This window comes from Wolbachia endosymbiont of Dirofilaria (Dirofilaria) immitis, from assembly GCF_013365455.1.
Taxonomy (GTDB): domain Bacteria; phylum Pseudomonadota; class Alphaproteobacteria; order Rickettsiales; family Anaplasmataceae; genus Wolbachia.
Window position 1 is genome coordinate 173,015 of sequence record NZ_CP046578.1, and the last position, 230,686, is coordinate 403,700.

A 230,686-nucleotide genomic window follows, 5' to 3' on the forward strand; every position below is an offset into this window, starting at 1 on the left:
TTCATGCAAAGAGTGGTAAAGAACGTGATTTGTTAGAGTTTGTTTTTAATAATTCTCGATATAGCTTGGAACAAAAGCTTATTGATTGTAAAGGTAGTCTAGAAAAACTTGAAAAGCTGAGTGAAGTTTTCTCATTACCAAATATTCCAAAACGTATTGAAATTTATGATAATAGCCATATATCTGGGAGTCACCAAATTGGTGTAATGGTTGTTGCAGGACAAGAAGGTTTTTTAAAGAGTGAATACAGAAAATTTGCTATAAAAGGAGAAGTTTCAAGTGATGACTATAAAATGATGAGGGAAGTGTTAATCAGGCGTTTCTCTGGCGAGATAAAGGATATAATTCCTGATTTTCTCTTAATTGATGGTGGGCCTGGGCATGTTTCTGCAGTGCAGAATGTGTTGCAAATATTGAGAATAGATGTTCCTTTTGCTTGCATGGCAAAGGGTTCTTGTCGCAGTGCGGGTAACGAAAAATTTTATATGTTAGGTAGGGAGGAGTTTAGTCTGGCAAATGACAGTAAAACCATGCTTTACTTGCAACTGCTTCGTAATGAAGCTCATCGTTTTGCAATAGCTTCACATAGAAAAAAACGTGATAAACAATTTATAGTTTCATGATTAAAAAAGTATCCAACTTGCAACAAGAAAAGCATTATCTTCTTATTTTATTTCGGTAGAAAATATAAGCAAGGTTTCTCTCTAACTAAAATTAGCAAGGGGTTAGCAGAAGTTATTTTAAGCACTTAAATTCATAGCTAGTGAAGGTGAACGCTTATATATTACAGAATCGATGCTACTTGAGTAATGATGACCTAAACACTGGTATCTATATAACTGAAGTAGAATAAGGGAAGATAATTTGAAGCGATAAATTTTGCTACATATTAAGGCTAAGATACTATTCGATATAACAACTTAGGGAGGCCTTTTAATTATAGAAAGCTATTTAATTACATTTATCTTATCCAATGTTCGTTGTAAAATAATGCATGCGGAAATTTTATCATCTATTTTTTTCGATTTTATAATTGATACTCCAGCGGTCTTTAGTATGTGAGTTGCAATAAATGTTGATAAGCTTTCATCTTGTAAATATACATTTATTTTATATTTTTTTATCATTCTGTTTGCAAATTGGATTATAGTTTCATACCATTCACTTCTTTGTTTACCTGTTTCCAGTGGTAGTCCTATTACTACTGAACCAGCTTCATTTTCTTTGAATATTCTATTTAGGTAACCTAAATCTTTGCTTATATTTTTTCTATTATATATGCTATGAGCTGTAGCTATGAGTTGCGTTCTATCACTAAATGCTATTCCTATTTGCTTTTTTCCCATGTCAAGACACATTATTCGCTTGTCTTTTGGAATGGACTTTAAAAATTCAGCAGGATTTTTATGTAGCATTTATTGACATGATAAACACTCATCATAATCAATGTCTGCTTTCTGCCATAATATTTCATTTTTTTCAGATATATCATGTGAGACCTTGTCAGCTCTCTGCATTGACTGCGATCTACAGTAATATAAACTCTTTAGGTTTTTTTTCCAAGCAAGCATGTGTATTTTGTGTAAATAGCGCTTGTGTACATTGGCAGGGAGAAATAAATTTACCGATTGGGATTGACAAATATATGGAGTTCTATCACTTGCGTGTTCTATAATCCATCTTTGATCGAGTTCGTACGCTGTTTTAAATGTTAATTTTTCGTGCTCATTAAGGAAGTCTAGATGTTGCACAGAACCTTCGTTTGTTGAGATTGAAGACCATACCTTATCATTGTCTTGATTTTTTTTTACTAGTAATTTTTGTAAGAATTTGTTTCGTACTACAAATGAACCTGTTAATGTTTTTTGTGTAAATACATTGGCTGCATATGGTTCTATTCCAGGAGAGGTGTTACCTGCAATAATAGAAATTGAAGCAGTTGGGGCAATAGCGAGCTTGTGTGTAAATCTTTCCATTAGATTGATTTCTTTAGCATCAAGGCATGCTCCTTTTTCTTCTGCTAATTTTTTAGAGACTATATCTGCTTGCTCACGCAAATGCTTGAATATTCTTTTATTCCACTGTTGTGCTGTTACTGACTCAAAAGGAACCATTTTGCTCTGCAAAAATGAGTGAAAGCCCATCACACCAAGACCAATACTACGCTCTCTTATTGCAGAATATTTTGCTCGCTGTATTTCATCTGGTGCTTTATTTATAAAGTCTTCAAATACGTTATCAAGGAAACGCATTATGTCCTCTATGAAAAATTCACTGTCTTTCCATTCTTCATAGTATTCAAGGTTTACTGATGATAGGCAGCATACAGCAGTGCGCGGTTTATTTAGATGGTCATAACCTGTAGTCAAAGTAATTTCACTACATAGATTTGACATCTTAATATCTAAATTAAGTTTTTTGTAAGATTCTGGCTTATTGTTATTTATTGCATCGAGAAAAATTATATATGGCTCTCCAGTTTCGACTCTTGCTATTAATATTTTAACCCATATGTCACGTGCTTTAACAGTTGAAATGACTTTATTACTGTGAGGGCTAATTAAATCCCATTTTAAGTCTCTTTCAATTGCTTGCATGAATTCATTGTTTACTATTACAGCATGATGTATATTTAATGCTTTGCGATTTGGATCACCACCTGTTGGCTTACGTATATCAAGAAACTCTTCTATTTCTGGATGAGATACAGGAAGATAGACCGCTGAACTTCCTCTTCTTAAAGATCCTTGACTAATTGCAAGTGTTAGAGCATTCTGTACTACAATGAATGGTACAATCCCTGATGTTTTACCACTTCCCTTTACACTTTCGCCAATTGAACGTAGATTCCCCCAATAACTACCTATTCCTCCTCCACGTGCAGCTAGCCAAACATTTTCATTCCATAAATCAACTATCCCCTGTAGACTGTCTTCAGTTTCATTAAGGAAACAAGAGATAGGCAACCCTCTGTTGGTACCGCCATTGCTGAGTATTGGTGTTGAAGGCATAAACCATAAATTGCTCATGTAATCGTATAAACGCTGTGCATGTTTCTCATTATCGGAGTAGTAGCTGGCAATGCGTATAAAGAGATCTTGATAACTTTCGTTTTCTGCTAGATACCTATCCAATAGAACTGCTTTTCCAAAGCTGGTCAATTTGATATTTTTTTCGTGGTTAATAGTAATATTACTCATGAATTCCTCTTTTGTTTTATTGTACATGGAAACTGCTTTGAGCAGTAGTGATTTTTAAATTAGGTCTTCCGATTTTTTTTATAGATGCTGTAGTGCAAATAAGATACCATCAACCTGACTCCCATATATTTTACAGTAACTCATATAGCTTATTTGCATGTTTATTTCTTTTGCAACGCTTCGTATATAACTTTCTGAGTGACGAAAGTAATCTCCTTTATTTACAAAGTCAATACCTTCACCTTCCTTCCTTCTTACTAAGCATATAATTACTCCCTTTTTACTTATAGACCTTTTCGCTAGTTCTAGTTCTGTTTGAAAGTCATGTAGATAATGTAACACTTCAGCAAAGATGATGATATCATGCAAGCGATTTCTTTCTTGTTTGAGAAAATCTGTCATTTCCATATGTATTAGCTCATTGTAAACAGGTTTACCCTTTGTAAAGCATCCTCTGGCAATATTTAGCATTCTATTTGAAATATCAACTCCTATTATGTAATTTCCGATATTGTGTATTTTTAAGAAGTGGCCACATATTCCGGTTCCACAACCAAGATCAAGCATGTTAAGTGTAGAAGTCAAGTTGTTGAAGATTTTTATAACTACTGTGTGTATAAGCTCATGACCTCTGTATTGTTTAGCGATTAACCAGTGCTCAACAAAGTACTTGCCAGTATAGTCAAAGTATTGTTTTATGAGCCTTTTGGGTAATTTTGTAATAGGTGCTAGATTTGTTATTTTTTTTATGTAGTAGGACGCTTCTTCATAATCGGTATCTAATTTTAATGTCTTTGTTAAGTAAATATAAGCCTTGTTAGTGTTTCCCATTGCGAAATGGCATCTTCCAATGTTATACCAAACTATAGGCAAATTAGAATAAAATAAGCTAATTAACCAAAATCTCAGCTTTGCATCTGATATGTTGCCCTTATAGAAGTGATATAAACCAATTTCAATATTGGTGTTTAAGAGATTTTTCGACTTCTCAAGGAATACAGCTGTTTCTTTATGAAAAGCGTTATATTTATTTATAGCGAGTTGCTTAACTTTTTTAATGTTAAGCATACTGATTAACTTACATATAAAACTTGAAACAGCCCTTGTAAAAGATAGATTATTTTTCATACTTTAAATACCTTGTATGTTCACTATCATTTTTAAGTAGACTTGATTTTCAAAGTATTTTATACCATGAAATATTTTTTTCATTGACTTTTGTTATATATAACCCTATTTGAACTCTTATCTAGATGATAAATTTTGCTTATTTAGAGTTGCAAGTATATGTTGTTGCCAGTGTAAGTAAATATTTTGTATAAAAAAACGTTGACATATTACTTGTTAGCTTTTAGTATATAAAAAGTTAACATAACTTAATTTTCAGATGTTTGACAAGTTTTATGGTAGAGATTAATTTAATCTCAGTTCAGTTTCAATAATATTTAACTCTGCATATTCTACATGTAGTTGTAGTAAATAAATTATTAAGAGCACTTGATGGATGCCTTGGCGTCAAGAGGCGATGAAGGACGTGGCAGGCTGCGATAAGCTGCGGGGAATTGTCAGCAAGTTTTAATCCGCAGATTTCCGAATGGGAAAACCCAACTAGCTGAGCTAGTTATTACATAGTATGTAAAGCGAACTTGGTGAACTGAAATATCTAAGTAACCAAAGGAAAAGAAATCAACCGAGATTCTGTTAGTAGTGACGAGCGAAAGCGGAAAAGGCTAGAGGTTTAAGAATAAGAATTAGAATACTCTGGAAGTAGTAACCATAGAAGGTGATAGTCCTGTATAAGTAGAAAGTTTTTAAATCCTTGAGTAAAACGGGACACGTGAAATCCTGTTTGAACGTGGGGGGACCATCCTCCAAGCCTAAATACTCCTTGACGACCGATAGTGGACAAGTACCGTGAGGGAAAGGTGAAAAGAACCCCGGGAGGGGAGTGAAATAGAACCTGAAATCATGTGCTTACAAACAGTTGGAGCTTTATGTCATTTTCTATGAGAGTGATCTTATAGTAAGTTTACATTAGAGTGACAGCGTACCTTTTGCATAATGGGTCAGCGAGTTAATCTATGAAGCAAGCTTAAGCCGTTAGGTGTAGGCGTAGCGAAAGCGAGTCTAAATAGGGCGTTTTAGTTTTATGGATTAGACCCGAAACCAAGTGATCTAGTCATGACCAGATTGAAGGTGTGGTAAAGCACACTGGAGGATCGAACTAGTTAATGTTGCAACATTATTGGATGAGTTGTGATTAGGGGTGAAAGGCCAATCAAACTTGGAAATAGCTGGTTCTCTGCGAAATCTATTTAGGTAGAGCGTTATATGTATGTTGTTGGGGGTAGAGCACTAGATAGACTAGGGGGGCTCAACGTCTTACCAAATCTAACTAAACTCCGAATACCAATAATTGATTGTATAGCAGACACACTGTGGGTGCTAAATCCATAGTGAAAAGGGAAACAACCCAGATCACTATCTAAGGTCCCAAAATTGCAGCTAAGTGGGGAAGGAGGTAGAAAAACCATTACAGCTAGGAGGTTGGCTTGGAAGCAGCCATCCTTTAAAGAAAGCGTAACAGCTCACTTGTCTAAATAAGTTTTTCTGCGCTGAAAATGTACCGGGGCTAAAGCTGTATACCGAAGATGTGAGTGCTTATTGATTTTGGTCAGTAAGTGCGGTAGCAGAGCGTTCTGTAAGTCTGTGAAGGTAGTTTGTAAGAACTGCTGGAGATATCAGAAGTGAGAATGCTGACATGAGTAGCGTAAAAGAGTGTGAAAAACACTCTCACCAAAAACCTAAGGATTCCTACGTTAAGTTAATCTGCGTAGGGTTAGTCGGTTCCTAAGGCGAGTCCGTAAAGGGGTAGTCGATGGCAATCAGGTTAATATTCCTGAACCTCTTAAGTGTGACGAGTTTTGTATTTGTATGGGGCTTATTGGATTGTCCTATGCTTAGAAAGAACTCCAGGAAATAGCGCTTATATTCATGAGGCCGTACCGTAAACCGACACTGGTAGGTGAGTAGAGTATACTAAGGTGTTGAAAGAATGATGTTGAAGGAACTCGGCAAATTATACCTGTAACTTCGGAAGAAGGGTAACCTGTTTTTAGGTAACTATTAGCAGGTGGCACAAAATAGGGAGTAGCGACTGTTTATTAAAAACACAGGACTCTGCAAACACGTAAGTGGAAGTATAGGGTCTGACGCCTGCCCGGTGCTGGAAGGTTAATAAGAGGGGTGCAAGCTCTAAATTGAAGCCCCAGTAAACGGCGGCCGTAACACTGACGGTCCTAAGGTAGCGAAATTCCTTGTCGGGTAAGTTCCGACCCGCACGAATGGCGTAACGATTTCTCCACTGTCTCCAACATCAATTCAGCGAAATTGAATTCCCCGTGCAGATGCGGGGTACCCGCGGTTAGACGAAGAGACCCCGTGCACCTTTACTATAGCTTTATATTGCTATTAAAAATGTAATGTGCAGGATAGGTGGGAGACTTTGAAGTTATAGCGCTAGTTGTAATGGAGTCAATCTTGAGATACCACCCTTTACACTTTTGATATCTAACTAAGTTTCGTGATCTGAAACTAGGACATTGTATGGTGGGTAGTTTGACTGGGGCGGTCGCCTCCTAAAAGGTAACGGAGGCGTGCGAAGGTAAGCTAGAGCTGGTCGGAAATCAGCTTAATAGTATAATGGCATAAGCTTGCCTGACTGCAAGGCTGACAAGCCAAGCAGAGACGAAAGTCGGTCATAGTGATCCGGTGATTCTGTATGGAAGGGTCATCGCTCAACGGATAAAAGGTACGCCGGGGATAACAGGCTGATGGTGTTCAAGAGTTCATATCGACGACACCGTTTGGCACCTCGATGTCGACTCATCACATCCTGGGGCTGAAGAAGGTCCCAAGGGTTCGGCTGTTCGCCGATTAAAGTGATACGTGAGTTGGGTTTAGAACGTCGTGAGACAGTTCGGTTTCTATCTGCCGTGGGTGAAGGAAATTTGAGAAGATCTAACTCTAGTACGAGAGGACCGAGATGGATATACCTCTGGTGTACCAGCTGTTATGCCAATAGCATTGCTGGGTAGCTATGTATAGATGGGATAATTGCTGAAAGCATATAAGCAAGAAACCCTCTTCAAAAAGATTTCCCAATTAGGGCCGTGGAAGACTACCACGTTGATAGGCTAGGTGTGGAAGTATGGTAACATGTGAAGCTAACTAGTACTAATAGCCTGATTGGTTTATTTGCTTTCTATATGTGTATATGCAGTGTTAAATGTTAATTAAATGTTAAATTGAATTAGAAATTTTTATTGACTTGGTGGCTATGGCAAAAATGAAACACCCGATCTCATCTCGAACTCGGAAGTGAAACTTTTTAGCGCTGATGGTACTTGAAAAGGGAGAGTAGGTCGCTGCCAAGTTTATGAAAATTTCTTTGTTAGCTATAAGTAGTAGATGTACTTTTATCTTAACTTTCTTGTTTTTATGTGCCCTTGACCCTTTTTTATATCATCTAATATTGTTCCTACCTCTTCTAATTTGCTTTCTTTTAAGGGAAAATTGTTCGTTTCTATTAGTGTTATATTATTTACTGCTTTTTTTAATAATTCTTCTTGCTGACGGAATGCTGACCTCCAGTCTGTTCCTGTTCCTTTAGGAAGAAATGAAGATTGGTACATTTCACCAAAATCTATGTTACTTATCTCTTTTATGTACTCTACCATTTACTGTACCTATTAACTGTTTTTTAAAAATTTTACTTATATTATCGTAAATAATATAGTTGTAAATACCTGAATTGAGTTTTTATTTTATTTTTTTGAAGCAAAAAGTTAGATCTTTCTGTAAGTTTTTATAGCTTGCTTGCACAATATTTCTATGAGTTATTATTATATAATAGTATCCGGTATTGCTTGCATTTAAGATGTTCATTCTAATAAGCATTCGTAATCGCCTTTTGATTTTATTTCTTTTTGTTGCTTTCCCAACTTTTTTACTGATAACTAGACCTGCCCTAATAGTATAAATGTACTTTTCTGGTTCTCTTTCTTTTATGGTGTATAGTGATATGTAGAACCCATGGTAAAAAAAGCTGCTAGGTGCCAGCTTATTTTTAAAAGCAAATGAAAAGTCTTTTTTTTTATACTTGATAGCTTCACTATGCACATAATTTTTTGCATCCTAATGAGCGACGCCTATTGAGTATTTTTCTTCCAGCTTTTGTTGCTACACGTGAGCGGAAGCCATGTCTACGTTTTCTTATCAGATTTTTTGGCTGAAATGTTCTTTTCATTATTTTTATAAGTATACTTAATTATTTTAGTTTATTTTACTTTATTGTCAAATAGTGTTTGCATTGGTATATACTAGATATTCTTTAAAATTGTATTACTCTTAAAGTAAGGTTCAAGTGTGAGTAGATGAATTCGGTGACAATAATCCTTTTCATACCTGCACTGCTAGTCCTTTTGTTTTACTTTAGTAAGTTTCAACAAGTAGATAAAGTTAAAGCTTATTTATGTCTTAGTTGTACATGGATATTAACTTGGTTGTTAATATTTTGTAACAGTTATTTTGTAACTTCTATCGCTATAGCGTTACTTTTTTTCATGTTTGCTTTTATCTTTAGATGCAATAAGATGATCAAGCTTTTATTGTTTATGGCTCTTATCATATCATTTTTTATCGCTTTATTTATAATGCTGTCTATTCTTACCCAATCTGTTAATTTTTTTAGAGAAATAGCTATTTCAGAATTTTTATTTTGTTTGAAGTGGAGTCATAGTGCAGTGATTATTAATGGAGAAAAAATAGGGTGTTTCGGTATAGCCACACTTTTGGTCGGCACATTGGTTATAACTATTATAGCAATGGTAGTTGCTGTTCCTCTTGGTTTGTTTTCTGCGGTATATATTAGTGAGTATGCAAGTGAGAAAGTGCGTTATATTGTTAATACAACTTTGCAAGTTTTATCTGCTATTCCTACAGTTGTATATGGATATTTCTCGGTTGTATTTTTATCTTCTTCTGCGAAACAAATAGCGAGTTTTTTTGGTCTGAACATACACTCGGAGAGTGCACTAGTTGCTGGGTTATCGATAGGAGTAATGGTTCTTCCTTTTATTATTTCTTTGCTAGAAGATGCAATTAGGTCTGTTCCAAAGAGCTTGCGCTATGGCTTTATGGCATTAGGAGCTACTCCAGCAGAAACTATATGGCACGTAATAATACCTTATGCAATGCCTACAATTTTGAGTGCAATTTTGTTGTCAATTTCGAGAGTAATAGGTGAAACAATGATAGTATTGATGGCTGTTGGAATTAACTCAAACTTAACTTTTAATCCTCTTAATTCAGTTACTACTATTACTGTGCAGGTAGCTACACTACTTACTGGAGACCAGGATTTCAGTAGTGTGCAAACACTTGCTGCTTATGCGCTTAGCTTAGTACTATTTATTATTACTTGGCTATTAAATGCGTTTGCATTATTTATAATAAAACGTGATTAATAAATGTTTTAATGTTGCTGATTTTTTGTTAATAATATAAGATTTGTTTTTTTAGTTTAGGGATTTGTTATAATATTATAGTGTTGGTATGATAAAAATAAAAAGATGAATGTAGGTAGAACGGTTAAGGTAACTCAAGCAGTTGTCGATTTGAAATTTGAAGGCAAGTTGCCTAGAATATTTGATGCTTTAAAAAGCAAACTAAAGTATGGAGGTAAGGAGCTGGTTTTGGAAGTTTCACAACATATAGGTGATAATATAGTCCGTTGTATTGCTATGGATAGTACAGATGGTATATCAAGAAATGATGAGTTTATTGATACAGGTGCACCGATATCGGTTCCAGTTGGGCGCTCAGTTTTAGGGAGGGTTTTTAATGTTGTTGGGGATCTTATAGATGGGTATGGTCTACTGAAGGGAGAGTATAATTTAGAGCCTATACACAGGGTACCTCCAAGCTTTACTGAACAAAAAATACAAGAGGAAGTTTTAGTTACAGGGATAAAAGTCATAGACCTTCTTGCACCTTATTTAAAAGGAGGAAAAATTGGTTTATTTGGTGGAGCTGGTGTTGGTAAGACAGTTCTCATAATGGAATTGGTTAATAATATAGCAAAAATTCACAAGGGATTTTCTGTGTTTGCCGGAGTTGGGGAAAGAATACGTGAAGGTAATGATCTTTATCACGAGATGATCAATTCGAATGTGATAAATATAAATGAACATGAAAAGTCCAAGGCTGTTTTAGTTTATGGACAGATGAATGAGCCTCCTGGGGCAAGGGCTAGAGTTGTTTTGACAGCACTAACTATGGCAGAGTATTTTCGTGATCGTGAAAATCAAGATGTTCTGTTTTTTGTGGATAATATTTTCCGTTTTACACAAGCTGGTTCTGAAGTTTCTACTTTGCTCGGAAGGATACCTTCAGCTGTTGGCTATCAGCCAACACTTGCAACTGATATGGGTGTAATGCAGGAAAGGATAACCTCAACTACTTCAGGTTCTATTACCTCTGTACAGGCAATATATGTTCCTGCAGATGATTTAACTGACCCAGCTCCAGCAACTACATTTTCTCATCTTGATGCAACTACGGTATTGTCAAGACAAATAGCTGAAATGGGAATATACCCTGCTGTTGATCCACTTGATTCAACTTCTCAGTCTTTGTCTAGTGAAGTTATTGGTGAAGAACATTATAGAGTAGCTTCTGAAGTAAAACGCATACTGCAAACTTATAAGTCACTGAAAGATATTATTGCCATACTTGGTATGGATGAGCTGTCTGAGGAAGATAAAATTATTATTGATAGGGCTCGTAAAATTCAGAAGTTTCTCTCTCAACCTTTTCATGTTGCAGAAGTATTTACTGGTATGCCTGGTAGATTTATCTCGCTTTCTGACACTGTTTCTAGTTTTAAAGGAATTATTGAAGGTAAATATGATCACTTGCCAGAGGCTGCTTTTTATATGGTGGGAAATATAGATGAAGCAATGGAAAAGGCTGAATTAATAAAGGCTTAAGTTAAAGTTGGAACTAGGAAATTAGAGATTATGAATACCTTTAAAGTGCAATTTTTTTCTCCTGATAATCAAGTTTCATTTGATAAGGTGGTTTCTCTTTTGATGAATGTGCTTGATGGTGAATTGATGATTTTAGCTCACCATTCTCCTTACTTGATTTATTTGTTACCAGGTGTAGTCACTGTTAGAATAAGTAAACAGAAGGAAGAAAAAATTGTAATTGATAATGGTGTGCTGGAGGTTGTAAATAATGATTGTAGCATTATTACAAATCAAGTACAGTTTTTTAACTGTGTAGTTCATAATGAGGAGTTGTTTAGAAGTAGAAGAATAAATATGCAGTTGAATTATTTTGATCAGTGAGTTTTTGTTATATATAATAGAATATTATGGAAGTTTTTCTTGATAGTGTTGATCTAGATGAAATTAAAGAGTTAAAAGAATTTATAGATGGTATAACAACTAATCCCTCTTTAATAGCGAAGTCTGGGCGTAAAGATAAATACGAGGGTTTAATAAGTGAAATATGCTCTATTATAAAAGGGCCTGTTAGTGTTGAAGTTGTTGCAGATACTTATAAAGAGATGGTTGAAGAAGGACTTAAATTAGCCAAAATTGCTAGTAATATTGTAGTAAAGTTGCCTCTTACGTACGAAGGATTAATTTCTTGTAAAAAGTTATGGACAGAGTATAAAATACCTGTTAATATTACTTTATGTTTTTCTCCTGGACAAGCACTGCTTGCCGCTAAGGCCGGTGCTTGTTTTGTTTCTCCTTTTGTTGGTCGTCTTGATGATATAAACTACGGTGGTTTGTTGTTGATAAAAGATATATGTGCTATATACTCTAATTATGGTTTTGATACTAAAGTTCTTGCTGCATCAGTAAGAAACCCGGCGCATGTGATAGAAGCTGCAAAACTTGGTGCTGATTCAATTACTATACCAGCGAAAGTGTTTAAGCAGTTGCTTAGCCACCCGCTTACTGATCAGGGACTTGCAATATTTAGAGAAGATTGGAGTGTAAAATAATGAGTAATTATAGAAATTTGCTAAAAGGCGTGAAAAGTCTATAGTAGCCTTAGCTATTTTATGATTTAATGTTAAAAATAAAGTTGTTGTCTAATTTGCGCTAAGCATATCGTTATGCTTAATTCAAGATTGTGTAAACATGGTGAACCTTCTATAGAAAAGAGTCAGTGAAAGTGTAATACACGGAACAAAAATATACATGTACTTAAGTATACTAAAGGGGATGCATCACACTATGCTTTGTACTGAATAAGGCTTGCAAACGAGGGTAAATTTGAGGTTCTTGAATGTCTTTGCTGCTGGTAGAGTGGAGGTATAAGAATATATCAAGATTTTTTTTTGATCTATGACCCTTATCTTCATATCTTTTTAAAAAGCTAGAATCTAGAAAAAAGAAATATGAAGTAGTTAAGCTACTTCAATAAGAGTTTTTAAGAAGAAAGTGACTTCTGTTTGAAGCTTTTTTATAGAATATGAAAATACTTAAGAACTTGGGCTGTCTGATTTGATGGTAGAATTATACTTTTTATTAAAGTTAGAAAATGTTTTGTCCTTAAGTAAATATCTGCTTTTTTATACTATTTGCTTATGCTTGATTAGAAGAAAAATTAGACCTATATGCTTTGATAGGTTACTCTTAATATTTATAATGTTTTCTTACTATCAAAGCTGATATACTGCAATTATATAAAAGTTTATTTTTTTAATCTGTTTTTTATAATATCGAGGAAGGGAAATTTGCTAAGGTTACAAAAGAATGTTAACCCTATACAATTTGAAAAATTGTATCTTCTATGTGAGTTGATTTTGTTAACAAAGCTAACTAATATCTAAATAAGTTATTACTTAAATGGGAAGCATAGAAACTGACATAGTAGTAATAGGTGCTGGACCTATTGGAATATTTACTGCTTTTCAAGCAGGGATGCTAGATATGAAATGTCATATAGTGGATATTTTAAATCAAGTAGGAGGGCAGTGTGCTGCCCTTTACCCAGAAAAATCAATATATGATATACCAGGATATCCTGTCATTACTGCACAAAGGTTAATTGAACAATTAACAGAACAAGCCATGCCATTTAGGCCTGTTTACCACTTGAGTCAAATGGTAGAGAAAATTTCGAGTAATGACAATCGAAGTTTTACTGTAGTAACAAGTATAGGTACAGAGGTAAGATGTAAAGCTATTATTATTGCTGCAGGTAATGGAATGTTTGAGCCCAACCGCCCACCCCTTAGTGGTATATTAGAATATGAAAATAAGTCTGTGTTTTATAGTGTAAATAAAATTTCTGATTTTCAAGATAAAACTATAGTTATTGCAGGAGGAGGAAATTCTGCAGCTGATTGGACCATAGAACTCTCTAAAGTTGCAAAGAAAATTTATGTGATACATCGAAGAAGAGAATTTCGTTGCACTCCTGAAACTAGAAATGAGTTAGACCTACTTAGAAGCAATGGGAAGATAGAACTTGTAACGCCATATCAATTATATGAACTGGCTGGGAATAATGGACAATTGAGTGCAGTGATAGTAAAAGATATTACCTCTAATGAGAAAAGAGAAATATATGCTGATTTTTTACTACCATTTTTTGGCTTGTCAATAAATTTGGGTCCAATAAATAATTGGGGTTTAGAGTTGGAACATAGCCGTATAGTTGTTGATCAGACTACACTTAAAACTAATAGGGATAGGATATATGCGGTCGGAGATATAGCTACTTATTCAGGTAAGCTGAAGCTGATACTGAATGGTTTTGCCGAGAGTACTATGGCTTGCTACGACATATACAAAGTGATCCATAATTCTCCAATTAATTTTCAATATTCAACTTTAAAGGGGATTCGTGGAAGAAAAAGTAATTTACTTTAAGTCAAACTGCTATATAGTAACTTTATAACTTTAGTTTTATATGGATATACCTAGCATAGAAAGTTGTAATTTTCAAGATAAGACTGTCTTGCTCAGAGTTGATTTCAATGTCTCTACGAAAAATGGAAAAGTTTATGATATTACTCGTATTTTGAGAACACTTCCTACTATTCAGTACTTAATAAATGCAGGTGCAAAAATTATTATTATATCCCACTTTGGGCATCCAAAAGCCAAAAACAGTAATCTATCGCTAAGAAACATGGTTGAAGTTTTATCACAGTTATTGAAAAAAGAGGTAAAATTTATTGGTAATTGTATTGGTCAGAGAGTACAGAGAGCAATAAGTTTGATGGATAGAGGAGATGTAATATTGCTGGAAAATCTAAGGTTTTATAGAGGAGAAGAGCGGAATGACTTAAATTTTGCTAAACAGTTAGCATCTCTAGCGGATATATATGTAAATGATGCATTTTCTTGTTCTCACAGGGCTCATGCTTCTATTTTATGTATTACAGAATTTTTGCCTTCCTATGCAGGATTTTGTTTTCAAGATGAGCTAAAACATCTTGAAAGAGATGTATTATTTAATGCTAAACCTATTACTGTGATAATTGGGGGAGCTAAAGTATCAACTAAGATAAAAACGCTTATAAAATTAGCAGAAAAGGTTGATTACCTAATTCTTGGTGGTGCAATTGCTAATAATTTTTTGTTATTTAATGGAGTGAATGTCGGTAAGTCTTTTTTTCAAAATAATGTTAGTGATCTTCTGTGTGATATTGTTGATACGGCAAATAAAAACAATTGCAAAATAATTGTGCCTGGGGATGTTCTAGTTGCAATAAACTCTGATTACAGCAATTGCATTTTAAGGAAGACTGAATCCATTTTGGATGATGATATAATTTTAGATATCGGGCCTCAAACTTTAAGCACAGTAAGCAATATAATAGCAAGCAGTAAGACTCTCCTGTGGAGTGGGCCTATTGGTGTTTTTGAGTATTCAGCTTTTGCGAATGGTACAATAGAAGTAATGAGAGTAGTGAGTAATTTGACACGCGAGGGGAAATTAATTAGTATAATAGGGGGAGGTGATAGCCTGTCTGCAATAAATGCTGCGGGTCTTACTGATAAAAATTTTACATATGTCTCGACCGGTGGAGGGGCGTTTTTAAGTTGGCTAAGTGGTGATGAGATGCCGGGAGTTGCTGCACTGCAGTTAGCATCAGGTTAAAGCTTTTTAAAATTGTTGCTTATATTTTAGTTTTTTGTGGAGTTGTATTATAATAAAGAAGGACAGCTAAGTTGATCTTGTACTTTAATGCTAGTATAGTAATATTTGTTTTTTCATTTTTAAGAATTATTATCCAGTGATGCAAGTGAACAAATTAGCTTTGAGAAATTCTTTAAAGAGTTAACTACTCGTTTTGATAGAGGCTAGTAAGTGAAGAGTAAGCTATGATTAAGAAGATTTTCAGAGCTTTTCTTGAGTCCGAGTATCACAGAGAGGTAGTAAAAAAAGAGGATATATGGATATATGGATGTAGGACTTGACCATATTTTTTATAGTAAGCCAGATGGTAAACTGGTAAGTATGTTGACTTTTAAAAAGGTTAAATAAGTTTTGTTTGTTTCTATAAGGATAATTTTAAGGATTTGAAAAAAAAGAATTCACCTTCCTTAAGGAATTTACTGTTTTAAAGTTTGCATCAAATTTAGATTATGGTGTAGAGAAAACGAGAAAGTATCGATGGTGTAGTGCTAGTATCTACACTCTGATGTTGAAAGCAAAGGAGGTGTGTTCTTTTTTATAAGAATAAGAGATGCGAGTGAAACTTGTTAGTAAAAATAGCAGTATTACTCTAGTGGTTCTATTAGAAAAATGATCATTACATGCATAATGTATGTTATACCAAGATTTTGATAGATATAATATGTTGAAGAGTCATAAAAACTAGATAATTGTTCTATGAGCGTGTGAGTTGTAAGCATGACTAACCCTCCCTTAAGAACAGGTGTGAAGTCCTACTAAAAACCAGTTTTATACCTTATAAGGCACTTTGAAGCAGAAAAGGTTACAGTAATATTTTAGATCATGCCTTGGGTTAAAACTATAATGTGAACTTGGTTGTTAGAGTTGTGCAATGTTTAGTCTTTTTCATATATAAGTTGTTTTACTGGAAATTATTAAAGAAAAATAGCATTGTAGACTGTATGTAGGGAATAGGCTAATCTTTATAGCTGCAGAGCAAAAAATAATTTTGATTTTATATGAGATGAGCTGTAGAAGTAAAGATATTTAAGAGTTTTTTATAAAAAAATTGAGAAGGCGTTACTTCTTAGAGTTAAAGTAGGAAGGAAGGTGCTCTTACCTGAACTTTGAAGCAAGTGTAGCAGTAATTATATTTTTGGTCGATTCTTATCGAAAAATAAGATGATTGAATCAAGTTTACAACTGCTGTTTTTGTAAAACAGCAGATTGCAAGTATTTATTATCTCTTGCGAAATGAGAAAATAGCGTTTCCCTTAATTATATTGTTTGCTATGTTGATGTTTAAGGTTAAGCTTATTACGGTTCTTATCTAAATAGAGTATAAGGTCTTATGCATCTACAAAATTAGATGTCTTAAAAATGAAATATCATCTTTAAAGTTTACAAAGCTTTAAAAAGATTATAGAGGTTTTAGGTTTAAGTAGGAAATTTTATTTGATTCCTAAAAATTTTGAAAAGCGATGGTGTCAAGAACTTAAGAGTGCTTGGAGATGAGAAATTTATACTTAATGTAGGACAGTAAATGTCCCAGACTACTTTATATGAAGTTATACTAAATATTTAGAGAAGGCAAAGGAGGAGGTTATTATGGTGATCAACTCAACTAATTGATGACAGCTTATTGAACAGTAATAGTGAGGTATAACAAGTAGAGAAAATTGGATATGATAGTTAGCAAAGTAAAGGAACTAAAGTTTAATTTAAAATAACCTGATAAAACTTGAATTGCACTCCCAAGTGCCGATACCCATGAGAGCAATGTAACTGCACAGATCAGTAAATTTCTTAAGATTTTTGGGATTATGTACTCATTTTCTAATTTATAGTATGCTTTTCTAGCAAAGATTGTTATCTTACCCAAGTGCCAGTTGACTATTCCACCAATGCTTGAGCCTAATACTCCAAAAAGTAACATAAGTAGTGGGTTATAATGTGACCTAAAGTATAGCATAGTATAAAATACAAAACCTTGGTATACAGGTAAAATTAATGACGATACTAGATTATCCGTGAATAATAGAAGATAATTTTCCATATGAATTCACCAGGTTGTAGTACCATCTTCGTTGTCGGAAATTGTAACCTTCATTTTTTTTAACTTGTCTCTTATTCTGTCTGCAGTGTCATAATCTTTATTTTTTTTTGCTGCTTTTCTTAAATTTATTAATCTTTCTATTTCTTGGTGGTCTATGCATGCGGTAAACCACTCTTGATAGCTTGACTCAAGAAGACCAATAAATCGTGCGCTCTTAACAAAACTTTCGATTAATTTAAGTTTTTTATGTTCATTGTTCATTTTGTTGATTTTTGTAGCCATTTCATGTAATATGACTAAAGCTTCAGGGATATTTAGGTCATTTTTCAAAGCCTCTATAAAGTCTTTATACACTTCTGCATCGCTTTTCTCGATGCTTGCTACATTTATGTTACGTAATAATCGATAAAACTTGTTTAAGGTTTCTTGTGACTCCCAAATAACACCTCCTGTCCAATCAAGTGGTTTTCTGTAATGAGTTTTGAACAGTGCATAACGTATTACTTCGCCCTTTATTCCACTGTCAAGCAAATCTCTTACTTTGATTATGTTAAGTAAAGACTTGCTCATTTTTTCTTCTTCTACCGTCAGAAAACCGTTGTGTACCCAATGTCTTGCGAACATTGACCCAGTAAATGCAGATTTGCTTTGCGCAATTTCATTCTCATGATGGGGAAATTGCAAATCTATACCACCGCCATGGATGTCAAAATCTCTTCCAAGGTATGCATATGCCATTGCTGAACATTCTATATGCCATCCAGGTCTTCCTTCTCCCCATGGGCTACTCCAGTGACTTGAAAGCTTATAGTCAATATCGTTTGCTGGTTTCCACAGCACGAAATCTCCTGGGTGTTTTTTGTTCTTGCCAACTTTTACTCTATTGCCATGATCTAGTTTATCAATTTTTTTCCCTGATAAAGCACCGTACTCGGGGTAAGATTCAATGCTGAAATATACATGTTTATTGGATTCATAGGCATGGTTAGATAATAGTAAATGTTCAATTAATTTAATGATGCAACCTATATTTTCCGTTGCTTTTGGCTCATGTGTTGGTTCTACACAGTTTAGACTTTTCATATCTTCATGAAAAGATTTGGTGTAGTATGTGGTTATGCTTTTTATGCTGCTGTTTTTCTCACTTGCTGTATTGATTATCTTGTCATCAATATCGGTGATGTTACGCACATAAGTAACTTTGCTGTAATAAGATTTAAGCAACTGAAATAATACATCGTAAACAACAACAGAGCGTGCATTACCTATATGTGCCATATCATATACGGTTGGTCCACAAACATACATTTTTACATGGCTTTTGTCGATCGGTGTAAAGAACTCCTTTTTTTTTGTTAAAGTGTTATAAAGTTTAACCATGTATAAAGCTTTTTAGAAAAGAAAATGCTCCAATTATGAGCTGTGGTCCTTCAACTATTACAACAAGAGTAAGTAATAAGCCGCATAAAGATATTAGGACCCCTAGTGTAGAAAGAAGTCCGTCCTTGCTCATAATGCCAAGTGAAATAAGAGTTGTGCCAATTGCAGGAATAAAATTGGTTAAGGGTAGTGGAATGGCTATCGATAGTGCACAGAGCAACATTATAAAAGCTAAAATTTTCTCGCCAGGTCCATAGAAAATGAAAGGTATTCTTGGTTTCATGAATTTTTCTATTTTTTTTAATGCAGGTGAGGTTCTCTTTACCACAAAAGCTAATGTTGAGAATTGGAAGGATTTCCTTTCTAGCCAATGCGGCATCCAGGGAGAATGAAACCCAAATAGAAGCTGCAGTGAAAATAAGATTAAAGGTATGGAAAGTATAGTTGTGTAACCAGGTGGAACAGGTATAGGTACTGACAGTGGTAAGGAGAAAATAATTATTAAAATACCAAAACCGCGCTCTTGTAGAGCTATTTTAATATCAAATAATGTCACTTTGTCACTGTTAACAGTATTGATGTCTACAACCTCTTTTAGGATATCGGAAACCAATTTTTTATTTTTAGTTAGTCTCTCACTTTTTTTGCACATTTATCCTTGGATAAAATTATTCCTTTTAGCTAGCATAATTATTGTTATATTTCAACATTCATTCTTCATTTGCATTAGGGATTTATCTTAGCATAAGATGTTATAAAGCTTAACTACGTATAAAGCTTTTTAGGAAAGAGAGTGTTCCTGTTATAAGTTGTGACCCTTTAGCTATGACAATAAAGGTGAGTAACAGCGCACACAATGATATGAGAACTCCTAATATAGAGAGAAGCCCATCTTTACCCATAATACCAAGAGAAATAAAAGTTGTGCCAATTGCAGGAAGGAAGTGGGTAAAGGGTAGTGGAAGAGCTATTATTACTGCACAAAGTAACGTTGTAAGAGCTAAAATTTTTTCGCCAGGTCCATAGAAAATGAAAGATACTCTTGGCTTCATGGACTTTTCTATTTTTTTTAAAATAGGAGAAATTTTTTCTACTATGAGAATTACTATTGAGCGTTTAAGAGCTTTTTTTTCTAACCAATAAGGTACCCAAGGAGAATCAAGTCCGAATAAAAACTGCAGTGAAAGTAAGATTAGAGGTATAGAAAGTATAGTTGTATAACCAGGTAGCACAGGTATAGGTAGCGATAGTGGCAAGGAGAAGATAATCATTAAGATACTAAAACCGCGCTCATGTAAAGCTGTTTTGATGTCAAATAATGTTATTTCATTGCTGTTGGTGGTGTTGGTATGCACAATCTCTTTTAGAATATCGGAGGCTAATTTTTTATTTCTGATCAGCTTCTTACTTTTTTGCATAGTTGCCCTGGTGAAAATTACTAACTTTAAGCTAACATGATTGCTCTTGTGTTTCAATCTATATTTTAGTCTATACTTATTTTTGAATGAATGACACGCACCTTAGTACGTGTCACAAAGCATAAGGACGCTAACGATCTGGTTCGTTAGATGATAACTTCTCTGAATCCTTGAGTTCCTGTTTAAGGTTTTTAATGCCTTTTCCTAAATCACTCATAACTTGCGGTAACCTACCTGCACCAAACAGAACTAAGATTATTATTAAGACTAAAAACAATTGCCATGGTCCTAAACTCATTTGTACCTCCATTTAAAACGTTAAATTTAAGATATAAGAGCTTGACTTCAGTCAAGTGATGCATGGATTATATCACCTTTATTTAACTATAGGTTAAAATTTTTTGATCTATTTTGTAACAGTTTTAGGCTGGATTATTTTTAGTAGCAAATATAGTATGAAAAGAAAACTTCTTGACTAACTATAAAGTAAAAAATTAGCTGAAGAACTTTGCTGATGTGTGGTCTTTCAGTTTGTGATATATGTCACTGGAGACTCCTGATTGAATAATTTTGCCATTTTTCATTACATAGATAGAGTCTGCGACTTTTAATGCTTCTTGTGGGTCATGGGTTACCATTAGCACAGGGATATTTTTGCTTCTAAAAAGAGATAAGACGTGGTGTCTTGTTTGGCATTTAAGCATTATATCTAAATTAGAAAATGGTTCATCGAGCAACACAACATCAGGATTTTGTGCCATTACTCTTGCTATTGCAACTAATTGTTGCTGACCTCCTGACAAAGCGTTAGAGTACATGTTTTCATATTTTGCTATGTTTAATAGCTTCAAAATTTCTAATGCAGTAAGGTACTTTTCTTTTTTAGAAGCACTACGAATAGCAAAAGTTATATTCTCTATGACTGTTTTGTGAGGAAATAATGCAGAATGTTGAAAAATCAATCCTACATTCCTGTGCTCTATTGCAATTGATGTATTATTGCTTGCTACTAATCTGTCATTTATAAAAATGGCACCAGATTTTGGATTTTCTATTCCTGCAATTAACTTCAAAATTGTTGACTTACCACAACCTGAATGTCCTAATAGGCAGGTGACATTTCCTCGTTTTACTTCAATGTTTATATTGCTTAACGTAAAATCACCCTGGTTGCTATAAGAATAACTAATGTTGTTAATTAGCATTAACCTGAAACTATTTTATAAAAAATAATAACGTGATATTCAAGGAATGTACAGAAATGTTTTTGTTATAAGTTAGTTATAAAAAGAATCTAGAAAAATAAGGAGTTTTTTTGTTATGATCATGTGAAATAATAGGAAATACGGGGCTATAGCTCAGTAGGATAGAGCATTGGATTCCTAATCCGAAGGCCGTGCGTTCGAATCGCACTAGCCCTACTGTGATGCTCTGTTGACTTATTATGCTATTTTTATGTTTTTGAAGAGAATTATAGTTTAGCTTATAGTTGTATAAACACTACGGTGTTTGTGCAGGTACGGTAGGTAATATCATCTAAGATCTAAAAAAATAGATTCTAATATCTCACATATTGGAATTATGCCATTTGTTGTAAAAGAAAATTTCTATTTATGAATTGCTTTAATGTTTAAGAAGCTTACTAGGTAAAAAAGGCAAAAGACCTTATACAGCTAATTATCTGCTATCTATCTTACTTGTGTGTTGGCATTTTTAGTGCTTTTAAGTATTTAGTAAAGCGCAATTCATAATGCTAGCTATACGTGTTAGATAACATGTAAAAAATATATAGTGCAGGAAGTTAAATATGGCATATATGAAATTTTTTTGTAATGGGCCCATTACAAAAGTAGTACTGAAATTTTGGTATCATATAGGAGGGGTGGCAAAATTTGTCAAGTAGTTTTTGTTATTATGAGTCAGGTTGTTTTTAAATATATTGAGAGTTTTATTTATTATTTCACTTGTATTTACCTTAATTTGAGTATACTCTAATTTTGCCACTGTTTTAAATTGGCTTAATGCCTAGTTCAGGTAATATGTTGACAAATTTGCTAGCAATATTTTACTACTGATTATTAAGGCTAAGCTATCGGCTGACAATTTTATATTTTGCTTGTATATATCAATCTATAGTGTATGGGTCATTTATTAAATGGTACGCTTAGTTGTGCATACAATATTTATGCTAAAAACCTTATATTATTATCTGCTTCTATGTCGCTAACACCAGTAAAAAGCTATATATTTTATGGCAATTTTTGCAGCTTTTTTTATCTCAGATAATTTATTAACGGCAAAGCAGGTGAGAAAAATGGAGAGACTAGTACAAATAAATTTATCAATGCTTAAAGTATGCTTGATCTTTGTATCCTTAATTATTATTAGAATTATTATTAGGCTTCCAGCTCTTATAGTAGTTTTGTACTTTTTGGTTGGGGTGATATGCATCTTTTTTGATCGTCAAATTAAGAATATGTTTTACTTTCCTTGTTTTATCATTAACTGGCACTGCATTATCAGTATAATGAAGCCATACATGCCACTCCGGAGGTACTACTGTAGGTTCAGGAACACTGCTATATATAACCCACCTTTTTCCTGTACTTGACTCGTAGTAAGAATTTTTGTTTTTGTCTCTTCCTACAAATTTATCTTCTTTTCGTAATAAACATTTTATTACATTAGAAATTTTGGGTAACATAAAGCTATTAAAACAAAAAGTATTATATATACTAATGCTTTAACGCTCCGTTAACAATAATTTAATGCAATTGCCAATCTTACAAGTTATTATACCAATAATTGCATCAATGTTTTGCTCTTTTGTTAGAGAAGATAAAGTGTCGTGGTTTATCTCTTTTACTACAACAGCAGCTACTCTTTTTGTTTCATCGATACTACTTATGAAAACTTGTGATGGTGAAGTTATAACTTATTACCTTGGGGATTTTGCTCCTGCATACGGGATAGAGTTAAGGATTGATATGTTAAATTCCTTAATTCTAACTCTAGTAAATTTTATAGCGCTGATAAGTGTTCTTTATAGTTTTCGTGTTAACAAAAAGGAGATTAGCAAAAACAAAATCACTGGTTTTTACTCTTTATTTCTGTTGTGCTTAAGTGGACTGCTTGGGATTTTGGTAACAAATGATATATTCAATCTTTATGTTTTTTTAGAAATCTCATCTCTTTCTTCTTATGTGCTAGTTTCAATGGGAAAGGATAAAAAAGCTTTAGTTGCAGCGTTAGAATATCTGATTAGTGGAACGATAGGTGCAACGTTTTACTTATTTGGTATCGGGCTGTTGTATTCTATGACTGGTACGCTCAATATGTCTGATATGGCTGAGAGGATAGTGCCGCTATATGATAATAATATTATAAAGCTTGGCACATTGTTTATTTTTGTTGGTCTCTCAATCAAGATGGCACTGTTTCCATTGAGTAAGTGGCTAGTTAATTCATACAGTGAAGCTCCTAGTTTTATTAGTATATTTTTTTCGGGTACAGTAACTAAAGTTATGATATATGTTTTTATTAGAATCTTTTATACTGTTTTTCATCAAAACTTTTTTTTACTCAAACCACCATTAAACAACATAATAGTTACACTTGCACTTTGTGCTATTGTATTTGGGTCGATATTTGCAATGACTGCAAAAGACATGAAGAGGTTACTTGCTAACTCCAGTATTAGCCAGATTGGCTATATAGTTTTAATGCTGAGTTTAAACTCAAAAACAGGTTTGTTTGCAGCAGTTCTCCATATAATAAATCACAGTATAATAAAAACGTCTTTATTCATGACTGCAGGATGTATTTCTTATAAGTTTGACTCAACGAAAGTAGAAAATTTATCAGGACTCGAAAAATCAATGCCTTATATAACATTTGCGTTTACTCTGCTTGGATTAGCATTGATTGGTATGCCTTTAACTAGTGGTTTTGTAAGTAAGTGGTATATGATGAAAGCAATTATTGAATCTCGTGCATGGATTTCTCTTGTAGTTTTCGCTACAGGTTCTTTTCTTGCATTAATATATATATGGCAAACGGTGGAAAGAATGTATTTTGGGAATGATGCAACATTACACACTAGAATGACGCTTGGACAAGCTAATGAGGTGCCATTGCCTATGCTTTTTTGCTTACTATTTATGGCTGTTTTAACAATAGTAATTGGAATATATACTAATCCAGTTCGTTCAGTAGTTGAAAAATTGGTTTTTTGATTTTTACCTTTACTTCATGTTTTACTGTGCTATAAGGCATAAGAGCTTTTGCTATAGATAGGAGATAGATTGTGAAAAAGGTTCATTGGTTATTAGTTATTAATGTGATAGCTTTGTTTTGTATTGGTATTGTTATTCAATATTCTTCTGCTGGAGGGAAATGGGTGCCATTTGCAGTTCATCAGCTGGCTGTATTCTCTTTTTTTTTTCTACTAGCTATAGCTATGTCATTCATAGAGCTAAGTTTTTACTTAAAATATGCTTATTTTTTTTATATAGCAGCAATAATTGCACTGTTAGTAGTGAATTTTTTTGGTTTGTCTGTAATGGGTTCAACAAGGTGGATAAAAATCGGGTCAGTTAGTTTACAACCATCAGAATTTGCAAAAGTAGGATTGATGCTTGCACTTGCTCGTTATTTTAGTGAGCAAAGCTTGTATAAAATGATGGAATTTCAAAAATTGTTTAAGGCGCTTATAATTGTTTTCTTGCCTGTGTTCTTAGTATTAAAGCAACCGAATTTGGGCACAGCTATGATAATGTTATTTATAGGAGCATCAATTATATTTACATCAATAATAAAAGGGTACCATTTAATAGTTTTTGGGGTGTTTGGTATTCTTATGATACCAGCTATTTGGTCTTTTTTACGTCCCTATCATAAACAAAGGATACTATCGTTTCTGGATTCATCAACAGATCCGCTTGGAATAGGTTATACTGCACAGCAATCTCAGATAGCTATTGGTTCTGGAGGTTTGCTTGGTAAAGGATTTGTTAGTGGAAGTCAAACTCAACTTGGATTTTTGCCGGAGAGGTGTACAGATTTCGCTTTTGCAGTACTTGGTGAAGAGTGGGGATTCTTAGGTAGCATGGCTTTGGTTTTTCTTTATACTATGTTACTTGCAATAATATTCTTTATTGCTTATGGATCAAAAAATTACTTTTCTAAGTTACTATCTATTGGAATTTTTTCTTTTTTTGGTGCTCATTTTTTTATAAATATTGGGATGACAATAAGCCTTTTACCTATAATAGGGGATCCATTGCCGTTCCTATCTTATGGAGGGAGCACAACTGCTTCAAGCTTAATATGTATAGGATTACTGTTTAATTGTGTAACTTCTGAAGAGAATTTAAGGCTGAACTCCCGATTTTGCTCAGCAAGAAGATTTATAGTTAGGATATGATATCAGTACATATTCTTGCTCTATGGGGTACTTTGCCAGCTCTAGCCTTTAATTATTTCTCCTGGGGTAATTTCTTGTATAGTCTTCGACAGTGTGCCTAGGAACATGTAACTGTTAGAAACCTCTCAATAGACTTTGCTAACTTCTATTATCATAATATGTGAAAGGTGTTCGATTATCTTTGGTCTGTGTAGATTAAGCGGTAGAGTTATTACCATAATTAATATTTTGTATTTGATTTTTTATATTATGTGTATCTTGCGTTTTTATTACCTTGCCTGGGGGTGGGAAACTTGGACTTTTAAGTTTTCAACTGAGATGCGCTTGTAAGTAGTTTGAGGTAGTATGAAATGTTAATTTGCAAGGTTAGAAAGCAAAAAACTGTCTAACCACATGAATTCTTTTTCCTTTTTTCTGTCTGGTAAATTTCTTAGCTATTTATAGCTAAGGTAACTTAAAAGTTTCAAAGTGTTTTTCAATTAATGGAGTTAAAAAATTAAGTCCGGCTTAGCCAGATCTTAGGTTGGATAAAAAAGATGGTCTTGGTAAAATTCCTCTGTAGTGAGTCTTTTTAGTTTGAGCTATCAGTTTGCTTTTTTTATATTCTGATTTATTTGAATTTTTATATGAACTAATTGTCTTATATACTTTGTTTAACTTCTTTAAAGTTAGCTGCTGCAGTACATAACCCTATTACTACAGCAAAAGCTAAAGTGGTGAAAATTAAAAATCCCTCTGCCGACTTTTCTTTTTGTGTAATAGCGTGCAACTTGTCTAGCCTTTATGGATTTCATATAATAACTGCTGCAGTTTGTGCACTTTACTTTCTCTTTCAAACTCACTTATTTACTTTAGAGATACTCTAAGTAAGTTCTAGTGTAATTATTATATTTTATTTTTACAGCATTATATGTAAAATAATAACAAGTTTATATTATACGACGCTATGTAAACTTATTATTGTTAATATATAATAAATGGAAAGCTTGCAGCTAGATAAAATACAGAACGATGTAGAAAATATTTGGAGAAATAGAAATCAGCTTATTAACTGTAGTGTGAAAGTAACAGCAAAAGCTCCAATTAAAGAGGTAGTTAGGCTTCTCGAGTGTGGTAAAGTTAGAGTAGCAGAAAAGCTATCAAATGGGGAGTGGGTAGTCCATATATGGATAAAGCAAGCAATATTATTACACTTTCTTACTGAAAAAAGTAGAATGATAGGTAACAGTGATTGGTGGTTTGATAAGATCAGTAGTAGGTTTGATGGATGGAGTAAAGAAAGATTTCTCCAGTCGAAAATTAGAGTGGTTCCTGGATGTTTTGTCCGCCAGTCTGCTTACATAGGTACAAATGTTGTTCTTATGCCAAGCTTTATTAATGTTGGTGCTTATATTGGTTCAGGTACAATGATAGATACCTGGTCGACAGTTGGTAGTTGTGCGCAAATAGGAGAGAGTTGCCATATTTCTGGGGGAGTAGGAATTGGTGGAGTCTTAGAGCCTATTCAAGCTTCTCCAGTTATTATAGAGGATAATTGTTTTATAGGGGCGCGTAGTGAAGTGACTGAAGGTGTTATAATAAGAGAAGGATCAGTTTTAGGTATGGGGGTTTTTATTGGAGCATCAACAAAAATTATTGATAGAGAAACCGGTGAGGTACTTTATGGCGAAGTTCCGCCTTACTCTGTAGTAGTGCCAGGATCTACTTCACCTAAAAATAACATTTCAACCTATTGCGTAGTTATAGTAAAAAAGGTGGATGCAAAGACAAGGTCGAAAACCTCTGTAAATGAGATATTAAGGAGTTAGGTTATAATAATTATCCTATTAATTAGCTCTGATTTATTGGATTGAGTTTTGTTTCTATTAGAAAAATCTGCAATCTCGAAAATTCTGTTTTTGTCCACTTGTGCAAAGCTGTATGCTAGTACAGGGCTTAAAATTAAATAGTTTGGTTAATCTGACTAACTGTAATAGTAAAAAATTTTTTAAATAGCTCCAGACTTTACGTTGTTTGGGATCGATTGGATAGATTGGATAATGGATATTCTTCTTTACCTATAGGCTATTGAATATTCTCAAGCGCGATTGCTATGCCTTTTCTATAAAATAATTAATTTACTCTGAAAAACATCTGTTTCACTCTGTTCTATGTAATATGGTTATATGATAGACATATGCTTATCGCTTTATAATGGGCTGCTAGATTTTTTTTAGCGTAATATTCTGAATAAGATTTCTTTTGTGTTGTCTCTTTATCGGGATTTAGAATTAACATGGTTAGCAATCTTGTAGCATAGTTATCACTGTCATAGCATGTGCGAATTATTACATGTTAGTAGGTGCATCCATGATGCCTACAATAATTGTAGTAGAGCATTTTTTTCAGTTAAGAATCCAATTCACTGTGCTATTTTACAAGCCTTGTACTTTGGCACGTTTTTTGCCTCCGTGGTATATAAGTAATTATTCGTGTGCGGCTTATAAGTAACATTTTATCCATCATTATATGCTATTAGCTTCGCTTTAAATTTTCTACTTGCCATATTCAGAGTATAAAGTGTTTGAATAGCATTTTTAGTAATAAATATTCCTTTTGCTGTCCATTATTCAATAACTTAAGTTAAAACTATGTTATATAGTACCCTTTAACCTACTTAGTGCTTGGGAATAAAATTCTTTTCAATCATAGTGTGGAATGGTATTATAGTATTGAGTATACAGTTTCATAAAGAACTAGGCAGTGGCACTAAGATTAATGACAATGTTTTTTTGTTACTCAATCTTCATAAGGCAGCTAGCAATTTTAGAAGTAACTGGATAGTTTAGCATAAATTTAATCAAGTATAATATTTATGTTACGTTACTTTTATACTATGTTGATACAATTTAGATACACAACAGTTATGGATTGGGCATCTATATGATCTTAACGTAAGGTTTAGGTGGTAGAAAATGCTAGAGATGTAACCATACTATTTTTTTCTGGTATTTGTTTTATCACTATTGTTAATCACAGTTATAGCATATGTACATAACTCCGGAAGAGAGATTCCATTTTCTTTAGATAATTTGTGCAATTTTTGAAGGCTTTCTTTTACTTTACTAGGTATATTACCACCACGTTCCTTTGTAAGCCAGGAATCCTGATGGTGAATCGGATGAGTATCATTTTTTGGGTTTCCTATATATATCGCAAAAGGTGAAGTTTGTCCTCTGAAGTCACATTGCACAGTAAATTTTTTTATAGAGTTAGCCATCTAAAAAACCTCTAATTTTCTTCTTGATTGGTTTTACAGCTGGTGTAGGAGATAGTTTCCTTATAGAGTCTTGTTTACTGACAACATTTTCTTTGTCTATAAGAAATTGAAGAACGTCAGCTCTACTTAGTTGTGACTCTTTTGCTACTTTCATTCCATATTTTGCCATAATGTTAGCATGTGCTAGCACTTTTTTTGCTAATTCTAGGTCACCGTTCAGCATTTGAACTAGTGCTTGAAATACCTCCACTAAAGTTAGCCCATCAGTGCTTATAACTTTGTTTTTTGCAAAATTGGTAATTTCCTCGAGTTTATACTCAACACTGTCATCTGGGTTTATGGAAGTAGTGTGATTAATATCCTGATCATTCATAATTAAAGTACTATTGTTAGTAAGCTTTTAAGTTTATACTATACATGTAAATTACTCTACTAATTTGTATTGTGGCACATGATAATTAAACATTTATTAATGATATGCTCTCTTATATATGTAAATTAATTGATAAAAACCGAGGGTCAATACCTATTAGTGATTTCATGGGTGCTGTTCTATACCATAAAAAATATGGCTATTACATGAGTAGATCACCACTTGGTAAGAATGGTGATTTTATCACGGCGCCTGAAATCAGTCAATTATTCGGTGAAATAATTGCAGTTTGGGTAATGTATACATGGGAGAAATTAGGAAAGCCACTAAAATTTTCTCTAGTTGAACTTGGACCAGGTAAAGGAACACTTATTTATGATATAGTAAGGGTCACTAAAAAACATAGTAGTTTTTTTAGATCAATGGCCATTCACCTGGTTGAAATTAGTCCTACTTTACAAAGGATGCAGAAGGAAAAATTAAAAGAGTTAAATATTGATTGGCACATAGATGTTAATAACTTGCCGAGGCAGCCAACTATTTTTTTAGCAAATGAATTCTTTGATGCCTTTCCTATAGATCAATTTATATATCATAATGGTGGGTGGTATGAGAATAGAGTAACAAGGCAGGATGATAAGGTATCATTTCAGTGTTTGATGTTAGAATCTAGAAGGAAAAAATCGTGTATTCCAGTATTAGCTACTCAGGTGACAAATGGGAAACTTTTTGATGGTGCAGTGGTGGAAATATGTTCAGCTGGAATTAAAATACTAAAGAGACTTGAAGAAAAAATAGTTAATGATGGAGGAGCTGCCATAATTATAGATTATGGCTATGTATATCCTACATATAAAAGCACTTTACAGTCTATAGGACAACATAAGTATTCCAATTTTCTTGAAAATGTTGGTAATAATGATATTACTGCACTTGTGAATTTTCAAGCATTAAAGAGCTCATTAAAATATGTAGACTGTGAAATTTTAACTCAAAGAGAATTTTTATATCTTTTTGGTATAAAAGAAAGGGTGCAAGTTTTAATGGGAAATTCAGATAATGAACAGAAGAATAGAATCTTTAGTGAGTTTTTAAGGTTAACTGAAAATATGGGCACTCTCTTTAAGGTAATGTTAATTAATAATTAGTTAATATTTTATATACTTAAAAAGTGGTGTCAGCTACAGTTTCTGTAACCTTTTTATACACTCATCTCTACCAAGAGTTATCATTATATCAATGATTTTAGGTGCATTCATTGTTCCGGTTATGGGGGCACGTAATGAGTGGTACACATTACTTATTTTAATATCATATAACTTTGAAAACTCTTTGATCTGAGAGGATAGAAAGTTCTTGTTCCAGTTTTTATCACTAATGTTCGAAAGGAATGATACAAGTAACTTGATTATATCAAGGTTAGATTTAATGATTTGCTTGGCTTCTTCGTTTAAATTAAGTGGTGGATCTTGAATATAAAACTGTGCTAAATCCAATAATTCGTTTAGGTAGCTTGCTCTTTTTTTTAGTTCTGTTAATCCATGTAGTAAGTAATTCTTTTTTTTGTTGGTTAGAGTTTTTTTTCTAAGAATTAGAGCAATAATATCTGTATTACTCATATTATTAATATAATACTTGTTTAAGTACTCTAGCTTTTTAAAATCGAGGCGCGCAGGTGAACGACCAATGTTTTCCAAATTGAACCACTTTATTGCCTGCTCACTATTGATGATTTCATCGTTCCTATGACTCCAGCCAAGTCTAAGTAAGTAATTACGCATTGCCTCCGGCAATATTCCCATTTTTTCGTAGTCACAAATACTTATTGCTCCATGCCTTTTGGATAGCTTATTTCCATCCTCCTGATAAATTAATGGTACATGCGCAAAATGTGGAACATCAAAATCAAGAGCTTGGTATATCAGTAATTGTTTAAAAGTATTAGTGAGATGATCAGAACCACGTATTATATCAGTTATTCCAGCATCATGATCATCAACCACTACAGCAAAAATATAAGTTGGAGTGTTGTCAGAGCGTAAAATTACTATGTCATCAAGTTGGTTGCTATTTACTTTAATTTGACCATATATTCTATCGTTAACAACGATATCTTGTGAATCTGGTACTTTAAATCGGATAACAGGCTTTACATTTGATGTTACATTGAAACATCTATGCTTGTATATCTTTCTTTCCTCTCTTGCTTTTGCCTTCTTTTCTGCAACTTTATCCTCGGGGCAATAACAATGATACGCTTTATCTCTTTTGACTAAAAGATTTGCGACTTCAATGTGCCGCTCTATTCTTTTTGATTGGTATATTATTTCCCCATCGTAACTCATATCGAGCCATTTCAATCCGTCTATTATTGTATTAATTGCCTCTTGTGTTGAGCGTTTTCTGTCGGTGTCCTCGATCCTTAATAAAAATTTACCGCCATGATGCTTTGCATAGAGCCAATTGAATAAAGCAGTGCGAGCTCCACCAATGTGTAAATAACCCGTTGGCGATGGGGCAAATCTAGTGACTATGTTTGGCATGTTTGTCTATTACAGCAATGTGAGTGATTGTAGCTAAAGTTCATGATTATAACAATTTAGAATTTATTTATTTTGAAAGGCAAAAGTGTTTTATCTAAAGCTATAGGAAAAGAAGATAAAGATTAGGAAGAAGTAGAAAGATTAAAGGGTAAAGGGAGGATATATAAAAAATACTCGTGGGTAAAGGTTATATTAAGAATAATTAGAGAGTAATGGTAACACCTCTTTGTTTATTAGGTCTTGTAAAGAACGGAAGAAAGTTAGGTGAGCTATGTGAGCTATAGGCGTAGAAAGTAACTTAATATGTGATAAGAAATTTTGTTTGTGTTTATCCTTGTGCTTTTTATTTTTTTTGGTTCTCAATCTCTCTTACATTAGCCTTAGTAGCTGTAGTAGCTTCTAGATAATCTACTTATCTATTGTTTATGGCATGTAACAAGATATATGGTTTATATTATGAAAATAATATAATATCAGGTTCTAGTATTGTACAATTTTTAAAGAGTGGTTTAGCTATGACATAGGTTAGAAATCACTTAAGATGATAATATGGAAATTTGCTTTCTTAATTCAAGGAAGTAAACTTGTATGATGACAGAAAGAAAGTATTGTAAAATTTTAATAGCAAATAGGGGAGAAGTTGCCTGTAGGATCATTAAAACTGCCCATAGGGTGGGTATATCTTGTGTGTGCGTGTATTCAGATGCAGATATAAATTCTGTACATGTAAGACAAGCAGATGAGTCGAGATACATTGGCCCTTCGCCTTCTTGCTTGAGTTATTTGAACATTAAAAAGATATGTGAAGCAGCAGTTGAAGTAGGTGCACAGGCAGTTCACCCTGGTTATGGATTTTTGGCAGAAAATCCAGATTTTCCACGTGCTCTGCAAAGACATAATATAGATTTTATTGGCCCGAGTGCAGAAACAATAGAAGTGATAGCTAATAAAATAACAGCAAAAGAAGCAGCAAAAAGGGCTGGGGTCAATGCTGTACCAGGGTATATAGGCAAGGTCAATGATGCTGCCCATGCAGCTCGTGTTGCTGAAGAAATTGGATTCCCTGTTATACTAAAAGCTGCTTTAGGTGGTGGTGGTAAAGGCATGCGAGTTGTGAGCTCCAAGAGGGAAATTGAATTAGCATTTATATCAGCAACAAACGAAGCAGAGAAAAGTTTTAAGGATGGGAGTATTTTCATAGAGAAGTATATAGAGTTATCGCGGCATATTGAAATACAGATCATAGCAGATAAATATGGGAATGTAATATGTCTTGGAGAAAGAGAGTGTTCGGTACAAAGAAATAATCAGAAAATAATAGAAGAGACTCCAAGTCCGTTTATTAGTGAAAGGGTAAGACAGGGAATGTATGCCCAATGTGTTTCTTTGGCAAAGCAAGTAGGTTATTTTTCAGCAGGTACTGTTGAGTTTATTGTAGATAAAGATCAAAATTTCTATTTTCTTGAAGTAAATACTAGGTTGCAAGTTGAGCACCCAGTAACAGAGTTTGTAACCGGAGTAGATATAGTAGAAGAAATGATAAGAACTTCCTGTGGGGAAAAATTAAGGTTCAATCAAGATGATATTAAACTTACTGGATCTGCTATAGAAAGCAGAATTTGTGCTGAAGACCCATCGAAAAAATTTTTCCCTTCTAGCGGAAGAATAAAGTATTATGATAAGCCGGATGAAAATTTTTCTATATGTCCCCCTATTGTTTCAGTATCAAACACTGCAATCCAGGAAAAAAGTGAGTTAGTTTCAACATTGCATGCTGGAATGGGTAGCACTATTGGCTTTTCATCAAAGCAATTGCTGTGTAAGGAGTCCAATAACTTTCTAAGGATAGATGATGGAGTTGCTGCAGGCTCAGAGATTAGCATGTTCTATGATTCAATGATTACAAAAGTGATAACATATGGAAAAGATAGAATAGAGGCAATCGGCAGGATGCAAAAAGCGTTGTCTGAATGTTATATAGAAGGAGTAGCAAATAATGTAGAATTTCTGGAATCCATCTTTCATCATCCAAATTTTGTTGCAGCAAAACTTCACACAAGATTCATTTCAGACCATTATCCGAATGGGTTTCACGGTGACTTTATTACAGAAGAATATATTAAGATATTTATTTTTGCTGTACTATATGTTCATTTAGAAAATGAGGAAAGGTGCTATTATAGAGCAGTGAATGAAACATCTCTAGTGTCATTTAGGCATATGATGCTAGAATCTACAAAGAGAGAAGAATTGGTTTCAGCATCGGCTGCTCGGGTGACACCTTGTGGTGTTGGAATGACGCTCAGTAATATTGGGGCAATATCTAATAGTAGTGGAGTTATAGACAGACGTGCAAGAGATTTATTTATAGTGAAAGTAAATGGCAGCGAGTACTCCATAAATGCGAAGTATCAAAATAACATATTAACAACGGTATATAATCACAATATATACTCTGTAATAGGTAAGTGGAAATTAAGTTATAGATTACTATGTATCACAATTAATGATGACACTAGTATAACACTTAGAGTAGAAAGACAAGGCAGTAAACACTTTATAAGACATGCTGGAATGCAAGCTGAGTGTTCTGTATTTAAGCCTCATATAGCTAACTTAAGTAAATTTATGCTGAGTCATGAAACAGAAATAGTGACAGTAGATGCTGTAAAATCTCCAATATCTGGTTTATTAGTTAAGTTATGCATGAATGTAGGAGATCGGGTAAGGGTAGGACAACCTTTATTTGTTGTGGAAGCGATGAAAATGGAGAATATTATATGTGCTGAATCAGAAATGGTTATAAAAAATATTCCCGTTCAGGAAGGAAAGAATGTACAGGTTGGTGATGTGGTCTGCTTTCTTAAATAGCATAAAAAATATAAACCTGATCCAAATAAGATAAATGAAAACATTTGATGGGCAACGGCAACGGCTATTGGTATATACAATAATAAAGTAATTATCCCTAGAATTACCTGAATGATAACGGAGAGTAGCATAATATATACTGATTTTACACTAGTGTTTTTTATTGCAAGTATTATTGTTAAAACTAATATCAGCAGTGCTAGTGCTCGATGTATAAATTGCATTGTCGCTCTGTTCTCAAAGATATTAAGCCATATTGGTTGCAATGAAAATAAATCTTCTGGGATGATTTGTCCGTTCATTAGTGGAAAGGTATTATAAATTAAACCAGCATTTGATCCTGCAACAAAAGCGCCGAAGATTATTTGTATAGTAACTAGAGTTAGAATGAGCATTGTGTAATATATGCTACAATTAGTAAACTGAGATTCTGTCATTCTAGTACATAATACACAACTGTATGGATACTTGCTTTTAAAAGTAAATTGCATAGTAAATGGTGTTATTTCAGTACTTAGTACTGGAGTCCAGCTTTCACTATACGGCTGCTTGATATGTGCGTTTAAGGTTAAGTTTTCTGGATTCCAGTATCTGGTTATTGAGATGGCATCTTTCTTAGTGAAAATTGCTCTTATATTATAGTGTTTGTACAAGTGTGTACATAACACTGGGATCCATATTTGGTAATCAAAAAATTGGTATAATAGTAATGCAAAGATAACTAATGCTAACAGCAAGTGAAGTGCAAGCCTGTAGTGACTAACACATGGTTTAGATACCAAGCCACTTTTAACCATATACCAACCGGCAAGGGCTTGTAACACTCCAAACGATAGTGCTATAGATAGCCTTATTACTGCCTTTTTAGATATTCTCTTTTTCAGCAGAAAATATATAAATGGCAGAGCGAAGACTAAACCTATTAGTCTTGCAACCAATCTATGTATATATTCTATTAGATATATAGTACGAAACTCTTTCATGCTGATGCCATAGTTAAGTATTTTATATTCAGGTGTGACCTCATATTTTAATTTTTCTTGTAGCCAATCTTGTTCACTTAGTGGCAGTAATACTCCAGCAAGTGGTTTCCATTCCGTGATTGATAATCCTGCTTTTGAAAGTCTTGTGAACCCACCAATTCCCACCGTGAAAATCACCATAATAGAGCAGAGCAAGAGCCAAATGATTACGGATTTTGATTGCTTTTGTTCCATCATTATTGAAGATGAGTAATAAGTTTCTGCAAAACGAGGAAATTTGTAATATTATGTGTTTGATTATAGACAGGAGAAAATATCTATACTATATAAAAATATAAGGTATCTTTTATTGATTGACGGTTATTATCAAAAGAGTTAAGTTGGTAACTTATGCTATTATAAAATAATACAAAAATAATTTGTTTAAAATATGAGTTAACATTAATAAGAGTAATAAAGATGGAGTAGTTGGAAGTATAAAAGTGTAGAACTGGTGAAGAGTTTCAATAGCAAAATTCCTTCAAGTTAAGTATGTTTGTAAAGTGGCATTATCATTTTTAAATGGATAATGTAAATTTATATATAACCTTTGATTCGGTATATTCTTTGCTTAATTCAAACAAGTACAACAGTTGGTAATTTTCCAATATTTCCAAATTAGTGATTTTGGTTCTATATCTCATTTGTGTAAGTCTCAAATCTAGATTAGCATATTCAGTAATATTATGAACGTTATAGAAAAGTACTTTCCTTAAAGTTTTCACTGCAAAAATGTTTGTTTCTACTGCCTAGAGATAATGATATATTCATTTTCGAATAAGTGAAATGTTGAAACTAGTTTTATATTTTAGGGAAGAGATTTCATAAGAAAATTGAGGCTATAATTGTAGTAATTTAACCTTACCTGCCGCGCAGGCTGACTTATCCTTTATTAGATTCAATTAGTGTTTTCTCGATTATAATGGATCTGGCTTGTTACTTAAGTCGTATATTACCACACACTTTTTTCTGGTAAAGTTCATGTTATAATTGTATAACTTAGTTTCCATTTTAGGTAGTAATGAAACACTTTTATTACTTTAGAATATTACGGTAAAGTATATTTTTTCTGTCAAAAACTTTACATCTAATTTTGTTGGATAATTTGAACTTTTAATGTTTCAATTAATTGTTATATTACTGTACTATTCTTTGAATAATAGTCAACAAAGTGTTGTATGTGTAGAAAAAACCCTTTTCGTTTAATTTATTACAATCTATTTTGTGGTTGAAAATCACGTATAAGCTAAAAATTATAGTTATGAATTTAGATAATAGTTAGAACATCCAACTGCAAATGAAATATTAAAGCAAAGTATATGTACTTCTCTATCATGATTAAAATTGGAGCTGTAACAAAAAAGAAGCGGGAAATATTGCATTTAGTTAATGCTCTTAGGTGAGAGATTATGATTTTTGAATGTAAATAGTTACCTGTAGATTCTGAAGTGTTAAAGGTATAGGTTAAGGAAATCTCAGACTTGTCTATCACTTATAATGCGCAGGTATATCATAATGAACCTTAACTCAAGGATTGCTATCTCGACTTTGTGCTTTCAACCATAAAAAATAGCATTGTTTAATTTTTGCTAAGTAACTGTACTTATAATAGAGAAGATTTTTTTACTCTTGATGTAAGCTGAAATCAAACTCGATTTTTTTCTATATTGCGCTCTATATCGCTGGTAGAAAATCATTGTATTAAATCTAATGCAATTTTTTATTTAAGTCACGTGAAAGTGAAGATATAATATCGCTACTGCGCTTATCGTCATGGTGCACTTGTATTATTTTTTTTACAGCATCAGCGGCTATACTTGCTGTGCTAGCTTGTAAATCTTCAATAGCTTTTTCAACTTGGTCGGTGACTTTCTTTAGATGAAAACGTGCATTCTCATTCAACGTCTGATCCAATTGTTGTCTATTATACTTAATGATTCTATTAGCCTTATTAAGGGCTTCACTCATTGTTTTATTAACCTCCGCATCTAATTTTTTGTATTTTTCAGAAGACTTTTTATAATATTCTAACATATCTCTTTTAAATTTTTCAACCTCTTCATTTGTAAGTTTGCTCTTGTTACCTTTTTTATTAAGGGCGCTCTTTATTAGTTCTTTCAGCAGTCTATATGAAAGGATAAAACCTACTAAGAAAGCAAGGCCGATGATCATTGATGTAGACATAAAAACCTCTAAAATTCTTTAAATATTAAGTTAGTAACAAATTCCTCTTCAATTTCAGAATTAGTTAATTTATTGTAATAAATTAAAGCAATACCGGTAGCCATTTGCTTGAGTTCATTAATGTACTTAGATTTAAATTTTGCTACTTTTTCTTCAACAAGCTTGTTCATTTTTTTGTTTTCCTCTTCTATCGTGTTTTTCATGCTTATTCTCATTTCTTCTACTTGGACAAGTGCATTGTCTATAGCCTTTTTTGCTTGCATTTTAGCTTCATTTAGAACTAAGTTGTATCTAATAGCCTGATTTTCTATAAGCTTTAGGAGACAAATGGAACTATTAAAGGAATCTAATACTTTCTTGCTTCTAGTGTTTATTATTTCATCCAATTTTGGTAGAAATAAAAAGTTTACTATGAAAAAAAGCGAAGAAAAAAAAATCAAGAACCAAAAAACTTGAGAAAAGAAGGTTGAGACATCAAGTTGTGGCATATTAAACAACAAATATTAATAGCAATGCAAGTAAAAATGCAAATAATCCCATTGCTTCGACTAAAGCTGCTCCTGTATAGATATATTTTTTCATCTTGTCTTCTGACTCAGGGTTTCTTGCAAGTCCACTTAACATGGTAGAAAATATATTTGCTACACCAACACCGGCCCCGAGCATACCAAGCACACTTAACCCAATTGCTATAAACTTTAAAGCTGCTAAATCCATGTATTACCTTTAATCATTTCCTTATAAGCTTAATTATAAAATGCCTTAAAGGTAAAGTCAATTACTTTACTGTATCTGATAGATATACACATGTTAAGGAGGTGAATATATAGGCTTGTAAGATTGCAACAAATACTTCAAATCCTATTAAGGTAATTATAAACAAAAACGGTATAGGAGTTAGAGTTAAATGCATATTTATAATAAACCCTGCTATTACCTTAATAATTGTATGACCTGCAATCATATTCGCAGCAAGCCTGATTGATAAACTTATAGGTCTTGCGAGGTAAGCAAATAGCTTGATAAAAACCATTATTGGAGCAAGCCATAATGGAGTGCCTTCTGGTAACAATATACGTAAAAATTTTATTCCACTTTCTTTAAATCCAACAGCGGTTATGTAAACAAAAACTACTATCGATAAGGCAAAAGTAACTATTACATGACTTGTAACTGTAAAACTATATGGGAGGGTACCGACTAAATTACATGATAAAGTGAAAATAAATGCTGTAAATATCAATGGAATATGCTTTAAACCTTTACTTCCGGTGTTACTTTCTATTATTGAAACAACAAAATCGTATATATACTCAACTGCAGCTTGCAAATATCCTGGTATTATTGACTTCTGTCTTACTCCCAAGAGTAAGAAAAGTGTGACTGACACTACTGAAATCATCATAAAAAGAGATGAGTTAGTGAAATTTATGTTATACCCAAATAATCTAGGTAGCTCTATTATTGTGTATATTTTAAATTGTTCTAATGGATTTAATATCATTTTTATTATAAAAAAACTTAAGCTACATAATAAGTAGAGTATAAATTCTATAGAGTGAAGTCAAGAGTTAATATGGTATATGCTCTATAATACAGAGCATTTTTTACTTATTTTATTTTGAACTTATAATTCTCAGATACTATTTTCTGATAATTTGAAGTCATATTTATAGCATGGTTATAATCTTCACGATTAAGTTCAGTTTTATTGATAGATAAATCTTTTTAAAAACCATTTTTAAAATAATGTTACCGAAAATTATAAGGTAAACTGCCAACGTCCTTGGCCAGTTATTCTATTGGCTTTTTTCTATAGCTATCAGAGACGTTAAGTTATGTGCTAACATCTTTCTTGTTAGTTTTTTTGTATCCAAGATTAGTTTTGATAATTTTAAAAATTGGTTGACGAAAATTGGTTGATAATTGTATATATGTTCGATGCCGGCTTAGCTCAATTGGGTAGAGCAACTGACTTGTAATCAGTAGGTTGTCAGTTCAAGTCCGACAGCCGGCATGTACCCTAGTCAAGGATAGAGATATTTAAAATAAATAAGAAGAAGCCTATTAGCAAATAAATTTTCGAAGATATAAAGAGAGTAGTATGTAGGTAATTAAAGGTATAGCTAGAATTACCAGCAGGATCCTTGTTGGCAGGTGTTTATTATCCTCAGGTTATATCTATAACTATAAACTCTAAGATTTGGTTCTAAACTCTTTAAAAAGAGTATTAGAGCTATTACGTTTAAGTATATAGGAACGTTTTATAATAACTGCTATTTATGTTCTACTATTGACTTAATACCTTTCTAAATATTTTAATTTCTTTTTATAGAAAAACATTATAAGTTTTCTCTTCACTTTTTTCCAGTAAGATCGTTTTGACTAGTGCATAACTTTATCTATAGTTAAACATTTTTTAAATTACATATAAATATGAAGTATAATGTTCCATTAATATTCTTTAATGTTACTGAACACAAAGAGGGAAATATTCTTACTTAAGCTTGCACTAACATGAAATTTCAGATTAGTATTATGATGAGAATGGTAATGATAACTTGCTAGTAGGCTAATCCTTGTGTTCTTTAATAATTAAACCTTAATGAAAACTTTAAGTCTGATCTAGGATTTTTTGGTATAATACTGATCAAAAACAACACTAGATTTTTAGAGATTATTGCTCTGTCTAACGCTAAAGATAAGGTGAGCAACATAACTAGAACTTGTAATCTCTTTATACGAGGAAATATATACATGCTGAATATGTATTCTCTTATGTTTTTGAGAAAAATAATTATGAAATCATAAGATACACTACTCAGATTTTTTACATAACTATGTTTACTATCTTGTTTGGCACAGTATATATGGTTCGAATTTTGTTTTGATCGATTTTATTAGATACAGAGCTCATTGCTATTTTCTTCAATTCCTCTTTGGGCAAATTAATTGCTACCTTAATTATTGCACTCAATTTCCCGTTGATTTGCACTGCTACAGTTACTATCTTATCAGTCAGTAGTGACTTAGCAATTTCTGGCCAAGGCTGTAGGTACAGCATACCTTTACCACCTATTTCTTGCCATAGGCTTTCAGCTAAGTGTGGTATAAATGGCTCAATTACTCTGATTAATATGTGTATGCCTTCACCAATGAGTGATTTTCCATTTTCTGCATCTATTTCAGCTATTAAGTTCGTCATCTTGCGAAATTTTGCCACTGCGCAATTTAATCTGCAGCTTTCCAGGTCATCCGTAAGCCCGTATAGGAGTTTGTGTATTTTCTTTCTATATTCTAGAAGTTTGTCTGTAATATTTTTATCTGATGTTGTTTTAATGTGTGATAGTATATCTTCTTTCTTGGTCTTGGTGTCATCTGCTTGGAAGGTAGGAGATTGATTTTTGGTAACGATAGGTTTAAATCGCATTACCATACGCCATAATTTGTTTATATAGCGAAAACAGCCTTCTATGCCACTATCTGACCATTCTATATCTTTTTCTGGAGGAGTATCGGACAATACAAACAAGCGGGCGGTATCCGCACCGTATTTTTCTATGATAAAATTTGGGTCAACTGTATTCTTCTTGGATTTGCTCATCTTCTCGGCCTTACCAACTTGGATTTTTAAACCTAGTGCTACTAATTTTTTTGCTTCTTCAGGGAATAGCCACTTACCATGCTCGTCTTTATAAGTCGTATGACAAACCATTCCTTGAGTGATTAAAGTAGAGAAAGGCTCCTTAATGTTAAGATAACCGCATCTAGTTAAAGCGCGGCAAAAAAATCGTGAGTAAAGCAAGTGCAAGATTGCATGCTCTATTCCACCTATATAATAATCGACAGGCATAAAACGGTTACACGCATCCTTATTAATAGATTTATCTTCACTGCAGAATGCAGCAAAGTACCAAGAGGATTCAAAAAAAGTGTCAAATGTATCAGTTTCACGCTCCATTTGCTTCCCACATTTTGGGCAATCAACAAATTTCCATGTTGGGTGTTTATCAAGTGGATTACCACCGCTTATAAATTCTATATCTGTTGGCAGAGTTACAGGAAGGTTTTTTTCTGGTACTGGAATAGTACCACAATCTTTACAATGTATAATAGGTATAGGGCATCCCCAATAACGTTGCCTAGAAATTCCCCAGTCGTGTAGACGATAGTTTACCGTTTTTTTACCTATCCCTTTTTCTTCAAGCTTCTTGATGACTATTTCCTTTGCTTTATTAGCTGTTAATCCATTTAAGAATTCAGAATTAAACATCACTTCATCATTGATGTATGCTTCTTTTATGGTCTCTATGGTTTGTGTGCTCTCTTTATAAATTACAGGAATAATCGGTAGATTATATTTCTGTGCAAATTCAAGATCACGCTGATCATGTGCAGGGCATCCGAAAATTGCACCTTCTCCATATTCCATTAATACAAAATTTGCTACGTAGAGTGGTAACTTTTTATCAAGAAATGGATGTTTGACGTTTAACCCAGTGTAAATTCCAATTTTTTCGTTATTTTTTTCTTTGGTTTTCATATCATCAATAAAGCCCTGTATTTTTTCGTTTTTAAGATTCTGTATAATAGGATGCTCTGTTGCTACTGCGCAAAAGGAAGCTCCAAATAAAGTATGAGGGTGAATTGTAAAGATCTTTAATTTTTTATTTAAACCGATTATTTCGAATTCTATAGTGACCCCTTCGGATTTTCCTATCCAATGTTCTTGCATTGTTTTAACTTTTTCTGGCCAGTTTTTTAAATTTTGCAAGCACTTGAGTAAATCTTCAGCGAAATCGGTAGTCTTTAAGAACCACTGGGATAGCTTACGTTTTTCAATAACTGCACCGGAACGCCAGCCTTTTCCATTGATTACCTGTTCATTTGCAAGTACTGTCTGGTCTACTGGATCCCAGTTAACCCATGACTCTTTTCGGTAAGCAAGCCCATGCTTTAGAAAATCTAAGAAAAGTTTTTGTTCGTATTTATAATAGTTAGGCTCACACGTAAAGAGTTCACGTTCCCAATTATAAGAAAGGCCTATAGATTTTAACTGCACACGCATATTATCTATATTCTCTTTTGTCCAAATTGCGGGATTGATATTGTTATCCCTTGCTGCGTTTTCGGCTGGCAATCCAAACGCATCCCAGCCGATTGGGTGCAAAACCTCAAATCCACGAGCTCTCTTATAGCGTGCTATTACATCTCCTATTGTATAGTTACGTAAGTGTCCCATATGGATTTTACCAGATGGGTATGGAAACATTTCTAATACATAACATTTATTTTGTTTACTATTTTTATTTACAGAGAAATTCCATTTATTTTGGTAAAATTTTTCAATATTTTTAAAATCATATTTCATATAAATTTAAGTTTCATTACAGTTAGTATGTGACAAAGGATCAATTGTTTGACCGTTACACCGTATTATAAAGCATATCTGTGGGTACTTATCTTGTGTACTTAGCTTGCCTGCAGATCCAATGACTTGGCCCTGTTTTACTTTATCACCAATTTTGACATTTATATTTTTTAAATAGGAATATGCAGTCATGTAATTATCTTTGTGTTCTACTATAATTAAGTTTCCATACCATCTGAGCCCTTTGCCTACATATATTATTTTACCAGGTGCAGAAGCTACTACACTTGTCCCGCTTTGAGCAGTGATTTTTATTCCATCTTTACATGCTTCATCAAAGGAGACAGAAGTACCTTTTACTGGCATCATAAATTTACAATTTAACCTATTGATTTTCACATTTTGCGTATCGTTCTTGTTCCTATGTGTTCTGTTTACGATGTCTTTTCTATTTTCTTTTTTTATTAAAGAGTTAGTATCTTTCTTAATTAAATGGTACTCTCTTGTATATTCTAGATCTCTTTTTCCGTAAAATTCCTCACCTTTAAGCAACACAGGCGCAGGTTTTTGTAGGCTACAACTTACTAATATTACTTGTAATATAAATAACGAGGCTATACGCCACATAAATTTCTTTAAGATAATTTAAACTATATTAAATAACATACTTTTTAAGTAACAAAACTTTTTTGTTGGTGCCAATTTTATGTTCCACCCTTAGAGTTGTTATGCTCTTTGTATGAGAAAACATTCTATTCTTCTTTCTTTGCTCTTTCTAAGTGGTTAGTCTTGTAAATTCACTACTGTTTTACTTTAAAATTTCCTTTTTTATAATATGTTTTACTTGATAGAAATAGAGCTACTATAAGGTAAATAAAATTCCATGTTGCTAAGGAAATGCCTAGGACATAATTAGGCCTATCACAGAATGGGGAGTAGTTGGGATTTAATAACTTATTTCTAAGCTCTTCTATGCTAACATCACTGCCTGCTGCTTGTTCTGTACAGCCTAAGATATCATAAAATAAATGTAATTCAAGGCCTATGTGATAAAAGGATATTACTATGCCTATAAAATAGCTAAAGAACATTGCGTGGATTAAAATTTTATTACTTTTGAACATGTGTACTACTACAAGTAACCCTGTAATATAGTAAATTACCCGTTCATATATACATAGTTTACATGGCAACATGTAAAAGAAATACTCTAGCATATATGCGAAGATTAGAGCAAAAGCGCTTGATAACAAAAAGATTATAGAAACTCTAGAGTTATTATGCATAATTTAAAGTGAATTATTATAAAGAACTCTGGAAGTATAAAGTAGAATATTCATTTTACATAAGGATTTTTATTCTTTTTCAAAAGTAATCTGACTGGTACTCCTTTAGCAAAGAAATTCTTTCTAAGGTTATTAGTTAAATAGCGTTTATAACTCTCATTAACACTTTCAGGTATGTTACATATTAAAGAAAAAGCAGGAGGTTTAGTACCAGTCTGAACGATATATTTCATTTTAACTGCTCTACCTTTTATAAATGGGTGAGGATGGTTATCCAAAGCATTGATTAACCATTTATTTAGTTTTGCGGTGCTGATTTTCTTGTTTAAGAATTGGTTCACTTCAAGGCATTTATCCAGTACATTACTACAATGCATACCTTTTAACGCAGAAATTGTTATAATTGATACTTCTAAAGATAAACGAGTTACTTCTTGTTGCTCTACAAATTTTATTAATTTACTCCTATCATCTTTATTTATTAAATCCCATTTATTCAAAACAATGATCACTCCTTTTCCTTCTTTGATTGCAGCTTCACCGATTGATAAATTTTGTTGCTCAATACTTATAATGGAGTCGAACATTAAAATTACTATATGAGAACGTTTTATTGATTCCATGCTTTTCTTAACGAATCTTGATTCTAGGCTATCTATGATATTTGCTTTTCTGTAAATCCCTGCAGTGTCGATGAGAGTGATTAATTCACCATTATAATTATATGTGATGTCTACAGAGTCACGTGTAGTTCCTGGTTCTGGACTTGTTATTAATCTATTTTCTGTGAGTAAACTGTTTAGAAAGGTTGACTTTCCTACGTTTGAGCGTCCAATTATTGCAATTCGGAGCTTATTGAACTTATCAGTCGGTAGTTTGGTGCTTTGATTTAAGTTTCTAATAGTACTGGATAGCGCATCATAAAGGTCAGCCATGCCAAGGTTATGTTCAGCTGAAATATATACTGGACCTATAAAATCAAAAAACTGTAAGTAATCAAGATTTTCAGATTTATGACTTTCACATTTGTTTGCTATGAGTATTATAGGTTTGTTTGTTTTTCCCTTCAGCCATTTTGCAAATTTCTTATTTTTTTCATCTTGTACTTTTGCATCAACAAGAAAGAAAATTATATCTGAGTCAGATAAAGAGAGTTCGATTTGTTCAATAATTTGTAGTGAGAGATTGGTTTGGTCGTTCCATCCTCCTGTATCTATAACTTTAAATTCCAAATCACTAATTCTTCCAGCTCCTTCACGTCTGTCTCTTGTTACCCCTGGAATATTACTGACTACTGCTATTCTTCTTCCTACTAGCCTATTAAATAGAGTTGACTTGCCGACATTTAGTAGACCTACTATAGTAATTTTTAGCATAAATTTGAGAGCATTAAAGTAAATTATAGTCAGGATTTTTAATTTAGCTATATTGACTTTATAAATTATACTCTATTCTAAGGTGAAGATACTTTATCTTAATTTCATTGTATAAAAACTGGAAGTAGTTATATGTTTAAGCAAGTGACAAATGTAAGTTAGTTGGGAAAGATTAGAATAACAAGAAGTGCAACGGTGCTCGTACAGGAACATAGGACGTCTAAAAAACAACTGATTTTCAATTAAGCATGACAATATATAAATAAATTGAGAAAGAAGATAGGAAGAGATGATAGGGTGAGTGAGAAAATGGAGTACTTTTTAATAGCTAAACTGTAGGGAAAATTCTGGATGAGCTATTAGAAATTATAAATTTTGCATATAGGGATATAAATAATGTTTTATGTACTGTATGCTAATAAATAAGACTCTTAAAGAAAAGCTTAGTGATTATTTATCACACCTAAAATAAGTTGTGTGTAACAGTGTTAAAAGTGATAAAAAAGAAGGAATTATAATGGAAAGGTAACGCATTAAATTTTGGTACGATATGATGTAATGGATGACAAGAATTGTGGAGTTTTTTAAACATTATAAAATATTAAAAGAGCGACCACGTATAGAAAGGATCATTCATAGAACCAAAAATTTTGTTGAAGGGGAAAGTAGAAAACAAAGAGGGCAGTTTAGTTTTCTAGAAGATGGTAGTAGAATTAAGTGCATTGCGTTTGCCACTCTTAGATTAAAGTTCTAATTATTATATATAATGTTACTGAGTGCAATTATATGTACCTCTCTGCCTCTCTGTAAAATGAGTTAGCTTTTTCTTTACTTTTTCTTGATAAGCTTACCGAGCTATAATTTTTGATTTTACCCAATTATATAATTTACCTATTTTACTATCATGATCAAGCATTCCAGGGTTATTTTTATAAAAAGTGTCAATTATAAGTTTTATAGAGCCTATAGCAGCAGAGAATACAGGATTTTTATTGTATTCACTTTCAAGACCACTACAAGACTCAGGGTCAGGGTGCCCAATACGGACTTGTTTATTGAATATATAGCTTGCAATCTCTTTCATGCTTGTGAGCTGACTGGTTCCTCCTGTGATAACTACTTTATTAATTGGGTCTTTTTGTTTCTGAAGTTGCTCTTTTACTAATTCAAGTATTTCTTCAACTCTTGGTCTTATTATGTTAATAAGCTTGTATTTAGGTACTGGAATTGATTCATCATTTTCGCTATTTTGTACTGTAATGTATTCGTTTTCATCTATTGAAGTTACAATAGTGTTACCATGCAATATTTTTATGCGTTCTGCATATTCTATATTTGTACATAGTCCATAAGCTATATCTTTGGTGATATGAATACCACCAATTGGGATGCTGCTTGCATATATAAGTTTGCCTCTTTTGAAGATTCCAACTGCAGTATATCCACCTCCTATATCAACAATAGCAGTTCCGAGCTCTTTTTCATCTTCACTGAGACAGGCAAAACTAGCAGAATACGCGGAAGCAACACAACCAGCAATACTTATCCCATCATTGTTAATTATGCAATTTTCAATGTTGATAAGTGCTGGACGCGAAGCAGTAACGACATTTACATCAGCAGATAATCTTTTCCCGTACAGACCACTAACCTCTTTTATGTCAGTCATATCGTCTAAGTGATATTTTAGTGGTATATTGTGAATGATGACGTTTCCCTCAATGTACTTTTCAAATGTTTGAAAGACTACACGTTTTATATCCAGGTCAGAGATTTCATAATTAGCTACAATGATCTCATTGTGCATATTAAAAGATGAGATTCCGCATCCAGCAACATTCATATATATCTGGTCTATAGTTTTTTCTGATATTTGTTCAGCCAAACCTATGGTTGATGAGATAGAGTGACTTGCGTGTTTTATATCAATTACTGATCCACCATTTATACCTTCTGCGATCTTGTAACCTGTCCCTGTTATTTTATAGCTAAGATTGCCACTGATCTCGACAATTAGACAAATGATCTTTGTTGTACCTATATCTAAAACAGCAAAAATGTTTCTTTTTGGTTTTACTATTACTGCAGAGTACATTAATTGACTTTATTATGAATTATGAAATTTCATTTAAGTTGTAGCTTGCTTTAACAGTTTATATTTCTATTGCGTAAAATACAGCAATATTTTAGTATACCATAGATATTAGATAAAAAGAAAATAAAACATAAAAATAACTTTATGCCTAAGCTGCCGATTGTGATTGCACCCGATGAAAAGTTAACTACACGTGCCAGTGAAGTGACAGATATAAACGATGAAATTAGAGAATTAGTAAATGACATGTTTGAAACTATGCATGATGCAAAAGGTTTTGGCCTTGCTGCAGTTCAAGTCGGAGTGTTGAAGAGAGTTTTTGTTATGGATATTCAGTTAGAAGGCGTTAAGAGTGGATTAGCAGGATACAAATCTACTGGCGGGTTTTGCATGATTAATCCTGAAATCATAGGATTATCTGATGAGCAAATAGTTCTTAAAGAAGGATGTCTTTCAATTCCAGGGCAAAATCATGAAGTTAGGCGTCCAAAATGTTTAACTGTGAAGTATAGAGATTTAAATAACGAGAGAAAAACGCTGAAAGCTGATGGTTGGCTTGCGAGATGTATTCAACATGAGATAGATCACTTAAATGGTATATTATATGTTAGACATTTGTCTAAATTGAAGTATGATATGGCTATGAAAAGAGCACAAAAGGTTAAGAGGCGCTATGAATGATGAAAACCTGGAGTTGTTGAGATTTTACCATGAAGAGGGTATTGATTGTACTTTAATAGAGGGAGAAGAAGAGAAAGTAAAGGAAAGGAGGGAGAGTAGGCTTATACAGTCTACTACTATTCAAGCCGAAGAAAAAAAAGAACAGCAATTTATGTTTCCAAGTGACTGGGTAATTGAAGCGAGGAAGCTTGCAAGTAAGTGTAATAGTGTGAGTGAGCTAAGAAGTGTAGTTACATCATTTGAAGGGTGTGAGATAAAAAAAACTGCAACCAATACTGTTTTTTCTGATGGTAACCCAAGTGCGAAAATTATGCTTATTGGTGAAGCTCCAGGTGTAAATGAAGATCTACAAGGCATACCATTTTGTGGTGCAAGTGGAATGCTGCTTGATAAAATGTTGAGTGCAATAAACCTTGATCGCACTAGAGTATATATAAGCAATGTTATATTTTGGCGTCCACCGGGTAATAGGAAGCCAACTAACTTAGAGCTTGATATATGCAGGCCGTTTGTCGAAAAACATATTGTGTTGGTTTCACCACAGATTTTGATTTTGGTGGGGGGAATAGCTTGTTATAGCCTTCTTGACAACACAAAAACCATATCAACCTTGCGTGGTAGATTTTATAATTATACTAACCAATATTTATTTCATTCAATTACTGCAGTTGCTATATTTCATCCAGCTTACTTGCTTCGTCAACCAGCGCAAAAACGCTTAGCTTGGGAAGATTTGAAAAAAATCAGAAAGTACCTTGATGATAATTGTACTGATATTTAGTAAAGTGTTAGAAGGTAAATAACTGCCCAGGAATTGCTTGACAAATTTTAATAACCTTCTTCTCTTGAAGCTAAGACAATTTTTTAATCTAGAGTTTCTTTTTGATTTGTAGCTTTAATGGTAAAGCTTAGCAAGAAAACTTAAGATATTTTTTAGTAAATTACATAAAATTATAGCGGCTGTATACCTTTAAATTTTTTCTACATTTAGCTAAGTTGTACTTAAATTAAGCGTTGGTAAAGAATTATCTCAGCGCTAATTAAAGTTAGAGAGTTAAAACCAACACCATATAGATTCTTTATTTCTTTTCTATTTAATAAGTTTCTGTAATATTTGTACTAGCATGAATTAGATAAAAAGGTACTATCCTGGTGTAATTGGCTACATAACTGTATGGATTTTACTCTGAATCAGCTGATGAGTTAGATGCCTGGTAAGCATAATTTGGAGCCTCTTGTGTAATAATTATGTCATGAGCATGACTTTCTCTTAATCCTGATGCAGTAATAGTAATAAATTTACAGTTTTTCCTCATTTCTTCTATATTCCTATTACCAGTGTATCCCATTGCAGCCTGTAGTCCACCAATTAACTGATGAATTATTCCTGAAGCTGGACCTTTAAATGGAACTCTTCCCTCCACTCCTTGTGGAACTAATTTTGATTTTGAGTCTTTATCTTGGAAATAACGGCTAGCTGAACCTCTTTTCATTGCACTGATAGATCCCATTCCTCGATAGCCTTTATATGTTCTACCTTTATACGTGATAATCTCACCTGGACTTTCATTAGTGCCTGCAAAAAGTGAACCAATCATCACAGAATCAGCACCAGCTGCAATAGCTTTTGCAATGTCTCCTGAGTATTTTATGCCACCATCAGCAATTAATCTTACTTTTCTTGCCTTACATACTTCTGCGACATTTTGGATTGCGGAAAATTGTGGTACCCCAACACCTGTAACTATTCTGGTTGTGCAGATTGACCCTGGTCCTATACCTACCTTTACTGCGTCGACGCCAACATCAATTAACGCTTCAGCAGCTTCTTTTGTGGCAATGTTCCCACCTATTAACTGTGTGTTTGGATACATAGTTTTTATTTCCTTAATAGTATTAATAACATTTTCGGAATGACCATGGGCAGTATCTACAATAATTACATCAATTTCTTTTCCGATCAAAGCTTCGCACCTTTCTATACCATCCTTTTTACCAGTACCAATTGCAGCAGCAACTCTTAGTCGTCCTTTACTATCTTTGCATGAGTTAGGGTATCTATTGTATTTTTCGATGTCCTTGACTGTAATTAGCCCTATACAACAAGAATTCTCATCTATAACTAAAAGCTTCTCTATTCTGTTTTCATGCAATAATCTCATTGCTGAAACACTGTTCACTTCTTGCTCCCGCACTGTAATTAACTTGTCTTTTGTCATTACTTCAGAGACTTTTATATTTATGTTTCGGTCTTCAATAAACCTTACATCTCGATTAGTAAGAATGCCAACTAACCTATACTGGTCGACTACAGGAATGCCTGAATAGTTGTGCTCTTTCATTAAAGAGATTGCTTCTGCAACTGTTTTATCTGGGGAAATTGTGATGGGATTGTATACGATCCAACTTTCATATTTTTTTACCCTTCTCACTTCTGAAACTTGTTCGTCTATTGATAAGTTTTTATGTATGCAGCCTATTCCACCGTGTTGGGCAATAGTTATTGCAAAATCTGATTCGGTAACAGTATCCATTGCAGAGGATATAAGAGGGATGTTGAGTTCTATATTGTTTGTTAAATAGGTCTTTGTATCTGCATCACAAGGTAATATGTTAGAATGAGCTGGCAAAAGAAGTATATCGTCGAATGAATAACAAACTTCCATTTTTTTTCATAGACTTTACTTAAAGCTTATACACCAATTAATTGAATTGCAATAAGGTTTTGCAAAGTTAGCTATAGTTGATTCAAACAAAGCTGCTCCACTTTATATTGACTGGTATTGTATTTTACTTATTATAATGTTGTTTGCTTTAATGGTAGTAAACTTCTTGCTTGTATATCCAATAAAAGGAGTCATGGATGCAGTAGATTGTGGCGTGGTGCTGTCTATTAGGAATATTATCTGATTATTTAATGCTAGGATTTAAAAATAAGCTTACTAAATATGAAGAATATATAAGCAGTTGGTATTATATAAAGATAAATATGTCATAGTTATTTAATAACATACTTTTATTTTAGTTAAGATGCTGTAAAATATGGAAAGTTTATAGATATTGAGATAAGTTATACAGGAACTCTGCTATTATTTTTAGCATATGTATAATTAGTGTTGTTTTATAGGCAACGATAGTGTTTGTATAAGCTTTTTCTTATATTTTCTATATCACTCATTTACGTTATACAATAATACGGTGATGCTTGTAAAACAGTTATCCATATATTAATTTTATGATGATATTATCGGTATATATGATGTTTAGTGTACTAATAATAGCAAAGCTTAGTAGTGCTTTGGGGAAGTTTGTAATATATGTATAAGATGTAGGTATATTTACAAATGTACCCTGATATAAACAGCATAAGGTCCTTTTTAGAAGATGGCGTTTGGACTATTTATAATTTCTGTTTTTATTCAATTTCTGACTGCATTTCTAGATATTTTTGTAGTTATACTAATCTCAATCTTAGTATTTATGAAATACTTGATCGACGAAAGCAGGCTTTTTATGATTAAATTTTAAAAATGGTAATTATAGATTATAAGCCCAGCTGATGTTTTTCTTTAGTTGCTTATTGATTAAAACTTTAAGATTATTTAACATTGACGCTATATACTTAGGTGTTAAAATAGAACGGAAAAATTTTAGGAGTTTATATGGTAACAAGTGGAAAAGAGAAAATAGCTAGTAAGAATAATCCTACTCAGCGTAAAAGAGCTGAGCAAAAAATGTATAAAAATAAACCAATAAAGCCAGTTAGATATATAGATCGTGACTCGCGTGTAAATTATATGTCTGCTCAGTATGATAATGGTAATCTGGTTGAAGATGAGATAGGTGGTCATCCTATAAGGTGGGAAGCTATATAGTGGGTTTAAATTATGGTTAAGATTACTATCAACTCCAAGGAATATAGGGTGGAGCCTGGATTCACCATAATTCAAGCTTGTGAAGCTGTGGGTGTTGAAATTCCGCGCTTTTGTTATCATGAACGTTTAGCAATTGCTGGTAACTGTAGAATGTGTTTGGTTGAAATTGAGGGGGTAACTTCAAAACCAGTAGCTTCTTGTGCAATGCCAGTTGCGGAAGGAATGGTTGTCCGTACTGATACTCCGAAAGTTAGAAGGGCACGTAAAGGTGTACTTGAGTTTTTGCTCATTAATCATCCACTTGACTGTCCAATTTGTGATCAAGGCGGTGAATGTGACCTACAAGATATAACAATGTCCTATGGGAGAGGAATAAGTAGATTTGATGAGGATAAGAGGGCTGTGCCAAAGAAATATTTTGGGCCACTAATTGAAACTGCGATGAATAGGTGTATTCATTGTACTCGGTGTATTAGGTTTCTGTCTGATGTAGCTGGTACAAATGAACTTGGAGGGATTGGCAGAGGGGAAAATATGGAGGTTAGTACTTATATAAAAAGGTATGTTAGCTCTGAATTATCTGGAAATATTATAGACCTTTGTCCTGTAGGGGCCTTAACTTCAAAACCTTATTTGTTTAAGGCCCGTTCATGGGAGTTATCACATTGTGAAACTATAGATGTGCTTGATGCTGTAGGAAGTGCAATCAGAGTTGACTATCGCGGTCTTGAAATTGTACGAATATTACCAAGGATTAACGAAGAGATTAACGAAGAGTGGATATCGGATAAAACTCGTTTTGCCTACGACGGACTAAAAGTGCAACGTCTAGATCAACCTTATATAAAGAAAGATGGTAAATTAGTTTCAGTTGATTGGAATGAAGCATTAACCGTTGCTGCGAGGAGACTAAAGAGTACAAAACCAAGCAAAATAGCTGCAGTTGCGGGTGATTTAGCAGATTGTGAATCTATGCTTTTACTAAAGGAAATGATGCATAAGCTTGGCTCAGTAAATTTGGATTGTAGGCAAGATGGAGCAAGACTTATATCAAGTAATCGTGGATCATATGTGTTTAATACCACCATTGAGAACATAGAAAATGCAGACTTATGTCTACTTATAAATACAAATCCTAAAGTAGAGGCCCCAATCATTAATGCACGTATAAGAAAAAGATACTTGCGAGGTAATTTTCCTATTGCAAGTGTTGGTCCTGACGTTGAGTACTTATATCATGTTGAAAAATTAGGTAATCATCCTAATATTTTAAGTAAAATAGCAAAAGGAAATCATGAATTTTGCAAGCTGCTAAGTGCTGCTCAAAATCCTATACTTATCATAGGTCAAGATGCATTAACAAGAAGTGATTCCGAATCAATTTTAGCTATAGCTAGCTCAATTGCAGAAAAATTTAATGTGGTTAAAGATGACTGGAATGGTTTTAATATCTTGCATAAAGCCGCAGCAAGAGTCGGTGGATTAGATGTTGGGTTTGTTCCTAAAAAAGGTGGAAAAGATATTAACCAAATATTAAAGCAGGCAGAGAGTGGTAAGATAGAAGTTGTCTATCTTCTTGGTGCAGATGAAATTGATACATCAAAGTTAGGAAATACATTTGTGATTTATCAAGGTCATCATGGCGATAGAGGAGCACATATAGCAGATGTCATCTTGCCTGGGGCCGCGTATACAGAGAAATGTGCAACTTATGTAAATACTGAAGGTCGAGCTCAGAGAACTAATTTGGCTGTGCTTCCACCTGGCGAAGCAAAGGAAGATTGGTTGATAATTAAGAATTTGTCCCAATATTTGGGTTTTTCCTTACCATATAATAATTTATTTGATGTAAGAAAAAAATTGGATACTATCGGTCCACAGTTTAGAAATGCTGATCAAGTAGTAAAAAATGAGTGGATTTTAATTGATTGTAGTAAAATAAGCTTAAGTGATAAACCTTTTACTTTGAAAGAGTGTAATTTTTATATGACAGATCCAATAAGTCGTGCTTCAAAAATAATGGCGGATTGTACTAAAGCCTTTTATGAGCACGCTAGTTAACATCTTATTTATTTTGGTGCAGCTGCTGCTTTCGGTTGCATATTTAGTGTATTTTGAGCGCAAAGTTCTTGGTGCAATTCAACTGCGACACGGTCCAAGTGTTGTTGGGCCTTTTGGACTATTACAACCATTTGCAGATGCTATTAAGTTGCTAATTAAGGAGACAATAATACCGTTTAGAGCAAACACTATATTGTTTATTATGGCTCCGATTCTTACCTTTGTTTTAGCATTAATTGCATGGGCAGTGATACCATTTGGTGCTAAGGTAATTATAGAAAATGGGCAGAAAGTAGTAATTCCTAAGGTAATAGCAAATATCAATGTCGGAGTGCTCTATATCCTAGCTATATCATCTCTAGGAATATATGGCATCATTATTGCAGGTTGGTCTAGTAATTCTAATTATGCATTTTTGGGTAGTATAAGGTCAGCTGCTCAAATGATCTCATACGAAGTTTCAATAGGTCTCATAACTGCCGTGATTGTTATTATAACTGGCACACTAAATCTTGGAGAAATGGTAGTAATAAAACATAATATGCCATTTTGGGTTGATATACTACTAATACCTATAGCAATAGTGTTCTTTGTTTCACTTCTTGCGGAAACTAATCGTCATCCGTTTGATTTGCCAGAAGCTGAAGCAGAGCTTGTCTCCGGGTATAACGTTGAGTATTCATCAATGCCTTTTGCTCTTTTCTTTCTTGGAGAATATGCTAATATGATTTTAGCAAGTGCTATAATGACGATATTCTTTCTAGGAGGATGGTATCCTCCTATAGAGTTTAGTTTATTGTATGAAATTCCAGGTTTGGTTTGGTTCATTTTAAAAATAGTTTTACTATTATTTATATTTATTTGGATTAGGGCAACTGTACCTCGTTATCGTTATGATCAACTGATGCGTCTTGGTTGGAAAGTATTCTTACCAATGTCGGTACTTTGGGTAATACTCATTTCAGGAGTGCTTCTTTTTACTGAAAATTTGCCAAGTTTAAAGTTGTGAATATATTGCTGGTTTTGATATTAAGTTATTTTTAATAAATCTTATATATAGTATATAATGTTAAGGTTATTCTTATGCTGTGGCTTTTTCTAAATTTCTCAGCTGAAAATTAGGTTCAGCCTTTTTAAAGGAACTTTTGGTACGTGAAAAAGTGGAGAGTATTCTCACTGAATTATGCTTGTGTAAGCAACTCAAGAAGTGTTACTATAAAAAGCTGAGTTGGGTTGTGAGTTATGTAGTTTATCTACAATTAGCTAGTAGGAGTGATAAAAGCTTATTTTCTTTAACATGCTAGGTATTAAATAAAAATTTTAGTTAAATTAACTATATTTATGCAGAAGTCAGTTCTCTTTATCATTGGAAAAAGTCTTTGCCTTTTTGAAAAAAAATAGTGAGGATTGATAAATTATAGAAAAAAAAGTGAGAATTTGGGCAAGTAATTAAAAGTAATATATGTACAAATGTTTTTAAAGTAGACTGATTTTGGCAAGTTTATACTCTACTAAAGATAGAACGACTCCCCGGGCCGGATTCGAACCAGCGGCCAATTGGTTAACAGCCAACTGCTCTACCACTGAGCTACCGAGGAATAAACTGTTTTTAATTTATCATATTAAACTTTGATTGTAAACGATTTTTGTGCGCTTTGACCAAGACTTTTATTGGAGTATAAGTGACAGAAAGTTTGACTGGTAGTTACTATAATTGCAAAGATTCAATTTAGACGATAAAATCGCATTATTAAGTGAAAAATATATGCTAATTACTACAATGTCGGATCTAGATGACATGTGTGAGGAGCTGATAGCGAAAAAACCGAAATTTATAGCTGTTGACACAGAGTTCATTAGAAACAACTTAACCTATTATCCTAAACTGTCATTAATTCAAATTTCTTATGAAGAAGGGAGTTTTATTGTAGATGTATTAGCACCAGAGATTGATTTATCTCTTGTTAAGAAAGTTATGCTCAATCAAGAAATAACTAAGGTGTTTCACAGCTGCCGGCAAGACATAGAATCTTTATTTACTGTGTTTAAGTGTATACCTACTCCCATTTTTGATACTCAAGTTGCTGCTATGTTTTGTCATTATTACTATAACTTTATTAGTTATTCAAAATTAGTGGAGCAATACCAGGGAATAGTGCTGAATAAAGTTAAAGCTAAAAATTCAGACTGGTTGAAGCGTCCATTATCTGAGGATCAATTAGACTATGCAGTAAGCGATGTAGTTCATCTGTATGATCTACACCAAATATTGCATGATAAACTTAAAGAAAAGAATAGGATTGGCTGGTTTCAAGAAGAGATGGAATCAGTAGTTGATATGGATAAATATTTGCATAGTCCAAAAGATGCGTGGAAAAGGATTAAGTTTAATTATAGAGCAAATCCGAGATTGATATTAACTGTTAAAGCGGTTAGTGAATGGCAAGAAACTTTAGCACAGCGTTATAATAGAAATCGTAATAGGGTAATTAATAATTCTATAATATCTGGATTTATTGAAAGGAATGTAGAGCGTATTGATGAGATTTTAGATGATCTCAAGGAAAACGCAAAAAATATAAAGGAGGAAGATTTATTAGAATTTGTAGATATTTTTAATGAGAATGAAAAAAATTTTATGCAGCAAAATTATACTTTGTCAAACTATCATGATAGATCTGTGTTTGATATGCTTTCAGTTATTCTAGAAAGCAAGTGTAAGGAAAATAACATATCAAGGAAATTAGTTTCTTCGAAAGCTGAGTTAGCTAGCTCAATATCTGGGCAGATAGATAAACTGTTTAAGGGATGGAGATATGATTTTTTTGGTAAGTCAGTTGAATCATTTTTAAATGCAAGCTCAAAGTTTGAAATCTCGGTAGTGAGATTCACGAATAATATAACTGAAATTCGGAGTAATTTGATGAATGCAAGTTGTGAATTAAAATCAACCGCTGGAGCTTAACAAATCCACTACATCTTTTACTTGAGAAAGGACATACTCTTCACTTGTACTGGTGTTGATAGTAAAGTCGCTTACCCTCCTTTTTTCCTCGAAAGGTAACTGGATATTGAAAATTAAATCTAGCTTTTCTCTGTCTATATTGCGTTTACTAAGCCTCTGAGTTTGCATAATACTATCTGCGTGGATGAGAACAATAAAGTCGCAATATAAACAAAATCTCGTTTCTAGTAAAAGGGGAATATCTAAGATTAAAAGCTTTTTTTCGGTCTTTTTTTCTTGAGCAATAAAAAATAGCAGTTTATTTCGCACGACAGAATGGACTAAAGATTGAAATTGCTTCCAATTTTTATCATAAGCTATAAAATATTTAGACAGTACTGTTCTGTTTATTTTACCGTTTGCTACCGCTATAGGGAAGTTTTTTTTCTGCATAACCTATTATGTTTTTATCTGCTTTATAAAGTTGGTGTATGATAAAATCAGCATCAAACACAGCAGCACCAAACTTTTTAAAGCAGTTAGCTACAAAATTTTTTCCTACTCCAATTCCACCTGTTAGACCTATAACCATATAGCAAAAAATTAGCAAAGCTATATCTACAGTAGTTACTTTTTCTTGTATGTCTACTTAAAACTTAAATTTAGCTGTGTAAACTCTAACTATGTCAAGAGAAAATAAACAGCTATTATTTTTTTAGTAATTAAGTAGAATAGAACGAAAAATTGTGAAGGAAGATTTGAAAGATAAGATAAAAAAAATAGTAATTTCAGGAAAGGAAGTATGGCCAATCATTGAGGGTGGTAAAGGTATTGCAATTAGTGACGGGAGATCAAGTGGGGCATTTGCTGCAGCAGGTGCTGTTGGTACATTTTCTGGTGCAAATGCTAAGCTTATTGATGATAATGGTGAGTTGATACCGCTGATTTATAAGGGTAAAACAAGAAATGAAAAACATGAAGAGTTGATTGAATATAGCATTGAAGCTGGAATCAGTCAGGCAAAAATAGCTAATGAAATATCGCAAGGCTGTGGAAGAATACACATGAATGTGTTGTGGGAGATGGGGGCAGCAGAACGTGTGCTTCATGGGATATTAGAAAAGGCGAGAGGTTTAGTGCATGGTATTACCTGCGGTGCTGGTATGCCTTACAGGCTTGGAGAAATTGCAGCTAAATATCAGGTTTATTATTATCCTATTATTTCATCAGTACGTGCTTTTAAAGCATTATGGAAGCGCGCTTACCAAAAAGTATCTTCTTTTTTGCTTGGTGGAGTAGTGTATGAGGATCCATGGCTTGCTGGTGGGCATAATGGGCTCAGTAATAGTGAAGATCCAACGTTGCCACAAGCTCCATTTAAAAGGGTTGCAGAACTTAGATCTTTCATGAGTGAGGTTGGCCTTTCTGAAGCGCCAATTGTTATGGCAGGAGGGGTGTGGCATTTAAAAGATTGGGAACACTGGTTTGATAATTTGCAAATTGGACCAATAGCTTTTCAGTTTGGTACTCGTCCGCTTTTGACTAAGGAAAGTCCAATTTCTGTGAAGTGGAAAAATAAATTATTAACTTTAGAAGAGGGTGATGTGGTTTTAAATAAGTTTAGCCCAACAGGATTTTACTCATCTGCAGTGAAAAATAACTTTATACGTGAATTGCAGGAACGAAACTTACGTCAAGTGAAATTTTCAGAGAATGCCAGCAAAGAATTTAATAGTGAATTTGCAGTTGGTGCAAGAGGTAGAAAGGTCTATCTAACTGCAGAGGATAAAAGACTGGTAAATACGTGGACTAAAGCAGGGTATACAGAAGTAATGAAAACTCCAGATACAACTATTATTTTTGTAACACCAGATAAATTTGCAGAGATAAGGCAGGATCAAATTAATTGTATGGGATGTTTGAGTCATTGTCTGTTTAGTAATTGGAAAGATCGTGGTAACCATTCGACAGGTCGGAAGCCAGATCCACGAAGTTTCTGTATACAAAAGACGCTGCAAAGCGTTATGCGTGATGGTGATATTGAAAATGAACTTGTGTTTTCTGGGCATAATGTATACAAATTTAAGCAAGATCCATTTTACAAGAATGGTTATATACCAACAGTAAGAGAATTAGTGGAAAGAATGCTAACTGGATATTGAATTATATTCAAGCTGATAAAATAATGTTGATTTATTGAAGTGAGTGCTTATTAATTTAGGGAGGTGCTTGTAGTGGTGAACAACAGTACTTTAAAGAGGTGTATATTAACCTATATGAAAAAGTTCAGTAGTAGTGATAGTGTTCAAGAATTTTTGTAATTGTGGCGATGTATAAGACATTATAGATTAGAATAAATAAGAGGTTTTTAAAGGTTTATGTGAATAATTTACTGTGCAGGTCTAAATTCAATTAATGGGTTCAATATGAAAAACGGAAATGATCAACATGACGCTAGGAATAGCAGGTACCTTAAAAGTTTTTGGATTATATATGTGCTCAAATGATAATGGTTTAGGTTTTTGAAGTTTTTTTATTATTATGTATGTTAATACTTTGCTTGTGTGGTCACATTACTAATGTGATAGATTTGACTATGGTAATAACAACTGTTAAAGCAAAAAGGATAAAAAAATCTGAAAAGACAATAGAGAGTTATTAGCTTTAGGTACTAGTGGCTGTAGTTGATGTATTGCTTTCTGTGCCTTTGTATGTTGTTTCTGTTCTAATAATCAAGAAGTTAAAAAATCAGAAAAGATAAATTCACTAATAGTGAACTTTAGGTATTAAAGAATGTAAAAATTGTAATTGCATTATTTTTTAGCAGCTATGATGCCAGGTTAGGCTATTTAGTTTAACTTCACTAGTGGTTTTACTTTTAAAGTGAACCGAGATAAAGGAATAAAGATATTATAAGAGCGCTAAAGAAGTGATAGAAAGCTATAAAATAGGGTCTAATTGTGAATTACTCATCCTTATTCTCTTACTATCCCTAAGCTTTTTTCCTGCTGGCAGTAGCTAAATTTCTTCTGGTCAGTTTCTATAATTGTAATGTAATAGAACAAGGATCTAAAAATTATGGTAAGTAAGCTTATTTTAGGCCTAGAGCTGTATAAACATTTTGATTTTAGTCTACGGAGAGCTGCTATTTAAGTAGCAGATACTGAGAGATCTAAAAAAAAGAAATGTAGGTTCTAATATTACGTACTGGAGTGCGTGCCGTTTAGTGTGGAAATAAATATTCTTTTATAATTGTGTAATAATAAATGTTAAGAAATTTCTTAAAATAGAAAAAGGTAGAAGGAGTCCTATGATAAATGGTTGTTTGCTCTGGTCCTACAGATTAGTATTTTATACTATTTTTAATAACTATAGGTATGTTCTCGTCTTGAGAGCTTTAGATCATTTAGTAGGGTTAATAAAAGTACGGGATACATGTGGTGTAAAGATTGGATATGAGATACTAGCTGTGCAGTACTTTTATCATTGACCTGTATAGGTTGGAGGTAACTAAATAACTTCAGTATCATGATGAAAGTAGTTAGTAAAGATTATTGAGTTGTTTTATAGTCAAGCTTGAATTGCTAAAGGTTATGAAATGTTTGTGAAGTTATTGTGCATGAAAGTTTTATTTACTCTACAACATGCTTACTTATAATAATGTTGATGTAGAAATGAATGGAGGAGATATTGAAAAAAAAAGGCTATAATGTTAGAAAATTGAAAGGAAATTTTTTAGAACAAGCAATTAGAGTAAATCATGCTGGGGAATATGGAGCTGTTTGTATTTATTCTGGTCAAAAATTTATTCTTAAAGGATCTTCTATAATCAGCAAAATAATTGAGATGGAAGAACAAGAAAAGAAGCATTTTCGCTATTTTAGTGAAAAAATTAAAGAACAAAAAATTCGTCCTACTATTTTATTACCAATTTGGCATGTATTAGGAGTGTCGCTTGGTGTTGTAACAGCCATTATGGGCAAAAAAGCTGCTATGGCTTGTACTGCTGCAGTTGAGGAAGTGATCGAAGAGCACTACAAAGAGCAAGTTTTGCATTTAGAAAATGGAGAATTAAAGGAAACTATAAGTAAATTTCGTGATGAAGAGCTAGAACATAGGGATATTGCAATTGAATACAACGCTAAAAACGCATTTTGTTATAATGTCTTATCTTTATTTATAAAAACAAGTTGTAAAGCTGCTATTTATTTATCTAAGTTAATTTGACTAATTTTCAAGTAAATTTTTGTTTGCTGGTATAATATAGCAACTGGTGGTATATATTGTATAATGTTTACTCTTAGTAAAAATTAGTCTATGGATTTGAGTAAAATAACTGTAACATCGGATATAGTAAATGTAATAATTGAAATAGGTGCAAACGCTAAACCTGTAAAGTATGAGTTTAATAAGGAAATTGGATTATTACAAGTTGACAGATTTTTATCTACTGCAATGTCCTACCCTTGTAATTATGGATTTGTGCCAAATACCTGTGCAGGTGATGGTGATCCTGTAGATGCTTTGGTGTTAACTCAATATCCCTTAGCATCTGGTGTTTTAATATCAGTGCGTCTAATAGGTGCTCTGCTTACTAAGGATGAAAAAGGAGAAGATGAGAAAGTGCTAGCTATACCTGTTTCTAGTGTTGATAGTTATTATGATAATGTGAAAAATTATTCTGATCTACCTAAAAGCCTGCTAGATAAAATTGCTCATTTCTTTTTACATTATAAAGACCTAGAGGAGAGAAAAACAGTAATAGTTGGAGAATGGGTCGGTATGGAAGAAGCTAAAAAGATCATTGGAAATGCTGTTAGGTAAGGCTTTGCTTTTTATATAATTGATTTTCTGCTGTTAGTGTAAAGTGTTGCTATTTAAAAGCGTTAGACAGGTTGTGAAGTCTTAGTATTATAGTATAGTGTAAACTTGGAGCTTAAGGTTTGGAGAGGTGGCCGAGCGGCTAAAGGCGGCGGTTTGCTAAACCGTTATATGATTAAAAAGTCATATCGAGGGTTCGAATCCCTCTCTCTCCGTGTACTATTGACATAATAAATAATTGGCTATGTTAATCTATTTTTATCATTATTTGTATGTGGCAGTTAGATTGTATTGTTTGTTAATGGAGAAAAGCTATGGGATTGAGTAAGTTGGAACTGGAAGGGATAATTAGTTCAGTGAATAGTAAAATTGGATTAAATAGTAGTAATATAATTGGAAAAATATAAAGGCTTGCTTATATATTAAAAAGCGGGAGAAAGAGTAGTTTGATATGAATCACCTGTTTTGCTGTACAAAATAACTAACTTAATGAATACTATGAGAAAGTTATATTTATACACACGACTACTATAGTTGGTGCTACAAATTTAGTAAGAGCTTTATTAGAGGTAGAAGGAGTAGTGTTGATCTAAGGTATGAAAACAGAAGAATTATAATTGTTATACAAGATTTTAGAAGAAGAAAACCTAAAGAGAATATGATAATGAGCAGGTTAGAATAATATGGCGTTTAATTTTGCATTATTTGTGTAGGCATTTTATGCAAAGTAGATATTCTGTACGTCTTAATAACCATTCATCTCTACATGCTTGTTTTTTGTTATAGATTAATTATTTGATTGTAGTATCATTTTAGTTAAACTTATGCTTAGGATATTTATGAAGTCTGTTTTATGCTTTGCGTTAATATTTGGTGTATTTGGGTTGACAAGCCTATTTGCTGTAGAGCAGCTTGAGGAAAAAAAAGTTGATGCAGATAGATTAATTAGTCCTATACATGAAGATGTAGGTATAGAAAAGGATCTAAAGCAAGATTTACCAGAGAGCGTGACCCAACAAGGTAACGATCTAGAATCTTTCGAAAGCGAAGTTGGTGGATTGAGTGTTGAAAAGATACAAAATAACGAAGCTAGAAAAGCGGAGAGTAAAGAAGAGCTACAACGTGATAGGAATGAGGCTTCTGTAGTTGAAAAGGCTGTGAATGAAGTAGGGGAGAATAATAAAGATTTACAGGATTTTAGCAATAATCTGTTAAGGGAAGATAAAAATGAGGTAGCTCTAAATTTACCAAGTGTAGTCGATAGGGAAGTTAACAGAAATTTTATTTTTCCTCCAGGTACTGGTTTAAGTGGAAACGTAACTGATCTACAAGTTAATAGAAAAGTTGATGTTGAGAAGAATAAGCGTTTGAAAAATAATATAAATAAGTTATTAGAAGAAAGAAAGTTAGAAGGCCAAGTTAGAAAAGAGAGAGTGAAAAAATTAGCTGAAGGCTGTAATATAGGAGAACCTATCATTAAAAAGGATGAGAAAGGTGAACGAGAGGAAGAGAGTAGTTTACAAAGGTGGGCAAGGTTAAACAAAGAACCAGTAAAAGAATGGCATTATAAAAATGCACAAGATAAGTTGATATATAAGCGGCAATATGATACTCTTAATGAGCATCTTCCAACAACTGTATTTATTGGTGACTATAGTAAGCAGCTTTTTTATTGTATCAAAAAGGGTAACTTGATTTGCTTGAGAGGAATAATAAGTAAATTAGAAAAGCTTGGATTAACAGTTCAAGAGGTACTGAAGTTTAGAAATAAACTTGGAGATACCCCTTTAATTTATGCAGTTAAGCAAGGTGAGATAGATGTAGTGCGTTTTCTCTTGTTACAAGGTGCTGATACTAGAGCGGTCAATCATAGTCTCAAATCTTCTATTGATATAGCAATTGAAAAAGAACGGATTGATATGGTAAATGCAATTGCTGAAATGATGCCGTGTTTTTTGGAACATAAAGAAGTAGACAGTTAAGAAAGTCTAGAGATATATAATTAGACTATGAAGATAAAGGAAGGTAATGAATTGGAATGTGATGGTTAGATTGTTGGTATTGATTTTGGCTGGTCATTTGTGTTATGGAAATGAGGGAAACAATAAAAAATATCTGGTCAGTGATTTTTTGAACGCTTTGCATAAGGTGAAATATCTATCTTATAATAAGGAGAGCTTTGCTAAATTTCTGGTGAAGTGCCACAGAGAAGGTTTACCGGAAGATTTTGGAAAAGGTTTTGGTTCTGCTTTAAATGGAGCTAATTTTAGTCGATTGTACCTGAATAGATCCGTTTTTGATGGAGTCAGTTTAATTGGTGCTGATTTTTCTCATGCTGACTTATCAGGTGTATCATTTGTTAATGCTGATTTGCGTGGGGCTAATTTTTCTCATGCTGATTTACGAGGTGTAAGAATAGAAGGTGCAAACTTGAGTTTTGCAAAATTTGTTTCTGCAAATTTGACGGATGTTACATTTAGTCAGTCTGATATTAGTTATGCTGAGTTTATTAACTCTGATCTCAAAGGAGTGAGAATGCACAACATAACTGGATTACATACTAATTTCTCAAATATAAAAATGAATCTTTCTAGCTTATTGGACTCAAATGTTAATTATGTAAACTTTAGTGATAGTGAAATAGATAATACTGTTGTGCAAAGGAGCAGTCTTGATAACGCGGATTTTTTTGGAATGGATTCATATAAATTAAAAGTGCAATTTTCCTCATTGGAGAACGCTAATGTATATGGTGCGGAAATAAAGGAATCAGATTTTACGGGTAGTAATCTTTCTAATGTTTACCTTAATTCTTCTATTATAATCGATAGTAACTTTAATATGACTAATTTGAGCAATGCACAAATTTCCTATGTAAGTAGTGATGGTTCGAGTTTTGTCCGATCCATACTGAATGGTTCTAAGATAAAACATTTGTATGCTTCTGATATTACTCTCTGGGATGCTGATTTATCTAATATTGATTTTAGTTCTAGTGAACTACATCAAGTTAATGTTTCTGATTCTGATATTCGTCACGGGAAATTTGATAGTACTAAAGTTGCAAATTCTAACATGAGCGGCTCGTTTTTTGACTATTCATTATTTACCTCTGCAGAGGTAAATAATACAGACCTTTCTGCAGTTTCAATGTACAAGGTTAAAGTACAAGGTTCTCAAATTTATAACAGTAAACTCTCTTTCCATAGCATTGATTCTAGTGAAATAGAGTACTCAATATTTTTTAATTCAATAGCAGATAGCTCAAGCTGGTTTAATCTGAAAGTAACTAATTCAAATTTTGTTAAGAATAATTTTGAATCTTCTTTGCTTCGCGATAATGCTTTTAAGAAAACAGGCTTTTTTCTTAGTAATTTTGGTAATTCGACAATTGATAATACATCTTTCCATTCTTCAAGCATATACAAAGGTTCAGTTACTGATGTTCACTTAGTAGATTGTAATTTTGACCATTCAATTTTAATTGATAACGAAGGGCAGGAAAAGCTTGCAGGTTTAGAAAGTGCTATAACCTCGATTAAGGATTTACAAGAAGAGATATTACGGAATAAAAGATTTGATGTAAATTATGCCTACTTTGAGTTCAAAGACATGAATCTAAAGAATGCTGATTTTTCTGGTTCGATGTTGAGTAGAGCAAAGTTTATAAATGTTAATTTGGATAAGGCAACCCTTGAAAAAACTGATTTACGCTATGCTGTTTTTCATAATTCTTCTCTAATTGGTACTAATTTATTGGATTCTAACTTAGATCATTCCAGCTTTTTAAAATCTGATTTGAAGGGTGCTATATTGAGAGGTTCAGAGTTTAGTAAATGAGGAACTTTATGATATTCTTGTTGAATTTCTTTTTTTTAAAGAAAGAATGACTATAAGAGATGATGGTATATTATTAGTTTTATCTTCTCCTTCTGGAACTGGAAAAACTACTATACTAGAGAAGTTGCTTGATCAATCAACTAACTTAGTTAGGTCTGTTTCTGTAACTACGCGTAAACCTCGTTCTGGTGAAATAAATGGAAAAGACTATTTTTTTGTTACGGAGGAGAGGTTTCACGAGTTATGCGAAGCTGGTCAAATGCTTGAATACGCTAAGGTTTTTGAAAATTTCTATGGTATACCAAAAGATTTTATAAAGCAAAATCTAAGCAGTGGGGTAAGTGTTTTACTTAGTATAGATTGGCAAGGAGCGTTTCATTTATTTAAACTTATGAGAGAAAAAGTTGTGAGCGTTTTTATACTTCCTCCTTCGATGGAAGAGCTTAGGCTGCGTTTGCGAAAACGTAATGCTGATACTATAGATGAAATAGAGTATAGACTAGCTGAAGCTCAAAAAGAGATGAGTAAACGAAGTGAATATGATTATATAATAATCAATAATGATATTGATAGAAGTGTGGAAGAGGTAAATTCTATATTGAAGAAAGAAAAGCTTAGAAGATCGAAAAAGAGGCTAAGCTAGCAGGTTTATTAAATATATTTTTTAGTTAATCTTCAATGTTATATATATTCTTTTCTTTTTCTAATTTCTCTTGCTCTTCAATACAATATATAGCTAGCGGATTGGCTTTAAGTCTTTCAGCTCCTATTTCTTCTCCTGTTCCTTCACAATAGCCGTAGGTACCCAACTTTATTTTTTTTAATGCCTCCTTGATTCTTTCTTTTCTCTCTTTTCTGCGCTTAATTAATTTTTCGTTTCCACTATCTTCATCAGTATGGTATACACTTTCTTCTAATTCTTGCTTCTCCATTTCAGCAAGCATTGATTGTAACTTTAAACTGAAATATTCCAACTGCTTCACGTTCATGTATTCTTCGTCCTCTGAAGGAATATAATCTTCTGGTAATTTTATTTTTGGTAACTCTTTCATAATTATATTATTTATTAAATAATAAAATTTGTATAATTTATGAATAAGAAATTATACTATCTCAAAGTAAACATCATAATTTATAATAAATATTTAAAAGCCTAATATGATCAGTTCAATAAAAAAGTTGGTGATAAGTAATAGTGATTTTATCTATATAATATGTACATTTATTGTTATGTTAAGCTTATCTTCATTTACACTTGGAAATAACAGTGAACAAGAAATCATGTTGGCATTAATATGGATATGTGCTACATTTGCTCTGCAAATTTCTACAGGTAATTTATTTGCTTCTGATTACCATGATGGAATATTGGAACAAATTTTCATACAGCCACTTTCCTCTAAGTTTATCATTGCTTATAAGATTTTTGCTCACTGGATATTGTTTGGGGTACCGATTTCAGTAATTTCCTCCATATTTAATTTTGTAATTCTAGATAATGGTATTGAATATTCAATAATAACTGGTTTATCTTTATTACTCAATATGTTAATAGTAATTAACATTTCAGCTACTGGAAGTGCATTAATGATTGGTCGAAATAACTTAACATCAGGAATGCCACAAATTCTTGTTTTGCCAGTTATAATGCCAGCTTTTGTGTACTTTAAATTACTGATTCAGTTTGAAGGTTTATCTTTGAATGCTCATATATTACTTATTACTGCTTTAGTTTTTACCATTCTGTTGGTTAATAGTGCTATAGCTACCCATATGGCATTAAAATTTGCTGTAGAGCAGGATTAGGAAGCTTGTTGTTACTCTATAGAAGGTCCACTACTGGTAAAGTCTAAACTTATTAAATATATTTCTGTAGATTCAGATCTGCTTGATCTTGGTTTGAAGTATTTTGCTGTTTTAAACATTTTTTTTAACTCATTACAAAAATCCCTATCAGATTCTCCTTGGAAGATTTTTACTACAAACTTACCACCATAATTTAGGAAATGCTTTGCAAGGTTCAGTGCTGCTTTGCATAAAAGCATAATTCTGATATGGTCCAATGATTTTATGCCACAAGATTTTGGAGCCATATCAGATAAAATTACGTCAAACTTCTGACCTTTAAATTTTTCCTTTAAAATTTCAAGATCGTTTATAATATCGTATTGCATATGTTCCACTCCATTGATTAAATTTACTGGCCTTATGTCAATTGCAACTACATTAGCTCCTTTCTGAGATGCAACTTGTGACCACCCACCAGGAGAAGCACCAAGATCAATAATTTTTTGCCCTTTTTGGAATAATTTAAACTTATTATCTATTTCTATCAACTTATATGCTGAGCGCGACCTGTAACCATCCTTACTAGTTTTTTGTACATACTTATCATTTAAATGACGATATAACCACCTAGTTGAAGATAATTTTCGACCTCTAGCTGTCTTTATTCTAGTTTTTATTGTTGATACCTGTAAGAATCACTTTATTGATTATAACTTTTAGCTCTTTTTTGACTACTTCTTTCGCTAGTGTATACAAGTACTTATTTAGTTATTCTAGTAACTTGGGTTTTAGAAGAGATATAACTTATAACTCTTTAATGTTAGGTTTGTTTTGCTACTTTTTAAGTAGCTCTTTAATCTCTTCTATATTAAAACTAACCAGTTATTATTTTGTGCTTGTGAATTTTTGTTATCTATTTCATTATTACTAATTTTAGTATTATACTGCAGGCAAACGTCTTTTCCTTTTTTAAATCGTGATTATACTCATTGAGTTTAGTATTATTATAAATATTTCTTTGCTCTAGTTGTCATTATCGATATCTTTTCTCCTGTCATTTTCCTATTTTCCTCTTTGCTACCTTCTTCTAAATTTTCTGAATGTTTTTCTTAAAGGTGCAGAAAACATCATTATCTTCTTTCTCTAATTCTACTTTATTATCACATGCATTTTTATTAGGTGTAACTTTTTTTATGTTTCCCAGAATATCTTTTCAGACTGTTTTTCATTCACCGTCATAATGCTAATGCCATTAAATTTAGAGATTTATGCTGTTTATTGCAAAAAGCAACTTGTAAATGCTGATTATATAATTACCTTTTGCTTCAACTAAATCCGAACGTGCTTTTAATAATGTATCCTTAGTGTTCAAAAATTCAGTTGTGCTTTTTAAATTTAGGTTAACTTCTTGCTCGACCCCTTCCAGTGCTAGAGCTGCTGCTTTTTCAGCTTTTTGACTTGCTTTGATCATAGCTTTTGCTGTTAGAACGTTATTCCAAGCGTTTGTAACTTCTCTTTCTATATTTTTTACTGTCTCATAATAATCATAAACAGATTTTTTTGCATTCATTCTAGCTTTGCTTATATTAAAAGTATTAATTCCTCTTTTAAAGATTGGGACATCGAGAGTAAAGGTAATACTGGTAGTACCTAAAAGTGTATCAAGACTAACGCTTTCATTTAAATTTTTACTTGCATTGAGATTTAAGGAGGGTAGCCACTTAGAAGTTTCAGCAATTGCTGCCATTCTGGCTGCCCTTTTTTTATAAACTGCTGCTTTTAAAGATAAGTTATTGGTTTTTGCTAGCTGTAAACATTCGTTTAGTTCCGGAACATAGGGTAATTTATCATTAGCTTCAGAGAGTTCATTAGGATTCTCGCCAATTAAGTGAAAGTAAGCAATATTTGCTAATTTTAGCTTACCTTCAGCATCAACTCTTTCCAGCACTGAAGATGAAAATTTTGCTTTTGCTAGCAGAACTTCAGCGTTGGTAACCTCTCCAAGAGAAAGGCGCTTTTTTATTGAAGACAAGTTTTCTAAAGAAACACGTTCTTTATGCTCTTTCAATTTTAATATTGCTGTCCTTCTTAGGACATCAACGTATACTTTTACGGCGTTAAGTGCGACCTCTTGCTTTGATTGTTGAAACTGTATCTTTTCTGCTTTGAGAAGATGACTTGATTGGCTGAATGTGGCAAAAGCACTGCCACCGCCTATTATTCTTTGACTCAATGTTAGGCGTTTTCCAGGTAAATTATGTTTATTGTTATAAAGATTAAAATTACTATCAAAGTTATACTGCAAATTAATATCTGGCAAGAAACCAGCTAATCCGGAAGACTTTAGTTGTTTTTCTGCGCTTTTATATTGGTAGAATTGAGATTTTAGCTTTGAACTATTTTTAATGGCTTTACTTATAGCTTCTTCAATATCGATTGCATAGCAACTTGTAGTATTAAAAACGGCCATAAGTGTAATAATAATAAACTGAAACATTCTACTCCTATATCTGATATTAGGCTATGCAGCTAAGTTGTTAGCACAGATTGCTTTGATAATCAATAACTAATGTTGTTGACTTTGTTTCAGGGTTAGATATATCATGACATACTATTGTGAGTTAGAGTTATGAAGACTTTTTTTTTAAAAGAAAAACAAATCAATAAAAAGTGGTTTATTATAGATGCAGATAGGTTAACAGTAGGAAGACTTGCGGCATTTGTAGCAACACTATTGCGTGGAAAACATAAACCTGAATATACACCTCATATGGATTGTGGTGATAATATAATTATTATTAATGCAGAAAAGGTGTGTTTTACTGGAAAGAAGCTTAAAGAGAAAATTTACTATAAATATACAGGTTATCCTGGTGGTTTGAAAAAAACTACTCCAGATAATATTCTGAATGGTAAATTTCCTGAGCGTGTAATAGAAGTAGCAGTAAGAAGGATGCTTGATGATGGTCCCATGGCACGCAAACGTTTTAGAAATTTATATGTCTACTCTGGTCCAAAACATAAGCATCAAGGACAGCAACCTGAGAAGATAGATTTTGCTTCTTTAAATCGAAAGAATAGAAAATAATGGAGTAAAGATGCAAAATCGTGTGATAAATAAATCAAAAGGAGTAATTAAGCCAGTAATTGATTCACTAGGACGTTTATATGCTACGGGGCGAAGGAAGGAATCTGTAGCAAGAGTATGGGTAAAGCCAGGTAATGGAAAGTTTAGTGTTAATCGGAAAAATGAGTTATTCTCTTACTTTAAGAGGGAATCAGTATGCAAAACGGTAAGGATGCCACTTATTATAACGTCTGTGTTGGATAAATATGATATATTTGCAACTGTGAAAGGTGGAGGATTATCTAGTCAAGCTGGTGCTTTATCCCATGGGATAAGTAGAGCTTTAAGCAAAATAAGCCAAGGCTTACATTCCATGTTACGTAGTAAGGGGTTCTTGACGCGAGATTCACGTGTTGTTGAACGTAAGAAGTATGGTCAGCACAAAGCTCGTAAAAAATGCCAATTTTCTAAGAGGTAGTTATTCTTTAGCGATGCTTTTTGTAAGCGTTATACAAGTATTTGAGAAAGTGTATGATATACCCTAATTTCCGCGATAAATTTGGTTGACTATCAGTGTGAACTGAATATGCTGTTTGTGTAATTTTTTCAATATTAAGGTAATTTATGAGCAAGGAAAGTATAGTAAAACAAATGCATGAGGATTTGTCTAATCAGGGTATAGACATAACAATGTTAAATTTAGGCAAAATTTATGACGCGTGGATAAAAAGAATAAAAGGTGACTTAAAGAGGATAGGTAAGGTACGTCTACATAAGTTAGGTACATTATCTACTGCTGTAAGTCGGAAGAAACAATGTCGTAATCCTCAAAATGGTAGGATTATGACTGTTCCTGAGAAGATAAGAGTAAGATTTAAAGCAAGTCAGACCCTTTTAGGTCTTTTAAATGAAAAGGAAGAAGGAGTAGTTAGTTAGATATTATCATTTTCATTGTTTTTACTGTGCTGTGTAAGCTGTAAAATATAGCTTCACTGATTAAAAAGTGACCTATGTTGAGAGCTAAGATGTGAGGTATTTCTTTTATTCTTTTAGCATGTGTGCAGGTTATGCCATGTCCTGCATGGCACTCTATTTTTAGCTTATTTATATACTCTGCAGCGTGAGTGATTAATTGTAATTTTTCCTCTGATGAATTGTCGCAATAGTCTCCTGTGTGAATTTCTATTATATCAGGCTTTTTTTCTAGTTTCTCAAGGTATTTTAATTGATTGATGCTTGGATTGATAAACAGTGAAACCTTTATACCAGTGCTATGCATCTCTTTTATTATGCTAGAAAGTTTGTTATACATGTTAATTATATTTAGACCACCTTCTGTTGTTAATTCTTCTCTTTTTTCTGGTACAATATTAATTGAGTAGGGTTTTACCTTTTTTGCTATTTCAAGCATTTCTTCTGTGGCTGCAATTTCAAGATTGAGTTCAGTTTTAATGTTTTTTTTTAGGTTAAATACATCTTCATCCTTAATGTGTCTTCTGTCTTCTCGTAAGTGAACAGTGATAAAGTCTGCTCCAGCGTCAATAGCTATTTCTGCTGCTTTTAATAAATCTGGATAAGAAGTTCCTCGTACATTGCGAAGAGTTGCAACATGGTCGATGTTAACACCTAGTTTCATATCACCTCAAAAATTATTTATAGATTATACATAGTATTAGGTCTTTTACATAGTCATTATCTAACTGAGCAATGTCTAAGCTATTTAGTAATCTGTATAAGATTTGAGTAATATAAGTATTATGTAATTAACGTCTTATATTTAGTTTTTATATATTTACTTTATATTTTTATTAATTTTATCTAGGTTTCTAGCTTTTTTTAAGCTGAAGCACGCTTATGAAGGGCAGTGTAAATACAAATTACAGGGTCAGGGTAAATAATTATCTACTTCGTGTTTTTTTATTTTTTTCTGCTAATAAGTTTTCTAGCACTTAAGCTAAGGACCTCTGTTTATATTTTAAGAGTTGCGCTTGAATTGCAGCGTTTAGCCTAAAAAGGCACCAATACTAAAAATAGATACTGACAAGGTTTCTTTTGCCTTTTTTCACTTAGTAAACTTCTTGATATTTATGATCAAAGATCAGGTTTTAGGAGATCTAATAGATGGTATTATTTAATAATAAAGGATTATTTTCATTTTTTGAAAATAACATAAGTTAGAGTGACTGAGTTTATCAATAACTTTAAATTAGTTGTTATTCTGTTGTGTTAGGAGTGTTTTTATGTGAAAGATAATGTTTCTTTCATAAGTTAATTCTTATAAAATACAGTGAAAAACATTTTCGTTGTGATTAGAGTTTCTAGTATGTATATTAATAAACTTTTATTCAATAAGTAATGAAAATAGTGATTATCGTAGTGGTATTGTTGTGTAGCAGTTACACAATAGCGAGTGAACGAATAGATATAGTAGATAAAAGATTATCCCAAGGATGTGTGGCTCCAGTACTTGTAGAAAGTAGCATTGTTTTAGTAGATAAGCACGGTACTTTATATTCTTTTGATGTTAATAATTCAAGGGTTGTAAATTGGAAATTGCACCTTTCACGCAAGGAAAAAATTGGTAACATGAGCCTATCGCATCATGGAGGAAATATTTTTTTTATAGTAAATAACATTCTGTACGTAATAGATGCGAAAACTGGTGAGATTCAATGGAAAAAGGAACTGAGGGCTCCAGTAAGAGGGAAAGCAGTAGTAGTACATAACAAATTGATAGTGTTAACCATTGATAATTATCTATATGCTATTAATATGAAAGACGGTAGCCTAATTTGGGCCCACCAAAATGGAGTTAATGAGATTCGGGGTTTATACTCTATATCACCTGCAGTTTCTGATGATAAAATAATAGCACCGTTTTCAAATGGTGAACTAATAGCTTTCGATGAAGGTGGTAAAAAGTTATGGAGTCAGAAATTGGCTGCAAGCTTTTTAGATACACAGCTTACAGATGTAACTACCACACCAGGAATACTTGGTGATATTTTAATTGCTACAAATAGTTCTTATATTTATGGTATTGATGTAAAATCAGGAAATATTTTATGGTCAAAGCCGCTGCAAATAAAAAGTATATCAAATATTATATCATATTGTAATTCTCCTGTCTCTGCAAAGGAACGAGGAGCCAGTGGTAGGATTTTTATGATTACTCGAGATAATAGAATAATTGGTATTAATATCCAAAATGGAGAAACAGTCTGGACATTTGATTCAATAAAAAATACACAATTGTTTGCTTTAGTTATGCACGCCCATATGTTATGGGTAATAGGCAATAAAGGCTTAATGTTTGCTTTTTCTGAGTCTGAAAGTACAGGGAAGACAATTAAAATACCTGGTAATGTGTTTCATGCTCCAGTATTCGTTCGTGATAAGATATATATAACAACTGAAGGAAGTGGTGTTTTTTCTTTAGAAAATAGGTTTATTTTTTATGATGAATCATGATTTAATTGTTATAGGTGGTGGTCCAGGCGGTTATAAATGTGCCATTGTGGCTGCAAAGCTTGGGTTAAAGGTTGCCTGTATAGATAAAAATAGCATTTTTGGTGGCACATGTTTGCGAGTTGGGTGTATACCTTCTAAGGCATTGCTTTATTCTTCTTACCAATATGCCCACGCGAAAAACGATTTGTCAAAACTTGGCATAAAAGTCAAGGATGTGAGCTTTAATCTAGAAAAAATGTTAAAGTATAAGGATTTTAGAGTTGAGGAATTGGGGCAAGGGATAGGGTATCTTTTTAACCTTCATAAAATTACTAAAATCAATGGACTTGCGAAAATTACTTCTTTTGATCAAGGCAGCCTTGAAGTTTCGGTTGAAGGCAAGACGCTGAAAACAAAAAATATAGTAATTGCAACCGGTTCTGATGTTAATTCCTTGCCAAGAATTAGTATTGATGAGAAAAACATTATTTCATCTGCTGGTGCATTGTCTCTAACTGAAGTGCCAAGAAGGCTTGTTATAGTTGGAGCCGGAGCAATAGGACTTGAAATGTCTTCTATATGGAAAAGACTAGGGTCTGAAGTTACTATAGTGGAGTCTCTTGATAGGATTGCTACAGTGATGGATGTGGAATTGAGCAAGTCTCTATTTTTCAGTTTACAAAAACAGGGAATAGAGTTTTTACTTAGCACTAAAGTTGAGGAGATAAACCAAAGTAGTAATTCTTTAAGTTTGAAAATTTGTTCTATTCAAAATAGCCAAATAAGTACTATAGAGGCAGATAAGGTGCTTATTGCAGTAGGTCGTAAACCATATACTGATGGTCTTAATATTGACGGTAGAATAGAGAAGGATAGCCGTGGCTTTATTCGAGTTAACAATAGATATGAAACCAATATAAAAGGAATATTTGCTATTGGTGATGTAATTGGTGGGACAATGCTTGCTCATAAGGCGGAAGAGGAAGGAATGGCGGTTGCAGAAATAATAGCAGGTCAGTCACCTCATGTTGATTATGAAATTATGCCATCTGTCATTTATACCCATCCTGCAGTTTCTTCAATCGGCAAAACTGAAGAGGAACTCAAAAGAGCTGGTCAAAAGTATAAAATTGGTAAATGTCAATTTGCTGCAAACGGCAGGGCGAAAATTATTGATGATGCTGAAGGATTTGTAAAAGTACTAACTTGCAGTAGGACAGATACAATATTAGGTGTGCATATCATAGGGGCATATGCTGATACACTAATTAATGAAGCAGCAGTTGCAATGGCATATGGTGCAGCAGCAGAGGATATATATAGAATTTGTCACTCTCATCCTGATGTGAATGAAGCTTTCCGGGACGCATGCACTGATGCCTTCTTTAAGAAGTGACTGTGAACTTAGGTTCAATCATTAAGAATTGGCATGAGTGGCTGAAATGCAATAGGTCTTATTCACTTAACACCTTGGAATCGTATGTGAGAGACCTAAAAGATATGATGAATTTTCTTAGCACTCACATTGGAGGAGAAGCTAACATTGGCTCTTTGGAAAGATTGAGTGTGTTTGAGCTTAGAAGTTGGCTTAGCTTTCGTTATGCAAGAGGTGTGAATGCTAGGTCGAACGCTCGTGCATTGTCAGTAATCAGAAATTTTTTCAGGTACATAAAAAACAATTATGGAGTAAATAATGAGGACGTATTCTCCTTATCTAGACCAATTCAGAAAAGGACTTTACCAAAAGCATTATCAATATCTGACATAAAAACTTTAATAAAAGGAACGAGATTGTCTAATCTAGGTGAACCTTGGGTGGTAAAAAGAGAAATTGCGATTATTGTTCTACTGTATGGTGCAGGGTTAAGAATTAGTGAAGCATTGGATCTTAAGGTTGGTGATATCAATAGTAAAAGTTTAACAATTATAGGTAAAGGGAATAAACAAAGGCAGTTATTTATTCTTCCAGTAATAAAAAAGTGTATACAAGAGTATATGGAAGCTTGTCCTTATCTTAGTGTTAATAATGAAACGCAATATCTCTTTATGGGAATAAGAGGAAAAAAATTGAAAAGAACTTATTTCGCTAATCGTCTGCAAAAAATAAGAAGAATGTTAAGTTTGCCAGAAATCTTGTCCCCACATGCATTTCGCCATAGTTGTGCTACTCATTTGCTTCAAGAGAGCATTGACATAAGGTTAATACAGCAACTCCTTGGCCATTCAAATCTTGGAACTACTCAAATCTATACTTACCTAAATTATCAGGATATTTTTAATATGTATAAAGATACTCGGTGGAGTTTGGAAAAGAAATAAAAGAAACCTTGTAGCTCAAAAACTGTCAGTGGCACTGCTAGGTCTTACGTTTACTCATTTTATATAAAAAAGCATTCTATTTTAGAAAAAGAACCAATGCCAATGCTGTTAAGAGAGGTACTTATTTCTAGATAATTATTTTATGTTAAACATACACCAATAGTGCGTTCTTCACCTATAGCCCTTGCCTGCCAAATGTTTGTTCTATAGCATCTTCTTATGCACTAAGAGTTTAATACGCCTTTACTTATCAAAGCTCAGGTCGAGCAAGATTTTTCCAATGAACTCCTGCTCAATAAACTTTTTCCTAAATAACACTTTTGCTAGGCTAATCTTTCTATTGGGAAGAGTAGACAATAATTTTTCCCTTCTTGTTTAAATTCTAATTTTATTTGTGCTTAAATCCTCTTACAGTATAACTTTTAGAGCTTTCATTTTTGCAGTTTCTAATACCAGTTTTAATATCTGAGATGTATAAGTAATGTTTTTGCTATCTCTAGCTTTAGTTTGGTAGGCAATACATAAAAGCTGTATCTTCACATATGCTAGCTATTGGCCTGAACACTAAAAATATAATGTTGTGAAAGCCGTTAGTGTAACGTAGTGCTCTACAATATGTAACTTATTTACCTTTAGTACTAATATTGGATATCCTTTTCTCCAATGTAATAATTCGTCACTTACTACTGATGGTAATAGACGTTAAAAATGATTTCACATCTTCTAGTCAAACATGTTGTATTAGTAGTGCTTGGCCCTGCTCCTTTCATATGATTCTGTTTCTCTGATTGAAAAAAAGGATATTTTTTATATTAAGCATGTTGAGTCCCTCAATAATTTATTACTACTATACAGTAAAAAAAGAAAATAGTGATAAACTCCTCTTTCTTTTTAATGAAGAACTGCTTCTCACATTTCCTGTTTTTTAACTCTTTACGCTTATGCATTCTAGGAATTTTTCTGCATCAAGCGCAGCCATACACCCTGTGCCTGCTGCGACTACTGCCTGCCGGTACACCTTGTCTTGGACATCACCTGCAGCAAACACCCCTGCTCTGCTAGTTATAGTTGTACCAGGCCTTGTGATTACGTAGCCCTGCTGATCCATTTCAACAAAGCCTTTTAAAATACCTGTATTTGGTGTATGCCCAATTGCAATAAACACTCCATCTACTTTCAATTTTTGTATTTTGTTAGTCTCTGTTGATTTTATTATAATACCAGTAACTTTTTTTGGGTTTTCTTCTCCAAGAATTTGTTCTACAGTATGATTCCACATTACTTTTACCTTATCTTTTTTGAAGAGCCTGTCTTGCATTATCTTTTCTGCTCTTAATTTATTGCGCCTGTGTATTATTATAACTTCTTTGGCAAATTGGGTTAAAAATATTGCTTCTTCAGCAGAGGTATTCCCGCCACCAATCACAGCTACGACTTTATTTCTAAAGAATGCACCATCACAAGTTGCACAGGCTGAAACTCCATACCCTTGAAAATCTTTTTCACTCTTGAGACCAAGCCATTTAGCTTGTGCGCCAGATGCAATTATAACTGTACCTGAATAGTAACTATTAGTGTTACCAAAGGACTTAAATCTATATTCATTAGAGCCTTCAAGTTGTTCAATACTCTTTATTTCATCGTCTACTATTTTCGCACCAACTTTCTCTGCATGTAATCTTTTTTGCTCCATGAGCTTTGGTCCTTGTATTGAAATAAAGCCAGGATAATTTTCAACACCTGTAGTAATCATAAGCTGACCACCAGGTTGCATCCCTGTTACTACAATTGGCTCTAGATTTGCACGCGCTGCATATATAGCAGCAGCGTAACCAGCTACTCCAGATCCGATAATAAGAACTTTTGTATTAAATGGCTTCATCATAATTCTTCACTGTATGAATTTAAGTAGTCAGCTATACCTTCGTTACTTGCTTGTATTGCTGGCTTGCCTTTCTTCCACCCAGCTGGACATACTTCACCGTACTCTTTGTTATGCTTGACTGCGTCAATGATTCTAATGAATTCATTGATATTGCGTCCTAAAGGTAGATCATTTACAGATTGATGACGTATAATAAACTCATCATCAATAATAAAGGTAGCTCTCAGTGCAATTGAGTTATCGTATAATACTCCATAGTCTCTTGATATAGACTTTTTGATATCAGAAACCAAAGTATAGCTAACCTCTCCGATACCACCATCATTGACTAAAGTCTCTCGCCATTTACAATGTGAGAATTTTGAATCTACACTTACTCCTATGACTTCGGCACCACGTTTTGAAAAGTCCTCTATTTTATTACTAAATGATATCAATTCAGTTGGACAAACAAAAGTAAAATCGAGTGGATAGAAAAAAAGGACAGCGTATTTATCTTTTACATGCTTGCTTAGACAGAAATCATCAACTATTTCCCCATCAGAGAGAACAGCAGGGGCGATAAAATCAACAGCAGATTTTGTTACAAGATTCATAACTAACCTCTTTATTTTAAACAACTATAACTTTATAGCATGATGAATTTACATGCAAGTCTTCTTTTCTTAAGGATTTTTCTAATTAGTTATTCCTACTGGCCTGAAGTACACTTTAAGCTAATAATGGACCATCAGGCATATTACTAATTACATTGATTTGATTTAATATCTTGTTAGTAGGGTAAAAATAGTTTTTTATGAACTCTTTATATATAGCTGTCAGTTTATATATATCGTCTACTGACGCACATTCATTTACCTGGTGTGTAGTTTTATTAATCATACCAAATTCAATCACTGGACACACATTTTTGATAAACGCAGCATCAGACGTACCGCCGCTTGTGCTCATTACAGCATTAATATTGGTGACTTTATTTATTGCGTCAAGCATAATATCAGTGTTCCTATCAGGCATGGAAAGGAAAGCTCCCCTACTAATGTGAATAGAGAGTTTATAATCGTTAGTCACGCTAGAGCATATTTCATCGATTAATTTAAATAAAGTGTTAGGTGTTTGTATATCGTTATATCGAATATTGAAATTTGCAACTATTACATCGGGTATTATATTATTATTGTTGTTTCCGACATCAATAGTAGTAACCTCGCAGTTTGAAGGCTGAAAGTGTTTATTACCATTGTCAAAAGTAGTATTTCTTATTCTATTTAATATTGATATCATCTTATATATTGGATTATCAGCTAAATCTGGGTAAGCAACATGTCCTTGTTTTCCATAACAAATTAATTTGAATATTGCAGATCCTCTTCTGCCTATTTTTATGGTATCGCCTAGTTTTTCACTACTAGTTGGTTCGGCAATTACACAATAGTCTATCTTCTTTTGCTTACTTTCCATCCATTCTAAAACTGCTTTTGTTCCATATTCTTCCATACTTTCTTCAGCACTGGTAATCAATGTACTTATCGAACCATTAAACTGAAATTTTTCTACAACAAAATTTACCATAGCAGCAATAAATGCAGCTACTCCGCTTTTCATATCAGCTGCTCCTCTTCCATACAATATTCCGCCTCTGACTTTTGGATTAAATGGATCAGATATCCAATCTTTTAATTGACCTGGTGGTACAACATCAATATGTCCAGCAAAACATAAATTTGGTACTCCATTTATATATTTTGCATAGAGACTTTTAACTTTAGCTTTGTTATTACCGAACTCTAAAATCTTACACTTAAAGCCACTTTTCTTGAGAATTGCTGCTATATACTCTATTGCTCCATCGTCTTTTGGTGTTATACTCTTGAAAGAAATCAACTTCTTAGTTAGCTCTACAGGGTCAATCTTCATGTCAATCTTGAAATACTGATGTTGCTATATTGTAAACATTCTATGCATTATTTAAAACAAATATTACACCAAGCTAAACAAACTCTTATAAGGGAGGTAATAGTAGATCGTCATCTTGTTGATAGTATACATGAAATATGTACACAATATGGAAATGACATTTTTCTGGTTGCAGATGAAAATACAGCAGAATTTTTGAGCAAAAACACATTTAATAAAATTTCTCACTTAATTATTCCTAGTAGTATTATTAGGCCTCTTGCAAAACCATATGTCATTTTAAATGCTTCTGAAATTTTGTCATCTCAGTATTCTGACATTGGGATCCAGAAAAAAGGAGTATGGATCCCAATGTCAAGCACTAGAATGATACCAAGCGGAGAAATGATACTAAACAGAGCTGCTTCTCTTGAAACTGTCAACTTAGTTAGAGATAGGGCAAAAGATAGTGATTTAATAGTTGCACTTGGTAGTGGCACTATTAACGATATCTGTAAGTATGCAAGTTACCTAGAGGGCAAAAACTACATATCCTTTCCAACAGCTGCTTCTATGAATGGATATACCTCTGCAAACGCTTCTATCTTAGTAGACGGATATAAAAGGTCTTTCGTAGCACACCTTCCCAAGGCAATATATATTGATACCAATATAATTGCTAATGCACCACTTCGCCTGACATTAAGCGGATTTGCAGATTTCATTTGTCGTTCAACAGTGCAAGCTGATTGGCTATTATCTCATCTATTGCTTGGCACAGAATATAATGAATTACCTTTCACACTTGTTCGTGATCTAGAGGAAATTTTACTCAGAGAGTATCTTGCGCTCTCAGAAAGAAGCAAAAAAGTGGTCTTATTACTTATGGAAGCCTTGCTGATTTCAGGACTTGGGATGGTAATATCGAAAGGCAGCTACTCTGCAAGTCAAGGAGAACATATAATAGCTCATACAATGGAGATGGTAACAAAAGATTATTTTTCTGCATTACATGGTGAAAAAATTGCTGTTGCGATGATCACTATGGCTAATTTGCAGGAAAAGATATTGTCAATACAAAATCCCATCGTTAAACCAATAAGCTGCTTCAGTGTTATTCCAATGTCAAACGCTAAAATTCAAAAAGTGAATCAGTGTTATACTGCTTGGATGACAGAGGGCTTAACAGGGTGCTTTGATGGTACTGAATTTATAAAAATCCTAAAGCAAAAGCAAATTTTGCAGCAGAAGATTAAAGAGATCCTTTATAAGGAATGGAATAATATTTCTAACTTAATTAAGCAAAATTTGTTACCTGCGAAGCGCCTGCAAAAAATGTTTGAAGATTTATCAATTCCACATTTACCAGAACACCTTGGTTGGAACAAAGAGCAGTATTGCAAAGTGGTTAGCTTTGCATTTACAGCAAGGGATAGATTCACCTTTCTTGATCTAGCTCACTGTATAGGAGAAAGTAAAGTGTTGTAGCTAAAGATAATTTAAGAAATTGTTGATGTTTTTATTTCCTAGTAATTGCTCTATATTTGCTTAGGTAAAAGTTGATATAACTCACTATAACGGACTTTGCTTGTTGTAATTTTTATGCTTTCGGGTAACAGTGCAATACTTGACATCAATAGACTTTTTTGTCGAGTGGGTGAACTTGATATCCTCTATTATGTTATTAGTAGGTTTAATAAATTTACTACTATTCTTAAATAGATAATTATTCCTACTACAGCGTATAGTTTTAGAAGAAAATTGGAAGCTTAAAGTGCTTTTCTTTTTGTTATTAAGCGAAATTGCTAGTGTTAAAATCAGGACATTTTCAATGCTTCAATTACCACAATATCCAGCAATTGACTAGATATAATTTGATTTCTTTGAGGGAGAAAGAATATTAAAGTTTTAGCTATAGCAAACGGAAAGCTCAGTAATCCTTCTATATGGGTCAAAGTTTTCTTTTGGGTATATATTATATTAATTCTTTTGCTGCAGCAACAATGATTAGGTAATTTCTATATATTATACAATATTTGCTGCAATGTTTATTCTCTTGTAAATCCGGAGACAACGATGAAACCGGCTTTGATCAAATCAAATACCAGCTTACTGGCAGGATCTTCCTTATTTACTGAAGAGTTAAGCTTATTGATTATTATAATCATCTCATGACTTAATGATGACATACAGCTAAGTGTAGCTGTACAGAGGAGGTAATCTTATATGCTTCTTTTAAAGTGCTGGATAACCTGAAATGACATACAGGTATGATTTTAGCTTCGGTTTTCTTTGCACTATTGGTTCTTTTCATGTATCTTGAACACTATATAACTTTTTGTTGAGTTCTTTGTCTACAACTCACACGCTCTCTTAGTCATGGAAGGCTTAGTTAGCCTAAAGCTTTTAGCTAAACTCAACTATGTCTCTAGTTCCTTATTATTTAATTTACTTGTCTTCATGAAGAAGTTTTCTTCTAACTACTTGGAAGTGACTTAATGTTTGTTAGCATTTAAACTATAATAATAATGAAAAAGTTTGAATTTCTTGTCAATTTAGTGTACCAAAGATGGGTAAATATACATTGTTTTATGACACATTTTATTACGGATAAATGTATAAAATGTAAATATACAGATTGTGTAGAGGTGTGTCCTGTTGACTGCTTCTATGAAGGTAAAAACATGCTTGTAATTAATCCAGATGAATGTATTGATTGCGGGGTATGCATACCTGAATGTCCAGTGGATGCAATCGTAACTGATGATTCTATAAAAGATATTTTAGAATTAAATGAAGAGTTACTGAGTAAAGAACAAAAAAATTTTAAGTTATTTTACGATATAAATGTAGAATATTCGCGGAAATGGCCAAATATTACGGCTAAAAAACAACCTTTGAATACTGCAGAAGAGTATAAGGAAAGAAAAGACAAAACAGCTTATTTTGATGAGAACCTAGAATAATATCATTCATTGAGGAAAAGAAAAGCTTCTCTTAGTGTCTTATGCTGGTTATTTTGTTTGCATTTAACAGCATGTAATTTAGCTAATTTACTTAGAAATAAGTTAATCTAAATAGTAACATAATAGTTTTATTACTGTTTAATTATTAATAGATAATGTATTTAAAATAGCCATATTAGCGCGGGACATGAGTTACAGCAAACCGTGTAAAAACTACTAAAGGTGCTATAGTGTATTTAATTGACTAAGTTATATTTTTAGTCTATTACTCATTGTTTTATTTATATTATTAGTATTAGGGGAGAGGTGAACCTCCTTTACTGGTATTTTTAATCATGTCTTTCCTAATGTTGATATAGCTATTGAAAGTTACTTATAAGCAAGTGGTAAGTATATAATAGTAGGGTAGTAAGTAAGAAATGAGGAAGAAACATCTAATAGATTTGTAAAAGGGAATGGGTTAGAATAAAAGAATATTTCAGAGTTCAGTGGTATAGGAAAAGAAAGTAAGTCATCAAAATATGGAAAAGAAGAATATTAAATTCAATTCTATACATATTACATACAGAATACTTAATAAAGGTACTTATTACACAATTTTCTGTTATGAAAAGCAGTGAATGAACAATTCAAAAAGTTGAAGAAGCATGGAATCTGTCTATTTAAATTGCAGAAAAATGGGAGTTAAAGGCTATGATGGGAGTGGAAAAGTAAAGGGTGAGAAAAAAGACATAATAGACTTTGGATGTACAGAAATCATTACCTAAGTTGCTATCAACTAAAAAGTAAGGATCTAAATGTAGCTCAGTAAATGGGTTACTAAAAGGGTTTCTATTTATTGAATCAACAGGATAGAAAGCACCAAAGAAACAAAATTTATTTGTAACATTCACTGATGGTTTTATATGCCTTGCTGTAAATGTGATTGTGGTAGAAAGGAATTTCCCACAATTTTACTGATTGGTGAATGATATCTAGGAGAATACTTTTAAACATCAATAAAAGAACAGGATATCCTGTTCTTTAAGAGAACACCGGTTGCTAATAGTGCCTTTACTGCAAAAGCTTCAATGTTCTGATACTAAATTGTACAACTTTTCATTGTAATATCAGCAAGTGATCTAAAGTCTTTTTCTGCTCTAGATAACTTTCTATGTTCTCCCTTTAATGTTTTTATTTCTTTAAAAATTTTTGCACGAAGGTAGCGAATTTCTTATTATTTACGGTATGACTATAAAGCTCTTATAATGGATCTTCAAAGATATCATTTCGGTTATTACTAGCATAAATATTTACTGCATGTTTATAAAGAAGTTTATTAAATCAGGAAGTTGTTCTTTAAAATTGACCATCTACCTAGTTCATTGATGATTGACGAACAATCGCTGATGTAAAATAGTATTTCTTCTCTATTATCTCTTATCTCTACTTTATTAACGCTTGTTTCACTTTCTAGTAGAAGTCTTGTTATTTTTATATCTAATAATAACTTTACTGCTTCTTTATTCTTATTTTTTCTCATATAAATAGTGCTATGAGTTTTAGTATAGCTATCTCTTATATAAAGTTAGTTAACTTCTTTAGTAAAGATTTAATTAGTAGTACACGTGTAGCTTCTTTTCTCTGCGATCAATTGCGCTATGCAAGAACGTTTATTTCTGATCTGATACTATAACTATTGTGTAACTTGAACCTAAAACTTAGATTGACTTATATTCTTTTTACTTTATTATATATGAAAATCTTTCCTTGGCTAATTTTTTATTTCTTCGTAAATTTGGTATGATTAATCTTACTATGGTCAATATATCACTTATCCTTGCAAATATGTTGATCAACTTTTTGAAATGGGGCTCATTTTTTTGTACTGTATTATTAAGATAAAGCTGTTTAATGATATATGGTAAACCTGAAGAAGGTTAGGATTTTTGTTTTCGATGCTTATACCTATTACCGTAAAACATAGTTGCCTATAGTTTTGAAAGAGAGTTAGTATCAAGTTATCAATAAACTACTTATGAGATAAGTTTTATGGAAAGTAGAGCTAAAACTTGGTCTATTTAGCCGATTGGTGACCAAGTTATTATATTTAGTAAAATACTGATAATCTATACTTTTACAAGTGTGAGTTTTAAAAAAAGAGCTTAGACCTACAATTATGTAAGTTGTATTGGCAAGTTTAGCATGTGCTTGAACTTTTGCCATCTCACGATTTTTCAGTGGTGATTGCAATTGGAGCTCATTTGGTTTTATTTGAACTACTCATTTGAACGTGCCTGTTTTCCTCTTACCTGATTTGAACTGATATTTTCAATTAATACAGACAATTTCAAGCCTTCCTATGTTGGTGATTTGAGCGTTTTTTTATAGTTTGTTTGCTAAGGTTATATGTTGGAAAACCTGATTGTATACATAATGCTATTTTATGTGTTGATGCTTGCATTCATGTTTTTATCTAAACATGTTTTCAGAGAGCTATTTTAAAAGTACTTAATAAAGAGCTTAATTAATAAGAACGGTAATGTATTCTATACTTGTGGTGCTGGGATTAAGGGGTATCTAGGTAACCTTAACAGTAGGTGCTATTACTTCTGGAGTATTTCTGATCTTTAACATCTCAAGAGTTTTGGGATTATTGAGCAACTCAGAGTTTTATGTAAGGGAATCAGATGAAGCAATTGCGATTGTTGGTTTGGTCTTGTAATCAGTGCTCCCTAATTGCAGGTTGAACCTAAAATTTATCTAGAATGGAAGGTACACAATCTCTTCTCTATTATATAGAGTGTTTCAATTATCATTTTGCTATGTGGCTATTTAAAAGTTTATATTATATGCTTTTATATGTTGACGTTTGGTCTTCTTGCAGGGCACATGTGCTTGATTTTACTTGTTGGAAGCGAAATTGTGGAATGGTGATATAAGCATATTATTGTCTATTATTAACAGATTTGTGTTTAAAATGAGGTAGAGAATTAGAGCGTTAATTCTAGCACTTCTTACAAGTTATCAAATAGTGTTTTTTGATATTTGGAGTGTTAGCAACTGCTAGTATTTTAAATTATGCTGTAAAAAAGGAATATCGTAAAATAAAGTAGCTGGGTCTAGAGTTAATTATTATTTTATATTTGCATATTGTAATAAATTATGGATTACGTTGTGACAAAAGACATAACAGTAATTAAAGCAACAATAGCTGAAGGTATCAAGAAATTGGATTGTCAAAAGAAGACTCCACTGCAATAATAGACGATATATTGGATAAAATAAAGATAAGCTTAGCAAAGGAAGGAATAATGAAAATATCATTATTTATTTGGGGCGTTCTTAGTTAAAAAAAGAAAGACCAGGGAATATACCAAAAACATCAGGAAGAATGGTGATTCAAGCGAGAAATTCGGTTTTTTTAGACCTTCAAAAGTAATAAAGAAATTAATTAATAAATAAGAAAGTTACTCTACATGAAGAGAAGTTGCTAAAGAGCATACTTGAATAATGTATTTAAGGTACTGGGGAAATCAATTCTGTCAAGTAAAATCTATAGAGAATGAGGAAAAAGGTTATATAGTTATAAGTGTGTAGGTTATAAAAAATAAAGCATATGTTATATGGTAAAATATGTATGATAGAAAGAGTGTAAAGAGAATTTGATGATGGTGTAAAAAGTTAATCGCAGTTCGAAGGATTTGTTGCAAGAACTTACCCACAGGGATTATTTGATCAGCAAAATAAATAGTAAAGGAAATGGTCAGTAACCATAAGTGTATGGCATGTAAATTGTGTGTGTATAATTAAAAAGGTAATCAAGAAAAGTGGTGAACTTATATTTAAAAACGTCTGTGTCGTTAAGTGGTAAAGTAAGAATTTAGTTAATATTTACCCTTGCGATTAAGAAAAAATCAATACATTCACAATAGATTTAGTTTATGTTTTGTGTGTGGATGTTAGAAATGAAATTTTACATAGGTAAAGAAAGAAGAATAGCAAATATAGTAACTCAATACTGGAGTGAGGTAAAAGGGCCAAATAGAAATTGGCCAGGAAGGCATGAGATAGATGTTGCCGAAATAGTGGAATCTTGGCAGCACTGTTTTATTATTGAAGTTAATGATTGTGGTTATATTTGTGAAAACGCAGGAAGAAAGGCTATTGAGTTCTATGGGTTTGAAAAAAGTATGCGTATTGATAGCAAATATGCAATTGATGCACTATTTTTGCACCTATATAAAATAGATGTAATTATTGATAAATTTGATGCTGTGGTAGATGGTAAGTGCTTGATCAACGAAGAGGAAGAGAGTGAAAGTGTTAAGATGAGGCAGGTTTTGTTGCCACTTGGAAACAAAAAAGATATAACACACATACTGGGCTTAGTTACATTTAAGCTTCTTTAATATACAATTTTAGCTTGTACTATAGCTTTAGGTTGTATATTATAGCATTATAAGTTACAATGCTGCTCTATTCTTTAATAGAGTTAATTAAGTAGTTTCTTTTGAAAGAATTGGGGTGATAATCTTTATATGTAAATTTATATGAAAAAAATGAAATTGAAAACGAAATCTTCTGTTAAAAAACGTTTCAATCTTACAGCTAAGGGTAAAGTTATTTCTACTCAATCAGGTAAAAGGCATGGTATGATAAAAAGGAGTAAATCTAGCATTCGTAATCAACGTGGTACAGTGATTCTTGGCAAGTCTGACTCGCGTATAATTAAGCTTTATATGCCTTATGGTATTTAATAAAATGGAGGTAAGATAGAATGGCTAGAGTAAAACGTGGAATTACCACTCACGCTCGTCATAAAAAAATATTGAAGTTAGCGAAAAGCTATAGGGGACGTGCAAAAAATTGTTACAGAATTGCTCTACAAAGGGTTGAAAAAGCATTACAGTACGCTTACAGGGACAGAAGAAATCGTAAGCGTGATTTTCGTAGTCTGTGGATAATACGTATTAACGCAGCAGTAAGGGAACATGGGCTTACTTATGGTAAATTTATACATGGACTCACCCTTGCTAAAATTTGCTTAAATAGAAAAGTTCTTGCTGAAATGGCTGTTAATTATAAAGATGATTTTAAAAGATTAATAAAAACTGTCAACAGCAAATTAGTAGAAAATTCTTGATCTCCTTAAACGAAGCAGCATGAGAGTTATTTTTATGGGGTCACCTGAATTTGCTGTTAGTACACTAAACCTATTATTAAAGTCAAAAAATGAGGTAGTAGCAATATATACCAAGGCTCCCAAGCCCTCAGGGCGTGGGCAAAGGCTAACGAAATCTCCTATACATGCTGTCGCTGAAAAAAATGATATAGAGGTGTGTGCTCCTACATCGCTTAAATCTTTAGTAGAGCAAGAAAAGTTTAAGAGTTTCAAACCAGATGTTGCGGTGATTGTTTCATATGGATTGATTCTTCCAAAAGAAATTTTGAATATTCCTAAGTATGGTTGTATTAATATTCATCCTTCACTGCTGCCTAGATGGCGCGGTGCAGCTCCCATACAACATGCAATTTTAGCAGGAGACCGAGAAACTGGAATTAGCATTATGCAGTTGAGTGAGGGATTAGATTCTGGTCCTATTTTAAAGCAGAAAAAATTTGTGATTGAAAAAGATGATAATTACAAGACATTGCACGATAAATTGTCTATATTAGGCAGTAATTTGCTGATGGAGGTATTAAATGAAATTGAAAAACAGGTTCCTTTGGAGCAGGGAGATGATAATATATGCTATGCTGATAAAGTGGAAGACTATAGGATATATGCAAATAATGCTTGTGAAATTGCCTATAGGAAAGTTAAGGCATTTTACCCTAAAGCGTTTGTCAAGATAGGGAACAAACGTCTCAAAGTACTAGATGCTGATTTCGAAATAAATCTCTCTTTAACTTCAGCGCAAGGTGAGATTATTAATGATAATATGCATATAAGCTTAGAAAACGGCGTTTTGATTCCTAAAGTGGTCCAAATGGAAGGAAGAAACCCTTGCAAAGTTGCGGATTTTGTCCGTGGCCTAAAATTAAACATAGTGAAAAAGTTTATAGAGTGAGCAACTCTCCTTGTATAGTCAATTTACTTGATTGATATGTCAAAGCAAGTGTCAGAGCAGGGCTACACCTGGCGGTTTTGTGATGAAATAAATTTCTCAACACTACTAATAACAAAATTAGTTGTACTATCAGCTGCCTCATCTAGTTTGTCGTTTATGCTTTTCCCTATTTCTTCACCCTTAAAACACTCACGTAGAGCTAAAGCAGCTATAGCTGCATATGCTGCTGCAGTTGACCAAGTTTGTGCTGCAATAAGCAGTGATAGCCAGCCTACAAATGTGGATATTAGCCCAATAGCTAGATTTGTGATTTCGTCTTGTGTTGTTTTTTGTGTTATTTGGTTTTGATATGCCTGTTTACCCTTTAAGATGTTTAACGCTGCTTTGGAAGTGATTTTTATTGCTATTGCTATAATCGAGGCTATAATTAGCCTTGCAGCTATTCTTGCTAAAAGGAAAATCGATGATAGCATTGTTATGAATAATAATGAGCTGGATAATGAGCTGGCTGCTATAATGTGCCACTTTTTATTTATTTGCTTAGTTTGATTTTCATTATTGCACATAATAAGCCTTATACTTTGCTTAAATGACTTATTTAAGTTAACATGAGATATGAGAGTAGTCAAGGTATGTCTATATATAGGGAATATATTAAAAGTATTTTCTGTATTATTCTTTGCTTATTTATGGTTAGGTTTAGAATTTTAGAAAGAACTTTTTACCTATTATGTTATTTAAAACTCTTATATACTACTTTAAGATCAGTTAGAAAGAATGAAGTGCAAGATGCAGTTTTAGTTTTACAAAGTGGTAAATCCTTTTTAGGGAAGTCAATAGGTAAAAAGGGTAAGTGTGTAGGTGAGATTTGTTTTACCACTTGTGCTACTGGTTACCAGCATACTATAACTGATCCTTCCTTTGCTGATCAAATTATAATGTTTACTTTCCCTCATATCGGTAACATTGGAATAAACAGCAAAGATAGTGAAGGAGAAAAAGTTTTTGCAAGTGGTGTAATTATACGCGAACTTTCTCCTGCATCTCATCCTTCTTCATATATTAGTTTAAATGATTGGTTAGAGAAAAATGATGTAGTTGGAATATCAGGAGTTGATACTAGAGCCTTAACTAGATATTTAAGAAAGCATGGATATCAAAATGGAATGATATGTTCATTGACCTATCCTTTAGGGTGTAATGCTGGTGCCTATAGCAATCAAGCTATTCAAGTGATAGAAGATTTATCAAATGAGTTAGGTGAATACAAATTTATAAATGGAATGGAAATAATTAATGTAGTTAGTTTGAGTAATGATATTGATACGCCTGTCGTTCAAATAGCTGACACTAGAGCTCAGAGTATTGAAAAGTATAAAGTCATAATAGTTGATTTCGGCGTAAAGTCTAGTATAGTTTCACGCTTAGTAGAGCTTGGATGCATAATTAAACTAATTAGGCCAGATAAAGGTTTTTCTCAGAGAATATTAAATATGTGTCCGGATGGCATAGTACTTTCAAATGGTCCAGGTGATCCACAAAAAATAGGAGAGAACATAATCTCAGAAATAAATGTTATTATAAAGTCCAAAATACCAATTCTTGGAATATGTATGGGTCATCAATTGCTTGCGATTGCCTTAGGAGCAAAAACTACTAAGATGAGTGTTGGTCATCGAGGGAGTAATCATCCAGTTTATAATGTAAATAGTAAGAAAGTTGAGATTACTAGCCAGAATCATGGCTTTGTTGTCGATCCATATTTTTTACCAAGAAATGTGGAGGTTACTCACGTTTCTCTATTTGATAACAGTATAGAAGGAATAATGATGAAAAATTATCCAGTTTTCTCTGTGCAATACCACCCGGAAGAAGCGCCAGGTACTCATGATTCACATTACTTATTTAAGTACTTTATTAATAATATTAAATTATATAAGACGAAATCTATATAATTAAAATTATTAAAGATTTTACTGCTTGATTTTTTACTTTTAGGTATTTATTATAAATATAATAAGAGATTAAGTTGAAATGCTGAGGTAATACTTTCTTAATAAATTTTTGTGGAGGGGTGACCGAGTGGTTAAAGGTAACAGACTGTAAATCTGTCCGCGAAAGCGTACATAGGTTCAAATCCTATCTCCTCCATTGTGCGGGTATAGCTTAATTGGTAGAGCTCTAGCCTTCCAAGCTAGTGGAGTGGGTTCAAATCCCACTATCCGCTCTTTTTTTTTGTTGTATTTTTGTAAAATCAATATATTACTATTGATGTATTTTGCATTTTAGGTAGAAAAGTTTAGGTTATGGGACAAATAGTAGAGGCATTTGGTAAGCCACATGTGAATGTGGGAACAATAGGACATGTAGATCATGGGAAGACAACGTTGACAGCAGCAATAACGAAGTACTATGGACATTTCGTAGCATATGACCAAATAGATAAAGCACCCGAAGAGAGAAAAAGGGGAATAACAATAGCAACAGCACATGTCGAGTATGAAACAGATAAGAGACACTATGCACATGTTGACTGTCCCGGGCATGCTGATTACGTAAAAAATATGATAGTAGGTGCAGCACAAATGGATGCAGCAATATTGGTAGTGTCCGGAGTCGATGGGCCAATGCCGCAAACAAGAGAGCATATATTACTAGCAAAGCAAGTTGGTGTTAAGTATATTGTTGTGTATATAAATAAAGCTGATGTAGCTGATCATGATATGATTGGTTTAGTGGAGATGGAGGTCAGGGAATTGTTGAGCAAGTATGAATTTCCTGGTGATGATGTTCCTGTAGTGATTGGGTCTGCATTAAAAGCGCTAGAAGATGAAGACAGTGAATATGGAAAGAAGTCAATAGAAAGATTGATGGAAAAATTAGATGAATATGTAGCAGTTCCACCAAGGCCTGTGGATTTACCATTTTTGATGCCAATTGAAGATGTATTTTCAATACCGGGACGTGGGACAGTAGTAACAGGAAGAATAGAAAGAGGAGAAATAAAAACAGGTGAAGAGATAGAGATAGTAGGTTTGAAAGCAACGCGGAAGACAATATGTACAGGAGTAGAAATGTTTAAAAAGTGCTTAGATAAGGGGTGTGCTGGGTTGAATGTAGGAGTATTGCTAAGGGGAACAAAAAGAGAAGAAGTAGAAAGGGGTCAAGTATTAGCAAAGCCAAATTCAATAACACCGCATAAGAAGTTTAAAGCAGAGGTATATGTATTGAAGAAAGAAGAGGGAGGAAGACATACACCATTTTTTGAAAATTATCAGCCGCAGTTTTATATAAGAACTACGGATGTGACAGGAAGTATAAAATTGTTAGAGGGAAAAGAGATGGTAATGCCAGGGGATAATGTGAGTATAGAAATAGAATTACAGGTACCAATAGCAATGGATAAGGGGTTGCGTTTTGCAATAAGAGAAGGTGGTAGAACTGTTGGTTCTGGTGTTGTTTCTGAAATTTTGGAGTAAAGTGTGTGGTAACTGAGATAGAGCAAGAGATACATATTAAGATAGAAGCTTTTGATTGTTCAAGGCTAGAGGAGTATATTAGAAAATTTGTGCGTGAATTTAAGGATAAATTAAAACATTCTGGTACAAGGTTGTCTGGTCCAGTTGCTTTGCCAAGGAGGAATCTTAAGTTTAACGTCAATAGATCACCTCACGTTGATAAAAAATCTCGTGAGCAGCTTGAACGGAGGACTTCTAAGCGTTTGATTGTTTTATATAATCCTACCTCTGCTATAGTGCAGATGCTTGGGAGCTCATCTTTCCCTTCTCCTCTTCCTGGAGTAGAAGTTGATTCAAAAATTAAGAAGGTCATAAAATTTAAGAAGAAGGGATGAAAAGAATAAATTCATTAAAAAGAATTGGTTTATTAATGAAAAATGTTGGTCATACTACTATATATTCTAGCAGTGGTTGTGTAGCTGTAACTTTATTGCATCTCAGCGAGACTTATATTGTTGATGTAAAGGAGCAAAGTAAGTGTGGGTATAATTCAGTTATTTTAGGTACTGGAGATTTTAAAAATATTGCGAAGCCTCAGTTGGAATATTTGAAAAAAAGGGGAATAAAAAATAGATGTAAGTTATATGAAAGTAAATTAAATAACCTCTCGGGGATAAGATGTGGTAAGAAAGTAGGTGTTAGCCATTTTGTAGTTGGTCAATATCTTGATATTACAGGGTATTCGATTGGTAAAGGATTTGCTGGTGTAATGAAGCGACATAATTTCAGTGGGCTTAGAGCGTCTCATGGTGTTTCTATTGCTCATAGGTCGCAAGGTTCTACAGGTCAATGTCAGGATCCTGGTAAAGTATTTAAAGGCAAGAAAATGGCTGGTCATTTAGGCAGTAGTAGAGTAACTGTACAAAATATGAAGGTGTTATTTATTGATTATGAAGATAGTATAATTGCTATAAAGGGTAATAATGTTCCTGGGTTTAGAAATTCTTATGTTTTTGTAAGGGATGCGATTAAAAAGCCTTTGCATAAAGATGCTCTTTTTTCGGCAGGTTTGCTATTAGATACAAGTAATGTTAATACTAGTAATTTGGTAAGTTAGTTATGGAATGTAAATTAGTTGATTTATCCAGTGGTGATGTAGGTGTTGTTCAGCTTAACCCTTTGATGTTTTTTGTTAAACAGAAATTGAATATTTTACATGATATAGTTATGTGGCAATTGGCAAAAAGAAGGGCTGGTACTCATAAAACAAGAGGTATCAGTGATATTTCTGGTACAACAGCTAAGCCTTATAGTCAGAAACGTACTGGTAGAGCAAGGCAAGGTAGTCTACGATCTCCTCAATTTAGGGGTGGGGAAATTATTTTTGGTCCTGTTGTAAGAAGTCATGCTTATTCTCTTAATAAGAAGGTGCGTGAGCTTGGTTTAAGAATTGCTTTATCTCTAAAGTATTTTAATAATCAAATAATTATTCTTGATAGTTTAGATATTAATGTAAGGAAGACATCTGAAATGTGTAGATATGTTAAAAAATTTAAATTTTCTTCCTTCTTGATAGTTGGTGATTATGGAGATAATTTGCTGCGGGCTACTAGAAATTTGCGCTATGTAAATTTGATCAAGCCTATTGGATTAAATGTCTTTGATATGTTAAATCATGAGTGTATAATGCTGACAAATGATGCTTTAAAGAGTCTTGAAGATAGGTTATTATGATAAAATATGATAGTATAATAAAGTGTCCTATAATTACAGAGAAAGCTTCTTTTTTAAAAGAGAAATTTAATAAATATTCTTTTTATGTTTTTGTAAATGTAAATAAGCATAAAATAAAGCTGGCAATAGAGTCTCTATTTAGAGTTAAAGTTTCATCTATAAATGTTGTTATGGTTAACCCTAAACGTAGATGCTTTAGGGGTGTAGTTGGTTATGAAAAACGAAAAAAGAAGGTTTATTTTTCTTTGGTAAATGGTCAAAAATTAAATATAATGAGTATTTAATATGGGAATAAAGTTTCTTAGTCCTGTTACCCCTTCTTCTCGTGGAACTGTATTAGTAAGTAGGATTGGGTTGTCAAAAGATAGACCAGAGAAATCCCTTACATTTGGTAAAAAATCTAGTGGTGGAAGAAATAATTGTGGTAGAATTACAACTCGTCATAAGGGTGGTGGTCATAAAAGGAAGTATAGGGTTGTAGATTTTAAGCGTAATAGAGGTGATCAAGGTATAGTTGAAAAAATAGAGTATGATCCGAATAGAGGTGGATTTCTAGCATTAATATCATATAGAAGCGATAATGTTAAGTCTTATATATTGGCTCCACAAAATATAAAACCTGGTGATCTTGTAATGTCAGGTGATGGTGTTGATATAGTAACAGGTAATTGTTTACCGTTAAAATATATACCTGTTGGTTCTTTTGTTCATGGTGTTGAATTGAAGCCAGGTAATGGTGCTGTAATTGCTCGGGCTGCTGGTTGTTATGCGCAAATTGTCGGTTATGATGGTAACTATGTTTTATTACGATTAAGGTCTGGTCAAGTTAGGCTGATTTTATCTTCTTGCAAGGCTACTGTTGGTGTAGTATCTAATCCTGATCGTAAAAACAGGAAATTTGGTAAAGCTGGAAGAAGTAGGTGGTTGGGGATTAGACCTACTGTTCGTGGAGTTGCTATGAACCCAGTTGATCATCCTCATGGAGGTGGAGAAGGGAAAACTTCTGGTGGGCGCCATCCTGTTACTCCTTGGGGTATTGCAACAAAAGGGAAAAAGACTCGTAAGAAAAATAAATTTAGTGACAAGTATATAAAACAGTTAAAGGGTTAGTTTATGAGTAGATCTGCATGGAAATCACCTTTTTGTCATCCTTCTGTACTGAAATTAGTGAATAGGGCTTTAAAAGAGGGTACTATTAATAAAATAATAAGAATTCATTCTAGAGCTTCTGTAATTCTTCCTAATTGTTTAGGCTTAAGATTTGCTGTTTATAACGGTAAGGATTATGTTCCTGTTAATGTTAATGATCAAAATATGATAGGTCATAAATTTGGTGAATTTTCACCTACTCGTAAATTTAATGGACATAGTGGTGATAAAAAGGCAGTGAGAAGGTAATTAGTATGAAGGATAGATGTGTAGTGATTAAAGCTAGTTCTAGGGTTTTAAAGTCAACTCCTCGTAAATTGAATTTGGTTGCCAGTTTAGTGCGTAATAAAAAGGTTTCTTTTGCTACTATGCAATTGAGATTTTGTGAGAAGAAAGTTGCTAGCCTTATAGCAAAAGTATTGAATTCTGCAGTTGCTAATGCTCAACATAATTATGGGTTAGATATTGATGGTTTATATATAAAGGAGATTTTAGTAGGTAAGTCTTTTACTTTGCGTAGAGTATACCCAAAGGCTATGGGTAGGGCTAATAGGGTTAATAAGTATTATAGTAGTATAACTATAAAATTAGAGGAAGTTATATAATTTTAAGAGTGTAAAATTGGTGAGGAAAGTATAAAATATGGGGCAAAAGGTTAATCCTATAGGATTAAGGTTAAAGATCAATGCTAATACTTGGGATTCTGTTTGGTATGCTAGTAAAGATTATAAAGAGAAATTGCATCAGGATTTATCTATTCGCAGTTACATAAATAAATCTTTTAAGCATGCAGGTCTTTCCAGAATAATTATAGAGCGTAAAGGTGATTTGATGTCTGTGACAATACACTCTTCTAGACCTGGGGTGATAATAGGTAAGAAAGGCTTAGATATTGAAAAGATAAAACAGAAAATAGCTAGAAAAGTAAAAGATAATGTAGAAGTGAATGTGGTAGGAGTAAAGAGACCTGAGATAGATGCGGCCTTGATATCAAACAGCATAGCACAGCAATTAGAAAAACGGGTTTCATTTAGGAGAGCAATGAAAAAAGCTATTCAAAGTTGTTTGAGAATGGGGGGAAGAGGTATTAAAGTAAGTTGTTCTGGACGTCTTGGTGGAGCTGAAATAGCTCGCACTGAATGGTATAAGGAAGGTCGTTTACCTTTACACACTTTGCGTGCTAATATAGATTATGCTTTATGTGAAGCAAAGACTATATATGGTATTATAGGAGTTAGAGTTTGGGTTTATATTAGTAATTGAGGTATATTGAAATGTTTGTCCCTAAAAAGAGTAAATATAGAAAGGTATTTAAAGGGAGAATTAAGGGTAGTACAAAAGCTGGTGGTACATTATCTTTTGGAGATTATGGTTTAAAAGCTATAGAGGCAGGTAGGATTCAGTCTAAGCATATTGAAGCTGTAAGGCGTGTAATATCTAGAACGTTGAAACGTTCTGGTAAAGTGTGGGTAAGGATTTTTCCTAATATTCCTGTTAGTAAAAAACCTGCTGATGTACGGATGGGTAAAGGAAAAGGTAGCGTTGAGTTTTGGGTATTTAAAATTAGGCCTGGTAGAGTGTTATTTGAAATTAGCGGTGGTGTTTCTATATATTTGGCAAAATTGGCATTTGAAAAAGCAGTTGCTAAGCTTCCTGTAAAATGTAAATTTGTATCTAATCATAGTTGAATGGAGTTACTATGGGTATAGTTGAGATTAGATCAAAATCATCGCAAGAGTTGTGTCAATTTCTTATAAGCTTGAGGAAAGAGTTTGTTAATTTAGCTTTTCAAAAGAAATTGGGGCAGTGTAACAATATTGCGCGTTTTAGTTTGATAAGGAAAAGCATAGCTCGTGTTTTGACTGTATTAAATGAAAGAAGAATAGAGGAAAAGAATGCCTAAGAAGATTTTGCGTGGTGTTGTAATTAAAGCTGAGTGTGATAAAACTGTAAAGGTTTTGGTGTTGCAGGTATATAAAGATAAGCTGTATAAAAAAGTTGTAAAAAAATACAGAAAATATACGGCACATAATGAAAGTAATAATTGTAAAACAGGGGATAGAGTTTTTATACAGGAACATAAACCTATTTCTACTACTAAAAAGTGGATTGTTATTCAAGTCTGGTAAAGTGTTTGTATGATTCAGAAAAATACATTGTTAGAAGTGGCTGATAATTCTGGTGCACGTAAAGTGCTTTGCATTGGTTTATTAGGTGGCAAGAAATCTGCATCTGTAGGTGATACAGTTATTGTATCTGCTAAGTCCATTAACCCAAAGGGAAAAGTTGAGAAGGGGAAAGTATACAGAGCGGTTGTTGTTAGGGTGAAAAGTTGTGTTAGAAAGTCTGATAATTCTGTAATTCGTTTTTCTAGTAATGCTGTAGTTTTAATTAGTAATCAAGGTGAGCCATTTGGTACTCGAGTATTTGGTCCAATAAAGAAGTTACCGTCTGGTTCTTTTATGAAAATAATGTCATTAGCTATTGAGGTTTTATGATGAGTGCGAAAATAAGGAGTGGTGATGACGTTATAGTTTTAGCTGGCAGAGATAGAGGAAAAATTGGTAAGGTGATTAAAGTTTTAACATATGATACTAAGAAAAGGGCAATTGTCTCTGGGGTAAATATATATAAAAAACATGTTAAGCCGAAATCTGGTAATAGTGGTGGTATATTGGATAAGGAGTTGGCTATTGATATATCTAACATTGCAGTGTTAGATCCTAAGTGTAAAGCTCCAACTAGAGTGGGATTTAAGGTTGTAGATGGTAAAAAAGTACGTTTTGCAAAAGTTTCTGGGGAAGTAATAGATTAAGATGATATGTTCAAAGAATTATATAGAGATAGCATAATAAAATCCTTAAAGGATAAGTTTAACTATAGCAATGTAATGCAAGTACCCAGGCTTATTAAGGTATGTATTAACATGGGTGTTGGGGATGCTGCTACGGATAGTAAAGCAATAAATGAGCCGTTTGGGTGTCTGCATTTAATTACAGGACAAAAACCTGTTTTAACTTTTGCGAAAAAATCTATTTCTGGGTTTAAGGTAAGAAAAAATGCTATAGTAGGCTGTAAAGTAACTTTACGTAGGGGTAAAATGTATGAGTTTTTAGAAAGATTAATATATGTTACTTTACCGCGGGAAAAGGATTTTAGAGGATTTAGCATAAAACAATTTGATGGTAATGGTAATTTTTCTTTTGGTATAAAGGAGCATATATCATTTTTAGAAGTAGATTATGATAAAGTTAGTAAAATTAGAGGTATGGATATAAATATTGTAACAAGTGCAGATAGTGATGAAGAAGCAAAGCAGTTATTACTAGCTTTTAGATTTCCCTTCTTTGATTGATTAAAGAGGATATATATATGGCAAAAAAATCTATGATACAAAGAAATCTTCGTAGGGTGAAGTTGTGCGATCAGTATAGGGAGAAAAGAAGGGAATTAAAATCTATTATAAATAATAAGAGTATACCTATGAGTGAAAGATTTGCTGCTCAAAGTAGGCTGATTAAGGTGTTACCTAGGGATTCTTCTAAAATCAGAATCAGAAATAGATGTGTTTTAACTGGTAGGCCAAGAGGAGTATATAGGGAGTTTGGTTTGTGTAGAATTGTCTTGCGTGATTTATGTGCTTTTGGCAAAATTCCAGGAGTTACAAAATCTAGTTGGTGAATGTAATATAGGAGTATATTATGGCGTTATCTGATAGCATTGGTGATTTTTTGACAAGGATACGTAATGCTCAATTAGCAATGCATAGGACAACAAGGGTTTTGTTTTCTAGAGTAAATTCTTCTATGCTGAAAATTTTAAAAGATGAAGGATATATTCTTAATTATCAGAAAGAAATTATAGGTAGTGTGCCGTTTTTTATTGTAAAGTTGAAGTATTATGAAAGGTTGCCTGTGATTAGTAGTATAGTTAGAATATCAAAACCTGGTTGTCGTTGTTATTCTAAGTATAAAGACATTGCTAAAGCGTATAATGGGCTTGGTGTTTTTATTATATCTACATCTAAAGGGGTAATGACCGACTTCAATGCACGTAGGTTAAAAGTTGGTGGGGAGATTTTGTGTCGTGTATTTTAAGTAGTGGGGTAAATTTATGTCTCGTATAGGTGCTTTACCTATCAATATTCCTGCTGGTGTTTCAGTTGAGTATGATGATGGTGGGGTATTAATAAAAAGTGCTAGAGCAGAAAAAAAAATTAGGTTAAATAGTAATATTATGTGTTGTGTTGTTAATAATCAGTTACTGCTTTCTATTAGCCAAGGTAAGAGTAACTATGATGAAATGAAGCCTATCTGGGGTACTTATAGAAGTAATATTAACAATATTATTAATGGTATGATTAATGATTTTTCTGTTGATCTTGAGGTTAATGGTATAGGATATAAAGCGGAGTGTGATGGTAAATATTTGACTTTGTATCTTGGTTATAGCCATAGTATTAAATATAAAGTACCTAAAGATATCAAAATCAAGTGTATAAAACCAGTTCACTTAGTAGTTAGTGGTATAGATAAGCAAAAAGTTTGCATGATAGCGTCTGATATATGTAAAATTAGAAAATATGACCCTTATAAAGGTAAGGGTATTGTAGTGAAAGATAAATTTATGTTGCGTAAAGTTGTTAATAAAAAGAATTAATGAAAATGAGAAGGTTGTATAATTTTCTAAGTAATTTAAAAAAAAGGAAATTGCGTAATAGAAAGAAGCTCAATTATGGTGATAAAAAACGCTTACGTATATCTGTATTTAAGTCTAATAAGCATTTTTACGCTCAATTGATCAATGATGAAAAGGGAGTAACTCTCGTTTCTGTCTCTACTTTGGATGCTAAGATTAAGGATGTATGTAGAGGTAGGGTTAATGCTGAAACTATAAGACAAGTTTCTTCTTTAATGATTGAGCGGTTATCTGATATGAAATTAGAGCGAGAATTAGTATTTGATCGTGGAGCATGTAAGTACACAGGGTTAATTTCTCAATTTGCTGAGGCTTTAAGGAGTTCTGGGTTTAAGTTTTGAAAAGTTTTGAGGTATGGCTGTAAAGAATTTACAAGATAATAATGATTTATCAGAGCTTTTAGTTTCAGTACGGAGAGTAACTACAGTTACAAAGGGTGGTAGGAGGTTTTCATTTTCAATTTTAGTTGTTGTTGGAGATGAGAGGGGTAGAGTAGGGTGTGGAATGGGTAAGCATGCAGAAGTTGCCGAAGCAAGAGTAAAGGCTGTAAATGCTGCAAAAAAATCTATGGTTAGAGTATATTTGCGTGAAGGTAGAACTTTGCATCATGATATTAAAGCTAAGTTTTGTTCTGGTGAGGTAGTTTTAAGGGCAGCTAGAGCTGGAACAGGTATTATTGCTGGTGGAGCAATTAGGGCAGTTTTTGAGGTATTAGGTATAAAAGATGTAGTGGCTAAATCTACGAGATCAAATAATCCTCATAACGTTATATGTGCAGTATTTGAGGCTTTTGATAATATGTTATCTCCTCGTCAAGTTGCAAGTAAGAGAGGTAAAAAGATTAGTGAGATAGTTGAAAATAGGTAAAGTATGAATAGTGCTACGAAATTAAACTCTATATTTTATAAGTTATCAAAGAAAAAGAGGTCTAAATTACTGGGTAGAGGTATTGGTTGTGGTAGAGGTAAAACATCCGGTAGAGGGCATAAAGGACAGAAGGCTAGAAGTGGTGTTTCTATAAATGGGTTTGAAGGTGGGCAGCAGTCTATATATACTCGTCTACCTAAAAGAGGTTTTAATCCTGTGTGTAGAAATATATGCTCAGTAGTTAATGTTGGTGGTGTGCAGCGCTTAATAGAGGCTAAAAGGATAGTAGAAGGTTCTATTATAGATAAGGAAATGCTATATAAGTTAGGTTTTATAAAGTCTATTAAAGGTAAAGTTAAGCTTCTTAATAAGGGTAAGTTGAGTGAGAAATGCGTATTTCATGTTGATTTTGTGTCAGAAGCTGCAAAAAAATCTGTAATTTCAGTTGGCGGTAGTGTAGAAGTACTATCATAAATAATGAGCAGTAAGTCCGCATTTAATAATTTGGATCCTGCGTTATTATATAAAGGTGATTTATTGAAGCGTATACTTTTTACGCTAGTCGCTTTAGTTTGTTACCGTTTAGGTACTTATGTACCTATTCCTGGAATTAATCTTGATATAATTAATGATATCTTTCCTAAAGAAGGTTCTGGTGTCTTTGGGGTATTTAATCTGTTTTCTGGTGGTGCGTTAGCTAGAATGACAATCTTAGCGCTAAGTGTTATGCCATATATAGTTGCATCTATAGTTATGCAGTTATTATCTTCTGCCATTAAAGGAATTAATGAAGTTAAGAATGATGGAGAGTTAGGACGTCGAAAGATGAGTTCTTACATATACTGTATGACCGTAGTATTTTGTCTGTTTCAATCAGTCACTATTTTAATTGGATTAGAAAGAATGAATAGAGAAGGAGTGCTAGTTGTAATCGAACCTGGTTTTATGTTTCGTACGGTAGGGGCATTTAGCCTTTTAGGTGGAACAGTGTTTCTAATATGGCTTGGTGAGCAAATTAGTGCTAGTGGTATAGGTAATGGTATCTCATTAATCATTTTTACAGGTATAATATCAGAATTACATAGTGCTTTTTCATCACTGTTGACATTAAACAAAAGTGGTAATGTATCGTTGCTTATTATCCTTTTTGTTTTAGTAGTATTTTTCTTGCTGTTGCTTCTGGTTATTTTTACAGAGTCCTCTTATAGAAAAGTTGTTGTTCAGTATCCTAGAAAGCAGTTTAAAAGATTGCATAATGACGATTTTACTTATATACCGTTAAAGATTAATCTATCTGGTGTAATACCAACTATTTTTGCTAATGCAATTTTATTAACTCCTATTTCGGTTGCAAATTTTTTCAATGGGTATGCTTTTTCTGATTTTATCTTAGATTACTTAGTAGCAAATAAAATAATTTATATTATAGCTTATTTAGCACTTATAGTATTTTTTAATTTCTTTTATACCAATTTTATATTTAATCCAGAAGAAAACGCTAATTTTCTTAAAAGAAATGGTGGCTTTATACCTGGTAGAAGACCTGGAAAACATACTTCTGATTACCTTCAAGAAATAGTTTTAAAGTTAACATTTATTGGCTCTGCGTATCTAGTGGTTATATGTGCTGTACCTGAAATTATAAGATATTATTATAATATACCGTTTATTTTTGGTGGAACGAGCTTATTGATTATAGTTAATGTTGTTACTGATACTATTATGCAAATACAATCCTATATTTTTTCGAATAGATATGATAGCTGGATAAAGAAGTATGAGTCTAGAACAAGAAAATTGAGATGATTATTATAATCTTTGGTCCTCCTGGCTCTGGTAAAGGTACTCAGTCAAGTCTTCTAATAGCAAAGTATAGCTTGAAGTTAATTTCAGTAGGGGATTTATTGAGAAGTATTATATCTAGTGATAGTAAATTAGGGAAAGAAATAAAGAGTAATGTAGAGTCTGGTAATTTAATTCAAGATGAAGTTATATGTGAATTATTATATGACCAGATTGCATTTGTAGGTGATAGTTTTTTATTGGATGGTTTTCCGAGAAATCTGAATCAAGCTCATTTCCTAGCTCAGATTTTGCGAGAAAAGTATAATAGAAATGTGAATATTGTTATTGAATTGAAGATTGACGATAGGATTGCAATTGATCGATTAAGAAATCGACTTGTATGTTTAGACTGTAAAAGTATATACAGTGTATCTTTTTTTAAGAAGAATAATAATCTTGTTTGTATAAGATGTAAAAATATGAAGCTGGAAAGAAGAATTGATGATTCTGATTTATCTGTGATTAGTAAGAGAATAAGAGAGTATTATATACAAATAAAGAGTTTACGTGAATATTATAGAGATAAATTATTAACAATTAATGCTAATCTTAATGTAGTTCAGGTGAAGCAGGAGATCGAAAGCAAGATTTCTTGTAATTTGATTTGATTCTTGGTTATTTATATAGTATAAATCAAGAATTATTACTAATGAGAATATTGGAGTTTTAGTGGTACGTATTGCAGGTGTAAATATTCCAGTAAAGAAGTGTGTTCCTTTTGCGTTAACTTATATATATGGTATAGGTATTGCTACTGCGAATGCAATTTGTCGTGCTTGTGAAATTAATAAGAATAAACGTATTTCAGAGTTGCAAGATAAAGATATAGAGAGGATCAGTAGTTTTATTAGACAAAATTATATTATAGAAGGTGAGCTTAGGAAAGAAGTAGCTATGAATATAAAGTCTCTAGTAGAAATGGGATGCTATAAAGGAGTCAGGCACAGAAAAGGTTTGCCTGTAAGAGGACAAAGGACTCATACTAATGCTAAGACTCGTAAGGGTAGGTCTCATTTGCCTATTGCTGGAAAGAAATAAAATTTATTATGAGTTATGAAAAAGATAAGAACGGTTGGTAAAGGTATAAAGAAGTTTGTTACTGGAGTTGTTCATATTCGCGCAACTTTTAATAATACTTTTATAAATGTAACTGATATTCAAGGTAATACTTTATATCAAACTTCTGTTGGTGCACATGGTTTCTCAGGTTCAAGAAAATCTACACCCTATGCTGCAGGTAGAGCTTCGGAATTCGCTGCAAAGATTGCAGTAGAAAAGTTTGGCATGAAAGTTGTTTCTGTGATAGTACGTGGCCCTGGTTTTGGAGCTGAAGCTGCGGTTAAAGCGCTTCAAAGCTATGGATTAACGGTAACCTCAATTGCAGATAAAACTGCAATTCCTCATAATGGATGTAGGTTAAGAAAAAAAAGAAGAGTATAAAATATTTAAGAAGGTTGTTTTATGTATCATAATGATAATGTTACTATTTTTAATAATTTAAGTAAATTGACTAAGCCTAGTTCAATTAAGGTGTTGCCAGGTGATTCAAATGAAAAAGGCGATATAGTACTAGAACCATTGGAGAGTGGTTTTGCTTTAACGCTTGGTAATGCACTAAGGCGTGTGATGTTATCTTCTCTTATAGGTAGTGCTGTTTATGGAATAAAAATTGAAGGTGTAACTCATGAATTTACTTCAATTCAAGGAGTAAGGGAAGATGTGACTGATATAGTATTGAATGTAGGTATGTTAAGGTGTAAATTGAATGGTACTTCTAATAAATGCTTAAGTTTGAATGCTAAAGGGCCTTGTCAAGTAGTTGCTGGAATGATAGAAACTGATGATCAATGTTCTATTGTTAATAAGAGTTTGTTAATATGTACACTTGGACAGAATGTGGAGCTTAATATGACTATATATGTAGCTAGTGGAAAAGGCTACCTTCCTGTTACTAAATATAAGGAAAATGAGCTTTTGAAGCTTGTTAGTGAGCGGGATCTAAAGGGATTCATCCCGGTTAATGCTTTATATAGCCCTGTCAACAAGGTTTCATATAAAGCAGAGAATAGTCGTGTTGGTCAAGTTACTGATAAGGATAAGTTGATATTGTCGGTTGAGACTGATGGTACAATTTCCCCGAGTCAGGCTGTTGATTCTGCTGCAAGGATATTACAAGAGCAACTACAACCTTTTATTAACTCTGATATAGGTCATAAAAAGTCACAAGTTTCTTCATCTAGCAGTTATAGGGATTTAGGTTATGACCCTATTTTATTACGTAAGGTAGATGAAATGGAGTTGTCTGTTAGATCACATAATTGCTTGAAAAATGAAAATGTTACTTATATAGGTGATCTTGTTCAGAGAACAGAGAGTGAAATGTTAAGGACTGCTAATTTTGGGAGAAAGTCTTTGAATGAGATTAAGGCGGTTTTAAGTAATTTTGGTTTGTCTTTAGGAATGGATGTCCCAAATTGGCCGCCTAAGGATATAGATGAATTAGCTAGACAACATACTGATGAAGACTAGGTGATATATGAAACATAGGATAAAAAAGCGTAAACTATCTCGTCGAACTGAGCATAGGTTATCGATGCTGAAGAACTTGTCTATCTCTCTAATTATCCACGAGCAAATTATAACTACTTTGCCAAAAGCTAAGGAGCTTCGTCCATATGTAGAAAAGTTTATTACTTTTGCTAAGAATAAAAACACTTTACATGGGAGAAGGCTTTTACTTTCACGTCTTCATAATAATAAATTAGCAGTTGATAAATTACTAGCTATTTTAGCTAGCCGTTATCAAGGTCGTAAAGGTGGGTATTCTAGAGTAGTAAGGTTTAATATTCGAAGGGGTGATTGTGCTTCAATGGCAGTGGTAGAGCTGGTTGATAGGAGTACTGTAATAAAAGGTAAGGTTAATAATAGAAGCAAGGAAGAAAGTAAAATAGTAACAAAAAGTTAATTATTACTTATAGTAAATAGGTTATGCCTTTATTGGAACTTTTTAATTTGATCTTTTGTTGTAGTAATTGTAGGTTCATGTTCTTAATAGGAAACAATGCTTAAGGGTTTTCTCTTAATTTTTATGTTTATAGTGTTTATGCCGCTATCAAACGCTGATGCAAGGAAATATATTAGGATTGTTGGGTCTTCGACTGTTTTTCCTTTTATCTCATTTATAGCTGAAGACTTTAGTCGTGTGTTCTCTTTTAGAACTCCAGTTGTGGAATCAATAGGAAGTGGGCAAGGGTTCAAGATGTTTTGTTTAGGAATAGGGAAGAACACGCCAGATATTGCTGCCTCATCTCGTCCTATAAAAGATGCAGAGAGAGAGCTGTGTAAAAGAAATAAAGTTAATGAAGTGATAGAGATCATTATTGGGTACGATGGGGTTATAATTGCAAATTCGAATCAAAGTTATAAATTTGATTTTACGAAAAAAGATTTATTTGAAACTTTATCTGCGTATTCCCAAGAAAATGGTAAGTTGGTGAGGAATGATAAGAAGTTTTGGTTTGATGTAAATGAGTCTTTGCCAAAAACAGAAATTGAAATTTATGGTCCACATCAAAATACAGGTACGTATAACACTTTGATTAATTTTGTTATGCTTGATCAACACTTATGCATGAGTTCAAGAATTTTTAGAGAGAATTATAAGGATCCAGAAGAAAGGAGGAAAGCATGTAGTAGTGTAAGAGATGATGGGAGGTATATAGAAGTTGGTAGTAATGAAAATATAATAATACAAAAGTTAAAAAGTAACAGAAATGCATTAGGGATATTTAGTTTTAGCTTTTTGGTGAGAAACCAAGATAAAGTGCAAGGGAGCACAATTGCAGGAGTTGAGCCAACTTATGAAAATATATCGTCGGGAAAATATATATTAGCAAGGCCTCTGTATATTTATATAAAAAAAGAGCACTTAAATATCGCTGATGGATTAAGAGAGTTTATTAGAGAAGTAATAGATTCAATCAGTGCTAAGGATGGATACCTATCTAGGCTTGGTCTAATTCCGCTTTCGAATGAGGATATAGAGAAAGTTTTAGCGAAAGTCTATGATATAGTGTAATATCGTTTTAGAAAGTGAATCTGAGAAAGTCATCAACGTTCGCGGCTTTAGCGTTTAATTGTATTTATTGCTGAAGTGTTCCTATTATTAATTTTCTGGCTAAGTTTATGACTACCTGCCTGGTGTAGCTTTTTCTATTGAGAAATTAAATGAATTGCATAAAATATCATTAATTTTTGCAGTTATCAGTTGGTGTACCTGGATTCATTTTACTCTGGTTTGCAGTTATTATATCTGGTAGTTGTTTTATATTAGTACGTTGGTTGAAATGGCATCTTGCTTTTGTAAACAATACAATTGTTTTGTTGGTATTGAAAAAGCTATCTCTATAGAGATTTCTTTGCTTTCTTACACTAGAATTGAAATCTCTTGAAAAATAAGGTCTTGTGGTTGCGTTAGTTACTATTATATTCACCAATATCACGATTTTGTTTTCAATGATTTCTTCAGTACTTTTAAAAAAAACTTTTTCAAATTTTCCTTATGCTATTAAGTAAAAAAACAACTTGAATGATAATGGTAAGCTAGAGAATTTATTATTGTAGTAGGTAGAACATAAAATAAATTGGGAACTATTTAAGGTTCTTTCAAAGTAATTCTGTTTGATCGTGCTTATGTTTGCATAAGAAAATTTTATGTTAATATGAAAAATTATAGTCTCTATATATCTGAATGTACCTTGATTAATTTAATATACCTATAAGCTACACTGGAGTTGGGTTCTTTGTTGATTTATGTTCACAACTTGTATATACGTTTAAAAATATGAGATTGATAGTCTTCTCATAGTAGAGTAAAAACTCATGTTTCCTATAATATACTAATTAATTTTAAAAAAGGTATATGATAATGTTATTTCACTTAAATCTTTTGTGCTGTTATCATGTATTATCTCAGGGTCTATATAAAAAGATACTGGCATAGCTGCTTTTTGTTTTGGCAGTAGTGTTTGTTCTTCAAAACAAAAGCATGCAACTTTATTGAAATACTTGCCTGCTTTGAAAGGTGTGACGTTATATACTGCCATTCCAAGCGAAGGCTGATCAGATAAATTTTTTGCATAGTAGAAAGCTAAAATTTGTTCCCCTATATTTATATCAGTGTAGTTAGTTTCTGGATAGAGCTCCCATAATAAATCTGGCATTACGTCAGCATTAAAATGGACTCTAATTTTTTGATTAATTGTATTCGTTAGTGTGTTAATTGCTTTTTTCGTTGTGCCTCCGTATCCGGTAACTTTACAGAAAGTACTATATATTGGTACCGATGCATATGTAAGACATAGCATTAATACTACTAGGGAGATTAGGAAAAAAACTATGGAACGTTTACTACTTCCTTTTAAAAAGAAAAACATCTAATCTCTGTTATTGAATAAGTTAAATAACCTAAGTAAGTTGAGAAAGATGTTGATGAAGTCGAAATAAAGATTAGTTGCACCAAGTATAGCCAGCTTAGTAGCTGCAAGTTCTGAACCGTCGTTATATCTATAATAAACATCTTTTATTCTCTGAGCATCATATGCAGTCATTAAGGTAAAAATTATTACTGATGTGAATGAAATTGCAAAATAGAGGGGATTGCTTCCAAGGAGTAGGTTAACTATGGATGCAATAATTACTCCCCAGATTCCCATGATCAGAAAAGAACCTATACTAGTTAAATCTTTTTTTGTAGTATTACCATATAAAGCCATGGAACCAAACATAACCGATGTAATGAAAAATGCCCTTGCTATATTTTTTGCGATGTAAACTATAAAGATATGGGATAAAGAAAGCCCCATTAAAACTGAGAATAAGAAAAATACGGCAACTGTAGACTGAGCGCTCAGATGTTGAAGCCTAAAAGACATATAAAATACCAGTACAACTGGAGAGAGCATTACTACAAGTGATAGGACGGGATTAGAATAAATTACTTGGAAAAGACCAAAAAATACCGTCAAGAATGCAACAAGCCCAGTAATACCTAAAGCTAGAGCCATATAATTATATACTTTAGTTAGGTAACTTCTAAGCCCAGCACTATAATAAATACTTTGAGAGCAAATACCCCTTTCGTTTCTCATATAAGACATAAATATGACTCCTTTTTATTTCTTAATATTACTATAGTACAAAACTGTATCTTTATCAAGTAAAAAAATCACTTTATTATTTTTATATGCTGTGTTTTAGTGTAAATAGAATATAATCCTATTGCTGCTGCATTTGAAACATTTAAGCTGTCAATTACATTTGATATTGGAATTTTTAAAAGGTAGTCACAATTTTTTTTAATTAACCTTCGTATTCCTTTCTCTTCAGAGCCAAAAATAATTACTCTTTTTTCCCAAAAGCTTTTCATTTCATTTATATGCTTTTTAGCATTACTATCAAACCCATAACACCAGTAGCCAGCCTTTTTTAAATGCTCTATAGTTTTAACCATATTTGTAACGTATATTAGTGGGATAATATCTAATGCTCCACTTGCTGCTTTTGCGATAGATGCATTTTCACTTGGTGAATAGTTATATGATAAAACTGCTGCATCAACATTAAAACAGGCTGATGTTCTTAGAATTGATCCTATATTACGTGTGTCAGTAATTTGATCTAAGATGATTATAGTAGAGCTTTCGCTTGAGTTTTCAGCTATTTCTTCGATGCTTGAGCTATGGAGAATAGGAGTAACTTTTAAAGCAATTCCTTGGTGATTGGCTCTTTTTGATAAGATATTATTGAATGTTTTATTTTCTACTAATTGGATTCTAATACCTTTATTATCTGCATATTGCCTAATTTCTTTTTTATGTTCCTTATAGAAATTTTTTGTTATTAATAGTTCTATGCACTTTCTGTTTTTATTCTTCAGTGCTGATATACAGGTGTGCTTTCCATATAGCCAGAAACTTTCGTTAACCTTCGGTGATTTCATTGTACTGTTAGGGGGTCGTGTTTCTGTAAAATAAGTGATATTTTACTATGTTTAGATATTCTTGTAAAATTATAAAATATAATTATGGTGTATTTATGTCAGATGATGAGTTAAACTGGCAAAAAAATGTCAAACCAATAAAATCTGAGAAAATAACTTTAAAAGTTGATCATAAAGTAGATATAAAATCTGTAATTGATAAAGGTACATTTTATTTACAAGAAAATTTTCTCAATACTAATATTGGCAACTTGCCATTTTGCCTTGACTACAACACAAAGTCAAAAGTTGATAGAGGAAAATGTTTCATAAGTGATAAACTTGATCTACATGGCTATAGTATAGAAGATGCTTACTGTAAATTAGTGGATTTTATTATTAAAAATTATCAGGCAGGAAATAGGTGTTTGTTGGTAATTACAGGGCAAAGTAGTACAGTGGGTAAAACAGGTGTTATAAAGAGCAATTTGAGTAAATGGTTAAATGATACTAAAATTCAGCATATAGTTCTATATTATCAACAAGCTATAAAAAAACATGGTGGTAGAGGGGCTTTTTATGTCTTATTAAGAAGGAACAAAAATCTTAGTCTCGTAGATTGGTTTAGCTGCTACTGAAGTTTTAAGTATTAATTTATGGGGGTAAGAAAAAGGCAAAAGAGTTCTGGATGGGGTATCTATTAAAAACATTAGCGTTTTTATATTTTAGCGTTTAAACTATAATTCAGCTATGTTCTTAATGTAACTAACCTTTAAATTAATGATCTGTTTAAGAAGTTTGCCAGATAAGAGAAAGACATGAAAGCGTGTAGCATAAAAGTTAAACATGGGAATCATAATTATGTGATATTTTGATTGTTTTAATCTGCATGAGTTAAGGTAACTCTGAGTGTTTTGAGTATCATAATCGCAAGAGCTGGTAAGGTTTATTAAATAGCTTCTTTCATTTTTGTCATGTATAAAGTAGCCTTTTATTTTTCATATATCTGGAGTAATTCTTCTGCGTTAGCCTTTATTAGAGTAGGGCATTTTCTATCATTTAGTAATGAGTGTAATATTTTAACTGCGCCTTTAATATCATTATTATGTATCTTTATTATAGCAATAGCTTCTTGGCTTGAATAGGGGTACACTACACTTAATCCTAAATTATTAATTTTATCTTCATTTATTTTTTTACTATAGTAAAACAAGCACATTACTTCTAAATATTGTGCTAATTCACGCAAAACATCAGGGATATCTTTGTTGTCTACCATATCGCTATAAACAGATGCAGCATTTGTTAATCTTGAACTTAAGATATGGTTGAATGCACTTTCAAAATTTGCTAAATGCTTCCAATTTGAGTCTACTTTTTCTAATAATTTAACATCTTTTTTAAAGAATAATACTTTGTAAAACTTATTGCCTGCAATCATGGATTGCTTTGTGTTATTAATACTATACTGTGAATGCAGTATGATACTAACTAGAACTGATATGAATGCAAATAAAAAGATATACTTCTTCATGGTAATATCCTTAATAAAGATGTATTTATATGTTAATGCTTTTGGTTTGCAAAAACATATTGACACTATTATTATATTACATGATAATATCTTTAGAGTTGTTTGAATAGTTGGAGATTAAAATATTTCTAAAGTAGAAATAAAGACAGCAGTATAAAGCTAAATTATCCTTTATCGGATTTATCCGATGTACTTTCAACCTTTTAGGTTGAAAGTCTAAATTTGAGAGTTTGATCCTGGCTCAGAATGAACGCTGGCGGCAAGCCTAACACATGCAAGTCGAACGGGGTTATATATAGCTTGCTATAGTGTAGCCTAGTGGCAGACGGGTGAGTAATGTATAGGAATCTACCTAGTAGTACGGAATAATTACTGGAAACGGCAACTAATACCGTATACGCCCTATGGGGGAAAGATTTATTGCTATTAGATGAGCCTATATTAGATTAGCTAGTTGGTAGGGTAATGGCCTACCAAGGCTATGATCTATAGCTGATCTGAGAGGATGATCAGCCACACTGGAACTGAGATACGGTCCAGACTCCTACGGGAGGCAGCAGTGGGGAATATTGGACAATGAGCGGAAGCTTGATCCAGCTATGCCGCATGAGTGAAGAAGGCCTTTGGGTTGTAAAGCTCTTTCAGTGAGGAAGATAATGACGGTACTCACAGAAGAAGTCCTGGCTAACTCCGTGCCAGCAGCCGCGGTAATACGGAGAGGGCTAGCGTTATTCGGAATTATTGGGCGTAAAGAGCACGTAGGCTGGTTAGTAAGTTAAAAGTGAAATTCCAAAGCTTAACTTTGGAATTGCTTTTAAAACTGCTGATCTAGAGATTGAAAGAGGATAGAGGAATTCCTAGTGTAGAGGTGAAATTCGTAAATATTAGGAGGAACACCAGTGGCGAAGGCGTCTATCTGGTTCAAATCTGACGCTGAGGTGCGAAAGCGTGGGGAGCAAACAGGATTAGATACCCTGGTAGTCCACGCTGTAAACGATGAATGTTAAATATGGGAAGATTACTTTCTGTGTTACAGCTAACGCGTTAAACATTCCGCCTGGGGACTACGGTCGCAAGATTAAAACTCAAAGGAATTGACGGGGACCCGCACAAGCGGTGGAGCATGTGGTTTAATTCGATGCAACGCGAAAAACCTTACCACTCCTTGACATGGAAATTATGCCTGTTCGAAGGGATAGGGTCGGTTCGGCCGGGTTTCACACAGGTGTTGCATGGCTGTCGTCAGCTCGTGTCGTGAGATGTTAGGTTAAGTCCCGCAACGAGCGTAACCCTCATCCTTAGTTACCATCAGGTGGTGCTGGGGACTTTAAGGAAACTGCCAGTGATAAACTGGAGGAAGGTGGGGATGACGTCAAGTCATCATGGCCCTTATGGAGTGGGCTACACACGTGCTACAATGGTGGCTACAATGGGCTGCAAAGTTGTGAGGCTAAGCTAATCCCTTAAAAGCCATCTCAGTTCGGATTGCACTCTGCAACTCGAGTGTATGAAGTTGGAATCGCTAGTAATCGTGGATCAGCATGCCACGGTGAATACGTTCTCGGGTCTTGTACACACTGCCCGTCACGCCATGGGAATTGGTTTCACTCGAAGCTAATCACCTAACCGTAAGGAGGGAGTTATTTAAAGTGGGATCAGTGACTGGGGTGAAGTCGTAACAAGGTAGCAGTAGGGGAATCTGCAGCTGGATTACCTCCTTAGGCTTTGTGCATAGCTCACTGCTTTTAATGATAGTGCTATTATGCACTATACTGCTGTCTTTACTTCTTCTTTATTTTAATCTTCCTATTTTAATTTCTTGGTATGAGATTTTATGGGTGATAGACCTCTTTCTCCACATTTACAAATATATAAAATACAAGTCACTAATCTTTTTTCTATCATACATAGATTAACTGGTATCTTACTATTCCTTTTATTAGTGATGTTTTCTTGGTATTTTATATTATATGTTTATTTTCCTAAGCTGTTTATAGTAAGGTACTTGAACATATTATTGTCTACTTCTATTGCTAAGTTAGTTTATCTTTTATGTTTTATGGGTTTTCTATATCATTTTTTTAATGGTATTCGTCATTTATTATGGGATGCTGGGTTTAATTTAAGAATTACTGATGTTTCGAAAAGTGCTATACTACTGACAGTAATGTTACTTCTTTCTACTGTAGCTTTTTTATTGATGTTTATATGAGCCAATCTAGAAATTCAATATATTATTGGTGGGTACAACGTGTTTCTTCAGTGATTTTGCTGTTTTTATTCCCTTGGTTTATCTATTTGTTTTTTTGTACACTTTATACTAGTGCTTCTTTGTCTTTTAATGAGAAGTTACTTCATGCTATTGATCATCCTCTAGAGCTTTTGTTTTTTGTTATGTTGCTATTTTGTATTTTTTGGCATGCAGTTCTTGGAGTGCAGATAGTGTGTGAAGATTATATACATAGCATACCTATGAGATTTTTTGCAATTACATGTATAAAGTACTTATCAAGCTTAACTTATATAGTCCTTGCTTTTACAATCTTTTTCTTTTATAGGCATATTCTTTTATAAGGTTGTCGAGTTTTATATTAATATGTTGTTATTATCGTATTGGTTTTATCATTGAACTATAGTGCTTACAGTAATTTTTATTTAATGATATGTTAGAAGTATTGAAGAAGATAGGAACAAATCTGATACTGAAGATGAAGGTTCTATTTGCTCCATTTGAATCTCAAATTTATGTTAAAGACCTTAGAAAGGTGGTGGTGTATAGTGATGGAAGGAAGTGCCGTTATCCAGAAAATTATGATCACGTTGCTAGGTTTGGTAAAATAGAAAAAGGTAAGGATAGTAATGACAGTGGTATATATAAGCTTTGTTATGGTGGATATAGGTACAATTTAGTTTCTGTTTTATCGGATGAAAAAGGAGAACCTTTTAAAACACAGGATGATAAAAGTTATTTCACAATTAAGTTTTTAGTTGATAAAGGCAAGGTCAATAGAAATGAGCATGATAATAATGACGATTATCATGACTTTTATGAACCATTTAAGTTTAAAAAGTTTGATCTTGTAAAACATTTGCCGGTTTTTGAGATTGATACTAGTTTACTTAGGTTAGTTAATTCTTCTGTGCTTACTAGAAAGGAAAAAAATAAGGAAGGTAAGGTTCAGGAAGTCATTGATGAGAAAGGAAGGAATGGAAAATTATTGTACACTAGTGATTATAAGAAATTATGTACTAGTTTTTTTGAAATTAGAGCTCAAGGTAATAATCTTGAACTAGATAAAAGTCTTATATCCGTTCCTATTGTCTTTGCTGCAAGCTTAGCTAAGGTTTGCGCTAAGTTACTAGCTTTTATTCCTGTAAAGTTAGGGAGGCATTTAATAAGTAGACAAAATCTAATTGCAAAATCTTGTGGTTACCTTTTGTTCACTCCCGCAATAGTAGTGAAGAATTTAGTAAATATAGGAGCTACTGTATTGAAAGCTCCAATTTTATTATTTGTGGCAAATAAAAAAAAGTATGGTGATGCTTACTTAACCATGTGGAATTATCAATTAGGTGAGTACTGGGAAGAATTCATGAAAGACCTTAGTGTTATTGGGATTGGAGAAAGGGAAAAACTAAGTGATAGAAATGATGAAAGGATTGTAGGTACATGGAAAGAACTTAATGCTAGGAGGCTATTTATTGAAGGAAGCTTAGAGAAGGGAGTAAACAGAAGTAGTGGAGGTATAAACAAATCTAGAGAACAAAACTTAAATAGAAAAAAGTTACGGAATGAAGTTGATGAAAGGATGGCTGAGTTTGAAAATCAGAGAGACAGCAATATTTACATTAGGAAAGAGCAGAATAGGAGAGATTCACAACAAGGGCAAGGTGATACGCCTCATATACACTAATTTGTAATTACTTAAGTTGATGTCGCTTTCTACTTTGGTCTGTGTTTAAACTAAAGCAGCTTCAGGGAATATTTAGTTATGGTACTCTGTTTCAGAATACTTTGTTGAAGCTAAGAAGTAACTATAGGTGTCTATGGGTTACTACAAACATATGAATATAAGTTGTTAGTGATTGAAGAAGTGTTATATGTGTTGTAGAATATTAAAGTAATTTTTAAATCAGTGAAGCTGGAACAGTATAATTGCTATATTTCTCTGCTTAAAAAAATATCCTAAGGTAGCTTCTCTGGAACTGATTCTATAATTCCCTTTTAGGGTGGAGGGTCATTTAGTTTGCAATCAGAAAGAAAAGTACTATGTAGTAGAGAAAGTTCTGCAAAGAAACTTGAGCGCAAGTTGAGTAACTATCGTTACTGGAATTTTAGCATGCTTGTGTTTAAAATGAAGCGCTACATGAATAAATTTAAAAATTTAACTGTATTTTTATGATTTATGTTGCGTGAGTGTAAACTTTGTATGCTAAAGAGAGGTCCTTTATTTTAGGTAATGAGGTCTTACAGAGCTTGGAAAGCATATAGTTAAAAGAAAAGAAAAAGTTTTGCAACAGAAAGATAATACAAGAAATTTACTAGATAAAGTTTATAACAGCAAAATGCTCTAGATTAGAATCTTAAGTATCATTTATTATAGAATTAGAAAAGTAAAAATTTCTAGTTTTAAAGCAAAGAAGAGTTTATCATTACATGAAGTTTTAGGAATATAATGCTTAACTTCAAAATATTTCATAATGTCTATTACCTTTGAAGTTACTATGGCTATTCGTTATTTGCAGGCGAGGAATGCTAAGTTTTGTTCTATAACGACTTTATTTTCTATTGTCGGTGTTGCTCTTGGAGTTGCAACACTAATAGTGGTAATGTCTGTAATGAACGGATTCAGAGTAAAATTGCTTGACTCAATACTTGGTATTGATGGTCATATTAATGTTTATTTTGATAGGAACATAGATTCAGATTACCATGCAGTATCAAAATCTATCGAGAAAATTCCAGGTGTATTAAAAGCAACTCCTATGACCAATGATCAAATTATTGTTGCGGCAAATGGTAAAGTTGCAGGCAGTGTAGTGCGAAGTGTGTCAACTAAAGACTTGTTCTATAATACTACTATTACAGATAATATAATTGTGGGTAATATAAGAGAGTTTGATAAAGGAGTAATAATAGGGGCTCGATTAGTAGAAGCTTTGAATATTAATTATGGCGATAAAATTATGCTTATATCACCTGAAGGATTTGATGCATTATTTGATGTAATGCCAAAAATGAAAGAGTATGAAGTTGTGGCAATATTTGATACTGGCATGTTTGAGTATGATAGTACTTTGATATATATGCCTATGAAATCAGCACAGGCTTTTTTTAATTATGAGGGTAGTGTGAAAAATATAGAAGTGTTTGTAGATGATATTGCTAGAGCTGATGAACTAGCAAGTGCTATAGAAAAGGAAACGGGAATGAAAGCTGAAAGCTGGCAATTGCAACACAGCCACTATCTTAGTGCTTTAAAAACTGAAAAGAATGTAATGTTTTTAATTCTTACTTTGATTATAATTGTAGCTGCATTCAATATTGTTTCAAATTTAATGATTATAGTGCAAGAAAAGAAGTTTGCAATTGCAGTTATGCGAACATTTGGTGCAACGAGTGGAAGTATTATGCGCATATTTTGTACTTGTGGTCTGCTTATTGGTTTTATAGGAACTTGCCTTGGGTGTAGCATGGGTATTATTTTTTCTCTCAATATTGAAAATATTAGAATGTTTTTGGAAAATGTCACTAATACTAAACTGCTTGATCCTATGATATACTTTTTTTCAAGCTTGCCAGTAATATTAGTTCCTCAAGATGTAGTAAATATTTCTGTACTTGCATTATTCTTATCGTTTTTAGCAACAATTGCTCCTGCATTGCAGGCAGCTGCACAGGATCCTGCGGAAATACTATGTTATGAGTGATATTTAGTGATAGCACATAGGTATGGCTATTAATGATGTTATTAGTTGTTATTTGCATTTTAGTAATAGCATGGTGTTTTTAAGAGTAAATCAATGAGAAAGCAGAAGCGATGAAAAGGGTTTGTTTAATAGGAGGCGTGGATAAGTTGAAGATGTTACTTTAGGTTAATCAATCTAGGCAATACTTGAATTGAAAGGAAATTTACTTACTTAATGTAAGTAAGATGTGGTAGTAGTCTAAAAGATAAGAACCTTAGCTTGGATTTTCTTATGATCAATAAGCTGATCCAGCTTAAGCAAAAAAAACAGTTTTTCAAAAATTCATAGAATATTGCATATTACATAGAGGTTGGGTAACGTAATTTTGGAGTTGAAGGAAGCTATAAAGTTCAATGTTTTTCTTTCCTTTAATTATAAAAAATGTTGACAGTTTTTTTATTGTGCTTCAGCAAACGATATGAAAACGAAGGAAATTACAAGAAGGCTTTGAGAGCCTTATTTGAAGTACAAAGTTATCGTATAGCTTTTTAGCCCATTAATTATTTAAGAGCAAAGTTATGTATTAGAGTTAGAGAAATTAGAAGATCTCCTGCAAGCTAGAGAAAGAGTATATAGTGAATCTTACTTTCCAGTCAGCGCTAAGATTTACATTAGTTTAAATAGTAAAGGTGCTGAAAACTATACAACCTGCGTTCTGATTACTATTTTAGTTATTGGTACTTGCTTTATCTTCAATTAGCTTAAGTTGAGCAGATATGATCTTAAGACCAGCATTTAGATATTGCTATGAAAAAAAACTAATATACGTTGATCTACCTTATTATAGTATAGCTCAAAGTTGCATTGCAAGAACATGACAAGTAATTTATTGGTTAAAACAAGATAGACTAAGAAACTAAAACGGTGGTGTTGTAAGTGCTCAAGTTACAATAGATTTCTGTGTATATTGTGTTTGGTAGTGTGAATCATTTTAACTGTTTCTAAGTTAGAACTTTTATTGCTGCCTTGTTTATCTATTTTGCTTCTTCTCTCTAAAAGGTAATACTCTTATATGAAAGTCTCAGTACTATTATGATATAATAGGTCTTACTTGCATAGCTTTCTTCCATTATAGTTATATTTTTACTATGTTCTATAGAAGGTTAGCAATCTGACTTTTTATAATTTTCTTTACTTTTTAGGTAATATTATTTTTATTTTATTAGTATAGTAACTTTTATATCTTGTATAGCTTCCAATGTAGTCTATTTTTTACATTTTTGTAACTTTTCCTCTGCTACTTAATTTATCGTACTATCTTTATGTCATAATAGTATTTTTTAGTTGCTTTCTTTATAATATAATATTTTTTAAAAGTGCTGTATTTTCACATTCATGCTTCTCTCTTTTACTTGGCACTCTTTTTCTATATTAACTTTGATAATCTTTATATTGCTTTTTATTAAAAAAATTTAATTTTTTATTATTACTGAATACCTTGTGATGTGAGTTTACCTTTCTGAGTATTTGTTCATACAATATACATTTTTACACATTTACTTCATCAAATTGATTCTTTTTGAACACAAAACTTCTCTTGCACATTAACTAAATTTAGTTAATGTTTTTAGTTTAAATATTGTTAAGTGTTGCTCTAGCAACACTTATTAGCCCTTTCTTGATGTGTACCTTGAGACTGCTCACTAGATTAAGAAAACAGGATAAAAGTTAAAACTTTTATAAACTATTCTTATTTTAACAGTTACAATTAAGGAACTTTACTTTATCAATGTAATAAAACAAAACTTTTTTAGTGAGTTCAAAGTCTTCTAAGGTATTTCCTTCGCATCTTGCTGTAATGCAATTTTGTGTATTTGACACTCTAAGGAGCCACCAACCTTTATTATCGTCATTCATTACTTTGATACCATCAAGCTCTGAGAATGTGATATTTTGTTGCTCTAGCATTTTCTTTATTAATTCAATTATTTGAAATTTTTTTTCGTCTTCAACTGCAATCTTCACTTCATGGGTGATATATAACTTTGGTAAATCCTCAATTATCTGAGATAGGCTTTGTTTTTTCTTAAACAGAACGTTAATAGCTTTAATAGCAGAATACATTCCGTCATCAAAACCTAGTTCAGAAAAGAAAAAGTGCCCGCTTAATTCACCAGCAAATTTTGCTTTTTCCTCTAGCATCTTCTTCTTAATTAGTGAGTGCCCAGTAGCACAAATAATTACTTGTCCCCCTAACTTGTTGACGAAATCGTGTGCTTTCATGCTCATTTTTATATTAGCAATGACTTTACTTTGTGGGTATTTCTCTAGTACTTCACGCGCAAAAATCATAAATAAATGATCGTTAGAAACGATGTTACCTCTGTTATCAATTAGGCATATTCTATCACCATCGCCATCAAGTGCGATGCCAAGATCACATTTATTTTTTTGTACAATATCGATTAATTGAGCGAGGTTTTTTCTCTCTATGGGATCTGGATCATGTAGTGGAAATGTTCCGTCTATAGAGTTATTGACTATAATATGCGTGTGACCAGATAAGATTGTTTCGATGTGCCTTAAAATTCCACTTACTGGACTGTTTCCACAATCCCAGGCCATTTTTAGCTTTTGTGTAGTATTGTTCTTTAATACACTTTTTAATATGCGAATATACTCACTATATATATTTATGTTAATTAAGCTTCCAATTTTTGTACTATTTTTAATCGGATTGTTTGTAACTTCTCTTATTTCTTGGTCCGAGTATGTTTTTTTACTGCTGAAAAATTTAAAGCCATTATACTTGCTAGGGTTATGTGAAGCAGTAATCATAATGCCAAGGTCTGCCTGTATAATTTGTGTTGCAGTGTAAAGCATAGGTGAAGAGCATAATCCAATGCGTGTAACATTTGCTCCTGATAAAGTTAGACCTCTGATTAGTTCTTTTTCTATGCTTGGTGAGGCTATTCTGCTGTCGTAACCTATACAAACACTAGATACAGTTTGGCCAAACTTCCTGCCTATCTCATACCCATCATTGATCTGTAGATCTTTACCTACTATACCTCTAATATCATATTTTCTTATAATGGTGTTATCCATACTGGCTGTTTAGATTAACTATTATATAACATTACAGATAAATGCTCAAGTTTCTTCTTTATTCATTTGCATAGTTAATTAGGTTTAAATATATTTTAGGAATTAAAGCAATGTCAGGGAAAGAAGTTTATTGGGTAGAGGAGAAACAAAGGCATGTTTGTTGAAGGTCGAAATTTAGATATAGAGGTGAACAGGGAAAATAATATTTTGAGTTTCATTGAGTCTTGTAGCGATTTTTTATGGTTTCATCAAAAGTAGGTTCAGAAATGTTAGCACAAGATTTGGTCTATTTGCGTACAGTTGTTTGCGTTGAGCAGTAATTTATGTTTTCTTCTCTTTAAATAGGAGAGGTCTTTGTTTAGTGTTAGTGAGTTTAGTAGTGATGAAGAGACATAAATAGGAAAAAGAGGAAAGAAATGAGCGTCTTAGGAAAATGTAGAGTTAAAAAACTATAGTGGGAGAATAGTAGAGGAAAATAATAAAGGAATAAGCTAATTGGATAAGGGAAAGCAAGGCATAATCAATAAATAGAATAGAGGAACAGTTAAAGAATCAAGAGTTAGCTAAAGAGTTGAATCATCTGCGAAAAGAAAAAGAAATTTAAATAGCAAATCAGGAATCTAATATAGGTGGTAGTTTACTAGCAAATAGGTTAAACGAGAGAAATATGAGGAGAATAAAAAAAGCTTCAACGTTAATTTAAGGAAAGAGAAAGTATGTTAGCAAGTGCATGGAAAAAAGTGGAGTTGTGTAGAAGAGTTTAAAGTAATTATATAATATATTACGGTAATAAGAGGTTTAAGAGAGATAATGATTATATCAACCCAAACTGAGGTTAGCATAATGGTGTAGGATTAATTAACTACCTTGTAATAAATGAAAAGAGAAGTTAAAGGAGTAAGAACTCAACTTCAAACTACTATATAGGTTGACCTATTTCAAAGGGACTATAATTTTTATAGCTACAAAAAAGCTGTAGACAGTTGTTGTACTCAAAAGGAAAGAAAAGTTTTATAGCCCAGATAATTTTTGCTTCTGGGGTAGTACGTAAGGCTTTTTTGATGAAAAGTGAAATTGAGAGCGTTGCTTACAAGAGGCAGGTGGAGTTATCAGATATAAAATCACCCTAGCAAATCAAAAAAACACGTTGTGAAATTTGACCGAGGTGTTATAACTTTTGTCAATCCGGCGTGTTTCAATATAGTACTATTGCTAATAGATAGCGTGATATTGGTAATCCTAAGCTACTTTAGCTATAAATACTTAAAAATTTGCTAAAGGAGTAAAAATTATAATCTGTGGCTTTAATTCTCTAATTTCCTAAATTAGCACTGATGATCCTTCAGCTAGTTTAAATGTGATGATTTAACTATGTGTAGAAGAAGTCTAAGGGATATGCAACTACTATAGTCTTATGTAATCTGTGAAAAAAGATACTTTAAGCTTTAAAGATTTTTTACTGAATTTTTTTTATTGAACCTGCAGATTAAATGAATTTTGGAGTGAAAACTCCCCTTAATGTTACATTAATAAAGTTGTTAAAATTTGTCAAGTAATTTTTATAGTTTTTTATGGCTTTGAAATTAGCGTCAAGAAGCCTGGAATGGTAAAAAAAGGACTTGTAACAATTTTCAGTGTCATTGAGGGGATTTTTGCTTAAAAATATATTTTATTTCATTTAAAATATTCTATCTAGTAGTTTATATTATAGTGAATAAGTTACTGCGGAAGTTTTATAACATTATTTATTGTCTTTATCGCGCTTTGATTGATACAATTTATAATGACGGAATGGAACATGCAGGGTACTTATCATTTTTAATCCTATTGTCAATATTTCCTTTTCTCATTGTCTTGATGGCTTTGGCGTCAACATTTACAAACTTCTTAGATCAATATAATATCGGCTGGACATCTATAATTGACAATATGCCACAAGACATTTTAGCATCTTTGATGCCACGCATTGAGGAAATAATATCAGGTCCGCCACATAGTTTATTGACTTTAGCAATTGTAGGGGCTATTTGGACTGCTTCATCAACGGTTGAAGGACTTAGAACGATATTAAATAAAGCCTACAAAGTTCCAGTTTCTCCTCCTTACATATTAAGGAGAATATTAAGTATATTACAATTTTTAGCAATTACGTTTATTATAACTCTAACCATAATATTCTCTGCATCAGCGCCAATTCTAATGGGTTTCTCTTATCGTGGACTTGGTTATACAAAATATATCCTTATTGAATTTGTGCTCTTTATAGTAGCCTCTTGGCTATATTTTATATTACCAAATATAAAACAAAGCCTGTCAGATGTGTTTCCTGGATCTTGTGTAGCTGTTGTGCTTTGGACAATCTCTGCTTTAATTTTTAAGCAATACTTGAAAGCTTCTTTTGGCCAACTAGATTTAATATATGGAAGTTTAGGTGGTGTGGTAGTGTCATTACTATTTTTTTATATGATGAGTTTAATTTTTATATATGGAGCAAAGTTTAATTTTCAGATAAGATGTTTTAATGGATTTCGCTGAGGAGAAATGAATGGGTAAATTAGAAGGCAAAATAGCTTTAATTACTGGGGCTTCAGGTGAAATAGGGTCTGCTGTTGCGAAGAGGTTTATTAGGGAGGGTGCGTATGTAATTTTAGTTTCAAGGTCTGTTGATAATCTTAGGCCACTGTATGGTGAAATTGAAAAGCTTGAAGAATTTAAAGAAGGCTCTGTAAAGCTAATTCAGCTTGATCTTTTAGATTTTGAAAATGTAAAAATACTAGCAAATATGATGGAGAATTTGAAATTATCAGAATCTGGAGCACTTGATATATTAGTTGCATGTATTGGAATTTTAGGTAAGTTGAATCCTATTCACGACTGTGAACTTGAAGAGCTGCAGAATGTAATGAATACAAATTTTACTGCTAATTGGTACTTGCTGAAGAATTTAGACCCTGTGCTAAAGAAATCTAGTTCTGGGAGGGTGATATTTATGACTTCAGAAGTGACACTTTCTCCATCTTCTTACCCGTATTGGGTGCCTTATGCTGCAAGTAAAGCTGCACTAGAAATCATGGTAAAGATATATGCATCTGAGACAAAATATACAAAATTGTGCGTAAATGCTGTATATCCGGAGGGACCTATTGACAGCGAAATGTATAAGCAAGCCTTTCCTGGAAAGGATGTACCTGAACTAGTATTACCTGAAAAACTAACAGATAAGTTTGTAGAATTGGCTTCTAGTGATTGTAATATATCAGGAGAAATATTGCCATTGAGTAAATCTGTTTAACAGGTTACGCAAATGTTGTTCTTTAAGGAACTATACTAATTTAAAGTTACCTATGGTTTTTATCTGGTTATATAGCTCATAAGTTTAATAAAGATTCGCATTTATAGGAAAGATTGGTAACATTACTCAAGTAAGGATTGTTGTTTTAATTATGCCAAAATGTACGGATATAGAATCTGTATTAGTAATAGGAGCGGGTCCAATAGTCATAGGTCAGGCATGTGAATTTGACTATTCAGGAACTCAAAGTTGTAAGGTGTTAAGGAGTGAAGGTTATAAAGTTATTTTGGTGAACTCTAACCCTGCAACTATAATGACTGATCCTGAATTTTCTGATGTAACTTATATTGAACCTATATTGCCTGAGATCATAGAGAAAATCTTAATTAAGGAAAAACCAGATGCAATATTACCAACGATGGGTGGACAAACTGCTTTGAATTGTGCAATGAAGCTTGCAGATGATGGGATATTGGATACATATAATATAAAGCTTATTGGTGTGAGTAAAGAAGCAATTAAAAAAGCGGAAGATAGAGAGCTATTTCGCCAGTCTATGGATAAAATAGGACTAAAGTATCCTAAAAGTGTGATTATAAAAAATAGAAGACAAATGAAGGAAGCTCTAGATTATGTTGGATTGCCTGCGATCATTCGTTCATCATTTACTCTTGGTGGTGCAGGTAGTGGTATAGCATATAATAGGGAAGAGTTTTTCAACATTGCAGAGAACGCTCTAAAAATTTCACCAATACGTGAGGTTCAGATAGATGAATCTATTATCGGTTGGAAAGAGTATGAAATGGAAGTTATTCGTGATTGTAAAGATAACTGTATAGTGGTTTGTTCAATGGAAAATATTGATCCTATGGGAGTCCATACAGGTGACAGCATTACTGTTGCTCCTGCTTTAACTCTACGTGATGCGGAGTACCAACAAATGAGAAATGCGTCTATAGCAATACTTAGAGAAATTGATGTTAGTGCTGGTGGTGCAAATGTTCAATTTGCAGTCAATCCTAAAGAAGATGAAAGTCTTGTTGTGATTGAAATGAATCCAAGGGTTTCTCGCTCTTCTGCACTTGCCTCAAAAGCGACAGGCTATCCCATAGCAAAAGTTGCAACTAAGCTTGCTATTGGTTATTCTCTTGATGAAATACGCAATGACTGTGCACCGACTATACCTGCTGCGTTTGAGCCAGTGGTTGATTATGTTGTCACTAAAGTTCCTCGTTTTGAGTTTGAGAAATTTAAGGGAACGGATTGTGAATTATCAACTTCCATGAAATCAGTGGGAGAAGTAATGTCTATAGGACGTACTTTTAATGAATCAATACAAAAAGCTTTCCGTTCACTTGAAACTGGTCTTACAGGACTTGATGAAGTATTCTCTAAGGGTACAGATGTTAATCATATAAAATCTCAATTAGCAAAATTACTACCAAACAGATTACTGGCCGCTGCTGACGCAATGCGTCACGGGATGAGTATAGAAGAAATAAATTCGATTACAAGGTATGATCCATGGTTTTTACAGAACATACAGCAAATTATCTTAGCTGAACAGAAAATTAAAGAAACTGGTTTGCCTGAAGCTGCACATGAGATATTAGAACTGAAAAAGATGGGGTTTTCAGATGCAAGGCTGGCAAATTTAAGTAATGACCATATTTCTATTATCCAAGTAGCTGATGCTGGGGTTCAAATGCAGATTCCAGTTTCAAATGCTAGAACTACGTCGGATCGTATAGAGATAGAGCAAGTTGAAGCAATAAGAAAAAAGTTTAGCATTAATCCTGTTTATAAACGAGTAGATACTTGTGCAGCTGAATTTGAATCCAATACTGCTTATATGTATGGTTGCTATGAAGGAGAGATTATAAATAAAGCAGAATGTGAAGCAAACGTTTCTGACAGAGAAAAGGTTGTTATTTTAGGTAGTGGACCAAACCGTATTGGTCAGGGTATTGAGTTTGACTATGCATGTGTGCATGCGGTTTCTGCTGCTAAAGAAATGGGATATGAAACAATAATGATTAATTGTAACCCTGAAACTGTTTCCACTGATTATGATACTGCTGATCGTTTGTATTTTGCTTCATTAACTGAAGAGGATGTACTTGAGGTGCTAAGTAAAGAGCAAGAGAATGGCACACTATTGGGTGTTATAGTTCAGATAGGTGGTCAGACGCCTTTGAAATTAGCTAAAACACTAAATGAAAGGGGTTTTAATATATTAGGTACATCTTTTAATTCTATAGATCTTGCTGAAGATCGCATGAAATTTAGAAATCTTGTTTTACAACTTAATTTAAAACAACCTGAAAATTCTGTTTGTTATTCAGTAGAAGAAGCGTTAGCTAACGCAGAGAAGATTGGATTTCCGTTAATAGTTAGGCCATCCTACGTTTTAGGTGGTCAATCCATGTCAATTAAGTATGATATTGATAGCTTCAAGGAATATGTTCTTAGTCAAACTAAAATTTTTGGACATGGCTCTTTGTTGCTTGATAAATTCTTGGTGAATGCAATTGAGATTGATGTTGATGCTATATGTGATGGGGAAAAAGTTTTCATTGCAGCGATTATGGAGCATATTGAGGAGGCTGGCATTCATTCCGGTGATTCAACTTGTTCGATACCAGCAAATACGTTAAGTGACAAAATTGTAAAGGAAATTAAATTGCAAACTGAAAAAATATCTCTTGAATTAAAAGTGAAAGGCCTAATAAATATTCAATTTGCCGTTCAAGAAGATAATATATATATACTTGAAGTGAACTTAAGGGCTAGTCGCACAGTTCCCTTTATTTCTAAAGTAATCAATATTCCTATCGCAAAGCTTGCCACTCAGGTTATCTTAGGTAAGAAATTAGACCAGGAAAAAAAATCTATTGATCACTTTGCAGTTAAAGCTGCTGTTTTCCCATTTTCTCGTTTTTTAGGAGTTGATATTCTACTTGGTCCTGAAATGAAGTCAACGGGAGAAGTGATGGGAATTGACTCATCCTTCGAGGCTGCGCTCGCGAAAGCGTACATGGGTGCAGGGTATAGGTTGCCAACAGAAGGAAAAGCTCTGATTTCAGTAAAAGATGATGATAAAGAGTACATGTTGTCAGTTGCACGAATGCTAAAGGAACTGAGTTTTGAGATATATGCCACCAGGGGTACAGCTTCGTATCTAAATAATAATGGTATAGCTGCAAAAGCTGTGAATAAGGTAAGAGAAGGCAAGCCTAATATAGTTGATATGCTTAAAGATGGAAAAATAAGTCTGGTAATCAATACTTCAAAAGGTGTAGAATCGGCCTCAGACAGCAAAGATATTCGTAGAGCTGTTATTTCGCAAAATATTGCTTACAGTACTACAGCTTCTGGAGGCAGGGCACTAGTGCTTGCAATCCAATATTTAAAGAGTAGCAAGCTGGAAGTGAAGTCATTACAACAGATACAGAATATTTGAGTACTAAGAATAAAATAGTTTTATGTAAGTAGTTTTAGCATTTTTTAGAATTGGGTCTGTTTTGCTTATAGCTAATGAAGTTAGAATTTATTGACGTTATCTGCAATTCGTTTGCTATACAGTTATATATCTAAGCTAGGTAAGAAAAGGATAATATACTAGATTTAGATTATATGGAAATTTACATGCGGGAGTGATGAGACTTGAACCCATGACCTCATGCGTGACAGGCATGCGCTCTAACCAACTGAGCTACACCCCCATTTTTGGGCTTTGCTTTTAAGGCTAATGGGTACACTACCTTTTGTCAATATTTTTATTTGCGTTTTGGTCTCTTTTATATTATCATAAAAATAATTTAATTTCATGTATGGCTTATACAGATAGAGATTGTGCCATGTGAAGATGAACCGTTTGGAGGAATTAGGATGGTAAATTTGCCTGAAATCACTATACGTGATTTAGCTGGGTCTGGTGTGCATTTTGGTCATAAGGTTAGTCGATGGAATGCAAAAATGGCTCCATATATATATGGGATACATCAAGAAAATCGTATACATATAATTGATTTGCGGAAAACATTACCACTGCTACAGGTAGCAATGAGAGCTTTATATGACGTTGCATCTCAGGGTGGTCGTGTTTTATTTGTTGGCACGAAATTTCAGGCTTTGGATATTATTGCAAGTGAAGCAATTCGTTGTGGTCAATATTATGTAAATTATCGTTGGCTAGGTGGTATGCTTACTAACTGGGAGACTGTTTCTTCCTCAATAAAGACTTTAATCCAATGTGAGAAAATTTTAAATAATGGAAATAGAATTTTAACGAAGAAAGAATTAGGGAATATTGAAAAGAAGAGACAAAAACTTGATAAGGCATTAGGTGGCATTAGGGAAATGGGAGCAATTCCAGATATTTTGTTCGTTATTGATACTAATAAAGAGCACATTGCAGTTAAAGAAGCTAAAAAATTAAGAATTCCAATAGCTGCAGTACTTGATACTAACTCCAGTCCAGATGATATTACTTATCCTATACCAGGAAATGATGACTCAAGAAAATCAGTAGAGCTTTATTGCAGGTTAGCTGCTGACTGTATATTATCAGGGATAGAATCCAGTTTAGCAAAATCTGGAGTTAAGGTTGGTAATGTAAAAGGTAGTGAGTTTATTCAAGAGAAAGGAAATAGTGTTGTAGAGGTTAAAAAGGGATATAGTAAAGTTCATAGAAAGGAGGTGATAGTAAATGAAAATGAGTCTAGGTAGTATAAGAGAACTGCGTGGTAGAACAGGACTTGGTTTGAGTGATTGTAAAAAGGCGTTAGAAGAGTGTGATGGTGATATCAAAAAGGCCATTAACAGGTTACGTGCAATTGGTCTTGCTAAAGCTGATAAAAAGATTAACAAGGTAACTTTAGATGGGCTAATTACTATGCATTTAAGTGAAAACCGTGGTGTATTGATAGAGCTCAATTGTGAAACTGATTTTGTTGCGAGGAATGAGAAGTTTATAAAGTTAATCTTAAATTTAGTATCAATTGCTTATCGAAAGCGCTGTACTAGTGTTGATGATTTAAAAGATGCTAAGTATGAAGGTGTTGGTACAGTGCAAGAAGCTATTATGAATACAGCATCTGTTTTTGGTGAGAAAGTAGAGCTGAGCAAACTTTGTTACCTGGAAATTAAAGATGGAATTATCGCTGGCTATGTACATGGTGATATGCGTAACCTAGGTAAAGTTGGAGCTTTAGTTGCATTGCAATCATTAGGTGATCAGTTAAAGCTACAGGAAATTGGAAAGCAAATAGCAATGCATGTAGTTGCTATGAAGCCTGAAGCTCTTTCTATAGATGGTTTAAGTTATGCAAGATTAAATAGTGAGCGTTTTATGATTGAGGAACAAGTAAATAGTTTAAGTAAGCCTGAAGAAATAACAGAGAAAATAGTAGATGGTCTAATGGCCAAGTATTATGAAAAAGTTATTTTGTTGGAGCAGAAGTTCATTAAAGATGATAAGATGAAAGTTTCTGATTTTATAAAGTTGAGTGAGTTGAATGTGAATTCTTCTATTAAATTGTCTGATTATAAGTTACTTGTTTTGGGTAATAAAAATTAAGTAGTTAGAAATGACTGCTGCAACAGATGAAGAAAGTAAGCTAATAAAATACTCTAGGGTATTATTCAAAATTTCTGGTGAAGCTTTAATGGGGTCACGGCATTTTGGTCATGATATGGAAGTTATAGATCAATTGTGCAAAGGTATAGCTGATATTTATAAGCTTGGGGTTCAGGTGTGTATTGTAGTTGGTGGTGGTAATATCTTTCGTGGTGCATCTACATTTTTAAGTGGTTGTGAAAAAGCAAGCAGTGACTATATTGGGATGCTTGCAACCATAATTAATGCTTTAATTTTGCGAAGCTTTTTGGAAAAAAATTCAGTAAGTTCTAGAGTGTTGTCTGCAATACCTATGACTACTATATGTGAGCCTTACATAAGGAAAAAAGCTATTCGTCATTTGGAAAAAGGCAGAGTAGTAATCTTTGCAGCTGGTACAGGTAATCCATTTTTTACTACAGATACAGCTGCGGCTCTACGTGCTGTTGAAACGAATTGTGATGTTATCCTGAAAGGTACCCAAGTAAACGGTGTGTACTCTGCTGATCCGGAAAAAAATGAAAATGCTGTAATGTATGATAGGCTTTCTTATATGGATTTGTTAACACGTGATTTAAAAGTTATGGATGCATCAGCCATCTCTCTTGCGCGTGAGAATTCTATTCCAATTATAGTTTTTTCTTTAAAAGAGGAAAAAATAATCAATATTATTAAGGGCCTTGGTACTTGTACTGTAATTTCGTCAGGCTGTAAATGATAGGTAATTTATGTTGAATAAAGTAAGAACTAAAATGAAAGAAAAGATGCTAAAAACTGTTCAGTCTTTTCATAATGATATTAAGGGTATACGTACCGGTAGAGCTAGTTCATCATTACTAGATGGCATAGTTGTAAATATCAATAGTGGACATCAAAAGCTAAATCAGGTTGCTGACATTTCGGTTGTAAATAATAAAACTTTATCAATTAAGGTTTGGGACATTAGTGTTATAGGTGAGGTAAGAAATGCTATATTAAGTGCTAATCTAAATTTAAACTCTGTGATTGAAGGTAATGTTATACGTATAACTCTTCCAGATCTCACGCAAGAAGCTCGTGAAAGATTAGTAAAATTATTGTACCAGTTTGCTGAAAATGCACGTGTTGCCGTTAGAAATATACGCAGAGATGTTATGGAAGAAATAGGGGAAATGCAGGAAAATAAAGAAATCTCAAAAGATGATTTTCATGGTGCTAAAAAGCAAATACAAGATATTACTGATGATAGTATCAAAAGGATTGATAATGAGTTGTCCATTAAAGAAAAGGAAATACTATATCGCTAAGTTGACATGAAAGAAGCCTTCAGTAGTAAAGATAAGCAAATTACTTTAAAGGATGTTGTCCCAGTGCTCCGATACTGGAGTCTAGCTTTTAGTAATTTTATTAAAAATATTGTATTTATAATGTAAGATTGGTTCTTTTATGCTCATCGACCTAGTGTGCTTGTTGTTTGCAATCAAAGTTTCCGGATTTCAGTATTGGAGCATTGGGATAATACTCTCCAGATGCATGCTGAAATCCAAAAGAACTTTGCTCAAGTTAAAACCTGATTAAATTTGAATGTTAAATCTAGAATCTTTACCAAAACATTTAGCAATTATAATGGATGGTAATAGTAGATGGGCAAATAAGCAGGGGAGGGTAAAGGTTGATGGTTATAAAAGGGGTAGTGAGGTTGCGTATGACATTGCTAAGTATTGCATAACTTTAACTATACCATGTTTAACTTTATATGCATTTTCTATGGAAAATTGGCTCAGGCCTAAAGAAGAAATTGATTGTATATTTGATTTATTTTACTTTGCTTTGGCAAATGAGGATAAAGTTAATTTTATTTGTAACTATAATATTAAATTGAACTTTGTTGGAAATTTAAATCTGTTACCTCAAAAAGTATTTGATCAAATAAAAAAAGTAGAAGAAATGACATGTAAAAATGATGGCTTATTACTTACTGTAGCGGTCAGCTATGGAGCAAAACAAGAAATTATACATGCTATAAGTAATATAATAAAAGAAAATATTGATTATGTGTCAGAAGATAGATTTGAACAATTTTTATATACTAAAGATTTACCAAAGCTAGACTTGTTGATTCGTACTGGTGGTGAAAAAAGGTTAAGTAACTTTTTGTTATGGCAAGCAGCTTATGCTGAGTTGTATTTTTGTGATACTTTATGGCCTGATTTTTCTTGTCAAGATTTAAGCAGAGCATTAGAAGACTACGCAAAAAGAGAGAAAAGATATGGTAGATAATAATTTTATAATTAGAGTACTGTCTTCAATAATAATATTGCTTATATTCTCTTTTGCTATGTATTTTAGTGATTTATCATTTTACCTACTGGTTTTTTCGATAGCGGTTCTATCTTCTTTTGAATGGTATAATCTGACTCGGGGAAGCAGGATCTTATGTGTTTTCGCGTTAGCATTGATTGCACTGCCGAATGCTTCGTTGATATACTTATATAATCTACCGCAAGGGAAATATACATTAGTATGGCTCATCTTGACCGTTTGGAGTATTGATGTCACTGCGTATCTGTTTGGTAAGAATTTTGGTGGGGCTAAAATTTGCCCGATTATTAGTCCTGGAAAGACTTGGTTAGGTCTTTTTGGTGCAGCTTTAGCTGGAATAATATGTACGACTTTTGGGTCAGTATTTTTAAGTTTATTTTCAATTTTTTATTCTCCGGTAATTGGACTTACGGTTGCTATTCTAGCACAACTTGGTGATTTTACTGAATCACTTATCAAAAGAGCTTATAATGTTAAAGATAGTGGAAGTATGATACCTGGTCACGGAGGAGTACTTGATCGTATGGACAGTTTCATCTTCACTGCTCCTCTTATTGCTATCTATGTAAACTAGCTAGCTTTAGAAAATGAAATGCTATTAAAGTTCATCCATGGATTCTTTTCCTTTTATTAGCTCCTGTCATAATGCACTTATTAGTAAGTTTAGATTCTTTAGATTTAAATTCTTCATCCATTGGTTTATTACAGTAAGGGCAGAACGTTCTTCCTTTTTCTTTATATAAATATATTAGCGGATGGCCGAAACCTTCGTCGTCCTCATCACCACGGCAACAAACTATTACACTATTATTTCTTACTTCTGTCATGCTGCTCCTTTGGTTTATACTATTTTATGTGTTAAATATATATGTTTGAGAGTGGAAAATAAACATTATTCTTTACTTCTTGCTCTATTCATATTTAGGTTAATCAGTTCTTTTTGAACGCTTTCTGAAGTAAATTTGCTAACACTTTCTCCTAATCTCGCTATTTCTTTTACAAAACTTGATGAGATGAACTGAGTGTCTTCAGAGGCAGGAAGAAATATAGTCTCAATTTCAGGAAGAAGTTTATAATTTATCCAACTCATTTGAAACTCATAATCAAAATCTGATACTGCTCTAAGTCCTCTAATGATAATAGAAGCATTTTGCTCTTTTGCGAACTTCATTAATAACCCATTAAAAGATACAACGTCTGCACTAATTCTTAACCTTTTGATTTCATTTTTGACCATGCTTGTACGTAGCTTTGCGTTAAAAGTAGTGTACTTATTAGTGTTTTCTGTAACACCAATTATTAATTTATTGATTAATTTATACGCCCTTTTTTATTATATCAATATGCCCAAAGGTTATAGGATCAAATGTACCTGGGTAAATTCCTGTTCTATTACTAGTGTCCACCCTTTATTTTTATGAAAATTGCTATTAAAAACTTTTAATAGACACGATAACATTTTTTATCTAAGAATGGAAGCACGTGGTTGGCCTGATAGCTCAGTTGGTAGAGCAAAGGACTGAAAATCCTTGTGTCGCTGGTTCGATTCCTGCTCAGGCCACTTTTTCTTTCTTGTTAAGTTTTCCTTCTTTTTGATGCTAAATAATTTATTATATGTTATCTCACTTACATGAATGTAAGTGAGATAACATATAATAAATTATTTAGCATCTTATTAAGCATAGTTCTATTATTCAATGGTATCGCTTATACAAACACTGATAGAAGTTTATACTCAATAAATAGAAATATAGTTGTTGGTTTATTAAAAACAGAGAAAGAAATATATTCATATGAGGTTGGTTTATTTCAAAATATTTATGAAATGTTTAATAATTGGAAGGCAAGAACTGTACTGATTGACTACGATAAGATAATTAACCTTGAAAAAATCCAGGCAGAGTCATTTAATCTCGCAAAACAAGATGAAATATTGGCAAGGAAGCTAATATTGAATAGAGTAAAAGTTAAAGTTGCAAAGTTCATTGAGGAGTTCAAAATAAATAGAATATTTATTCTAGGGAGTTACTACAATTCATACTCTGGACCACTTTCTCCTACTTCTTGCCGTCAGCTTGTTATTGAAGCAATTATGGAAATAGTAAATAGCAATCCTGCAATTCACTTACTTGCTATGTGCGGCGGCTTACAAAGCATTATGAATGCAAAAGGGATTGAAGTAGTAAACGCGACAGATCTTGTAAGTGATAAAGAAAAGCGAAGGTTTCATTCAAGATCAACACCTAATCCACAGCAAGAAGACATTCCCCTCCAGCAGGTAAGGATAATTCCAAATAGCCGCTTAGCAAAAGTAGTGGCTAAGTTTTTGCTGCCTGATGAGAACGGCTGGTTTTTAACATATTTTCTGGGTGCTTATTCAGGAGCAATAAATAATACGCTAGAAAATAGAAAGAAATTGGAGTTACTTGGGTATAAAGTTGTAGCATTTTCCAATGATGGAATAATAGAGGCTATTGAAGATAAGCATGGTAATATCTGCTTTCGAGGTCATTTAGAAATACTTACTGTAAAGCCAAATAGAAACCTATATTTATTGAATCATAAGGCACGTCATGTTCCTACACTAGTTGTTATAGCAATTGTAAGTGATTTTCTTTACCGTGATTAATGGGAACTTTCTGAGATAAAACTATAGTGTGTAATGCTGAAATCTAATTCTTATTATGCAATTACTTGGTTAAAATTGAGTTCCCTGGGTGGGGTGACAAAAAATTGTTTAATATATTTTTGTAGCTCCATTATTATTAGCAATAAGAATGTTTTTGGAATTAGAGTTTTTCTTTACTTGTAAGTTTTTCTGTTAAACGATAAAGTTCTATAGAAGTTTAATGTATTTTTACTTTAATGTGTACAAAAGTATACATATGCTCTTGTTGTATCTGCATTACATTTTTTCTGAATCTTAGGAGGTTCTGTATCTATAAGCTAACTTCTGTGTAGCTTCTCGTACAGTCTATTATTTATATAGCTTAGTAGCGTTTTGCTAGTCTTATAAGTAAAGAGGTTTTTTTACAGTGGCCACATACATATGTAGGCGTTTATTTTGTTGAGATAGTTTGTACGAAAATGGTGTCGTGAGATGACTTACACTTGATAGTTTCAAAAAAAGTCTATTAAAAAGGAGGATTGTTATATCTACGATAATTTTATCATCAACTTAAAGCTAAACTAGCTGCATTTCTGGTTCGGTTGGTGTCGGGTTATTGGTCCAGTAGGGTCTTGAGTTCTTTTTGGTGGATAAATTTAGTAATGGAATATTTATAGCCTTGATACCAAACAAAAGGTAATGTATAGGTAAGATTAAAAAAACTTCAGGTTCATTCAACTTATGGTTAGGATAGTCTCCAATTGTCTGTGGTACTGCTCATGTTATAAAGGAAATATTATTTGGATGTGGTAGTAGAAGAAGAGTAGGGTAACCGATTAAATAACATGAGAAAAATATGAGCATTGAGTATAACTACTGTGTAATACTTGTAATTGTAGCCTGCAAAAAAGCAGTGGATGAATAAATTTAGGTAGGTACAAAAAAATAGCTGAGTTTTGATGAAATAGAATATGCTTTTTTGTACTGTTAATTGGAGGTGAGGGTGTGCTTCAGCTTGTAGAGGAATATTTTGTGTAGTTATCAAGGGTTTTCGTTTGGTGGACTAATGTATAAGCTGGTTTTCAGTAGTGCGAAATATTAAGAGTATCAATACTATGACTAGATTCAGAAGAGTTTGTATATATAATATAAAAATACGGAAAAATTATGCAAGAAAAGATAAGTAGTAGCTGTTATATTTAATATAGACTAGTGATAAAGGGTGAATTGTGAAGTTATCTAAGAAGAGCAGTGTAATGCTTACTTTAAATCAATTAAAGGGAAATTTGTCAAATATTGAGTAAATATAGTAATAGTTGATCAATTTGCACAAGCGGTTTTAAATATTAAGGATTGTAAAATATATCCTGAGTTGAATTTAAAGATGTGGTTCTACATCAGTTTCTGGTGATTATATGATGTAACAGAGGTAGTAGTAGTGAATTTCAAAAAATAGTAGCAGGAATCAACGATGTGGTACGTGGTTAGTGATTTAACGTTAATAAAATATAGAAGAATTAATATAATAAAGGATGTGAGATGAACTCTACCTAGAGCACTCTTGCTTAGTACAAAAGACAAGTGTTGGTAGAAAAATTTAACGAAGCCTATCGAAAGATATGAACAATCTTTTAAAGGGCTAATACAACAAATTTATAAAATATTATACAAACATTGTCAAAAGGGAGTGAAATGGGAAAACTTATTACTAAGTTTAAACTTACATGTCTACTAAATTATAAATTAAAAGATGTTCAAGGTAATTATCCTGTAGTTATAGAACTAGCTGAACTTGTAAAGTGAATAGAACCTTAACTGGAAAAGAAGTAGCAGTATCTATGCTATGCTGATTTTGAAGTAAGTATCATTTATATAGTTGCTGGCACAACGTGTGATGGGCTTTAGTATTATGAATACATTAATAAATATAGGTTTGTGTAGATGTTTATTCCTTGCTTACTGGTGGTTTAAACTCTTCTTTTGGTTTTATTCTACAGAAGGTGTAGTCAATGATTTGAATAATGGAGTCAAGTGTGTTTATTTCTGTGATTATTTAAGGGGTAAAATAACAGTAGGTGTACAGTAGAAAAACATAGAAAAGTGGTAGATTAGAGTTTACATAAATCCGGTAGTAGAACAAGGGACTACTAAAAGTAGAGAAAATGTGGGTTACTAGATATGAATTCTTACTTGTATCAGCAAAACTATCATAAAAAAGATAGATTTTGTACTATATTAAAGTTAGTATTGTAATCTTTGCTTAGTTAGTGAGGAAGAGAGCTGAAAAGAAGTGACACTTTTTATTTCTAGTAGCAGTAAGGATTGTAAACCCATTATAAACATAAGTAAATAATCTGTTTATGGATATGTAATTGGGTATACTAGTGAGAGAGTTGCAGTAGTGTTGAGTTTTAGTGAGCTATTTGTTATGAGTTCAATTGTGAGTTTAGAGCTGATTTAAAAAAAGAGATAATGAAACTTCGAAGTGCAAGCTTATATATAAGTATAAGCTTAGCAACTTAATTAGAAAGTGGTAAGATACTAAAGAATGTAAATACACTGCAGGTGAAAAAATTTTGCTATGCTGCTTGTCGATTCGACAGTATGCTTTTAAAGCATGCAGCCAGAAAAATGGCTTTTTCTTTAAAGCGTTAACTTGTGTAATTTATTTGATAACACAGAGGCATAAACTTGATCTTGAATTAAAATTAGATGCTTACGATAAAGTATTGAAATTCGCATTTTAGCTTCATTACTTAATATTTAAAATCTGCTCTGCTAACTTAAATCATATCTCTCAATTTTTTGATTATTGTTAATAAAAAAGCTAATGATTTAAGCTGTACCATCTATAGAGGTACGATCTTAAATGAATTTTTAGTCGCTTAGATTTTTCTGACTTTTTAGCACTTTCATAAGTTTTGAGCAAAAGTAGCTATCTAATCTTACTAGACGTTTTTTTCTTTGCTCATATGCTAATAACTCCTCTTCTCCGACTAGTTAAACTTACTTATCTCTTTATAAGCTTGTTTTTATTATTAAGTTGTTGCTTAATATTTTTTTAGGCCCTCTTATTTTTAGCTACATATCAAAAAATAAGACCACTTTTCTATTATATTTCTTGATAGCTCTCTTTTATGAATTTCAGTAGCTCATAAATACAAAATAAAAGTCTTTAAGTCATATTCATTAATATTCTCATTCTGAATAGTGTGGTTTGATTTATAGTTAGGCCTTATCTAGAAAAGTAATGCAATCAGTAACAACTATGAGGTAATTTCCTTGAAGTTTATGGTAATTGTCTCTTGGTCTACTTGATTTAAGTGAATTTTAGCTCGTATAATATTGAGGACGCTTTCAAGACTTCTTAATCCTAGTGAGTTGGATTTCTGCTACGTATATAAAGCCTGGAAAAACTTTATAAGAAACATTAATGGTGCCTTGCTTTTTAGTAACAATTTAGGAGTCTAGGAATAGTAGCTAAAATTCAACGTTAGGTTGCAGTTAAGCTAGTAACGCCTAAAATGCCGTTCAAGAAAGAATGAGAGTGTCTTTATTTTTCTCAGTGTCAAGAAAATATTCTTGTTGGTATAGTAGTTATTATACGTATTAAGAAGCTTCAAAGGTCCATATGAGAATTATTAAAATTCCTTACGTTGTATATCCTCAATTAATAATTATTTAATAATTTGTTGTTTAGCTTTACTAATGTTATTATAAGAAACGCTGTTGCTAAATTTTGTAAAATTTATTACCCTATGGTTTCAAGCCAGGATGAGCTTGTTAGAAGCATATATAATGTGTTTGTGAGTAAAGATTAAATGAGAGAAAAGTTAATATATTACTTTAGCCGAGGCAAGTGTGAAGGCAGTGCAGAAATGAAGAATCTGCTAGGAGGAAAAGGTGCAAATTTAGCGGAAATGTGTAACGTTGGTATTCCTGTTCCACCTGGTTTTACAATTCCAACCTCTGCTTGTAAGCAGGGGTTATCTGATAATTTACGTGATGAAATTAAAAAGTACATGGTAATGCTCGAAAGTGATGTTGGTTGTAAATTTGGAGGCTCAGGAAATCCTTTACTGGTTTCTATACGTTCTGGCAGTGTAAGTTCAATGCCAGGTATGCTTGATACAATTTTGAATGTTGGCCTAAATGACGCAACTGTTGTTGGGCTTGCAAAAAAAAGTGGAGAACGCTTTGCCTATGATAGCTACTGTCGTTTCATCATGATGTACTCAAGTGTTGTGCTGCAGCTTGACTATCACTTATTCCAGAGTGTTATTGATGACGAGCGACAAAGGAAAGGAGTAAAAGGTTTATCTGATTTTGATGTTGACGTTTTAAAGAGGGTTGTCAACGATTTTGGGAGAATAGTATATGAAAAAACTGATAAACATTTTCCGCAAAGTGTTGAAGAACAGTTATTCAGCTCAGTGAATGCAGTATTTTCTTCTTGGCAGAATGACAGGGCTGTTTCCTATAGAAGGATAAATAATATTCCTGAGACCTTTGGAACCGCAGTTAATGTGCAAGCAATGGTTTTTGGTAATTTAAATAATAATTCTGCAACTGGTGTGATATTTACACGTAATCCTTCAACCGGAGCAAAGAAATTTTTTGGTGAATTTTTGGTTAATGCTCAAGGCGAAGATGTGGTCTCTGGTGTTTACACTCCTATGTCAGTTAATGGGGAGCAAGAAAATACCATGGAGAAATTGATGCCAAGCGTGTACCGAGAATTGTGTGATGTATGTAAAAAACTTGAAGTGCATTATAAAGATATGCAAGACGTTGAATTTACTGTTCAGGATGGTAAGTTATGGATTTTACAGACTAGATCTGGCAAACGCACAGCTGAAGCTACTGTCCGTATAATAGTTGATATGGTAAGCGAAGGAGTGATTACAAAAGGAGAAGGAATATTAAGAATTAATCCAAAAATTCTTGATAGTTTATTGCATCCAGTTCTTGATATTAAAAGTGATCAAAAAATAATAGGGAAGGGACTGCCAGCTTCTCCAGGTGTTGCTTCAGGGTATGTAGTATTTAATGCAAATGACGCAGAAAAAGCTGTGGAGCAAGGTAAAAAAGCAGTTTTAGTAAGATCAGAGACAAGTTCTGAGGATATTGATGGGATGAATGCTGCAAGTGGTATAATAACAGCACGGGGAGGGATGACTTCGCATGCTGCTGTTGTTACAAGAGGAATGGGTAAACCGTGCATTTGTAGTGTAAATGGACTTTATCTTGATAAAGGTGGAAATTTCTTTTCTGTAGGGAATGTAAAAGTAAATAAAGGTGAGCCAATTACTATCAATGGAGGGACAGGTGAGGTAATGCTTGGTATTCTTCCTACAATTTTACCTGAGTTATCACAGGAATTTAAAACGATAATTAACTGGGTAGATGGAATTAAAACGATTAAGATAAGGGCGAATGCTGATACTCCAAAGGATGCAAAGATTGCTAAAGAATTTGGCGCGGAAGGTATAGGATTATGTCGCACGGAGCATATGTTTTTTGTTCGTGATAGGATTGAGTTTATTCAAAAATTGATAATAGCTGATGACAAAAATGAAAGAGCAAGTGTATTAAGTAAATTGGAAGAAATGCAAAAGTCTGATTTTAAAGAGATATTTTCTATTATGGAGGGCAGAGAGATCACTATACGTTTACTTGATCCACCTCTACATGAATTTTTACCTAATGATCAATCTGTTATAGAAGGAATTGCTAAGTCGCTAGATAAGCCTGTTGAGTTAATAAAAAACAAAATAGCACAGTTATCAGAAAAAAATCCAATGCTTGGTCACAGAGGGTGTAGACTTGCCATTTCTCACCCTGAAATATATAGCATGCAAATTAGGGCGATACTCAATGCTGCAAATGAGTTAAAAGAAGAGAAAAAGGTGGAAGTTATGCCTGAAATTATGATTCCTTTTATCATGGACGAGAAAGAGTTTATTTTGATATGTGAGTTGATAAAAAAAGAATCTTCTATTATCTCAGCTGAAATCCAGGCGCAGATTCCAGTATCATGTGCTGAAATGACACCAGGCAAGGCTTATTCAATTGGAACGATGATAGAGCTACCACGAGCAGCACTTATTGCTGATAAGTTAGCGCAACATGCAGAATTTTTTAGTTTTGGCACTAATGATTTAACGCAAACAACCATGGGACTTTCAAGAGATGATTCAGTAAATTTTCTTGATTCTTATAAGGAAAACAATATCTTCGGGAATGATCCATTTGAAGTACTAGATGTTGAAGGGGTAGGTGAGTTAATTAGAATAGCTACTGAGAAGGGTAAAAAAATGCGAAAAGAGATTAAGCTTGGTGTATGCGGGGAGCATGGTGCAGATCCACAATCTATAGAATTCTTTATTAAATCAGGTGTGGATTACGTTTCATGTTCACCTTATAGAGTGCCGGTTGCAAAGTTAGTGGCAGCACAGTTTAGTGTTAAATCTAAAATGTATTAGATGAATTGGATTTTAGTGTTACGTGTTTGAAGTATGCTTTTTCTAATCTTTCAAATCACAAAATTTGTGCAATTTTCTGGATTTACATATTCGATCTTATTTTTTCTCATCTTCCTATAACTTTTGATAGTGTAGAGTTTTTTTACATTTAATTCGTAGCTATTAGAGCTAAAACAGTGACAATACTTGTAACTCACCTGTGTCAAGCAACAGATGAAATTATTATATCGAAATAAATAATCATATAATAATACTACAACATATCTTTTGTTTTTATTGCACTTAATTTCTTTATATGTTGAGTAGAAAAGATTGAGCTTCTGTAAAGCTATTAGTTTTATTGCTGCTTAATATAGCAGTGAAACTATATTTGTTTTTCTGCTAGTATAGAAGGTATTGGTTTATTACCAATATTCTCTTTACTGCTGCAGGATTATTTTTTGTAAGAGCAGTACAGAATACATAAATCCTTTAATTTAATTGTTAATATAATCCATGCAATTCTTCTTTAGGATTTAGCTATGATTAGTCTACATTAATATTTTACAGTAGCGTATACTTAGAACATCAATATTGCTATTATCAGTATGAGAAATAACAGAGCCTAATATAGGTTCGTTCTTCTGATTTTTCATCTTTGATTGCATACTCTATCATGCGTTTTCCAGATCAATACTTTGCTTACACTTGCTCTGAAAGCTGATTTTTCCTATTCAAGTCCTGCTGTTAGCTTTCAAAGCTAAATTTAGTTTATCGTTCTAGCTATGTGAATAGAATCATCTTGTGAACCATTCTAGAACGGTAACTTGACTAGTGCTGGCAGTTTTGTGGCTTATTGGGTTCTATCTATTATTTTTTGAATCTGGTGTGTTTTGACTTCTCTTTTTTATTTATTGTTGATCTAAGCAGTGCAGTCATTGCATAGGTCGAGATATATATGGTTAAATTAGATTTTAGAAATCTAATTTAACTTAGAGCCTATTCTAAAATCTTTCTTTGTATCAGTTTTTAGTAATATGTGTCATCTATATATTTCAAGAGTAGTTTAGTTATTGAATTATTACCACTTACAATGGCTTATTCAGAATATTAACTCTTCTTTCTTTATTGGATCCACCTTTATCTAAGAGTATATCTTTTATAGTTTAGGTTTGTTTTTTTTTTGAAAAACCTTATCTAGCTGCTTGTATCAAATGGTTTTGCTTAATATCTCTGGTTTTCTTTTATGATTTATGTAACCTGAGAGATCTTAACACTGACTTGACGGTCATCTTTATCAATAGCATTATCGAAGTATTAAGTGTTTTTTTCATTTTTATTGAATTTATCATTGTCTAGGAATATCCTTTAAAAGGTCGGCTTCTTTATTATAGCATAGCCTAATAGAGTATTAGAAGCAATATTCTTAGTATTGTAATTACTGGTATAGTTACCTTGAGTGAAATGCAATTTTTTTTCATCTGTTTCTTTCTCTTGTATTAGTTTTTTATAAAACTACTAAGCAGTTATCTTAGAGTTTTAAGTTACAATTTTCTTGTCTTTTCATAAGTTAAGCTAGCACTTGTGTTAGATCTTGCAACCTCAGATGGTACAATATATATTAGATACTTGTTTCTTGAATGAATAATGGAAGATTTAGCTTATAAATTAATCAAAGTGACTGAAGCTGCAGCACTTGCTGCACATAAGTTTGTAGGCTCAGGTGATGAAAAAAAGGCCGATCAGGTTGCAGTTGATGCAATGCGGACAGTTCTGAATTCCATAGAAATAAATGGCACAATTGTGATTGGCGAAGGTGAAAGAGATAAAGCGCCGATGTTGTATGTTGGAGAAAAGGTTGGTACAGGGTATGGTCCTGAGATTGACATTGCTGTTGACCCACTTGAAGGCACCACAATTTGTGCTCATTACAAACAAGGAGCGATGTCTGTCCTTGCTGCAACAAAGAAGAATAATTTTTTGCATGCGCCTGATGTTTATATGGAAAAGATAGCAGTAGGAAGAGATCTCCCAGAAGGCGTAGTTTCACTAAGAAATAGTGTTGAAGAAAATTTGGATAATCTAGCTAAGGCGAAGGGGTGTAGAGTAAGTAATCTTGTGGTAACTGTACTTAAACGTGAAAGGCATAATGAATTAATAACAAAAATTAGGAAGTTAGGAGCGAAGGTTAAACTGATAGATGATGGTGATATTGCCGCTGTAATTTTGCTAATGAATGGCAATCATGATATGTATATTGGAATAGGAGGAGCACCAGAAGGAGTATTAACAGCTGCAGCACTCAGCTCAATCGGTGGACAGATAGAGGGAAGATTAATATTTAATACGGATCAGTTAAAAGAGAGAGCAAGAAGTTTAAATATTAATGATCTAGAAAAAATTTATACTATAAAAGATATAGTAAAAGGTGAATCAGTGTTCATTGTAACTGGAGTAACAAATGGAGAACTTGTAGATGGAGTTAAATTTAGTCATAATGCCTGTTCGATTCATTCTTTAGTAGCTCTACCTGGTATGCTGGTAAAGTTGCAAACGACACAAAATTTATGCAGGTAGTGTTATAAGCCTAAACTTTAGCTTTATAGTATCCTGATACTAGATGTGTTGCTTACTATCTGATAGCTTCATGGTAGTGTAATGTTAAAGCCATCAAGGGTACTTTTTGAAAGAAGTTAGTTGTGCAAGAGTTTTTTTGAGACGATTATAAGTTTGGTGGTGATCTCGAAATACTAATTGTATTAGATGTTATAGATAAAGATAGAAAGGTAGATCTATTTAATAATAGTAGTAAAATATTATAGAGATAATAAAAATATTTTAAGGTTATGGAAGCTATCGGAAATAGGTGATTGGATCTTCTTCTTAAAGAAAAAATGTGGTATTTAAACCAAAGGGCAATTCGTAATAGGAATAAACGTGTTTTTAAATTAGAGTTAGCACAGGAGAGATGTGAGAGAAACTTTTTGAATAAGAGATTTTCTTGATTCTAGTTATTTTCTTTAATGTGATTTCAAGCAACGTGCTAAGGATTAAGCTCTAGTGTTCATAGAAATCTTAATGTTAACGTTATTCAACTTAAGTAAGCTTTAGAAATCAATGGTTTTTTCAGTGAAAAGGTTAAAAGAAATAGAAAGAGAGGAAAGTGAAATAAAAATTACATAGTGATGGTGAAAAATAGTAGCAATGTAAAAGAATGATAAGTGGTAGAAAAGTTATTGCTTTGCAAGGTTTATAGTGTTCAATGTTGAGATTAGTTGATATTAGGTAAATCTAGGAAAGATTTTAATTGTACCATTGTTCTAGATATAAGTTTTAGTTAAATCGGTATTAAAATCAGCTAGGTAAATCGAACCTATCCCCTTAAGGGGGTGAAGCTTTGCATAGAGTTTTAGAATGATATCTAAAATAGGTGTTATATATATAAGGTTATATATAAGAAAGAAAAAAAAAGTTTACATTCTGCAAGAGAATGCATTGTATTTGGCTCTGGTATATCTAATTCTACTATTGATGAAGGATAACTGAGAAGGTAAGGTTTTTTCTTCTCAAAAAAAGAAGCTACTGCTAATATCAGGTCTGCTACACGTTAAACCTAAAGTGCATTATATCACCATCTTGTACAATGTAATCTCTACCTTCGAAGCGAATTTTGCCTGCGTTTTTGCAAGCTGATTCGCTTCCATATTTTATATGGTCTGTGAAGCTTATAGTTTCTGCTTTTACAAAACCTTTCTCAAAATCAGTATGAATTGTACCTGCTGCTTTATCAGCTGTTGATCCTATCTTTATTGGCCAAGCGCGTGCTTCTTTTGGCCCTACAGTAAAGAAAGTTATCATGCTCAGCATTTCATTATATATGATACGCGCTATTCCATCAAGCCCTGATTCTTGTAAGCCAAACTCTGATAAGAGACTCTGTTTTTCTTTTTCGTCTGCAAGATTTGCGATATCTGCTTCAAGTTTTGCTGAAATACAGTAAAATTTACTCTTGTTCTCTTCTGCTATTTTTTCTACCTTTTTAGAAAGTTCATTACCAGTTATAACACTTGTATCTTCAATGTTGCAGACATATATAATGGGCTTTGTCGTCAGTAATTGAAGTGATTTTGCTTCAGCTTTATCTATGTTTCTTAAACTTCTTGCAGGCTTACCGAGTTTCAAAATAACTAAAATCTCCTGCATTAAATCTAGTTGTCTCTTCAGCTCTTTACTACCCTGTTTTTTTGCTTTTCTTTCCAGTTTAGGTAATCTTTTTTCTATGCTATCAATGTCAGCTAGGATTAATTCCATCTCTACTATTTCAGCATCTGATATTGGATCTATTTTATTATATATATGGCTGATATTGTCATCCGTAAAGCACCTAAGTAAGTGAATAATGGCATCGACTTCTCTGATGTAACTTAGAAACCTGTTACCGAGTCCTTTGCCTTTGCTTGCACCTCTTACTAAACCTGCGATATCTATGACTTCTAACTGATTATAGATTATCTTTTCTGAGTTAGCTATTGCTGCGATTTGCTTCAAGCGCTGATCTTTTATTGGTACTTTACCAATATTGGGTTCTATTGTACAGAAAGAATAATTTGCTACTTCAGCTATGGTTGATTGTGTGAGTACATTGAATAAAGTTGATTTTCCTATGTTTGGTAATCCTACTATGCCACAGTTAAAGTTCATATTCTCTATAAAATTATAATTATTGTGTAATTTAAAAGTTTTTGCTACATTTAGCTTTTTAGGAAGAGAAAATATTACTGTAGCTAATAAGCGGAAATTATCAAGTAGCTTTATAAGATTAAAAACGAGGAAAGCCGAGGAGCTTAAGGAAAGAGGTGGTCTTCTTTTAAATAAATATTCCTTACTCTAGTAGATTTCTCTATATGGGAAAAGAAATTTACTAATAAAAGTTACTTTTTTGTTTTATTTAAGTGTAGTATGGAGTAGCAAACAGAAATGCAGTTAAAGGGAAGGTTATAAGAGATTTGTATAGAATAATCGGTGATTTGTAAATACAATCGTCAGTGAATTTAATAAAATTATATGGATGAAGTTGCATATTGTAGAGAATTGAAGCAAGTTAGGCTGTTTTTGTATCAATTAATAGATGGTGCAGGTCCAGAAAGTACAGGTAAATACAATAAGGCTGATTATAATGAGTGATATCTTTTGCATATATGCAATAAAGGTATGTTTGATAAAGATGGAAGTTTAATAAAATAAGAACAGGAAGAATTCTATTAGTAAAAAAAAGCTTTAGTTAAATGGATCTATAGGAAGAGAAGGTTAAAGAGTATGTAAAGGGTGGAATGTTGGGCAAAAAATGCTAATGAATAAATAGATAGTGTTGTAAGGCAAGGTAAGACAGTACATAAAATACTTTGAAGAGTAAAACCTTTTTTTTTGACTACATCATACAGTGTGGAAGAATTAAAAGCGCTATTTTATTAGCAGCAGTTAGTGTTTTATAGTTCTAATCTTCATAGCTATGTGTATTCTTTTGTATAAGACTTTCTGAGGCATTTTATTATATAGTATGAGCTGTAACGTTATAATACTGACCTAAATGAAAGTTGACTATGAGACCAGCATAATTATTGATGCTATAGAGGAGTTTAGTGGTGAAATAAGACTTGTTGGTGGATGTGTGAGAGATTCAATTCTGCAGTGCAACGTTCATGATATTGACTTAGCTACTAATCTACTTCCTGGTCAAGTAATTGAAGCGCTGAAACTACGTAATATAAAAGCTATTCCAACTGGCCTAAGACATGGAACTGTCACTGCAATTTTAAGCAAAAGATCTTTTGAGATCACAACATTAAGATACGATGTTGAATGTGACGGTAGACATGCGAAAATAGAATTCACCAACAATTGGAAGGCTGATGCTTCAAGGCGCGACTTTACATTTAACGCTTTATATGCAGATAAGTATGGTCATGTATACGACTACTTTGGTGGTACTCAAGACTTAAAAGCGCGTAGGTTAAATTTTATAGGTAATGCTGAAGGTAGGATTAAAGAAGATTATCTACGTATTTTGAGAGTGTTTCGTTTTCACGCTAAGATATGCGTTGGAGACTTGAGTGATGAAATATTGGATGTATGCAAAGAGTATTCTCACATGATTCAAAGCCTTTCTGGAGAAAGAATAAGAGAAGAAATGTTTAAGTTACTGGGGTGCGATGATCCAGTTACGGCTCTTAAGAGCATGCAGAAATCTAATGTTTTGCAAAAAATTATTCCAAAAGAAGTAAAGTGTGAAATTTTGTCTTCGCCACTTCTTATTAATGCTAAACCTCTAAAACCGTCTGCTATTTCAGCGCGTGGCTCTGTAGTTTATGCATCTTCACTAAATCCTAGCATTAGCTACTTAGATGATACCAAGCCAATTGATGCACTAACGAAATTAGCGTTGCTTCTTAGGACTACTGAAAAAGATGATCAAGTGAACCTTGGAGAGTACATAAGCAAGTTTTTACGTTTTTCGAATAAACAAAAGAAAAAACTGTTGTTTTTACTATCCAACAATATTAAAATGGAGCTCTTGAAAAGGGAGCCAAAGAAGTATATATCTTTCTTTGGTAAAGAATTATATTGTGATTTAGTGAGAATTTATGGTATTGAGTCTGGAAAAACCGTTGGTGAGTATATTGAGTTTGCCAAGATATTTAATATTCCTGAATTTCCTTTATCTGGTGATGATTTGATAAACATAGGTCAACAGCAAGGGAAAAATTTAGGTAAAAACTTAGAGTTGCTAAAGCAGCGTTGGGAGGATAGTTCCTATACTTTAACGAAAGAAGAGTTGCTATTTTATGCTAAGAAATTGATCTAAACTGCTCTCTGAGAGTTAAGTAAATTAATACTTGCAGTATTGTTAGCGTAGTTCATAAAAAGGGTAAGCTTTTGTAGCTGTTTGACTAATTCTTTTTGCTCAGTGAGTTTTTTGCTTGTTTCTTGTAACTCTTTCTCCAATCTTTTTTCTTCTTTTAACTTTTTTATCTTATTATCCTTTTTAAGTCTTTTAGTTATAGATTAAAGTTCTCTATTCCCTTTTTTAAAGGGAATGTTTTATAAATGTTAGAGTTCTTATTCCTGATTTGCACCTTCTAATTATTCCTTTGGCTTTTATCACTCTCTGTATACTTTATGGTAATTATATTAAACCAATTATTATCTACTTTGATGCTAAAACAGCATTCATCAGTAAATCTGTTACTTACTATAGCGTAAATTCTTTTGTCTTCACTCATTACCTAACTCTTTTTTTTCTGCTATTCTAGGTTTTTAATTAAATTGAATGCTTTCATCTACTATTTTAAGATCATCAATATAAATTTTGTTCTTCCAGTAGCTTTGTCATAATGTAGAATATTCTCTGCCTATTTACTCTATCTCTTTAGCAATATTCATTATTTATGTCGGAGCATAAAATTGTTTTATTTTTGAGCTTAAAAAACTTTTCCTGAACTAGAAGCTAAGGCTTTAATTAATAATTATTAAAGTAATAATAAAGTTGTATATACTAGTATGAATATTAGATAAGTATTAATGTAAATGCTTAGTTTTATTTAGACGTGTTTAATGTTAGGTAGGTATTTTTATATTTGCAGTGAGGTCTTGTATACAAACAAGCTTTAGGTAGAAACACATATATTTATAAGGGTATCAATTGTTTTTTTTACTCTTATTAACACTTCTGTTTATTATCTTGATATTTCATATTCACTACCTGAGTGGCTGAATTGCAGAAAGGTGGCTAAATTAGTTTTCTATGATCTTATTTTGTAGGTATATGAGCTAATTGAAAGCCCATTGATTATTCTAGTTTGAGGAGTTAAGTAATCCCCTTCTGGCTTTTTGAATGTTCAGAGGTGAATGTATAGTTATATACAGATTAACGTCATTTTTATGATACCTACTATAGTATAACTAGGTTTGCTTGGATTGTGCTGCAGAGGAGTTTTGTTTTATCTCTATCCAAGCTTTCTTTTGAATATTCTACTAGTAAGGTTAGATCATTCTGTTTATCAACTACGTTAAAAGCCTTTTCTCATAGCAGAGAAAAAGCACCATTTCATAAAGCCTTTTTTGTAGGTTTTAGCATTAGAAACTTTATTTGGAATATATGTCGTAATATTAATTAAAGAGTAAATAGTACTACAGAAAGAAGGAAGCATTTTAGGAGGTTATATAACGATAAAACTTGCCATCAGCAGTTAAGCTTATTTATAGCTATTCTTCTATTTTTAAGTAGAGTATACTGAAATGACGAGTAGTGGGGATTGACTTTAGGTTATACTGTTCGTACAGTATGTACTAGATAACATCAAGTGTATTTAATAATCAATGAAGAAATTGGAGAGGATTTTAGAAAAAAAGTTGTAGCACAAAAAAGTTTTGGCGTAGCGTTCTCAATAAGAATTGAGGATAGAAGTATTAGTTTTGCCCTTGAAGTTCTATGACGCGCAAGCGAATGAAGATAAAGAAAGAGTTGTGAACAAGCTGTTAAAGCTGTGCCGGAGTAAGGAAGGTGACCATGGTTACTATTGATCGAAAACAGGCTACAAAACAGGTGCCTAAACTACATATTGATGGGGTGAAGAATATAATTGTTGTAGCTTCTGCTAAAGGAGGGGTAGGTAAATCTACAGTTGCATTAACTCTTGCTCTTTCACTAGCAAAATTGAAACACAAGACTGCACTAGTTGATGCAGATATATATGGTCCTTCAATTCCTAGAATGCTTGGTGCTGAAAAATTAAAGCTGAAAATACAGGATAGTAAAGTAATACCTGTAGAAAAGTATAGGCTACATACTATTTCAATTGGCTATTTTATTAATAAAGACTGTGCAGCAATATGGCGTGGACCCATGGTTACAAAAGTGCTTCACAGTTTACTAATGGGAACAAAATGGTCAGATATAGAATATTTAATAATTGATACACCACCTGGAACTGGTGATGTACACCTAAGTCTAATGGAGAATTTTAGCTTAACTGGAGCGGTAATAGTTTCAACTCCACAGGAACTTGCTTTGGTTGGTGCTCGTAAAATTTATGACATGTTTACAAAATTCAGTGTACCTATTATTGGTATTGTAGAAAATATGAGTTATTTTATTCAAGGTGACTCAAAAATATATATCTTTGGAAAAGATAGTATAAAAAAAGTATCTGAGGAGTTAGGAATCAAACTCTTGGGCAGAGTTCCTTTGGATCCGCAGGTATGTAGTGCTTCTGATTGTGGAAATCCTCTAATGCTGAGTGAGAAATTAATGAAGATTTATGAAAATATTGCTAAAGATATTGGGTCTTTTATATAAAATTTGTTAAAACTACTTTCAAAACAGATGAGATATGATTTAAGAGTCAGCAAATGAATTATGATGTAATTATCTCAGGTGGCGGGTTACTTGGTCTCATTACTGCTATTGGCCTCAGCAGTAACTCTGTGTCTGTAGCTGTGGTTGAAAAGAGTAGTCTGCAACGTGTGATTGATGATAATCGAGCATTTGCTATCTCTCAAGGCTCGAGAAAAATATTGGAAAAGTTAGGGATTTGGCCGCTCATAGAAAGCTGGGCAGAACCTATACTTGATATATGCATAATAGATGGAAATAGTCCAGTTACTGTACACTATGATCATAAAATGGTTAGTGAAGAACCGATGGGCTATGTTATTAATAGTGCTACTATGTGGAATGCGATCAACAATAATTTTTTGGAGAGGTTAAACATATATTCTTCACTTTCCTATAAGACAGTTGTTTGTGATGGAGGGTATGTAGAAGTTATTCTGGATAATGATCAGAAATTAGTATCTTCATTACTTATCTGTGCTGAAGGTAAAAATTCCAAGCTACCAGAGTTATTTTCTATACCAGTGATGAAATTTGATTATGAACAAAATAGCATAGTATTTAATGTAAAACATGAATTGAATCATCAAAATTTAGCTATAGAAAGGTTTTTTCCTGGTGGTCCATTTGCAATTCTACCAATGAAAGGAGGCTATACTTCTTCAATAGTTTGGACGGAAAAATCTAAAATTTCTGAAATGCTAATGAACCTAGCTGAAGAGGAATTTATCATAGAGCTTAAAAAAAGGTTTGGCTCTTATTTAGGGGAAATTAAATTAGAGGGTAGAAGAAAATCTTATTCCTTGAGTTTTGCTTTTGCAAAAAGACTATATAAAAGTAGAGTTTTGCTTATCGGTGATGCAGCACATTTGATTCATCCTGTTGCAGGTCAAGGACTTAATCTTGGGATTAGGGATGTAGAAAGTATTATAAGGCAAATAACTGCTGTAAAAGCATATGGTATTGATGTTGGTAGTAATTATCTGCTGAGAAAATTTGCATGTGATAGATACTGTGACAATTTTACCATGGCACTTGTAACTGATGGTTTAAATAGGATATTTTCCAATGAAATGCTTTGCGCTAAGATATTAAGAAATCTTGGCTTAATGGTAGTTGAAAATTCAAATTTCCTCAAAAAACGCTTCATCCATCATGCTATGGGGTTGAGGTGAGGTTTATATCTAAAGGCTTTGATTTAAAGTTACCTTTCGAAGGGCTATTTTTAAGTTTTAGTAATGATAAACTAATGTACTAATTCAGGAAAGTTATTATAATAAAGCTTCTGTAGCTCAGCGAATCATTAGTGGCAATACAAAATATTATCTCTCTTGTCATGATACTATCTGTAGCAATTGCTGATATGGCAACTGACTTATACTTAGTTGCACTGCCAAGTATTGCTAATCATTTTAAGGTAGAAGGTAGTGTAGTGCAGCTTACAATTAGCTTAAATTTAGTTGGATTTGCTATGTCTGGACTAATTTATGGTCCTCTATCTGACTATTATGGTAGACGTCCGATCATGCTGATTGGTATGGCAGTTTTTACTGTGGCAAGTGTTATGTGTTGTATGGTTAATAATATTATGTTCTTAATATTGATTCGTTTTATACAAGGAATAGGAGCTGGTGTTGCAGGCGTTGTTGGATATGCAGCAATAAAGGATATGTATTCAGGTAGTGAATATTCGAAGATGATTTCAAAGTTAAATATGGTAGTGGCACTCTCACCTGGGATAGCCCCAGTGGTAGGTAGTCATATAATTTCACATGGTTATAACTGGAAGTTTTTATTTTTTATTATATCACTAGCAGCAGTTATTATGCTTATTTTCATTTACTTTAAGTTACAAGAGACACTTGCTGTAAGTAAAAATGAAATTAGTATGGCTAACTTGGTTATTAGTATTTTCAAGCAGTATATATTAATGTTTAAAAACTATCGTTTTCTTGGATTTTCGACTATTCATGGATTAACTTTCATGTGGCTTTGGGCATATGTTGCTAACTACCCTTTCGTATTTGAATCTATGGGTGTTGAAGTAAAGTATTTCGGTTATTTTATATCAATTATAGTTATATTTTTCATGATTGGGGCTTTGATTAACAGAAAGTGTGTGCCAAAAATAGGTGTGAGCAGAATGTTAATAATAGGTTTAGTGTTGCCAATAATACCTGAGAGTTTACTGGCATATTTTTGCTCTGTAGACAAGTTGAGTATGTTTGTCCTTCAGGTTATTTGGATTCCAAGTAATATAGGTCTTGCACTTGTAATAAGCAACAATGTAACTTCTGCACTAGAAACAATTAAAGGTATAGGACTTGGTAGTGGAGTTCTCTCATTCTGTAATATGATGTTTGGGGCTATCGGGATATATATAATAGGAAAGTTTTTTTCTTACGGCGTTTTGTCAAACGCGCTGTTAACAGTTGCATGTTCTATAACTGCGGTTTTTATATATTATTTGCTTGAATACACTAAAAAGTATTCTAAAGTCTAATAATGGAAGGTAATTAAAAGTTTAACTAAACTAAAAAAAATCTGTTTAAAAGTGTGGTTAATATCAGGTATTATAAAGATGATATCATGAAAGGTGGTGTTGTGCTCTAGAATCAAGCATCTAAATACATGGGTCTATTATCTTAGATGTTAAGGCAAAATTATTATTTTTTTTGTTGTGGTATTTAGATGAACGCGAATTTTTCTTATTGCAGCACTAAAGAGATTTTAGCGGTTTTTCCAAAGTTAACTAAACGCTGGTAGAGTGTTTTTCATTTTTCTATTAACAAATGATAACAATAATAGACATATATAGATAGTATTTTTTAAATGTAAAATCTGTCACCTGTGATTTTGGGCTTTGCTAGCTTTCTATATAAACCATCTAATAATTGAATTGTGTTGTTTTAAGTAGGGAAATTATGTACCTGATTATCAAGGTTTAATATGAGGATAAAAGGATTTATGTAATAAATTATTATTGCAAGGCTATTATTCAAGCGATGGCATATCACCAGTATTGTAAAAATGCTTCAGGAAGTGATTTTTTACTGCAGATTATTTCTATCAGTTTTAGAATGACTAAAGTTCTCAGTGTTGTCTAAGTAAGTATCAATGTTTATTTTTCTTGCTATTCATGATGATAGAGATTATTATAAAGGGGTATGCTTTGAGAAAGATTAAGGATAATGGCAAATATCTAATGTATGTTCTAATATTTTTTGGCTATTACTGTTTTGCATTGGCAGCTGGGATTATTGCTGGTGATATTAATATGCAAAGTCAAAGTCTAGTGTTAAATTAAGTGATCTATATTAGGAAAAATAGTATATAATGTTAGCTCTGTTATATAGGTACTTATAACCTTGTTTAGAGAAAATGGGGAGAAGATTTAGAATATTTTTTGTGAAAAAAGGATATTCGATAAACCATACTTTACTATGTTAGATCTAAAGAAAGGGAAAGTAGTAAATTATTTAATATCTTCTACTTTTTTGAGCTTGGTGTTTAGGTTTGTAGTACTAAACCTAAGTAAAAGCTGATTATTTACGCAACTGATATTACTACATGTATTTCCCATGCTATACAATATGATACTGTTTGCAACAATGCTGCACCAACAAGGCTAGCTATAACTAGTTGAAATTTTCTTTATTGAATCTACCACAGTTCTATTTCACTGGAAGAGAGGCAGAATATTTGACCCATGAACCCAAGGTATTTTATTTAATGTTAAAGTGAAAACCTTTGCTGTTTTTAATCTATATAAATTAAAAATAACTAAACATCTTTATTCCTGTGCTAAAATAACTAGTACAGTTTGTCAAAAAATTTTTAAATGCATTACTAAAATTTATTATGTGGTTTTTATAAGAGATCTATTTACTCCTTGTCATTTGTAGCGTACTGCATTAACATTTATATATTGATTCAGAAGGTATTGATGAATAATATTGTAATTGTTGGTTTACAGTGGGGCGATGAAGGAAAAGGTAAAATAGTAGACTACCTTTCTGAAAATGCTAGTGTAGTTGTGAGATTTCAGGGGGGAAATAATGCAGGGCATACCATAGTAGTAGATGGTGAAGTTTATAAATTAAATTTGCTACCTTCTGCTGTTTTAAGGACAAGTAAGATATCTATTATAGGAAATGGTGTTGCTCTTGATTTGCATGCTCTAATCTCAGAAATAGAATTGTTAAAAAATAGAGGTATAGATATCAATCCTAACAATTTGATGATATCTGAAAGCTGTCCATTAATACTCAGTGTACATAAGGATAAGGAAAGGTTGTTTGAAAATTTAAATGGAAATCACAAAATTGGTACAACAAACAAGGGAATAGGGCCATGTTATGAAGATAAAGTTGGAAGAAGAGCTATACGTCTTTGTGACTTAGAAAATATAGATGAGCTTGATAAAAAAGTGGATACTCTTCTGAGTTACCACAATGCTATCAGGCAGGGCCTAAGCTGTCAAGTGGTAAGAAAGGAAGAAGTATTGAAGGAAATTAAAAAAATCTCAAGAAAAATTCTTCCGTATAAGAAACCAGTATGGAGAATATTGAATGACCTTACAAAAGAAGGCAAGGAAATAATATTTGAAGGTGCCCAAGGCACATTTTTAGATGTTGACCATGGGACATATCCTTTTGTTACTTCAAGCAATACTGTAGCGTCGCAAGCAATAATAGGTTCAGGGTTCTCTTTCAATGCTTATGTTATTGGTGTAGCAAAAGCTTATACAACAAGAGTAGGAAATGGTCCGTTTCCTACTGAACAGAAAAATGAAGTGGGAGATAGCTTATTTTCTATAGGCAAGGAGCTTGGAACGGTAAGTAATAGAAAAAGGCGCTGCGGTTGGTTTGATGCAGTTTTGGTTCGTCAAGCAGTACAGCTTTCTGGAGTTTCAAGTGTTATATTAACTAAACTAGATATTCTTGATTCTTTTGACAAAATTAAAATATGTACTGGATATGGGTATAATGGAAGTGTATTGTACGATTATTTACCAGCACTACATTCGATACAAGGAAAATTGGAGCCGATATATGAAGAATTTCCTGGCTGGAGGGAAAGCACTCAGGGTAAAAGGTTGGTCAAAGAGTTACCCACAAATTTAATAAGGTATATAAGAAGAGTAGAGGAATTAGTAGGTGTGCCAATTCATTTAATTTCAACTAGCCCAAAAAGGGAGGATGTTATTAAGCTCAGAGATTTTAAACTTTCTAGGAGTGCTCTTATGTCTTAATTACCTGTTGCCTATAAAAGTGCTTTCTTAACAGAAGAGTATTTAAGGTAACTTGAATATATTTTATTAGCTAAAATAGCTTCGTATTATAAAGCTATGGTGAAAGTTGATTCAGCATGTAAAGAGGAGTAAAAAAGTTAAATTCAAGTCTAACACTTGTGGTTATTTTTAACTTGATTAAGCTTTCTGATCAGAGTTAGCGTAAAGAAGGTTGTTAGCTTTAAAGTATGATTATTTATTTAAGTTGGATATATTTAGCTTATGAGGTAGAAAGAAGTGAAACGATAGAAGAGGAAAAAGCAAGTAACCTTTTTTGGAAGATAATCTTTTTATACTGCCAGAGCAGTTCTTATCTTGAATGTAATAAATAGTTTAATGGTGTTATGTTACTTGTACCTTTAAAGAGTAGTATTGGTAAAATAGGAAAGAGTGGATCTTTATATGAGAAAGAATTAAAAGCTTTAACTAATCTTGCAGAAGATTTTAATGCAACATATATTGCTTTACTGCCAGTTAAGGTTTTTTTTACACAACGAGGTTCCGATAGATAATGATATATAGGATTCCTTTTAAGAGCTTATGAAGAATAAGAAGGGCTTTTACTACTGTAATCTTTACAAGAAGTGGCAAAAGATTTATCTAGTAGACGTACTCTAAATGCAGCTTTCAACTTATATATAAGATGGGTACTATCTCTTTATAGTATAATGAAAGATTGAAAGGACAAGAAGCAATGAATAGAAAAGGTAACATGGAGAAATATGTTTTATATAGTAATATGTGAAAGATTTGGGAATATGATTAATTAATTCATTAAAAAATAGCAGATACGATTTCTGTGAGGGGATTTGATGATATACGTTTTAATTTTCTGGTTTCTGTTCAAAAAGGACTGTAAATCGTTGCATATGCTGCGGTTATGGTGATGAGAATATAAATAGCCTAGCTTTTTCTCTTAGATATCATGCTGGTGGTTTAAATTTATATTAAACTTTCCATTTTATATTGGGAATCAGATGCAACTCCGTATACTCTATTTGGTGGGATGATTTTATTTTTTATACCAAAGTTAATGCCTTTAGTTATAGCTGCTAGTACTTTTTCAAGGTTGCAATCTGCTCCGGGGACACGGTGTTCTAAGCGACATTTGCCACTGCAACTTAAAATCCTAATTGCAGCAGTTCTATTATTCACACCCCAACTAACTGTAGTTGGGGTGTGAATATCCGGATATTGAAATCTGAGATATGAGTTATTATTGGGAGCAAAGAATAACATATCTTTTTTCATCATAGCACATAACCCACCAATGCTGTAAATCAAGAAGTCACTATACCTTTGTTTACTGTAATAAAATAAGTTGCTATTGTGTAAGTCAACTAAATTGACGTGCACGTTTAATGCACTGCCTGCTCTATCTAAGTAAGGTTTTGCTTTAAAGGAAACATTACCACCAAGTTTTTGTGCTGTTTCAGTAATTAATCCTTTTGCTAACTCAAAATTCTTAATTAAGTTATTAAAGTCCATGTAACAACCACTTTTTGTTTCATATTGATGTATAGAGCTCTCTTTCTCACAGGAAAATCCAAGTAAAGCTATTTTATCTTTAACACTATTGAGAAATAAATACTCTTTCTCTATTCCTTCTGTATAAAATTCTAATTCAATTCCAAATTGTACATGACAGTTCAAATTATCTAATATGTTCATAGATTTACTTCAGTAAGTTTATATTAAGTTAATTATATTTATACTAGCACTTTACTTTTTGCTAATAGATTTAATACCCTATTTATGTAGTGTATTGTTGTTTTTTAATGCATTGCTAACTCTTGAAGCAAGTTATGGCTTATTTGTTGAAAGAAAAATGATCAATTTTAGTACTTTTATACCCTTTACAACTTATCAAAAATCACCATAATTTTTAGTGTATATTGAGTATTGTTGGCTTTTCACTTTGCAGTAAGCTGTTGATTATCTTTTATTTTTCTAATTGTTACTTTTTTCTTGGTATGGTGTATGAGCTTAATTAACCCTAAGGTTTCTGCTATGTTTTTTGACCAGATTGTTACAGTGACAGATCATAACATTGCTTGGGAGAAAATCCAGAATTGTCTTTATAATCTTTATGGAGAGGCAACATATAACAGCTGGCTAAGTTCACTTAGGTTTATCAGTAGTAGTAACGAGGAAGTTTTATTGTCTGTGCCAACAAGATTTATAAAGGAATGGATTACAGTTCATTATATGGAGAAGATATTATCTTTATGGCAAAGTGAGGATAAGAGTATACGTTCTATTGATATTCGGGTAACTGAGGGAAAGGATTTAAATTCTAATGTTATAGCAAGAAGCAAGGAGGAGAATAGTCATGGTCTTGGTTCACCACTTGACCCGAGATTTACCTTTGATAATTTTGTGGTAGGAAAGCCAAATGAACTAGCGTTTACGGCTGCGAAGCGTGTAGCAGAGGTGGATCCAATACCAGGTAGCAATCCTCTGTTTCTATATGGTGGAGTAGGGCTTGGTAAAACACACCTTATGCATGCTATAGCTTGGCACATAGTCAATTCTCTTCTGGAAAAGAGAAAAGTAGTGTATTTATCGGCAGAAAAATTCATGTATCAATATATTACAGCACTGCGAAGTAAAGATATCATGTTATTTAAAGAACAATTTAGGTCGGTAGATGTGTTAATGGTAGACGACGTGCAGTTCATTAGTGGTAAAGATAGTACACAGGAAGAGTTTTTTCACACTTTTAATGCATTAATAGATCAAAATAAGCAGTTGGTTATATCAGCTGATAGATCTCCTAGTGATCTTGATGGGGTAGAGGAAAGGATAAAATCTCGGCTTGGTTGGGGATTGGTAGCAGATATTAATGAAACGACTTTTGAGTTAAGGCTTGGTATATTGCAGGCTAAGGTAGAACAAATGAATATATATGTTCCGGATGATGTTTTAGAGTTTCTAGCAAGAAACATAAAATCTAATATAAGAGAGCTAGAGGGAGCCTTAAATAAAGTTGCTCATACTTCATTGATTGGAAGAAGTATGACAGTAGAATCAGCCAGTGAAACTCTGGCAGATCTTCTTAGATCAAATCATAAGCAAATTACAATAGCAGAAATACAGAAGAAGATAGCTGAGTTTTTTAATATAAAAGTCGCAGATATGCATTCTAATAGAAGACTCCGCGGTCTTGTAAGGCCGAGACAAGTAGCTATGTATTTTGCTAAAAAATTTACGCAGAAGAGTCTTCCAGATATTGGAAGGAGCTTTGGTGGTAGAGACCATGCTACTGTTATACATGCAGTAAAACAGATAGAAAATTTTATAAGAACTGACTCTAATTTTGCTGATGAAATTAATCAGTTAAAAAAAATGTTTAAGTAGAGTTTTTAAAGCTAAATTATATTACAGATCTAGTGTCATACTTGTAAGGTTAAGGAAATGTAGTAGTGGATTTAACTTAGGAAAGGGAAAAGGAAAATGCCAGTTATTTTAAATTTAGTAGAAGTAGAAAAATAGGAAACTTATATATAATGGGGAAAATACTTATTTGTCAAAAAAGTTTGAAGGTTTTTTAATGAAAAGATTAAGTGAAACTTCGTTAATATAATAGGACTTATGAAGGAGTTAATAATTATAGTGTAGAAATAATGTATCAATTATTGAACAAGGATATGATAGATATAACAGAACAAGGTTTGAATTTTAAGAAGTGGCAGTAGAGTTTATGGGGGAGATACAGCAAGCCTTTAATGTTACTTGAAGGTGCCTTGGTTGTAGACTTTTGAAGTAATTCAGAAGTGTTAAGTTATTGGATAGATAGTAGATCTATTGATCTGCTAATAGTATGGGAATATATATAAGAGACATAGTAACGGTTATATGATAGTTAAACTTTAGAAGAAATACAGCAGAACTCTTAGCTTCCAAAAAGAAAAGGTGGTTGTTGAGCTAAAAAGCGAATCAGAAAGTTATTTAAAACTAAATAGCAAGTTAACAGTTAGGGAATCTTTCTTTTAAAAGCTCATATTGGTCGCGATTTTCATAAAAAGGCAAGTATGGAAAAATTATGGTATCTATTTTAGTTTATCTAAATTTGCTTATAATTTGCTAATTACTATACAGCTATACAAATATTGTGAATAGCAATATGCGTAACAAGATGGTGTCATTTCAATATCTGGATCAAGTTTTTGGTAATTTTATCAAAAGTGTTTTGTGATGCGTTTGTTTATAATCAATTTTATTAGATCTCGGTATCGTAAGCATTGGAATGACATCCTTCTAGGTTGCTTGGGTGGTAGGTGATACTTTCTTGCTTGGTTTATGAGTTGCTTTAGTATTTAAGAAATTTGCTAATAAAGAAAAAGGCAAAAAATCTTTATTAAAAAAAAATTGTAAACAGCAGTATTACTTATATCACCTATTGCTTAATTCTCATTTTACCATGCTATAAGTGATTGTATTAGTCGACTAAAAGATCTGCTTTCTAGCAAGTATCTAGGAAATATATTTGTATGATTGCGACTTTCGTGTTTCCCAGTTTTTTACGTATTGTTTAATTAATTCAGGATAATTTTTGATGATTAATAAATTTTCGGCATTGCCTTTTCTGGCCGTTCTGCTAAGGTTAAATGATCCTGTAATGACTCTTTGATTATCAATGATTATTATTTTATTATGAGCAATTTTAGGCTTGTCATCAATCCAAATTGGTATTTTGCTAGCGAACAATTCATTTATTACACTGTATTTTGAGTGAAGCTGCGATTTATCCAAGATGACTTTAACATCAATGCCACGCTTTTTAGCCTTAATTAAGGCATATGCAACTGCTTTAAGAGTAAATGTGTATTCTTGAACTAGAATGGATTCTTTAGATTGGTCTATCTCGCTGATTAACGATTTAGTACAATCTTCTTCAGGTGAGAAGCAGACCGTAGCTCTTGGGCAAGGAGAAAATATAGAGTCTGTATGGCCTGTATAGTAATATGGAGAAGAACATGCTAACAAAAATAGAAGATATAAAAGTCTCACAACCGCACCGAAAGTATAGGACTACATTGTAGTTTAATTATCTGTTAATCCATATTTTTTCCACTTCTCTGTAACTTTTCTTATTGTTTCCTTATCCATTTCAATTTTTCTTCCCCACTCTCGTTTAGTTTCAGGTGGAATTTTGTTTGTTGCATCAAATCCCATTTTACTTCCAAGTCCGCTTTCAGGGGAGGCGAAATCTAAATAATCAATTGGTGCATTCTCTATCATGATAGTATCACGTACGGGGTCCATTCTTGTTGATATTGCCCACATTACCTCTTTCCAATCACGTATATTTATATCGTCGTCAACAATTATAATAAATTTCGTGTATAAAAACTGTTTTAAAAAGGAAAGTATGCCCATAACGATTCTTTTTGCATGTCCTGGATAGGATTTTTTAATTGACACTACTGCTATTCTATAGGAACACCCTTCTGGTGGCAGATAAAAGTCTGCTATCTCTGGAAATTGATTGATAAGAATTGGCACAAAAATTTCGTTGAGTGCCTCGCCAAGAATTGATGGCTCATCTGGTGGCTTGCCAGTAAAGGTACTGAAATAAATTGGATTTTTACGCATTGTAATTGCAGTGATATTAAACTCAGGAAATTGCTCAACAGAATTATAGTAGCCGGTGTGGTCTCCATATGGTCCTTCATCTTGATATTTGTCCAAACTTACATAGCCTTCTAAAATAATCTCTGCGTTGGCTGGTACTTGAAGTGGTATTGTTTTACAACTTACAAGTTCAAGAGGTTTTTTTCGTAGCAGTCCAGCAAATTGGTATTCTGATAGTGTTTCTGGTACTGAAATTACTGCAGCAATAAGTGTTGCAGGATCGCTACCAATCGCAGCAGCAGCAGGAAATTTTATGTTCTGCCTTTCTTTCTTCCATTGTTTGTAATGACTTGCTCCATCACGATGTATAAGCCAGCGCATTAGAGTCGTTTTTTTACTTATAACCTGCATGCGATATATACCAAGATTGAAATTATCTTTTTTGCCTTCCGTTGGTCCTTTTGTTACCACAACTGGCCAAGTGATAAGCGGTGCAGGTTCATTTGGCCAACATGTTTGAATAGGTAATAACGCAAGATCCACTTCATCCCCAGTTAACACTATCTCTTGACATGGAGCTTTGCTCACGACTTTACTTCGCATTGATAATACAGCTTTCAATAAGGGAAACATTTTTATAGCATCCTTGAAGTTTTTTGGCGGCTCAGGAGATTGCAAAAGTGCTAGGAATTTACCTAAGTCTCTTAGCTTACTATAATTTATATTTAACCCTAAAGCTATCCTATTGATGGTGCCAAATAAATTCACCAAAACAGGAATTGGATTTTTGCCATTTTCTGTAATGACATTTTCGAAGATGATAGCTGGTCCTTTGTTTGATAAAACTCTGCGGTGAATTTCTGTCATTTCAAGAACTGTTGAAACCTCTTCCTTGATTCTGATTAAGTCCTTTTTTCCCTCTAATGCTTTAATGAAGTCGCGTAAGTTATCATACATAATTTAAAGTAAATCTTCTGATGTAATTACGTAATGTATTCTTTTAAATATTGGTTTTCAGAAATCCAGCTTGCAGTAGTTAATGCCAAAAGTATCCACTTGTTTGATTTCATTTTTTCTCTATAAACTACTTTTTTATCTTTAAGTACTTAACAAACTTTTTTGTTACTGTATATAAGACTTATTCACTGTACTTTACGGTATAAGACATTTTATACCAATCTTTTTGATCGAAGGCTACAGATCTATTTGAATGTCAGAATCCTTACTGCATTTTAATCAGCGTTGATGCTGTTAACCTCTACATATAAATCTTGTATACTCTATATTACATTAGCATGTTTCAAACATATCATTTCAAGTACTTGCCTTGTCTGCGTTTGTCAAGCTATTTTTTATTGTTAATTCTTGATAGTAATATCACTTGTTGTTGCTTTTTTTATACTTCTCTGAATGGTCTTATCGAGCTAGAAAATGATTTATCTATTATCCTATAATATACTTCTTTTATGTTTTATTCAGTAGTAAAAAACGTTTAATAAGATTGATGACTGCTTAAGTAGGAGTACTTTTTAGTTCTACGTAGGTTAAAAAGACTTTAAAAGCTTATACTTATAATAAACCTGGATATAGAATACACCAGATATGAGTGTTTTTATAATTGATACTAAATTGTTTTTTTTCAATATATGGATATGTGCTAAAAATTTTATATGTAGGTCCTTTAAGTAAGTGTATGCCTAGAATAAAATTTTTATTATTTTATACTTGCTATTGCAGGTATGCTAGTAATAAGCAGTTGGTTTTCACAGCAAATAAACTCTAAACAATTGTTGTATAAGTAGAAACCTTAACAAGGTCATAGAGATTTTCTGAGAAGAGTCAATTAAAAACGATTATGCTGCTTGGAGTAATGTAATTAAAGGTAAAATTTTGTAGTATAAAAATAAGAGATATTTGACTCTACTTACCCTTTCTCAGTAGACAAGAATGACAAGAATAGCAAAGTTGTATCTGTAGGGTCCTTTGACTATTCTTGTGGTTATTGTAAAGCCATAAATGAAGAATGATATCAAACGATTGATTAATGATGGCAAAATTTTAAATATATTTTTAGGTATACTCCAATACTTGGTAATAACTCTTTAAAGGCAGTAAGGAGTGCTTTAGCTGTCTATTTTATTAATAAAGAAAATATTTTTGTTTTTATTATGCTGCCTTAAATTATATGGGAGAGTTTTCAAATAAAACTATATCGAATATAATGAAAAATATATGGATTAATGAAAGTGGCTTTGATAACTCTATGAAAAATAATGTAGATAAAATTGAGCAAGCGATAAATAATAGTAAACTTTTAGTAAAGGGACTAGAAGTAGGTGATACACCTTTTTTAATTATAGGGGATAGCTTGTTTGTAGGTGTTGACTGACTTAGGTGTACTGTGTAAGAAAGTCGATGAATTAAGCCATGAGTAGGGCTAGTTACACAATTTGTTGTAAAATTCTATTTTTTACTTGATAGTACAAATAAACTTATGGTTTTACTGAAAGATAATTAGTATTTTCTACTAATGTTGTCACAACTTATGATGGTTACGGGCACGCAACTTCAATTAATTTCATCTGTATGCAAATATAACATAGTCTATGTAGGTAGGTTTACAGCTAATAAACAAGAAATTGGAATAGGGAATAGTAGAAGCGACTTTTTTCGACTGATTAGAACTTATACAAGTAGAAAAGATGAGCACATATGTATGATTAGGGAATATTAGTGTTATGACACAATAGAGCTGATCTATTTAAATGACAAGGTAAAAAGCTAATATTCAGAGAAATTACTTAATGACTTGCTTCAAAATCTCCTCTTGTTGTTGAGCGTGGACACTAATATAGCCACATGCAGGAGATGCAGCAGCAGGTCTTGTGATACACTTAGGTCTTTTTGCTTGAACATTGAGATTGAATAATATTTCCTCTATCAACGGGTTAATAAAAAACCACCCTCCCATGTTTTTTGGTTCTTCTTGGCACCATACAATTTCAGCATTTTTGTATTTTTCAAGCTCTTTGCTTAATTTGTCAGCAGGGAATGGGTAAAGTTGCTCTAATCGTATTATTGCTATATCATTTATTTTTTGTGCCTCACATGCTTCAATTATATCGTAGTAAACTTTACCGCTGCATATTATGGTTTTGCGTATTTTGTTATCTGAAACTAAGTTTATTCTATATTCTGGGATTACTGTAAGGAATTTTCCTTCGAAGTCAGACAGATTGGAAACTGCTCTTTTGTGACGTAGTAGTGATTTGGGTGTAAATACTACCAAAGGCTTACGAAAGTCTCGATGGATCTGCCTGCGCAAAACATGAAAGTAATTTGCTGGAGTAGAGCAATTAACTACTTGTATATTGTCCTCTGCACAGAGTTGCAAAAACCTTTCTATACGTGCAGAGCTATGTTCAGGGCCTTGGCCTTCATAACCATGAGGCAGAAGTAAAACTAGACCGCTTGATCGTAACCATTTTGTTTCTGCTGACGCAATAAATTGATCAATTATGACTTGTGCACCATTTGCAAAATCACCGAACTGCCCTTCCCAGAGTACTAGTGAATACGGAGAGTCAAGACTATATCCATATTCAAATCCCATTATAGCATACTCTGACAGAGCGCTATCTACAACCTCAAAGTTAGCCTGTTTTTTGTTTATATTATTTAATGGAATAAATACCTCTTCTGTTATCTGATCAATAAGCCTTGAATGGCGGTGCGAGAAAGTGCCACGACTAGAATCTTGCCCTGATAAACGCACTTCTATTCCTTCTGTTAGTAGTGATGCAAATGCAAGACTTTCAGCCATTGCCCAGTCTATGTTACTACCAGAGTTTATGCTATCTATTCTAACATTGAGTATTTTTCTAATTTTATTATTAATGTTAAAGCTGTTTGGTATATTGCTATTTATGCGTACACCTAGTTTTTTTAACTTATCTGGTGGTACACCAGAGTCTGTGTAGTATTCGTTTAGATCATTCAGTTTCGCTCTTCTGAGTTTTGACCATATTCCACTGAACCAGTCAGCTTTTTTTGGGGTATACGCCACTGATTCAGTGAAACTTTTATCTAATTTTGCTCTAAATTCGTTACGTAGCCTGTTTACCTCATTACTGTTTAGTACTTTTTCTGCAGTTAACTTCTCTTCATACAGCGTTCCTGGAGTTTTATGCTTTGATATTACCTTATACATAAGTGGCTGAGTGAGATTTGGTTCATCACCTTCATTGTGGCCATATTTACGATAGCATATTATATCAATTATAACATCTTTTTTAAACTTCTGCCTATACTCCATCGCTAGACTTGTAACAAAACTTACAGCTTCTGGATTATCTCCACTCACATGAAATACTGGAGCCTCTATTGATTTTATTATGTCAGTACAATAAAAAGATGACCGTGTACAACATGGATTAGCAGTGAAACCAACTTGGTTATTAATGATGATGTGTACGATTCCATCCACTTTGTAACCTTTAATATTGCTCAAGGTCAAAGTTTCAACAACTACTCCTTGACCTGTAAAGGCTGCGTCGCCGTGAATTAATACTCCAAGTGCAGACCTTATTTTTTGCTTCGCTCTCACTCTTCCAGCTAGAACTGGATTTACTGCTTCGAGATGAGATGGGTTAGGGCATAGGCTTAAATGTACTTTTTTACCGTCGGCAAGTATGCGGTCAGATGAGTAACCGAGGTGGTATTTGACGTCACCAGATACCCCAAGATTACTTGGGTATGCAAGATTGCCTTGAAATTCAGATAATATTGCCGCATATTCTTTTCCCATGACTTTAGTTAAAACGTTGAGCCGTCCGCGGTGAGCCATGCCAAGAACCACTTCTTCAATCCCCCAAGCTATAGAGTTACTAATAATCTTTTCGATTGCAACAATGGCTGATTCTCCACCTTCGATAGAGAAGCGCTTGTATCCAGGAAATTTTATGTGGAGAAACTGCTCGAACATCTCAGATTCAATTAGGTGTCTCAGCATTTCTCTTTTATCTTGTGAGCTTAGCGTGTAGACTTGATTTTCGATTTTTTCCTGCAGCCATATTCTTTCCTTATAAGAAGAAATATGCATAAATTCAAATCCGATATTCTTACAGTAAATATCTCTATAAACTACGGTACTTTGTGTTGGGGAGAAATTTGAATATTTCTGGTAATCTATTTCCTTATTCATGTTTGGTAACAACGGATTAAGATCAGAAAAGAAATGACCATAAGATCTGAAAAAATTTACCAGATTAGAAACTGAATTATCTGCCTTAGTCAGATATTGTGTACTGCAGCCCTTATTAACTTCTAAATTAGTTGAAAAGATTCGATACCAATCTTCTCCAATTGATTTATCGCCTTGCAAGTAACGGCTGTACATCCCCTCTACAAATTTTGTGTTATCACCGTAAAGGTAGGAGTTATTTTTAAAATTTGGCATAATTACATGAAAGACATCAAATGCTTATAAGTATAACTTAAGTTTTTTAAAAAAGAACTTTTTTTAGTGCCAGTGAGTTAGTCAGTGTATTATCGATTTCTTGAAAATTGTCTTTAGCATTTAACTCAACAATTTTTTTAGTAATAGCTTCAGTAAGCTCGTGAGTAAGTTCTTTTTCTTGTGAAAAACGTGACTTTTATAGTACTAGTGATGGAAAGATATATAAAACTGTATGTTTATAGAAGCTTGAAACTTATATAAGTACGTGAGATATATATTACCACATAAAATTAAATACAATGTACCAACTACGTAATGCTTTTGTTGTTTAGCCTGTACAGATTTAATGATAATTAAGTACTTTTGTTGCCATAATAAAAAGGATGGTGAAATCTGTTAAGTAATTTTTAGTCCTGTCTTATAACTGAAAGCCAAACATTTACTTAAAGTGATCTGGTGCTGACATTAGCCGCTATAACTTCAGCTCGCACCTTAAAAGGTGCGAAGTAGGAAGCTATTATGCCTAAGCCACATATTATTTGGCTAATAAGAAATTTGCAAGTTTTTTTAATTAACTATGGAAAAAATTTATTTGCATAAAAGTTTTTCATAATATTTAATGTATCATAATCTGTAAGATCTAATTTTATTGGTGTGATAGTAATAAAACCCTCTTTAATTTTGCCTACACTGCCACTACCTGAATGCTCTCTAGACCAACCTAAACTTAAAGAACCGTCTGAATTTTCAGTGAAAGTGAAATCTCCATCAATGTTATACTCACCTTGTTCGGCAAATTCTACTCCTTTCACTTTTTCTGTTGCAGGGAAATTTATACTCATTGCTATATTTTTAGGCCAGCCAACCTCGACTAATTTAGCGGTGACTTTTGGTGCAAAAACCTTTGTATTATGCCAGTTTATTCTATTGTGATATACTTGACTTAATGCAATAGAAGGTATAGATCTTGCAGCACTTTCCATTACGGCGCCAATTGTTCCTGAATAACAGACATCGTCTCCAACGTTTGATCCAATATTTACTCCAGACAATACTAAATCTGGCTTTTTATCCATGATCTTATTCAGTGCAATGATAACACAATCTGCAGGGGTACCAGATATACTAAACTCTTTTTCACCATGTCGATTTACTCTAATAGATTGCCTTATTGGGTAATCAAGGGACCTTGCTGCTCCACTTCTATCAGTATCTGGTGCCACTACCCATATTTCTGATGCAAAGTTTTGTGCAACCTCTTTGAGTAATTTTATTCCTTCACTTTCAAAACCATCATCATTTGTTATTAATATTATCATATAAGATGTTATATAGCTCCAAAGCTATGATAAGTAATTCTGATTATTGGTTGCAAATAAATCTATTGTTCTTATCTACTTTTATTATTTGTGGTTTTTCTTGATTTTCTAGTACTTTACTTCTACTATGTGTTAAATTCATGTAAATTTACAGCTTAATGAGGAAATTAATATGGCTCTATGTTTGTACGCTAGTTTCAGTGTTTTAAGAGTAATTTAGGTATGATTAATTTAGAAAATTTGAAACGAGAGCTTGTTAAATTGCAAATGCAAATGAACTATCATGATATTTTATACCATCAGAAGAATAAGCCGGAAATCACTGATGCTGAGTATGATGAGCTAAAGCGAAAAGTGGCTGAAATAGAGATACAACTTCCAGGAATTTATGCAATACGGAAGGGTGTTGGTGCTCCGCCTGATGAGAGGTTTTCTAAGGTGAAGCATCAAGAACCTATGCTTTCCCTTGAAAATGCTTATGATGAACAAGGTGTAGAGAGATTTTTATCTAGGGTAAAGAGGTTCTTAATTGAAAATGAAATAGAAATATTATGTGAACCAAAAATTGATGGGTTATCATTTTCTGTAGTCTATGAGGATGGGAAATTTATTAAAGCTGCAACTAGAGGTGATGGCTTTATAGGAGAGGATGTTACTCGCAATGTTGCGACAATAAAAGGCTTTCCTAAGTTTTTGCAAGGTGTACGTGGCAGGTTAGAAGTTAGGGGTGAAATATATATCAGTAACAGTGATTTTTTAAGTCTAAATGAAAATAATGAGTTTGCTAATCCTCGAAATGCAGCTGCTGGTTCTTTAAAGCAATTAGATGCAAACATTACAGCAAGTAGACCACTTAAATATTTTGCCTATTCTTTAATTGGTGGGGGAGAAAAAAGCCAAAGTGAAGTGTTAGATAGGCTTAAGGCACTTGGTTTTTGTGTAAATGAACATCAATCTTTAACAAGTAGTTTGGATGGAATGTTGAAGTTTTATAATGAGGTCTGTAATTATCGCTATAGCTTAGACTATAATATTGATGGAATAGTTTATAAAATTAATGATTTAATACTGCAAAATCGTTTAGGGAACACTAACAAAGCACCGCGTTCGGCGCTTGCATACAAATTTTCTGCGGTTTACGCGAAAACAAAATTGAAAAAAATATTTATACAGGTAGGTAGAACAGGAATTTTAACTCCAGTTGCAAGTTTAGTACCAGTTAATATTGGTGGAGTGCTAGTTAGTAGGGCAAGCCTGCATAACCATGATGAGGTAAGGCGTAAAGACATAAGAGAAGGAGATATCGTAATAATTAAAAGATCAGGAGACGTAATTCCTCAAATTGATAGAGTAGAGGAGGGTTCTCGTCGTATAGGTATGCCTGAATTTGTATTTCCTGAAAAATGTCCTGAATGTGGTAGTAAGATACAGGTTGAAAGGGTAGCAATAAGATGTCCTGAAGAATTTACCTGTAGAGCTCAAGTTATAGAAAAACTGAAGCATTTTGTATCAAAAGATGCGTTTGACGTTATTGGCCTTGGTGAAAAGCAGATAAGTTTTTTTTATAACCTTGGCCTAATAAAAAAAACTCCAGATATTTTTGCCTTGGAAAAAAAATTAAATGAATTTAATCTAGAAGGTCAGTCTGGTTGGGGCAAGAAATCACTAACTAGTTTATTGAATGCTATACAAAGCAGAAAGGTAATAACTCTAGATAGGTTTATATTTTCTTTGGGTATTAGATTTATTGGCCAAGTTACAGCAGGATTGCTTGCAAATTATTATGGTTCTTATGATGTCTGGTACAACTCGATGATTAAACTGGTATCAAGTGATATTGAGATAGATATAGGTAGTACAGAGAAGAAAACGGCTAAGTCTTCTAGTGATGAGCTGATAGGTATAGATGGAATAGGAAAAAAAGTGGTAGAGTCTTTGAAATCGTTTTTTTCCAGGGAACGTAACATCAAAATGATAAATGATCTGATTACTTATCTTCAAATCCTTCCTGTGATCTCTAATTCTAGCAATTCTGTTTTAAACAATAAAATTGTAGTGTTTACTGGTAAGTTACTTACTATGAGTAGAGGAGAAGCAAAAGTAAAAGCTAAAGCTTTAGGGGCAAAAATCAGCTCAAGTCTCTCGAATAAAACTGACTATCTAATTGTAGGAGGAGATCCAGGATCTAAATACAAAAAAGCAGTGGAACTAGGTGTAGAAATTTTAGATGAAGGTCAGTGGCATAGAATGATAAATTTAAAAAATGTCTAAGTAACAATTGTCTAAGTTCTTTTAGGTACGTATAGGTACTGCTTATATCTCTTTATATCTCTTGACATTAATAGATTTATGGATAAACTAGAATAGTTTTGTATTGACCAAAGGAGTTATGGTAATGTTTGTTCAATTACTTGATAGAGAGTTAGATGGTTTGCATTTACTAAAGCATCAATTTTACCGATTATGGAATGAAGGGAAATTGAGTTTTAAAGCTCTACAAGTTTATGCTAAAGAGTATTATCATCATGTTGCTGCATTTCCTCGTTATATTAGCAGTATACACTCTTTGTGTCATAATCTGAAAATGCGGCAGGTTTTACTTAATAATTTAATAGAAGAGGAGCAAGGTGATGAAAATCACCCAGAACTATGGCAACGTTTTGCTGAAGGGCTTGGTGTTACGCGTTCTGATTTTCATGAGAATCCACAGGTTAAGAAAACACAAGAGTTAGTTGATGGTTACTTTAATATTGTACGATCAGACTTTGCAATGGGTCTTGGTGCTCTTTATGCTTATGAACGTCAAACTCCAGAGGTTTCTAAATCTAAAATTGAAGGTCTGAAAAAGCATTACTTAATAAGTGATAAGCGTTCTCTCCAATTTTTCACTGTTCATATAGACGCTGATAAATGGCACACTGAAGAGTGCGCAAACCTTATTGTAGATTTAAACAAGAAAGAACAAGAAAAGGTTATACAAGGTGCTAAAAGGGGAGCCAGGCTTCTATGGGGTTTTCTTGATGGAATGATAAACGCATATGTATCTTGTTGAGAGATGATCTCTAATAAGAGGAGAAAATTTCTCTTGAGTAGCTTAGTGGACTTTAGAGATATGTAGTAGGGGATAGCAAAGTGTATAAAGATGGAGATAAAGTATGAAACCTTTATGTAATCTTTTTATCCAGGATTTACGGCTTTGGATTCATTTAGGGTGTGGTATAGAAGAGAAGTTTAACCTTCAATTAGTGAGTATTAGTATTGATTTTATTTTTAAATCTCCTCCCTTAGGGTTTATCACTGATCAGCTTGGAGATACTATCTGCTATCTAGAAGTAGTACAGAATATTAAGTCTCTTGTTCAAAATAAGCAATTCAATTTAATCGAGCATTTTAATCATGATATATGTGTTACTGTTAGTAACCTTGTGATGCAGAAAAAGCATATTATTTCTTCTATAAAAGTAGTTACTCACAAAGTTGTACCACCTGTTCCTGATGTACATGGGGGTGTTGTTTTTACTTACTGCTATACGCTACAAAAGCAGGAAAATAACTGATGGTTTATATTTCTATTGGTTCAAATTTGAGAAATCGCTTTTCTAATTTACAAAAGGCTACTCAGTTACTAAAGAAGTCCTATTTTAAGGATTTAAAATCTTCAATTATTCTAGAAACTCAGGCTATTTTACCAAATGGTGCTCCGACTGAGTGGGATAAACCATTCCTCAATATGGTTGTATATGGAAGGTGTCTTGTTTCTCCTGAAGAGTTATTGAGAGGCCTCAACCAAATTGAGTGTGATATTGGTCGTCCACAAGTCCTTGAAAAATGGGAACCTCGTATTATTGATTTAGATATTTTATTATGGGATGATCTAGTGCTCGATACACCACATCTTACTATTCCTCACCCGGAATTGATGAATAGGCCATTTCTTCTTCACTTAATGGCAATGCTGAGTCCTATGGATAATATTCCAGTAGTTAACAAAACGTTTAATGCTGTTGCTTATAGTAACCCTAACATTAAGGATTGCTTTTTAAGGAGCTTTACGCTTTCACCAAAGCTTGTAGGAATTGTTAATGTTACTCCTGATTCATTTTCAGATGGTGGCCTTTATTGTGATTCAGATCAGGCGACTAAACAGGTGCTAAAACTAGTATCAGATGGTGCAAGTATAGTTGATCTTGGTGCTCAATCAACTAGGCCTGGATCTTCTATACAGCCTTCGAAGGTAGAATATGCACGCTTAAAGCCAGTACTTGATAATCTCAGTCATTATATAAAAGTTAATGATATTAAGATTAGCATTGATAGTTTCTGGCCGGATGTTATTTTAAATGTTTTAGAACGCTATAACGTTGCTTGGATAAATGATGTGAAAGGAAATTTAGACGATAATACCTTAAAAACAATTGCAAGTAGTGGATGTAGTGTTGTTATTATGCATTCACTCTCTGTGCCCCCACACGGGGATAATATTATTCCAAGTGACACTAACCCAATTAATATCATAAATCGGTGGGCAGAAAAGAACATTAACAAGCTACTTGCCTTTGGTTTTGATGAAAATTCAATAATTATTGATCCTGGTGTTGGTTTTGGTAAATCTCTATATCATAATATCTGGATTTTACAGAATATAGAAGCATTGCAAAATTTTGGCTGCAAAATCCTGGTTGGTCATTCCAGGAAGTCATTTATTTCTTCTTTTTCTACAGAGCTCGTCTTTGATCGAGATTTAGAAACAATCTCTATGTCGTCTGTATTATGCGACAAAGTTGATTTCCTTCGAGTACATAATGTACATGATCACATGCGGTTCTTTGTGGCTCAGGCTGTCTTACAAAGATGATAGTTATCGGGGTTATGGCTGTTGATCCAAATGGAGTGATTGGAGTGAATAATAGATTACCATGGCATTATCTAAGTGAGTTAGAGCACTTTCGTCAGGTAACTGACAAGCAGATCGTTGTTATGGGCAGGAAAACATTTGAAACAATACCTCAAGGTGTATTAAAAGATCGTACTCCCATTATTTTTTCTCACAATAAGTTAAGTTCTTGTTTTAATAGAAATATAGAATGTACAGTTGTTTCTTCTATAGAAGAATTTCTGTCAATTCAAAGTGGTTCTAAAATCTATATGATTGGTGGAGCACAGATAGCATATCTTTTTTTAAGGCATAATCTAATCTCAGAGTTTATCATAACAAGAATTCACAAGCTTTATAAAGGTGATGTATATTTCAACTTAATGCTTCTTAATGGATGGAATGAAACTATCCTCACAAAAACGCAAGATTATACTATATGTAGAGTAATACGTTAAATATGCATGTTGAAGCGATTTGTACCCACCTGATTCAACACGGTGAGGCATTAGAGAAAATTCTTGATTGCTATATTTCGAAGTTATTGGAAGAAAAGGTTGTACTTGCTATTGCATCAAAAATCGTTTCCATTTGCCAAGGACGAGTAATCTGCAAAACTGCTTGTTCTAAAGAAGAGCTAATCAGAAAGGAAGCTGATGCAATTGCTGATATAGGTTACCAGCTTGGGGTTTACTTAACAATCAAAGATGATACCTTAATTCCGTCTGCTGGTATTGATGAATCAAATGGTGATGGAATGTATATTCTATATCCAAAAGATGTTCAGAAAACTGCTGCGTCATTATGGAGCTACCTTAGAGCAAAACACTGTATAAAACATCTTGGTATTTTAATTACAGATAGTAATATAGCGCCTATGCGCCTTGGGGTTACAGGGATTTCTCTTGGTTGGTGTGGATTTGAACCACATTATTCTTATATAGGCAAGCCAGATCTTTATAACAAGCTACTCCAGGTAACACAGGTCAATCTTCTTGATGCTCTAGCAACTTCTGCTGTTTTAGTTATGGGAGAAGGTGCAGAGCGAACACCGCTAGCGCTAATTAAGAATGTGCCAAGAGCTCGCTTTGTTACCCGCCTGCCAACTATAGAAGAGGAGAAAAATGTTAAGATATCAATACAAAAAGACCTTTATTCTCCTCTCTTCATGAGAGTTAAGTGGTTAAAGAATGGAGAATAATTTAAAAAAAATTTATGAAACTTAGGGCAATATAGCTTGACTTTATCTTTTATATCATATTTTATTAAGTCTTTTGATAATATTCCTTATTTTTGCTGCCTCTTCAAACTCTAGATTCTCAGCATGTTTTAGCATCTGCTTCTTTAAGTTTCTTAGATCGATGTTACTAATATTGATACCTTCCTCAGCTGCTATTTTGTTTTGTAAGGTATTGGATATAGTTTTTGTTATAGTTTTTGGTGTAATATTGTGTAGAGTATTATATTTCTGTTGTTTCTTTCTTCTTCTTTCAGTTTCCCTTAATGCGCGGTTCAAGGAGCCAGTTATTTTATCTGCATATAAAATTGCCCTACCTTCAGCATTGCGTGCAGCACGCCCTATCGTTTGAATGAATGAAGTTTCTGACCGTAAAAATCCTTCTTTATCAGCATCCAAAATTGCAACTAAGCCACACTCCGGAATATCAAGACCTTCACGTAGCAAGTTAACGCCAACTAGTACATCTATTTCTTTTGACCTTAATTTATGTATAATGTCAATTCTTTCCAATGCGCCGATATCTGAGTGTAAGTAACTTACCTTTATATTTAGCTCACTCATGTGGTCAGCTAACTTTTCAGCCATTTTTTTTGTTAATGTAGTAATTAAAACACAAAATCCATTATTTATTGTCAGTTGTGCCTCATGAATTACATTATCAACCTGGTTTTCTGTTGATTTTATGATACAAATTGGGTCTGTAAGCCCTGTTGGACGGATAACTTGTTCTATAAATACATTATTGGTTTTTCCTAACTCATATTTTCCAGGGGTAGCTGAAATGTAAATAGTCTGCGGCCGTACTGCTTCCCACTCTTCGAATGTTAGTGGACGATTATCAAAAGCAGAAGGGAGTCTAAAGCCGTAATCAACTAATTTTTTTTTACGTGCCTCATTACCGCTGTACATTGCACCAATTTGAGGAACGGTAACATGACTTTCATCAACGAATAAAATTACACCTTTAGGTAAATATTCAAACAAAGTAGGTGGTGGATATCCAGCTTCTATTCCATAGAGATAACGTGAATAATTTTCAATACCTTTACATGTTCCAGTTGTTACCATCATTTCGATATCAAAATTAGTACGCTGCTCAAGACGTTTTGCTTCAACAAGTTTATTTTGTGAGTAGTAATAATCCAGGCGTTCATGCAGTTCTTCTTTAATCAGCTTAACTGACTTTAATAGAGTCTCACGTGGTGTGATGTGATAGCTGTTTGGAAAAACGGTGATTTTGTCTACATGTTTAATAATATTACCAGTTATGGCATCAATTTCAGAGATTTTTTCTATTTTATTGCCAAGTAGTGATAAACGCCAAGCTTTGTTTTCATAACAAGCAGGGAAAATATCAATAATATCTCCACGCACTCTGAAATATCCTCGTGCAAATCTGATATCAGAGCGTTTATATTGAAGATCAGCTAGGTTACTCAGGAAATCATTAACACAAATTTTATCTCCGACACTTAAGAATATAGTCATATTCATGTAGCTTTTAGGCGAACTAAGACCATATATGCAGGAAACGCTGGCGACTATGATTGTGTCCCTGCGCTCCAAAAGAGAACAGATAGCAGAATAACGTAGCATATCAATTCTTTCGTTGATTGTAGAGTCCTTTTCAATATAAGTGTCAGTTTGCGGTGAATAAGCCTCAGGCTGATAATAATCATAGTAGGAAATGAAGTATTCAACAGCATTATAGGGAAAAAATCCCCTCATTTCTTCATAAAGTTGTGCTGCTAAAGTTTTATTGTGTGCCATAATTAATGCAGGCCTATTTGTTCTTGCAATAACATTTGCCATGGTGAAAGTTTTTCCAGAGCCAGTAACTCCAAGCAAAACTTGGTCTCTTTTGTTATTGTTTAATCCTGCAACTAAACTGTCAATTGCCTGTGGTTGATCTCCAGCTGGTTTGAAATGTGTAACAATTTGAAATTCCATAACCCTTGTGATTTTATATACTTTATTATTAATACACTTATTATTATAAATAAAGTATAAAAGTGAGTGCCTAAGAAGGTCTATTTTTTATTTTTATAAAGTTTACTCCAAATCCTATTGTTGGTTAATATAAAAAGTATTGTCAAGATTATAAAATACGCCACTACTTTAAATCCAAGTTTGTGCCTGTATTCCAATTCTGGCTCTGCTGCCCATTGTAAAAAATTTACTACGTCATATGCCATATTTTCAACTGTAGCTTGTCTTGCATCATCATATTTTACAATTCCTTCGGAGAGCGGTGGTGCCATAGCTAATTTGCCTGTTGGAAAGTATGGATTAAAATATAAATTGTTTTCGTCGTGCTCACCGTTTTGATAGCCGGTTAAAAGTGAATAGACATAATTTGCACCGCCGTGCCTTGCTTTAACAATTAGTGATAAATCAGGTGGAACTGCACCATTGTTGCTTGCTGCAGCTGCTTCTTTTGTATTAAAAGGTGCAATAAAGTAATCTGAAGGTATTCCAGGTCTGTAGAACATTTCTCCTAGATCATTTGGACCATCTTTAACTTGGTAAGAAGCTGCAATCTGTTTTACGTCTTCTTCAGAAAAACCGGCATCTTGCAAGTTACGGAATGCTACTCTATTCATTGAATGGCAAGCAGCACAAACTTCTTTATATACTTTATAACCACGCTGAATTGACTCTCTGTCAAAGGACCCAGTAATTCCATTAAAACTCCAGTTCATTTTCTTATTGGTTGATGGTTTGAATTCTTCTGCACATGCAAGGTTAGCAAGAGACAATACACAAAACACAGCAAACATATTTTTCACTAGCATTATTTTGTCTCCAGAACGGAATCACTTATAGTTTTTGGTAGTTCTACTGGCTTTTCGTACTTACTAAGTAGTGGCAAAATTACTGTAAAGTATAAAAAATAGTAGAGAGTGGAAAGTCTACTTAGTGTGATATAAGGTTCTTTTACTTTCTGCCCCCCGAGCCAAGCAAGAAATGCAAAATTTACTGCGAAGACCCAAAAAAAAACTTTAAATAATGGACGGTAAGCACCACTTTTAACTTTTGCTTTATCAAGCCAAGGTAACAGGAACCATACTAAAATAGATCCAAACATGGTAAGCACACCAATAAATTTACTTGGAATTGAGCGTAACATTGCATAGAAAGGTAAAAAATACCATTCTGGTACTATATGCACTGGAGTAGCCATAGAATCAGCTTCTACATAATTGTCTGGATGCCCAAGATAATTAGGGGCATAGAAAACAAGCACAAACAAAATTATGAAAAATAGACCAAAAGTTGTACAATCTTTGACTATGTAATAAGGATAGAGTGGGATGGTATCTTTATCTGATTTCACTTCTATTCCACTTGGGTTACCAGAGCCAAACCTATGCAGGGCAATAATATGTAAGGTAGCTAAAGCGATAATAATGAAAGGCAGAAGATAATGTAGAGCAAAAAAACGATTAAGTGTTGAGTTGTCAACAGAAAAACTGCCCCATAACCATATAACTATTTTATCACCAATTAAAGGTACAGCTGAAAATAAGTTAGTTATAACTGTCGCACCCCAAAAACTCATTTGTCCCCAAGGAAGAACGTACCCCATAAAGGCCGTTGCCATCATTATAAAAAATATGAATATACCAATAAACCATACCATCTCTCGTGGCTTCTTATAAGATCCATAATATAATCCGCGCATTATGTGAATATATACCACCATGAAAAAGAGTGAAGCCCCAACAGCATGAGTGTAGCGTATTAACCATCCATAGTTTACATCACGCATTATGTGCTCTACACTGTTAAATGCATGATCGACATGCGGAGTATAGTGCATAGCGAGAAATATACCTGTTATTATTTGCAGAATTAGCGCTATGCCAGCTAAAGAACCAAAATTCCAAGCGTAATTTAGATTTTTTGGCACTTGGTAAGAAGCGATATGTTTTAAAAAAGAGAATACAGGTAACCTATATTCTATCCAATCTAATAAGCTTTTTTCTTCTTTTATTATTGTGTATTTTTTAGTATCATCTTGCATAAAAGTTTTTTCTATCTCTAATTTGCCTATTGTAGCAATTTATCTTCTGTAAACAATAAAAACTTTAAATTAGGAGATCAGACCTAACCGCATCAAAAATTGCAAGCAATTTTACTCTCTAGTACACGTATAAGTGTTACTTGAACAGTATCGTAGAAATACCGGTTAGCTATTTAGGTAATATCCTCTTCTTTCATAAATCATTCTTTATCTCGTAATGATTTTTTTTTCTCTTAGTAGGCTTTGTAGCTCACCTTTTTCATACATTTCACGGGTGATATCACAACCACCTATAAACTCTCCCTTTATATACAATTGCGGAATCGTTGGCCAATCAGAAAACTCTTTTATAGTCTGACGTACTTGATTATTTTCTAGTACATTAATATATTTAAAGTTAACATTTAATCTTTTAAGAATTGATACAACGAGCCCAGAGAACCCGCATTGAGGGAAATCAGAAGTACCTTTCATGTACAATACCACATCATTTTCCATTATATCTTTTTTTATTTGTTCAAAATTATTCATAAGTATCACCTCAATCTAAGCACTGGTTTCTAGTTGCAACGCATGTATTGACTGGCCTTTTAGGGCCTTATATACCATTTTATGCTGTTCCACTTTTGTTTTCCCAAGAAAATACTTGGAAATTATTTTTAAATGATAATGATTACTATCTCCAACAGGGTCATTAATCTCTATATCAGCATCTGGAAATGATTGCTTGATGATTTTCTCTAATTCATGAATTGTGATAACCATTAATTTACTTTGAATACAATATTTATATTATAAATCTAAAACGACTATATGCAATTAATTACTGGGAAGATAATAAATTCAGTGTGCTGAGAGCATTCACAAGACGAGATTTTAATTGGCTTTCATATTTATTCCAATCCTGTATTACCTTCCTGGCGACACCTGAGTATACTGCAGCTTTTGCAACGGCAGGAGAGACTATTGAAATTAATCTTGGGTCAAATGGGGTAGGTATTATATATTCACGCCCATAGCCCATTTTACGATTACCATAAGCTGCGGATATCTCATCAGGAACTGGTTTATGTGCAAGCTTTGCTATTGCATCTGCAGCTGCAATCTTCATTTCATTATTTATTACTGTTGCGTGTACATCAAGTGCTCCCCTGAATATATAAGGGAATCCCATTACATTATTAACTTGGTTATTGTAGTCTGATCTACCAGTTGCGATTATTGCATCTGGTCTTACAGCTTTTGCGAGCTCAGGCCTTACTTCTGGGTCAGGGTTAGCAAGGGCAAAAATAATCGGATCTTTACTCATGCTTTTTAACATCTCTTCATTAAGCACATTTTTTACAGATAATCCGATAAATACGTCAGCGTCTTTTATTGCATCAAGTAGAGAACGTTCTTTAGTATCGGTTGCATATTTTTCCTTCCACTTGTTCATGTCCTCTTTTCTGTCCTTGTATATTACTCCTTTCTTATCACACAGTACTATGGTTTTAGCGCCCATGTACCTTAATATTTCTAAACATGCAATACCAGCTGCCCCAGCACCATTTATGATGATCTTGACGTTCTCTAGTTTCTTTCTTGCAATATCAAGAGCATTTTCTATACCTGCTGCAACAACCACTGCAGTTCCGTGCTGGTCATCGTGAAATACTGGAATATCCATTAATTCATTTAGACGTTTTTCTATTATGAAACAGTCAGGAGATCTTATATCCTCTAAATTTATTCCTCCCCAACTTGGTCCAAGGTATCTTATTGCATTGATAAAACTTTCTATATCTTCTGTATCAACTTCTATATCAACTGCATCAATATCAGCAAAGCGCTTGAATAAAACAGCTTTGCCTTCCATAACAGGTTTCGAGGCAAGAGGACCAATGTTGCCAAGCCCGAGCACTGCAGTACCATTTGAAATGACAGCAACGCAGTTACTTTTTGTTGTATAATCATAGACGACTTCAGGATTTTTAGCTATTTCAAGGCATGGGGCTGCAACTCCAGGGGAATAAGCAAGCGATAAGTCATACTGAGTAGATAAGGGCTTTGTTGGCAGGATAGATATTTTACCAGGGTTATTCCCTTTGTTATGGTATTTGAGTGCTTCTTGTTTTGTAATACTATCTAAATCACTGTTCATCATTATATCTTATATTTTGATCTCATGGTTAGTAAATTTTTAAGTATATGGAGTTTTTGTAAATGTTCAATTGTAAACTATTAGCTTGTGAATTGTACCTCACTTCTGTATAAGTTTACTGTACTGCATTAAAATTACATTGCATGCTTAAGAAAAACTTGCCTAATTTGTTGACAATTTCTCGTGCGCTTGCAATACCAGCAATAATACTAAGTTTTTATATAGAAAATAAATATGCAAACTTAATAACAATATCAATTTTTGTATTTGCATGCATTACAGATTTTTTTGATGGTTACCTAGCACGTGCATGGAAAGTACAGTCAAAATTTGGCAGGCTGTTTGATCCAATTGCTGATAAATTAATAGTAGTTTCAACAATAATCATGCTAGTTTATAAACATAAGATAAATGATTTTACAGTAATACCTTCAGTTATAATTGTTTGTAGAGAGATATTAGTTTCTGGCTTACGGGAGTTTTTGATAGCTGCAAATGCTAGCTTGCCTGTCAGCAAAATTGGAAAAATCAAAACATTTTTACAAATGGTTGCTGTTGTAGCACTAATAGTGAATAATTATGAAATGGTTCAACGTATAGGTATAACTTGCCTGTGGATTGCAGCTGTTATAACTGTATGGTCAGGCTATAGTTATATTTTGACTGGGATTAAACAGACTAGCTGAGTTTCTTAAGAAAATTAATATGTAAATAAATTGAGATTTGAGCAAACTTGGCTGGGTAATCAAGATTCTATATAATACATTGATTTGTAGTCTAATAGAGTTATTTGACTTATAGCTTTAGGGCTAAGTTTTCTGCTAAAGATTTTTTTTCATGGCTTTTATCTGACAATTGATGAAGAAGTTTAAAGAGAAAGGTACAAACAAGAATTATTTAATATTAAAAGAAGGAGCTTAAACAAAAAACTACTAGTGCTGAAAAAGGAAGCTGTGTAAATAATACATATTGTTGATCATAATGATCTTATTTGCATTGTTGAGAAATGGCTGTTGAACTAGGAAGATAATATATCTGGTCAGGTATTGTTGATGGTTATAAATAGTGCAGCACTAAGCTATACTATATTATCTTTATAGCCTTATCTCTTAATTTTTATATTATATTTATTTATGATAATAAAAAGATAGTGAAAAAAGAACTAGAATTGAGGATATTGAAAATGGGGAAGAAATAGAAAAAAAGGAAGAAGCATAATTTTTCTAATGTAAGTGAGTGTTTGATCTATTTTACTTAGAGCGACAGAGGATACAGTTTTATTTCTTGTTGTGATTGCTTTTTTACAGTCTTTTATTTTTAATGAGTGTGAAAATTAGCAATATGTCTACTGCTGAATTAGCGCTTGCTGATATTTCTGTTTTCTTAATAAGTGAAAAGGATAGGTTTGACATTGATATCTTCATTAAGCTCTGTTGTTAGAATTACTTTAGATTTAGTAGATACTATGCTTTTTATGATTGTATGAATGTTGACTATATATTTCTACAGTTATTTCTACAGTTAAGAAATACTAAGGAAGTCAAAAGTAGAAAAATGTGTTTTAAAGGGTACAGCACTGTTTCAAATTTAGGAGATAATGATAGGTGCATAAGGGGACTAATGATATGATTTTCTACTGCTTAGTGGTTTTGAGAGTCATAGAAATCTATTTATTTATATAGCATTTGGTCTATACTGTATTTTAGTCGAAAAAAATCTTATGTATTATAAGACTTTAATTACGTGTTTTGTTCTTCTGATTTCCTCTTTTGTGCAGTCCTACGCAAATGGTTATGAACCTAATGAAACTGAACTATATGAAGAGGCAGTTAAACTTTTCGACCAGAAAAAATACAAACAAGCTATTAGGGCATTTCAGAAAATCGAAGACTTGTACCCTTTTTCTTATATAGCAATGAAAGCCAGATTATTATCTGGTGTTTCTCACTATAACATGGGTGACTATACTAATGCCGCAAATGATATGGATAATTATATACAGACCTATTCAAATGGTGAGGATTTACCGTATGTATATTACTTAAGGGTACTATCTTATTACATGCAAATTCATAAAGTGCGACTTGGACAACAAGCTGCATACAAAACTTTGGACTTGGCTACTGAGTACATTAACTTCTTTCCAAACAGTATATATACAGAGGAGGTAAAAGGGAAAGTAAAGCTAGTGACAGAGCACATGTTAGAAAAAGAATATTCTATTGGCAGGTTTTATTTGAGGCGTGGTGAATATTTAGCGGCGATTAAGCGTTTTCAAAATGTAATAAGTAATAAAGATTCTAATTGTTTTCCTAAATCTATTGGCTACTTAATAACAGCCCATTCAGCTCTCGGCCTTAACCTAGAAGTTCAACAATATGAAAGTCTATTGGCAGAAAATCTGAACAGAAAAAGTGGAGTGCCACATAAAAACAGCAAGTCTGAAAATTTATTTTAGTTTTCTCTATGCCTTGGTATATAATCAGATTTTTAATTATTTAAATATGGCTGGTCACTCACAATTTTCAAACATAAAACATCGGAAAGGCACACGGGATGTAAGACGCTCTCAAAAATTTACAAGGCTCATTAGAGAGATAATGGTTATTGCAAGGCAAGGATTACCTAATCCTGAGCTTAACCCACGTCTTCGTTCTGTTGTGTCTACTGCACGCAGGGAGAACTTGCCAAAAGATAAAATAAAAACAGCAATAAGGAGCGCAACTGGTAGTGTTACAGGAGAGAATTATGAGGAAGTACAATATGAAGGCTATGGGCCTTCTGGTACTGCACTCATTGTGCATGCTCTAACGAATAACCGTAATCGAACTATCTCTAAGGTGCGTTATATTTTCTCTCGCAAAGGTGGAAATTTAGGAGAAACGGGTGATGTTAGTTACCTTTTTAATCACGTAGGGCTGATCACCTATAAAGCAGAGGGTGTAAATTTTGAAGACCTATTTAGTTATGGAATAGAATTAGAGGTGTTAGATGTTGAAGAAGATAATAGGGAGAGGTTATATGTTATAACCTGTAAAGTAGAAGATTTTGGTAGAGTACGTGATGCTTTCTATGCAAAATTTGGAGAGCCAGAGCTTGCTCGGCTTTCATGGCAACCAAAGGATCTAGTTAAAGTTAGTGATAAAAAGTTAATTAATAAATTATCTATGTTAATTGAGGAGCTAGAAGATAATAGTGATGTACAGTATGTTGAGGGTAATTTTACTTTTTCTGATTCTATTTAAGCTATGAGGCTGATAATACTTATGTTGTTTTATACTTTACCAATATTCAGTTTGCATGCCTCTAAAACGCAAAGCAATAATAAAGAGATCTTGCTAATATCTAGTGACATAAAGTCTTCTTTTTTTACTACGGGGATTGAACAGGGGTTAGCTCCAAGTACAGTAATGAAGTTAATCGACATATATAAAAGTTTTGATTCAAACTTTGAAAAGGACATTGTACCAGAAAGTAATTTGAAAGTTCTTTTTGAGAGATCGCTTAATGACCGAAAAACTGGAGAAAAGATTTTATACACTTCATTGACAACAAACAAAAAGGCTACTTGTTTGTATCATTATAAATCACAAAACGGTAAAGAAAGTTATTTTAATGAGGAGGGAATAAGCTTAAGAGATGGCAAAACTTTTGTAAGTCCTTTAAATGGAGATTTTTATGTATCCTCGAAATTTGGCAATAGAAAGCACCCTATTTACGGTAAAATTATTTTTCACAAAGGGGTAGATTATGCAGCTAAATTTGGTGCTCGTATACATGCTGTCGCAGAAGGTGTGATAGAATATATAGGAAATAATGGAGGATATGGTAAATATATTAAAATAAAACATGAGAATGGATATTCAACCTGCTACGCTCACATAAGCAAATTTAACGGTGATATAAAGTTAGGCTCCACAGTAAAGCAGGGGCAGGTTATCGCTTATGTTGGTAGCACTGGTGCCGCAACAGGGCCCCATTTGCACTATGAGATCATATACAATGGTAAGTATATTGATCCGCTTACAGTAGTACATAAAAGCGAAATAAGGTTAATTGATCATGAATTAAAGGAGTTTAAACTATTTGTGAATAAGATAGATAACGCAATCAATAAAGAAGGTTTAAGTAAAAAAGAAGTTTAAAAGGCAGGCAGACAAGTGTACTAAAATGGTAGAAATTAAGTCAACTCTGTTTTCTTATACTGGTAGTATTTAAAGTAATCCTACTAGTGCCTTTGGTGTACGGTAGTACAGTTATATTTGGAGTTGTTATTATTTCAGTAGTGGTTCTTATTAATAATCCTGCAAAGCAAGAGTGATGAGATTTCTTGGTTTATATTAGAACTTATTTTAAATTTAGAATATATATTACAATTCTACTTACACATGCACGTTATTTCTCTTAAATTTTAAAATATTGACATAGAAAAATAAAGTGAATGATGTAGACGGGATCCAGTAGAGGTTTTAATAGTGAGGAGAGTAAGTGTACATTATATGATATATTATAATATTAGTTACTAACAAATTCTTTTTTGTGTAAAGTGACTCAATGATAGAAAATTAGCAAGATATACACCTAAAAATTAGATTAGACTCTAATTAGCATAGAAGCACAGCAAGTATGTGGACTAGCAAACTAACAGTTTTATATATATAATAGAATATGTACGTTAAGGATATTCTAAAAAAAAGCTGAGAGTACAAAAGTACTCCCCCTTTAGGCTTGCTATTACTAAAGCAAGTATGGGTGGAATATATGTACATAAGTATTAAAGAATACTTAGGCTTCACTATGTTGATTACATCTTTTATTGGATAATTACTCTAGTAACTTAAGTAACATATAACATATGTTACTAGATTTACTTATGGGTGCATATACTGGTAAATCTGTCTTGTTTTATTCATTATCTTAGATTGGCTATGTACATACTAGGGCTTAATTTCTATGCTGCTAAGCAGCATTTCTGGATCAGTAACTAGTTTCAAATCAGTTGTTCAAGAATGTATTACGATACTCAATTTACATTAGGCATGTAATAATTATGTTCTACACTTGTAGAATATATATCAGTATCATATTCTATTGTATGTTCAATAAGGAAGTACCTGGTTCACCTCATTTTTAAGATTGGATACATCTATTATTATTGTAGTGAAGGGAAAAAAGCTAATTTAGAAACAGTAGCTATTGACTATAATACTACAAAATATTGGCGTTTTTCTCGGTGCAGATGTATTTTACTTTCCATAAAAGAATACATCTTTTAAAAAGGTATTACCTAGCTCAGTACTAAAAGCTCAAATATCAACTAAAGGATTTAAATGGAAACTATATCTCAGCTTACTTTTTCAAGAAAGAATTCTTGCTTTAATCGAAGTTTAAACGATAGGTTATTCGTAAAGATAAATAATGGTGTATATGTTTGACAGTGATTTATTTGGAAGCGATAGATGATGTTGGGGTATAAAATTAAAAAGTGAAACAAAGATTTGCTAAGTAAAAAAAGGTAAAAACTGTGTTAATCTAAGGTGCATGAAATTTTGCTGTCTAATGTTAAAAATTAATGGCGTTTTCTGTGTTTTTAATGTATATAACACTTAAACCTATAAAAAGGATTAAGCTTAATAATAAGTGTAGCTAAAAATAGAAAAAAGGTAAGTGTGCGTGGCAGAGATATATGTGTACTTCTGCACCTACTTGCATGGGTATGCTGCTGTACCCTTTACTGAACTTGGTTGCTTAGATAGGAAACTTGTAGACAGAGATAAGTTTTGAGAGTTCTGAAATATCTTTGCTGTTAGTATAGTGGTTTTGAGTATGCGGAGGTAATCTTTTTTATCTGATTAAAGAAATTTGGCTATTTGGTACAAGCTTCAGTCTAAAAATTGTTGAATTCTAATATTTTAAATCTGGAATAGAGTATATGAATTATGTTCCTTAATTGCTGTGAATCTATCACTTTTGATTAATTTCTTAAAACTATATTTCGTTTGTGTCTTTACTTTAGATTTAGATCTAAATTTTTAGCAAAATTTTTGAAAATATTCTTTGATAATGTCAAAACAGGTTCTTATTACTCTCTCTATAGTGATTTTTGAGCTTCTCGGAAACAGTAATTAATAGTCTAACATTTCTATTTATTCTATTTTTGCTATCTTGAGATTCAAGTATAAATTTTAATAAATTATTCGACTGGTATATATAACTGCTTGTCTTGAGTTATAGCTGTCAGTTAATGGTTTATTTTGGTGTAGTTGATATAGATAGCACCTCGACTTTTAATATAGCAGTTAGACTTTTCTTTGTTTCTGTTATGGTATTGCCCTTATTGGCACATTAATCAATTACACCATAGAACTACTGATAATTTAATGATGATACCTCCTGTATAGACTAAGATTTTTCTTTGGTTTAGTATGTATATGTGGTAGAAAAAGTCTATGGTGAAAGAATTGTTAGTAAAAACTGATGTAGCGCAAGTTGGAGATAAGAAAGCGGCGAGAGGCTTTTTAAAGATACTGGGTGAAGTAACAGATGCTGTGAGGTCATGGATTGGTAATATTGGTCCTGATTTAGATAATAGTCGCGATATCAGTAGTCTGGTTTTGAAGATGAGTGAGTGCTTAAATCCAAGGGGAGGAGAAGTTTCAGCACGTAAAAACACTGTATCTCTTGGTAACTTGTATTTAAGTTTATCAGAAAAAGGTAAAATAAGGTTTTTGCAAACTCTAGCAGAAAAATTTAACACGAGTAAGGTAGAAGTAGATGAGAAAATAAAAGGATACTATGAGAATAGGAATTCTGAGTTAGACTATAAATTTGAACAAGACTTGATAAAAGTTCTTGAATCACCGCGTTCTAAAATACTAAAGCAATTTATCTCTTTGCCAGAAGGACTCAAATTTATTGTTGATATGCGTTCTGATGTACTTAAGTTGAGGAATCAATATAAGGAGCTCAATCGATTAGAAAGTGAACTAAAAAGCATACTTCTTTCCTGGGTTGATGTTGATTTACTTGATCTTTGTCAGATTACTTGGGGTTCACCTGCATCATTGTTAGAAAAACTTATAAAATATGAAGCTGTGCACAAAATTTCTTCATGGGGTGATCTAAAGAATAGGCTAGATTCTGACCGTCTCTGTTTTACCTTTTTTCATTATAAAATACCAAATGAACCTCTAATTTTTGTAGAAGTTGCGTTAATGAATAAAATTGCAGATAGCATTCAACACCTTTTAGATGAGTCAATGCCTTCAAGTGATCCGAATAATGCAAATACTGCTATATTCTATTCAATATCAAATACTCAAGCAGGGTTATCTGGAATTAGTCTAGGTAATTTTTTGATCAAAAGAGTTGTAGAAAAGCTGTCGCAGGAGTTTAAAAGTATAAAAACATATGCAACGCTTTCTCCGATACCTGGCTTTATAAAATGGCTAAAATGGAACCTAAGTCGGGATATTACTTTGCTAGAGAAATTAGGTATAAAACAATCTAGTACAGAGATTTTAGAAAGCATAGAGCAATTAAGAACTAACATTGAATATGAGAAACAATACTTGTTGAAGCTTTGTGCATATTACTTGTTAAAGGTTAAAAACGATAACGGCGGTGCCTATGACCAAGTAGCACACTTTCACTTGAGTAATGGTGCATCAATAAAGCAGCTGAACTGGATGGCGGATACTTCTGAAAAGGGCATTAGTCAGTCGGCTGGTATGATGGTAAATTACTTATATGAATTATCTAAAATAGATAATAATCACGAAAATTATATGGTTAATAAAATGATTTCTTGTGCAAGGCAGGTGTCATCCATATCGAAAGGATAAGTAAATAATTGTTTTAATACTATTTAAAATGCAAAATAAGTTCTACTTAAGTAAGCAGATTGATGAATAAAATAAGAAATTTTGCAATAATAGCGCATGTAGACCATGGGAAATCAACGCTTGCTGACCGTTTAATAGAGAAATGTAATGGCCTTGAGGTGAGAGAAATGACTGATCAAATGCTCGATTCAATGGAGATAGAACGTGAGCGTGGAATTACAATCAAAGCGCAGACAGTGAAACTTAGCTATACTGCAAATGATGGTAATCAATATTGCTTAAATCTTATGGATACTCCTGGTCATGTTGATTTTTCATATGAAGTAAGTCGAAGCTTAGCTGCGTGTGAAGGTTCGCTCTTGGTAGTAGATAGTAGTCAGGGAGTTGAAGCTCAGACTCTTGCAAATGTATATAAGGCAATTGATAATAATCATGAGATAATAGTTGTACTCAATAAAGTCGATCTTCCTGCTGCAGATCCAGAGAAGGTGAGACTTCAGGTTAAGGAATTGATTGGTATTGATGCAAGTAAGTCAATTTTAATATCGGCAAAAACTGGACTTGGAATAATGGATGTATTGGAAGCAATAGTAACAAAGCTTCCAGCTCCACAGGGTGACATAAATGCTCCACTGCAAGCAATTTTAGTTGATAGTTGGTATGATTCTTATTTGGGGGTGATAATTTTAGTGCGAGTTAAGGATGGAGTACTGAAAAAAGGTATGAGAATTATTATGATGTCTAATAATGCTACGTATCAGGTAAATGATATCGGCATTTTTACTCCTAAGAAGATTATGACTGGTGAACTCTCAGCAGGTGAAGTTGGTTTTGTAACTGCTTCAATAAAAGAAGTGGCAGACTGTAAAGTAGGGGACACTATTACTGAAGAGAAAAGACCGTGCGGTGAGGCATTACCAGGCTTTAAAGAGGTGCACCCTGTTGTATTTTGTAGTATTTTCCCTAACAAAACATGTAGCTTTAAATATTTGAGAGAAGCGCTAAAGAAATTACACCTAAATGATACAAGCTTTACTTTTGAAACTGAGACTTCAAGTGCGCTAGGTTATGGATTTCGTTGTGGTTTTTTAGGAATATTACATCTTGAAGTTATTCGAGAAAGGCTCGAGAGAGAATTTGATTTAAGCCTAACAGTAACCGCACCAAGTGTTATATATAGGGTTATAACAAAAAATGGAGAGGTTCTGAATATTTATAACTCTAGTAACATGCCAGATCCAACAAAAATTAAAATGGTAGAGGAACCATGGGTTACTGCGACCATAATGGCACCTAACCAATATTTGGGAGAAATTCTCTCTTTGTGTAAAGAGAGAAGGGGAGAACAGAAAGATTTATATTATATTGGCAATACATTAACAGCATTACTAAAATATAAGTTGCCACTGTCTGAGGTTATTTTTGACTTTTATGATAGGCTGAAATCAATTTCTAAGGGATACTCGAGTTTAGATTGGGAAATTTCTGGTTATCAGGAAAGTCAAATAGATAAGCTGAGTTTTTTAGTCAATGGAGAATCAGTCGATGCATTAGCATGCATTATTCACAAAAGTAGAATAGAAAAAAGGGGACGAGAAATATGCTCTCGTTTGAAGGGTTTAATACCGCGCCAGCAATACAAAATTGTGATTCAAGCAGCAGTAGGTGGTAAAATTATTGCTAGAGAGACGATTAACCCGTACAGAAAGGATGTGACAACTAAGCTCTATGGCGGAGATATAACACGAAGGATGAAGCTTTTAGAAAAACAAAAAAAAGGTAAGAAAAGGCTATATTCTATAGGAAGCATAAATATTCCACATAGTGCTTTTATTCAAGCTTTGAAAATAAATGACTAGTATATGGAAGTATAACTTAAAGACACTTAGATTTACTAATGAAATGTTCCTCTACATAATTATCAATAATTGTCTTAAATTCTTCAAATATGGTGTTGCCTTGTAAAGTCTTAAAGTACTTACCATCTTTATAGACTGCTGAAACTGATTTTTCTCCATATCCAGGTAAACTAATTCCTAAATTAGCATATTTACTTTCTCCAGGGCCGTTCACAATGCAACCCATGACAGCAATATTCATATGTTCTACACCTGGATTTTTTTTCTTCCAGATTGGCATGCGAATTTTTATGTAATCATTTACTTCTTCAGTCAATACACGAAAGCGATTGCTATTTGTGCGTCCACATCCAGGACATGAACTAACTTGAGGATTAAAGTGGCGTAAGCCTATGGACTGCAATATTTCTTGACACACTTTTACTTCATTAATTCGTGATTCACCAGGACGTTGAGTTAAAGAGGCGCGTATCGTATCTCCAATACCATTTTGTAATAAGTAAGTAAGTCCTGCTGTGGTGTTTATCACCCCTTGATTGCCCATGCCAGCTTCTGTTAAGCCCAAGTGCAAAGCATAGTTAGAAGACCTTGCAAGTGCCATGTAAACTAAAATTAGATCTCGCACTTTGCTTGCTTTACAGGAAATAATTATTTTGTCTGAGTTGAGTCCAATTTCTTCAGCTTTTTTTGCGCTGTTGAGAACAGATGTTATAAGTGCCCTGTGTAATATAATATCAGGGGATTTTGGATTATTGGATAAAGAGTTTTTATCCATCAGTTTTTGTATAAGATACTTATCAAGGCTACCCCAATTTACCCCAATCCTGACGGGAAGATCGTGTTTTACTACATATTCTATAACTCTTTCAAATTTTCTATCACGTTTATTACCAAAACCTATATTACCTGGGTTTATTCTAATTTTACCTAGCATTTTGATGTTATCTGGATAATTTTGGATTAATTTATCCAATTCGTATTGCCCGCAACCTACTAATATTTTGTAATCAAAACCCTCTTTATTTATCTCTTCTGCTATATAAGGTATTGCTTTTGCTACTTTTTCTGAATTCAAAGCAATTCGTACCAGCTCTGAGCCTGCATGCGCTAGTTCTATTATTTCTTTTGCATATTTCTTAGCACTGTTTTTAATGTTATTAGGATCTATATACACACCAAGTGCCATAGATTGTATAGCTATAGGATTATTCCCGCCTATCTTTACTTGTCCAACTTTTACAACATGGGTTTTATGTCGAGGAAACTTGTATAGTTTATTCCACGGATTTTCATTTAACATATCATTAAACTTATTCTGCTGTATCAGCTACACCCCTAAATAAATCCGAACCATTTGAATTATGTTGTTCCTCATTATTAAGATCAGTGATAGAATCATGGGAGCATGTTTTTTTTAATAGTGTGTTTTTTGTAGTGACGTTTATGGGAGAATTTTTTTTCTCTTGTAGTGCTTTATTAAGCTTTTTCTCCTTTTGCTGTTTATCTTCGCGTTTTTCGTTTTTATATTCAGGAATCTGCCCTTGATCTATAAACGTAGCTCCTTTCAGACGTGCAATATTGATACCGTGCTGATTTATCATATCTTCTTTTTCATCTTTAGCCATACATGTTTCTAAATCTCTTAGCCTATGTTTAAGAATGGCAATTTTTTTTTTCTCTAACTTTTTAGCTAAGTTTTCTTTGCTTATGCTAGTATTAACACGGCCCTGCAACTTTTTCTTCCTTAGAAGTTCTCTACGTTTCTCATATAGTTTGTATGATTCGGCAAAATCTTCGTCTTCATAAAAACTTGCACCACCAGGATTACCTGGAGGTTTATATTTCTCACTCAGTTTTATTTTAGACTTGGCTTCAGCACTGCTCACAATAAAAGAGCTAAAAACTAAAAACGTTAGTGTAAATAAAACTTTAAAAGAAATCTCAAGCATATGTTATTATAGTAAATATTATTTTTTTTTAAATAGCAACTAACAGATTTTAAGTAAACTGAATCCTTAATTAATTTTATAGTGAATAGTGGCTTATGTTTGATTAACACAAATAAATCTTTCAAATATATATATTCTTAGCTTATTTTATTCCTGCTTTTTGCTATTATTTTTTTATAATATATATAAAATAGTTGATTTTTTAGTTATTATAATGTAAAATTAAATAATAGTTAGTGAAAAAAATGATGTTAATATTTAAAAAAGATTTAAATACTTTGTCAGAAAGTTTGGTAAAGCTGATACAAAGTTTCATCTCCAGGTAGCAGTAAAGGGAACAATGATTTCCTATGATTTATGTAGCTACTATTCAGGTATAAGGGCTGGAAAAAAGAAAGTTTCTAAGAGTAATTCAAGGGTTAAATATTTTGCTTGAGATGAATAGTCTAACTAGGCAAGATTTATGATGAAGAAAATTATATAACCTGATAGATAAGTCGTATGGTATAACTGGTTAGATTAGTTGAAGAAGAAAGAGGTTATATGGTTTATGTATTCATGCTTGATGGAAAGCTAATAACTTGCAAATATGTTAATAAAGCTAAGTTAGCTCACTGTCGTTCGATATTTGTGAGTGGTAACCTGGTTTTGTGTTCTGCTTTAATAAAGATGAAAGGAGAGATAAAGTAGCTCATATGGATAATAACAGTGGGTGTTACAAACTGGCACTAGTGAATTTATACAATGTAGTGGGAGAATTAAAATTAGAAGATCATTCTTAAAGAATGCAAGAATTATTTAACTAGCATATTGGACTGATTCCATAAAGTAAACTCTATTTATGTATAAAATCGTCTCAGCAGAGCAGGAATTGATAAAGAGATTGATGGGAAAAAGGGAAAAATGTGTTGACTAAGAATAGTAGGAAGCATTCTATTAAATGCAAAGAAAGTACAATGAAGTAAATTATAGGCATAAGCCTAAATTGTACTATGCTAAAGATAGAAAGTTATAAAAAATAGGTAAAATAGAGGGTATAAGTATAACTTTTATTATGGGAATATTGCAATGGCTTCATTAAACTTCTAAACTTTAAAAAGCATAACTGTATTTATATAGCTCATTTAAAAGATTAAAAAAGTGATATGCTTCTCAGGTCATGTAATGGGAAAGTTAAAATTACTGTAAAAAGATTGATACTTAGTGAATATACAGTTTTTTTATGAGTGTAAGCTTAGCGGTAAATTTAAAGATAGGTAGTATTAAACAATTAGGCAATGCAGGAGTTATAAAAAAAACTCCCTAATAACTACCTAAAACTCTTATTTCCCATTCAAGTTCAACGTTAAACTTATTTTTCACTGCATCTTTTACTCTGTTACCAAGTGTTTCTAAGTCAGATGCAGTTGCATTATTATAATTGAGCAAAAAATTACAGTGCTTCTTAGAAATTTTAGCTCCACCATTATTTAATCCTCGGCATCCAGACTCGTCAATCAGTTTCCATGCTTGGTAGTCTTTTGGATTTTTAAATATACATCCAGCAGTTTTCCCTCTTATGGGCTGACTTTTATTTCTTTCATCAATAATTTTCTTCAGTTTTCTGAATATAGTTTTATACTCTGAACTTACTCCTTTAAATTCAGCTTCAACAAAAATCCACCGCTTGTTCGAGCTATGCCCACGATAAATGTAACCCATCTTTTTACTTGAAAATTCATACAGATTTCCATCTTCTAAATTTACTGCTTTTATGGATTGTATAACACTTGCAATATCGCTGCCATATGCGCCTGCATTCATTTCTATTCCACCACCAACTGTGCCTGGAATTCCAACTAGAAACTCTAGTCCACTGATTTGCTTCTCCCCTGCAAAGTGAGCTAAATCGCTAAGTAATGCAGCACCACCAGCAACGATAGAGTTGTTGCCCTTATATCTAATATATCCAAACTCCTTACCCAATTTTACTGTTATTCCTCTGATGCCACTGTCTCGCACTATTATATTAGATGTTGCGCCAATAACATTAATTGGTAATTCAGTATTTTTAACTAAATATATTAGATCTTTAATGTCGTGCGGCTTAAATAACACATCTGCTTGTCCACCTACATTTAACCATGTTATTTTAGACATTAAAGTGTTATATCGATAGACTCCACGCACTTTAGGTAAGCTTATAAGCATCTTAATTTTAATTCTAATCCTGCATCCACGCCCATTTTTTCTGCGTCTTCTGCAAACGAAGTGCGTTCAGTAAAGTATATATCTTTCTCATCTGCTAGCATACAACGGAGACGTAGCATATTTTCACTCACATATTCTGCTAAGGCTGCAAGCGGTGTGAAGCATGAACCATTTACTGTCTTCATGAAGCTGCGCTCTGATTTTACTCTTGTGGAAGATTTGTTGTCATTAATTTTCTCTAAAAGATCAATAATTTTTATATCATTTTTCCGACATTGAATACAAATTGCTCCTTGTCCTACTGCGCTTAGCATAGTTTTTGATGGTAATATCTCTGTAATTAAGAGGTGTTTTTTTAGTCTCATTAGCCCAGCTTCAGCTAAGATTATTCCATCAAAACTATAATTTTGCAGTCTAGTTACTACGTTTCCACGCAGTGGTACTATATTTAAATCTGGTCTGAGATTTAGTAGCTGGACTTTTCTTCTTATTGAGGAGGTTGCAATTGTGGCTTGCTGTGGCAAAGCCTCAAGGCTATTATGTTGATTAGAAATAAATGTATCGTGTGGACTTAATCTTTTTAAAATACAAGGAATTACTAAATCTTTTGAAAAAAATGCAGGGACATCTTTTACCGAATGAACTGCCATATCTATATTATTTTTAAGCAATTCAATCTCAATTTCCTTGAGAAACAGTCCTTTGCCTCCTATTTCAGCTAAGTTTACATTGGTATATTTATCACCGGAAGTTTTTATCTTAATGATTTCGATGAACAAGTGGGGAAAAGAGTTTATCAGTTTTTGTTTTGCTTCTAAAGCTTGAGCAATTGCAAGGCTGCTTCCTCTGGTACCTATTTTGACTAGCATGTATCTAAGTTTTAACTTAAACAGTTTTTACAATTAGTTTATAATCAATATTTTGTACTTACAACTTATGCATAATAAGCTTATAATCAAGTCTTTTTTGGTGCTATGCATTTTTTTGTTTGCTTTATATACAATACTGCCAAACTCCTTTGATAGTAAGTTCCTTGTTTCAAAAAAAAGAATAAACCTAGGACTTGACCTAAAGGGTGGGTCATCTTTACTTCTTAATGTAGACTTGAATTTTTTCTTTAAAGAGAAGTTAAATATATTAGCTACTGAGATAAAGGAAAGTCTACTAACAAAAAATATTGAATCTAGAGTACAAAGGGGTAGACAAGTAGTTGTAGCTTTAACCAATGTTGATGATTATAAGAGAGTTTCAATATTAATTCATAAAATAAACCCAAATTTAGAGCTAAATAGAAAAGGTACTTCAGTTTTCGTCTCATATAAACCTCATTACAGAAATTCTCTGATCAATGAAGTAGTTTCAAGGTCAATAAGTAATATTCAGAAACGTTTGGATAGACTTGGTACTAGAGAAGTAAGTATACAAAAACAAGGACAGAATAATATATTAGTCCAAGTGCCTGGAGTAGAAGATATTGAACAAATAAAATCTCTACTTGGTAAAACTGCTAAGCTAAGTTTCCATTTAGCAAACACTAAGGTAGCTAAAATGAAGGATATAGATCATGAAACTACTATAATACTTAAGGACACTTTAGGTAATTCTTATCCAATATTTCGCAAAACTGAAATAGGTGGTGATTCATTGGTTAACGTATCAGTTAGATTTGGTCACTTGGGCAAACCAACAGTACATTTTAAATTTGACGGTATAGCAAGTAAGAGATTCGCGAAAATCACTAAAAAAAATGTTGGAAAGCCCTTTGCAATTGTTTTAGATAACACAGTCTTGACCATGCCAATAATACGTGAACCAATTCTAAATGGAGAAGGAGAAATCAGTGGTAATTTCACTGAGAGACAAGCAAGTGAACTTGCAATACTTTTAAAGTCTGGAGCACTACCAGCACCACTTAAAATAATAGAAGAGAAAAATATTGGTCCAAGTCTTGGAGAAGAGTCAATAAAAGCAGGGGAAATAGCAGCAATAATCTCTATTACAGCAGTTGCTTTGTTTATAATTATTATTTATGGTAAGTTAGGCTTATTGGCTTCTGCTGCATTGCTTTTTGATGTGATTTCTATATTGTTAATTCTTACCCTACTTGAGGCAACTTTAACTCTGCCGGGAATCGCTGGTATTGCACTCACTGTTGGTATGTCAGTAGACGCAAATGTTTTGATATTTGAACGTATTCGTGAGGAGATAAGATCAGGGAAAAGAACAGCACGTGCTATTGAAGAAGGGTTTAAAAGTGCAATAAAAACAATTCTTGATTCAAATATTACTACATTAATTGCTGCGGGGGTAATGTTTGTTATTGGCAGCGGAGCAATCAGAGGTTTTTCTGTTACTTTATCAGTAGGGATTTTATGTTCTATGTTTTCCGCAATTATAGTTACGAAACTTCTAATGGAGTTATGCGTTAACCCAAAGAAGTTGGTGCTTTAATTTATGGTGTTATTGATTCTGAAAATAGTAAAATTACTGTAATGCTATCTTCAGGTTTGCGGTACTTTTTTTCTATGTTGCTTGTGATGATTATTTACTATTTAAACAATAAAGTTATACTTGAATAGTAAAACTATTTGGTGACATGTTTATCATCTTGCTCAGATAAATAAATTTTAATTTCAGTTTTTATCTGTATGATCCTTAACTTTTAGTTTTAAAGACTTAGTTAAAATCTTAACCTTAGCCAAGGGAAAACTGCTTTGCACTCAGCTTGTAGTTATTATAGCTATGTTTGTTATATTGTTTCCCTGCTTATTGATAAATCCAGCGAAAAAAATTCATAAGTAGTGTGATAGAAAGTATGAGTGACAGCATTGATGATTGAGTTTTTTTTAAAGTTATCAGTGGGTGTAATATCACTAATCACTATAGACTGTGTGCAAAAAAGCTAAGATGCTAAAAATTGATGTCTTTATATTTCACTAATATGCACAACAATTAATATAGATACATGTACGTTATTTATTTTGATTATGGTAATGTTTATTATAGAAGTGAATAGGTCACATATTCCTTTTGAAGGAGATATTTGTATGATTTTTTTGTAACTAGTTACCTTGCTTTAAGGAAGGTTCTTCTATACATTATAAGACTAGTTTTATCTATTCGCACAATTATCAATATGTCGGAATTGCAGTAAACGTATGGTTTGATGTTTATATAGATTATATAATTAATTAAAGAATGTGAGAGTGAAACTTAAAAGATGGTATTAGGTGAAGATAGTTCAATAATAAGAGAACTTGAAGAAGCTGGGGCAGTTTTATATGGACACTTTGTTTTATCCTCTGGGCTGCATAGTGGTATATATATACAGTGTGCTAAAATTTTTGAGAATCCAAGTAGAGCCATGAAAATTTGCTCACTATTAACACGTAAAATAAAAAAAGAATTAAATAGTTCTATAGATTTAGTGCTATCTCCTGCAATTGGTGGAATAATTGTTGGTTACGAGATTGGTAGACAACTTGGAATTAGGACAATATTTTGTGAACGTGTTAACAGTAAGTTTGAATTGCGCCGTGGATTTGAAATTGAACAAGGTGAAAAACTCTTATTGGTTGAAGATGTAATAACTACTGGTAAATCTTCACTTGAAGCTATGGAATGCGCAGAAGATATGGGTGGTAAAGTTATTGCTGGAGCTTCTATAATCAAAAGAAATAGTAAAACGCAATTGTCCTTTCCTATTATATCTTTGTTTGAACTAAATATTAAAAATTATAGTGAGCAAGAGCTTCCTGAAGAACTAAAACGACTGCCAATAACCAAGCCAGGAAGCCGAGAATATTTAACAAAGTAATCTTATTTTTGAATATCGTTTAACAGAGACAGAAAATACTTGACAAGTTTTACCAATTACTTTTTAATAGAGTTAGAAGTTGTTTATTTGTCTTTAATTTGTATGAATTAAATGATAAAGGTTACTGTGGTAGGGGGAGGTAGAATGAAGCTCGTTTATGAGTCATTTTAGGTAATATGAGCACTAATTTGTAGGTAAAGATTGGGTAATTACCTACAGTGTTTTTTGTTTAATGGTTTTTTTAATATCTATATAACTGAAGCAACCCGAGAGTGTGTTAATGGTGCTATTTCAATGTGTGATGCTGGGGTCTATGTTTCTTTTTTTTTGGGTTCTTGTGTTCATTACTTCGATGGTAGGAAGAAAAGAGACTGAAAATGGATATCAAAGGGTAGTATAGTGCCTTTTTATGCAAATTTATGCAAATGTTGGTTATGTGGTGAGTTCATTATTAGAAAATTAAAAGCTTGATGATTAAAGCTACAATTATAGACCATAGTAAAAAGTAAGTCTTTATGTTTGATCTAGTCTTAACTTGGATATTCTCTAGTTTTTGATCAGCTATTAGGTTTAATTTCTCTATAAGGCCAAATATTTCTTGGATTGCTTTTACGGGGTAAAAGCTTTTTATTTTTTCTTTATAGTCTGTTTTATTTTTGTGTTGACTCTTTACCCATGTTTCAACTACCTTCCACATATTGATTTCTGGGTAGATCTTTCTGCAGGTTCCCTCTAGCAAGATCATAGTTTTTTGCAGCAGTAACAATTGTGTTTGGACTTTCATATTAAAATCACTAGTTATTTTAAATAATTTAGCAAGTAAACTAGCGAAAGAAATTTTCTGTATAGGTTGTCCTATAATAGGTTCACCTATTGCTCTGCATGCTGTAACAAAATTTTTGTATTGTGGTGAAACATAGCCAGCTCTAAAGTGTGCTTTTGCAACGTGATCATAATTCCGATTTAAAAAACCTTTCAGTATCTCTATTACGCAATAGCACGTCTCACTGTCTATTCGACCCATAATTCCACAATCTAAAGCGATAATGTTATTGTTGATGTCGACCATTAGATTTCCAGGGTGCATGTCCGCATGAAAAAAGCGATCTCTGTATACTTGATTGCAAAATGATTCGATAAGATTAATAGCTATCTGTTTGTGGTTATTTAGTTTTTCAACTTCGTATATTGGTGTTGCTTCTATCCATTCTGATGTCAAAACTTTCTTTGAAGTTCTACTCCAATCTACTTCGGGTACATAAAAACCTCTATCGTTTTTTGTATTTTCCCTCAGTTCTGAGGAATGAGCAGCTTCAAAACGTAGATCTAGCTCTAACCGGCAAATTTCAGCAAAAGTTTTAACTAATTCGATCGGTTTTAGTCTCTTTGATTGTTTGCTAAATCCTTCCATAATTCCTGCAAGCCAAAAGAGCATTTTTATATCTTTTGAAAATATTTTCTCAATGTCTGGCCTTAAGACCTTTACCGCAACTTTTTTACCTTCTGTTGTGGTTGCTTTATGTACTTGGGAAATTGATGCCGCTGCGATTGGCTCTTGAGAAAAGCTTAGAAAAATGTCGTTTAACTTACAATTGAATTCGCTCTCTATAGTTCTAACTGCTATCTTGTATGAGAAGGATGGCAATCTATCACATATTAACAATAAGTTGTCTGTTATATCTTCGTTTAAAATATCAGTACGTGATGAAATGGACTGTCCAAATTTAATAAATACTGGACCTAACTTTTCAAGAGCACATTTTAACTTATAGCCACGTATTTTATTTATTGACTTCTTTGAAGGATAGAGTAAATGATATAATATGCTGTAACGAGTTAGTACTGCGGTTATGTATAAAAGGCGCAGAATATTACGAATCATCTTGCTATGTAACTGCTAAATATCTCGCTTAAAGTCTTATTCTTCGTGATTTCATTAGGTTTACCTTGGTAATATATGATGTGATTTATGCAAATTATGTAATCTGAGCATGGCACTATGGAGCTTAAATCATGGGATGTCATGAGAATTGAAATTGATCTTTTTTTTGCTATTTTGTTTATTATGTCATAAAACTTAGCTCGGGCATTAATATCCATCGCGCTAACTGGTTCATCCAGGATAACTAAGTCAGGCTCTGCGATTAAACAGCGTGCAAGTAACAATAGTTGTATTTGCCCTGCAGAAATTTTCAACACCTGTTTTTTTAAAATGTTACTAATACCAACTAATTCCACCATTTCTGTAATAATTGATTGATTTTTCTCTAATTTTTTTGAAAAGCTATTTAAGAGAAGATATTCAACTGTTATTGGCATCAAATTGCTAATGCTAAAGTTTTGTGGCATATAACTAATTTTTGTATTGTCAGCAAATGTGACACTACCAGTATAGTTCTTATTTATACCAGCAACTACCTTTACTAAGGAGGTTTTACCTCCACCATTTGGTCCAAGTATAGTAACTACATCGCCTTTTTTTATTGATAAATTAATATCATCAAGAACTTTCTTATTATCGTATACAAGAGTAAGGTTTTCTATTTTTAGAATACTATTGTTGACAGTATTTAACTTTTTGATAAAACTTAATTCTTTCTCAATGTTTTTATGAAACATTTATTGCCTTCTTTTCTATTACTTTTGTTTACACTATACTACAGTACTACTTTCTCATCCAATTTAAAAGTTGTAGCTACAATAAAGCCTATACACTCGCTTGTAGCTTCTGTTACAAACAGAGTCTTGGAACCGGTCTTATTGGATTATACAACTTCTGCACATGATTATATGTTAAAGCCATCTGATGCAAGTAATTTGGAATCAGGTGACGTTATATTTTATATCGATGATAATCTAGAAACATTTGTTAAGGCTTTCGCTAAAAACAATAAAGAACTTGTACAGTTATCGAGGTCAGTTAGTCTACTTCCTGTTAGACCACATTCATTCTCTAGGCATGTCATTCATATTCAAGACGAAAATGACCTGCATATTTGGCTTAGTCCAGAAAATGCGAAAAACATGATATTCTCTATAAGTGCAACATTATCCAATATAGATAAGAAGAACGCTCATCTATATAACTATAATGCAATGAAAACTATAGAAAGAATAGACCAAGAGGTAGAGAGAATTGCAAGCGAATTGAATAACTTTAAAAATGAAAAGTACATAGTTACCCATGATGCTTATCAATATTTTGAAAAACATTTTGGCTTAAGTAACCCAAATATTATTCTGTCTATAGAAGAAGATTCTTATATTGGTATGAGAAGATTAATAAAACTAAAGAAGACAATGAAAGAAGAAAATATTAAATGTATACTTTCTCCTTCGTGGAAAGATAGTGTGAGGCTTAAAACTCTTTTTAGTGATGCAAGAATGGAAATTCTTGATCCTATTGGGTTAGATATAAAACCTGGAAAAGAAGCATATTTAGCTATAATTAATAACATCACACAAAGATTTAAGTCTTGTTTTGTTGAATGGTAACAGCTTAGTAAAGATTGCAGGTGACTCTATTCAGAAATGTGGTTGATTTATTAATATTGAGTTAAAAGTAAAGTTATTTAAAATTTTTACTCTCTATCTAATGCTTGAGCTTAAAACATAGTTGATTAAATATGCCTTTTACATCAATATATGATGAAATCATTTATTGCGAGCGCTATTTTTGCTTTACGGTCATCTTTCTTTTTATACTGCCTTGTCTATCCATTTTAATATTTTCCTGAATATAAATAAGCTTATGAAATAAAGCAGGGACTGTGTGCATTTGTTTTACTCAATTTAAAGCTATACTAATTCGCATCCAGCAAAAAAGAAAGCTATTTCTCTACGAGTGTTTTCTGGACTATCTGAGCCGTGGACTCTGTTTTCACTAATATTATCAGCAAAATCTCCTCTAATTGTACCTTTATCTGCCTGTTTTGGGTCTGTAGCTCCCATGATTTGCCTATATTTGCTTACTGCGTTTTCACCGACCAAAACCTGAACTATTACAGGATCAGAGGTCATAAATTCTACTAAATCCTCAAAAAAGGGCCTGTCTTTATGAATTTCATAAAGTAGTTCTGCCTGTCTTTTTGTCAGTAACATCATTTTTTGTGCTACAATTTTTAGTCCGGATTTTTCGATATAGGAATTTATGTTGCCTGTAATATTGTTTCTTACTGCATCAGGTTTTAATATCGAAAGTGTTCTCTCAATTGCCATGTCGTTTCCTTATATAGGGTTGTATGTTTGATTTATTTTATTACAAATTTTTATTTTATCAAGACAGTTTTTTTATTTATTATAAAATAAGCTATTAAGAGAGTATTATATGGGTAAGTGCTATTATACCAACAAACAAAGTAAGCTAACTTATAAACACCAGATTAAAGCTAGACTTACTGGTGAAAAGTTGATAAATAACTTGAAGTCGTCGATTTTTTGTGGAGTAAAAGGGTTTTTGACTTTTAGCTTGGCTTTTTTGAGTTATTTGGAATATAGCTTGCATCGCAATACAAAATTGCGAGAAGATGCTACCTTTGCAATGAAAAAGAACACTATTCCATTCCTTGAAATGATGATTATAGTACCACTGGTTTGTTTTGTACTGCCAGCTATGGTAGGTAGCGTAAGTATTGTGAAGTGTGCACTTATCTGTGCTGTGCTGATGATAGAAGCATGCCTTTTTATAAGAAGCTTTCATGTACGTGAGTGGTTGTTAGAGAAAACTACTAATTACAGTAGAGGAACAATAGACACAGAATTAAAGAAAGATACTATAAAATTTCCTATTTTCAACCAAAACAGAAGACGCATTGAATATAATTCACCCAGCCAAGCAAGTGAGTCAGGGTATACTTCCTTTCTTGTTGCATGTTTAGTTTTCCCTCTTAAGACCTCTCAAAGTTACATCATGCTGTCTTTAGCTGCTGTTGAACTTCTTGAAGCAGCACCAAGTTTTTGTGTTGATCTGAGTTTCGATAGAAGTTCTTTTGCGTCTACAAAAAGTAATTTGCAAAGATCTGGTTACTTATTGTATGCTAGTGTAAGAAATTTGGTGCCTATGTCTATGCTTGATGGACTTGTAACTGAACGTGTATGTACCTCAAGAGCAGTTTGTTGCAGCGCATAGGTGAAAAAGGCGATTATCTTATTTAACCTTGGTGGACCTGATTCACTCAGTGCGGTTCGTCCTTTTTTATTCAATCTTTTTTATGATAAAAGAATAATAAATCTACCAAACCCTTTTCGATTCCTTTTAGCAAAGTTTATATCTGCAAAACGAGAAAATACTGCACAAAAAATATATAAGCAAATTGGGGGTAGATCGCCGATCCTGGAAAATACAAGAATGCAAGCTAAAGCACTTGAGCAGGAGCTCAATAAATCTGTATTTTGTCATTCAAGTAGCATGATACTAGAATCTAGAAAAGAGAATATGATTCTATCATCATGTGCCAGAATAGCACCAAAGCTGGCTAAAGTATTCATCTGTGTGCGGTATTGGCATCCATTTGCTGATGAAGTTGTTAAAAGTGTAAAGCAATTTGATCCTGATGAAGTAATTCTACTACCACTATATCCTCAATATTCAACTACCACAACTTTGTCATCCATCGAAAATTGGCAAAAAAGTGCTAAAAAGCATGGTTTAAAGTGCAGTACAAAAACAGTTTACCATTATTATGATAATCAGGACTTTATTGAGGCTCATGCTCGCTTGGTAACTAAGTATTATAAATTGGCTAGCAGAATTGATAAGCCAAGAATTCTATTCTCTGCCCATAGTTTGCCCCTGAGTATTATTGAAAAAGGTGACCCTTATGCCTTGCAAATAGAAGAAACGGTAAAATTAATAATAAGAAGATTAAATATTAAAGGCCTTGATTGGGCAGTATGTTATCAGAGCAAGATTGGACCTGTAAAGTGGCTAGAGCCTAGTATAGAAAGTGAATTATTGCGTGCAAAAGCTGATAATGTGCCTGTGGTTTTATCACCTATATCTTTTGTTTCTGAACATTCAGAAACTCTTGTTGAACTTGATACGGAATGTAAAGCAATAATCAAATGCGGATATTACTTTCGTGTGCCAACTCTTAGTACTGATTCCTTATTTATTAAATGTTTGGCTGATTTATGTAGAAATCGCTCTTAAAGTCCTGATTTATAGTACTTTTCTTTTAAGATTTTATGTGATAGAATGATGAGAAATTATTATTTCATTAGCTACCTATGCTAAATGAGCTAAAAAAGAAACCAAACACGTTTGCACAAAAGGTACATGATGCTTATAATCATGATATCAAAAAGGTAATTTGTATCACAACAAGTTTAACAGCCTTGTTGTGTAAGGTTTCACTACAATTTTGCTGCGAATTTATTGATAATAATAGGTCCAACATTCTCCTTATACGCGAGATTGCTCAATGGATAAAGTTTCCAACATTCATTCTATTGATTGCACATTCTATATTTACTTTACGTGACCTAATTCAGGATTATAGAAATCCTAATGGTAAAAAGGAACTATTGAAAATAGTGGGTAAATTGGCTAGCCTTTTAAGTAACGCTATAGAAGCGTTACTTATGTTACAAGTCTTCCATTTCTTAACTAGAAGTAATACAAATGCGATAAGTCGTATTCATTTAATATCAACAGCTCTATTCTTATTCACTTCAGAACCCATAGGCTGTTATTATATATGCAAAAAATATCAAGAGGTACATAGAGGGTATCAAGATAAAAAAGGTGTTAATGAATCTGTTGAATGCAAGAAAAAGCTTGCTGAGTGTAAGAAGGATCTTATTATCAGTACATTAACTTTATCATTAGGCTTATTAAACTTTATATTTAAAAGGGTGGATGTTGCAACTACGCCGATAAATTTAGGTAATGGTATAGTTTATAGTTTTAATTTAAGTGTAACGATTGGCATAATATGTAGCACAGTATTGCTATTAGTTTGGTTTGATAAATTACTTAATCAGCCTATCAGTGATAGTCTTTCTACTGAACTTGATAAGGCTTGCTATGTTCGGCCCAGTAGCAATTTACCAAATGGTCATGCTATATAGAAGTAAGAATTAAATATGAAAAGACCTCATTTCTACTGATAATGCTAATACTGCTAACTTGCTGACCATATTCCAGAGTAATAAGGTTTTATTTTCCAAAACTTGGCTAACATCGTGAAATTCACAATTAGTGGAATTCAAACTAGAATATATGTTTTTTTTGCTGTTACAACGATATAAGTAGCACGTTGGTGTATTTCCTATATAGTATATTAGTGGCTCTGCAGGGTTGTGTTCGAGTACATCTATGGTTGGTACACCTTCTTGTATAATAACGCTATTGATTTCTATCCCATCCTTTATCTTTTTCATTTTGTGGCGCTTTTTTTTATTGAGGGTTAATATTTCCTCTCCACTTATTGCCGTTATAATGCCCATTCCGTATGTTCCATTGTTTGCTTTGATAAAAACATAAGGTTGAGTTTTTATTTTATATTCCTCATATTTTTTTTTTACTAGAGATAGGACTTGATCAACTTTGGTTGCTATTGTTTTTAGCGATAAAGCATCATCAAAATAGACTCCTTTGCAGCTTTTCGTAAATACAGAAATAAGCCACGGATCTATTTTAAATTCACTACAAAATTCAGATGCCAATTTTTGGTAGATTTCAAAGTATCGAAGTTTTTGCCTGCTGTGCCAACCATATAGTGGACTTGGTACTGTTTCTTGCTTTACATTTTCTAACACATCTGGAATATGGCTTGTCATATCCCGATTGAGTACAATAACATCGGGCACAAATCCTGAAGTTGTCTTTAACAGAGAGTTATCTTTCACAATGGTTTCATATGGTCCTATTAAATTATAAGCTTCGTTATAAAGAAGGCCAATCTTAGTTTCGAAGCCTGCTAGTTGTAGTATCTTTTCTATGGCAAATACGTTTTCTGTATACATTTTATTTCTTGTATAGTTTTCCGGTATCACAAGAGTTTTTTTATATCGTTTTTTTTTGAAATAATTTTTTATCAGTTTCGCCGCTATCATTTTTGATGTATCACTTAAATTGTTGAACCCTGCAGGAAATAAGTTAGCGTCTATTGGAGCAATTTTATAACCTGAATTTCTAAGGTCTACGGAGCTATAAAATGGTAACGTAAAATCGTTAAATTTTGCCTCAAACCAATCATTTATATTTTTTTCTAAATTTGGATGAATTATGTTTTGCATCTACAACTTTAAATGTTATAAGGAAAGTACTATATTATACGCTATAGCTGAAATATATTTAACTAATGGTTACAGTATAATAGAGTTACTATTTAAAATTATAGAAAAATGATTCAACGTGACAACAGTAGAATGTATGGGACTACGATATTATCGATTAGAAGAGGTAAAAGTGTGGTAGTAATAGGTGATGGACAGGTTTCACTTGGTCACACTATCATAAAGTCAGGAGCAAAAAAAGTCAGGCGTCTTTCTGGTGACTCTGTAATTGCTGGATTTGCTGGGACAACAGCTGATGCATTTACTCTTTTTGAAAGACTAGAATCAAAACTTGATAAGCATCCAGGACAACTGATGAGAGCGTGTGTTGAGCTTGCGAAAGATTGGAGGATGGATAAATATTTAAGAAAGCTGGAGGCTATGATGATAGTTGCAGATGAATCTATTTCATTAGTGGTTACAGGGATGGGTGACGTTCTTGAGCCTGAAGATGGAATTGCAGCTATTGGTTCTGGAGGGAATTTTGCTCTATCTGCAGCAAGAGCTCTAGTTGACGTTAAAGGGATGTCAATAGAGGAGGTTGCAAAAAGAGCTATGAAAATATCAGCAGATATATGTGTTTATACAAATCATAATGTAGTTATTGAAAAGGTAGAAGGGTAGTATGTCTTCCAAACAAAAAATTTTATGCACTAATTTTTCTAATCAATTTGTGACTCTTTCAGAAGGGCGGACTTATAATAATGATTCCTACAATGAAAAGGGTGATCCTTGTAAAGATACTAAGAGTAGTTGTGGTTCAAATGATGGTGGTACTCAAGTTAATAATTGTACACAGATTCTATTAGATAATCTGCCGCCACAAAAGATAGTTAAGGAACTGAACAGGTTCATAATTGGACAGAATGATGCAAAGCGTGCTGTTGCTATTGCACTCAGAAATCGTTGGCGTCGTAATAAAGTTCCTGTTCCTTTGCGTGATGAAATCATACCTAAAAATATACTGATGATTGGTCATACCGGAGTTGGTAAAACAGAAATGGCTCGTCGCTTAGCAAAACTTGCAGGTGCACCATTTATAAAAGTTGAAGCAACAAAATTTACTGAAATAGGTTATGTTGGGCGTGATGTTGATTCTATAATACGTGATTTAGTTGATGCAGCAATAGTTTTAGTTAAGGAGAAAGCACGCAAAGCTTTAGCTAAGAAAGCTTTAGATTTAGCTGAGAAAATAATAGTCAACTCTATGGTTGGTGAAGATGCAACTGAAGAGAGTAAAGAGATTTTTAGAAAGAGATTAAAAAGTAAAGAGTTTGAAGATGGAGAAGTTTCCATTGATGTTAGAGAAAGCAAGAGCATGCTACCAGCTTTTGATATACCAGGTATACCAGGTGGGCAAGTTGGTATAGTAAATATAACAGAATTAATGGGTAAAATGTTTAACGGAGGTAAAAAAACAAAAACTATTACGGTTAAAGTGAAAGAAGCACGTGAAATATTGATTAATGAAGAAAGTGAAAGGTTAATAGATGAAGACAAGATAATTAAAGAAGCTCTTGATCTTGTTAGCAATGAAGGTATAGTGTTTTTAGATGAAATAGATAAAATTGCAGCATGTACAGAGGTAAAAGGTGAGGTTAATAGAGAAGGAGTACAACGTGATTTATTACCACTGCTTGAAGGAACAACTGTTTCAACTAAGTATGGCCATGTAAAAACAGATTACATATTGTTTATTGCATCTGGTGCCTTTCATCAATCTAAACCATCTGATCTTTTGCCAGAATTACAGGGTAGATTACCAATCAGAGTTGAACTTAAGGCTCTTACTAAAAAAGATTTAATAAGAATATTGAAGGAACCGGAGTCTAGTTTATTAAAGCAGTACATAGCTTTAATGAAAACAGAAAATGTGACGCTTGAGTTTACTGATGACGGCATTGAAACCATAGCTGAAATAGCGTTTACAGTTAATAGGCAGGTAGAAAATATAGGTGCAAGAAGGCTACATACTATCATGGAGAAGCTTTTAGATGAAATAAGTTTTATCTCTTCTGAGAAAAATGGTGAGAAATTTGTTATAGATAGCAAATATGTGAAAGATAGACTGGGGTCAATTTCGAAGCAGCTTGATTTATCTAAGTTTATACTTTAATAAAGTATATCAGCTTGTTGATATTATATTATATATAATATAGTTATGTTAATATGGAGATAAGAGCTATGTTAACACGAAGTACTTAAGTTATATTAGATGGTGTGAAAATTTTTTCAAAGGATATATCAAGTTATGGAAAAAACTAAAGCTAAATTTTGGGCTTATATTGAGGATAGTGTTATTAACTATGTATTGATTTATTATCAATTCTGCTGTAATAACAGTGGTAGTTTTTATATGGGAGTAATACTGAAAAGATAAGAGTACAGGTGTTAAAGTAAATAAACTCTTAGATAGCACAAGTTTTATAAAGATGACAAAACTACAGATTTTTTAACATTAGGTAATGGTACCAGAAAAATTATAACTGGTTATATGTTGCTAAGAATAAAGATGATAAGAAGTAAGGTGTTATGTGGCTTAATTAATTTCTTCCTGTATAAATGTAAATTCAAGCAGGCATATCAATGGAAAAGAATTTAGTGTAACACTAAATTCTAACTAACGGCATTGCTAAAGTAGTAGGTAATGAAGGTTTAGAGAAAAATACAAACATCAAAATCAAACTCCACGGTAAGGAGTTAGGTCTTGTTAACGCCGTAGGGGACTAAGGCGGTAGAGAGAGTGTGTGATGAGCCAAGAATAATTAATGAAGCTGGCATAATAATTATAATAGGAACTGACAATCTAACTGTGAGATATGAAAATAGTTTGTGGTAGTTGTAGCTATTGTTCATACTTTTGCATAAAACCTTGAATCTTTTTCCTAAAAACTTGGGGTCTGTTGCAATAATTGTGCTGTTTTATAGGTTCTATGATTAAATCTAGTGACATGCTTCTATCTCCTATTTAGTTTATTAATGTATTGATTATTTTTTTTGAGTTAAAGTTCCTCTTGCTTTCACTCACTTCATTCTTCAAGCCTAATATATCTTTTTTTTAATGTTTTTTTCTTCTTTTGTTTTACCACTGCAATAAGACTTTAACTCGATGTATCATATCTGGGCAGGATCTATTTATTTTCATATGTAGAAGATTGCTTTCCAATATTTCTTGAAGGGATTTGCGTGTCAGAGTCTTGAATTCAGAAGATCATCACGGTTAGTGCGCGTATAGTACCTATTCTGTTAAGAATGCTCTTGTACCATTTTATCTATTTCTTTTTTAATACTTATTGTTAAGCTTACTTAATAAGCTTTTGTCATTTTAAAATTTTTTATTAAGCTCAATTCCCCATTTAGCTTCCTTTTTTAGTTCTATATTCTTTATTCTATAAGAATTAAGGAATTTACTCTACTGGTTAAGTTTAATAGACTTATATTGTAGATTATTTTTGCAGAGCTTTGATAATCTAATCATTAGGACCAGTAGTCTACTTTAGCCTCTTTTTGAGTTTGCTTTGGTTTACTCTTTATCTGAGGTGGTTTTTCTTATATAGATGCAGCAAAATCTCTTGGCCTTTTAAGGGTGCTTTTTAAATTTTTTCTGGGTAGTGATTTTCTGCCACTAGCTGGTTTTAATTGAGGGTGATTTTTTATTATTGAGTTGGTTGATGTTGTTCAACTAGATAACACTCTACTTTTAATGATATAAGCACTTTGCTATTGTTTATTGTGTTGGAGTTTGATGGAGGTAAACTCTATCTTTTTCAGAAGGTTAGTTGTTTACTTTAGTTTTATGATTATTGAAACGGAGTCAAGAATAATCAAGCTGACAGCACTTAATTTATTAAATTTGTGCCTTATTTTGTAATCTAGCTAGATGATCTTGATCCTTTTTGTTTATTTTAAGCTTTTATTCACGAGTGATATAACTTAGTTTAAAATGGTGACCATTAATTATGTATTAATACTGTTATAGATAAAAATCTCTTATAATGCTTAAAAGCAGAAAACAAAGACTTGATTTTTATGTCTAAATAATAGATTATCAAAGGTATATGTAAATGCCCAGGGTGCAAAAAAATACTTTCACAATTATTGATGGTTACAGCTTTCTTTTCAGAGCTTATCACGTTTTGCATCATTTAACTACCACAACCGGTACTCCAATAGGTGCTGTATATGGCTTTCTTAATATGGTTCTTAAGTATATTACATATTCAGATTACTTGGCTATAGCGTTTGACTCTGGTAGGAAAAATTTCAGGCAAGATTTATATCCTGAGTATAAGGCAAACAGAATAATGCCCCCTGAGGATTTAATTTCACAGTTTGCAATACTGAGAGAAGCAGTAGAAGCTTTTAATTTTAGCTACGAAGAGATTGAAGGCTATGAAGCAGATGATATAATTGCAACACTAGCTATAAGATATGCAAGCTACCAAGACTTTAAAGTAGTGGTAGTTTCATCAGATAAAGACCTGTTTCAACTGTTGAACTACAATATTTTAATATTTGATCCTATTAAAAATGTATACATAGATGAAAAGCAAGTAATAGAAAAATTTGGTGTAAATTCAAATAAGCTTCTTGATTTATTTTCTCTGATTGGGGATACATCTGATAATGTTCCTGGCGTTCCGGGAATAGGTCTAAAAACTGCAGTTAAACTGTTAAATGAATTTGATTCGCTAGATAATATTATAGAAAATATTAATTATATTAAGCAAACAAGGATTCGCAATATTTTTACTAAACATAAAGAAAAAGCTTTGATTTCAAGAAAACTTCTATCGTTATGTGAAAAAGTAGATCTTCAGTGTGATATTGCAAAGCATAAGGTCTATTCTCCAAATATGGGAAAGTTGTTATCTTTTTTAAGGAAATATGAATTTGATTCATTGATAGGCAAAGTAGAAAAGCTTTTTTTTTATAGAAAACCTGAAATAGAAGAGAAAATAGAATATAAAAGCAAAAGGTTAGAGAGATTTTTAGAGAATTGCAGATATGAGGGCAAGATTGCAATCTATTGCCATTTTGAAAATAACGTGTTAAACAAAATTTCCTTATCTTATAGTGGGAACAGTATTTTTTACATAAATCAAAACTGCCTGCAAGATGCTTTTATTACAATGAACTCAACTTTATTTTCAAATGGGGTGCTAAAAATAATACACAATATTAGAAAGGTCAAAAAAACATTTCCTGCGATAGAAAAAGCACTAGGCTCAGTTGATGATTTGATGACGATGTCGTATAGTCTTGATACAGGGAAGCACGATCACAGTATCTCAAGTATAATCGCACATAATTTGAGTGAAGATATAGAGATTCTCTCAGCAAAAGCTTTAATAGTGGTTCATGAAAAGTTAGTGCAAAGACTTTTTCAAGAAAAGCTTTTTACAATTTACGAGCGCTTCGATAAGCCGCTTATGAAAGTGATACTTAACATGGAAAAAAACGGAATGTTGCTAGATACTCAAAAGCTACAGGAACTATCTGATAAATTTCAGCAGTCACTTACTGTGCTTGAGAGTAGCATATATAATTTAGCGGGAAGAAGATTTAATATTGCTTCACCAAAGCAGTTAAGTGACATTTTGTTTGATAAGATGGGGCTTAGTAAAAAGAGGAAGTTAAAGTCTGGATTGTATAGCACAAGCTCTGAAGTACTAAAAGAACTTAAAATGGAAGGAGTTAAAATTGCAAGTGAGATTTTAAATTGGCGACGCTTAAGTAAGCTAAAGGGTACCTACACTGACACACTAATAAAACGGGTTGATTCTTTTGATAGTAGGGTACATACAAATTTTTCAACAACTGCAACAGGTAGGCTTAGCTCTAGTAATCCTAATCTGCAGAATATTCCTGTTAGGAGTGAGGAAGGGAATCTTATTAGGCAAGCGTTTATTGCTCCTGAAGGATGCAAAATAGTTTCTGCTGATTATTCACAAATAGAATTAAGACTCTTAGCACATATTGCGGATATTGCTTCATTTAAAGAAGCTTTTACAAATAGACAAGATATTCATAGTATTACTGCAAGGCAGGTTTTTAGGGTGCGAGAAGGTATGGATGTAGATAAGCAGCTAAGGCAAAAAGCAAAATCCGTTAATTTTGGAATTATATATGGCATAAGCCCATTTGGCCTTGCGAAGAGATTTAAAGTTGCCGTTAGAGAAGCTGCTGAATATATTGACTATTACTTCTCTTGTTATCCAGAGATAAAGATCTATATGAAAAAGGAGATATCTATTGCAAGGCAGCATGGCTATGTAGAAACTTTGTTTGGTAGAAGATGCTTTTTAAGGAATATAAACAATACAGTTCCTTACCTAAGGCGATTTGCAGAAAGGGCAGCAATAAACGCGCCCGTGCAAGGAACTGCTGCTGATGTAATAAAACTTGCAATGGTTCAACTTTATGATCAGTTAAAATCGGGTAAAATAATTCTCCAAGTTCACGATGAGCTACTGGTTGAGGTAAAGGACAATAAGGTACAAGAGACAGTAAAACTTATGAAAGACGTGATGGAAAATGTAGTAAAAATTTCTGTACCACTTGAAGTGAAAGTAAAAATTAGTGACAACTGGGGCTCAGGTTTTCTTAATTATGGTTTAAATACTGTAAATTCTAAAAGAGTAAACCATTTGAACTGATGTGAAAAATACACTACAATTGAAATGTAGCAAATGCAAATAGGTTGGTCATGATGTCTTTACAAGCAGGAAGAGGGTTGAATCTTTCAAAGTCATCTTTTCAGGTAACGGAGGGTAAAGTAATCTTTGAGGGGAAATATAGGATAATTTATGATACCTTTATACAGTCACTAAGAAATAAGGCTCACTCCGAAGAGTTAAAGGAAGATGACAAAGCAATACTTGCTTTTATGCTAGATCAAAATCAGGTTATGTTTAAAAATATTGAATCAAAAGATATAAAATCACTTAGTGAAGAGAATTTCCTTCAGTTTTTACTTTCTGTATTTGAGAAAATTAGGAGAAAAGATTTAGCAAATAAAGAGAATTTAAAGAATGATGAAGTAGTAAAAGTGGTTAATGAGTGTATATCTGATATACGCAACACAGAAGCTAGAGGTTTTCTTGTAAAGCTTGCTGGGCAGCCATTCAGAATCAAGGTAGATCATGAAAACTTTTTTGCTTCTTTTAAGCACGGATTGCCATTTTTTGGTAAAGGTAAAAAAGAAGATGATAAACTACCACTTAGTGATGAAGAGGTAGTAACGACTTTCTTGCGTAAACTTTTACTTCCTATTATTCTTTTTGCTTTTTCAGTACTAATATTTGGCTCTAGCCCAATTATGTCGACAATTAATGGTATTTTCCTTGTATTGACTGTATCAGGTACAATAGAGAGACTTTTTTTTAATGATAGAAAGGGTACTTTATATAATCCTCATTCGCCAAATAAGAAAAAATGGAGTAATGAAATTAGTAGTGGTATTAGTAAAGTTTTAGAAACCAAAGTTGAGGAGAGTAAACAGCCTACTCGAGTAAGAGAAGATGGTGAATCTTTTAGTGTACCTGAGCAAGTTAAGGCGAACCAAAATCAGCTCTTTCAGGAAAAAGAAAATAAACGGCGAAAAGCAACAGAAAGTCAGCATGGTTTATAACTCAGTTCCGCCTACTATGATTGAGTCAATCTTGAGTGTTGGTTGACCAACTCCAACTGGTATGCTTTGTCCGTCTTTCAAGCATGTACCAACACCATGGTCTAATTTTAAATCGCTGCCAACCATAGATATCTTTTTCAATACTGCTGGACCGTCACCAATCAGTGTCGCCCCTTTAATTGGCTGTGTAATTTTACCATTTTCTATTAAATAAGCTTCTGAAGATGAAAAAACAAATTTTCCTGATGTTATATCAACTTGGCCACCATTAAAATTTACTGCATATAAACCTTTCTTTACACTAGATATTATTTCTTCTGGTGTATGCTTTCCTGGTAACATATAAGTATTTGTCATGCGTGGCATAGTAATTTTCTTATAGCTTTCCCTTCTACCATTACCAGTTGAATTCATACCCATGAGTTTAGCGTTCATATGATCCTGCATGTATCCTTTGAGAATTCCATTCTCTATCAATACATTGCAACTAGGTGTAGTACCTTCATCATCTATGCTAATGGAACCACGTAAATTAGGTAGAGTTCCATCATCAACTACTGTGATGCCATTAGCTGCTACTTGCTTACCAATAGAGTTTGAAAATGTTGAAACTCCTTTGCGATTAAAGTCACCTTCAAGCCCATGACCAACAGCTTCATGTAATAATATTCCTGGCCACCCTGGACCTAAAACAACTACCATTTCTCCAGCTATGGTTGGAATTGCCTCGAGGTTTACTAGTGCTTGTTCTAATGCTTGATTCGCAATTTCTTTCCACTTTTTCTCAGAGGTAAATTTGCTATAGGGGCCTCTTCCACCATGCCCTGCAAAACCCATTTCAGTGCGGCCGTTTTTCTCTATGATGACTAGTACATTAAAACACACTAGAGGTCTGATGTCACTTAGCTTGTAGTCATCTTTTATTATTTGTATAACTTGCCATTCTCCACTTAGAGTTATTTTTACTTGTTTCACGTAGGTATTCTTGGACCTTATGTACTCATTAACCTCATTGAGCAGTTTTATTTTTGAAATCAGATCTATTTCATTTATGGGATTAATTCTTGGATATAGGCTTTTTATCTCCTCTTTTAATCTTATTGAACTTGTTTTATTTGAAGATACTGAGCTTCTTACTATAGAGGCAGCATTACTAATTTCTTTTTCACTAATCTCAGAAGAACAGACAAAAGATGTACTACTCTCACAAAAAACCCTTAGACCAAATCCCCTTCTAGTATTTAAATCTATATATTTTAGTACATTATCATCAAAAACCATAGACTCTGATTGGCAAAATTCTAAAAATAGCTCGCCACAACTACTATTATTCAAAGTACTATTGACTATTTTATGTATATTGTTAATATTGACACTGTTCTGAGCAAAAAATATTTGATCTAAGTTTATATTATCTAGCATTGCTTTAAAATAAGAATTACTTAAGTATATTATTTGGTTTTGACATAGTAAACTACAAAAAGCCCGGGTGGCGGAATTGGTAGACGCACTAGCTTCAGGTGCTAGTAACTTTTAAAGTTATGGAAGTTCAAGTCTTCTCTCGGGCACTCTTAACTTTCTTACTGTTTTTTAACAAATCAATGCTATATTGTACAATGTACTTTTATATGCCTAAGCTTATAAATTATCAAAAGAAGAGTCTTGCTTACGTTACAGAAAAATCTTAACTTAAAATATATAATTATTAAAAAGTTACTTTTAAAACCATTAATTTTAATGATCAGGTTTAGTGTGAAAAGTGCTTTTGAACAAAAAAATTGACAAAAGTTTTGTTTTGGTATTGTATTGAGTATCTACATTTCTAGTGAGAGAGGTCGTGCTCATATTCCCATTAAGAGCCTTCTATTATTTCTCTTATTTTTGCTACTTCTTTCATCTTATGCCATGTTATTATAGCACCGATATTGTTTGGATTTATGGTTAACGAGTTACGATAAAAGAAAATAATAAGTCGATTGTTGTATACGTTAATAGATTGATTTATGTAGGAATACGTAGAAATATCAGTCATTATATTAATAACTCGTTAGTAACGGTAGGTTAATGCTATAATAAATTATATGATTTTTCTGAGGGTTCTCTAAAAAAACATTAGTTTAGTTGTGTTTAGTTATACAGATTATATAGCTGAGTACAATGATTTTTCTGATAACTTGCTTCAATTTTTCTGGAAAAAAAGATATAAGTTGTATAATGCCTAAGTTTGATAAAAATAATTAAAAATTCATGAATGATACATATATAGAATTGAGTATGGTAAAAACAGTTTGCCCACCTAAAGAATGCGCTCTCAGATATAAAATATGGAAACTGTGGGGAAGGTACATATAATATTTGATTTAAAACTTTAATAATAGGAGGTATTGGAGTGCTCTTATATTGTTATGGCTTATATAGCTCAAAAATTTTTATTCAGTAATTTGTTTATAGAGGTATTATTTTCACCTATAGTAAAGCAAATGAGAATGAAATCTATTTTATTAACTAGGCCTTTATCAGATTCACTGAACACAAGAAATACATTGAAAAAATATGGATATGAAGTGTACATAGAGCCAGTATTTACAATAAAGTATTTACGGCCTGATATATCTTCATATGAATTTGATGTAGTAATATCTACAAGTAAGAATAGTGTAAAAGCACTCAGTCAGATATATAAATTAGGTAGTCTTCCAATTGTTACAGTTGGTAATTCGACGATGCAAACTGCAAAAGATTTAGGGTTCTCTGATATTATATCAGCAGATAGTGATGTTGATGGTCTGATATCATTTATAAAAAGTCACTATTCAATAGCAGTGAAGTTTCTGTATATAAGGGGACAAGAGGTGTCATGCGATTTAAAAAAAAGGTTATCTGAGGAAGGTTTTTGCGTTAGAGAAGTTATACTCTATAAGACAGTTATTAAAAAAAGTTTAACTAACAGGTGCAAAAACTTGCTATCAGGCAGCAAAATCAATAGTGTTGTTTTTTTTTCCTCACAGACAGCAAGAGTATTCTGTTCTTTAGTTCTAAAAAGCGGTCTATCTCACACAATGGGTAATATAATTGCATACACTATGAGTAAGAATATCGCTGACAGTTTAAAGTCAGTTAAATGGAAAAAAATTGTAACATCTAGATTACCTACTAGGGAAAGTTTAATTAATATAATTAATAGAAGTTACTGATGTTAAAAATTGCAACTTGGAATGTTAACTCTATACGTAGAAGAATTAACCAAGTTTACAATTTCATAATTGATAGTCAAATAGATATAATTCTATTACAGGAGACAAAATGCACAGAAAAGCAATTTCCTCATGAGGAGATAGAAAAGCTCAGATATAAGTGTGCTATTTATGGGCAAGTTGCGAGAAATGGTGTTTGTGTTTTATCTAAATATCCAATACTAGAGAAATTTAAAATTGATATTGTAGAAGGTTACCAAGAAGCACGTTATATAGAATGTGTGATAAAGTATGATAATCAGAAAATAAGAGTAGTGAGCGTATACGTTCCGAACGGCCAGAGCATAGATTCTCATGCGTTTGCATATAAGCTCAAGTTTTTTGATAATTTATATGAAAGAATAAGCAGCTTATTGAAGAATGAAGAGCTGACTATTGTAGCTGGTGATTATAATGTTGCACTAGATGGAATTGACGTTTTTGACCCAATTTTACTGAATGATAAAGTGTGTTTCCACATAAGAGAACGTGAAAAATTGAGAACAATCTTGAACCTTGGGTTTAAAGATGCATTTAGGATATCTCATGTAGATCTACAGCAGTTTACTTGGTGGGATTATCAAGGTAATTCGTTCCGAAATAATCGAGGGATGCGAATAGATTATATGCTGTTATCACCTCAGGCTGCTGATAGGTTAGAAACGTGCTATATAGATGACAAATTACGTAAATTGAAAAATCCATCTGATCATGCACCAGTTGTATGTGTTATGGGATAAGAGGGTTCTTTAAAGAAAGAGTATAATGGTTATATAATATTATACTAAAAGCTATAATGGTCCTCCATATAAAATACTTTATGTAATAAGGGTAGGGGTAGGGGATAGTTGAAGCAAAGTTTGTGAAGTCAATTCTGTAAAGTAGATATTGTGAAATACGTTAAAAATCTGAAGTTTAAAGAAACGGCGAAAATGGTACTAGAAAGCTGTATGTTATATGGTATAATATATATAGCATAAGAGTTGAGAGAAGTTTATTAGTAACTTTAGGGGTTAATACTTATTAAATATTCAGCACTATAAAATCGAGGTATATGCTTTAATTACGTCAGGAGGTAACATGACAAATAATTTTTCTGATAACAACTCAAGCAATAGTTCAATTTATCTTGGGAAGGTTACAGCAGAAGACTTATCTGTAGGAGAGAAACTAAATCACTTTAAAGCTGCTGCAGAAGAGGTTGAAAAGCGTGTTGCTGCTAAACGCGTTGAACTGCAAAATCAGGCATTCAGTCACGTTGATAGCTTGCTATCTAAGAAGCTGAATCTTGAAGAGGATTTTAGTAGAGTAATATCTTGTTTAGAGGTTCATTCTAATAGGGAAGATAATTATTTTACAGCTGGTGTAGATGCTTTGCTAGAAAAGCTTTTCAGATTTTTTAACTTCACAGATAGTGAGCTTGAAATGGATATAGATCCGCAAATCTATCGCATGGTAAAAGAAAAAGAAGAGAAAAATCACGTTGCTACAATCATAAAACTTATTCATGATAAACTTAAGGCATTAATTAAAAAAGTCTTTTCAAAAGACTTAAATTTCGATGAAAGATTAGATGAAGAAATGAAAGAGTTACAAAAAAAGTTGGGTAGTGGTGAGTTATCTATGAGGGAGTTTACAAAAATACTCAATCGTTTAAAATTGTTGCAAAATTTGAAGCTAAAAATTCAACTATTCTTAGTTGAGTGGCTAATTTCTTCAGTTGCAGAGCTACTTTCAGTTGGGATTACAGTTTTAACAGAAACAATCGAAGAAGAAGATAAAAAAACAGAGAAAACATTACTAAGAGAAGAAGCAACTGAGGAAGCTTGCAAAGATGTAGAAATTAAAGTTGATAGAGAAAAGAGAAATCAACTCATGTATGATAGTATCATTTCAGTGTCAAGCACTGGAGTTTGGTTGAGAAAGATAATTTTTCTGGCTAAGGAGGAACAAGAGTCTTTACCAGAGTCTTTTAAAATTACTAGATCTTTTGAACACAAGGATAATATAGATAAAAATAAATCTAAGATATTAAAACATGATGAGCAAAAAATAGGACAGAGAGAAAAAAAGGAAGGACTGAAGGTGTCTGTGTGTTCATTGAAACCTATAGAGGGAAAACTTGTGAAAGGTGGAATAACATTTGATTCTAAAAGCCAAGGAGTATCTACTGGTTATAATATAGATTTTAATGAAGGTATTAATGAAATAAGAACCGCGTCTATTAATAAATGTAGTGCTGGCAAGAAAGAATCTAAGTCTATCAGTGGGCATGAAATGGATGTTCTTGGTGATGAGCTTAAGGAGAAAGTTATTGAGAAGAGTTCACAAAGAGGAAAGTCTGCTACTGTTAATAACCATCAACCAACAGGTGAGTGTAAAGGTGTAAAAGTTAATAATTATGTAGACTTAATAAAAACACTAGAAAGAGCGTCATTGAGAGGTAGGTAACATGAAGAGTGGAAGAAAATTAATGATAGGTTAGATTTTGTGATTATGGTGTTTATACTTAAATAGGGTATTTTGATGCATGTTGTAAGAAAACTGATTTTAGTGGTATTAACTACTTTAGTGATAAAGGAAATACTGTTTCGGTATGCGGTGCTGAAATTTAGAAGTGTAAGAAGAAGTATGAAAAGAGAGAATAAAGTTTTTTAAAGGAAAATATAAAAAAAGTGTTTACACTTAAATTTATTTTTAGCATACTAGTTATATAATACTCTTATTAAGGTAACATGCATAGTAATAATGGTGAGAAAAGTAATTGGGGGCCTCAACCTGATGGTACATGGGTTCCAAGCGATAAGTATGAAAGAGTTGATATTAATAAATACAAGTTAGAAAAGCGAAAACGTGAAAGTGACAAACCTGATACACAACTAGGTAGTAGTACTGTTACTAGTGCTAGTGGTGGTAAAAGTAAGTAATACTGTTTCATAACAATTTTAGTGGGGAAGTTATGGATAATTCTGTAAAAGGGTTGATTAATGTATTTAACTTAAATAATTATTTTTGTGATAGGGTTAATACTAATTTAATTATAGAAGGTAAAAAAATTATTGGTTTATTTGCTTATGGCACTAATGTGGCAGAGTATCTACATAGGGTGGGGAAGGAGATAATAAAACAGCAATATCTTGATAGGGAGATAGTAGCAGGTAGGTATTATAACTTAAACTGTTTTCCATTTGTTTTAAGTGCTAATAATAAAAAGTATTTAGATAAAGATGTTATGATAGTGGAGCTTGCAGATTCTACAAATAAAGAAGTAATCCACAATTTAAAGGTACATCTAGTTAATGAGCTTGATAGGGCTGTGACATTGAAATTGATTGCACGTTTAGTAGTAGAGACAGGAATAACAGAAGAAGAAGGTCATGAATGGGTAAGAGGCACTGTTAAAATAGGAGCATTCTATGGGCATAATCCTTTGAAAAAACACTATCTATATTGTATAGCTTTTGACGGTGAATACTTTGAAAGGGAAGGTTATGATTCAGAGACTCTTGAATTATTTAAAAAGATGTATATTCAAGAACTTGACTTAAGGTTGAGAGAGTGTAATCTCGAGAGTTTTGACTTTTATCACTATGAAGGTGATATATTATATATTAAAAATGTGAGTGATAAGGTAGTTGAAAATGTAGCAAGGTATGTTAGAGGGCGAATAGCACTTAGTTTTAGAACTTTAGGTGAAAAGTATTCTAAGGTTGAGAATTTTAAAGGTGTTCTTGGTGGTTTAATTTTTAAATGGGCAGGAAAGTTTGTTGATGGTTATGATTATGACGTTTTTACGGATGAAAAAGAAAGAGAAGGTGGCAATTATTTTGCTCTTATACCTTTAATAAGAAGGTATGACGGCCAACTTGAACTCCTAAAGTGTGGTGATGTGCATAAGATTAATGCAGCAGTGCATGAAACTCTTATGAGTGATATTAGAGGCAAAACTACAAGACTGAGTGTTACCAATTGTGAAAGTCCAGTTCATGCTATCTCTAATAAAAAAATTGCTCAGGTGCTCCCTGAGATTATGCAGTCTCCGATTGCGTATAATGAAAGAACTGGACATTTTGAATTTGCAGCTGATCTTGGATTAAGCCCTAAGTTAGATTTTAGGTCCCCTAAACCTGATTCAGAGGTGTTTACTGTATTTCAATATCGGGATGAAAGTACTAGCTACTTAGGTATTCCTGAGGTGACTGATGTACAACTTAGTTCAATATTGAGTCAGAGTAACAATTATCTTTCTTGCGTACCAGTTACATCAAACCTAACCTTGCTAAAGGAAGTATTTAACAAATATCTGGGTTCTGACGAGAAAAGTGAGTCACTAAAGTCATTGTTTGGACAAGTATGGGTACAGCCGCTCAGTCAAGGATCAGGGCGAGAGGTAGGAAGGGAAAAGCTGTGTCATAATATAAATTTATCAGTAGCAAGTGATAAATTCTCAAGAAAAGTGGCTTCTGAGTTATCATCTCTAAATGATGATATTTTAGGGTGCAGATCTATAGCACATGACAGTCAACAAGTGTCACTATCATTTCCTTCTTCAGTTTCTGATAAGAATAGTGATAGGCGTTCTAAAGCAGAGTCTAGAGAGAGTAGAGCCGGTAGTAGGCCTGAAAATAGTGAGTTTCTAAAGAAGAAATATAGAGTTAGTTGTTTACATAGTAAAGAAGGAGAATTAAAGGACACTTCATCGGAGTTGCAGGGGTCTAGTATACTAAATACTGATGATAAATCTTTTATAACAAAGATGTTATCTCCATTTAAGCAAGAAATTCCTAAGATTGCAATTATTGAGATTCCACGTATATCATTAATGCTGCACAGACAGTGTGGTCAGGAATCTAAATCTCAGCAGGAGTTATTTTCTATACGTACTCCTCTTAGTGTGCTATGTAAAGGAGTTACAATGTCATTAAAATCAAAGCTTGATCTGCCTCCAGGAGGAAAATTAGATTCCCCAAATGTTGAAAAACATGTGCAGAAGCAGCAAGTACAAAAAAGGTAAAGTACCTGAAGTATAGTATTAGTTTTGGTTGGTTAATTCACTACTGTCTAGCTGCAGTGAATGATCAAAATTATCTGACTTCTAGGGCTTTTATGGCTGCATGTATCGCATAATACTGTTGATTGGAACAATTTAGTAAAACTAAGTGAGCTTATCATTGTAATGTACTATTCCTATAATGGTTAGGTCACTACTACTTGTACCTAATTCAGTGCTAATTTGCTGCTTTTCTATTATTCAATGGATTCTTCTGATGATTATTTATAATTTTATTTATATCAAGTTGGTTCTCTAAAAGATTAAATTGTTCTTGGACTCATCCTATGCCTTACTATTTTTTAGTAGATGAACAACCGCGTAAGGATAGATGAAATATCTTTATAATTGTTTCCTTTTCTCAGACTCTTTGACTGTGTGACTTCTGAAACACTTTTTTCTTTTAAAAAAAGAGCTTTTATTTAAACTTGATCTATTTTTTAACTTACTAAACTTTAACTTTATTTTTATTGCTAATCTCTACCTTTATTTTTTTATAATTTCCCACTACTTTAGTAATGAAAGATATTTTAACACCACTTTATGTAAGACACCTGTATAATTTCTTTTTCTATGATAATGCCTGAACTTTATGTTCATTTGCTATATCGCCTTTGTTAGTATATAATAGAACCACTTTAGTGTTTTCCCTTAATTGAGAGGACGTCACTTGTCGTCTACCTTGCTGGTGTGTATATTTCGTCCTTTAGTACTACCGGATTTATTGTTTTGATTGGACGTTATCTTGATCATAACCTAATAGCTATTCTGAGCTTTGGGTTTTGTCCTTCAGTAATTGGTATTTAGTTTCTTGAGTATAGACTATATTATTCATGTCTCAGAAAATCGTCTAAATTATCTTTTTCAGTTATACTTGCTTTGTAAAAGCTTTGATTAATTTTACGGTATTGTTGTGACAATACTTCTCTTCTTTTTTTTCTCACCAGTACTGCTAAAAGTAAAACTTACTTTTATATAAGCTTTAAGCTTAGTGCAGTACACAATCAAGCAAATAGAATTTAGAGCCTGCTTGTTGAATCCATAATGTTTGGTGTTTTATGAAGGACTATAGCAATTTGTTTGCTTCACGGTACTTGTTACTTTTCAATCTATCTATGTGACTTTATATACTGATAATTATTACGTCCATACTTCCAAATATTGTTTAAGTATAGCTCGATAAATTTTGGAGAGTTGATTTTGTTATGACTTTATGTATTTACTTCAATAAAAACATACAAGTAAGTTAATTTACCTGTGAAGATGAATTATTATAGCTTCAGCTTATGATACCAATGTTCTGCAAATTTAATGAATAATTTACCTTTTTAACTTTATTGAAGTAAAAAATTGATTTCCATTGCGGTAAACAAGCAGCATTATTGCTTTTTTGCTATCTTGCTTTTTTGTGAGATTTATTTGATTTTGAAAACTTTCAACATTTTCTATATCAGCCTCATTTATTTGCATAATGATGTCTCCTTTTTTAAGGTCACGCAATGTAGGATTTTTATGAACATCTACATTAGTAATTATTACACCTTTTATGGATGATGCACTGCTTTCTTTTGATTCTTTGGATAAATTTGAAATGGTTAAACCAGTTATATAATCAGATGTCAATGTGTTTTCTTCTTGATTATTATCTTGGTTATCATTTATAGATTCTCCAATAGTAGCCTTGATATTTATTTCTTTACCCTTTCTCAATAATTTAATTTGCACTTTTTTTCCAGGTTCAGTTCTTGAAACTATGTGAGGTAATTGTGCCATTCTATCAACTATTTTACCGTCAAATTCTAGTAATACATCACCCACTTTAATTCCACCCTTTTCTGCAGGACTACCCTTTACTATGCTTGCAACTAATGCACCTTTCGTATCTTTTAAACCTAAGGACTCTGCAAACTCTACTGTTATACGTTGAACTTGTACACCAAGCCAACCATGTTTTACCTTTTTACCATCTTTTAACTTATCAATGATTGGTACAGCTAGGTTAGATGGTATAGCAAAGCCTATACCTACATTACCGCCAGACTCAGATGGAGAATAAATAGCAGTATTAATACCTATAACCTTTCCGTTTAAATCAAATAATGGCCCTCCAGAGTTACCTCTGTTAATTGCAGCGTCGGTTTGAATAAATTCATTCATAGTGCCAATACTAATATCTCTAGACCTTGCAGATATGATTCCTGTACTTACGGAACCACCTAGGCCAAATGGATTACCTATTGCCATAACCATATCACCAACTCTTGCTTTATCAGAATTACCGAGTGTTACAAAGGAGAAATCTTTGTCAGCTTTGATTTTAAGCACAGCAAGATCAGTTTTTGCATCATAGCCTAAAACTTCTGCTTTGAAATAAGTATCATCATTCATAGTGACTGTGATATGTTGAGCGTTTTTAATAACATGGTAATTAGTTACTATAATTCCACTTTTGTCTATAATAAACCCAGATCCAAGTAGTATTGCTTCTCTGTTAATGTTAGGACTTTTATCCATAAAAAATTGGTCAAAGTGTTCAAAGAACTCTCTAAAACCATCAAAGAACTCATTTCTTGGCAATGGAACTCTAGTTCTGTTACTATTTCCTTGTTTAATGACCTGCTCACTCGAAATACTTACGAATGCGGGGATAAGCTCTTCCACTAAGTCGGCAAGCCCTTGATTACAATTGTATATAGAAGTATTGATATCTGTAGCCTTTTCCGTGCTCCAGTTAAATACTCTAGCATACAAAGAGAATGAAATTAAAAGACATAAAAATATAAATAAAACCTTACTTCTCATAAACTATTTCCATCCCTTATTTAAAATATCTAAGAAATTATTATTTGGTGAAAGTATGAACTTAGTGCTATTTCCAGTAAATGATTTACTGTAAGCGTTCATAGAACGGTAAAAGTTAAAAAACTCTTCGTCATCCTTAAATACCTCATTATAAATTCTAGTTGCTTCAGCATAGCCACGCCCCCTTATTTCATGGGCTTCTTTTACTGCACTAGCAATAATTTCCCTTTTTTGTTTATCAGCTTTTGATCTAATTTCCTGTCCTATTTGTTCCCCTTTTGCTCTTATTTCTTTTGCTTCTTTCTCTCTTTCAGTTTGCATACGGCGGAATATTGCAGAACTATTCTCCTCTGGTAAGTCTGCTCTTTTAATTCTTACATCTATTATTTCTATACCAAATTTTTCAGCTTCAGAGTAAACTCCACGCTGGATTAATTGCATAACTTCTGACCTTTTTTCATTCAGTAAGCTAATTAGTGAAAATCTAACTATATTTTCTCTTAGGTGGGCTTCTATAATTGGATATAATCTTCTAACTAACCCTAACTCATTTCTTACAGTTTGATAAAAAGTAATAGGATCTACTATTTTATATTTTGCGTAAGCGTCTACTATGATGCGTTTCTGATCTGAAGTTATTACTTCTCTTGCAGTTGTATCTGGGCTTAGATCTAAAACTCTCTTATCAAGGAATTCTACATTATTTATAAACGGCAACTTAAAATATAAACCACTTTTTCTAATATCTCTTAAAACTCTGCCCAATTGCATGACTATTGCTTGCTCTGTTTCTTGCACTATGAATATTGAATTAAATAAAAAGACTAGCAGAACAGTAAATATAGAAACTAAAACAACTTTAGTGTTACTAAGCATAACTATTTCTCCAAGCTTGTAAGAGGTAAATAAGAGAATATACCCTTTAAATCATCAGTGACAACAATTTTATCTACTTGACTTAGAATATTTTCCATGGTTTCAAGATAAATACGGCTCTTAACAAGAGAAGGATTATGCTTATATTCTTTGTAAAGAGACGAAAAGCGATTTGCATTACCTTTTGCTTCATTTATTATCTCATTCTCATATGCTTCTGCATCTAATTTTATCTTAATTGCTTCACCTTTTGCTCGAGGTATAATATCATTACTGTAAGCATATGCTTCATTTATAATACGTTCTTTATCTGCACGAGCGCTTTGTACATCCCTGAACGAACTAATTACTTTTTCTGGTGGATCAATTTTTTTCATTTGAATAGATAGAATTTCTATACCCATTTGGTACCCATCAAGAATCTGTTGTAATAAAGTCTTAGTGTCTACAGGAATTTCTTGCCTACCTTGACCAAGCGCAAAAGAGATCGTATTTTTGCCTATTATTTCTCTCATAGCACTCTCAGCAGCATTTTTAACACTAAAACCGGGTTTATAATCTCGCACTTTGAATAAATAGTCCTTAGCGTCTTTCACACGCCATTGAACTTCAAAATTAACGTTGACTATATTTTCATCTCCAGTAAGCATTACACCTTCACCGCGATCTGCATCTCGTCCATAAGAACTACTAACCCCAATTTCTTCACGATTCACTTCTTTAACGTTTACTTTAAAAACTTTACCAATGGGATAAGGTAAATGATAGCGCAAACCAGGTGTTTCTGTATTAGAATATTTACCAAAAATGAGTTCTATACCTTCTTCACTTGGATGAACAATATAGAAGCCAGTACAAGCATAAAAGAATAAAATAACAAAAATGATCAAGTAAGGTTTCTTACTGTTATTTCTTGTTAAACCAGTAAAGAAACACCTTACTTCAGATATAGCTTTACTTAGAGCATCTCCATTGTTGGAGGTTTTATTCTTTGGTGTTTTTTTTCCTAAATTCCAAGGATTGTTTTCATCAAACATAATGACTCACTCGATAATTAATACACTAATATTACCTCTCTAGCAGGAAATTGCAAATCTATTTTGTTCATAAGTTAATCATCGGAGTAGAAGATATGATTGTTGCTTTCTTTTTTCTGTGTGTATGGGGACTACTAACTTTATGGAATTTTCTGGCTTTATTTTAAATTTCTTGTTTTGGTTTTTAAGTGCACTGTATCTTTGTGACAGTCAGGATGGTGGAAATGTTGAGACTACGTAACCAAAAAGTTTTAAGTGTTCTTTATTGTGTATCTTGTAAGGGCTTCAGTTCAAAGAACTTTTAGTTTTATTTTTATGCTTCTAAAAAGCATTTTCAGCAGAGCTATTCGTAGGTAAGTAAAACGCTAACGGTCAAGTTAATACTAACTTAAGAATTGAAGATGTACAATACGAATGTATTTAATTAGAATGAGGTTTAAAATGTTGAATCACGACAGAACAAATCTAGGTATTGTTAACACACAACTTCAGCGAAATCAGCAATACAGCAACTCTACGCCTTTTTCAGGTGATCTATTGCAACAGATGCAATTATTAGAGAAGCGGGTAAAGTCATTAGAAGTAATGAACAAAGTGACTCTTGGTTTGTTAATAGGTATGGCTATGGCAGTGGGAACTGGTTTTGCTATTGCAGCTGCTCCAGTAATTGCCGGTAGCATAGTAGGTGGAATACTTGTAACTACAGCATTTGTAGCACTTGGAGTAGCTATAAATAGACATAAGGTAGAAATAAAAAACGGTTTCAAATGTGCTGCAGATAAAACTAGAGATGGTGTTGTATGTGCTAGGGATTCAGTAAAAGAAGCTGTAAGTTGTATGAAGCAAGCAGTAAGAGAGGAGACTAGTTCTGCATTGAAAATAGTGGGGAACAAGATGAATGATTTTGGCAGAAATATGTCTGATTTAGATGAAATTTTGTATTCAGTAGGGCAGCAAGATCAAACTGTTGTTTTAAAAACGGAAGAAAAAACAAAAAATTTTAATAGTGTAAAGGAAATGTTCGTTAAGGAGGTTTTTGAAGACAAAACTGTAGGTAATTCTGTTTTAATGAAAAAGATATTCTCTGAGTTAAAGGGAAAAATATTAGAAAAAGCTTATTCTGTTGGTGGTCAGCAAGGTTTCAAAAAGGATCAGTTAATTAATCAATTGGGACAGCAAGCAGATTTTGTCAGTAAGTTAAATGCTAAGAAATTACTAAATTTATTAACTCAGAATGATAATAATCTTTATGAAATTTTCTCTGAACATCATGATGAAATTAAAAGAGTTGTTAAAAAATGTAAGATAGAACATAAACTTTCTAATGTCATGGAAAAGCTTAATGGAGCTGCAAAAAGATATGTAGGCGAAAGAGGTTCGATGCAGTTTATTGACAGCTCGTTAGAAAATAGTTCATTGGATGTTGGTTCTATAAAAGCCGATACTGCTATTAACTCTAATTTAGGTTCTAAGAGATTTGTAACAATCAATTATAATCTTCTTAAAAGAAGCCCTTCATTTAATAGCTTAAATAGCAGTTCTGCTGGCAGTAGAATGAATCTACTTGGTTCTTCTTCAAAATCAGTCATGATTACCGGATTAGGTTGCAAGGTAAAACAACAACCTTCTACAAACATAGATGTTAGAACAGATGTTCAATTGCATACGCCTATGCAAGTAGTTGCAGCTAGTAGATAAGGATAAACAGAATTGCTTCCTTTCTCTAAAAGGATGTTACTCAATGAGTAACATCCTTGCATATTTTACGTATATGGACATTTTGACTTACAGGTAATTTGAGTAGCAGGATAAGTTTCGTGTAAGTGCTAGTTACTTTTTTGATGAGGTGTTTTTAAACTACGATTACAGGACCTTAAAAGAAACTTCTTATCTATTTTCTCTTGATGAATTAATTCAAGTAAAGTATAGTAGCAATGGCGTTTATGCAGGTTTTTATGGGTAATATAGTTTTAGTTTATGTGACTTTTTCAAATTTAGAGGAAGCTAAGACTATCTCTAAAGAATTATTAAACGAGAAGTTAATTATATGTGTAAACATATTTCCTGGGGTAAATTCTCTATATTTATGGGAAGGTAAAATTCATAATAGTTGTGAAGTAGTAACAATTATGAAAGGTAGAAGCGTTCAAGTGGATAAAATTATAAAAAAAATTGAGGTAATGCATTCTTATGATCAGCCAGCCGTTATAATAATACCAATAGAAAAGGCAAATAAATCTTTTACCAATTGGGTTGATAATGTTATTACTGTAGACAGTATTGGGGTGTAGCCAAGTGGTAAGGTAGCGGTTTTTGGTACCGCCACGCGAAGGTTCGAATCCTTCCACCCCAGCCAATATTGAAGAGGATGTAAAATGATATCGCTTTTCTATAAATTAAGGCTATTGAGTTACATACTAAGTAATTTAAAAGATATAACTGCAAAGCTATTCTTTTTTATAATCTACCTTTATATATCCAGTATTGTACTCATGTTTCTCAGCAGTGGCTTTTGGTATACTGTAAAATGTGGCTCTTTTAAAAGTGCATTTTATTATTTACTTCAATATTATAAATGGTATTCTAGAAACAGAGGAAACCTTAGTTATGGAATTTACTTTAGGATGTTAGTGGCATTTCTTGCTCCTCATTTTTTTTATAAATTATTCCTAAATATAGGACGGAAACTTTTCTTAAAGAAAAAGGTAAAACAGATACTTAGATTTGTAATTGAAGGTAAAAGAAGTAGTAAAGTAAATGATAGTGTCTATAGCAGCAAAAGTCATTGTAGTTACAATGATGAAGATCATGTTCAAGAAAAACAGAAAGTAGCCATGATAAGGCAGCTTTTAGTCGAAGATATAGAAAAAACTATAGATAAAAGACTAAATGATATTTTTTTTAGTGAAAGGGGAAAATCTCATTGAGTATATAGAGACTTCATCTATTTTTTAGTAAAGCTTTTTAGAATTAGCTGTATTTTATTTTTCAGACATACTTAGTTATAATTGACTAGTGCACATGCTATGGTGAAGTCTAGGCTAAAGTCGATAACAAAAAATATCTTTGCATCTTTCTACTAAGCTTTCCGTTTTTACAGTTGCTTGTTGCATTAATTATTGCTTGTATTAACTTCTACAGTATATAATACTGTTTATTATTAATGTACTGCTTGTTTCGTAATAGCAAAAAGCTCTTTAGAAACTAAAGCTACTTAATATATATACAGTACCCTTTTAGATTAAAATTCAAATTTAAAGTGATTTAAGCTTGGCTGCATTATATACTATAATTTATTTATTACATTTTAGCATAGGTAAAGTTTCTTTTTAGTGAACTCAATACGTAATTGTATGTTATCACTAAAGTAATTTGTTAATTACTTTCTAAAGGTGTCATTTCCTATACCATCTGTTTATAAATTTGCTCTGACTACCTCAAAGAAAAATAATAGATACTGTAACTTTTTATATATATATTACTGACAAATATTATTTTTCTGCTTCG

General features: G+C 32.9%; 190 protein-coding genes, 10 tRNA genes, 3 rRNA genes and 3 pseudogenes (1 of these 206 only partly in view). 134 read left to right on the forward strand and 72 right to left on the reverse strand.

Going from position 1 to position 230,686, the window contains the following annotated elements; genetic code table 11:
• Positions 1 to 623, forward strand: partial view of an excinuclease ABC subunit UvrC gene (gene uvrC, locus GOY12_RS00590; RefSeq protein WP_175818162.1) — the 3' end only. 1,033 nt of this gene lie to the left of the window's left edge; only the last 623 of its 1,656 coding nucleotides appear in the window; its start codon lies off the left edge, out of view; the stop codon is at positions 621 to 623.
• A 324-nt stretch (positions 624 to 947) separates the two neighbouring features.
• Here uvrC and ruvX read toward each other — a convergent pair whose 3' ends face one another.
• The 3 genes from ruvX to GOY12_RS00605 form a co-directional block, all read right to left on the reverse strand.
• Complete coding sequence (gene ruvX, locus GOY12_RS00595) at positions 948 to 1,415, reverse strand: Holliday junction resolvase RuvX (protein ID WP_175818163.1); 468 nt, start codon at positions 1,413 to 1,415, stop codon at positions 948 to 950.
• Positions 1,416 to 3,200 carry a ribonucleoside-diphosphate reductase subunit alpha gene (locus GOY12_RS00600; protein ID WP_246214412.1) on the reverse strand — a complete coding sequence of 595 codons (1,785 nt, stop codon included), beginning with the start codon at positions 3,198 to 3,200 and terminating at the stop codon, positions 1,416 to 1,418.
• A 78-nt stretch (positions 3,201 to 3,278) separates the two neighbouring features.
• Positions 3,279 to 4,328 carry a methyltransferase domain-containing protein gene (locus tag GOY12_RS00605; protein ID WP_175818165.1) on the reverse strand — a complete coding sequence of 350 codons (1,050 nt, stop codon included), beginning with the start codon at positions 4,326 to 4,328 and terminating at the stop codon, positions 3,279 to 3,281.
• A gap of 349 nt (positions 4,329 to 4,677) precedes the next feature.
• On the opposite strand from GOY12_RS00605, the gene GOY12_RS00610 reads away from it, so the two are divergent.
• Positions 4,678 to 7,461: ribosomal RNA gene (locus tag GOY12_RS00610) — 23S ribosomal RNA — on the forward strand.
• A 68-nt stretch (positions 7,462 to 7,529) separates the two neighbouring features.
• A 5S ribosomal RNA gene (gene rrf / locus GOY12_RS00615) occupies positions 7,530 to 7,636 on the forward strand.
• A 42-nt stretch (positions 7,637 to 7,678) separates the two neighbouring features.
• Here rrf and GOY12_RS00620 read toward each other — a convergent pair.
• The 3 genes from GOY12_RS00620 to rpmH form a co-directional block, all read right to left on the reverse strand.
• Entirely contained in the window at positions 7,679 to 7,939 is a 261-nt protein-coding gene (locus GOY12_RS00620; RefSeq protein WP_175818166.1) for a hypothetical protein, read from the reverse strand.
• Positions 7,940 to 8,021: 82 nt separating this feature from the next.
• Positions 8,022 to 8,381 (reverse strand): ribonuclease P protein component, encoded by a 360-nt coding sequence (rnpA, locus tag GOY12_RS00625; RefSeq protein ID WP_175818167.1) that lies wholly within the window; start codon positions 8,379 to 8,381, stop codon positions 8,022 to 8,024.
• The gene (gene rpmH / locus GOY12_RS00630) at positions 8,374 to 8,508 is read right to left on the reverse strand and encodes a 50S ribosomal protein L34 (protein ID WP_175818168.1); all 135 of its coding nucleotides are present in this window, start codon (positions 8,506 to 8,508) and stop codon (positions 8,374 to 8,376) included. The genes rnpA and rpmH overlap by 8 nt, the downstream gene beginning before the upstream one ends.
• A gap of 127 nt (positions 8,509 to 8,635) precedes the next feature.
• Between rpmH and pstC the strand changes: the two genes are divergently transcribed.
• The 6 genes from pstC (at position 8,636) to GOY12_RS00660 (ending at position 15,398) form a co-directional block, all read left to right on the forward strand.
• Positions 8,636 to 9,727, forward strand: coding sequence for a phosphate ABC transporter permease subunit PstC (gene pstC / locus GOY12_RS00635; protein ID WP_175818169.1), 1,092 nt, complete (start codon positions 8,636 to 8,638; stop codon positions 9,725 to 9,727).
• Positions 9,728 to 9,832: 105 nt separating this feature from the next.
• Entirely contained in the window at positions 9,833 to 11,251 is a 1,419-nt protein-coding gene (gene atpD, locus GOY12_RS00640; RefSeq protein WP_175818170.1) for a F0F1 ATP synthase subunit beta, read from the forward strand.
• 30 nt (positions 11,252 to 11,281) lie between these two features.
• A complete protein-coding gene (locus tag GOY12_RS00645) occupies positions 11,282 to 11,614 on the forward strand; it encodes a F0F1 ATP synthase subunit epsilon (protein ID WP_175818171.1) in 333 nt (110 codons plus the stop codon).
• A gap of 26 nt (positions 11,615 to 11,640) precedes the next feature.
• Entirely contained in the window at positions 11,641 to 12,282 is a 642-nt protein-coding gene (locus GOY12_RS00650) for a transaldolase family protein (RefSeq protein ID WP_175818172.1), read from the forward strand.
• An 850-nt stretch (positions 12,283 to 13,132) separates the two neighbouring features.
• A complete protein-coding gene (locus tag GOY12_RS00655) occupies positions 13,133 to 14,161 on the forward strand; it encodes an NAD(P)/FAD-dependent oxidoreductase (RefSeq protein WP_175818173.1) in 1,029 nt (342 codons plus the stop codon).
• Between the two features lie 40 nt (positions 14,162 to 14,201).
• Positions 14,202 to 15,398, forward strand: coding sequence for a phosphoglycerate kinase (locus tag GOY12_RS00660; protein ID WP_175818174.1), 1,197 nt, complete (start codon positions 14,202 to 14,204; stop codon positions 15,396 to 15,398).
• A 1,657-nt stretch (positions 15,399 to 17,055) separates the two neighbouring features.
• Here the strand turns inward: GOY12_RS00660 and GOY12_RS03760 are convergent.
• From GOY12_RS03760 to GOY12_RS00685, 6 genes are all read right to left on the reverse strand, one after another.
• On the reverse strand, positions 17,056 to 17,472 hold the full coding sequence (locus GOY12_RS03760; RefSeq protein WP_369406209.1) for a DedA family protein: 417 nt from the start codon (positions 17,470 to 17,472) through the stop codon (positions 17,056 to 17,058).
• A gap of 6 nt (positions 17,473 to 17,478) precedes the next feature.
• A complete protein-coding gene (gene cysS, locus GOY12_RS00665) occupies positions 17,479 to 18,852 on the reverse strand; it encodes a cysteine--tRNA ligase (RefSeq protein ID WP_175818175.1) in 1,374 nt (457 codons plus the stop codon).
• The gene (locus GOY12_RS00670) at positions 18,845 to 19,504 is read right to left on the reverse strand and encodes an exopolysaccharide biosynthesis protein (protein WP_175818176.1); all 660 of its coding nucleotides are present in this window, start codon (positions 19,502 to 19,504) and stop codon (positions 18,845 to 18,847) included. The genes cysS and GOY12_RS00670 overlap by 8 nt, the downstream gene beginning before the upstream one ends.
• 109 nt (positions 19,505 to 19,613) lie before the next feature.
• The gene (locus tag GOY12_RS00675; RefSeq protein ID WP_175818177.1) at positions 19,614 to 20,270 is read right to left on the reverse strand and encodes an exopolysaccharide biosynthesis protein; all 657 of its coding nucleotides are present in this window, start codon (positions 20,268 to 20,270) and stop codon (positions 19,614 to 19,616) included.
• A 130-nt stretch (positions 20,271 to 20,400) separates the two neighbouring features.
• Positions 20,401 to 20,568 (reverse strand): twin-arginine translocase TatA, encoded by a 168-nt coding sequence (tatA, locus tag GOY12_RS00680; RefSeq protein WP_175814381.1) that lies wholly within the window; start codon positions 20,566 to 20,568, stop codon positions 20,401 to 20,403.
• Positions 20,569 to 20,764: 196 nt separating this feature from the next.
• Complete coding sequence (locus GOY12_RS00685; RefSeq protein WP_175818178.1) at positions 20,765 to 21,475, reverse strand: ABC transporter ATP-binding protein; 711 nt, start codon at positions 21,473 to 21,475, stop codon at positions 20,765 to 20,767.
• Between the two features lie 142 nt (positions 21,476 to 21,617).
• Here GOY12_RS00685 and GOY12_RS00690 point away from each other — a divergent pair.
• Positions 21,618 to 21,691, forward strand: a tRNA-Arg gene (locus tag GOY12_RS00690).
• A gap of 953 nt (positions 21,692 to 22,644) precedes the next feature.
• Here the strand turns inward: GOY12_RS00690 and GOY12_RS00695 are convergent.
• Positions 22,645 to 22,974: an NADH-ubiquinone oxidoreductase subunit NDUFA12 family protein gene (locus GOY12_RS00695; protein ID WP_175818179.1), complete on the reverse strand. Its 330-nt coding sequence runs from the start codon at positions 22,972 to 22,974 to the stop codon at positions 22,645 to 22,647.
• Between the two features lie 64 nt (positions 22,975 to 23,038).
• Between GOY12_RS00695 and GOY12_RS00700 the strand changes: the two genes are divergently transcribed.
• The 3 genes from GOY12_RS00700 (at position 23,039) to dapD (ending at position 27,503) form a co-directional block, all read left to right on the forward strand.
• Entirely contained in the window at positions 23,039 to 24,505 is a 1,467-nt protein-coding gene (locus GOY12_RS00700; RefSeq protein ID WP_175818180.1) for a proton-conducting transporter transmembrane domain-containing protein, read from the forward strand.
• Positions 24,506 to 24,576: 71 nt separating this feature from the next.
• The gene (gene rodA, locus GOY12_RS00705) at positions 24,577 to 25,695 is read left to right on the forward strand and encodes a rod shape-determining protein RodA (protein WP_246214391.1); all 1,119 of its coding nucleotides are present in this window, start codon (positions 24,577 to 24,579) and stop codon (positions 25,693 to 25,695) included.
• Positions 25,696 to 26,672: 977 nt separating this feature from the next.
• Complete coding sequence (dapD, locus tag GOY12_RS00710) at positions 26,673 to 27,503, forward strand: 2,3,4,5-tetrahydropyridine-2,6-dicarboxylate N-succinyltransferase (RefSeq protein ID WP_175818181.1); 831 nt, start codon at positions 26,673 to 26,675, stop codon at positions 27,501 to 27,503.
• A gap of 1,166 nt (positions 27,504 to 28,669) precedes the next feature.
• Here dapD and GOY12_RS00715 read toward each other — a convergent pair.
• Together GOY12_RS00715 and GOY12_RS00720 are read right to left on the reverse strand one after the other, a co-directional pair.
• Positions 28,670 to 28,954 carry a DUF2610 domain-containing protein gene (locus GOY12_RS00715; protein WP_175818182.1) on the reverse strand — a complete coding sequence of 95 codons (285 nt, stop codon included), beginning with the start codon at positions 28,952 to 28,954 and terminating at the stop codon, positions 28,670 to 28,672.
• Entirely contained in the window at positions 28,947 to 29,327 is a 381-nt protein-coding gene (locus GOY12_RS00720) for a hypothetical protein (protein WP_175818183.1), read from the reverse strand. The genes GOY12_RS00715 and GOY12_RS00720 overlap by 8 nt, the downstream gene beginning before the upstream one ends.
• Before the next feature lie 104 nt (positions 29,328 to 29,431).
• Here GOY12_RS00720 and GOY12_RS00725 point away from each other — a divergent pair, with 104 nt between their 5' ends.
• On the forward strand, positions 29,432 to 30,475 hold the full coding sequence (locus tag GOY12_RS00725) for a class I SAM-dependent methyltransferase (RefSeq protein ID WP_175818184.1): 1,044 nt from the start codon (positions 29,432 to 29,434) through the stop codon (positions 30,473 to 30,475).
• Between the two features lie 33 nt (positions 30,476 to 30,508).
• On the opposite strand, the gene gltX is transcribed toward GOY12_RS00725, so the two are convergent.
• On the reverse strand, positions 30,509 to 31,870 hold the full coding sequence (gene gltX, locus GOY12_RS00730) for a glutamate--tRNA ligase (protein ID WP_175818185.1): 1,362 nt from the start codon (positions 31,868 to 31,870) through the stop codon (positions 30,509 to 30,511).
• Between the two features lie 591 nt (positions 31,871 to 32,461).
• On the opposite strand from gltX, the gene GOY12_RS00735 reads away from it, so the two are divergent.
• Positions 32,462 to 34,741: an ATP-binding protein gene (locus GOY12_RS00735; RefSeq protein ID WP_175818690.1), complete on the forward strand. Its 2,280-nt coding sequence runs from the start codon at positions 32,462 to 32,464 to the stop codon at positions 34,739 to 34,741.
• Here the strand turns inward: GOY12_RS00735 and GOY12_RS00740 are convergent.
• The 5 genes from GOY12_RS00740 to GOY12_RS00760 all read right to left on the reverse strand — a co-directional run bounded on the left by GOY12_RS00740 (position 34,690) and on the right by GOY12_RS00760 (position 39,451).
• The gene (locus tag GOY12_RS00740; RefSeq protein ID WP_369406210.1) at positions 34,690 to 35,961 is read right to left on the reverse strand and encodes a COX15/CtaA family protein; all 1,272 of its coding nucleotides are present in this window, start codon (positions 35,959 to 35,961) and stop codon (positions 34,690 to 34,692) included. The genes GOY12_RS00735 and GOY12_RS00740 overlap by 52 nt on opposite strands.
• A 1,509-nt stretch (positions 35,962 to 37,470) precedes the next feature.
• A complete protein-coding gene (locus GOY12_RS00745; RefSeq protein ID WP_175818186.1) occupies positions 37,471 to 37,947 on the reverse strand; it encodes a hypothetical protein in 477 nt (158 codons plus the stop codon).
• Positions 37,948 to 37,955: 8 nt separating this feature from the next.
• Entirely contained in the window at positions 37,956 to 38,435 is a 480-nt protein-coding gene (locus tag GOY12_RS00750; protein WP_175818187.1) for a F0F1 ATP synthase subunit B family protein, read from the reverse strand.
• 1 nt (position 38,436) lies between these two features.
• Entirely contained in the window at positions 38,437 to 38,664 is a 228-nt protein-coding gene (locus GOY12_RS00755) for a F0F1 ATP synthase subunit C (RefSeq protein ID WP_175818188.1), read from the reverse strand.
• A 61-nt stretch (positions 38,665 to 38,725) separates the two neighbouring features.
• Positions 38,726 to 39,451: a F0F1 ATP synthase subunit A gene (locus GOY12_RS00760; RefSeq protein WP_175818189.1), complete on the reverse strand. Its 726-nt coding sequence runs from the start codon at positions 39,449 to 39,451 to the stop codon at positions 38,726 to 38,728.
• A gap of 439 nt (positions 39,452 to 39,890) precedes the next feature.
• On the opposite strand from GOY12_RS00760, the gene GOY12_RS00765 reads away from it, so the two are divergent.
• Positions 39,891 to 39,964 (forward strand) — tRNA-Thr (locus GOY12_RS00765).
• An 813-nt stretch (positions 39,965 to 40,777) separates the two neighbouring features.
• Here GOY12_RS00765 and leuS read toward each other — a convergent pair.
• From leuS to der, 4 genes are all read right to left on the reverse strand, one after another.
• On the reverse strand, positions 40,778 to 43,318 hold the full coding sequence (gene leuS, locus GOY12_RS00770) for a leucine--tRNA ligase (protein ID WP_175818190.1): 2,541 nt from the start codon (positions 43,316 to 43,318) through the stop codon (positions 40,778 to 40,780).
• A 6-nt stretch (positions 43,319 to 43,324) separates the two neighbouring features.
• Positions 43,325 to 43,945: a murein hydrolase activator EnvC family protein gene (locus GOY12_RS00775; RefSeq protein WP_175818191.1), complete on the reverse strand. Its 621-nt coding sequence runs from the start codon at positions 43,943 to 43,945 to the stop codon at positions 43,325 to 43,327.
• Between the two features lie 173 nt (positions 43,946 to 44,118).
• Complete coding sequence (locus tag GOY12_RS00780) at positions 44,119 to 44,604, reverse strand: disulfide bond formation protein B (protein WP_175818192.1); 486 nt, start codon at positions 44,602 to 44,604, stop codon at positions 44,119 to 44,121.
• A gap of 50 nt (positions 44,605 to 44,654) precedes the next feature.
• Positions 44,655 to 45,980 carry a ribosome biogenesis GTPase Der gene (gene der, locus GOY12_RS00785; protein ID WP_175818193.1) on the reverse strand — a complete coding sequence of 442 codons (1,326 nt, stop codon included), beginning with the start codon at positions 45,978 to 45,980 and terminating at the stop codon, positions 44,655 to 44,657.
• Between the two features lie 562 nt (positions 45,981 to 46,542).
• Here der and GOY12_RS00790 point away from each other — a divergent pair.
• Complete coding sequence (locus GOY12_RS00790) at positions 46,543 to 46,734, forward strand: hypothetical protein (RefSeq protein WP_175818194.1); 192 nt, start codon at positions 46,543 to 46,545, stop codon at positions 46,732 to 46,734.
• Between the two features lie 93 nt (positions 46,735 to 46,827).
• Here the strand turns inward: GOY12_RS00790 and ftsA are convergent, their stop codons facing one another.
• A complete protein-coding gene (gene ftsA / locus GOY12_RS00795) occupies positions 46,828 to 48,075 on the reverse strand; it encodes a cell division protein FtsA (protein ID WP_175818195.1) in 1,248 nt (415 codons plus the stop codon).
• 144 nt (positions 48,076 to 48,219) lie between these two features.
• On the opposite strand from ftsA, the gene def reads away from it, so the two are divergent.
• Together def and GOY12_RS00805 are read left to right on the forward strand one after the other, a co-directional pair.
• Positions 48,220 to 48,756: a peptide deformylase gene (gene def, locus GOY12_RS00800; RefSeq protein WP_175818196.1), complete on the forward strand. Its 537-nt coding sequence runs from the start codon at positions 48,220 to 48,222 to the stop codon at positions 48,754 to 48,756.
• The gene (locus GOY12_RS00805) at positions 48,749 to 49,537 is read left to right on the forward strand and encodes a uracil-DNA glycosylase (protein WP_175818197.1); all 789 of its coding nucleotides are present in this window, start codon (positions 48,749 to 48,751) and stop codon (positions 49,535 to 49,537) included. Before def ends, GOY12_RS00805 begins: the two co-directional genes overlap by 8 nt.
• A gap of 400 nt (positions 49,538 to 49,937) precedes the next feature.
• Here GOY12_RS00805 and guaB read toward each other — a convergent pair whose 3' ends face one another.
• On the reverse strand, positions 49,938 to 51,422 hold the full coding sequence (gene guaB / locus GOY12_RS00810; RefSeq protein ID WP_175818198.1) for an IMP dehydrogenase: 1,485 nt from the start codon (positions 51,420 to 51,422) through the stop codon (positions 49,938 to 49,940).
• Between the two features lie 996 nt (positions 51,423 to 52,418).
• Between guaB and GOY12_RS00815 the strand changes: the two genes are divergently transcribed.
• From GOY12_RS00815 to nuoH, 3 genes are read left to right on the forward strand one after another with little or no spacing between them, the layout of a single operon-like run.
• Positions 52,419 to 52,631, forward strand: a complete 213-nt coding sequence (locus GOY12_RS00815; protein ID WP_175818199.1) for a hypothetical protein — start codon at positions 52,419 to 52,421, stop codon at positions 52,629 to 52,631.
• A 12-nt stretch (positions 52,632 to 52,643) separates the two neighbouring features.
• Positions 52,644 to 54,692: an NADH-quinone oxidoreductase subunit NuoG gene (nuoG, locus tag GOY12_RS00820; RefSeq protein WP_175818200.1), complete on the forward strand. Its 2,049-nt coding sequence runs from the start codon at positions 52,644 to 52,646 to the stop codon at positions 54,690 to 54,692.
• Positions 54,676 to 55,701, forward strand: a complete 1,026-nt coding sequence (nuoH, locus tag GOY12_RS00825) for an NADH-quinone oxidoreductase subunit NuoH (protein WP_175818201.1) — start codon at positions 54,676 to 54,678, stop codon at positions 55,699 to 55,701. The genes nuoG and nuoH overlap by 17 nt, the downstream gene beginning before the upstream one ends.
• Positions 55,702 to 56,218: 517 nt before the next feature.
• Here nuoH and GOY12_RS00830 read toward each other — a convergent pair.
• A tRNA-Asn gene (locus GOY12_RS00830) sits at positions 56,219 to 56,290 on the reverse strand.
• A gap of 167 nt (positions 56,291 to 56,457) precedes the next feature.
• On the opposite strand from GOY12_RS00830, the gene GOY12_RS00835 reads away from it, so the two are divergent.
• Positions 56,458 to 57,657, forward strand: coding sequence for a ribonuclease D (locus GOY12_RS00835; RefSeq protein WP_175818692.1), 1,200 nt, complete (start codon positions 56,458 to 56,460; stop codon positions 57,655 to 57,657).
• On the opposite strand, the pseudogene coaE reads toward GOY12_RS00835, so the two are convergent.
• A pseudogene (gene coaE, locus GOY12_RS00840) lies at positions 57,640 to 58,228 on the reverse strand (dephospho-CoA kinase). The gene GOY12_RS00835 and the pseudogene coaE sit on opposite strands and share 18 nt — an antisense overlap.
• Positions 58,229 to 58,394: 166 nt before the next feature.
• On the opposite strand from coaE, the gene GOY12_RS00845 reads away from it, so the two are divergent.
• From GOY12_RS00845 to gmk, 7 genes are all read left to right on the forward strand, one after another.
• Positions 58,395 to 59,798, forward strand: coding sequence for an NAD(P)H-dependent flavin oxidoreductase (locus GOY12_RS00845; protein ID WP_175818693.1), 1,404 nt, complete (start codon positions 58,395 to 58,397; stop codon positions 59,796 to 59,798).
• 1,516 nt (positions 59,799 to 61,314) lie between these two features.
• Positions 61,315 to 61,863, forward strand: coding sequence for a demethoxyubiquinone hydroxylase family protein (locus GOY12_RS00850; protein ID WP_175818202.1), 549 nt, complete (start codon positions 61,315 to 61,317; stop codon positions 61,861 to 61,863).
• A 90-nt stretch (positions 61,864 to 61,953) separates the two neighbouring features.
• Complete coding sequence (ppa, locus tag GOY12_RS00855) at positions 61,954 to 62,460, forward strand: inorganic diphosphatase (RefSeq protein WP_175818203.1); 507 nt, start codon at positions 61,954 to 61,956, stop codon at positions 62,458 to 62,460.
• Between the two features lie 121 nt (positions 62,461 to 62,581).
• Positions 62,582 to 62,672, forward strand: a tRNA-Ser gene (locus tag GOY12_RS00860).
• 624 nt (positions 62,673 to 63,296) lie between these two features.
• On the forward strand, positions 63,297 to 64,439 hold the full coding sequence (locus tag GOY12_RS00865; RefSeq protein ID WP_369406211.1) for an ankyrin repeat domain-containing protein: 1,143 nt from the start codon (positions 63,297 to 63,299) through the stop codon (positions 64,437 to 64,439).
• Positions 64,440 to 64,500: 61 nt separating this feature from the next.
• Positions 64,501 to 66,297, forward strand: a complete 1,797-nt coding sequence (locus GOY12_RS00870; RefSeq protein WP_175818694.1) for a pentapeptide repeat-containing protein — start codon at positions 64,501 to 64,503, stop codon at positions 66,295 to 66,297.
• Between the two features lie 46 nt (positions 66,298 to 66,343).
• Positions 66,344 to 66,940 (forward strand): guanylate kinase, encoded by a 597-nt coding sequence (gmk, locus tag GOY12_RS00875; RefSeq protein ID WP_175818204.1) that lies wholly within the window; start codon positions 66,344 to 66,346, stop codon positions 66,938 to 66,940.
• Between the two features lie 25 nt (positions 66,941 to 66,965).
• On the opposite strand, the gene GOY12_RS00880 is transcribed toward gmk, so the two are convergent.
• Positions 66,966 to 67,349 carry a TraR/DksA family transcriptional regulator gene (locus GOY12_RS00880; RefSeq protein WP_175818205.1) on the reverse strand — a complete coding sequence of 128 codons (384 nt, stop codon included), beginning with the start codon at positions 67,347 to 67,349 and terminating at the stop codon, positions 66,966 to 66,968.
• Positions 67,350 to 67,455: 106 nt separating this feature from the next.
• On the opposite strand from GOY12_RS00880, the gene GOY12_RS00885 reads away from it, so the two are divergent.
• The gene (locus tag GOY12_RS00885) at positions 67,456 to 68,103 is read left to right on the forward strand and encodes a heme exporter protein CcmB (RefSeq protein WP_175818206.1); all 648 of its coding nucleotides are present in this window, start codon (positions 67,456 to 67,458) and stop codon (positions 68,101 to 68,103) included.
• Between the two features lie 11 nt (positions 68,104 to 68,114).
• Here GOY12_RS00885 and GOY12_RS00890 read toward each other — a convergent pair whose 3' ends face one another.
• Together GOY12_RS00890 and GOY12_RS00895 are read right to left on the reverse strand one after the other, a co-directional pair.
• Positions 68,115 to 68,750: an RlmE family RNA methyltransferase gene (locus GOY12_RS00890; RefSeq protein ID WP_175818695.1), complete on the reverse strand. Its 636-nt coding sequence runs from the start codon at positions 68,748 to 68,750 to the stop codon at positions 68,115 to 68,117.
• A 593-nt stretch (positions 68,751 to 69,343) separates the two neighbouring features.
• The gene (locus GOY12_RS00895; protein ID WP_175818207.1) at positions 69,344 to 70,582 is read right to left on the reverse strand and encodes a TolC family protein; all 1,239 of its coding nucleotides are present in this window, start codon (positions 70,580 to 70,582) and stop codon (positions 69,344 to 69,346) included.
• Positions 70,583 to 70,714: 132 nt separating this feature from the next.
• On the opposite strand from GOY12_RS00895, the gene rplM reads away from it, so the two are divergent.
• The 3 genes from rplM (at position 70,715) to GOY12_RS00910 (ending at position 72,088) form a co-directional block, all read left to right on the forward strand.
• Positions 70,715 to 71,173, forward strand: coding sequence for a 50S ribosomal protein L13 (gene rplM / locus GOY12_RS00900; RefSeq protein ID WP_175818208.1), 459 nt, complete (start codon positions 70,715 to 70,717; stop codon positions 71,171 to 71,173).
• A 10-nt stretch (positions 71,174 to 71,183) separates the two neighbouring features.
• The gene (gene rpsI, locus GOY12_RS00905; RefSeq protein WP_175818209.1) at positions 71,184 to 71,630 is read left to right on the forward strand and encodes a 30S ribosomal protein S9; all 447 of its coding nucleotides are present in this window, start codon (positions 71,184 to 71,186) and stop codon (positions 71,628 to 71,630) included.
• Positions 71,631 to 71,776: 146 nt separating this feature from the next.
• Positions 71,777 to 72,088 (forward strand): HU family DNA-binding protein, encoded by a 312-nt coding sequence (locus tag GOY12_RS00910; RefSeq protein WP_175818210.1) that lies wholly within the window; start codon positions 71,777 to 71,779, stop codon positions 72,086 to 72,088.
• Here the strand turns inward: GOY12_RS00910 and GOY12_RS00915 are convergent.
• Entirely contained in the window at positions 72,081 to 72,788 is a 708-nt protein-coding gene (locus GOY12_RS00915; RefSeq protein ID WP_175818211.1) for a pyridoxine 5'-phosphate synthase, read from the reverse strand. The two genes, GOY12_RS00910 and GOY12_RS00915, sit on opposite strands and share 8 nt — an antisense overlap.
• A gap of 719 nt (positions 72,789 to 73,507) precedes the next feature.
• Here GOY12_RS00915 and GOY12_RS00920 point away from each other — a divergent pair.
• From GOY12_RS00920 to GOY12_RS00930, 3 genes are read left to right on the forward strand one after another with little or no spacing between them, the layout of a single operon-like run.
• The gene (locus GOY12_RS00920; RefSeq protein ID WP_175818212.1) at positions 73,508 to 74,623 is read left to right on the forward strand and encodes an outer membrane protein assembly factor BamB family protein; all 1,116 of its coding nucleotides are present in this window, start codon (positions 73,508 to 73,510) and stop codon (positions 74,621 to 74,623) included.
• Positions 74,610 to 75,998: a dihydrolipoyl dehydrogenase gene (gene lpdA / locus GOY12_RS00925; protein ID WP_175818213.1), complete on the forward strand. Its 1,389-nt coding sequence runs from the start codon at positions 74,610 to 74,612 to the stop codon at positions 75,996 to 75,998. Before GOY12_RS00920 ends, lpdA begins: the two co-directional genes overlap by 14 nt.
• A 2-nt stretch (positions 75,999 to 76,000) precedes the next feature.
• Positions 76,001 to 76,921, forward strand: a complete 921-nt coding sequence (locus GOY12_RS00930; protein ID WP_175818214.1) for a tyrosine-type recombinase/integrase — start codon at positions 76,001 to 76,003, stop codon at positions 76,919 to 76,921.
• Positions 76,922 to 77,846: 925 nt separating this feature from the next.
• On the opposite strand, the gene trxB is transcribed toward GOY12_RS00930, so the two are convergent.
• The 3 genes from trxB to dapE all read right to left on the reverse strand — a co-directional run bounded on the left by trxB (position 77,847) and on the right by dapE (position 80,723).
• Positions 77,847 to 78,806, reverse strand: a complete 960-nt coding sequence (gene trxB, locus GOY12_RS00935) for a thioredoxin-disulfide reductase (protein ID WP_246214392.1) — start codon at positions 78,804 to 78,806, stop codon at positions 77,847 to 77,849.
• A complete protein-coding gene (locus GOY12_RS00940) occupies positions 78,803 to 79,402 on the reverse strand; it encodes a peroxiredoxin (protein ID WP_175818215.1) in 600 nt (199 codons plus the stop codon). The genes trxB and GOY12_RS00940 overlap by 4 nt, the downstream gene beginning before the upstream one ends.
• Positions 79,403 to 79,517: 115 nt before the next feature.
• Entirely contained in the window at positions 79,518 to 80,723 is a 1,206-nt protein-coding gene (gene dapE, locus GOY12_RS00945; protein ID WP_175818216.1) for a succinyl-diaminopimelate desuccinylase, read from the reverse strand.
• Between the two features lie 42 nt (positions 80,724 to 80,765).
• Between dapE and GOY12_RS00950 the strand changes: the two genes are divergently transcribed.
• Positions 80,766 to 82,190 carry an iron-containing alcohol dehydrogenase gene (locus tag GOY12_RS00950; RefSeq protein ID WP_175818217.1) on the forward strand — a complete coding sequence of 475 codons (1,425 nt, stop codon included), beginning with the start codon at positions 80,766 to 80,768 and terminating at the stop codon, positions 82,188 to 82,190.
• A 560-nt stretch (positions 82,191 to 82,750) separates the two neighbouring features.
• Here GOY12_RS00950 and GOY12_RS00955 read toward each other — a convergent pair.
• Positions 82,751 to 82,891, reverse strand: coding sequence for a hypothetical protein (locus GOY12_RS00955; protein ID WP_175818218.1), 141 nt, complete (start codon positions 82,889 to 82,891; stop codon positions 82,751 to 82,753).
• A gap of 402 nt (positions 82,892 to 83,293) precedes the next feature.
• Here GOY12_RS00955 and GOY12_RS00960 point away from each other — a divergent pair, with 402 nt between their 5' ends.
• On the forward strand, positions 83,294 to 83,668 hold the full coding sequence (locus tag GOY12_RS00960) for a ferredoxin family protein (protein WP_175818219.1): 375 nt from the start codon (positions 83,294 to 83,296) through the stop codon (positions 83,666 to 83,668).
• A 1,318-nt stretch (positions 83,669 to 84,986) separates the two neighbouring features.
• Here the strand turns inward: GOY12_RS00960 and GOY12_RS00965 are convergent.
• Positions 84,987 to 85,190, reverse strand: coding sequence for a hypothetical protein (locus tag GOY12_RS00965; RefSeq protein ID WP_175818220.1), 204 nt, complete (start codon positions 85,188 to 85,190; stop codon positions 84,987 to 84,989).
• Positions 85,191 to 87,615: 2,425 nt separating this feature from the next.
• Here GOY12_RS00965 and GOY12_RS00975 point away from each other — a divergent pair.
• From GOY12_RS00975 to fmt, 4 genes are all read left to right on the forward strand, one after another.
• Complete coding sequence (locus tag GOY12_RS00975) at positions 87,616 to 88,059, forward strand: PAS domain-containing protein (protein WP_175818221.1); 444 nt, start codon at positions 87,616 to 87,618, stop codon at positions 88,057 to 88,059.
• 141 nt (positions 88,060 to 88,200) lie between these two features.
• Complete coding sequence (rpmI, locus tag GOY12_RS00980; RefSeq protein ID WP_175818222.1) at positions 88,201 to 88,407, forward strand: 50S ribosomal protein L35; 207 nt, start codon at positions 88,201 to 88,203, stop codon at positions 88,405 to 88,407.
• Positions 88,408 to 88,427: 20 nt separating this feature from the next.
• Entirely contained in the window at positions 88,428 to 88,793 is a 366-nt protein-coding gene (gene rplT / locus GOY12_RS00985) for a 50S ribosomal protein L20 (RefSeq protein WP_175818223.1), read from the forward strand.
• Between the two features lie 19 nt (positions 88,794 to 88,812).
• Positions 88,813 to 89,721, forward strand: coding sequence for a methionyl-tRNA formyltransferase (fmt, locus tag GOY12_RS00990; protein WP_175818224.1), 909 nt, complete (start codon positions 88,813 to 88,815; stop codon positions 89,719 to 89,721).
• Positions 89,722 to 89,783: 62 nt separating this feature from the next.
• Here fmt and GOY12_RS00995 read toward each other — a convergent pair whose 3' ends face one another.
• Positions 89,784 to 90,287 (reverse strand): hypothetical protein, encoded by a 504-nt coding sequence (locus GOY12_RS00995; RefSeq protein WP_175818225.1) that lies wholly within the window; start codon positions 90,285 to 90,287, stop codon positions 89,784 to 89,786.
• 216 nt (positions 90,288 to 90,503) lie between these two features.
• Here GOY12_RS00995 and carA point away from each other — a divergent pair, with 216 nt between their 5' ends.
• The 31 genes from carA (at position 90,504) to GOY12_RS01150 (ending at position 107,550) form a co-directional block, all read left to right on the forward strand.
• On the forward strand, positions 90,504 to 91,676 hold the full coding sequence (carA, locus tag GOY12_RS01000) for a glutamine-hydrolyzing carbamoyl-phosphate synthase small subunit (RefSeq protein ID WP_175818226.1): 1,173 nt from the start codon (positions 90,504 to 90,506) through the stop codon (positions 91,674 to 91,676).
• Between the two features lie 113 nt (positions 91,677 to 91,789).
• Positions 91,790 to 91,872, forward strand: a tRNA-Tyr gene (locus GOY12_RS01005).
• A 4-nt stretch (positions 91,873 to 91,876) separates the two neighbouring features.
• Positions 91,877 to 91,948 (forward strand) — tRNA-Gly (locus tag GOY12_RS01010).
• A gap of 79 nt (positions 91,949 to 92,027) precedes the next feature.
• Positions 92,028 to 93,200 (forward strand): elongation factor Tu, encoded by a 1,173-nt coding sequence (tuf, locus tag GOY12_RS01015; protein ID WP_175818227.1) that lies wholly within the window; start codon positions 92,028 to 92,030, stop codon positions 93,198 to 93,200.
• Positions 93,201 to 93,217: 17 nt separating this feature from the next.
• Entirely contained in the window at positions 93,218 to 93,574 is a 357-nt protein-coding gene (gene rpsJ, locus GOY12_RS01020) for a 30S ribosomal protein S10 (protein WP_175818697.1), read from the forward strand.
• Entirely contained in the window at positions 93,571 to 94,296 is a 726-nt protein-coding gene (rplC, locus tag GOY12_RS01025) for a 50S ribosomal protein L3 (protein WP_175818228.1), read from the forward strand. Before rpsJ ends, rplC begins: the two co-directional genes overlap by 4 nt.
• A gap of 2 nt (positions 94,297 to 94,298) precedes the next feature.
• The gene (rplD, locus tag GOY12_RS01030; protein WP_175818229.1) at positions 94,299 to 94,913 is read left to right on the forward strand and encodes a 50S ribosomal protein L4; all 615 of its coding nucleotides are present in this window, start codon (positions 94,299 to 94,301) and stop codon (positions 94,911 to 94,913) included.
• Complete coding sequence (locus GOY12_RS01035) at positions 94,910 to 95,197, forward strand: 50S ribosomal protein L23 (RefSeq protein ID WP_175818230.1); 288 nt, start codon at positions 94,910 to 94,912, stop codon at positions 95,195 to 95,197. Before rplD ends, GOY12_RS01035 begins: the two co-directional genes overlap by 4 nt.
• 1 nt (position 95,198) lies before the next feature.
• Positions 95,199 to 96,023 carry a 50S ribosomal protein L2 gene (rplB, locus tag GOY12_RS01040; RefSeq protein WP_175818231.1) on the forward strand — a complete coding sequence of 275 codons (825 nt, stop codon included), beginning with the start codon at positions 95,199 to 95,201 and terminating at the stop codon, positions 96,021 to 96,023.
• Positions 96,024 to 96,026: 3 nt separating this feature from the next.
• The gene (rpsS, locus tag GOY12_RS01045) at positions 96,027 to 96,311 is read left to right on the forward strand and encodes a 30S ribosomal protein S19 (protein WP_175818232.1); all 285 of its coding nucleotides are present in this window, start codon (positions 96,027 to 96,029) and stop codon (positions 96,309 to 96,311) included.
• A 5-nt stretch (positions 96,312 to 96,316) separates the two neighbouring features.
• On the forward strand, positions 96,317 to 96,667 hold the full coding sequence (gene rplV / locus GOY12_RS01050) for a 50S ribosomal protein L22 (RefSeq protein ID WP_175818233.1): 351 nt from the start codon (positions 96,317 to 96,319) through the stop codon (positions 96,665 to 96,667).
• A 37-nt stretch (positions 96,668 to 96,704) separates the two neighbouring features.
• Positions 96,705 to 97,325 (forward strand): 30S ribosomal protein S3, encoded by a 621-nt coding sequence (rpsC, locus tag GOY12_RS01055; protein WP_175818234.1) that lies wholly within the window; start codon positions 96,705 to 96,707, stop codon positions 97,323 to 97,325.
• An 11-nt stretch (positions 97,326 to 97,336) separates the two neighbouring features.
• A complete protein-coding gene (rplP, locus tag GOY12_RS01060) occupies positions 97,337 to 97,750 on the forward strand; it encodes a 50S ribosomal protein L16 (protein ID WP_175818235.1) in 414 nt (137 codons plus the stop codon).
• An 11-nt stretch (positions 97,751 to 97,761) separates the two neighbouring features.
• Positions 97,762 to 97,965, forward strand: coding sequence for a 50S ribosomal protein L29 (gene rpmC, locus GOY12_RS01065; RefSeq protein WP_175818236.1), 204 nt, complete (start codon positions 97,762 to 97,764; stop codon positions 97,963 to 97,965).
• A complete protein-coding gene (gene rpsQ / locus GOY12_RS01070) occupies positions 97,958 to 98,191 on the forward strand; it encodes a 30S ribosomal protein S17 (RefSeq protein ID WP_175818237.1) in 234 nt (77 codons plus the stop codon). Before rpmC ends, rpsQ begins: the two co-directional genes overlap by 8 nt.
• Before the next feature lie 9 nt (positions 98,192 to 98,200).
• On the forward strand, positions 98,201 to 98,560 hold the full coding sequence (rplN, locus tag GOY12_RS01075; RefSeq protein WP_175818238.1) for a 50S ribosomal protein L14: 360 nt from the start codon (positions 98,201 to 98,203) through the stop codon (positions 98,558 to 98,560).
• Positions 98,560 to 98,877, forward strand: a complete 318-nt coding sequence (rplX, locus tag GOY12_RS01080; protein WP_175818698.1) for a 50S ribosomal protein L24 — start codon at positions 98,560 to 98,562, stop codon at positions 98,875 to 98,877. Before rplN ends, rplX begins: the two co-directional genes overlap by 1 nt.
• A 6-nt stretch (positions 98,878 to 98,883) precedes the next feature.
• Complete coding sequence (gene rplE, locus GOY12_RS01085; RefSeq protein ID WP_175818239.1) at positions 98,884 to 99,417, forward strand: 50S ribosomal protein L5; 534 nt, start codon at positions 98,884 to 98,886, stop codon at positions 99,415 to 99,417.
• Between the two features lie 17 nt (positions 99,418 to 99,434).
• On the forward strand, positions 99,435 to 99,743 hold the full coding sequence (rpsN, locus tag GOY12_RS01090) for a 30S ribosomal protein S14 (protein ID WP_175818240.1): 309 nt from the start codon (positions 99,435 to 99,437) through the stop codon (positions 99,741 to 99,743).
• 20 nt (positions 99,744 to 99,763) lie between these two features.
• Entirely contained in the window at positions 99,764 to 100,159 is a 396-nt protein-coding gene (gene rpsH / locus GOY12_RS01095) for a 30S ribosomal protein S8 (RefSeq protein ID WP_175818241.1), read from the forward strand.
• Positions 100,160 to 100,175: 16 nt separating this feature from the next.
• Positions 100,176 to 100,721 (forward strand): 50S ribosomal protein L6, encoded by a 546-nt coding sequence (gene rplF / locus GOY12_RS01100; RefSeq protein ID WP_175818242.1) that lies wholly within the window; start codon positions 100,176 to 100,178, stop codon positions 100,719 to 100,721.
• A 5-nt stretch (positions 100,722 to 100,726) separates the two neighbouring features.
• Complete coding sequence (rplR, locus tag GOY12_RS01105) at positions 100,727 to 101,101, forward strand: 50S ribosomal protein L18 (protein WP_175818243.1); 375 nt, start codon at positions 100,727 to 100,729, stop codon at positions 101,099 to 101,101.
• A 13-nt stretch (positions 101,102 to 101,114) separates the two neighbouring features.
• On the forward strand, positions 101,115 to 101,627 hold the full coding sequence (gene rpsE / locus GOY12_RS01110) for a 30S ribosomal protein S5 (protein ID WP_175818244.1): 513 nt from the start codon (positions 101,115 to 101,117) through the stop codon (positions 101,625 to 101,627).
• A 3-nt stretch (positions 101,628 to 101,630) separates the two neighbouring features.
• Positions 101,631 to 102,101: a 50S ribosomal protein L15 gene (gene rplO / locus GOY12_RS01115; protein ID WP_175818245.1), complete on the forward strand. Its 471-nt coding sequence runs from the start codon at positions 101,631 to 101,633 to the stop codon at positions 102,099 to 102,101.
• A gap of 3 nt (positions 102,102 to 102,104) precedes the next feature.
• A complete protein-coding gene (gene secY / locus GOY12_RS01120; RefSeq protein WP_175818246.1) occupies positions 102,105 to 103,433 on the forward strand; it encodes a preprotein translocase subunit SecY in 1,329 nt (442 codons plus the stop codon).
• Entirely contained in the window at positions 103,430 to 104,080 is a 651-nt protein-coding gene (locus tag GOY12_RS01125) for an adenylate kinase family protein (RefSeq protein WP_175818247.1), read from the forward strand. The genes secY and GOY12_RS01125 overlap by 4 nt, the downstream gene beginning before the upstream one ends.
• A gap of 61 nt (positions 104,081 to 104,141) precedes the next feature.
• Positions 104,142 to 104,510 (forward strand): 30S ribosomal protein S13, encoded by a 369-nt coding sequence (rpsM, locus tag GOY12_RS01130; RefSeq protein WP_175818248.1) that lies wholly within the window; start codon positions 104,142 to 104,144, stop codon positions 104,508 to 104,510.
• A 15-nt stretch (positions 104,511 to 104,525) separates the two neighbouring features.
• Entirely contained in the window at positions 104,526 to 104,912 is a 387-nt protein-coding gene (gene rpsK, locus GOY12_RS01135; protein ID WP_175818249.1) for a 30S ribosomal protein S11, read from the forward strand.
• A 21-nt stretch (positions 104,913 to 104,933) separates the two neighbouring features.
• On the forward strand, positions 104,934 to 106,001 hold the full coding sequence (locus GOY12_RS01140; protein ID WP_175818250.1) for a DNA-directed RNA polymerase subunit alpha: 1,068 nt from the start codon (positions 104,934 to 104,936) through the stop codon (positions 105,999 to 106,001).
• A gap of 7 nt (positions 106,002 to 106,008) precedes the next feature.
• On the forward strand, positions 106,009 to 106,437 hold the full coding sequence (gene rplQ, locus GOY12_RS01145) for a 50S ribosomal protein L17 (protein ID WP_175818251.1): 429 nt from the start codon (positions 106,009 to 106,011) through the stop codon (positions 106,435 to 106,437).
• A 96-nt stretch (positions 106,438 to 106,533) separates the two neighbouring features.
• On the forward strand, positions 106,534 to 107,550 hold the full coding sequence (locus tag GOY12_RS01150) for a substrate-binding domain-containing protein (RefSeq protein WP_175818252.1): 1,017 nt from the start codon (positions 106,534 to 106,536) through the stop codon (positions 107,548 to 107,550).
• An 820-nt stretch (positions 107,551 to 108,370) separates the two neighbouring features.
• Here GOY12_RS01150 and GOY12_RS01155 read toward each other — a convergent pair.
• The 3 genes from GOY12_RS01155 to rlmB form a co-directional block, all read right to left on the reverse strand.
• Positions 108,371 to 108,907 carry a cytochrome c oxidase assembly protein gene (locus GOY12_RS01155; protein ID WP_175818253.1) on the reverse strand — a complete coding sequence of 179 codons (537 nt, stop codon included), beginning with the start codon at positions 108,905 to 108,907 and terminating at the stop codon, positions 108,371 to 108,373.
• The gene (locus GOY12_RS01160) at positions 108,908 to 109,630 is read right to left on the reverse strand and encodes a Bax inhibitor-1/YccA family protein (protein WP_175818254.1); all 723 of its coding nucleotides are present in this window, start codon (positions 109,628 to 109,630) and stop codon (positions 108,908 to 108,910) included.
• A gap of 68 nt (positions 109,631 to 109,698) precedes the next feature.
• Positions 109,699 to 110,472, reverse strand: a complete 774-nt coding sequence (gene rlmB / locus GOY12_RS01165; RefSeq protein WP_175818255.1) for a 23S rRNA (guanosine(2251)-2'-O)-methyltransferase RlmB — start codon at positions 110,470 to 110,472, stop codon at positions 109,699 to 109,701.
• A 95-nt stretch (positions 110,473 to 110,567) separates the two neighbouring features.
• On the opposite strand from rlmB, the gene GOY12_RS01170 reads away from it, so the two are divergent.
• Positions 110,568 to 111,089, forward strand: coding sequence for a Smr/MutS family protein (locus GOY12_RS01170; protein ID WP_175818256.1), 522 nt, complete (start codon positions 110,568 to 110,570; stop codon positions 111,087 to 111,089).
• 353 nt (positions 111,090 to 111,442) lie between these two features.
• Here GOY12_RS01170 and GOY12_RS01175 read toward each other — a convergent pair whose 3' ends face one another.
• The gene (locus GOY12_RS01175) at positions 111,443 to 112,051 is read right to left on the reverse strand and encodes a hypothetical protein (RefSeq protein ID WP_175818257.1); all 609 of its coding nucleotides are present in this window, start codon (positions 112,049 to 112,051) and stop codon (positions 111,443 to 111,445) included.
• A 152-nt stretch (positions 112,052 to 112,203) separates the two neighbouring features.
• On the opposite strand from GOY12_RS01175, the gene GOY12_RS01180 reads away from it, so the two are divergent.
• The 5 genes from GOY12_RS01180 to GOY12_RS01200 all read left to right on the forward strand — a co-directional run bounded on the left by GOY12_RS01180 (position 112,204) and on the right by GOY12_RS01200 (position 117,916).
• A 16S ribosomal RNA gene (locus GOY12_RS01180) occupies positions 112,204 to 113,706 on the forward strand.
• A gap of 113 nt (positions 113,707 to 113,819) precedes the next feature.
• Positions 113,820 to 114,197, forward strand: a complete 378-nt coding sequence (gene sdhC / locus GOY12_RS01185) for a succinate dehydrogenase, cytochrome b556 subunit (protein WP_175818258.1) — start codon at positions 113,820 to 113,822, stop codon at positions 114,195 to 114,197.
• Positions 114,194 to 114,559 (forward strand): succinate dehydrogenase, hydrophobic membrane anchor protein, encoded by a 366-nt coding sequence (sdhD, locus tag GOY12_RS01190; protein WP_175818259.1) that lies wholly within the window; start codon positions 114,194 to 114,196, stop codon positions 114,557 to 114,559. The genes sdhC and sdhD overlap by 4 nt, the downstream gene beginning before the upstream one ends.
• Positions 114,560 to 114,648: 89 nt before the next feature.
• A complete protein-coding gene (locus tag GOY12_RS01195) occupies positions 114,649 to 115,899 on the forward strand; it encodes a hypothetical protein (RefSeq protein WP_175818260.1) in 1,251 nt (416 codons plus the stop codon).
• 787 nt (positions 115,900 to 116,686) lie between these two features.
• Positions 116,687 to 117,916, forward strand: a complete 1,230-nt coding sequence (locus GOY12_RS01200) for a lipoprotein-releasing ABC transporter permease subunit (RefSeq protein ID WP_175818261.1) — start codon at positions 116,687 to 116,689, stop codon at positions 117,914 to 117,916.
• A gap of 1,734 nt (positions 117,917 to 119,650) precedes the next feature.
• On the opposite strand, the gene GOY12_RS01205 is transcribed toward GOY12_RS01200, so the two are convergent.
• Positions 119,651 to 121,003: a phosphomannomutase/phosphoglucomutase gene (locus tag GOY12_RS01205; RefSeq protein WP_175818262.1), complete on the reverse strand. Its 1,353-nt coding sequence runs from the start codon at positions 121,001 to 121,003 to the stop codon at positions 119,651 to 119,653.
• 1,710 nt (positions 121,004 to 122,713) lie between these two features.
• On the opposite strand from GOY12_RS01205, the gene GOY12_RS01210 reads away from it, so the two are divergent.
• The 3 genes from GOY12_RS01210 to carB all read left to right on the forward strand — a co-directional run bounded on the left by GOY12_RS01210 (position 122,714) and on the right by carB (position 127,758).
• On the forward strand, positions 122,714 to 123,538 hold the full coding sequence (locus GOY12_RS01210) for a YihY/virulence factor BrkB family protein (protein WP_175818263.1): 825 nt from the start codon (positions 122,714 to 122,716) through the stop codon (positions 123,536 to 123,538).
• A gap of 10 nt (positions 123,539 to 123,548) precedes the next feature.
• A complete protein-coding gene (locus tag GOY12_RS01215; RefSeq protein WP_175818264.1) occupies positions 123,549 to 124,295 on the forward strand; it encodes an SDR family oxidoreductase in 747 nt (248 codons plus the stop codon).
• 151 nt (positions 124,296 to 124,446) lie between these two features.
• Entirely contained in the window at positions 124,447 to 127,758 is a 3,312-nt protein-coding gene (gene carB, locus GOY12_RS01220) for a carbamoyl-phosphate synthase large subunit (protein WP_175818265.1), read from the forward strand.
• A gap of 188 nt (positions 127,759 to 127,946) precedes the next feature.
• Here the strand turns inward: carB and GOY12_RS01225 are convergent.
• Positions 127,947 to 128,020, reverse strand: a tRNA-Asp gene (locus GOY12_RS01225).
• A 166-nt stretch (positions 128,021 to 128,186) separates the two neighbouring features.
• Between GOY12_RS01225 and rpsB the strand changes: the two genes are divergently transcribed.
• The 6 genes from rpsB to GOY12_RS01255 all read left to right on the forward strand — a co-directional run bounded on the left by rpsB (position 128,187) and on the right by GOY12_RS01255 (position 132,790).
• A complete protein-coding gene (gene rpsB / locus GOY12_RS01230; protein ID WP_175818266.1) occupies positions 128,187 to 129,026 on the forward strand; it encodes a 30S ribosomal protein S2 in 840 nt (279 codons plus the stop codon).
• A complete protein-coding gene (tsf, locus tag GOY12_RS01235; RefSeq protein ID WP_175818267.1) occupies positions 129,007 to 129,876 on the forward strand; it encodes a translation elongation factor Ts in 870 nt (289 codons plus the stop codon). The genes rpsB and tsf overlap by 20 nt, the downstream gene beginning before the upstream one ends.
• Positions 129,877 to 129,886: 10 nt before the next feature.
• On the forward strand, positions 129,887 to 130,633 hold the full coding sequence (gene pyrH / locus GOY12_RS01240) for a UMP kinase (RefSeq protein WP_175818268.1): 747 nt from the start codon (positions 129,887 to 129,889) through the stop codon (positions 130,631 to 130,633).
• 10 nt (positions 130,634 to 130,643) lie between these two features.
• Positions 130,644 to 131,201: a ribosome recycling factor gene (frr, locus tag GOY12_RS01245; RefSeq protein WP_175818269.1), complete on the forward strand. Its 558-nt coding sequence runs from the start codon at positions 130,644 to 130,646 to the stop codon at positions 131,199 to 131,201.
• 277 nt (positions 131,202 to 131,478) lie between these two features.
• A complete protein-coding gene (gene uppS / locus GOY12_RS01250; protein ID WP_175818270.1) occupies positions 131,479 to 132,174 on the forward strand; it encodes a polyprenyl diphosphate synthase in 696 nt (231 codons plus the stop codon).
• On the forward strand, positions 132,164 to 132,790 hold the full coding sequence (locus tag GOY12_RS01255) for a phosphatidate cytidylyltransferase (protein WP_175818271.1): 627 nt from the start codon (positions 132,164 to 132,166) through the stop codon (positions 132,788 to 132,790). Before uppS ends, GOY12_RS01255 begins: the two co-directional genes overlap by 11 nt.
• A gap of 31 nt (positions 132,791 to 132,821) precedes the next feature.
• On the opposite strand, the gene GOY12_RS01260 is transcribed toward GOY12_RS01255, so the two are convergent.
• Both GOY12_RS01260 and coaD read right to left on the reverse strand, forming a co-directional pair.
• A complete protein-coding gene (locus GOY12_RS01260) occupies positions 132,822 to 133,043 on the reverse strand; it encodes a zinc-finger domain-containing protein (RefSeq protein ID WP_175818272.1) in 222 nt (73 codons plus the stop codon).
• Between the two features lie 65 nt (positions 133,044 to 133,108).
• Positions 133,109 to 133,622 (reverse strand): annotated as a pseudogene (gene coaD / locus GOY12_RS01265) (pantetheine-phosphate adenylyltransferase).
• A gap of 82 nt (positions 133,623 to 133,704) precedes the next feature.
• Here coaD and GOY12_RS01270 point away from each other — a divergent pair.
• From GOY12_RS01270 to glpX, 4 genes are all read left to right on the forward strand, one after another.
• Positions 133,705 to 133,777 (forward strand) — tRNA-Phe (locus tag GOY12_RS01270).
• Between the two features lie 69 nt (positions 133,778 to 133,846).
• Positions 133,847 to 134,845: a glutamine amidotransferase gene (locus GOY12_RS01275; RefSeq protein ID WP_175818273.1), complete on the forward strand. Its 999-nt coding sequence runs from the start codon at positions 133,847 to 133,849 to the stop codon at positions 134,843 to 134,845.
• A 3,800-nt stretch (positions 134,846 to 138,645) separates the two neighbouring features.
• Positions 138,646 to 141,309: a pyruvate, phosphate dikinase gene (gene ppdK, locus GOY12_RS01280; RefSeq protein ID WP_175818274.1), complete on the forward strand. Its 2,664-nt coding sequence runs from the start codon at positions 138,646 to 138,648 to the stop codon at positions 141,307 to 141,309.
• A 1,626-nt stretch (positions 141,310 to 142,935) separates the two neighbouring features.
• Positions 142,936 to 143,865: a class II fructose-bisphosphatase gene (gene glpX, locus GOY12_RS01285; protein WP_175818275.1), complete on the forward strand. Its 930-nt coding sequence runs from the start codon at positions 142,936 to 142,938 to the stop codon at positions 143,863 to 143,865.
• Between the two features lie 1,023 nt (positions 143,866 to 144,888).
• On the opposite strand, the gene ychF is transcribed toward glpX, so the two are convergent.
• Positions 144,889 to 145,989 (reverse strand): redox-regulated ATPase YchF, encoded by a 1,101-nt coding sequence (gene ychF / locus GOY12_RS01290; RefSeq protein WP_175818276.1) that lies wholly within the window; start codon positions 145,987 to 145,989, stop codon positions 144,889 to 144,891.
• 886 nt (positions 145,990 to 146,875) lie between these two features.
• On the opposite strand from ychF, the gene GOY12_RS01295 reads away from it, so the two are divergent.
• The 7 genes and pseudogenes from GOY12_RS01295 to GOY12_RS01325 all read left to right on the forward strand — a co-directional run bounded on the left by GOY12_RS01295 (position 146,876) and on the right by GOY12_RS01325 (position 156,484).
• The gene (locus GOY12_RS01295; protein ID WP_175818277.1) at positions 146,876 to 148,150 is read left to right on the forward strand and encodes a CCA tRNA nucleotidyltransferase; all 1,275 of its coding nucleotides are present in this window, start codon (positions 146,876 to 146,878) and stop codon (positions 148,148 to 148,150) included.
• Between the two features lie 1,507 nt (positions 148,151 to 149,657).
• Positions 149,658 to 150,643: pseudogene (locus GOY12_RS01300) on the forward strand (Mrp/NBP35 family ATP-binding protein).
• 53 nt (positions 150,644 to 150,696) lie between these two features.
• Positions 150,697 to 151,854: a 2-octaprenyl-6-methoxyphenyl hydroxylase gene (gene ubiH / locus GOY12_RS01305; RefSeq protein WP_175818278.1), complete on the forward strand. Its 1,158-nt coding sequence runs from the start codon at positions 150,697 to 150,699 to the stop codon at positions 151,852 to 151,854.
• A 131-nt stretch (positions 151,855 to 151,985) separates the two neighbouring features.
• Positions 151,986 to 153,182, forward strand: a complete 1,197-nt coding sequence (locus GOY12_RS01310) for a multidrug effflux MFS transporter (protein WP_458694627.1) — start codon at positions 151,986 to 151,988, stop codon at positions 153,180 to 153,182.
• Positions 153,183 to 153,818: 636 nt separating this feature from the next.
• The gene (locus GOY12_RS01315) at positions 153,819 to 153,986 is read left to right on the forward strand and encodes a hypothetical protein (RefSeq protein ID WP_175818280.1); all 168 of its coding nucleotides are present in this window, start codon (positions 153,819 to 153,821) and stop codon (positions 153,984 to 153,986) included.
• A gap of 639 nt (positions 153,987 to 154,625) precedes the next feature.
• Entirely contained in the window at positions 154,626 to 155,933 is a 1,308-nt protein-coding gene (locus tag GOY12_RS01320) for an adenylosuccinate synthase (RefSeq protein ID WP_175818281.1), read from the forward strand.
• A 383-nt stretch (positions 155,934 to 156,316) separates the two neighbouring features.
• Positions 156,317 to 156,484: a hypothetical protein gene (locus GOY12_RS01325; RefSeq protein ID WP_175818282.1), complete on the forward strand. Its 168-nt coding sequence runs from the start codon at positions 156,317 to 156,319 to the stop codon at positions 156,482 to 156,484.
• Positions 156,485 to 156,914: 430 nt separating this feature from the next.
• Here GOY12_RS01325 and GOY12_RS01330 read toward each other — a convergent pair whose 3' ends face one another.
• Positions 156,915 to 157,643: a type I glutamate--ammonia ligase gene (locus tag GOY12_RS01330; RefSeq protein WP_175818283.1), complete on the reverse strand. Its 729-nt coding sequence runs from the start codon at positions 157,641 to 157,643 to the stop codon at positions 156,915 to 156,917.
• 309 nt (positions 157,644 to 157,952) lie between these two features.
• On the opposite strand from GOY12_RS01330, the gene dnaA reads away from it, so the two are divergent.
• Entirely contained in the window at positions 157,953 to 159,332 is a 1,380-nt protein-coding gene (gene dnaA, locus GOY12_RS01335) for a chromosomal replication initiator protein DnaA (RefSeq protein WP_175818284.1), read from the forward strand.
• A 1,116-nt stretch (positions 159,333 to 160,448) separates the two neighbouring features.
• Here dnaA and GOY12_RS01340 read toward each other — a convergent pair.
• Both GOY12_RS01340 and GOY12_RS01345 read right to left on the reverse strand, forming a co-directional pair.
• Positions 160,449 to 160,985: a phospholipase D family nuclease gene (locus GOY12_RS01340; protein ID WP_175818285.1), complete on the reverse strand. Its 537-nt coding sequence runs from the start codon at positions 160,983 to 160,985 to the stop codon at positions 160,449 to 160,451.
• A gap of 33 nt (positions 160,986 to 161,018) precedes the next feature.
• Positions 161,019 to 162,506: a UbiD family decarboxylase gene (locus tag GOY12_RS01345; RefSeq protein ID WP_175818286.1), complete on the reverse strand. Its 1,488-nt coding sequence runs from the start codon at positions 162,504 to 162,506 to the stop codon at positions 161,019 to 161,021.
• Between the two features lie 1,228 nt (positions 162,507 to 163,734).
• Between GOY12_RS01345 and GOY12_RS03685 the strand changes: the two genes are divergently transcribed.
• Entirely contained in the window at positions 163,735 to 163,938 is a 204-nt protein-coding gene (locus GOY12_RS03685) for a thioredoxin domain-containing protein (RefSeq protein WP_246214399.1), read from the forward strand.
• 408 nt (positions 163,939 to 164,346) lie between these two features.
• Here the strand turns inward: GOY12_RS03685 and GOY12_RS01355 are convergent, their stop codons facing one another.
• Positions 164,347 to 167,007, reverse strand: a complete 2,661-nt coding sequence (locus tag GOY12_RS01355) for a 2-oxoglutarate dehydrogenase E1 component (RefSeq protein ID WP_175818287.1) — start codon at positions 167,005 to 167,007, stop codon at positions 164,347 to 164,349.
• Positions 167,008 to 167,582: 575 nt separating this feature from the next.
• Complete coding sequence (gene surE, locus GOY12_RS01360; RefSeq protein WP_175818288.1) at positions 167,583 to 168,326, reverse strand: 5'/3'-nucleotidase SurE; 744 nt, start codon at positions 168,324 to 168,326, stop codon at positions 167,583 to 167,585.
• 222 nt (positions 168,327 to 168,548) lie between these two features.
• On the opposite strand from surE, the gene ligA reads away from it, so the two are divergent.
• From ligA to GOY12_RS01390, 6 genes are all read left to right on the forward strand, one after another.
• Complete coding sequence (ligA, locus tag GOY12_RS01365) at positions 168,549 to 170,597, forward strand: NAD-dependent DNA ligase LigA (RefSeq protein WP_175818289.1); 2,049 nt, start codon at positions 168,549 to 168,551, stop codon at positions 170,595 to 170,597.
• Between the two features lie 124 nt (positions 170,598 to 170,721).
• On the forward strand, positions 170,722 to 171,378 hold the full coding sequence (locus GOY12_RS01370) for a CADD family putative folate metabolism protein (protein WP_410543528.1): 657 nt from the start codon (positions 170,722 to 170,724) through the stop codon (positions 171,376 to 171,378).
• Between the two features lie 103 nt (positions 171,379 to 171,481).
• On the forward strand, positions 171,482 to 171,883 hold the full coding sequence (locus tag GOY12_RS01375) for a dihydroneopterin aldolase (protein WP_175818291.1): 402 nt from the start codon (positions 171,482 to 171,484) through the stop codon (positions 171,881 to 171,883).
• Entirely contained in the window at positions 171,883 to 173,181 is a 1,299-nt protein-coding gene (gene folP, locus GOY12_RS01380) for a dihydropteroate synthase (RefSeq protein WP_175818292.1), read from the forward strand. Before GOY12_RS01375 ends, folP begins: the two co-directional genes overlap by 1 nt.
• On the forward strand, positions 173,178 to 173,657 hold the full coding sequence (locus GOY12_RS01385; RefSeq protein WP_175818293.1) for a dihydrofolate reductase: 480 nt from the start codon (positions 173,178 to 173,180) through the stop codon (positions 173,655 to 173,657). Before folP ends, GOY12_RS01385 begins: the two co-directional genes overlap by 4 nt.
• A gap of 2 nt (positions 173,658 to 173,659) precedes the next feature.
• Positions 173,660 to 174,400, forward strand: coding sequence for a putative folate metabolism gamma-glutamate ligase (locus GOY12_RS01390; protein WP_175818294.1), 741 nt, complete (start codon positions 173,660 to 173,662; stop codon positions 174,398 to 174,400).
• Between the two features lie 54 nt (positions 174,401 to 174,454).
• On the opposite strand, the gene uvrB is transcribed toward GOY12_RS01390, so the two are convergent.
• The 6 genes from uvrB to GOY12_RS01420 all read right to left on the reverse strand — a co-directional run bounded on the left by uvrB (position 174,455) and on the right by GOY12_RS01420 (position 180,609).
• A complete protein-coding gene (gene uvrB / locus GOY12_RS01395) occupies positions 174,455 to 176,389 on the reverse strand; it encodes an excinuclease ABC subunit UvrB (RefSeq protein ID WP_175818295.1) in 1,935 nt (644 codons plus the stop codon).
• Between the two features lie 80 nt (positions 176,390 to 176,469).
• Entirely contained in the window at positions 176,470 to 177,234 is a 765-nt protein-coding gene (locus GOY12_RS01400) for a cytochrome c1 (protein WP_175818296.1), read from the reverse strand.
• Complete coding sequence (locus tag GOY12_RS01405; protein ID WP_175818297.1) at positions 177,234 to 178,466, reverse strand: cytochrome b; 1,233 nt, start codon at positions 178,464 to 178,466, stop codon at positions 177,234 to 177,236. Before GOY12_RS01405 ends, GOY12_RS01400 begins: the two co-directional genes overlap by 1 nt.
• Before the next feature lie 207 nt (positions 178,467 to 178,673).
• Positions 178,674 to 178,997 carry a Grx4 family monothiol glutaredoxin gene (gene grxD, locus GOY12_RS01410; RefSeq protein WP_175818298.1) on the reverse strand — a complete coding sequence of 108 codons (324 nt, stop codon included), beginning with the start codon at positions 178,995 to 178,997 and terminating at the stop codon, positions 178,674 to 178,676.
• Between the two features lie 15 nt (positions 178,998 to 179,012).
• Entirely contained in the window at positions 179,013 to 179,231 is a 219-nt protein-coding gene (locus tag GOY12_RS01415) for a BolA/IbaG family iron-sulfur metabolism protein (protein WP_175818299.1), read from the reverse strand.
• A gap of 58 nt (positions 179,232 to 179,289) precedes the next feature.
• Positions 179,290 to 180,609, reverse strand: coding sequence for a malic enzyme-like NAD(P)-binding protein (locus GOY12_RS01420; RefSeq protein ID WP_175818699.1), 1,320 nt, complete (start codon positions 180,607 to 180,609; stop codon positions 179,290 to 179,292).
• 143 nt (positions 180,610 to 180,752) lie between these two features.
• Here GOY12_RS01420 and pgsA point away from each other — a divergent pair, with 143 nt between their 5' ends.
• The 6 genes from pgsA to lepA all read left to right on the forward strand — a co-directional run bounded on the left by pgsA (position 180,753) and on the right by lepA (position 190,312).
• A complete protein-coding gene (gene pgsA, locus GOY12_RS01425; RefSeq protein ID WP_175818300.1) occupies positions 180,753 to 181,295 on the forward strand; it encodes a CDP-diacylglycerol--glycerol-3-phosphate 3-phosphatidyltransferase in 543 nt (180 codons plus the stop codon).
• A 1,034-nt stretch (positions 181,296 to 182,329) separates the two neighbouring features.
• Positions 182,330 to 183,067, forward strand: coding sequence for an outer membrane protein assembly factor BamD (locus GOY12_RS01430; RefSeq protein WP_175818301.1), 738 nt, complete (start codon positions 182,330 to 182,332; stop codon positions 183,065 to 183,067).
• 46 nt (positions 183,068 to 183,113) lie between these two features.
• Positions 183,114 to 183,854: a YebC/PmpR family DNA-binding transcriptional regulator gene (locus tag GOY12_RS01435; protein ID WP_175818302.1), complete on the forward strand. Its 741-nt coding sequence runs from the start codon at positions 183,114 to 183,116 to the stop codon at positions 183,852 to 183,854.
• A gap of 3 nt (positions 183,855 to 183,857) precedes the next feature.
• Positions 183,858 to 184,754 (forward strand): M23 family metallopeptidase, encoded by an 897-nt coding sequence (locus GOY12_RS01440; RefSeq protein WP_175818303.1) that lies wholly within the window; start codon positions 183,858 to 183,860, stop codon positions 184,752 to 184,754.
• A gap of 2,304 nt (positions 184,755 to 187,058) precedes the next feature.
• Entirely contained in the window at positions 187,059 to 188,453 is a 1,395-nt protein-coding gene (locus GOY12_RS01445; RefSeq protein ID WP_175818304.1) for a malonyl-CoA decarboxylase, read from the forward strand.
• 62 nt (positions 188,454 to 188,515) lie between these two features.
• Positions 188,516 to 190,312 carry a translation elongation factor 4 gene (gene lepA, locus GOY12_RS01450; protein ID WP_175818305.1) on the forward strand — a complete coding sequence of 599 codons (1,797 nt, stop codon included), beginning with the start codon at positions 188,516 to 188,518 and terminating at the stop codon, positions 190,310 to 190,312.
• Positions 190,313 to 190,328: 16 nt separating this feature from the next.
• On the opposite strand, the gene ispG is transcribed toward lepA, so the two are convergent.
• From ispG to hemC, 4 genes are all read right to left on the reverse strand, one after another.
• Positions 190,329 to 191,636 carry a flavodoxin-dependent (E)-4-hydroxy-3-methylbut-2-enyl-diphosphate synthase gene (ispG, locus tag GOY12_RS01455; protein WP_410543529.1) on the reverse strand — a complete coding sequence of 436 codons (1,308 nt, stop codon included), beginning with the start codon at positions 191,634 to 191,636 and terminating at the stop codon, positions 190,329 to 190,331.
• Positions 191,623 to 192,261, reverse strand: a complete 639-nt coding sequence (locus GOY12_RS01460) for a TRP75-related protein (RefSeq protein WP_175818307.1) — start codon at positions 192,259 to 192,261, stop codon at positions 191,623 to 191,625. The genes ispG and GOY12_RS01460 overlap by 14 nt, the downstream gene beginning before the upstream one ends.
• Positions 192,262 to 193,563: 1,302 nt before the next feature.
• Positions 193,564 to 194,451, reverse strand: coding sequence for a UDP-N-acetylmuramate dehydrogenase (gene murB, locus GOY12_RS01465; RefSeq protein ID WP_175818308.1), 888 nt, complete (start codon positions 194,449 to 194,451; stop codon positions 193,564 to 193,566).
• Positions 194,442 to 195,320 carry a hydroxymethylbilane synthase gene (hemC, locus tag GOY12_RS01470; RefSeq protein ID WP_175818309.1) on the reverse strand — a complete coding sequence of 293 codons (879 nt, stop codon included), beginning with the start codon at positions 195,318 to 195,320 and terminating at the stop codon, positions 194,442 to 194,444. The genes murB and hemC overlap by 10 nt, the downstream gene beginning before the upstream one ends.
• A gap of 67 nt (positions 195,321 to 195,387) precedes the next feature.
• Here hemC and secD point away from each other — a divergent pair, with 67 nt between their 5' ends.
• Positions 195,388 to 196,902 (forward strand): protein translocase subunit SecD, encoded by a 1,515-nt coding sequence (secD, locus tag GOY12_RS01475; RefSeq protein ID WP_175818310.1) that lies wholly within the window; start codon positions 195,388 to 195,390, stop codon positions 196,900 to 196,902.
• Positions 196,903 to 197,671: 769 nt separating this feature from the next.
• A complete protein-coding gene (gene pyrE, locus GOY12_RS01480) occupies positions 197,672 to 198,268 on the forward strand; it encodes an orotate phosphoribosyltransferase (RefSeq protein ID WP_175818311.1) in 597 nt (198 codons plus the stop codon).
• 451 nt (positions 198,269 to 198,719) lie between these two features.
• On the opposite strand, the gene ubiB is transcribed toward pyrE, so the two are convergent.
• Both ubiB and GOY12_RS01490 read right to left on the reverse strand, forming a co-directional pair.
• Entirely contained in the window at positions 198,720 to 200,150 is a 1,431-nt protein-coding gene (gene ubiB, locus GOY12_RS01485; protein WP_175818312.1) for a 2-polyprenylphenol 6-hydroxylase, read from the reverse strand.
• Positions 200,147 to 200,887, reverse strand: coding sequence for a metal ABC transporter ATP-binding protein (locus GOY12_RS01490; RefSeq protein WP_175818313.1), 741 nt, complete (start codon positions 200,885 to 200,887; stop codon positions 200,147 to 200,149). The genes ubiB and GOY12_RS01490 overlap by 4 nt, the downstream gene beginning before the upstream one ends.
• Here GOY12_RS01490 and GOY12_RS01495 point away from each other — a divergent pair.
• Complete coding sequence (locus tag GOY12_RS01495) at positions 200,879 to 201,763, forward strand: zinc ABC transporter substrate-binding protein (RefSeq protein WP_175818314.1); 885 nt, start codon at positions 200,879 to 200,881, stop codon at positions 201,761 to 201,763. The genes GOY12_RS01490 and GOY12_RS01495 overlap by 9 nt on opposite strands.
• Positions 201,764 to 202,066: 303 nt before the next feature.
• On the opposite strand, the gene ndk is transcribed toward GOY12_RS01495, so the two are convergent.
• On the reverse strand, positions 202,067 to 202,486 hold the full coding sequence (gene ndk, locus GOY12_RS01500) for a nucleoside-diphosphate kinase (protein ID WP_175818315.1): 420 nt from the start codon (positions 202,484 to 202,486) through the stop codon (positions 202,067 to 202,069).
• A gap of 109 nt (positions 202,487 to 202,595) precedes the next feature.
• Here ndk and GOY12_RS01505 point away from each other — a divergent pair, with 109 nt between their 5' ends.
• The 3 genes from GOY12_RS01505 (at position 202,596) to GOY12_RS01515 (ending at position 205,339) form a co-directional block, all read left to right on the forward strand.
• Positions 202,596 to 203,396 carry a hypothetical protein gene (locus GOY12_RS01505; RefSeq protein ID WP_246214400.1) on the forward strand — a complete coding sequence of 267 codons (801 nt, stop codon included), beginning with the start codon at positions 202,596 to 202,598 and terminating at the stop codon, positions 203,394 to 203,396.
• A complete protein-coding gene (gene hemH, locus GOY12_RS01510; protein ID WP_175818316.1) occupies positions 203,397 to 204,419 on the forward strand; it encodes a ferrochelatase in 1,023 nt (340 codons plus the stop codon).
• A gap of 77 nt (positions 204,420 to 204,496) precedes the next feature.
• Complete coding sequence (locus GOY12_RS01515; RefSeq protein ID WP_175818317.1) at positions 204,497 to 205,339, forward strand: hypothetical protein; 843 nt, start codon at positions 204,497 to 204,499, stop codon at positions 205,337 to 205,339.
• Positions 205,340 to 205,348: 9 nt separating this feature from the next.
• On the opposite strand, the gene gshA is transcribed toward GOY12_RS01515, so the two are convergent.
• Positions 205,349 to 206,509 (reverse strand): glutamate--cysteine ligase, encoded by a 1,161-nt coding sequence (gene gshA, locus GOY12_RS01520; RefSeq protein WP_175818318.1) that lies wholly within the window; start codon positions 206,507 to 206,509, stop codon positions 205,349 to 205,351.
• Between the two features lie 108 nt (positions 206,510 to 206,617).
• Here gshA and hslV point away from each other — a divergent pair, with 108 nt between their 5' ends.
• From hslV to GOY12_RS01540, 4 genes are all read left to right on the forward strand, one after another.
• On the forward strand, positions 206,618 to 207,172 hold the full coding sequence (gene hslV / locus GOY12_RS01525; RefSeq protein ID WP_175818319.1) for an ATP-dependent protease subunit HslV: 555 nt from the start codon (positions 206,618 to 206,620) through the stop codon (positions 207,170 to 207,172).
• A 1-nt stretch (position 207,173) separates the two neighbouring features.
• Positions 207,174 to 208,664 carry an ATP-dependent protease ATPase subunit HslU gene (gene hslU, locus GOY12_RS01530; protein ID WP_246214404.1) on the forward strand — a complete coding sequence of 497 codons (1,491 nt, stop codon included), beginning with the start codon at positions 207,174 to 207,176 and terminating at the stop codon, positions 208,662 to 208,664.
• Between the two features lie 1,957 nt (positions 208,665 to 210,621).
• Entirely contained in the window at positions 210,622 to 213,207 is a 2,586-nt protein-coding gene (polA, locus tag GOY12_RS01535) for a DNA polymerase I (protein ID WP_175818702.1), read from the forward strand.
• A gap of 50 nt (positions 213,208 to 213,257) precedes the next feature.
• Positions 213,258 to 214,181, forward strand: coding sequence for a hypothetical protein (locus GOY12_RS01540; RefSeq protein WP_175818320.1), 924 nt, complete (start codon positions 213,258 to 213,260; stop codon positions 214,179 to 214,181).
• Here the strand turns inward: GOY12_RS01540 and tldD are convergent.
• Entirely contained in the window at positions 214,176 to 215,603 is a 1,428-nt protein-coding gene (tldD, locus tag GOY12_RS01545) for a metalloprotease TldD (protein WP_175818321.1), read from the reverse strand. The two genes, GOY12_RS01540 and tldD, sit on opposite strands and share 6 nt — an antisense overlap.
• Positions 215,604 to 215,664: 61 nt before the next feature.
• Between tldD and GOY12_RS01550 the strand changes: the two genes are divergently transcribed.
• A tRNA-Leu gene (locus tag GOY12_RS01550) sits at positions 215,665 to 215,749 on the forward strand.
• Positions 215,750 to 216,033: 284 nt separating this feature from the next.
• Here GOY12_RS01550 and GOY12_RS01555 read toward each other — a convergent pair.
• Positions 216,034 to 216,213 carry a hypothetical protein gene (locus tag GOY12_RS01555; protein WP_175818322.1) on the reverse strand — a complete coding sequence of 60 codons (180 nt, stop codon included), beginning with the start codon at positions 216,211 to 216,213 and terminating at the stop codon, positions 216,034 to 216,036.
• Positions 216,214 to 216,667: 454 nt separating this feature from the next.
• On the opposite strand from GOY12_RS01555, the gene GOY12_RS01560 reads away from it, so the two are divergent.
• The 5 genes from GOY12_RS01560 to GOY12_RS01580 all read left to right on the forward strand — a co-directional run bounded on the left by GOY12_RS01560 (position 216,668) and on the right by GOY12_RS01580 (position 222,428).
• Positions 216,668 to 217,375, forward strand: a complete 708-nt coding sequence (locus GOY12_RS01560) for a uroporphyrinogen-III synthase (RefSeq protein ID WP_175818323.1) — start codon at positions 216,668 to 216,670, stop codon at positions 217,373 to 217,375.
• Positions 217,375 to 218,154 carry an exodeoxyribonuclease III gene (gene xth / locus GOY12_RS01565; protein ID WP_175818324.1) on the forward strand — a complete coding sequence of 260 codons (780 nt, stop codon included), beginning with the start codon at positions 217,375 to 217,377 and terminating at the stop codon, positions 218,152 to 218,154. The genes GOY12_RS01560 and xth overlap by 1 nt, the downstream gene beginning before the upstream one ends.
• A 340-nt stretch (positions 218,155 to 218,494) precedes the next feature.
• A complete protein-coding gene (locus GOY12_RS01570; protein WP_175818325.1) occupies positions 218,495 to 219,865 on the forward strand; it encodes a hypothetical protein in 1,371 nt (456 codons plus the stop codon).
• 284 nt (positions 219,866 to 220,149) lie between these two features.
• Positions 220,150 to 220,341, forward strand: coding sequence for a hypothetical protein (locus GOY12_RS01575; protein ID WP_175818326.1), 192 nt, complete (start codon positions 220,150 to 220,152; stop codon positions 220,339 to 220,341).
• A gap of 32 nt (positions 220,342 to 220,373) precedes the next feature.
• Positions 220,374 to 222,428, forward strand: coding sequence for a hypothetical protein (locus GOY12_RS01580; protein WP_175818327.1), 2,055 nt, complete (start codon positions 220,374 to 220,376; stop codon positions 222,426 to 222,428).
• Between the two features lie 1,356 nt (positions 222,429 to 223,784).
• Here GOY12_RS01580 and GOY12_RS01585 read toward each other — a convergent pair.
• From GOY12_RS01585 to hflK, 3 genes are read right to left on the reverse strand one after another with little or no spacing between them, the layout of a single operon-like run.
• A complete protein-coding gene (locus tag GOY12_RS01585) occupies positions 223,785 to 225,266 on the reverse strand; it encodes a DegQ family serine endoprotease (protein ID WP_175818328.1) in 1,482 nt (493 codons plus the stop codon).
• 3 nt (positions 225,267 to 225,269) lie between these two features.
• A complete protein-coding gene (gene hflC / locus GOY12_RS01590) occupies positions 225,270 to 226,142 on the reverse strand; it encodes a protease modulator HflC (protein ID WP_175818329.1) in 873 nt (290 codons plus the stop codon).
• 2 nt (positions 226,143 to 226,144) lie between these two features.
• Complete coding sequence (gene hflK, locus GOY12_RS01595) at positions 226,145 to 227,179, reverse strand: FtsH protease activity modulator HflK (protein ID WP_175818330.1); 1,035 nt, start codon at positions 227,177 to 227,179, stop codon at positions 226,145 to 226,147.
• A 441-nt stretch (positions 227,180 to 227,620) separates the two neighbouring features.
• Here hflK and GOY12_RS01600 point away from each other — a divergent pair, with 441 nt between their 5' ends.
• The 4 genes from GOY12_RS01600 to GOY12_RS03690 all read left to right on the forward strand — a co-directional run bounded on the left by GOY12_RS01600 (position 227,621) and on the right by GOY12_RS03690 (position 230,106).
• On the forward strand, positions 227,621 to 228,877 hold the full coding sequence (locus GOY12_RS01600) for an actin-bundling T4SS effector WalE1 family protein (protein WP_175818331.1): 1,257 nt from the start codon (positions 227,621 to 227,623) through the stop codon (positions 228,875 to 228,877).
• A gap of 257 nt (positions 228,878 to 229,134) precedes the next feature.
• Positions 229,135 to 229,470, forward strand: a complete 336-nt coding sequence (gene cutA / locus GOY12_RS01605; protein WP_175818332.1) for a divalent-cation tolerance protein CutA — start codon at positions 229,135 to 229,137, stop codon at positions 229,468 to 229,470.
• Positions 229,461 to 229,535: transfer RNA gene (locus GOY12_RS01610), tRNA-Gln, on the forward strand. The genes cutA and GOY12_RS01610 overlap by 10 nt, the downstream gene beginning before the upstream one ends.
• 268 nt (positions 229,536 to 229,803) lie before the next feature.
• Complete coding sequence (locus GOY12_RS03690; protein ID WP_246214407.1) at positions 229,804 to 230,106, forward strand: hypothetical protein; 303 nt, start codon at positions 229,804 to 229,806, stop codon at positions 230,104 to 230,106.
• Positions 230,107 to 230,686: the final 580 nt, after the last annotated feature.

Bases quoted from the DNA above. Each gene is read 5' to 3' on its own strand.
- rplP (WP_175818235.1), top strand. From the start codon at position 97,337: ATGTTTGTCCCTAAAAAGAGTAAATATAGAAAGGTATTTAAAGGGAGA.
- tldD (WP_175818321.1), bottom strand. From the start codon at position 215,603: ATGCTAGATAATATAAACTTAGATCAAATATTTTTTGCTCAGAACAGT.
- GOY12_RS01200 (WP_175818261.1), top strand. From the start codon at position 116,687: ATGTCTATTACCTTTGAAGTTACTATGGCTATTCGTTATTTGCAGGCG.
- rplM (WP_175818208.1), top strand. From the start codon at position 70,715: ATGAAGACTTTTTTTTTAAAAGAAAAACAAATCAATAAAAAGTGGTTT.
- GOY12_RS00870 (WP_175818694.1), top strand. From the start codon at position 64,501: ATGGTTAGATTGTTGGTATTGATTTTGGCTGGTCATTTGTGTTATGGA.
- folP (WP_175818292.1), top strand. From the start codon at position 171,883: ATGGTTTATATTTCTATTGGTTCAAATTTGAGAAATCGCTTTTCTAAT.
- GOY12_RS01400 (WP_175818296.1), bottom strand. From the start codon at position 177,234: ATGCTAGTGAAAAATATGTTTGCTGTGTTTTGTGTATTGTCTCTTGCT.
- GOY12_RS03685 (WP_246214399.1), top strand. From the start codon at position 163,735: ATGGGAGAGTTTTCAAATAAAACTATATCGAATATAATGAAAAATATA.
- hflC (WP_175818329.1), bottom strand. From the start codon at position 226,142: ATGCTTAGTAACACTAAAGTTGTTTTAGTTTCTATATTTACTGTTCTG.
- carB (WP_175818265.1), top strand. From the start codon at position 124,447: ATGCCAAAATGTACGGATATAGAATCTGTATTAGTAATAGGAGCGGGT.
- GOY12_RS01275 (WP_175818273.1), top strand. From the start codon at position 133,847: ATGAATGTAAGTGAGATAACATATAATAAATTATTTAGCATCTTATTA.
- GOY12_RS00880 (WP_175818205.1), bottom strand. From the start codon at position 67,349: ATGAAAGAGTTACCAAAAATAAAATTACCAGAAGATTATATTCCTTCA.
- GOY12_RS01205 (WP_175818262.1), bottom strand. From the start codon at position 121,003: ATGGATAACACCATTATAAGAAAATATGATATTAGAGGTATAGTAGGT.
- trxB (WP_246214392.1), bottom strand. From the start codon at position 78,806: ATGATGAAGCCATTTAATACAAAAGTTCTTATTATCGGATCTGGAGTA.
- ychF (WP_175818276.1), bottom strand. From the start codon at position 145,989: ATGAACTTTAACTGTGGCATAGTAGGATTACCAAACATAGGAAAATCA.
- GOY12_RS01330 (WP_175818283.1), bottom strand. From the start codon at position 157,643: ATGAACATATTAGATAATTTGAACTGTCATGTACAATTTGGAATTGAA.
- GOY12_RS00715 (WP_175818182.1), bottom strand. From the start codon at position 28,954: ATGGCTAACTCTATAAAAAAATTTACTGTGCAATGTGACTTCAGAGGA.
- ftsA (WP_175818195.1), bottom strand. From the start codon at position 48,075: ATGTACTCTGCAGTAATAGTAAAACCAAAAAGAAACATTTTTGCTGTT.
- GOY12_RS00600 (WP_246214412.1), bottom strand. From the start codon at position 3,200: ATGAGTAATATTACTATTAACCACGAAAAAAATATCAAATTGACCAGC.
- rplX (WP_175818698.1), top strand. From the start codon at position 98,560: ATGAGTGCGAAAATAAGGAGTGGTGATGACGTTATAGTTTTAGCTGGC.
- GOY12_RS00965 (WP_175818220.1), bottom strand. From the start codon at position 85,190: ATGAGAAAAAATAAGAATAAAGAAGCAGTAAAGTTATTATTAGATATA.
- GOY12_RS00670 (WP_175818176.1), bottom strand. From the start codon at position 19,504: ATGTGCAAAAAAAGTGAGAGACTAACTAAAAATAAAAAATTGGTTTCC.
- GOY12_RS01495 (WP_175818314.1), top strand. From the start codon at position 200,879: ATGAAACATTTATTGCCTTCTTTTCTATTACTTTTGTTTACACTATAC.
- GOY12_RS00865 (WP_369406211.1), top strand. From the start codon at position 63,297: ATGAAGTCTGTTTTATGCTTTGCGTTAATATTTGGTGTATTTGGGTTG.
- ruvX (WP_175818163.1), bottom strand. From the start codon at position 1,415: ATGCTACATAAAAATCCTGCTGAATTTTTAAAGTCCATTCCAAAAGAC.
- GOY12_RS00735 (WP_175818690.1), top strand. From the start codon at position 32,462: ATGACAGAAAGAAAGTATTGTAAAATTTTAATAGCAAATAGGGGAGAA.
- lpdA (WP_175818213.1), top strand. From the start codon at position 74,610: ATGATGAATCATGATTTAATTGTTATAGGTGGTGGTCCAGGCGGTTAT.
- GOY12_RS00740 (WP_369406210.1), bottom strand. From the start codon at position 35,961: ATGATGGAACAAAAGCAATCAAAATCCGTAATCATTTGGCTCTTGCTC.
- GOY12_RS00725 (WP_175818184.1), top strand. From the start codon at position 29,432: ATGCTCTCTTATATATGTAAATTAATTGATAAAAACCGAGGGTCAATA.
- gshA (WP_175818318.1), bottom strand. From the start codon at position 206,509: ATGCAAAACATAATTCATCCAAATTTAGAAAAAAATATAAATGATTGG.
- frr (WP_175818269.1), top strand. From the start codon at position 130,644: ATGTTGAATAAAGTAAGAACTAAAATGAAAGAAAAGATGCTAAAAACT.
- GOY12_RS00805 (WP_175818197.1), top strand. From the start codon at position 48,749: ATGAATGATGAAAACCTGGAGTTGTTGAGATTTTACCATGAAGAGGGT.
- GOY12_RS01140 (WP_175818250.1), top strand. From the start codon at position 104,934: ATGTATCATAATGATAATGTTACTATTTTTAATAATTTAAGTAAATTG.
- rplV (WP_175818233.1), top strand. From the start codon at position 96,317: ATGAAGGATAGATGTGTAGTGATTAAAGCTAGTTCTAGGGTTTTAAAG.
- GOY12_RS00815 (WP_175818199.1), top strand. From the start codon at position 52,419: ATGGTAACAAGTGGAAAAGAGAAAATAGCTAGTAAGAATAATCCTACT.
- GOY12_RS00850 (WP_175818202.1), top strand. From the start codon at position 61,315: ATGGAGGAGATATTGAAAAAAAAAGGCTATAATGTTAGAAAATTGAAA.
- dapD (WP_175818181.1), top strand. From the start codon at position 26,673: ATGGAAAGCTTGCAGCTAGATAAAATACAGAACGATGTAGAAAATATT.
- ndk (WP_175818315.1), bottom strand. From the start codon at position 202,486: ATGGCAATTGAGAGAACACTTTCGATATTAAAACCTGATGCAGTAAGA.
- GOY12_RS01490 (WP_175818313.1), bottom strand. From the start codon at position 200,887: ATGTTTCATAAAAACATTGAGAAAGAATTAAGTTTTATCAAAAAGTTA.
- guaB (WP_175818198.1), bottom strand. From the start codon at position 51,422: ATGGAAGTTTGTTATTCATTCGACGATATACTTCTTTTGCCAGCTCAT.
- rpmH (WP_175818168.1), bottom strand. From the start codon at position 8,508: ATGAAAAGAACATTTCAGCCAAAAAATCTGATAAGAAAACGTAGACAT.
- GOY12_RS01315 (WP_175818280.1), top strand. From the start codon at position 153,819: ATGATGATAGAGATTATTATAAAGGGGTATGCTTTGAGAAAGATTAAG.
- tuf (WP_175818227.1), top strand. From the start codon at position 92,028: ATGGGACAAATAGTAGAGGCATTTGGTAAGCCACATGTGAATGTGGGA.
- GOY12_RS01555 (WP_175818322.1), bottom strand. From the start codon at position 216,213: ATGACTGATATTTCTACGTATTCCTACATAAATCAATCTATTAACGTA.
- GOY12_RS01405 (WP_175818297.1), bottom strand. From the start codon at position 178,466: ATGCAAGATGATACTAAAAAATACACAATAATAAAAGAAGAAAAAAGC.
- GOY12_RS01505 (WP_246214400.1), top strand. From the start codon at position 202,596: ATGGGTAAGTGCTATTATACCAACAAACAAAGTAAGCTAACTTATAAA.
- GOY12_RS01345 (WP_175818286.1), bottom strand. From the start codon at position 162,506: ATGTATGATAACTTACGCGACTTCATTAAAGCATTAGAGGGAAAAAAG.
- GOY12_RS01195 (WP_175818260.1), top strand. From the start codon at position 114,649: ATGTTAGAAGTATTGAAGAAGATAGGAACAAATCTGATACTGAAGATG.
- GOY12_RS00885 (WP_175818206.1), top strand. From the start codon at position 67,456: ATGATCAGTTCAATAAAAAAGTTGGTGATAAGTAATAGTGATTTTATC.
- leuS (WP_175818190.1), bottom strand. From the start codon at position 43,318: ATGAAATATGATTTTAAAAATATTGAAAAATTTTACCAAAATAAATGG.
- GOY12_RS00780 (WP_175818192.1), bottom strand. From the start codon at position 44,604: ATGCATAATAACTCTAGAGTTTCTATAATCTTTTTGTTATCAAGCGCT.
- nuoH (WP_175818201.1), top strand. From the start codon at position 54,676: ATGAGCACGCTAGTTAACATCTTATTTATTTTGGTGCAGCTGCTGCTT.
- GOY12_RS01320 (WP_175818281.1), top strand. From the start codon at position 154,626: ATGAATAATATTGTAATTGTTGGTTTACAGTGGGGCGATGAAGGAAAA.
- GOY12_RS00660 (WP_175818174.1), top strand. From the start codon at position 14,202: ATGGATATACCTAGCATAGAAAGTTGTAATTTTCAAGATAAGACTGTC.
- GOY12_RS01560 (WP_175818323.1), top strand. From the start codon at position 216,668: ATGAAATCTATTTTATTAACTAGGCCTTTATCAGATTCACTGAACACA.
- hslV (WP_175818319.1), top strand. From the start codon at position 206,618: ATGATTCAACGTGACAACAGTAGAATGTATGGGACTACGATATTATCG.
- GOY12_RS01155 (WP_175818253.1), bottom strand. From the start codon at position 108,907: ATGTTTTTCTTTTTAAAAGGAAGTAGTAAACGTTCCATAGTTTTTTTC.
- GOY12_RS01390 (WP_175818294.1), top strand. From the start codon at position 173,660: ATGCATGTTGAAGCGATTTGTACCCACCTGATTCAACACGGTGAGGCA.
- GOY12_RS01160 (WP_175818254.1), bottom strand. From the start codon at position 109,630: ATGTCTTATATGAGAAACGAAAGGGGTATTTGCTCTCAAAGTATTTAT.
- GOY12_RS00755 (WP_175818188.1), bottom strand. From the start codon at position 38,664: ATGGATTTAGCAGCTTTAAAGTTTATAGCAATTGGGTTAAGTGTGCTT.
- sdhC (WP_175818258.1), top strand. From the start codon at position 113,820: ATGGGTGATAGACCTCTTTCTCCACATTTACAAATATATAAAATACAA.
- rpsN (WP_175818240.1), top strand. From the start codon at position 99,435: ATGGCAAAAAAATCTATGATACAAAGAAATCTTCGTAGGGTGAAGTTG.
- der (WP_175818193.1), bottom strand. From the start codon at position 45,980: ATGCTAAAAATTACTATAGTAGGTCTACTAAATGTCGGCAAGTCAACT.
- rplD (WP_175818229.1), top strand. From the start codon at position 94,299: ATGGAATGTAAATTAGTTGATTTATCCAGTGGTGATGTAGGTGTTGTT.
- tsf (WP_175818267.1), top strand. From the start codon at position 129,007: ATGAAAATGAGTCTAGGTAGTATAAGAGAACTGCGTGGTAGAACAGGA.
- GOY12_RS01515 (WP_175818317.1), top strand. From the start codon at position 204,497: ATGCTAAATGAGCTAAAAAAGAAACCAAACACGTTTGCACAAAAGGTA.
- rplO (WP_175818245.1), top strand. From the start codon at position 101,631: ATGAATAGTGCTACGAAATTAAACTCTATATTTTATAAGTTATCAAAG.
- GOY12_RS00955 (WP_175818218.1), bottom strand. From the start codon at position 82,891: ATGTCATCATTAAGTCATGAGATGATTATAATAATCAATAAGCTTAAC.
- GOY12_RS01255 (WP_175818271.1), top strand. From the start codon at position 132,164: ATGGTAGATAATAATTTTATAATTAGAGTACTGTCTTCAATAATAATA.
- gltX (WP_175818185.1), bottom strand. From the start codon at position 31,870: ATGCCAAACATAGTCACTAGATTTGCCCCATCGCCAACGGGTTATTTA.
- surE (WP_175818288.1), bottom strand. From the start codon at position 168,326: ATGATAATATTAATAACAAATGATGATGGTTTTGAAAGTGAAGGAATA.
- GOY12_RS00695 (WP_175818179.1), bottom strand. From the start codon at position 22,974: ATGTTACCCAAAATTTCTAATGTAATAAAATGTTTATTACGAAAAGAA.
- rplQ (WP_175818251.1), top strand. From the start codon at position 106,009: ATGAAACATAGGATAAAAAAGCGTAAACTATCTCGTCGAACTGAGCAT.
- GOY12_RS00920 (WP_175818212.1), top strand. From the start codon at position 73,508: ATGAAAATAGTGATTATCGTAGTGGTATTGTTGTGTAGCAGTTACACA.
- GOY12_RS00700 (WP_175818180.1), top strand. From the start codon at position 23,039: ATGCAATTGCCAATCTTACAAGTTATTATACCAATAATTGCATCAATG.
- GOY12_RS01125 (WP_175818247.1), top strand. From the start codon at position 103,430: ATGATTATTATAATCTTTGGTCCTCCTGGCTCTGGTAAAGGTACTCAG.
- secD (WP_175818310.1), top strand. From the start codon at position 195,388: ATGCATAATAAGCTTATAATCAAGTCTTTTTTGGTGCTATGCATTTTT.
- cutA (WP_175818332.1), top strand. From the start codon at position 229,135: ATGGGTAATATAGTTTTAGTTTATGTGACTTTTTCAAATTTAGAGGAA.
- rpsC (WP_175818234.1), top strand. From the start codon at position 96,705: ATGGGGCAAAAGGTTAATCCTATAGGATTAAGGTTAAAGATCAATGCT.
- GOY12_RS00620 (WP_175818166.1), bottom strand. From the start codon at position 7,939: ATGGTAGAGTACATAAAAGAGATAAGTAACATAGATTTTGGTGAAATG.
- ubiB (WP_175818312.1), bottom strand. From the start codon at position 200,150: ATGATTCGTAATATTCTGCGCCTTTTATACATAACCGCAGTACTAACT.
- glpX (WP_175818275.1), top strand. From the start codon at position 142,936: ATGGAAGATTTAGCTTATAAATTAATCAAAGTGACTGAAGCTGCAGCA.
- rplN (WP_175818238.1), top strand. From the start codon at position 98,201: ATGATTCAGAAAAATACATTGTTAGAAGTGGCTGATAATTCTGGTGCA.
- GOY12_RS00675 (WP_175818177.1), bottom strand. From the start codon at position 20,270: ATGCAAAAAAGTAAGAAGCTGATCAGAAATAAAAAATTAGCCTCCGAT.
- GOY12_RS03760 (WP_369406209.1), bottom strand. From the start codon at position 17,472: ATGGAAAATTATCTTCTATTATTCACGGATAATCTAGTATCGTCATTA.
- GOY12_RS00605 (WP_175818165.1), bottom strand. From the start codon at position 4,328: ATGAAAAATAATCTATCTTTTACAAGGGCTGTTTCAAGTTTTATATGT.
- GOY12_RS01035 (WP_175818230.1), top strand. From the start codon at position 94,910: ATGATAAAATATGATAGTATAATAAAGTGTCCTATAATTACAGAGAAA.
- GOY12_RS01415 (WP_175818299.1), bottom strand. From the start codon at position 179,231: ATGGTTATCACAATTCATGAATTAGAGAAAATCATCAAGCAATCATTT.
- dapE (WP_175818216.1), bottom strand. From the start codon at position 80,723: ATGAAGATTGACCCTGTAGAGCTAACTAAGAAGTTGATTTCTTTCAAG.
- GOY12_RS01540 (WP_175818320.1), top strand. From the start codon at position 213,258: ATGATGTCTTTACAAGCAGGAAGAGGGTTGAATCTTTCAAAGTCATCT.
- sdhD (WP_175818259.1), top strand. From the start codon at position 114,194: ATGAGCCAATCTAGAAATTCAATATATTATTGGTGGGTACAACGTGTT.
- rpsI (WP_175818209.1), top strand. From the start codon at position 71,184: ATGCAAAATCGTGTGATAAATAAATCAAAAGGAGTAATTAAGCCAGTA.
- GOY12_RS00995 (WP_175818225.1), bottom strand. From the start codon at position 90,287: ATGTGCAATAATGAAAATCAAACTAAGCAAATAAATAAAAAGTGGCAC.
- pstC (WP_175818169.1), top strand. From the start codon at position 8,636: ATGAATTCGGTGACAATAATCCTTTTCATACCTGCACTGCTAGTCCTT.
- rpsH (WP_175818241.1), top strand. From the start codon at position 99,764: ATGGCGTTATCTGATAGCATTGGTGATTTTTTGACAAGGATACGTAAT.
- lepA (WP_175818305.1), top strand. From the start codon at position 188,516: ATGAATAAAATAAGAAATTTTGCAATAATAGCGCATGTAGACCATGGG.
- ppa (WP_175818203.1), top strand. From the start codon at position 61,954: ATGGATTTGAGTAAAATAACTGTAACATCGGATATAGTAAATGTAATA.
- secY (WP_175818246.1), top strand. From the start codon at position 102,105: ATGAGCAGTAAGTCCGCATTTAATAATTTGGATCCTGCGTTATTATAT.
- rlmB (WP_175818255.1), bottom strand. From the start codon at position 110,472: ATGAAATCACCGAAGGTTAACGAAAGTTTCTGGCTATATGGAAAGCAC.
- GOY12_RS01430 (WP_175818301.1), top strand. From the start codon at position 182,330: ATGTATTATAAGACTTTAATTACGTGTTTTGTTCTTCTGATTTCCTCT.
- uppS (WP_175818270.1), top strand. From the start codon at position 131,479: ATGTTAAATCTAGAATCTTTACCAAAACATTTAGCAATTATAATGGAT.
- GOY12_RS01370 (WP_410543528.1), top strand. From the start codon at position 170,722: ATGTTTGTTCAATTACTTGATAGAGAGTTAGATGGTTTGCATTTACTA.
- rpsE (WP_175818244.1), top strand. From the start codon at position 101,115: ATGGCTGTAAAGAATTTACAAGATAATAATGATTTATCAGAGCTTTTA.
- rplR (WP_175818243.1), top strand. From the start codon at position 100,727: ATGAGAAGGTTGTATAATTTTCTAAGTAATTTAAAAAAAAGGAAATTG.
- GOY12_RS03690 (WP_246214407.1), top strand. From the start codon at position 229,804: ATGTTAGTGGCATTTCTTGCTCCTCATTTTTTTTATAAATTATTCCTA.
- GOY12_RS00655 (WP_175818173.1), top strand. From the start codon at position 13,133: ATGGGAAGCATAGAAACTGACATAGTAGTAATAGGTGCTGGACCTATT.
- atpD (WP_175818170.1), top strand. From the start codon at position 9,833: ATGAATGTAGGTAGAACGGTTAAGGTAACTCAAGCAGTTGTCGATTTG.
- GOY12_RS01600 (WP_175818331.1), top strand. From the start codon at position 227,621: ATGTTGAATCACGACAGAACAAATCTAGGTATTGTTAACACACAACTT.
- GOY12_RS01375 (WP_175818291.1), top strand. From the start codon at position 171,482: ATGAAACCTTTATGTAATCTTTTTATCCAGGATTTACGGCTTTGGATT.
- GOY12_RS01570 (WP_175818325.1), top strand. From the start codon at position 218,495: ATGACAAATAATTTTTCTGATAACAACTCAAGCAATAGTTCAATTTAT.
- GOY12_RS01355 (WP_175818287.1), bottom strand. From the start codon at position 167,007: ATGCCAAATTTTAAAAATAACTCCTACCTTTACGGTGATAACACAAAA.
- GOY12_RS01385 (WP_175818293.1), top strand. From the start codon at position 173,178: ATGATAGTTATCGGGGTTATGGCTGTTGATCCAAATGGAGTGATTGGA.
- GOY12_RS00910 (WP_175818210.1), top strand. From the start codon at position 71,777: ATGAGCAAGGAAAGTATAGTAAAACAAATGCATGAGGATTTGTCTAAT.
- rplF (WP_175818242.1), top strand. From the start codon at position 100,176: ATGTCTCGTATAGGTGCTTTACCTATCAATATTCCTGCTGGTGTTTCA.
- GOY12_RS00775 (WP_175818191.1), bottom strand. From the start codon at position 43,945: ATGTGGCGTATAGCCTCGTTATTTATATTACAAGTAATATTAGTAAGT.
- def (WP_175818196.1), top strand. From the start codon at position 48,220: ATGCCTAAGCTGCCGATTGTGATTGCACCCGATGAAAAGTTAACTACA.
- GOY12_RS00750 (WP_175818187.1), bottom strand. From the start codon at position 38,435: ATGCCACAACTTGATGTCTCAACCTTCTTTTCTCAAGTTTTTTGGTTC.
- tatA (WP_175814381.1), bottom strand. From the start codon at position 20,568: ATGAGTTTAGGACCATGGCAATTGTTTTTAGTCTTAATAATAATCTTA.
- grxD (WP_175818298.1), bottom strand. From the start codon at position 178,997: ATGAATAATTTTGAACAAATAAAAAAAGATATAATGGAAAATGATGTG.
- rplT (WP_175818223.1), top strand. From the start codon at position 88,428: ATGGCTAGAGTAAAACGTGGAATTACCACTCACGCTCGTCATAAAAAA.
- GOY12_RS01585 (WP_175818328.1), bottom strand. From the start codon at position 225,266: ATGAGAAGTAAGGTTTTATTTATATTTTTATGTCTTTTAATTTCATTC.
- GOY12_RS00950 (WP_175818217.1), top strand. From the start codon at position 80,766: ATGCATTATTTAAAACAAATATTACACCAAGCTAAACAAACTCTTATA.
- hemC (WP_175818309.1), bottom strand. From the start codon at position 195,320: ATGCTAGTCAAAATAGGTACCAGAGGAAGCAGCCTTGCAATTGCTCAA.
- GOY12_RS00915 (WP_175818211.1), bottom strand. From the start codon at position 72,788: ATGAAACTAGGTGTTAACATCGACCATGTTGCAACTCTTCGCAATGTA.
- GOY12_RS00745 (WP_175818186.1), bottom strand. From the start codon at position 37,947: ATGTCTACATCAATGATCATCGGCCTTGCTTTCTTAGTAGGTTTTATC.
- GOY12_RS00835 (WP_175818692.1), top strand. From the start codon at position 56,458: ATGCTAATTACTACAATGTCGGATCTAGATGACATGTGTGAGGAGCTG.
- pyrE (WP_175818311.1), top strand. From the start codon at position 197,672: ATGGTATTAGGTGAAGATAGTTCAATAATAAGAGAACTTGAAGAAGCT.
- GOY12_RS01150 (WP_175818252.1), top strand. From the start codon at position 106,534: ATGCTTAAGGGTTTTCTCTTAATTTTTATGTTTATAGTGTTTATGCCG.
- ppdK (WP_175818274.1), top strand. From the start codon at position 138,646: ATGAGAGAAAAGTTAATATATTACTTTAGCCGAGGCAAGTGTGAAGGC.
- hflK (WP_175818330.1), bottom strand. From the start codon at position 227,179: ATGTTTGATGAAAACAATCCTTGGAATTTAGGAAAAAAAACACCAAAG.
- rplC (WP_175818228.1), top strand. From the start codon at position 93,571: ATGAAAAGAATAAATTCATTAAAAAGAATTGGTTTATTAATGAAAAAT.
- GOY12_RS00650 (WP_175818172.1), top strand. From the start codon at position 11,641: ATGGAAGTTTTTCTTGATAGTGTTGATCTAGATGAAATTAAAGAGTTA.
- rpsQ (WP_175818237.1), top strand. From the start codon at position 97,958: ATGCCTAAGAAGATTTTGCGTGGTGTTGTAATTAAAGCTGAGTGTGAT.
- cysS (WP_175818175.1), bottom strand. From the start codon at position 18,852: ATGGTTAAACTTTATAACACTTTAACAAAAAAAAAGGAGTTCTTTACA.
- rpmC (WP_175818236.1), top strand. From the start codon at position 97,762: ATGGGTATAGTTGAGATTAGATCAAAATCATCGCAAGAGTTGTGTCAA.
- GOY12_RS00940 (WP_175818215.1), bottom strand. From the start codon at position 79,402: ATGAATCTTGTAACAAAATCTGCTGTTGATTTTATCGCCCCTGCTGTT.
- GOY12_RS01575 (WP_175818326.1), top strand. From the start codon at position 220,150: ATGCATAGTAATAATGGTGAGAAAAGTAATTGGGGGCCTCAACCTGAT.
- rpsB (WP_175818266.1), top strand. From the start codon at position 128,187: ATGGTAAATTTGCCTGAAATCACTATACGTGATTTAGCTGGGTCTGGT.
- GOY12_RS00760 (WP_175818189.1), bottom strand. From the start codon at position 39,451: ATGATATTAAATCCATTAGAACAATTTAAAATATACACAATAATAGAG.
- pgsA (WP_175818300.1), top strand. From the start codon at position 180,753: ATGCTTAAGAAAAACTTGCCTAATTTGTTGACAATTTCTCGTGCGCTT.
- rplB (WP_175818231.1), top strand. From the start codon at position 95,199: ATGGGAATAAAGTTTCTTAGTCCTGTTACCCCTTCTTCTCGTGGAACT.
- GOY12_RS01260 (WP_175818272.1), bottom strand. From the start codon at position 133,043: ATGACAGAAGTAAGAAATAATAGTGTAATAGTTTGTTGCCGTGGTGAT.
- fmt (WP_175818224.1), top strand. From the start codon at position 88,813: ATGAGAGTTATTTTTATGGGGTCACCTGAATTTGCTGTTAGTACACTA.
- GOY12_RS01295 (WP_175818277.1), top strand. From the start codon at position 146,876: ATGAAAGTTGACTATGAGACCAGCATAATTATTGATGCTATAGAGGAG.
- GOY12_RS00645 (WP_175818171.1), top strand. From the start codon at position 11,282: ATGAATACCTTTAAAGTGCAATTTTTTTCTCCTGATAATCAAGTTTCA.
- hslU (WP_246214404.1), top strand. From the start codon at position 207,174: ATGTCTTCCAAACAAAAAATTTTATGCACTAATTTTTCTAATCAATTT.
- GOY12_RS01420 (WP_175818699.1), bottom strand. From the start codon at position 180,609: ATGAACAGTGATTTAGATAGTATTACAAAACAAGAAGCACTCAAATAC.
- GOY12_RS01445 (WP_175818304.1), top strand. From the start codon at position 187,059: ATGGTGAAAGAATTGTTAGTAAAAACTGATGTAGCGCAAGTTGGAGAT.
- GOY12_RS00685 (WP_175818178.1), bottom strand. From the start codon at position 21,475: ATGCTAATTAACAACATTAGTTATTCTTATAGCAACCAGGGTGATTTT.
- nuoG (WP_175818200.1), top strand. From the start codon at position 52,644: ATGGTTAAGATTACTATCAACTCCAAGGAATATAGGGTGGAGCCTGGA.
- GOY12_RS00975 (WP_175818221.1), top strand. From the start codon at position 87,616: ATGAAATTTTACATAGGTAAAGAAAGAAGAATAGCAAATATAGTAACT.
- uvrB (WP_175818295.1), bottom strand. From the start codon at position 176,389: ATGGAATTTCAAATTGTTACACATTTCAAACCAGCTGGAGATCAACCA.
- GOY12_RS00895 (WP_175818207.1), bottom strand. From the start codon at position 70,582: ATGTTTCAGTTTATTATTATTACACTTATGGCCGTTTTTAATACTACA.
- GOY12_RS01325 (WP_175818282.1), top strand. From the start codon at position 156,317: ATGTTACTTGTACCTTTAAAGAGTAGTATTGGTAAAATAGGAAAGAGT.
- GOY12_RS00960 (WP_175818219.1), top strand. From the start codon at position 83,294: ATGACACATTTTATTACGGATAAATGTATAAAATGTAAATATACAGAT.
- rplE (WP_175818239.1), top strand. From the start codon at position 98,884: ATGTTCAAAGAATTATATAGAGATAGCATAATAAAATCCTTAAAGGAT.
- pyrH (WP_175818268.1), top strand. From the start codon at position 129,887: ATGACTGCTGCAACAGATGAAGAAAGTAAGCTAATAAAATACTCTAGG.
- dnaA (WP_175818284.1), top strand. From the start codon at position 157,953: ATGAGCTTAATTAACCCTAAGGTTTCTGCTATGTTTTTTGACCAGATT.
- GOY12_RS01440 (WP_175818303.1), top strand. From the start codon at position 183,858: ATGAGGCTGATAATACTTATGTTGTTTTATACTTTACCAATATTCAGT.
- GOY12_RS01435 (WP_175818302.1), top strand. From the start codon at position 183,114: ATGGCTGGTCACTCACAATTTTCAAACATAAAACATCGGAAAGGCACA.
- rpsK (WP_175818249.1), top strand. From the start codon at position 104,526: ATGAAAAAGATAAGAACGGTTGGTAAAGGTATAAAGAAGTTTGTTACT.
- GOY12_RS01460 (WP_175818307.1), bottom strand. From the start codon at position 192,261: ATGCTTGAGATTTCTTTTAAAGTTTTATTTACACTAACGTTTTTAGTT.
- GOY12_RS01215 (WP_175818264.1), top strand. From the start codon at position 123,549: ATGGGTAAATTAGAAGGCAAAATAGCTTTAATTACTGGGGCTTCAGGT.
- GOY12_RS00720 (WP_175818183.1), bottom strand. From the start codon at position 29,327: ATGAATGATCAGGATATTAATCACACTACTTCCATAAACCCAGATGAC.
- GOY12_RS01580 (WP_175818327.1), top strand. From the start codon at position 220,374: ATGGATAATTCTGTAAAAGGGTTGATTAATGTATTTAACTTAAATAAT.
- murB (WP_175818308.1), bottom strand. From the start codon at position 194,451: ATGCTTATAAGCTTACCTAAAGTGCGTGGAGTCTATCGATATAACACT.
- rpsS (WP_175818232.1), top strand. From the start codon at position 96,027: ATGAGTAGATCTGCATGGAAATCACCTTTTTGTCATCCTTCTGTACTG.
- GOY12_RS01170 (WP_175818256.1), top strand. From the start codon at position 110,568: ATGTCAGATGATGAGTTAAACTGGCAAAAAAATGTCAAACCAATAAAA.
- ligA (WP_175818289.1), top strand. From the start codon at position 168,549: ATGATTAATTTAGAAAATTTGAAACGAGAGCTTGTTAAATTGCAAATG.
- gmk (WP_175818204.1), top strand. From the start codon at position 66,344: ATGACTATAAGAGATGATGGTATATTATTAGTTTTATCTTCTCCTTCT.
- xth (WP_175818324.1), top strand. From the start codon at position 217,375: ATGTTAAAAATTGCAACTTGGAATGTTAACTCTATACGTAGAAGAATT.
- rpmI (WP_175818222.1), top strand. From the start codon at position 88,201: ATGAAAAAAATGAAATTGAAAACGAAATCTTCTGTTAAAAAACGTTTC.
- GOY12_RS00790 (WP_175818194.1), top strand. From the start codon at position 46,543: ATGACAAGAATTGTGGAGTTTTTTAAACATTATAAAATATTAAAAGAG.
- ubiH (WP_175818278.1), top strand. From the start codon at position 150,697: ATGAATTATGATGTAATTATCTCAGGTGGCGGGTTACTTGGTCTCATT.